The following is a 224656-nucleotide window of genomic DNA, read 5'->3' on the forward strand; positions in this document are numbered from 1 at the left end:
CTGTTGGCGCTCCAGCGAGCCGAAACGCTCGGAGATCGCCTGGGCGACCGGGATTGAGCGGGCGTTGGCGAGCGCGCAGTAATCCAGTCCGGGACAGACGATCATGTCCGTGATGAGGTTCGAATTGGCGGTGCCAAGCCCCGCCTTTTCCAGCGCCTGGTAAAGCGGGTAGAGATCGCCCCTGGCGACATGCGGCAGGATCAGGTTCTGCTCATGGCTGACACGAATCTCATCGAAGGCGTAACGCTCGGCGAGGTCGGCGACGAGGTCCATCTGGGCGTCGGTTGCATCACCCGGCGTGCCGCCGATAGGCTTCAGCGAGATCGTCACCATGCCGTAATCAGGATGACGATGCGGCTTTACGTTCTGCTGGACCCAGGACGCAAAGGCGGGATCCGCCTTCTGGGCGCGTGCGAGGGCTTCCCAGCCATCGGGCTGAGCCGTGAGCGCCGGTGGCGCGAAATAGGTCTCGATGGCCCGGATATCGCCTTCCGGCAGCTTCAGCTCGCTGTCGCGGATCTCAGCGAATTCGGCCTCGACCTGGCGGGTCAGTTCCTCGACGCCGGTCTCGTGAACGAGGATCTTGATGCGGGCCTTGTATTTGTTGTCGCGGCGGCCGTGCAGATTGTACACGCGCACGATCGCGGTGATGTAGGTCAGAAGATCGGCTTCCGGCAGGAAATCGTTGATCTTCTTGGCGATCAGCGGTGTGCGGCCCTGGCCACCGCCGACATAGACGGCAAAGCCGAGTTCGCCGGCTTCGTTCTTCTTCAGATGCAGGCCGATGTCATGCACCTGGATCGCGGCGCGGTCCTTCTCGGCGCCTGTCACGGCGATCTTGAACTTGCGCGGCAGGAAGGAGAATTCCGGATGCAGCGAGGACCACTGGCGCAGGATTTCGGCATAGGGGCGCGGATCTGCGACTTCGTCGGCTGCCGCACCGGCAAAATGGTCGGCGGTGACGTTGCGGATGCAGTTGCCCGAGGTCTGGATGGCGTGCATCTCGACGCTTGCGAGATCCGTGAGGATATCAGGCGTATCCGAAAGCTTCGGCCAGTTGTACTGGATGTTCTGGCGGGTGGTGAAATGACCATAGCCGCGGTCATACTTGCGGGCGACCTCGGCAAGCATGCGCATCTGCTTCGAATTCAGTGTCCCGTAGGGAATGGCGACGCGCAGCATGTAGGCGTGAAGCTGGAGATAGACGCCGTTCATCAGGCGCAACGGCTTGAACGCGTCTTCGGCGAGTTCGCCCGACAGGCGGCGGTCCACCTGGTCGCGGAACTGTTCTACGCGCGCCGATACGAAGGCGTGGTCGAATTCGTCATAACGATACATGTCTTACCTCAGGCCTCAAGCCGCGATGAATGCCGGGTCGGCATAACCGTGACCCTCGGCATAAGCAATGGTTGGGCCTTCCGCCCGGATACGTTCCCGCAGGCGCAAGGGGCGCAGCTTGCCGTCCTTTTCCTCGATCTCGATGACGTTGACATCGACGACGAGGTTGCTGGCGAAGGCCTGCTTGCCGGCGGCTTCGAGGGCTTCGACGGCCTCGGCATGGCGGGCGACGAAGGCTTCCTGCAGACGCTCGGTCCACTGGCCACTGGCGTCGAGCCAGACGGCGATGCCGTCAGTCAGGCGGTTTGCGGTCAAGACTTTGTCTGCCATGTCAGTTCCTCGCAATTTCCAATTCAGCCGTCACGCGCGCACCAAGGGGTTCGGAGCGGCTGAAATCGGCGCCGGCGACAGCGTCGCCGATGATGACCATGACCGGGCCTGATAGCTCGGTGCGAGCCTCCAGGCCTGGCAATTCCTTGAGCGTGCCATGCAGCAGCCGGCTGTCTCGGCGGCCGGCATTCTCGACGACGGCAACCGTTGTGTCTTCGGCCAGACCGCCAGCCATCAGCCGTTCGGCGACGGAGGCCGCGACCGTGCGGCCCATGTAGACGGCAACGGTGGCACCTGAGAGAGCCAAGCGTGCCCAATCCGGCAGGACATTACCCTGAAGATCGTGACCCGTCGTGAAGACCAGCGACGAGGAAACGCCGCGGAGCGTCAGGGGCAGTTCAAAATCTGCGGCGGCGGCGAGTGCGGAGGTGACGCCGGGGACAATTTCGTAAGCGATACCGGCATTACGGAGTGCCGCCATTTCCTCGCCGGCGCGACCGAAGATCAGCGGGTCGCCAGACTTCAGGCGCACGACGCGTTTGCCGGCGTGGCCGAGCTCCACCAGAAGCGCGTTGATCTCGCTTTGCGACTTCGAGTGGCAGCCCTTGCGTTTGCCGACCGGGATGCGCTCGGCGTCACGGCGGCCCATATCAACGACTTCGCGCGGCACGAGCGCGTCGTAGACGATCACGTCGCATTCCATCATCAGGCGGTGGGCACGCAGGGTGAGCAAATCCTCGGCGCCGGGGCCGGCTCCCACGAGGAAGATGCGACCTTCGACGCGGTCGGCAGCGACGCCCTTGAGGAGACGGGTTGCCTCCCGGCGGGCCAGGCTGACCTCGTCGGACGCGATGTGATCGGCCACCTTGCCCTTGAAAAAGTCGCGCCAGAAAAGGCGACGTGGGGCACCGCGCGGCACGAGACGATCGACGGCACGGCGATAGGAATTGGCGAGACGACCGAGCTTGCCGAGCGAGCGCGGCAGGAGGCGGTCGATGTCGGCACGAATCATCTGGGCGAGCACCGGGCCGACGCCTTCAGTACCGATGGCAACGGCGATCGGGGCGCGGTTGACCAGGGCGGGCGTGTAGAAATCGCACCAGTCGGGCTGATCGACGGCATTGGCGGGAATACGGGCGGCGCGGGCTGCCGAGACGATCTCGCGGTCGAGGGCACCCTCGCCCGTCGCTGCAAAAACCAGCCGCGCGCCTTCGACCTGCGAAGGCTCGAACGGCTTGGCGATTTGCTCGATGCCATGAGCAGAAAGGAAAGCCGCGTAATCGGCTTCCGGCGCCTCGGCATAGGCGATGACGCGGGCCTCGGTGTTCTTCAGCAGGCGCACTTTCGCATAGGCCTCGTCGCCGTTTCCGAAAACGGCGATGACCTCATTCTCGACCTTGAAGAAAGCCGGAAAGACCGAAAGCTGTTTGTCCTGCTGTGCCATGAATCATCCGATGCCAGAGGACCGCACTATCGCGTCTCACGCTCAAGAATTGAAGAAACAGAAATTCCTTCGCCCGATGCCTTACGTATTTCTGTCCTAGTCACTTCGCCGTTGCGAGCAAAAGTCACCGGAACCCAAGCAGCTGCCCGCTCCCACGCGGACCGCAGAAAGTTGGAGACAGTCCATCATTTCCCTTTCGGTGGCGGTTGCGCAAGGGCTAGGATCGCTGCGGATAACATCGGAGCACCAACACGTGACCACGCCCGAACTCACCCGTCGACTGCTCGACGTGATCGAACACGACATCCTGCCTCTGACGGTGCGCGGGGTGAGCCTCGGCAACAAGGTGTTCGGTGCGGCAATCCTCAGAAAGTCGGATCTGTCGCTGGTTCTCGCGGAAACGAACAACGAGCTCGAAAATCCGCTGTGGCATGGCGAGGTCCATACGCTGAAGCGCTTCTACGAGCAGGGCGAGCGACCTGATACCAAGGACCTGATCTTTCTCTCGACGCATGAACCCTGCACCATGTGCATGTCGGCGATCACCTGGGCGGGCTTCGACAATTTCTATTATTTCTTCAGCCATGAGGACAGCCGCGACGCTTTCGCCATTCCCCATGATCTCAAGATCCTCAAGGAAGTGTTCGGGCTGGAGCCCGGCGGCTATCGGCGGCAGAACGCTTTCTGGCTGAGCCATGCGATGATCGAGATGGTGGCCTCCGCTAGCGACGCCGATCGGCCTGACCTCTTCGAACAGGTGAGCCGGATCAAGGCGGAATATGACCGGCTGTCGGAGAGCTACCAGTCGTCCAAGGGCGACAACGACATTCCGCTCAACTGAGCGACGATTACAGGACCATCATGGAAGCCTCTGAAGACATCAACCGCCTGCTCGAGATCATGGCGGCGCTGCGCCAGCCCGAGACCGGCTGCCCCTGGGACATCGTGCAAAGCTTCGAAACGATCAAGCCCTACACGATCGAGGAGGCCTATGAGGTCGCGGATGCGATCGAGCGCAAGGATCCGGACGATCTCTGCGAGGAGCTGGGCGATCTCCTGCTGCAGGTGGTCTTTCATGCGCGGATTGCGGAGGAGGAAGGCCTCTTCTCCTTCGGCGACGTGGTGGAGGCGATTACCCGAAAGATGATCCGCCGTCATCCGCATGTCTTTGCCCGCTCGGATGCCGACACCCCTGAAGCTGTGAAGGCGCAGTGGGACAAGATCAAGCAGGAAGAGAAGGCCGAGCGGCTCGCACGGCGGAAAGCACGTGGCTCGGCCTCCGACCCTGACACCGGTTATCTTGGCTCGGTGCAGCGCTCTTTTCCCGCGCTGACCGAAGCGCTGAAACTGCAGGAGCGTGCCGCGAAGGTCGGCTTCGATTGGTCGGAGGCTGCCCCTATTCTCGACAAGATTGAAGAAGAGATCGGCGAATTGCGCGAGGCTCTGGCCGAGAACAGACCGGAGAAGGTCAAGGACGAGTTGGGCGACCTGATCTTCGCGCTCGTCAATATCGGTCGGCATGTAGGAGCGGAACCAGAGCAGGCATTGCGCGGCACGAATACGAAGTTCCGAAACCGTTTCAACTACATAGAAACAGAACTTGAAGCGGCAGGTGAAGGTCTGGCAGCCGCGTCGCTGGACAGAATGGAACAGCTTTGGCAGGCCGCAAAGCTGACCGAGCGACATCCGGTATGAGCATTCGATGAAGCTTGTCAACTTGGACGTCGCCATTGCCGGCGCCGGCATAGGGGGCCTCGCTCTTGCAACCTTGCTGGCACGAGCCGGATGCCGCGTCGTGGTATATGACCAGATGGATGCACCCCGACCGGTCGGCTCGGGTTTCGTCCTGCAGCCGACGGGTGCCGCCGTGTTGGCAAAGATGGGCCTGCTGGACAAGGTTAGCGCGCGCGGCGCGCAAATCATGCGCATGCATGGGCGCTTGGGCGACAAGCAGGCCGGAGTGAGTCGCACTGTCCTTGATGTCTCATACCGCAAGGGTCAGTCCGGCATCGCGATCCAGCGCGTGGCGCTCTTCGACGTGCTTTTCGATGCGGCGATCCGCGCCGGCGTGACAGTCGAAGTTGCGGCGCAGGCGCAAGACATCCGAGAGGGCACAAGGGCCTCGCTTGTTTTCAAGGGTGGACGGGTTTCCGCTGCGGCCGATCTGGTCGTGGATGCGATGGGGGCAAATTCGCCGATCCAACGATCTGAGGATACTGAACTGGACTATGGCGCACTCTGGGCAACGGTCCCATGGCCCAAGGACGGCCCGTTTCAGACATCGATGCTCGAACAGCGTTACGACAAGGCAAGCCGTATGGCCGGCGTCTTGCCGGTCGGCACGGCACGCGACGGCGCAGATCCGATGGCGACCTTCTTCTGGAGCCTTCGCAACCGCGATATCAAGCAATGGAAAGCCGCCGGTCGGGAGGCATGGCTCGACGAAGTCGCAGCACTCTGGCCGCAGGCCGCGCCGCTGGCCGCGATGGCCGAACCCGTTCACGCGCGCTATCGCCATCACACCCGCAATCCGATTGCCGGTCGCGGCGTGCTGCGCATCGGCGATGCCTGGCATGCGACCAGCCCACAGCTCGGCCAAGGTGCGAACATGGCACTGCTCGATGCAGCGTCACTCGTCAGCGCACTGACGCGGGCTGCGACACTGGACAGTGCTGTGGCATTGCACCTGCAGCAGAGACAATCCCATGTGCGACTGTATCAGGCGCTGAGTCTGATCCTCACACCCTTCTACCAGTCGGACAGCCGCATCCTGCCGCTCATGCGGGACGTGTTGATCGGACCAGTGTCGAAACTGCCGCTGATGCGTGAAATCATCTCGACGATCGTGACCGGCGACCTGATGGATCCGGTCGGCAGGATCCGCCTCTCGGCGATCTGAGATCTGTCCGCCAGAGGTGCGCCGCCGGGTCGCTCAGCGCTCCCAGTCTTCCTTGTCGGCGGGTTTCTTCGCACCGAGCTTGCGCTCCAGTTCGTCGGCCTGACGATCGGTCAGCCGGACGTCGAGACTGACGCTGCCGTCGTCGTGATCCTCGCGCCCCTGCACGACGGCATTGGCGTAGAGCCAGGACACGACCGCCTGTTTGTCGGCCGGGACCGTGATGGTCGCTTCCGTCAGGACGCCGGAGAGGCGCTGTGAGATGACGTCGAGCAGCGTGTCGACGCCTTCGCCGCTGATGGCCGATACGGGCATGACATTCTCGCGGCCTGCGGCCTTCTGCAGGATGCCATCGTGATTTTCAGGATCGAGCCGGTCGATCTTGTTCCACACTTCGATAATTCGCTCCGAGCGTTCCTTCTCGTCGATTCCGAGGTCATCGAGAATGCGCCGGACGTCAGCTGACTGGGCACCATTGTCGGGGTCCGACATGTCGCGGACATGCAGCACGAGATCGGCTTCCAGCACCTCTTCCAATGTCGCGCGGAATGCGGCAACGAGGTGGGTGGGAAGGTCGGAAATAAAGCCGACGGTGTCCGACATGATCACGGTTCGGCCATGCGGCAGCTTCATCCGGCGCAGCGTCGGGTCGAGGGTCGCGAACAGCATGTCTTCGGCCAGCACACCGGCCCCGGTGATGCGGTTGAACAGCGTCGACTTGCCGGCATTGGTATAGCCGACCAGAGCCACGATCGGATGGGGGACCTTGCGGCGCTTGGCGCGGTGCAGCTGGCGGGTGCGGACGACCTGTTCGAGCTCGCGCTCGAGTTTGATGATCTTGTCCTGCAACTGACGGCGGTCGGCTTCGATCTGAGTTTCACCCGGACCGCCCATGAAGCCCGCACCACCGCGCTGGCGTTCAAGGTGGGTCCAGGAGCGCACGAGACGGCCCTTCTGGTAGTTGAGGTGGGCGAGCTCGACCTGCAGCGTGCCTTCCTTGGTGGAGGCACGGCGGCCAAAGATTTCGAGAATGAGGCCCGTGCGGTCGATGACCTTCGCGTTCCAGGCCTTTTCGAGATTACGCTGCTGGACAGGTGTCAGCGGGTGATCGACGATGACGAGGCCCGCATCGTGCTCGTCGAGCAGTGCCGTCACTTCAGCAATCTTGCCTGTGCCGAGCAGTGTCGCCGGGCGCGGCTGGTTGACCGCGACGATGAGGCCCTGGACGATCGTCAGGTCGATGGCGCGGGCAAGACCTATCGCCTCTTCGAGACGCGCTTCGTTCGAGCGACTCGGCGCAGGCGGCGCGCCTTCGGGTAGAGGCTGGGCCCTTCCCTGCTTCAAGACTGGCACGAGCACGAGCGCCCGCATGTCATCTCGGTGCTTTTCGTCCTCCGGGATGATCGAATCGTTTTTTGTGTCGCGGCTGGTGATGATGTCAGTCCTGTCCGGAAGCGGCGTCGTCGTTCTCGAACATCGTCATCGGCTGGCCGGGCATGATGGTCGAGATGGCGTGCTTATAGACCAGCTGGGAATGGCCGTCGCGACGCAGGAGAACACAGAAATTGTCGAAGGATGTCACAACACCGGTCAGCTTCACGCCGTTGATAAGGAAGATCGTCAGGGAAATCTTCTGCTTGCGAACGGTATTGAGAAAAAGATCCTGCAGGTTCTGAGAACGTTCCGCCATGGCGCCGCTTCTTTCTTTCTTGCCGGTCTTTTGTCGACCGGTGTGATTATTGTTTGACAGTTGGCAAGCTTGGGGAATTGGCCCCTCGCCCCTCCGCCGAAAAAACGTGGTATCAAATCACCGTCTTTTCCGCAACGTCGAAAAAAGACGTACGGATGCGCTCGGCCATGGCACCCGGATGGCCGTTTCCGATCGGCTGGCCGTCGATCTCGACAATCGGGAAACAGATGCTGGTCGCCGCCGTGATGAAGACTTCCCGGGCCGACAACATTTCATCACGCGAGAATTCCCGCTCCTGTACCCTGATCCCGAATTTTGCCGTCACATCCATCAGTCCTGTGCGCGTAATTCCGCGCAGGATGCCGTGTTCGGCAGGTCGCGTGACCAGCACGCCATCCTTGTCGACGATCCAGACATTGGTCGCGGCACCTTCGGTAACCATGCCCCGAGCGTCGACGTAGATCGCTTCCTGGGCACCCTTCTCCTTCGCCGCCTGGCGGGCCATGGCGTTCGGCAGGAGGCCGACCGTCTTGATATCGACGCGATCCCAGCGGTTGTCCGGGATCGTGATCGCCTTCAAGCCAGTCTCGTTCTTCTTCGCGATGACCGCCGGATCGGTGATCTTGGCGGTAATCACAAGGCTCGGCGGCGTCTCGGCCGAGGGGAAGACATGATCACGGCGCGCGACGCCGCGCGTGACCTGGAGGTAGAAGAGGCCGTTCTTCACCCGATTGCGGCGGGAAACCTCGCGGATCACCTGGGCGAGCGCCGGACGGCTCATCGGGCGCCTGATCGAAAGCTCGGAGAGCGAACGGTCGAGCCGATCGAGGTGACGGGTCAGATCCACGATCACGCCGTGGCGGATCTCGCAGACTTCGTAGACACCATCGGCGAATTGATAGCCCCGGTCCTCGATATGCACCGCGGCTTCGGAATGGGGCAGATAGCGACCGTTGACGTAGGCTATGCGGGGCATGGGTTCGTGAACTTTCAGAAGTACTGGATCGACACACGGAATAGCTGTTCGACATGGCGAACAGCTTCGGCGGCAGCGAAGAGGACCACACGGTCCTTCGCCTTGATCCTGGTTTCACCATCGGGCCTTATGACCGTCTTGTCGCGCAGGATCGCGCCGATGCGCAGGCCGGGCGGCAGCTCCAACTCCCGGAAGGGCTTGCCGACGAGCGGTGATGTTTCGAGTGCCTCTGCCTCGATCACTTCCGCCTTGCCCTTCTGGACCGCATAGACGGCGCGTATACGGCCCTTGCGGACATGTTGCAGCACGCGGGAGATGGTGACGGCCCGTGGGTTGATATGCGCGTCGATGCCGATCGATGTCGCGAGGTCGTGGAAGGACGGGTTATTGATCAGCGCCATGCCGGACTTGCAACCGAGGCGCTTGGCCATGGCGGCGCTCAGAATGTTCGTCTGGTCGTTGTTAGTGAGCGTCACCATCAGGTCGGCATCGTGAATATCGGCCTGCTGCAGGATGTTCTGGTCGAGCGCCGATCCATGCAGGACGATCCCGTCCTTCAACTGATCGGAGACAGCAAGCGCGCGCTCGCGATCGTTCTCGATGATCTTGAGGCGCGTCTTGGGCTGCATCTGCTCGATGGCGCGGGCGACGTAGTAGCCGATATTGCCACCGCCGGCGATGACGATACGGGCGGCTTCCTGCTCCTCATGACCGAAGAGGCCGAGCGTGCGTCGGGCATGGTCGCGCTGGCAGATGACATAGGCGAGGTCGCCGACCAGAAGGTGATCCTGCGAGCGGGCCACATTCAGGCGGCCATTGCGCCAGATCGCGCAGACCGTCGCCATCAGGTCCGGAAAAAGCTCGCTCAACTGATTGAGCGGCGTATCGACGACCGGGCAGTCCTCCATGCATTCGATGGCGAGCATGGCGATGTGATCGTCGGCGAAACGGACGATGTCCGTGGCACCCGGAAACGAGATGCGCCGCAGCACCATCTTGCCGACTTCGATCTCCGGCGAAATGGCGACATCGATCGGCAGATTGTCACGGCTGAAGAGGTCGGAATACTCCGGCAGCAGGTAGTTCTGCGAGCGAATACGCGCAATTTTGGTCGGCACGTTGAAGAGCGAATGGGCGACCTGGCAGGCGGTCATGTTGATTTCGTCATAGAGGGTGACGGCGATCAGCATTTCGGCCTGATCAGCGCCGGCGCGCGCCAGCACATCCGGATGAGCGCCGTGGCCGACATAACCACTGACATCGAGCGTCTCGGTGATGTGCGAAACGAGCGATGCGGACGTGTCGATCACGGAGACATCGTTGCCTTCCTGGGAGAGACGCTCGGCAATGCCGTAACCGACCTGGCCCGCGCCGCAGATGATGACTTTCATGGAATGCTTCCCGCCCCAGGTCGGTTGTCTACCGGTTATGCTTCGCCCGCTTATACGCCAAGCGATTTCAGTTTGCGATGGAGGGCGGAGCGTTCCATGCCAACGAATTCCGCCGTGCGCGAAATGTTGCCACCGAAGCGGTTGATCTGGGCAATCAGATAGTCTCGCTCGAACATCTCGCGCGCTTCGCGCAGCGGCAGTGTCATGATGTGTGTGTCGTTTCGCGCCGAGACCTTGGGCAGCATGTCGGAGAGATCCTGCGGCAACATCTCGGCGGTGATCGGTGCATCCGGGCTGTCGCCCTGTGCAAGGATCATCAGCCGTTCCATGTTGTTGCGCAGTTGGCGGATATTGCCGGGCCAGTCGTTGGCCTGAAGCACGGCCATGGCGTCGTCGCCGATCTTGCGCTGGCGAATGCCGGCCTGCTCGGAAATCTGGCGCATGAACATGTCGACCAGGAAGGGGATGTCCTCACGCCGCTCGGCGAGCGCCGGCACCTTGACCGGCACGACGGCAAGGCGGTGGAAAAGGTCCTCACGGAAACGCCCTTCGGCGATCAGGCCTTCCAGATTATAGGCGCTGGACGAGATGATGCGGACGTCGACCTTGACCCGTTTCGAGCCGCCGATGCGCTCGAACTGCTGCTCGACGAGCACGCGCAGGATCTTGTTCTGCGTCTCGCGCGGCATTTCACCGATCTCGTCGAGATAGAGGATGCCGCGATGCGCTTCTTCCAGCGCCCCGATGCGCCGGGGCTGGCCGGGTGTGCCCTCCGTCCCGAAGAGCGCCATTTCCATGCGGTCGGGCGTGATCGCTGCCGCATTTAGCGACACGAAAGGCCCTCCCGAACGGGTCGAACGCTTGTGGATCATGCGTGCGACCAGCTCCTTGCCGGAACCAGAGGGGCCGAAGATCATGATGCGACTGTTGGTCGGTGCCACCTTTTCGATCGTCTGGCGCAGCTGCGAGACGGCGACCGATGTGCCGATCAGTTCGATCGCGTCACCCGTGCGCCGCTTAAGTTCGGATACCTCGCGCTTCAGCTTGGAGTTTTCCAGCGCCCGCTCGGCAATCAGGATCAGGCGATCCGCCTTGAAGGGCTTCTCGATGAAGTCGAAGGCGCCGCGCTTGATCGCCGAGACGGCCGTTTCGATATTGCCGTGACCGGAGATCATCACGACGGGCAAATCGGGGTGGCGGATCTTAATTTCGTCAAGCAACGCTAGACCGTCCAGGCGGCTGCCCTGCATCCAGATGTCGAGGAAGACCAGGCGCGGGACCCGATCCGACATGGTCGCGAGCGCGCTGTCGGCATCATGGGCGGTACGGGTCTCATGCCCCTCGTCGCTCAGAATGCCGGAGACGATCTCGCGAATGTCCTCTTCGTCGTCGACTACCAGAATATCAGAGGCCATGGACCATTTCCTTATCGCTTTCAGTCTCGATGGCGGACGCTTCGGCGCGCGGCAGGATGATACGGATCATCGCGCCCCTGCCCCGGTCGAAATCGGCCGGCGCATCATGGAGCTCCAGCTGTCCGCCATGTTCTTCAATGATCTTCTTGACGATGGCGAGACCGAGGCCGGTCCCCTTCTCGCGCATGGTCATGTAGGGTTCGAGAATCCGGTGACGGTTCTCGGTCGGCAGGCCGCGACCATTGTCGATCACGTCCACGATGAAACGGTCCTGCTCGCGGTCGAAAGACGAGCGGATCAGGATCTTGCCCTTGCCGCCCAGTTCCTCGGTCGGCACCGCCTCGATCGATTCGACGGCATTCTTGACGATGTTGCCGACTGCCTGGGCGAGCATGCGCGCATCGAAGCTGCCTTCGAGCGGGTCGTCGCCGAACTCGCGCTGAAACTCCACCTCGGCACTGCCGATCTCACGCAGGAAAACGGCGTCCGTCAGGATCTCGCGCAGATCCGAGCGCTGTTTCGTCGGCTTCGGCATGCGGGCGAAGGCGGAGAACTCGTCGACCATGCGACCGATGTCCTCGACCTGACGAACGATCGTGTCAGTGCATTGATTGAAGACCGCCTTGTCGTCTTCGGCAATCTGCTTGCCGTAGCGGCGCTTCAGCCGCTCCGCCGAGAGCTGGATAGGAGTGAGTGGGTTCTTGATCTCGTGGGCGATGCGACGGGCGACATCCGCCCAGGCGGTGGACCGCTGGGCGACGACGAGGTCGGTGATGTCGTCTAGCGTGATGACGTAGGAATCGACCGAACCGCGCGTCTCCTCCCGCGTGACCTGCACATTCAGGGTGCGTTCCTTGCCGCCACGGATCATGTTGATCTGCTCGCGGTACTCACCGCGATGCCGAACGGCCGCTTCGGCCAGAACACGATCAACCTCCGGGGCGACCAGCGCCAGCTTCTGGCCCATCAGCTGGTCTGAAGGTAGCGCCAGGAAATACTCGGCCGACGGATTGACGATGGTGATGATGCCATCATCCTCGACGCCAATGACGGCAGCCGTGACGCCGGAGAGCACGGCTTCGATGAAGCGGCGGCGGTCATCGACCTCGTCCTTGGCCTCCAGAATCTCGTCACGCTGCGAACGGATCTGAGACACCATCTTGTTGAATGTGCGCGACAGACTGCCGACATCGCCATCGGCGGCGCGGACCGGCACAAGCACATTGAGATTACCCGACGCAATGCTGTCGGCGGCCCCGATGAGCAGCCGGATCGGCCGGACGATACGGTCTGCGACTGCAATCGCGGTCCAGATGGCTGCCAGCAGAACGATCAGCGCGAAGCCCAGGTAGAGAATGGCAAAGGCGATCTGCAGCGTCGTGCGACCGTCCTCCATGGCCTGGTATTCGGCCGTGTTTTCTTCCATCAGGCGCATGGCCTGCATGACCTTCGGATCGACGGCGCGGATCGTATAGAGGAAGGTTCCCGAGAGGCTATCGAGTTTGATGATCGCGCCCACGAGATTGGTGATGCCAGGGGGGATCAGTGTCGGCTGACCGCCGGCCGCGCTGACCAGTGCATCGCGCGGGATCGCCGGCAGGGGCTTTTCCGTGTCGATGTCGGCCTGAGTGATGGCAGAACCGTCCTCGCGTACGAGGAAGGCGCCGAGCATGCCGCGCCCCCGCGCCTGGCGGGTCATGAGTTCGACGAAGCCAGTGCGGTCCAGATAGAAAAGTGCGCGGTTGCGCTCCAGATCGTTCGCCATGGAGATCGTCTGGCCCTGCAGATAGCTGGCATTTTCCAGCATATAGGCCTGAGCGACATTCATCGACGAGGAAACGATCGACTGGGTCCGGATCGAGAACCAGCGATCCAGGCCGACATTCAGCGTGATCGAGGCGAAGATTGCGACAAGGATCGCAGGCGTGATCGCAATGACCGAGAACAATGTCACGATCCGCACATGCAGGCGCGCAGCAGCCCGTCCGCGATGGCGGGCCTTGAAGAGACGCAGGACCTCCCGACCGATCAGAAACATCAATCCGACGATGAACAGCGAGTTGACGACCGCCGAGGCGACGAGAACCCGAGACGTCGGCTCGATGCGCGTCAGGCCCAGAAGGATCGGGAGGGTCAGGGATGCGCATAGCAAGGCGCCGCCTGCCAGCAAAAGACCCGGCAGCGCAAAGGATGCGCGCCGATCATGTGCCAGTGCCATATCGCCCTCTGCTGCGGAGATTTGCCTCACGCGTGCCATCATTTCCCCCGGATCCGCGCAATCGGATCTCATTCACTCGACCGCCCTCAGGGCTGATGTCGGCTTGTAGCTGCAAGACTCTCAGGTGCCGAGATCGGACGACAAAGCGACTCCGGTCACAAGGCAACGTGTCTTTTGAGCAACGCAATGTGGCGAAAATGCAACGGCAGCTCCACCCGTGTCAAGCGGAACGGGAGCTTCTGTAGACGGAGACACCGAGTTCGCGGATCTTCTTGCGCAAGGTATTGCGGTTGAGGCCCAGCAAATCGGCCGCCTTGATCTGATTGCCACGGGTGGCGGTCAGGGCGGCGAGGATGAGCGGATACTCCATTTCCGTCAGCACGCGGTCGTAGAGGCCCGATGGTGGCAGTCCGTCACCGAAGGAGGAGAAATAGGTTCGCATGTTTTCTTCGACAGCCTGCGAAATGGTCATCGTTCCCGCCGGCATCCCGACCTTCGCAATCGGGCTGTCTGCCACATCCGAGCGCAGTTCCTGTTCGACGACTTCGCGCGCGATGACATCCTGTGGATAAAGCGCCATGAGGCGGCGCACGACGTTTTCCAGTTCGCGCACGTTGCCCGGCCAGGCATAGGACTTCATCACTTCCAGGGCTTCGTGATCGAAGCGCTTGGCGTCGAGCCCTTCCTTTTCGCCCTGCTGGATGAAATGGCGCACGAGATCCGGAATATCCTCCGCACGATCACGCAGCGGCGGCAGACGTAGCGGAACCACGTTCAGGCGGTAGTAGAGGTCTTCGCGGAAGAGACCCTGATTGATCGACTGCTTCAGGTCCTTGTTGGTGGCGGCGACGATGCGCACATCCGTGCGGATCGGCGTGCGGCCGCCGACGGTGGTGTATTCGCCCTGCTGCAGAACGCGAAGCAGCCGTGTCTGCGCGTCCATCGGCATATCGCCGATTTCATCGAGGAAGAGCGTGCCGCCCTCGGCCTGCTCGAAACGACCGGTGGAGCGGGTCTGGGCGCCGGTAAAGGCGCCCTTTTCGTGGCCAAAGAGTTCGGATTCAATCAGGTCGCGAGGAATCGCGGCCATGTTGATCGCGACGAAGGGGCCGTTGCGGCGCTTGCCGTAGTCGTGCAGCGCCTTGGCGACCAGTTCCTTGCCCGTGCCGGACTCGCCGGTGATCATCAGCGTCAGGTCCGTCTGCATGAGGCGGGCGAGCACGCGGTAGATTTCCTGCATGGCGGCGGAGCGCCCGACCAGCGGCATGCCGTCCTGCATGTCGTCGTCGAGGCGCGCCGGGCGCTTCTTCGGCTCCGACAGCGCGCGGCCGATGATGGCGATCAGTTCGGTCAGGTCGAAGGGCTTGGGCAGGTAATCATAGGCGCCCTTTTCGGAGGCCTTGATCGCCGTCATGAAGGTGTTCTGTGCACTCATGACCAAGACTGGGAGGTCGGGGCGCGCCTTCTTGATCCGCGGCAAGAGGTCGAAGGCGTTTTCGTCCGGCATGATGACGTCGGTCACCACCAGATCGCCCTCGCCCGCCGAAATCCAGCGCCAGAGCGTGGCAGCATTGGAGGTGATCCTGACGTCATAACCCGCGCGGCTCAGTGCCTGGTTCAGCACCGTGCGGATCGCAGCATCGTCATCTGCAACAAGGATCGTCGCCGTCATCAGTTCGTTCCCGTGGATTTGGAAAGGGGCGCATCGTCGAGAGCCGTCTCTTTCGACATGGGCATGAGGACCCGGAATGTGGTGCGGTTGGTCTGGCTGTCGCATTCGACGATGCCGCCATGGGCGCCGATAATCTTGGCAACAAGCGCCAGTCCGAGGCCGGATCCGTTCGTCTTCGTCGTAATGAAGGGATCGAAAAGATTCGGCAGCAGATCGGAGGGCACGCCTGGGCCATTGTCATGCACGCAGAATTCAAGCGGCAGCGAAATCTTTTCACGCGAGCCCGCGACGGATAGGCGGATGCCGGGACGATAGGCTGTCGTCAGCTGGAGCTCGCCATCGGAGCGTTCACCGATCGCTTCGGCGGCATTCTTCACCAGATTGAGGAAGACCTGCACCAGCTGGTCCCTGTTGGCGAAGACCGGAGGAAGCGAGGGGTCATAGTTCTCGGTGATGCGAATATTGCGGGCAAACCCCGCCTTAGCGACGGCTTTCACCTGGTCGAGCACCGAGTGGATGTTGATCGACTGGCGATCCACCGGGCGCTCGTCGGAGAAGACCTCCATGCGATCCACCAACGAGACGATGCGATCGGTCTCGTCGCAGATCAGGCGGGTCAGCGCCCGGTCTTCATCAGTGACCGCTGTCTCCAGCAATTGGGCCGCCCCGCGAATTCCCGAAAGCGGGTTCTTGATCTCATGCGCCAGCATCGAGGCGAGGCCGGTGACGGAGCGGGCAGCGGCACGGTGGGTCAGTTGACGGTCGATCTTGTCGGCCATCGACCGTTCCTGGAAGACGACGACCACGTTGCCCGGCTGGCTGAGGACCGGCGCGACATAGAGGTCTACGAGCTTTTCCTGGCCCAGGCGGGGGGAGCTCAGGTCGACGCGGTATTCGTTGACCGGCGCACGGCGCTCGCGCACCTGCTCGATGAGAGACAAAAGCGGACTGCCGAATGGAATGAAGGTCGAGATGCGGTAGCGGGCGAGATGCGTGGCGCTCGCGCCAAAGAAGGCCTCGGCCTCCCAGTTGGCGAAGGCGATATGGCCATTGGCATCCACCATCACCACAGGGTTCTGGATGGCGTTCAGGACGGCCATGGCGAGGCCACCGCCCTTGTCGTTCGCCGTCATGCGGCCTCCTGTCTGGTGGTGACGTCGCGGCTGCCCGAGAGCGCCTGCTGCATGGCATCGGCGACGAAATCCGAGTCCTTCGATGTCATGATTGCGGCCTTCGCCTGCGGCGTCAGATCCGGTGAATGGCGATCGAGATACCAGCCGAGATGCTTGCGCGCATGACGGACACCGACATCGGCGCCGTAATGCTCCAGCATCATCTGGTAGTGTTCCACGACGAGGCCCGGTATCTCGGATGCCTGCGGACCGGCATGCCCTACCAGCACCCCCGCATGCCAAGGCCTTCCCTGGCAGCTGCGGCCGACCATGACTGCGTCGGCGCCTGAGCGGCGCAAGATCTCGTGGGCATCCTCCACCGTCTCGACATCGCCATTCGCGATCAGGGGAATCCGGATCGCATCTCGGACGGCTGCGATGGCGTCCCAGTCTGCTTTGCCCTCATAGAACTGCATACGGGTGCGTCCGTGCACGGTAATTAGCTGCACACCGGCGGCTTCGGCGCGCGCGGCAATCTCGGGCGCGTTGATCGACGTCTCGTCCCAGCCGAGGCGCATCTTGACCGTGACTGGGATCTTGACCGCTTTTACCGTCGCCTCGATCAATGACAGGGCGTGATCCGGTTCGCGCATCAAGGCCGATCCGGCATAACCACCGATCACCTTCTTGGCCGGGCAGCCCATGTTGATATCGATGATATCGGCACCATTGGCCTCGGCGATGACGGCAGCTTCGGCAAGCCACCTGGCTTCGCGCCCGGCGAGCTGGACCATGTGGGGGTTAAGCCCCGCCCCTTTAAGGCGCGACCAACTTTCGGCAGCGTTGAAAACCAGTTCACGACTTGCCACCATCTCGGTCACGACGAGACCAGCCCCGAACCGAAATGCCAGCTGACGGAACGGCAGGTCCGTCACGCCGGACATCGGCGCAAGCACAATCCGGTTCCGGACAGGAACCGAGCCGATGGAAAACGGCGTGTGCAAAGCAACAGGAACCAACTGATTATCTTTCAGGCATCAAGCACATTTGCATTATTTTTAGACAGTCAGCACTGGCTTGCCAAGAGGCAAAGCTCATGCATCGACAAAAAATCGTGCAAATGCTGGAAAAGACGATCCTGAGCCGATAGAGCACGGGTGCGAAGAAAATGTGTCATGGACCAGGCGGGGCGATGGAGCAAGTGCGTAGCGGAACAATCGGGATCGTTGTGGTTGCCGCGGGCCGCGGCGAACGCGCTGGCGCCTCCCTCGAAGGACCCAAACAGTATCGAAGGATCGGCGGCAGGGCAGTCATCTGGCATACGCTCAAGCCATTCCTCGACTGGCCCAAAAGTGGTCCGATCGTGCTCGTCATCCATCCCGACGACCGCGCGCTGCTCAACGACGCTACTGCAGATGTGCCCCGACGGGAGAACCTGATCGTCGTCACAGGCGGCGCAACGCGGCAAGCGTCGGTCCTGAACGGTCTGCGGGCACTTCAAGGTCGCGACGTTGGCCATGTGATGATCCAAGATGGTGTGCGGCCCTTTGTCGACGCAGCACTGCTGGAGCGGATCGCAACCGAACTCAGCTCCGGCAAATCCGCCGTGCTGCCGGCCGTGCCGGTATCGGACACGATCAAGCGCGGGGATGCCTCCGGGGTGGTCATGGGCACGGTTCCGCGCAAGGATCTGTTCGCCGCCCAGACGCCCCAGAGCTTTCACTACGAGACTATACTTTTCGCACATGAGCGGGCTGCCGAAGAACAGGCTGCAGACTTTACGGATGACGCCTCGATCGCGGAATGGGCGGGCATTCCAGTGCATCTGGTCGAGGGCTCGATCGATAACGTCAAACTCACGGTTCAAAGGGACATCGCCATGGCCGACGAAAAACTGCGGGGCTCCGCCCTGCCCGATGTCCGCACCGGAAACGGCTATGACGTGCACCAGCTCGAAGCCGGTGACGGCGTTACCCTCTGCGGCATCTTCATTCCGCACGACCAGAAGCTCAAGGGACATTCGGATGCCGATGTTGCGCTGCATGCGCTGACAGACGCGCTGCTTGCGACCTGTGGTGCCGGCGATATCGGCGATCATTTCCCGCCCTCGGATATGCAGTGGAAGGGCGCGCCGTCCCGCATCTTCCTGGAGCATGCCGCCAGGATCGCACGGGAGGCCGGCGGCACGATCATGAATGCAGATATTTCGCTTATTGCCGAAGCGCCTAAGATCGGCCCCCATCGGCAGGCCATGCGGGAAAAACTCGCTGAGATCCTCGGCATCTCGCTTGATCGCTGCTCGGTGAAGGCGACGACCAACGAGACGATCGGTTTTGTCGGCCGGCGCGAGGGGATCGCGGCGATTGCCACGGCGACGGTGGTATTCCGGGGAAATGCTTGATGGGGCTCTATCCGGCCGACATCGAGGCGCTGGCCTCCGCAATCATTGCCGTCTACCGCGACCGGGGCTGGATGATCGCGACAGCAGAGTCCTGCACTGGCGGGTTGATTGCCGGCGCCCTGACTGAGATTGCCGGATCGTCCGCCGTCGTCGATCGGGGCTTCGTCACCTATACGAACCAGGCGAAGATGGACCTGATCGGCGTTTCGGTAGCGTCGCTCCAAAGCTTCGGTGCAGTGTCGAGGGAGACAGTCTTACAGATGGCCCATGGGGCACTGATGCGTTCGGGTGCCGAGGTCGCAGTGGCCGTCACTGGTATTGCAGGACCGGGTGGCGGATCAGCGGAGAAGCCGGTTGGGCTCGTGCATCTTGCCCTAAACACCCGATCGGGCATCGTCGATCATCGGGAAATGCGCTACGGCGAGATCGGCCGCGCGCAGGTTAGGCTGGCGACCGTGCGGACGGCACTTGAAATGCTCTTGGCAACCGCTCAGACGCCAGCGTAGATCTTGTCAGCACGCGTCTCGAATGCTTCGGAAAACATGCGGAAGGCGCGGTCGAACATCGAGCCCATGAGCGCGCCAAGGATTCGGTTCTTGAACTCGTAGTCGATGTAGAAATGCACGGCACAGCCGCCATCGGCCGTTTCTTCGAAGCGCCAGCGGTTATCCAGGTACTTGAACGGACCCTCGATGTATTTCACATCGATGGTCCGCTCTGCCGGGCTCAGCAGAACCTGCGTCGTGAAGGTTTCGCGGATCGCCTTGTAGCCTACCGTCATATCGGCAAGCAGCAGTTCCTTGCCGTCGCGTTCGCGGCGCGAGCGGATGGTCAGAGCCTCGCAGAGCGGCAGGAATTCCGGATAGCGCCCGACGTCGGCGACGAGGGCGTACATGCGGTCGGGCGAGTGCTTGACGAGGCGGCGGGTTTCGAATTGTGGCATGAAGCGGGACTTAATGAGGAAGTCCCGCGAGATCAAGCAGGTGCGCCATTTCGCCGTGGGATTTGAGGGTTATGACGGGTACGGACGGGCCGTGACGATCGATTTCCTGGATGATGCTTGGGACGTAGCGGCGCTCGAAGTTCCAGATGTAGGAAAGGAAGTCGCGATCGGGCAAAGGTTCAGGGCAACCTTCGGCCATATCTGGCCTCACGGTACCTTTGTAACGGGCAACTCTTTTCGCCACGCCCAGCAAGCATTTCCATCTGGGAAGTCGCAGCCAAATAATGAGGTCGGTGCGAGGCAGCCTTATGTCAAATGACGACGAACCACTGCCGTCTATGACCCAAGCCTCACGGGCAACCAAGTCACTCAAGCGTTCACGCTGCTCTTGCCTGCTCCGTTACTGCCAACCGGGCAGCCAGCGTACATCCCTGTCCAGCGAAACGTAAACTAGATTAAGAGAGGATGCGAGGCTTTGGGAATACGTGCTCTTGCCGGAGCCTGATGAGCCGATGACGCAGATGCGCCTTGCTCGGTTCAAAAGCTCCGCGGCTTCTTCAGACGAATAGACGTAACAAACCAACGCCGCACACTCCTAACGTGCATCAGACTTAACCCGTCAGGACACTTGAAGACAGTGTAAAATCAGGCTGTCACGCCTTGGCCACCAGTTTCTCCCGCGCCGCCTTCAACCGCGCAAAGTCATCCCCCGCATGGTGCGATGAGCGCGTGAGCGGGCTCGAAGACACCATCAGGAAGCCCTTGGTATAGGCGATGTCCTCGTAGGACTTGAACTCGTCCGGCGTGACGAAGCGCTCGACCTTGTGGTGCTTGCGGGTCGGCTGGAGATATTGGCCAATGGTCAGAAAGTCGACGTCGGCGGTGCGCAGGTCGTCCATCAGCTGCAGGACTTCGTTCCGCTCTTCGCCGAGGCCGACCATGATGCCCGACTTGGTGAACATGGTTGGGTCCAGTTCCTTGACCCGCTGCAGCAGGCGCACGGAGTGGAAATAGCGGGCGCCTGGGCGGACGGTCAGATAGTTGCCCGGCACGGTTTCCATGTTGTGATTGAAGACATCGGGCTTGGCGGCGACGACGCGTTCCAGGGCGCCCGGCTTCTTCAGGAAGTCCGGGGTGAGGATCTCGATGGTCGTACCCGGCGAGGCTTCGCGGATCGCCCAGATGACCTGTTCGAAGTGCTCGGCGCCGCCGTCGGCCAGATCGTCACGGTCGACGGAGGTAATGACCACATGCTGCAGGCCCATCTGGCGGACAGCCTTGGCGACATTCGCGGGCTCTTCCAAGTCGAGCGCGTTCGGCTTGCCGGTCGCGACATTGCAGAAGGCGCAGGCGCGGGTACAGATCTCGCCCATGATCATAAAGGTCGCGTGCTTCTTGTCCCAGCACTCGCCGATATTCGGGCAGCCGGCTTCCTCGCAGACCGTCACCAGCTTGTGGGAGCGGACGAGTTCGCGGGTCTCGTGGTAGCCCTTGGAGGTCGGCGCCTTGACGCGGATCCATTCCGGCTTGCGCAGAACTTCCGTGTCCGGCTTGTGGGCCTTTTCCGGATGGCGGACGCGCTTCTCGTCTGCGGACGCCACCACGGCGGGGCTGGAGACATTGATCCTGTCGAGAATGGTAACCATGATGAAAACCCTGTGCCGCAGTGTGTGCGGCCTTTCGTTTACCGCCTGACGAGCTTGGCGATGAAGAGAAGGATGCTTGCGCCGACGAAACTGGTGATCAGATAGCCCAGCCAGTCGCCCGCGACGAAGATGCCCAGACGGCGGAAGATCGCAGCCGCGATCACCGCACCGATGATCCCGATGATGATGTTCATGATGACGCCGAAGCGCATGTCCATGAGCTTGCCTGCGAGCCATCCGGCGAGGCCGCCGAAGAAGATGGTTGCGAGAATACCGACTTCAAACCCTGCCACGTCGAACTCCCTTCGGATCGTCAATTTGGAACCTGCCGCCCATATAGGCGGCGAGGTTCCGTTTCACAACCGGGCTTCAGGCGTTGAGCACCCGGCCATAGGCGTCAAGCACGCTTTCCTTCATCATTTCCGACAGCGTCGGATGTGGGAAGATCGTGTGCATCAGCTCTTCTTCTGTCGTCTCGAGGTTCATCGCGACAACAAAGCCCTGGATAAGTTCGGTCACTTCCGCGCCAACCATGTGGGCGCCGATGAGTTCGCCGGTCTTCTTGTCGAAGATCGTCTTGATCATGCCCTGGTCTTCGCCGAGCGCGATCGCCTTGCCGTTGGCGTTGAAGTTGTAGCGACCAACGCGGATCTCGCGACCATCGGCCTTCGCCTTGGCTTCTGTCAGACCGACCGAGGCGACCTGCGGATTGCAATAGGTGCAGCCCGGGATCTTGGCCTTGTCCATCGGATGGACATTGGGCAAGCCTGCAATCTTCTCGATGCAGATGACGCCTTCGTGCTCGGCCTTGTGGGCGAGCATCGGCGGGCCTGCGACGTCGCCGATCGCATACAGACCCGGCACATTGGTCTTGCCGTAGCCGTCGATAACGATGCAGCCGCGGTCGGTCTTCACACCGAGCGTTTCGAGGCCGAGGTTCTCGATATTGCCCTGGACGCCGACGGCGGAGATCAGACGGTCAGCGGTGATCGTCTGAACCTTGCCATCCTTGGTCTCGACATGGGCGGTGATGGAATTCGTGCCCTTCTCGACCTTGGAGACCTTGGCTTCAGTGATGATCTTCAGGCCACGCTTTTCCAGCTGCTTGCGGGCCAAGGTGGAGATTTCCACGTCCTCGACCGGCATGATGTTGGCCATCAGTTCGACGACGGTGACGTCGACGCCCATCGAGCGGTAGAAGGAGGCAAATTCGATGCCGATGGCGCCCGAGCCCATGACAACCAGCGACTTCGGCATGAAGTCCGGCTTCATCGCCTCGAAATAGGTCCAGATCAGCTTGCCATCCGGCTCGATGCCTGGGAGTGCACGGGGGCGCGCACCGGTCGCGACGATGATGTGCTTGGCGGTATAGGTGCCCTCACCCAGAACGCCCTTCGGGATCGGGTTCTGCGGCTCGACGACGGGCTTGGTCATCTTGCCGACGACGACTTCGCCGGGCTTGGTGAGCTTGGCTTCGCCCCAGATCACGTCGATCTTGTTCTTCTTCATCAGGAAGGCGACGCCGCCATTGAGGCGGGCCGAGACGCCGCGCGAACGGGCGACCACGTCCTTGACGTCGGCGGTCATCGTGCCGTTCAGCGTCAGGCCGTAGGATTTTGCGTGATTGGCGTGATCGAGGATCTCGGCCGAGCGCAGGAGCGCCTTGGTCGGGATGCAGCCCCAGTTGAGGCAGATGCCGCCCAAATGCTCGCGCTCGATGATCGCCGTCTTCAGGCCGAGCTGAGCTGCACGAATAGCGGTGACGTAGCCGCCGGGGCCGGAGCCGATGATGATGACGTCGTAAACATTCGACATGGGCGCTTCCACTCCTCGGTTTCCTGCGAGCCTCCGCGCGTTTGGCGGCGGAGGCCCGGTTCGGGACTGGAAGCGAGTGCCTCAGACGGGCGGTGTCTCGGCTTCCGGTTCGTGATGAACCAGCATCCCGTAGATTTCATCCTTGAGCTGCATCCGCTTCTTGCGCATTTCCACAATGTGGAAGTCGTCTGCAGGCTCGACATCTGTTTCGGCGCGGTGGATGGCCCGGTTCACCTCATGATAGGTTTCGAACAATCTCGCGAAATGACCATCCGTTTCCTTCAGATGACGCATCAGCGCGACGTGTTCCGGGAATTCCACTGCCAGTTCGTGCGGTGTGTTCGACATGAACCCATCTCCTCTTGTCGGGGTTGATGGGCTCAGGTTAGACGCAGCGCACAAGACCTCCTTGATTTTGATCAACGCGCCCTGATGGAGAGTTCAGGAAGCGGGCTTTCTTCAAAGCCCGAGCATCATGCGGACGATCGGCTCAAGGCCGCGTCCGATGGCACGGGTGTTTTCAGCGTCGAGATGGATGCCGTCGAGCGGTGTGGTCTCGGCGACCGATCCGGCATCGAAAAAGGCACATCCGGCCTCGTCCGCCGCGTCGCGATACATGCTGGCCAGCATGGCGCCTTCTTCCACCGAGTGGTTGAACATGGCGCCGAACACCGAATTGGCCGTCTCACGGATCGCAGGCGGTGCGACGATCAGGATCTCGGGCTCTTCGAACTCGAAACCCCAGTCATGCTTCTGCACCTGCTTGACCAGACGCTTGACGCCACTGGTCGCGCCGATTGCCGTTCCCTGGATGCCACGCTTAAGGTCATTCGTCCCCAGCATGATGATCACCAGATCGATCGGCTTGTGCGTGGCGAGAAGCGTCGGCAGCAACTTGGTTCCGTTACGCTCGCAATCGCCCAGGTGGTCATCATAGGCCGTGGTGCGGCCGTTCAGGCCTTCGGCGATCACCCGGACCCTGTGACCGAGCGCCTTTTGCAAGACGCTCGTCCAGCGGTCCTCATAGGCATGCCGACCCAGATTTACCGGATCGTATCCCCATGTCAGGCTGTCGCCGTAGACAAGAACGGTCTTCATCGCACCGCTCCCCGGATCAGACCAGCATGCCCATCGGATTTTCGATGTATCGCTTGAAGGCACCCAGCAATTCCGCACCGAGCGCGCCATCGACGCAGCGATGGTCGGTCGAGAGCGTCACAGTCATGACAGTCGCCACCTTCATCTCGCCCTTCTTCACCACCACCCGCTCTTCGCCGGCACCGACCGCGAGGATCGTTGCATGCGGCGGGTTGACCACGGCCGAGAAGCTCTTGACGCCCATCATGCCCATGTTGGACACGGCAGTCGTGCCGCCCTGATATTCTTCAGGCTTCAGCTTGCGGTCCTTGGCGCGCTTGCCGAGGTCCTTCATCTCGTTGGAGATGGTGGACAGGCTCTTTTCCTCGGCCTTGCGGATGATCGGGGTGATCAGACCGCCGGGGATCGAGACCGCCACGCCGACATCGGCATGCTTGTGCTTGACCATGTTGGTGTCGGTCCAGGAGACGTTGGCATCCGGCACGTCGCGGAGCGAAAGAGCCAGCGCCTTGATCACCATATCGTTGACCGAGAGCTTGTATGCCGGCTTGCCGTCCTTTTCGGGGGCGGCGGCATTCAGCTGGGCACGGAGCGCCATCAGGGCATCCAGTTCGCAATCCACGGACACGTAGAAGTGCGGAATGGTCTGCTTGCTCTCCTGCAGGCGCTTGGCGATCGTCTTGCGCATGCCGTCATGCGGCACGAGCTCGTAGGAGCCTTCTGCGAAGTTCTTGAGAACGGCTTCTTCCGACGCGCCCTTAGCCATGGCCGGTGCCGCAGCCGAAGCTGCCGCGGCGGGGGCCGGCGCAGCCTTGGCACCGCCGGTGCTGACGGCCTTTTCGACGTCACTCTTGACGACGCGGCCCTTTGGACCCGAGCCGGAGACGGCCTTGAGGTCGAGACCGGCGTCCTTGGCGAGGCGACGCGCGAGCGGCGAGGCAAAGACGCGCTCACCGGTCGAAGCGGTCGGCGCAGCCGACGCGGCTGCGGGAGCCGGTGCGGCGACGGGTGCAGATGCCGGCGTCGGTGCAGCTTCCGCCTTCGGGGCAGGAGCAGTCTCGGCCTTCGGCGCGGAAGATCCGCCACCAGCGGCGGCGGCAGCGACGTCCTCGCCTTCTTCTGCAAGGATTGCGATCAGCGCGTTGACCTTCACGGCTTCGGTACCGGCGGGAACGACGATCTTCGCGACGATACCTTCATCGACGGCTTCCACTTCCATGGTCGCCTTGTCGGTCTCGATCTCGGCGATGACATCGCCGGATTTGACCTTGTCGCCTTCCTTGACAAGCCACTTGGCCAGATTGCCCTCTTCCATCGTCGGAGACAGGGCCGGCATGGTGATGTTGATCGGCATATTAGTCCTCCGCCCACACAAGTTCAAACTGCGCAAGTTCTTCGGGATGTTCCATCAGCCAGGCGACCTGATCAGGAGCAACCTCAATGTATCCGGCAACGTCTTCAAGCCAGCCATCAACCGCACCAATCACACCGATTTCTTCGCGCGGAACTCCGACTATGACTTCGGTTTCCTCGGTCTTGACCAAGGCCCAGAACACGACTCTTTCCAGAAGCGGATTTTCTTTTGTCCCGAGCACCCTGAACCAAGAGCCCGAAACAGGCAGAATCTGCTTCACAGACGATTTCGACATCAGCCGGCCCCTTACTTGTAGCAGACGGTTTTGACCGCCTGCACGACTTCGGCAACGCTCGGCAGAGCCAGCTTTTCAAGGTTGGCCGCATAAGGCATCGGCACATCCTTGCCGGCGATCGTCAGGATCGGCGCATCGAGATAGTCGAAGGCCTGCTGCATGACGCGGGTGGCAATTTCGGTGCCGACCGACGACTGCGGATAGCCTTCCTCGACGGTAACCAGGCGGCCGGTCTTCTTGACGGACTCGATGACGGTCGGCAGATCCATTGGACGGATGGTCCGCAGGTCGATCAGCTCGACATCGATACCTTCCTTCTCCAGTTCGGCCACCGCCTTGACCGAATAGGTCATGCCGATGCCGAAGGACACGATCGTCACGTCCTTGCCTGTCTTGTGGATCCGCGCCTTGCCGATCGGCAGGACGAAGTCGTCCATCTTCGGCACTTCGAAAGACTGGCCGTAGAGGATTTCGTTTTCCAGGAAGATAACCGGGTTCGGATCGCGGATCGCGGCCTTCAGCAGGCCCTTGGCGTCGGCGGCCGTATACGGCATGACGACCTTCAGGCCCGGAATCTGGCTGTACCAGGCCGCGTAGTCCTGGCTGTGCTGGGCGCCAACGCGGGCAGCCGCACCGTTCGGTCCGCGGAAGACGATCGGCGCACCCATCTGGCCGCCGGACATGTAGAGCGTCTTGGCAGCCGAGTTGATGATGTGGTCAATCGCCTGCATGGCGAAGTTGAAGGTCATGAACTCGACGATCGGATTCAGGCCTGCCATTGCCGCACCGACGCCGAGACCGGCAAAGCCATGCTCGGTGATCGGGGTGTCGACGACGCGCTTGTCGCCGAATTCCTGCAGCAGCCCTTGGGTGATCTTGTAGGCGCCCTGATATTCGGCAACTTCCTCACCCATGATGAAGACGTTGGGATTGGCGCGCATTTCCTCGGCCATGGCTTCGCGCAGCGCCTCACGCACGGTCATCGTCACCATTTCCGTGCCGGCCGGAATATCCGGATCGGAAGCGACTTCGATCTTGGGCGCGGCCGGGACCTTGTTGTCGGCAGCCGAATCCGGCTCGGCAGTCGCTTCGCGTGCCTTGCCACCTGCAGCATCCGAAGCTGCAGCCGGAGTATCGGCATCAGCCTTCTTCGGAGCAGCTACGGCGTCGGCGCTTTCGCCATCCTGCAACAGAACCGCGATCGGCGTGTTGACTTTGACGTTTTCGGTGCCCGCCGCAATCAGCAGCTTGCCAAGGACGCCTTCATCGACGGCTTCCACTTCCATGGTCGCCTTGTCGGTCTCGATCTCGGCAATCACGTCGCCGGACTTCACGGTATCGCCTTCCTGCTTGATCCACTTGGAAAGCGTGCCTTCTTCCATGGTCGGAGAAAGGGCGGGCATCAAAATTTCGATCGGCATGGGTTCCCTCCCCGATTACAGAAGAATGTCGGTATAGAGCTCGGAAACATCCGGCTCCGGATCGGCCTGGGCGAAATCGGCACTGTCCGCAACAACGTCGCGCACATCCTTGTCGATTGCCTTCAGCTGGTCTTCTGAGGCCCAGCCATTTTCCAGCAGACGAGCCTTGACCTGCTCGATGGGATCCTGCTCGGACCGCATCTTCTGCACTTCTTCCTTGGAGCGATACTTGGCCGGGTCGGACATCGAGTGGCCGCGATAGCGGTAGGTCAGCATTTCAAGAATGATCGGACCCTTGCCGGAACGGCAATGCTCGAGCGCCTCATCGGCGGCAGCCTTCACCGCGCGCACATCCATGCCGTCGACCTGGACGCCGGGGATGCCGAAGCCGGAGCCACGCAGCGAGTAGTTCGACTGGGCCGTGGCGCGGGCCGTCGAGGTGCCCATGGCGTAACGGTTGTTCTCAACGATGTAGATGATCGGCAACTGCCAAAGGGCAGCCATATTGAAGCTCTCGTAGACCTGGCCCTGGTTCGCAGCGCCGTCGCCGAAATAGGCCACCGCGACATTATCATTGCCGCGATACTTGTTGGCGAAGGCAAGACCGGTTCCGAGCGAAACCTGCGCGCCGACGATGCCGTGGCCACCATAGAAATGCTTCTCTTTCGAGAACATATGCATGGAGCCGCCCTTGCCTTTCGACAGGCCGCTGCGGCGACCCGTGAGCTCGGCCATGACGCCACGAGCGCTCAAGCCCGCAGCGAGCATGTGCCCGTGGTCGCGATAGGCGGTGATGACCTGATCACCTTCCTTCTGCGCCATCTGCATGCCGACAACGACAGCTTCCTGGCCGATATAGAGGTGACAGAAGCCACCAATGAAGCCCATGCCGTAAAGCTGGCCGGCCTTCTCTTCGAACCGGCGGATCAGAAGCATTTCACGATAGGCGTGAAGCTCTTCGTCTGCTCCGAATTCAGGTGAGTTCTTCCCGGTGAATTCTTTGCCGGCCGACTTGGCGGAAGATTTCCGACCGTTCGCAGCTGCTGGCTTGCGAGGCGCCATGCATCCCTCCCATGGGTTATTATAGTCCAACGTTGAACGCAGAATAGGGAAGAAAGACGACGGCGGCAATGCCATAAATGCATGGCTCACATTCGCCGCAAGCAACTGTAATGACTTAAAAATTTACGATTAACCTTTTTCAGGTTAATTAGAAATAGGTATTGAAGATGACGATTTCGTCCGGACGCGACATATTCAGCTGATAACGGGCTTTTTCGTCGATGATGTCTTCATCGAGCGAGCCGTCGCTCAACAGACTGACTTCCTTCTCCAGAGCCGTGCGCTGCGCCACGAGCTTCTCGAGCTCGGCTGCGCGTTCGAGACGAATACCCTCGAACTGCTGGCCGGCCCTCAAGCCATAATCGCCATGGATTGAGTGATAACCGAAATAGGACAGGAAAGCGATTGTGACAGCGGGAAGAATGAGACGACCGTATTTTTTCTTCTTATGATGTCTGGTCCACATGCCGACAAATGCCCTAAAACGCTGAACTTGTCGCAAGGGTAACCGCCATACCTTAACCGACCGTTGACCCTAATCGCAGTGCAAAAGAAAAAGCCCGCGCCGGGGAACCGGCACGGGCTTCGAACGGAGTGCGGACGAGATCAGCCGCGCAGGATCGAGGAGCCTGCGTAAACGGCCTGCGGTCCGAGTTCTTCCTCGATGCGGATCAGCTGGTTGTACTTGGCGGTCCGGTCGGAGCGGGCAAGCGAACCGGTCTTGATCTGCCCGCAGTTGGTGGCAACCGCGAGATCGGCAATGGTCGAATCCTCGGTTTCGCCCGAACGGTGCGACATCACGGCGGTGTAGGCGGCGCGGTGTGCGGTCGAGACGGCGTCGAGGGTTTCCGAAAGCGAACCGATCTGGTTGACCTTGACGAGGATGGAGTTGGCAACGCCCATCTTGATGCCGTCGCGCAGACGGGCCGAGTTGGTGACGAACAGATCGTCGCCGACGAGCTGGATCTTCTTGCCGACCTTGTCGGTGAGCGACTTCCAGCCGTCCCAATCGTCTTCTGCCATGCCGTCTTCGATCGAGAAGATCGGATATTTGGCAGCCAGCTCAGCGAGGTATTCGGCCATGGCTTCCGGCTCGAGCGTACGGCCTTCACCTTCGAGAACGTACTTGCCGTCCTTGAAGAATTCGGTCGAGGCGCAGTCGAGCGCGATGTGCATGTCTTCGCCCGGACGGTAGCCGGCCTTTTCGATCGACTTCATGATGAAGTCGAGTGCGGCCGGAGCAGAGGCGAGACCGGGCGCGAAACCGCCTTCGTCACCGACGTTCGTGTTGTGGCCGTCGGCTGCCAGCTGCTTCTTCAGCGTGTGGAAGACTTCCGAACCCATGCGAACGGCGTCGCGGATGGTGTCTGCACCAACCGGCACGATCATGAATTCCTGGAAATCGATCGGGTTGTCGGCATGGGCGCCGCCATTGATGATGTTCATCATCGGAACCGGCAGGACATGGGCGTTCGGACCACCGACATAGCGGTAGAGTGGCAGGCCTGACGCCTGGGCGGCTGCCTTGGCGACGGCGAGCGAAACACCGAGGATGGCGTTGGCGCCGAGTCGGGCCTTGTTCGGCGTGCCGTCGAGTTCGATCATCAGATTGTCGATCTGGATCTGATTTTCGGCATCGTGACCGCCGATTGCATCGTAGATTTCGCCGTTGACGGCTTCGACTGCCTTTTCGACGCCCTTGCCGAGGTAGCGCGAGCCACCGTCGCGCAGTTCGACGGCTTCATGCGCACCGGTCGAGGCGCCCGAGGGAACAGCCGCGCGGCCCATGCTGCCGTCTTCGAGATAGACGTCGACTTCGACGGTCGGGTTGCCGCGGCTGTCAAGAATTTCGCGGCCGATGATGTCGGTGATGGCGGTCATGTTCGCTCCCTGTAGACGGAAATTGGACAAGGCTCGGAGGCCGATCACCGGGCACGAAGCCTGCGGACCCGCCTGTGAGTCATCCTCTCTTATCCGATGATCGGGAAAATACAATGACGGATAGGACGCGGAATGACGGAAATCTAATCGATTTAAAGCGAACTATTCGGCAGCGCTCTCGGTTCAACCGATTGAAGCGCCACCGATGTGGTTCATGCCGCTTTGGCGATCTCGTCGAAGGCGATCAGTTTTTCCAGCAGCCGGCGCATGTCAGTGATCTTCACCATGTTCGGACCATCCGAGGGAGCATTGTCCGGATCCTGGTGCGTCTCGATGAAGAGGCCGCCGACGCCGACGGCGACTGCCGCACGTGCAAGCGTCTCAACGAATTCGCGCTGGCCACCGGAGGAGCCGCCCTGCCCGCCCGGCTGCTGCACCGAGTGGGTGGCATCGAAAACAACGGGCGCGCCCATGGCGGCCATGATCGGCATCGAGCGCATGTCGGAGACGAGCGTGTTGTAGCCGAAGGAGGCGCCGCGTTCGCACAGCAGCACGTTCGGATTGCCGGAGCCGGTGATCTTGTTCAGGACGTTCTTCATGTCCCAGGGGGCTAGGAACTGGCCCTTCTTGACGTTGATCGCACGGCCGGTCTTCGCAGCCGCAATCAGCAGGTCCGTCTGGCGGCAGAGAAAGGCCGGGATCTGCAGGATATCGACGGTCGGCGCGACGGCCGCGCAGTGTTCTTCCGTGTGAATGTCGGTCAGGACAGGAACGCCGAATTCCTTCTTGATGTCGGCAAAGACTTCCATCGCCGTTTCCAAGCCGATGCCGCGCTCGGCCGACAGCGAGGTGCGGTTCGCCTTGTCGAAGGAGGATTTGTAGACAAGGCCGAGGCCGAGTTCGCGGCAGAGCTCGACGAGCTGGCCGGCGATCATGAAGGCGTGGTCGCGGCTTTCCATCTGGCAGGGGCCAGCGATCAGTGCGAAGCGGCCCTTGTGAGTGAAGACGGCCTTGGCCGTACCTTCGCCGACCACGACTTCCGAATTGGGAGAAACGCTCATTTCAACTCCTCGAAGGCGAAGGTCACACCCTGCCCCTTTTCCGGCGCGACAACGAGGCGCGCGCCCGTTTTGTGATATTGGACGCCATTAGCAGCGAGGCAGGCTTCTGTCACGCCGAGATCAGCGACCGAGACCACCACGGCACAGCCCAGTAGACCGCGCTCCGGCTGGACGAGATCTACGCCGTAATGGGCCAAAAATCCTTCCGTCGTCAGGGCGTCGACCGAAGCATTGGAGGCCTCGATCGAAATGCCGAAGGAATGGGCCGTGACGTCTCGCTGATCGAGCGCCATTTCCAGAAGATACTGGAAATCACTCGGGTTTTCCTCGGTAAGGACGATGCGCCGAAGACCGGCGGCACCATTGGCGTGGACAATCAAGGCGCCGCGATCGGTCGGAAGCGGGCTCACGCGCTCACAGGCGAAGGCGAAGAAATCAGGCGCCCGCAGGTCGGCTGCAAAGGCGAGCCGGAAGGTCCCGTCCGCTGTCCGGCCGTCCGGAAACCTGAATTGACGCGAGAATTGCAGCAAGCGACCGGCGCTTTGGCCCTCATCGCGAAAGCGTGCATCGTCGGCTGTGGCATCGTCTGTTTTCACCACGATCGCCGAAAGCCCCTCGCCGCGACGAAAACGAAATGCCTGGTCGCGGGCCACAAAGACATTTCCATCGCGCTGCGCCTCCAGACAGTCCTCGCGGCTGCCGACAGCGAGCGGTTCCAGATAGGTGTCATCGGCGAAGAAGACACAGGCGTTCTCGGTACCGAAAGGATGGGAGGCATCGGCGGCGACGGTGAAACCCAGGCGGCTAAGTCGATCGCGGCTGGTTTCCAGATCGACCACGGGCAGGACGAGATGATCGATGGCGCGCGGCGTAAAAACAGGATGGGACATAAGTGCTCTCGGTTTTCTCGGTCACAACTTAAGGATTATGCGACCGGCTTGAAAGGGCGGCGATCGCCTGACGCAACGCATCGATTTCCTGGCGGATTTCGCGGAGTTCCTTCAGAACCTGCTCGTCTATCTTGTGGTGCAGGGCAAGCACCTCGATCTCGGCCTTCAGGTTGATCTCGTAATCCTTGGCCGCCATGAACCTATCGCGTTCGGTCTGACGATTCTGACTCATCATGATGATCGGCGCCTGGATGGCGGTGAGCATGGACAACAGCAAATTGAGGAAGATGAACGGATAGGGGTCAAGCGCCCGGGTTGCCAGGAGCACCGCGTTCAAGACCACCCAGCCGACCAGGAAGAGAAGGAAGGCAATGATGAAGCCCCAGGATCCGCCGACCCGCGCGATGCCATCGGCCAGCCGCTGACCGAACGTGGCGCCAGCCAGGAAATCCTCGCCGGCGTTGGTGGAGACCGTGCGCCGTTGGCGCGCCCGAACCACCACATTCTTCTCCGCCGACGTGAGGTCTGAAGCCTGCTTTCCCAAAACGATCTTTTCGATGTCCCTGAGCATGTGCACCTTCTCGCTGGCGTTGAGCTAATCATCCTCGGAGAGCCCATGGCAAAGGCCAAGACGTATGGCCCGAAGCCGTTCGTGAGGAAACCAGTCGGCTATCGCATTTTCTCACCCTCTCTTCACGAAAATTTATCCCCTTGCAGAACACATATGGAACATATAGTGTCTGTTCTGGATTTGTTTCACCTTAGGGGCACCACACATGCTGACGCGCAAGCAACAGGAACTGCTTCTCTTTATCCATGAACGGATGAAGGAATCGGGTGTCCCGCCGTCCTTCGACGAAATGAAGGATGCGCTGGACCTCGCATCGAAATCTGGCATCCACCGGCTGATTACCGCGCTGGAAGAGCGCGGCTTCATCCGCCGCCTGCCGAATCGGGCACGTGCGCTGGAGGTGATCAAGCTGCCAGAAGCCTACACGCCGAGCCTGCAGCCGCGCCGCGGGTTCGCACCGAGCGTGATCGAAGGCAGTCTCGGCAAGACGCCGCCGCCCTCGCTCAACAAGCCCTCGGTAGAGGAAAACCATTCCTCTGTCTCCGTACCGGTCATGGGTCGCATCGCGGCAGGCGTGCCGATTTCGGCAATCCAGAACAACACCCATGACATCACCGTGCCGGCCGAGATGATCGGCGCCGGCGATCATTACGCGCTTGAGGTCAAAGGCGATTCGATGATCGAAGCCGGGATTCTCGACGGCGATACCGTCATCATTCGCAATGCGTCCAATGCCAATCCGGGCGACATTATCGTGGCCCTGGTCGATGACGAGGAAGCCACGCTGAAACGTTTCCGCCGCCGCGGAGCTTCGATCGCCCTGGAGGCCGCTAACCCGGCCTATGAAACCCGGATCTTCCCGCCGGATCGGGTCAAGATCCAGGGCAAGCTGGTCGGCCTCATCCGCAGGTATCACTGAGCAACTTCAACTGCAGATACCGGGATGGTGTCTGAAGCTTGGTCCCGCTCTCTAACGGGTAGCTGGAGAGTGTGTGCTTCTGCCGTGGATGCCGTGCGCCAGTCGTAGAGGCGGTGGGCCGTCCAGGGTCTCGGCTTTCCCTCGAAAGATGCCCTTATCGTCAGGTAATGCGGTGCGCCCTCAAGACCGAAGATTTCAATGGCTCCGGTGGCTCGCAGGCTGGTCTGCGAGATGAGGAACGCGCCAGAGCGGCAGGCGTTCAAACGCGTGCGAGCCGCCAGAACGACGATATCGGCACGGTCGCAAGCGGCGCCGACCAGGTCGGGACGATCGAGGGTCATCAGCATCTTGCCCGATTGCATCCGGACGGCACAGGCCTGCTTGATGCAGGTGAAGCGGTCGACTTCGGCGGTTTCCGTCAATTGATCGAGAAGCGCTTCTGCTGACGATCGCTGTACCGCACTCCATGTCTCTCCCGTGCGCCAGTCGGGTGCTGCTGGCAATTCGCCGATTGCGAGCATCATAGGCTGCATCGTCGTTTCCACATCCAGGACCGGCCGCCATTGGTCGAAGATGAAGGTCGGCGGGCGAGTTCGGTTGATGGCCAGGGTTCGCCCCTCGCCTTGCCCGGTGAGCAACGCGACCAACCTGGCGTCTTCGCTGATCACCAACTCTCCAGTGTCCAGTCTCGGCATGAGCCAGGTCGCCGCCAGGGTGGCCGCAATGAGTGCGGTCCCGATGTGCCGCAGACTGCTGCGCAAGAGCGTCAGCAAGAGCATGCCGGCGCTCGTTCCGAGCATGAACCAACTGGGAAGGCGTGGAAAGACATAGCCCTCGCCCCAACCAGCTACCGTGGACGCAACGGAAAGAACCAGTTCGAGCCCCTGCCCCATGATCCAGAAAAAGGGCCCATCGAGGCCGAAGGGCATGAGCAGCATGGCAATGAAACCCGCCGGCATGACCACGAGCGAGATCAGCGGCATGGCGGCAAGATTGGCTTCGAGGCCATGGGTTGAGAGGCGGTGAAAATGAGTGATGGCAAAGATCGCAGTCGCCAGTCCGCCGATCAGCGATGTCGCCAGTGTACCGCCGACGAGTTTTGCGCCGCCGGCAGCGATCCGTAGGCCGAGTGAGCGCGCCGGCGGCAGAATGGTCCGTGGCCTGGACCGCCAAGCGGCATAGCCGGCGATCAGACCTGCAGTTGCGGCAAAGGACATCTGGAAGCTCGGCCCCATCACGGCCGACGGCTGCACGACGAGAATGGCCGTGGCTGCGAGCGCGAGATTGCGCAGGCTGATGGCCGGTCGATCGAAGAGGACCGCGAAGAGCATGATCGCCGTCATCAGATAGGCCCGAACCGCCGAAACCTGATAGCCGGAGATCAGGACATAACCGGTAATGGCCATCAGCGCGCCGATTGCAGCGATCTTCTTGATCGGAAAGCGCTGGGTGAGCGCCGGCGCCAGGCTGAGCAGAGCCCGGAGGCCGACGAAGAATATGCCCGCAGCCAGTGCCATGTTGAGCCCCGAAATTGCGGAGATATGGGCGAGACCAGAGACACGAAGCGCCTCCGTCGCTTCTTCGGACATCGAGCGGCGCTCGCCGGTGATGATCTGCGCGGCAAAAGCGCCCGCGTCTCCGGGCAAGACGGCACGAATGCGGGTCGAGATCCGGTCGCGCAGAGAAAAGAGCGCCCTGTCGATGCGGGTCAGCACGTCCATGTCAGCAACATCCAGATTGGCGAACGTCGCGGGAGGGCCCAGGAAGAAACCCACTGCGCCGATCCCGTTGAAATAGCTCTGGAAAGCGAAATCGTTCAGACCGGGCATGGCAGGGCCGGACGGTGGCGAAAGCCGTGCCCGGCCGCTCAACGAGTCGCCGATCGCAGCCGGTGCATGTCTGCTACGCGCCAGTACATTCACCCGATCGGGTGGCCGCCGCACACTCGGTTCGGTCGTGGCCGTCACTCGCAGCGTGTAGCGCCACTCACCGGCAGCCCCCTGCTCGCGGCGCTCGACGACGCCTGTGACCGTCGTAACGAGGGGCTGATCCAGGATCACGGTTGCGGCGCGCGCCGTCTCCCATTGCGCAAGCAGCATGCCAGCCACAGTCAGGCAGACGGCCGACAGAATCACATGGGACGCAGTGTCCCGTGTGGACCGAAACAGCGCGATAGAGAGCACCGCGAGGAGCGTAATGAGGATGACGGCCGAGGGCGGGCTGGGCATCGCAAACCAGACTGCAGCGCCGCCACCGAGGCAAACCGGTAGAAAGAGAAAGAGGTGTCCGTAGCGCATTTCATCGACGACGCATTCGCCGCCGTAGGCTGGGAGGCGACGCAAGGCAGCGTAGATCGGAGCCTTGGGACCGGAGGCTGTCGGTCGGGTCGCAGATGGCAGGAGAGGTGCATAAAACACCGCTCGACGAGCCGGCATCTCAGCCGACCGTCTGCCCGATTCACCCTGCTTTTCCGTCACTTCGACCATTGCGTCTGCTCGGCCGGATCAGCCCCATCCGCGGGCAGAATAAGGTAAAACGGAGAACAATCAAAGCTTGTAGTGCACTGCGAATCTGCGGCCTATCCGAGCTTCAAACGATTAGAACCGATCGGTTCGATCATTGCCGTTTCGCGATGCACAATTTGCCCTTTGGATAGCTTGGCATTAACTTCGGTATCATATAGCTACATCAACACGCTTAACCGATGGCGGCTTTTTCGAGACGCCTTCCCGCCAATTCCGGAGGATCAGCATGACGGACAAAAGCGCTTCTTTGAAACTCGGTGACAAGACTGTCGACCTGAGCGTCAAGGCCGGCACGATCGGCCCTGACGTCATCGACATCGCAGCCCTTTACAAGCACACGGGCACGTTCACCTACGATCCGGGCTTCACGTCCACGGCATCCTGCGAATCCAAGATCACCTATATCGACGGCGACGAAGGCACGCTTTTGCACCGCGGCTATCCGATCGAGCAACTCGCGGACAAGGGCGACTTCCTGGAAGTCTGCTACCTGCTCCTTTACGGCGAACTGCCGACGGCAGCCCAGAAGAAGGACTTCGATTATCGCGTGACGCACCACACCATGGTGCACGAGCAGATGAGCAAGTTCTTCTCCGGCTATCGCCGTGACGCCCATCCGATGGCGGTCATGGTCGGTACGGTCGGCGCACTCTCCGCCTTCTATCACGACTCGACCGACATCACCGATCCGCATCAGCGCATGGTCGCCTCGCTGCGCATGATCGCGAAGATGCCGACGATCGCTGCGATGGCCTACAAGTATCACATCGGCCAACCCTTCGTTTATCCGAAGAACGATCTGGACTACGCGTCGAACTTCCTGCGCATGTGCTTTGCAGTTCCTTGCGAGGACTACCAGGTGAACCCGGTCCTGTCGCGCGCGATGGACCGCATCTTCATCCTGCACGCCGATCACGAGCAGAATGCGTCGACCTCGACCGTGCGTCTCGCCGGCTCGTCGGGCGCCAATCCGTTCGCCTGCATCGCGGCCGGCATCGCCTGCCTCTGGGGCCCCGCGCATGGTGGCGCCAACGAGGCGGCTCTTAACATGCTGATGGAAATCGGCTCGGTCGACCGCATTCCGGAATACATCGCCAAGGCCAAGGACAAGAACGATCCGTTCCGTCTCATGGGCTTCGGTCACCGCGTGTACAAGAACTATGACCCGCGCGCGAAGATCATGCAGAAGACCATGTACGAGGTCCTAGAAGCGACCGGCCATGCCGATGATCCGCTGATGAAGGTGGCTCTCGAGCTCGAGAAGATCGCGCTCAACGACCCCTATTTCATCGAGAAGAAGCTCTACCCGAACGTCGACTTCTATTCGGGTATCACGCTGCGTGCACTCGGCTTCCCGACGACCATGTTCACCGTTCTCTTCGCACTCGCGCGCACCGTCGGCTGGATCGCACAGTGGAACGAGATGATCGAAGACCCACAGCAGCGCATCGGCCGTCCCCGCCAGTTGTACACCGGCGAGCCGAAGCGTGATTACAAGGCGCTCTCGGAACGCTGAGGCAGGCCGTCATCATCGCTATAGAAGAAGGCCGGCTCCGCCCGGCCTTCTTTCGTTTCGGATGCCGGATTGTTGGCCCAGCGCGCCCAAAGCGGTCAAACTCCGCGTGATGGCTACGCATTTCGCCGTCGAATGCCTTCATTTCCCGAAAGCTTTGTTCTAAGGAAGTCAACCTGCTTCGTCCCGGACGAAGATTTACAATGAGGTTCATGCGTCCCGATGCTCGTCGTCTTGAGAAAAGCTTCCAAAACCCTGTTCGCCAAGATCCTGCTGATCCTGCTTGTCGCCTCCTTCGGCGTCTGGGGGGTGTCGGCATCATTGTTCAGCAACACGTCCGACACTGTTGTCGCCGTGGGGGACCAGACCGTTTCGTCTGCTGATTTCGCCTTCGCTTATCAGCGGCAGGTTTCGGACATGAGCAGCCGCTTCGGCATGCAATTGACCACCGAGCAGGCGCGCGCCTTCGGGATCGAGGGGCAGGTGTTTTCGCAGCTCGCAGCTGGCGCAGCCCTCGACCAGCTCGCAGCGGACATGAATCTCGGATTGTCTCAGGACCGCCTGGCGCAGTTGATCGCCGATGATCCGGCCTTCAAGAACTCAGCCGGCAGCTTCGACCGTGGCCTCTTCTCATCCCGCCTCCGCAATGCGGGCCTGCGGGAAGACGACTACATCCAGGAGCGCTCCAAGGTCGCGATCCGCAGCCAGATCGTCGACGCCACGGCTGATGGATTCGTCGCCCCGAAAGTTTTGATCGATGCGATCAAGTCCTATCGTTACGAGAACCGCGACATCAATTATCTGCTGCTGACCAATGCCAATATCGAACCGGTCAAGGCACCCGACGACGCGACGCTCGCCGCCTGGTTCGAGACAACCAAGTCCGGTTATCGCGCCCCGGAATATCGCAGCTTCAACTATGTGAAGCTCGAGCCGGCGGACATTGCCGACACAACCGCGATCACCGACGAGCAGATCCGCGAAGACTATGAACGGCGCAAGGCGGCGTATGAAATCGCCGGCACACGCACCATTGAACAGCTGTCGTTCGAAAACCGCGAGATTGCGGATGCCGCTCTCTCGGAACTGCAGAACGGCACAAGCTTCGACCAATTGGTCGCCGATCAGGGCAAGACTGCAGGCGATGTGTTGCTCGGAGAATTCACCCGCGACCGCCTGCCCGATCCTGCCCTTGCGGAAGCGGCCTTCGCCGTGACAGCGGAAGGTGGCACAACGCCGGTCGTGGACGGCGCTCTCGGGCCGGTCATCCTGCGCATCACCAACATCAACGACGGGCGGACACAAAGCCTGGACGAAGTGAAGGAAGACATCCGCGTGGCGCTGGCCGAAGCCGCTGCCATTGCTGATATCACCGCCGTGCATGACCAGTTCGAAGACCTTCGCGCCGGCGGTTCGACGCTGAAGGAAGCCGCCGACCAGCTCAAGCTGACAACCGCGACTGTCACCGACATCGACAACCGCGGCCTCGACAGTCGTGAGACGGAAGTTGCCGGCATTCCGGAGCGAGACAAGGTCCTGGCCGAGGTCTTCCGCACCGACATCGGCGTCGAGGCACTTCCGGTCAATCTCGGCAGCAACGGCTTCATCTGGTTCGATGTCACGGACATCAAGGCAGCACGAGACCGGGAACTGACCGAAGTTCGCGAAAAGGCCGTAGCAGACTGGACAGCCGAGCAGCAGCGCGTCGCACTCGGCGCACTGGCCGAGGGCCTTCGCAAGCGGATCGCCGACGGTGGCACGCTTGAGGACATCGCAACAGAACTTGGCCTCGCCGTCGAAAGCAAGGCCGGCGTTACCCGACGCAGCGAAGACACGGTTCTTGGACCGACCGCCATCACAGCCGCCTTCTCCGGACCGCAGGGTACGGTCGCGACAGCCTCGGGCGGCGATCCCTCCACGCAGATCCTGTTGACGGTTACGGCCGTCCGTGATCAGCCGACCGGGGGCGTGCCGCTGAACGAGGACGAACAGATCGGCCAGCTTGCCAATGCTGCCGGGGACGACATTCTCGACCAGATGGTGAGCCAGTTGCAGGCGGAATACGGCGTGACCTTCAATCAGGCGCTGGCCCAGCAGGCCATCGTCCGGTAAACGCAGGTCATCAGGGGGAGCTGTCACATGTCCGGGTTGAAACCCTTCATCGCCAAGATCGCCACGCGCCAGCCGCTCACGCGGCAGGAGGCGAGCGACGCGTTCGAAATCTTGATGTCGGGCGAAGCCAGCATGGCCCAGGTCGGCGGCTTCCTGATGGGCTTGCGCGTGCGTGGGGAAACTGTCGACGAAATCGCCGGCGCGGTCTGGATCATGCGGCAGAAGATGGTGCCGGTGGATGCACCCGCCGATGCGATCGACATCGTCGGGACCGGCGGTGACGGCACCAATACCTACAACATCTCGACACTGGCGGCACTGATCGTCGCCGGCGCCGGGGTTCCGGTCGCCAAGCATGGCAACCGGGCACTCAGCTCGAAATCTGGCACTGCCGATGCGCTCTCACAGCTCGGCGTGAAGCTCGACATCGAGCCGGACCTCATCTCGCGTTGCATCCGGGAGGCCGGCATCGGCTTCATGTTCGCCCAGCTCCATCATCCGGCGATGCGCCATGTGGGCCCTGCCCGCGTCGAACTCGGCGCCCGCACCATCTTCAACATCGTCGGTCCGCTTTCGAGCCCGGCACGGGTCAAGAAGCAGCTCTTCGGCGTCTACTCGCCGGAATGGCTGATCCCCGGCGCCGAAGCCTTGCGCGACCTCGGCCTGACCAGCGCCTGGGTCGTGCATGGCAGCGGTCTCGACGAAATCACCACGACCGGCCCGAGCCATGTGGCAGAACTCAAGGATGGCGAAATCCGCAGCTTCGAGCTCACCCCAGATGATTTCGGGGTCGAAACCGTATCGCTGGATGCCATCCGTGGTGGTGACGGCGAGGTGAATGCGGCTGCCCTTCGAGACGTGCTCGGCGGGGCAAAGACGCCCTATCGTGACGTGGCGCTTTGCAACGCGGCCGCTTCGCTGATCGTGGCCGGCAAGGCGACGGATGTAACCGAGGGCATGCACCTGGCCAGCCAGTCACTCGACACCGGCAGTGCCGCCCATGCGCTCGAAACGCTGATCACCATTTCCAACTCCGCCACTTCGGGCTAAGCTTGAGATCATGACCGATATTCTGAGGCGCATCGAGACCTACAAGCGGGAAGAGATCGCAGCCGCGAAGGCTTCCGTCTCGCTTTCCGAACTCAAGGACCGGATCGCGGCGAACCAGGACGTGCCGCGTGGCTTTTACCGGGCTCTTGTTCGGGCCCGTGACGAAGGCCGTTTCGGGCTGATCGCCGAAATCAAGAAGGCGAGCCCGTCCAAGGGGCTGATTCGCCCGGATTTCGATCCGCCGGCACTGGCCTTCGCCTATGAAGCGGGCGGCGCTGCCTGCCTCTCGATTCTCACGGACACGCCAAGCTTCCAGGGTGCGCCGGAATTCCTGTCAGCGGCCCGCAAGGCGTGCAGCCTGCCGGCGCTGCGCAAGGATTTCATGTTCGACGCATACCAGGTCTATGAGGCCCGCGCCTGGGGTGGTGATTGTATCCTGCTGATCATGGCATCGCTGTCGGATGCCGAAGCGTCCGAACTCGAAGCGGTGGCATTCGAACTCGGCATGGACGTGCTGATCGAAGTTCATGACGCCGAAGAGATGGAGCGTGCGCTGAAGCTCAAATCTCCGCTCGTCGGCATCAACAATCGCAATCTGCGGACCTTCGAAGTCAGCCTCACTGTCAGTGAAGAACTGGCGGCCATGGTGCCCGCGGATCGCCTGCTGGTCGGCGAGAGCGGCATTTTCACCTATGAAGACTGCCAGCGCCTGGAGAAGTCCGGCATAAGCACCTTCCTCGTCGGCGAGAGCCTGATGCGCAAGGACGACGTCGCTGCGGCCACGCATCTGCTGCTGACCGGCGAGACCGGCGCTCTGGCGGCGGAATGACTGCCGGGACGATTGGACTGACGCACATCGGCGCTTCCGGCGAAGCGCATATGGTCGACGTATCGGCCAAGATCGACACGGTTCGCGTTGCTGTCGCCGAAGGCTTCGTCAAGATGAAGCCGGAGACGCTTTCGACGATCCGAGAAGGGAATGCCAAAAAGGGCGACGTGATCGGCACGGCCCGGATCGCCGGGATCATGGCAGCCAAGCAGACGGCAAATCTCATCCCGCTCTGCCACCCGCTGATGCTGTCGAAGGTCAGCGTCGACATTTCTGAAGATCCAGATCTTCCGGGCCTGCGGGTCGAAGCGACGGTCAAGCTGACTGGTAAGACGGGCGTCGAGATGGAAGCGCTGACGGCTGTATCGGTGACCTGCCTGACGATCTACGACATGGCGAAAGCCGTCGACAAGACGATGGAAATCGGCGGTGTGCGGGTCATGGAAAAGAGCGGTGGCAAGTCCGGTGATTACCGCCATCCGGAGCGCGGCTGATGTCGCTCTTGCCGGTCGAGGACGCGCTGGCGCGGCTTCTGGCCGGAGCACAGCCGATCGCAGACACCGAAGCGGTGTCACTGCATGAAGCCAATGGTCGAGTGCTGGCCACCGATCTCGCCGCCCGCCTCACCCAGCCTCCCTTCGATGCCTCGGCCATGGATGGCTATGCGCTTCGCGCGGCAGATGCTGCCGAGGTCGGATCACTTCTGACGGTGATCGGCGAATCCGCCGCCGGGCATGGCTTCTCAGGCCAAGCAAGCCGTGGCGTGGCCGTGCGGATCTTCACCGGAGCACCTGTTCCTGCCGGTGCCGACAGCATCCTGCTCCAAGAGGATGCGGAGAAGCTTGTCGATGGTCGGATCCGGACGACCTTTGCGGTCACGGTAGGTCGACATATCCGCCCACGTGGACAAGACTTCGCCGAGGGGGACGTAGCGCTCGCCGCTGGTCTTCATCTCGACTTCCGCCACCTGACGCTTGCAGCGGCCATGAACCATGCGACATTGCCGGTCTTTCGCCGCCCGAAGATCGCTATCCTGGCCACCGGTGACGAACTCGTCAGCCCAGGAACTGCTCCGGGCCCAAGCCAGATCATCGGCTCGAACACATTCGGTATAGCCGCGCTGGCGCGCGACAACGGTGGCGACGTTATCGATCTGGGGATCGTCCCCGACGACCGCGATCTCCTGCTGCAGGCGATCGAGCGAGCGCGCTTGAGCGGTGCCGATGTTCTGGTGACCCTCGGCGGCGCCTCTGTCGGGGATCACGACCTCGTCCAATCGACGCTCATTTCGGCTGGCATGGAGCTCGATTTCTGGCGCATCGCCATGCGTCCCGGCAAGCCGCTGATGGTCGGACGGCTTTGCGAAATGCAGGTGATGGGGCTGCCCGGAAACCCCATTTCCAGCCTCGTCTGCGGGCTTCTCTTCCTGGAGCCGCTGCTGTGCCTCCTCGGGCAACGACAGCCACGTCAGCGCATGGCAATGGCCCGGTCAAGCAAAGCCCTGCCCGCCAACGACAAGCGTCAGGACTATGTCCGCGCACGGCTGATTGCCGGCCGTGACGACATGCCCGCCGTCGAGAGCTTCGGCAAGCAGGATTCCTCGATGATGCGGATCTTCGCGCAATCCGACTGCCTGATCGTGCGCCCGCCACATGCGCCAGCCGCCGAGGCGGGAGACACCGTACCCGTCCTGCTGCTGCGTCCTTGAACGGCCAAGCGGCCCACGTCTTCGCCTGACCAGGAATCGAAAGACCCGGCACATGGCCGGGTCCCTGAACGTGTTCTTGCAGTCTCGTCGTCAGACGAGGCGGCTCTGCTCCAGCGCTGCGCCGATGAAGCTCGCAAAGAGCGGGTGCGGGTCGAGTGGGCGCGACTTCAGTTCCGGGTGATACTGGACGCCGATGAACCACGGATGATCAGGATATTCGACCGTTTCCGGCAGCAGGCCGTCCGGCGACATGCCGGAAAAGACGAGGCCGCAGGCTTCCAGCCGGTCCTTGTAATCGACGTTGACCTCGTAGCGGTGGCGGTGGCGTTCGGAGATATCCTGCGAGCCATAGATCTCGGAGATCTTCGTGCCCTTCTTGAGCGACGCCTTGTAGGCGCCGAGGCGCATCGTGCCGCCGAGATCGCCGACTGCGGACCGCTTCTCGAGCTCGTTGCCCTTCATCCACTCGGTCATCAGGCCGACGACAGGATCTTCGGTCTTGCCGAATTCCGTCGAGGAGGCCTTTTCGATGCCGGCCAGATGGCGGGCAGCTTCCACGACCGCCATCTGCATGCCGAAGCAGATGCCGAAATACGGCACCTTGCGTTCGCGAGCGAACTGGACAGCGAGGATCTTGCCTTCAGAGCCGCGCTCGCCGAAGCCGCCGGGCACGAGGATGCCGTTGACCTTTTCAAGCCACGGCGCCGGATCTTCCTTTTCGAAGATCTCGGACTCAATCCATTCGAGTTTCACCTTCACACGGTTGGCGATGCCACCGTGATAGAGGGCTTCGATCAGTGACTTATAGGCATCCTTGAGGCCTGTATACTTGCCGACGATCGCGATCGTGACTTCGCCTTCCGGCGTGTGGATGCGGTTGCAGACCTCTTCCCAGGCATCCAGACGCGGCTTCGGTGCCGGTTCGATGCCGAAGGCAGCAAGAACCTCGTTGTCGAGGCCTTCCTTGTGGTAGGCCATCGGCACGTCATAGATGTTGGCGACGTCGAGGGCCTGGATCACGGCGCTTTCGCGGACGTTGCAGAACAGCGAGAGCTTGCGGCGCTCGGCCTGCGGGATCTCACGATCGGCACGAACCAGCAGGATGTCCGGATGAATGCCCAGTGCCTGCAGTTCCTTGACGGAATGCTGGGTCGGCTTGGTCTTCAGTTCGCCAGCCGCGGGAATAAAAGGCATCAGGGTCAGGTGAACATAGACGGCCGTGCCGCGCGGCAGGTCGTTGCCGAGCTGGCGGATCGCTTCCATGAAGGGCATGGCTTCGATGTCGCCGACGGTGCCGCCGATTTCGCAGATGACGAAATCGTAGTCGTCATTGCCCTCGATCACAAAATCCTTGATTTCATTCGTGACGTGCGGAATGACCTGGACGGTTGCGCCGAGATAATCGCCGCGGCGTTCCTTGTCGATGATGTTCTTGTAGATGCGGCCGGTGGTGATGTTGTCGGTCTTGGTGGCCGAGCGGCCGGTAAAACGCTCATAGTGGCCGAGGTCGAGGTCGGTTTCGGCACCGTCGTCGGTGACGAAGACTTCGCCGTGCTGAGTCGGGCTCATGGTGCCCGGGTCAACGTTGAGATAGGGGTCCAGCTTGCGCAGACGCACGCGGTAACCCCGTGCCTGCAACAATGCCCCGAGAGCTGCGGCCGCAATTCCTTTACCGAGAGAGGAAACCACGCCGCCAGTGATGAATACATATCGCGCCATGGGCTTCACCGGATACCGTTTCAGATTCGATTCCGCCAGCCCAAAATGGTCTCACACACAAATTTCGTGCACGGCGGCGGAATTCAGACAAAAGAAAACCGGCGGACCCTGGAGCCCGCCGGAGTGATGGATCTCGTTCCGATCAGTTGTTCGGAACGGCGTTGGGGTCTGCAGCCGGTGCCGGTGCGGCCGGTGCGGCAGGCGTTGTCGCTGCCGGCGCCGTCGTCGAAGGCTGCGCGGGTGCTGCACCAGGCAGCTGGTCGAGAACGCTGCCGCCACCCTGGGTCGTCCCGTTTCCGGCCGGGATCCGGTCGAGGATATCGGTCGGGCGGGATTCGTAACGGGCGAGAATGCCGAGCGCCAGCGAGATGACGAAGAAGAGCGTGGCGAGGATCGCCGTCGTGCGGGTCAGGGCATTGGCCGTGCCGCGCGCCGACATGAAGCCAGATCCGCCGCCGATGCCGAGACCGCCGCCTTCCGACCGCTGGATGAGGACGACGCCGATCAGAGCGACGACGACCATTAGATAGATGACGAGCAATACGGTCTGCATGGAATGTCCATCCTGCCCAACAGGGGCAAAATCAATGAGGTTGGCGGCTCTTTACATGAGAGGAACGGGCATTGAAACCCCCTCTCCCGCATTTCAGGGCTTTGCCCTTCAGGCGGTGAGGTCCTCGTAGACCCGGTATATGGCGAGGAAATCTGCGGCCTTCAAGCTCGCGCCGCCGATCAGGGCGCCGTCGACATTCTCGACAGCCATGAGCTCCATTGCGTTGGAGGGCTTCACCGACCCTCCATATAGGATGCGCATCAGCTTGCCTTCGGCACCGAAGCGCTTGACGAGTTCCGTCCGCAGAAATGCGTGCGCTTCCGCGACGTCGGCCGTTGTCGGGGTCAAGCCCGTGCCGATCGCCCAGACCGGTTCATAGGCGATCACGGTCCGCTCGGCCTTGGCACCATCTGGAACCGAGCCGGAAAGCTGTCGCTTCAGGATGTCGAGCGTCTGGCCGGACTTGCGCTCGTCCGCCGTCTCGCCGATGCAGATGACGGCCGTGAGGTCGGCGGCATAGGCTGCTTCGGCCTTGGCGCGCACCAGATGATCTGTCTCGGCATGGTCGGTGCGGCGCTCGGAATGACCGACGATCACATGGGTGCCGAAGCAGTCTGCAATCATCTCGGCTGCAATGTCACCTGTATGGGCGCCAGATGCGTTCTGGTGGCAATCCTGCGCACCGATCTGCAGCGGGCTGTCCGTGCAAAGCGCGGTCGCCACATAAAGCAGAGTTGCTGGCGGGCAGATCAGGCTTTCGACCTTTTCGGACAGCGGCCCCTGGACGCCTTCGGCGATGGCCTTGATCTGATCGAGCGAGTCCCGCGTGCCGTTCATCTTCCAATTGCCCGCAACCAGCGGACGAACATCCGGTGTCATGTCGTCTAAACCCCTATTTCGCTTCTGCGAAGTAGCAAATCTGAGCCGCAAAGGAAAGATTGCGGCGAAAGATTGGCTGCTTAATCAGGCGGCATGGTGAAAATCCAGTCGGATGTTGCCCAGACAAACGGCAAATGTCCCGCCGCGTCGAGCAGATCGCCGAGCTCCCAACTCGGGCGACAGAAGTCAGCGGATCAGCCAGTTCAACAGGGCGCGCCAGTCCGACATACGGACCGGCGTTCCATGGGAGCCGGTCTCGAAGAGCGTGAAGCGGATAGGCTGACCTGCGCCGCGCAGCTTTCGATAGATCGCCAACTGGTCGGCGGCGGCATAGACGCTGTCGCGACTGCCGTGCGTGAACCAGATCGGCAACTTGGCCTTGGCAGCGGCACTCTGGAACAAGGCCGGATCCGGCGCTCCGCCGAGGATTGCCATGCCGGAGAGTTTCGCCACCGTCGCCGGATCGCGCGAGATACCCCAGCAGATGAAGCTGCCCATCGAGGCGCAGGCGAGGACCACGGGTTTGCCGGCGGATTGGGCCGAAGCATAGGCAACAAGGGCGGCGACGTCTGCTACACCCTTCTCGTCGAAGCTTCGGACTGAGGGGGTGTAATAGGTCCCCCCGTTTTCCGCGGCGAGGTTCTTCAGCCGGTTAAAGTTGCCGCCGAAGCTGATGTCGTTGAGACCCAGACGCCGATCGCCGCCCCGGCCATGAATGAAGATCACTGTGAAGGCCTGGCCCTGATCGAGGCCAACCCTGCCGACCTCAATGGGGCCGGTCGCGAGATTGAGGGTCTGGTTCTCCTGGACGCGGCGAACCTTGAGTGAGACGTAACGATCCTTCACCCGCCGTTCGGGAATGCTGTCACGGCCATTGATGTCGCGCATCTCGTCATAGTCGATGATCGTGAAGTCGCCGCCGTCGCCAGTCTCGATCGCTCTTTGCGCCGAGAAGAGGTCGTCCTTGAAGGGCCCCACAGCTTGTGCATGGGCACTGGCCAGAAACAGAAACGGAAAGAGAACGCAGGAAATCGCCGCAGTGCGGAAATGAGCTGTGGACATCTGCATGGAAGATGGGTTTCCTTTCGGCTCACGCTTGCCTTCGCGAAATGCGCCACGCAAAGCTGGCCCGAATTCAACATGCGCCGGCTCATTGGCCCTTCGCGCCTGCCCTGCCTTTCTGGCACAATCCGACCGATTCGCAGATGCGACTGGCCAGGTACGGCGGCTTTCTGAAGGTGCCGCAGACCGGCATCGAACAGCAACAGAGTATCGAACGACGCCATGGACGACAACGATCTCTTTTCCGGCATGCCGCTCGCCCAGAAGGTCGAGGCAGATCCCGTGACCACTGCGCCCCCTGCCCCGGCCGCACGCCCGGCTGCAGCGCCAGTGTCATCGGCCGCACTGCCGACGACCTCTTCCGGCGACGAATACGGCGCCTCCTCGATTCGGGTTCTCGAAGGTCTTGAGCCGGTGCGCATGCGTCCGGGCATGTATATCGGCGGCACGGACGAGAAGGCGCTGCATCACCTGTTTGCCGAAGTCATTGACAACTCGATGGACGAAGCGGTGGCCGGCCATGCCAACTTCATCGACGTGCATCTCGACACCCAGGGCTTCCTGACGGTCACCGACAATGGCCGCGGTATCCCCGTCGAACTTCATCCGCAGGTGCCTGGCAAGTCGACGCTCGAAGTGATCATGACCAAGCTGCATGCTGGCGGTAAGTTCGACGGAAAGGCCTATGAGACGTCAGGTGGTCTGCACGGCGTCGGCGTGTCCGTCGTCAACGCACTTTCCGACCTGCTCGAGGTCGAAGTCGCACGTAATCGCAAGCTCTACCGCCAGACGTTTTCGCGCGGCGTACCGCAGGGTGGCCTCGAAGAACTGGGCGAAGTGCACAACCGCCGTGGAACGCGCGTGCGCTTCCACCCCGATCCGCAGATCTTCGGCGACCATGCAAAGTTCGATCCGGGCCGGATCTTCCGCATGGCGCGCTCCAAGGCCTATCTTTTCGGCGGCGTCGAGATCCGCTGGTCCTGCGATCCGGGCATGGTACCGGAAGGCGGCGACATCCCGGAAAAGGCCGTCTTCCACTTCCCCGGAGGCTTGAAGGACTATCTCGCTGCAACGCTCGGCAAGGAATTCACGGTCACCCGCGAAATCTTTGCCGGCAAGACCGAAAAGACCGGCGGCCATGGCGCTATGGAATGGGCTGTCACCTGGTATGGTGGCGACCCGGCTCTGCATTCCTACTGCAACACCATTCCGACACCCGAAGGCGGCACGCATGAGGCCGGCCTGCGCATCGCGCTCACCAAGGGCCTCAAGAATTATGCCGAACTGACGCAGAACAAGCGCGCCAAAGAAATCACCACCGACGACGTGATGATTTCTGCTGTCGGCATGCTGTCGGTTTTCATCCGTGAGCCTGAGTTCGTCGGACAGACCAAGGACAAGCTCGCGACCGTCGAGGCCCAGCGTCTTGTCGAGAACGTGCTGCGCGACCCCTTCGACCATTACCTCGCCGACAATCCGAACGAGGCGGCCAAGCTGCTCGACTGGGTCATCGAGCGCTGCGAGGAAAGGCTGCGCCGCCGCAAGGAAAAGGAAGTCAACCGCAAGACCGCCGTGCGCAAGCTGCGCCTGCCGGGCAAGCTCGCCGACTGCTCGCAGAATACGGCGGAAGGCGCGGAACTCTTCATCGTCGAAGGTGACTCGGCCGGTGGCTCGGCAAAGCAGGCGCGGAATCGCTCGAACCAGGCGATCCTGCCGCTCCGCGGTAAAATTCTCAACGTCGGCTCGGCAAGTCGCGAGAAGCTGATGGCCAACCAGCAGATCGCCGACCTGATCCAGGCGCTCGGCTGTGGCACGCGGACGAAGTATCGCGACGAAGACCTGCGCTACGAGCGCATTATCGTGATGACCGATGCGGACGTCGACGGCGCGCATATCGCATCGCTGTTGATCACCTTCTTCTATCAGGAAATGCCCGAACTTATCCGCGGCAACCACCTCTATCTCGCCGTGCCGCCACTTTATGTCATCCGCCAGGGCGCGAAGACCGTCTACGCCCGTGATGATGTTCATCGCGCCGAACTCATGGAGACGGTATTCAAGGGCAAGAAGGTCGAAATCGGACGGTTCAAAGGCCTCGGTGAAATGATGCCTGCACAGCTCAAGGAAACGACCATGGATCCGGCCAAGCGCACGCTTCTCCGCGTCGGCATCGACGATGTCGATTTCGAAGGGACGCGCGATGCGGTGGATGCGCTGATGGGCACCAAGCCGGAAGCCCGTTTCCGCTTCATCCAGGAGCGCGCAGCCTTCGCGGAAAACCTCGATATCTGAAGCGGGTCGACGATGAGACCTCGGCGTCCCGCTTGTTTCCCGACCTGGAATGCTCCATATGCAGGGCAGTTTTAACGGGACACCTCAGATTGTGAGCCAGGCTGATACTCAGACCCCGTCGAAAGGGCCGCGTTGGCTCGGTCAGGCGACGGCCAACCGCATCGCGCTGATTACTCCGATCTCGGTAGCGCGCTGGTTGCTGGTGCTGATCGGCATTGCGGCGATCTACTTCTTTCATGGCTTCCTGGTGCCTGTGCTGGCGTCGCTGGTCATCGCTTTCGCCAGCTGGCCGCTCTACCGGCGTCTGCTGGACCGGATCGGCGGCAATACGACGCTGGGGGCGACGCTTGCCCTCCTCTTCATCCTGACCTTCCTGATCGTGCCCATCGGCATTGCGATCTCCTATGCGGTCGAGGAAATCCGTCAATGGATCACCTGGGCTGTCGAGGCCAATACGACAGGCGCGCCGCCCCCGGCCTGGATCTCCGCCCTTCCACGGATCGGTGAATGGCTTGCGGGAAAATGGACCGAACATATCGGCCAGCCGGGTGCGATCGGAGAGCTCATCCAGATCGTCAGCGGTGCCAATATCGGCAATATCTACCGCGCCGTGATCGCCGCCGGCGACGGACTCTTCCATCTCGTGCTGACGCTGCTCTTCATGCTGATCGCGCTGTTCTTCGTCTATCGCGACGGCGCCAATTTCTCCCGCCAGTTGGACCTGCTCGGCGAACGCATCCTGCCCAATCGGTGGGAACGCATTTCGCGCGTGGTTCCTGCCACGATCAGCTCGACGGTCACCGGCATGACGCTGATCGCGATCGGCGAAGGTATCATACTCGGCATTGCCTACTGGCTCGCCGGTGTGCCCTCGCCGGTGACGCTGGGCGTCATCACCGGCGTGATGGCACTCATTCCTGGTGGCGCGCCGCTCTCCTTCACGCTCGTCTCGATCTATCTCGTTGCCAGCGGTGCGACAATTCCGGGCGTGGCACTTTTCATCTGGGGATCGGTCGAGCTTTTTATCGTCGACAAGACGGTACGCCCGCGGCTCGTCGGTGGCCCCATCAAGCTGCCGTTCCTGCCGACTTTCTTCGGTCTCGTCGGCGGCGTGAAGACCATGGGCTTTCTCGGCCTTTTCATCGGCCCGGTCCTGATGGCGCTGCTCGTATCGATCTGGCGCGAGTGGATCCGCGAGGTCGAGTTGTCGGACGATCTGCCTCCGATCGAGGCACAGGGTGAGCTGGATCTTGCCGTCGAACCCGATAATGAACCGCTTCGGGCATCGACAGGGTAACGATCCTGCTGGTGTCGGGCGCGGCGACAAGCCGGCGCTCCCCGTCGGCGGCTCCTGCAAGCCGGACACACGCTCTTCGCCCGCATGCCTTGCTTTGGCTCCATTCCTTTTGTTTCGTCTCCCCCGCTGACAGCTGTCCCCGGAGCCCCATGAATGAAAACCGCCCTGATCATGATGACGATCCTCGGATGTGACGACAGCGTCAGCCAATGCGAATTCGTCGAAACGCCGGTGGAGCGATTCGTTTCGATCGAATTGTGTGACGCGGCATCGGAAGAAATCCTCGGGCGCTATACGAATATCAGCTATCCGACGGCAGTCGCCGTGTGCCAGATGCCTCCGCCGGAAATTGCCGAGGCGATCGCTGCGTCAAACCAGACGCTTGCGGATACTGGTGAGCAGGCGCAAGCCACGATGCCGACTGAAGAACAGCACAGAACGTTGAAAGACAGGGCTGTCGATGCGGTTCGGCAGGTGTTGCCGGGCACGGCCCAGATCAAGATGATCTTCGAAAAACCCATCCACGTAGTTTCGGACAGCTATTCCTGGGTCGCGAAGAAGATAGTCCCCTGAAGCGATCAGGCAGCCGCCAGCGCAAATCCGCTGGCGTAGTCGCGCGCAAGGCGACGTTCTTCGGCGATCGCCATCCGTTCGACCATATCGATGAGGGCCTGCGCAGCTTCGCTCAGATTGTGTTCGCTGCGGTAACGCACCACCAGACGATGGGCAATGTGTTCCAGGTCGAAAGAATCGGCCGATTGGATAAGGCTGCGCCAAAGCATCACTGCCTCGACGAACAGAGGACTGACATCGCGGCCTAGACCGGCCGACTCCAGGAGGGCGCGGGCCGCATGGAAGCGCCCCGTGGCGAGGATGGAACGCACGCGGCGTTCTTCCAACCCGGATATCGCGACGATCGCTGCAGAGAAGAAATCGGTGCGACCGGCGCAGAGCGCATGCATCAGGAATGCCGGCGTCAGGCGGCCTGCGAGCCGCAACTGATCGGTCAGGCGAGAGAGCTCCTCACCATGAACGTCTGCCAGAAGCGCAATCGTCGCGCAATCACCGGCCTCACGCGCAATGCGCTCGATACGTCGGCTGCCGATGGCGCCGATGACGAGGCTGGAGCTCGCCAAGGCTTCCGTCACGAACTGAACGAGGAGCTGGCGCACACCGCTACTGAGGTCGTCCCGCTCGAGGAGACGCGCACGGATCCTCTCGCAATGGCCATGACGTTCGGCGATGCGCCGGAGAGTGAACCCTGTAAATCTAGCACCGGGATTTTCGAGGAGAACTTCCAATTCTGCAGCGTCACCGATCTCGGCAAGCGCCGCGGCAACACCGACGCTTACCTCGGAGCGCGCAGCGATTAGCGCGCGGGTCTCGACCGTTCCACGACCGGCGATGTCGACCAGATCTGCATCGGACAGAACCGGAGAGTGAAGGATGACAGCAGAGGCTATCTCGGGCTGATCTTCGGCCAGAGACACCATCAGTGCGCGGGGCGCCCTCGCCTCGCGTGCGAGCACGTCTGCCAATGCAAGACGGACCTGTGGCGACGGATCATCGAGCAGATAGGTCATCGCCAACTGTGCGGACTGACGCTCTTCCGGGGCCATGTCAGACTTGAGATAGGCACGCGCCAGTGCGTTCGCCGCGCGGGCGCGCTCCTGCGTCTTAGCCGTTTCGACCCATCTGAGAAAAGCTGCAACGATCAAAGTCGAACCCACTCGCCACCTGTGTAAACCCGATGCATTCGGTGCCCCAAACACTAGGTTCAAAGTGTTTAAGAAACGTTCACCATGTTCATTAACCGGTCTCGCAAGCGTACTCGACATCGGTTTCGTCACCACGGATGCAAGCACGTCGTCTTAGGTTCGCTGGCTTGGACGCCTCAGTTCGAAGACGGGTCCCATCCCGGCATAGTCCATGTAACCAAGCCGCATGATCGGCTCGGCGAATGCCAGATCGAAACGTCCATCGCGTATCATGGCGTCGGCGATGTGGATCCCAACCACCTGCCCGAAAACGGCATGACTGTCCGTCTCGTCACCCTCCATGTCCGGCAGTGTCAGAACCTTGGTCACCCGGCATTCGAGGGCTGCGACCGCCTCCCCGACATAGGGCGCATCGACCAGCCTGCCCTGTGCTGCGGTGAGGCCTGCCAAGGCGAATTCGTCTTCCCCGTAGGGAACTGCCGCCGAAGAGGCACTCATCTGGTCGAGAAGAGACCGGCTGACGAAACTTGCCGTGAATACACCGGTCTCCTCGACATTGCGCAGACTGTCCTTGCGACCGCTCGACGAAAACATCACCATCTTCGGCCGATCACCGACAGCGTTGAAGAAGGAGTAGGGCGACAGATTGCGGCTGCCGTCCCTGCCCTTGCTGCCGATCCAGCCGATGGGTCGGGGCGCGACGATCGCCTTGAAGGGATCATGCGCCATTCCATGGGCATTCGATTCGGTATCGTAGAACATCAATCCTCGCCGCCCCGCCATGACACCACATCCGTTAGCGCCGGACGCGGGCGCTCGACGACCGGGAATTCGGTGGAACCGATATGGATGAAGCCGGCGACCTTCTCACCGGGCTTTATTCCCAGCAGCGGATGGGCGCGCTCATCAAAGGCGAACCATTCGCTCAGCCAATTGGAGACATAGCCATGGGCATTGGCGGCCATCAGAAGATTGAGGCAGACGGCGCCGGCCGACATGACCTGTTCCCATTCGGGGATCTTCGCATGTGGAGCGGCTGTCGAGACGACGCCTATGACGATGGGCGCGCGGGTGAAACGGGTTCGCTCGACCTGGATCATCTCCTCTGACAATGCCGGATTCTTTTCCAAAGCCAGCTTCAGCAGTTCCTCACTGATGCGCGCACGCTCCTCCCCACGATAGACGATGAAGCGCCAGGGCGCGAGCTTGCCGTGATCGGGAACGCGGACCGCGAGAGATAGAATCGACTCGATTTCCACCTTGTCCGGGCCCGGCTCACACATCTGGAATGCGGGTATGGAGCGGCGAACTGCGAGATAATCGAGCAGCTTCAAGTCTTTTTTCATTTTCTTGATACCTTCATAGGCCTTGGCGGGGTCGGCAGGTCTTGAAATTGCCATGCGGTTCGGTTTGAAGTTGCTGGCATTGGTAAGGAAGTCAACACACAGTGCATCGCATGTTTCCTCAAGCTGGTTCCATCCGTCTGCTGCTCGGGCTCTTCATGGCTCTGGGTGCAGCAATGCCGATCCATGCACAGGAAGCCTTCGAAACGTTCAAGCAGCTGAACGGCTCGACAAAGATGCCGAAGTTGAAGGCCTTCTCCGCGCCTGGACTTGGAACGTTCACGGCGCCCGCCCAAGGCCGCAACGTGAAGCTCGACGCCAAGCTCACCAATGAAGGCCAGCCGATGCAGCATGGTCTGTCCTGGCGCGTTTTCAGCCCTATCCCGGATGTCGACGGTAAGCTGCCGCTTTTGGCGAGCGCAGAGGGCGGAAGTGCTGCCTTCCAGCTGGCACCGGGCGACTATTTCGTCAACGTCTCCTTCGGACGCGCCGGCGCCACCAAGAAGCTGAACATTCCGGTCGAAGGTGATGTCGCCGACCAGGTGCTCGTGCTCGATGCCGGCGGCATGTCGCTCAACGCCATCTCGGGCGCCGATACGCACATTCCCGACAAGCAACTCAGCTTCGACATCTATTCCACTGACGTTCGCGAAGACGGCGAACGAGGCCTGGTATTGGCTGATGTCAAGCCGAACACGATCGTCAGGCTCAACGCCGGTACCTACCACGTCGTCTCGGAATACGGCTCCATCAACGCCGTTGTGCGCGCGGACATCACCGTGGATGCCGGCGAGCTGACCGAAGCAACGATGCAGCACCGCGCCTCGCAGGTGGGCCTCAAGCTCGTCTCGGAAGAAGGTGGCGAAGCGATTGCCGATACAGCTTGGTCGATCCTGACCTCCGGCGGCGATATCGTCGCAGAAAGCGTCAGCGCCTTCCCGGTGATGGTGCTCTCGGAAGGCCAATATACGGCGGTTGCCCGCAACAAGGACAAGATTTTCCAAAAGGACTTCGAAGTGAAGGCCGGCACCAACATGGATGTCGAATTGATGCTCGACCAGTCCTGACGGTCTTATGCCGCCCGGCGGAATTTCCGGCGCTCTGCAGGCGCCATATCGAAGACCGCTCCAAAGAGACGCGCCAGCAGGTCCTTGCGGTCGGCATGGCTGCTCAACTCTTCCCAAGGGATCATCACACCGACACGCGCCCGGATCGTCGAGCCGGACAGACGTCGGAACTCACGGATCAGCAGCGAGACGCGCAGTGTCAGCGAGATCTTGCTGGCGAGATGGAAAAGCCGGCCGTTCTGCCCCTCGAAATATACAGGCACAACATTGGCCTTGGCGGCCTGGATGAGCTTGGCCGGAAACATCTTCCAGGGCAGGTCCTCGGCGCGGCCAAAACCCTTCTTCGCAGTAGCCACGCCACCGGCGGGGAAAATGACCACGGTGACGCCTTCCTTGAGAAGCCGAAGCGCCTCGTGGCGGGTCTGCATGTTGAGGGCAAGCGCCTCCTTGGTCTCCTCGAAGGAAACGGGAAGCGAATACGGCGCCATTTCCGGCACTTTCAGAAGTTCGTTGTTGATCAATACCCGGAACGGCCGCCCAAGTTGCTCAGCGAGTGCCAGGACCGCGATGCCGTCACCGATCCCGAAGGGGTGGTTAGCGACGATAACAATCGGGCCATCCGGAAGGTTCTGCGGGGGCCAGGTGCCTGCCACCTTCAGATCGACATCAATGAGGTCGAGCATCTTGCCGAACACGCGGTCGGTCTTGCCGACGATGTCGTTGCGCCAGATCTCGTAGAGACGGGTAAACCGATCACGGCCTGAAAGGCTTTCGATGGAGCGGATGAACCAGCGCTTGAGCTTCGGGTCGCGTTCGTTGGCATAGGACAGTTCTTTGAACTTCACGGGAAGTCTCCAATCGCGCGGAGGATCATCAATCCGTCATATGCCGTTTCGATGACAGCCGTCTGACAGTGCTGCGACACACTGCCAGACGGTCGTCAATTCAGACCTTGCGCTTCGCCAGCTTGCGCTTGACGTCCGGCGGGGTCGCTTCGCCAGCCAGCACCGCCACGGCTTCGACGAGCGACATCGAAACCTGCTCCTGGGAACCGAGGCGACGGATGTTGACGGTGTTTTCCTCCGCCTCGCGCTTGCCGCAGACGATAATGACCGGCACCTTGGTCACGGAGTGCTCGCGGACCTTGTAGTTGATCTTCTCGTTGCGGAAGTCCGTCTCGACCAGAAGCCCCGCGTCACGCAACTGCTCGGCGACTTCGCGACCATAATCGTCGGCATCCGAAGTGATCGTCGCGACCACCACCTGCAACGGTGCGAACCAGAGCGGCATGTGGCCGGCGAAATTCTCGATCAGGATACCGAGGAAACGTTCCATCGAACCGCAGATGGCGCGGTGGATCATGACAGGCTGCTTCTTCTCCGACTTGTCATCGATGTAGAAGGCGCCGAAGCGTTCCGGCAGGTTAAAGTCGACCTGGGTCGTACCGCACTGCCATTCACGGCCGATCGCATCGCGCAGGGTATATTCGAACTTCGGACCGTAGAAGGCGCCCTCGCCCGGCAAGATGCCGGTCTTGATGCGACCGCCGGACTGTTCCTCGATCTGCTTCAGAACCTCCATCATCACGCTTTCGGCGCGATCCCAGAGGTCGTCGGAGCCGACGCGCTTTGCCGGACGCGTGGACAGCTTCACGACGATCTCATCGAATCCGAAGTCCTCATAGACCGACAGGATCAGGTCGTTGATGCGCAGGCATTCCGCCGCCATCTGCTCTTCCGTGCAGAAAACGTGGGCGTCGTCCTGGGTGAAGCCACGCACGCGCATAAGGCCGTGCAGTGCGCCGGAGGCCTCGTAGCGGTGCACATTGCCGAACTCGGCGAGGCGGACGGGGAGCTCGCGATAAGATTTGAGACCATGCTTGAAAATCTGCACGTGACCCGGGCAGTTCATCGGCTTCAGCGCGAAGACCTTCTGGTCAGCTTCCTCGTCATCGGGATGGGTGAAGGCATGGGCCGATTTTACCGCGAACATGTTCTCCTGATACCAGCCCCAGTGACCCGAAGTCTCCCAGAGCGACTTGTCGAGCACCTGCGGTGCGTTGACTTCCTCATAGGTGCCTTCGAGACGGCGACGCATGTAAGAGGTGAGCGTCTGGAACATGCGCCATCCCTTGCCGTGCCAGAAGACGACGCCGGGGCCCTCTTCCTGGAAATGGAAGAGATCCATTTCGCGGCCGAGCTTGCGGTGGTCGCGCTTTTCGGCTTCAGCCAGGATATGCAGGTAGCGGTCCAGCTCTTCCTGTTCGGCAAAGGCCGTGCCGTAGATGCGCGTCAGCATCGGATTGTTGCTGTCACCGCGCCAATAGGCGCCGGCGACCTTCATCAGCTTGAACGCCATGCCGATCTGGCCCGTGGACGCCATATGCGGCCCGCGGCAGAGATCGAACCAGTCGCCCTGATAATAGATCTTCAGATCCTGGTCTTCCGGGATCGCGTCGACCAGTTCTACCTTGTAGCTCTCGCCCTTTGCGGCAAACACTTCCTTTGCCTTGTTTCGCGGCCAGATTTCCTTGGTGAAAGGCTTGTTGCGCTGGATGATCTCCTTCATCCGCTTTTCGATCTTCGGCAGATCGTCAGGCGTGAAGGGCTCGGCCTTGGCAAAGTCGTAATAGAAACCGTTCTCGATCACAGGGCCAATGGTCACCTGCGTGCCGGGCCAGAGCTCCTGCACAGCCTCGGCCATCACGTGTGCGGCGTCATGGCGAATGAGTTCCAGCGCGCGCGGATCGGTGCGGGTGACGATCTCGATCCGGCCGTCAATGACGGGGTCGGAGAGATCGCGCACTGTGCCATCGAGCGCAATGGCGACAGCCTTCTTGGCGAGCGACTTGGAAATCGATTCGGCAACCTGCGCGCCGGTCGTGCCGGACGCGTATTCGCGAACAGAGCCATCGGGAAACGTGAGAGATACGGAAGCTGACATGCAATGTCTCCTGATCCAGTCCCGCCAACGAATGCGGGTGGTGAAAGGGGCGGGTTCACCCGCGATTTACCGGCGCTGCATAGGACGAAAGCGCTGGTGAGTAAAGGATCTTGCTAGGACATCGACCCCAGCGACCAGAAGTCCCCGGCCTCCTCAGGCAGCGTGCGCAAAACCCGCTCGAAGGTGGCCGGATCGACATGACGTCGGATCGTGGCCGTGACCTCCTCGATCGCCGTATCCGTCGAGAGATTGTGGTCGTGGCGGAAGGCGCGGACTTCCTTCATCAGCTCATTTCGACCGACAAACGGCTTCGGTGGTGCCTCGACATCCCAGTCGCTGACGAAGATCGCGCGCAGAACCGGCGGCAGGGCATTGGCAAAGGCGATGGCCTGGGCCACGGTCAAGCGATGACGAAAGACCTGCAGCACCGCCTGGAGCATGGTGTAAGCCTGATGCGAGGAGGTCAGCATCGACGTCGTGACCAGGTCTTTCATGAAGGCGTCGAAATCGGCGGAAGCCTGGCGGTATTCAAGCGGCATGGGCATGCGTTTCATCTCTCGATCCGATTCGGTCCGACGATGTTATGCCGGCCCCCTGCCCCGCTCAAACGACACTCAGATGCTCGACTTGCGGCCGAACGTCCAGAGACGCCAAGGGGCATACCAAGTAAAACGGTCCCCGAGCACTTCCGGCACGGGATCCAGGCCCCAGGTTCCTCCGGGGCCGCAGCGGCCGACGCGAAACAGTGTCAGCCAGGCGCCTGACCATATGCCATGCCGGGCAACGGCCTCATAACCGTATTCCGAACAGGTCGGCATGTGGCGACACGAACTGCCGACGATGCTGGACAAAGTCAGTTGATAGAAACGGATCAACCCCATGCCGAGCAACCGGCCCGGCGTCTTGCGAAAGGGTCCCTGCCAGTTTCGGCTTTTAGGCGCCTTACCTGCCGGCCGATGCCCGCAATCGGGGCCGTCGCACATGGTCAGCTCGCCTCGGCGGACATGGCCGAATGCTCGATCTGATCGAGACAGTCGACCACGGCGTCGAAGGTCAGCATGGTGGACGCGTGGCGGGCCTTGTAGTCCCGAACGGGTTTGAGAAATTGCATGTCTTCGAAGCGGCCGGTCGGCCCGTCGCCGTTTTCTTTCAGCATGGCGAGCATGTCGAGCCGTGCCTTGCGAAGTTCATCCGCCGTTGCGCCGACCACATGACGCGCCATGATTCCGGAGGATGCCTGGCCAAGCGCGCAGGCTTTCACCTCGTGGGCGAAATCGGTAACGGTCCCGTTTTCGACATTCAGATAGACCTTGACCCGAGAGCCACAGAGCTTCGAGTGTTTTTCTGATACTGCCTGCGCATCTGCGAGCGTGCCGATGCGGCCGATATTGCCGGCAAATTCGAGGATCTTGGTGTTGTAGATGTCGTCCATGGTCAATCCGCTCCAGCGTCTTCCCCGTATATAGGGATTGGCTGCGGTGATGCCGACGTCATCATGTCGCAGCCACAGGCTTTATATCGCTTCCGATGCCCCTTATATCGAAGGGACGGGTACAGAACAAACGCAAGCCGCCCGTCAGGCTTTGATCTTCTCACCGCAAACCACGACAACGGACTTGCATTATGAGCCGCATTACGCCTTTACAATCCGGCAAAGCCAAACCAGCGGCCCGTCTCGAGCGGGACCGGGAGACCAAGGCCATGGACGCCATTGTCACGAAATTGACCGCGGAAGCGCCGCGCCCGACGCGCGAAGAGGCCGAACAGGCCGTTCGCACGCTTCTGTTGTGGGCCGGAGACGACCCGGAGCGGGAGGGCTTGCTCGACACGCCGGCCCGCGTCGCCAAGGCGTATTCCGAACTGTTTGCCGGCTATGGAACAGACATCGACGAGGTTCTCGGACGAACGTTCGAGGAGGTCGGCGGCTATGACGACATGGTTCTGGTGCGCGACATATCCTTCTTCTCGCATTGCGAACACCACATTCTGCCGGTCATGGGCAAGGCGCATGTCGCCTATCTGCCGAAGGGCCGCGTGCTTGGTCTGTCCAAAATCGCGCGTGTCGTCGACGTCTTTGCGCGGCGCCTGCAGACTCAGGAAAACATGACCGCGCAGATCGCCCAGGCGATCGACGAGGGACTTCAACCCCGGGGCGTTGCGGTCTTCATCGAAGCCGAGCATATGTGCATGGCAATGCGCGGCATCCAGAAGACAGGATCCACGACCCTCACCACAACCTTTACCGGCGCCTTCAAGGACAATGCGGCCGAACAGGCGCGCTTCATGTCCATGGTCCGGAACCGCTGAGTTCACGCCCCATGTCATCCATGACCTTCGATGCGCCCTCCTCCGACAAGTCACTGCTCGAGGAAGGGCTCACCTTCACGCCGAAATTCGATGCCCACGGCCTCGTCACCGCCGTAGTGACGGATGCACGCGACGGCGAACTGCTGATGGTGGCCCATATGAATGCCGAGGCCATTGCGCTGACGCTTCAAACCGGGATCGGTCACTACTACAGCCGGTCACGGGCCAAGATCTGGAAGAAGGGCGAAAGCTCCGGAAACCTGCAATCGGTCAAGGAAATCCGCGTGGATTGCGACCAGGATGCGATCTGGCTCAAGGTCGAGGTCGCCGGACATGACGCTACGTGCCACACCGGCCGTCGCTCTTGTTTCTATCGTTCTGCAACCCTCGAAGATGGCCGACCGGCGCTTGTGATTGCCGATGATCACCGCCATTTCGACCCGTCTGACATCTATGGCGGCTGAACAAACGGTTTACGCATAACGAATTCGTAAGCAGACAATGTCCTAATGTGAGCCGGAGTGTTCAGCGAGTGGGGTTCGGAGATGCTGAACTGGAGTATGATGTCACATTCGGCAACGAGCGTTGCCCAGACGGCGAAGGATGGCGTGTCCATGCCGGGCGGTCCCAATCAGCCTGAGAAGAAGACGCGCGCCAAGGTCGCGCTGGCGCTCGGTGGCGGTGCTGCACGGGGATGGGCTCATATCGGCGTCTTGAGAGCCCTCGACGAGGAGGGCATCGAAGTCGGGATGATCGCCGGCACTTCTATCGGTGCATTGGTCGGCGGCTGCTATCTGGCCGGAAAACTCGACGAGCTGGAAGCCTTCGCGCGATCACTGACCATGCGGCGCATTGCATCGCTGCTCGACCTGACGATCGGCGGCGGTGGCCTGTTGGGCGGCATGCGGCTCACCAAGCGCATGCAGGAACATCTCGAGGGATTGACGATCGAACAGTTGCCGAAACCTTTCGTGGCGGTCGCGTCAGAACTCAATAGCGGCCATGAAGTCTGGATCGACGGCGGCAGCCTGATCACGGCTCTGCGGGCGTCCTATGCGCTGCCGGGGATCTTCGAGCCGGTCCGATGCAACAATCGCACCCTGATCGACGGAGCGCTGGTCAATCCGGTACCCGTCTCGGTCTGCCGTGCCTATGAGCAGCCGCTGGTGATGGCAGTCAACCTTCACTACGACGTCTTCGGAAGATCCGCCGTGGTCAAACATAAAGCCACCAACCCAGATCCGGACTATGTCGAAACCGGGCGCGCACCTAACAAGGTCGGACTGACTGGTGTCATGGTCCAGGCCTTCAACATCATCCAGGACCGCATCTCCCGTGCGCGGCTCGCCGGCGACCCTCCGGACCTTGCCCTGCATCCGAGGCTCAACGACATCGGATTATCGGAGTTTCATCGCGCAGGAGAAGCGATCGAGCGAGGATACGAAGAAACCAAGGTCCGCGTCACCGAAATCCGGCGCATGCAGGAAGCGGTCCTTCGCTGACCACGGCGGAGCCACAGTGCTCGCCTCGCCCGATCTCTCGCCTCTCAGCCTGCAATATAGGCCTTGATGTGCTCGGCTTCCTGCTCGATTTCGCGGATGCGCGACTTCACCACGTCACCAATCGAGATAATGCCGCTGAGCTTGCCATTGTCTTCGACGGGCACATGGCGGAAGCGACGTGACGACATCATTTCCATGAGCTCGTTGACGCCGGTTTCCTCGCGACAACGATAAACGTTGGCAGTCATGAAGGTTGATACCGGCTGGTCAAAGGCATCCTTGCCTTCCGACCCTATCGCGCGCACTACATCGCGCTCGGTGAAAATGCCAACGATCCGGTTCTCCATACCGACCACGACCACCGCACCGATCTTGTGTTCTTCCAGCACGTGGGCTGCCTCGCCCAGCGTCACCGTCGGATTGATCGTGATGACGTTTCGGCCCTTTTGCTCAAGTATGCTTCTGGCAGATGCACTCATGCGTTCCTCCTCGCATAGAACACTGGATCGACAGTCCTGACCTCGCGGACTGCCGAGCAAAAGGGTGCCCTTTATTCAAGGAGAATGCAATAAGCGGGTCTCATGCAGCCTTGCGGCTATGGGGATCAAAGAGCGCGAAGCAGAAGAAGCCGAGCAGGAATCCACCGATATGGGCATCCCACGCAATCGCAGCCGAATCGGCTCCCATCATCGGCAGACCGAAGGCGATTGCGACATTGCCTAGGAACCAAACGATGACGAAGACGCGCACCGTACGGTCCGAAAGTGCCTGCCCAATGCTCAGAAGGCGCGGCTCCCGGTCTGCAAGGCGCGCATGGACCCGTTGCCGATCGCCAAAGGCAAACCGGCAGGCAGCCCCCATGAGCGCCGATATCACGCCCGAAGCCCCGACCATGAGCGATGGCTCGCCCCAGTTGACCACGGCATGGAGTGCTGCTGCCGCAATCGAGGAGACTATCCAGAACAGTAAGAATCGCACTTCGCCGATCCTGCGACACACGGGCGTTCCGAAGGCTGCCAGCCACAGGCTGTTGAAAGCGAGATGTTCGAAACTGCCATGCAGCAGGGAATAGGAGACAGGCGTCCAAAGCCATGCGAGTGACTGTTCGCCGAGCGGATAGAGATACCGAATCGGTGAAAAACCGAATTCGACGGCAACCCACTGATTGGTGCGCTCGGAAAAGACGAAATCCTGCAGCACGTAGATGCCGATCACGATGCCGAGAGCAGCGAGAATGCCAGTCGGGAGATTGAAGATCGGGGGATTTTCCGAAGGAATGCGCTCTGCGGCGGGAGCAGGCATTTCGTCTTGCTGACGCTGGTCGGCCCGCGATCCCGATTCGTCCTGCATATGCCACTCCTGTTTTCTCTGTTTGCATGGAGGTAATGCAGGTGGCCGATAAAAAAAAGGCCGCTCGGAAAACCGAGTGGCCTTGCAGGCGCGAGGTAGATCGTTGCGCCGACTGGAGGTGGTGCCGAAGGCTTACCTTCGCGTGTGCTGCATCCGTGATGCCAGGTTTCTTCGAATGAAACAAACGAAACGACTTCTTAACCTTAACCCGGACGCGAATTGCGTTCCGTCATGAAAAGGCGAGCCAGAGAGCAAACACAATATTAACGGCTCACCGACTACTGTCGAGGAACAAAGGAACGAACAGATTTCTCATGATGTACTCGCCGCAGGCAAGCCAGAGCTCCACGATCGCCTCGCCGGGACAGCAACGTGCCTTTCAGCGCGTCGCCGTCAGCCTGCAAGGCCGGCTCATGCTCGCCAGCTACGAAGAATATGTCTGCAAGGTCGTCGATATGTCGCCAGGCGACGTGCGCTTTGCCTGTGCTGGCATGCCTCGGCCAAACGAGCGGATCGTTGCCTACATCGATCACCTCGGTCGTATTGAAGGCACAGTGGTGAAGCTGACCGAAGATGGCTTCGTCATCACCATCAACGCCACGATCCGTAAGCGCGAAAAACTCGCAGCCCAGCTGACCTGGATCGCCAACAAACACGAACTGGGCCTGCCCGAGGACCGTCGCCACGACCGCCTCACGCCACGCCAGACCAGGACCGAACTCACGCTCGAAGACGGCAAGGCCTATCCCTGCCGCCTGATGGACCTGTCGCTCTCGGGTGCCGCCGTCGATATCGACATCCGCCCGCCGATCGGCTCGGCGGTTCGGCTCGGCAATATGCGCGGACGCGTGGTACGCCATTTCATGGAAGGCGTGGCTATCGAGTTCCTGACGCTGCAGTCGCGGGAAGCCCTGACGGAATTCCTTTAAGCCACACAAGGCAACTTCGCTTTCGGGCGCCGGCGTTGTACGCGCGGCGCCTTTTTCTAAGGTGCTCGGTAAAAAGCGTGCCAGAGCGGGACAAAAAACTAAAAAAAAGATTCGGCTCACCAAGCGTCCCGCTCCGGGCTATGCCGCCAATCCGGCGGTGACCCCGCGTGACGGACGCGTCATCCTGCAAGTCGGAGGCAATGAACGGCAAGCCGTCAGGATTCTCAAGCCGCCATGGGCGAAGCCGCAAGCGTCTGATTTTATTATGCTTTCTAGTCGCGACGCGATGGATTGCCACTAGAACCAATCAAATTTGAATCAATATTGCCAATAATTTTCGACAATACATAGTCAAATAAAGCGCAAATACACCTCAATATAGATTTTACTTTTCAGCTATTTCGTCTTTTATCTTAGTTCTATTCTTCGCGGCGCATCAAATTTTCCCTGTCATTGCTATCTCCATCACCAGGAGACAACCAATGACAACAAAGAAAACTCTGGGTATTGGAACTCTGGCCGCCGCTATTGCTGCTGCCCTCGCCTTTCAGGTCTCGGCCATGCCGGCCAACATGCAGATTGTCGGCAAGGCGAATCCTCCGATCGGTCATTACGAATTCTGTCAGACCTATGCTGGCGAATGCTCCGGGAGCCAAGCAGACAATGGCCCGATGCAGCTGACCGAGTCACTCTGGAAGAGCATTCTCGAGGTGAACTACACCGTCAACAGCTCAATCACACCTCTAACCGACATGGAGATCTACGGCGTCGAAGAACGCTGGGCTTACCCCCGGAGCGTCGGAGACTGCGAAGATTTCGCCCTGCTCAAGCGGAAGATGCTGATTGACCGCGGCGTGGATCCCGCCGACCTCCTGATGACCGTTGTCCTGCAACCGAATGGAGAGGGGCACGCCGTCCTGACCATCCGCACGGATCATGGCGATTTCATTCTCGACAACATGCGCAACAAGGTGCTGCTGTGGTCCGAGACCGAGTACACATATCTGAAGCGTCAGTCCTCCAGCCAACCCAGCCGCTGGGTAAAACTTCAGGATGGACGTGCAGGCGCCGTCGGCAGCGTGTCGCAATAAGCCACGCCGCCGCCTGTTTTTGGCCCGGTCTGTCCCCGCCTACCCGTCCCCCGACCGGAGCCAATGAGCCGGTCCCGTCCAACTGGGACCGGCTCTCTTTTTGCGCTGCCCGCATCCTCGCCATCCGCGATTTAACCGCAAATTAACCATACTCGCCGAAGTCTTGTCCTCGGCGAGATCCCTGTCGACCAGGCTCCGCCCAAGGGATGGAGCCGACATGCGAGCCGGGGCAAGCGGAGTGGAACCAGAGGACGAGCAAGCACCGTTGATCTCGACGCGCGTCTTGGCGATCGTCACGCTTTCCGTCCTCCTTCTCGCTGCAGCCTCGGTCGCCATCAGCTGGTTCGGCCGCGCCTATGGCGAGCGGCTCTCCCTCGCCGGACACACCGAAGATACCAGCAATGTCGAGATCACCATCGGGCGGGACCAGCTCTCGTTGCCGGCAAATGCGATCCGCTTCGAGCAGCAGCGCGTCGGCGGCAACGCCGAACGCGTCGATCTTTACCTGCTGTGGCCGGAGCTCACGGGTTACTCGAGCGCAGAGCGCAGACGATTCGATGATCTCAGCCTGGCGCACAGCCTGATCTTCCTGCAGATGTCACAGAGCACCATGTCACGCGACATGTCCGGGCGGGTGGAGCCGATTTATAGGCATCTGCTAATGCCGGGCACGAAGCCTGGACCAGCAGGCCTCACAATCCACACGTTTCGGAACTCGACCGGCTATGAGGGCGAGAGCCTTCTCACCGGGACGCTGCCCGACGGCGCACCCTATGCAATCCGCTGCATGCTGCCCGAAGCGTCCGAAAGCGCAGGAAGCAGCGACTGCCAGCGTGACATTCACGTCGCCGAGGACCTCACCGTCCTCTACCGTTTTTCAAGCCGTCTGCTCGCCGACTGGCAGGCTATCGACGGCGCCGTGCACGCATATGTGAAGAGCCGCAGTCGAGCGGTATCCGCTCCAGTGACGCTTAAAAATCCACTGAAAGCGTCAACCGACCGTTCATCATAAACCTCTTGGTAAGGCTCATTCCGTAGGGTCGATAGAGATGGTCGCGATTGGGGGAGAGCGTCCGGTCGTCAATTACGAGATTAAAGAGTATCGTGGTGCACAAAGTTCTGGGTAGCTACAACTTCGCCGCCGCCTTTCGTCGGTTCGTCGTCGCAGCAGTTGCGGTCATTGTGGCAACGGTCGCCGTCTCCAGCGTGGCCCAAGCCAATCCCAAATATGCCGGGATCGTCATCGACGTGAAAACGGGCAAGGTTCTCTACAGCGAGAATGCCGACAGCCTGCGGTATCCCGCGTCGCTGACCAAGATGATGACGCTGTACATGGTCTTCGAAGCGCTGGAGGCCGGTCGTATCACGCTCAACAGCAAGGTGCCGTTCTCGGCCAATGCTGCGAAGGAGCCACCGTCGAAGCTCGGTGTCGGCACGGGTCGCAGTATCACCGTCGAGCAGGCAATCCTGTCACTCGTAACGCGCTCCGCCAATGATGTCGCGACGGCGCTTGCCGAGTTCGTCGGCGGCTCGGAGCAGCGTTTTGCGCAGATGATGACCGCCAAGGCACGCAGCCTCGGGATGACGAAGACGACCTATCGCAACGCCCATGGCCTGCCGAACACGGCGCAGATGACAACGGCGCGTGATCAGGCCCGGCTCAGCATCGCGCTTCGACAGCACTTCCCGCAGTATTACGGCTATTTCTCCACCCGCAGCTTCCGCTTCGGCAAGCAGACGATTGGCAACCACAACCGCCTGCTCGGCCAGGTCCGTGGCGTCGACGGGATCAAGACCGGGTATACCCGCGCTGCCGGCTACAATCTGGCAACCTCCGCAGAGGCGGATGGCCGTTCGATCGTAGCAGTCGTGCTCGGAGCAACATCCGGTGCTCGCCGCAACGCGCAGATGACAAGCCTCGTGAAGCGCTATTTCCCGGCGGCATCCAGCACGCGTGGTGGCGGCAACCTGATCGCGAAAAACAACACGTCCGTGGCTCCGTCCCAGGCGACAGCAGCCATCAGCGGTGATGGCGTCCCGAGCCTGCCACAGAACGGTCCGATGCCCGGTGTCCGGTATGCTGGCGTCGCACAGGCTTATGCAGCCTCGCCTGCGCAGAATGCCGCAAGCGCCGCGCTGGAAACCATGCGCCCCGTGGCGCCGGCGGCGACCTCTGGATCAGCCGTCCCGGTTCCGCAGCCGGCTCCAGCCTACATGCCCGATAGCGGAGCTGCCGTGGCGCCTGCAGCAGCCACACAGTCCGTTGCAGCGGCCTCCGCGACGCCGCCGGATGTCGACAGCGTCACGACCGCATCCACAACACCGAGCGCCGGCTGGGTGGTGCAGATCGGCACCTCGCCAGACAAGGAACTGGCCATGGACCTTCTGCGCAATGCGCAGGACAAGGGCGGAAATGTATTGCGTTCCGCCACCCCGTTCACCGTCGCCTATGGCGCGGGTGCCAAGCAGATCTACCGCGCCAGGTTCGGTGGATTTGACGATCAGAAGGACGCAGTCAACGCCTGCAATGCCTTGAAGAAGAGGGGAATCGGTTGCTGGGCTGCCGCCCAGTAACACGTTCACCCGACACCTCGATTTGTACTGTTTACGAGGAATACGGAATGGCAACGAAAGACTTCCAATATCGACCCGTCGATGGTCAGGACAATAGCGGTCTGACAATCGCCAATGGTGTCCTGCACCCCCTGCATGAGGCCGCTTACCGTCTCGCCGACCTCGGTTTGCGCGAGAAGCGCTCGAAGACGAAGGATCTGATCGGACTGCTGCTCTCTCACGGCGCGCGCGCTTGGCGCTATTCGCAACCTGAAGCCAGCATCCATCTTCACGTCTCGTCCCAGGCCGGACGGTTCCCGGTCATCCTTCGCCTGCGCTGAAGACAGGGATCCGAGGATGCCGATCTACCGACTGGGGGACAGGGTTCCCACGCTGCCGGCTGCCGGCACTTACTGGATAGCACCTGGTGCCCAGGTCATCGGCGACGTGCAGCTCGGCAAAGACGTCGGCATCTGGTTCGGCGCTGTCCTGCGCGGCGACAACGACCCGATCGTGATTGGTGCCGGCACCAATATTCAGGACGGCGTCGTAGTGCATACCGATCCCGGCAAAGGTGTTACGATCGGTGAAGGTTGCACGATCGGCCACCATTCCATCATTCATGGCTGCACGATCGGCAAAAATTCCCTCATTGGAATGGGCGCCACGGTGCTCAACGGCGCCCGGATCGGCGACAACTGCCTGGTCGGGGCCAATGCGCTGGTCACGGAGGGCAAGACCTATCCGGAGAACTCCCTGATCGTCGGCTCCCCTGCCCGTGTTGTCCGCACACTCGACGACGTGGCCATTGCAGGCCTCAGACTGTCTGCCGAAAACTATGTCCGCAACTGGCGGCGTTTTGCCTTGGACCTGCAGCCGCTTTGAACGCCGCTGCCGTCAGGCCGCTATCTCCGTGCAGGTCGCGCAAAATCCCCTGATCTCGATCGTCGTTTTTTCCGGCTTGAAACTGCGACCACGCGTGATGGTTTCCAGCCTGTGGTCGACGTCGTGGTCGTGGAATTCGGTGACGTGGCCGCACTTTTTGCAGATCATGAATGCCACGGTGCCGTGTCCCGAGCAACCGTCATGCGGATGCGCGCAGGCGACGAATGCGTTCAGGCTTTCCAGCCGGTGAACCATGCCAAATTCGACGAGCTTCTCGAGCGCCCGATAGACCTGCAGCGGCGCACGAAAGCCATGCTCGCGCAGTCGGTCGAGCAAGGTGTAAGCCGAAAGCGGCCCGTCGCTGTCGACGAGTGCGTCGAAGACGAGGGACTGGTTGCGGGTAAGATCGGTCTTGGTCATGACTTTCAGGCCCTCGGTCGAAGGTCGGTCGTCCTGGCACCCGGTCGGGGCAGCAGGCTGATGATGAAGAGCAGCAGAGCGGCGACAACGATGGACGGGCCGGACGGCGTGTCATAGGTCAGCGATCCGAAGAGCCCCATGACGACCGCGACGGCACCGATCACCGAGGCGAGCACTGCCATGACTTCCGGCGTCGTTGCATAGCGACGGGCCGCGGCAGCCGGGATGATCAGCAGCGAGGTGATCAGCATGATGCCGACGATCTTCATCGCGATCGCGATCACCAGCGCCATCAGCAGCATGAAGATGATCCTGGCCCGTTCGGGCTGCATGCCCTCGGCTTCCGCCAATTCGACATTGACTGTGCCAGCCAACAGTGGTCGCCAGAGCCAGGCGATGATGCCCACCACAACGAAGCCTCCGATCCAGACGATCGCGACATCGGTCGGCGTGACCGCCAGAATGTCACCGAAGAGGAAGGCGATGAGGTCGAAGCGCACCCAGGTCATGAAGGCGACCATGACGAGGCCGATCGCAAGTGTCGCGTGGCTGAGAATGCCTAGCAGCGCATCGGCCGAGAGGCCCTGGCGCTTCTGCAGAACGATCAGGATCAGCGAGACGAGTGCCGCCACGACGAAAACGCTGACCATGAGGTTGAGCGAGAAGAAGAGAGAGAGTGCCACGCCGAGCAGGGCCGAATGAGCCATGGTGTCGCCGAAATAGGCCATGCGCCGCCAGATCACGAAGCAGCCGAGTGGCCCGGTCGTGAGCGCAAGGCCGATGCCGGCAAGCATGGCGCGGACGAAGAAGTCATCCAGCATGGCCGTGCCCCCTGTCCTTTTCCGATCCAGCTGCACGTTCATCGTGGTGATTGTGATGCTCATGCCACTGACCGTGCTGGTGGTCATGATGGTGCGCATGGCCATGGTCATCATGGTGATGACCATCGTCTGGATGGCAGTGATCGGTGACGCTTCCGTCGGCATGCTGCACGCGACCATCCGGCAGATGCGTATGGTCGTGGTCATGGCTGTAGACGGCGAGCGTTTGCGCCGCCTTCGCACCGAAGAGGCGCATATATTCCGGGCTCTGACTGACGGCCGCCGGGGTTCCCCGGCAGCAGACGTGGCCGTTGAGACAGATGACCGTATCGGTTTCCGCCATCACCACATGGAGGTCGTGCGAAATCAGCAGAATGCCGCAACCGGTCGAGTTTCGGATCGACGTGATCAGGTCGTAGAGCGCGATCTCGCCGGAGAAATCGACGCCCTGGACGGGCTCGTCGAGCACGAGGATGTCCGGCTTTCGCGCCATGGCGCGGGCAAGCAGCGCGCGCTGGAATTCACCGCCCGAAAGATGCTGCACTTCGGCACCCGCGAGATGGGCAATACCAACCGCCTGTAGCGCCGCATCGACTTCTGCAGCCGACAAGGGAGCCGTCAGTGTCATCAGGCGCCGGACCGAGAGGGGCATGGTCCAGTCGACGGCCAGCCGTTGCGGGACGTAACCGACCCTCAGCCCGGGCTTGCGCTCAACCCTGCCCTCGTCGGCCTTCATGACGCCGATCGCCATTTTGGCGCTCGTCGACTTGCCGGAGCCGTTCGGCCCGATCAGGGTGACGATTTCGCCGGCACGAACGGAGAAATCAACTCCGCGGACCAGCCAGCGTCCGTTGCGGTAGATACCAGCACCGGAGAGCGACACCAACGGCACGGCCTCCCGGGATTTCATGGCATTCATATGGAACTCGAGATTTTGATGTTGCCACCTCCTATGCCACACGTTATAGCATTACGCAACGGACGTAATAGTATTACATAACCAACTTCAGGAGCTGTGCATGACCCGCTATCGCCTCGGACTGGCTGCCTCGACGGCGCTTCTTTTCCTGTCCCCCACCTTTGCCTCAGCGGCTCCTGACGTCGTGGTTTCTATCAAGCCCGTACACTCGCTCGTCGCCTCGATCATGAAAGGCGTCGGCGAGCCGTCGCTGATTGTCGAGGGCGCTGCGTCGCCGCACACCTATACGCTGAAGCCATCGAATGCGCGGGCGCTCGAAAATGCCGACGTCGTGTTCTGGGTCGGTCCTGGTCTCGAAGCCTTTCTGGACAAGCCGCTCGAGGCGTTGCCTAAGAAGGCCAAGGTGATCGAACTCGAAGACGCGCCGGGTTTGACCAAGCTGCGATTCCGCGAAGGCGGCGCCTTTGAGGGACATGACCATGGCGACCATGCCGACGCCGGTGAGGACCATGACGGGCATGCTCATGAAGAAGCCGGCGAGCACGCGCATGAACACGATGCGGAAGAGGCTGGACATTCGGATCACGCCAAAGCCGAGCACACCCATGATCACGGCCACGACCACGCGGCAGAAGCAGCCGGCGATAACCACGGACACGAGCATGAGGGGCACGAGCATGGCGGCACCGACATGCATCTCTGGCTCGATCCCAGCAATGCCAAGGCCATGGCCGCAGAAATCGCCAAGAGCCTCAGCGATGCCGATCCGGCAAACAAGGCTGCCTATGAGGCCAATCTGACGACCCTCAATGCCGAGATCGATGCACTCGATACGGAGATTGCCGCTCAGTTGAAACCGGTTCTGGAAAAACCCTTCATCGTCTTCCATGATGCCTATCAGTATTTCGAAAAGCATTATGGCGTGCGGGTTGCAGGCTCGGTCACCGTCAGCCCCGAATCCATGCCGGGCGCCGAGCGTCTCTCGACCATCCATGCCAAGATCAAGGAACTCGGGGCAGCCTGTGTCTTCGCTGAGCCGCAGTTCGAGCCGAAGCTCATCGGCGTCGTCACCGAAGGTACCGAAGCAAAATCCGGCACGCTCGATCCGGAAGGCGGGGCACTTGATGCAGGCCCGGCGCTTTACGGCGAGCTGATGCGCAATCTCGCAACTTCGATGAGCACCTGCCTCTCGCAGTAATTTGATCCCTCCCCCGGGCGAAAAGGCGGGACTTCGGTTCCGCCTTTTTCAGATCAATGATTGTTATGTTATTACATTAAATGGAGTCGCCAATGAAGAAGCTTCCCGTGACGGTCCTTTCCGGATTTCTCGGTGCCGGCAAGACGACGCTGCTCAACCATGTGCTGGCGAACCGAGACGGTCTGCGCGTCGCCGTCATCGTCAACGACATGAGCGAGGTGAACATCGATGCCGCGCTGGTGCGTGGCGGGGATGCAGCCCTCTCGCGCACACAGGAGCAGTTGGTGGAGATGAGCAATGGATGCATCTGTTGCACCCTTCGCGACGATCTGCTGGCTGAGGTGCGCGGTCTTGCCGAACAGGGCCGTTTCGATCAGCTGCTGATCGAGGCAACCGGTATCGCCGAACCGCTGCCGATCGCCACCACCTTCGACTTCCGAGACGAAGACGGCCGCAGTCTCTCCGACATTGCCCAGCTGGACACGATGGTGACGGTCGTCGATGCCGCCAATCTCATCGGCGACTACTCCTCGAGCGACTTCCTGGCCGATCGCGGCGAGACCGCCGGCGAAAACGACAACCGGACGCTGGTCGATCTGCTCGTCGAGCAGATCGAATTCGCAGATGTGATCATCCTCAACAAAGTCGGCACGGCCACGCCCGATCAGCTCGATGCGGCCCGCAAGATCATTGCCGGCCTCAATGCTGATGCCCGCGTCATCGAGACGGACTTTGCCCATGTGGCGGCAAAGGACATCCTCGGGACCGGGCTCTTCGATTTTGCCAAGGCCGAGACGCATCCATTGTGGTTCCAGGAACTGCACGGCATCAGGGACCATGTTCCGGAAACGGAGGAATATGGCATCCGCTCCTTCGTCTACCGGGCGCGCGCGCCATTCGACCCCACCCGCTTCCGGGCCTTTCTTGATCGCTCCTGGCCAGGCGTCATCCGGGCAAAGGGTTTTTTCTGGCTGGCCACACGTCCGCATCACGTCGGGGAACTCAGCCAAGCCGGCCCGCTCGTTCGGACGACCAAGATGGGTCTTTGGTGGGCGTCGGTGCCGAAATCTCGCTGGCCCGACGATCCGGGCTTCCTCAATTCGATGATGCCTTATCTCGACCAGGAATGGGGCGATCGGCGACAGGAAATCGTCTTCATCGGTGCCGATCCCATGGATCAGTTGCAGATCACGGCCGAGCTGGATGACTGCCTCGTTGCCGCAGAGGCTTTCACGCCGACGGCCTGGGAAGGACTTGCAGATCCCTTCGCCCGTTGGGCCTGAGGATCAAATCTTTCCGCGCTTTTGCAGGATGGACAGAACCACGGCCGCGCCGGCCTCCCCGGCCGGCCGTTCCGTTTGCAGCTTGCTCCAGACGTCGTCATATCCGCTCAGCATCGCTGCACGTTGCGGCGTATCGTGCGACAGACGCTCGGCCCAACGCACGAGGCTTGCCGGACGTAGGACATCGTTGAAGTATTCCGGGACCACGGCATAGTCGGCGATCAGGTTGGGCAGGGCGCCGGTCCAGATCTTGATGCGATTGGCGAGGAGCCGGATGATCCAATCGCCTCTGTAAGTGGAGACGACGGGAACATGGGCGAGCGCCAGCTCAAGTATGACCGTGCCGGATGCGGCGATCGCGGCATCCGCTTCCTCGAAGGCACGCCACTTGGCCTCGTCGCCGAGGACGATCTCAGGCCTCAGCGTCCAGTCCCGCGTGATCTCGCGCACACGCGCCTCCTGACGAGCGACGGTCGGCAGGATGAAGCGCGTCTGGCCGTTGCGGGTGACGAACTCCTTCATCGCCTCGCCGAAGACCGGCAAAAGCTGCGCAATTTCACTGCCGCGGGAGCCGGGCAGTAGCAGGATGGTTTTCGGCTCTCCTGCGGTTTTTACCGCCCTCGCCATGCGGGCGTCGCGAACGTGCCGGATATCGGTGTGGCTCGAAAGACGGTGGCCGACGAAATGGGTTTCCGGTCCGCCAAGCCGCTGCATGACCTCGGGCTCGAAAGGCAAAACGGCCAGCACCGCATCGACATAGTCGAGCATGGCCTTGGCGCGGTATTCCTTCCAGGCCCAGACGCTGGGGCAGACATAGTTGACCACGGGCAGATTTGGCCGCTTTCGCCGCACCTTCTTTGCCACGCGATGGGTGAAATCAGGACTGTCGACGATCAACAGTAGATCAGGCTTTGCGTCCACGATCGCATCTGATGTCAACGAGATCAGCTTGATGAGGCGCGGCAGCTTCGACAGGACCTGGGTGATACCCATGATCGAGAGTTCGGAGAAATCGAAGAGCGATTTCAGCCCTTGCGCCTCGAGCGCATCGCCGCCAACGCCGACGAGTTCCACCGCTCCCTGATGCATGGCTTTCAGTTGCGCGATGAGATCCGCGCCGAGCAGATCTCCGGAGACTTCGCCGGCGATGACGGCAATCTTCAGTGGCCTGTCGCTCATAGCGCGTGTTCCTTGTCCGACCGGTCTATGCCGATGACGAAGATCCCCGCCGCATCTGCAGCCGCGATCATCGCTTCGCGCTCTACGACGAGCGCCCGACCTGCTTCGACGGCAATGCCTGCAAGCCCTGCGGCCTTCGCGTTTGCGACAGTCGAGACACCTATGGTTGGCAGATCGGCCCGCAGATCCTGCTGCGGCTTGCACAGTTTGACCAGAACGCCCTTGCGGCGTCTGGAGATCCGTCCTTCGGCACGTAAACCTTCAACGCGGGCAAGCATCGCGTCGGTCCCCTCGACTCCCTCGAGCGCCACGATGCGGCCACCGACCGCAACTGCCCCCTGCCCAACGTCAAGCCTGCCCAGTGTCTCGGCCGCATCGGCAGCCCTGTCGATATCCTTCAATGCATCGGAATCAGGGGAAACCATGCCGAGCGGCCCGACCGTCGCCAGCAGGCCCGGCAGAATTTCATGTGCGCCGAGCACTTCGCAGCCTTGTGCCTCAATCAGCGAGATCACCATGCGCAAAACGGCATCGTCCCCCCCGGCAAGCAGGGTCTTCAGCGCCATGGGAAGTTTCAGCAGCGATTTCCAATTGGCGCGGATCTCGCCGAATGCGGGGCGGCGCTTCACCGCACCCGACATCACGACCCGTCGAATATCATGTTGACGAAACAGAGCAGAGAGCCCAGCCATATCGCCGACACCGACAACGGCGGTGTCGAAACCTTGCCAGATGTCATCGGCTTCGTTCTTCAGCCTGAGGACAAAAGGATCTTCCCCTGCCGCACGAGCAGCTTCGGCAAGGAAAAGCGGCAGTTTTCCGCTGCCGGCGATGATCGCGAGGCGACCGGTTCGCTGCAGGCCGTCACGCTGAGCGGCCGCCACCATGGATCAGTTCTTGCCACGATGGGGCGAAGACAAAGCCCGATCGCTTTCGGCCGCGATGAAATCGAGAATTTCGATGACAGGCGCGCAGTCGAGATATTCGTCGCGGATCGCGGCGGCATTGGCGCGCGCGGAGCCTTCGCTTTCGAAGATCTGCTTGAAGGCGCGGCGGACCTGGTGGATGACGGAGCGCTCGATTCCGGATCGGCTCATGCCGACGACATTGAGGCCACCGAGGATGCCAGGATTGCCGTTCAACATGCCATAGGGAATGACGTCATAGGCGACGGCGGACAGGCCACCGATGAAAGCCTGACGGCCAATGCGGGTAAACTGATGGACGGCACAGCCACCGCTGAGGATGGCCTTCTCCTCGACGCGCACATGGCCGGCGAGCATGACATTGTTAGACAGGATGATCTCGTTGCCGAGAATGCAATCATGCGCGACATGCGAATTGGCGAGGAACAGGCAATTGTCACCGACGCGGGTGATGCCGCCGCCTCCTACAGTGCCACAGTTCATCGTGACGCCTTCGCGCATGGTACAATTGGCACCGACAACGAGACGGGATTCCTCTCCCGCTTCATGAAGGCTCTGCGACACGCCGCCGATGACCGCCATCGGGTGGATCTTCGAGCCTGCTCCGATCTCCGTCAGACCGGTCACCACCGCATTCGACAGGAGCTCGACACCGTCTTTGAGCGTGACGCGCGGACCAACGCGGCAGAACGGACCGATCCGGACATTCTCACCGATCACCGCGCCGTCTTCGACCACGGCCATCGGATGGATCACGGCGCTAGCGGCAATCTGGCTCATTTCTGATCCTTGCGCATGATCATGGCACCGATGTCGGCCTCGGCGACCAATGCGCCGTCGACCTTGGCGTCGCAATGGAACTTCCAGATATTGCCGCGCTGCTTCTGCTTCACGACATGGAATTCGACGCGATCACCGGGCACGACCGGCTTGCGGAAACGGGCGTTGTCGATCGTCATGAAGTAAACGAGGTTGCCGCCCTCGCCCTGAAGCCGAGCGCAGATAGCACCGGCAGTCTGGGCCATGCCTTCAATCAGAAGCACGCCCGGCATGATAGGGCTTTCCGGGAAATGGCCGGTGAAATGCGGCTCGTTGGCCGTCACGTTCTTGATACCGATCGCAGAATTGTCACCGTCGATCTCGATGATCTTGTCCACCAGCAGGAAGGGATAGCGGTGGGGCAGAAGCTTCATGATCTCGAGGATATCAGCCGATCCCAATTCGCTCTTCGCGATTTCAGTCATTGCTGGTTCCCTTGTCCTTGGCGCGGCCGTCATAGCGGCTCAAGGTGTCGGCCACCTCGCGCAGATAGTCTTTCAACGGGCGGGCCGGGACGCCGCCGTATTTTTCACCCGGGGGCACGTCTGCCAGTACGCCGCTCATAGCCGCGATCTGAGCGCCGTCGCCGATCTTGATGTGGCCGTTGACGCCAGCAGCGCCGCCGATCATCACGCCGTCGCCAATGACCGTGCTGCCGGCAATGCCGACCTGGCTGACGATGCCGCAATGGCGGCCGATGCGGACGTTGTGACCGACCTGCACGAGGTTGTCGATCTTCGTCCCCTCGCCGATTACGGTGTCATCCATGGTGCCACGGTCGATCGTCGTATTCGCGCCGATCTCGACGTGATCCTGGATGATCACGCGGCCGACCTGAACGATCTTCAGCATGCCACGCGGACCCGGCGCGTAACCAAATCCGTCCTGCCCGATGCGTGCACCGTTGTGAATGATGACATTGTTGCCGATCAGGGCGACCTGAACAGTCGCGCCGCCGGCAATCACACAGTCACGGCCGATACGCACACCCGGGCCGATGACGGCACCAGGGCCGATGCGCGTGCCGCTGCCGATCTCGACGTCAGCGCCGATCACGGCCATGGGCTCGATCTCGACGTCATCTTCGAGCCGCGCGGTCGAATCGACAAAGGCTGCCGGAGAGATCTTCGCGCGCTCCGACGTCATACGAACTGGCTTGAGCCCCTGCGGATGCAGAAGGCCGCCCGCCAGCGCAAAGGCAGTGTGGGCACTCTTGGCAATGAGAATGGGAATGTGAGACGGGATCAGAGAAAGAAGAGGCTTCTCGCAGAAGATCGCCGTGGCCTGGCAGGTCGCCAGATCTTCGCGGTTGCGACGGGAGAGGATGTAGCAGACATCCCCTTCCTTCGCCCTTGCCACGGGAGACACGGATCGGACGATCCGCGCACCATGGCTCTCATCCTGAAGTTCCGCCCCCGTTTCGGCTGCAAGCGCAGCCAAGGTTACCCCAGCATGGGGCGGAAAGAAGTGATTGTGGTCCATCAGCAAACGCTCCAGAACGTCAAACTGTCAGCGGTTCTGGATTGCCAGTCTTAGAACTGGTTCGCCATGCTGAAGCGGAATTCCTGGGTCTCGTCGAAGTCTTCCTTGGCAACCGGAACCGCATAATCGACGCGCAGTGCACCGAAAGGCGAATTCCAGATCACACCGGCACCGACCGAGGCGCGGAGCGACATGCCCGTGCCCTGGGCACCTGTATCGCTTGCCAGCTCGCTGCCGAACAGCGTACCGGCGTCGGCGAAGACTGCACCGCGGAAGCCGAGATCCTGCGGGACCAGCGGAAGCGGGAAGGTCGCTTCGGCAGACGCGGTGAAGTAGGTCGTACCGCCGATGGAGTCGTCACCCATGCGCGGGCCGATACCGCTGTTGTCGAAGCCGCGGATTTCCTTGCCGCCGATCTTGAACTGATCGAAGACGTTCAGATTGTCCCCGAGGGCCACGACATGACCGGCCGAACCAGCCAGCGAGCCGACAATGTCGAACTCATCAGACAGGGTGTAGAACATGCGGGCGCGGATATAGGCCTTGTAGTATTCGGAGTCGCCACCGAGACCGGCATATTCATGCGTAAAGCTCGCATACATGCCTTCATGCGGATTCTGGCGATCGTCGACCGTGTTGTACACGATCGAGTGACCGAGAATCGACTGCTTCCAGGTGCTGCCCGTGATGGCATCGATGTACGGCTGAGCAATGGTGTTGTCACCAGTTGTCGTCGGATCTCCATCGCCACCAAAAGCACCATCATTGATGTAATCAATGGTCTTGTAGGTGTAGCGCAGCGTCGTCGCCAGATCTTCGGTGATCGGCGCGGTCACGCGGATCGTGCCACCCTGCTCCTCGTAGTCGTATTCCGAATTGCTGCTGGTCGAGCTCTTGAAGAGATCGAAACCTGCGGCCAGACGGTAACCGAGGAAATAGGGCTCGGTGAAGGAGAAGTTGTAGGTCTGCGTATCATCGAAGCCACCGCCGGCAGCGATACGAATGAACTGGCCGCGACCGAGGAAGTTCTTTTCTTCAACAGAGGCTTCGAGAACCAGACCACCGTCACCGACGGAGTAACCGGCACCAATACCGAACGAACCGGTCGGCTGATCCTGCACGTCAACGATCACGACAACGCGGTCCGGCGAGCTGCCGGCCTGGGTCGAGATGTTCACCGCGGAGAAGAAGCCGAGGGCTTCCAGGCGACGCTTGGCACGCGAGATAGTCTCCTGGTTGAAGGCGTCGCCTTCGGAGATATCGAATTCGCGGCGAATGACGTAGTCGCGGGTACGGGTGTTACCACGAACCTCGATGCGCTCGACATAGGCGCGCTCACCCTGGTCGACGAGATAGGTCACGCCGATGGTGTTGGTTTCGAAATTGCGGTCACCACGCGGAACGACGCGAGCGAAGGGATACCCAGCCGACGATACACGGCGCGAAATCGCTTCCATCGACTTCTGAACGTCGCGGGCGCTGTAGGTATTGCCTTCGCGGGTCTCCAGAAGACCCTGCAGCTCGGAACCGTCAATACCGTCGACAGTCGATTCGACTGACACCGCGCCGAAGCGGTAGCGCTGACCTTCGTCGACCGTGATGTTGATGGTGTATTCGTTGCCGGTTTCGTTCAGCACGGCCTCGGACGAGATCACGCGGAAGTCGGCATAGCCGTGGTTGTAATAGAACTGGCGCAGCGATTCTTCATCGGCGCGCAACTTGTCTTCGTTGTAGACGTCCTTGCGGGTCAGGAAGGACAGGATGCCCGATTCCTTCGTCTGCAGGACGGCAGCAAGGCGGCCGTCGGAGTAAGCGCTGTTGCCAACGAAATTGATCGTGCTGATCTTGGTGCGCTCGCCCTCATTGACGATGAAGGCGAGGTTCACGCGGCCCTCGGCCACCGGAACCACCTGCGTCGTCACCTCGACGTCGCTGCGACCGATCGCGGCATAAGCTTCACGAATGCGCTGGATATCCGCGCTGATGAGGCTGTCGCTGTAGGGGCCCTGAGCCTGGGTCTGAACGATGCCCTGAAGCTTGTCGTCCTTGATCTTGCGGTTGCCGTTGAAAACGACCTGATTGATCAGCTGGTTTTCAGCAACGGTCACGACGAGCGTGCCGCCGGAAACGGAGATCTGGACATCGGAGAAGAAGCCGGTCGCGTAGAGACGCTTGACCGATTCATCGATGTCGGAATTGGAGAAGGTGCGACCCGGCTGGATCGAAAGATTGGAGCGAACGGCCTCCGCACCTACACGCTGAGCACCCCGTACGTCGATACGCTGAACCACTGCGGCTTCGGCAGCAACCACCGATGCAAGAACGGCAATACCTGCGCCCGAAGACACGACACCAGCAGACAGCGCGACCGCCGATACTGCGTTCAAAAACTTTGAACCAGCCTTCATGTGTATACTATACCTTCTTCAATTGCCCCGCAGTCGGCACCCGACTCCGGCCCGTGTGTGGTTTTAACGGGTTTTACCCTACAAGCAAGTGTGCGAGTTAATTTCTGTTTACTTCATTTCCACGCGTGGCCCAATCGCCACTATCGATTTGAAACATCGTAAACAAATCCTTTCCCAGCTTGCAAGTTCTCCCGTCTAGCCAATCAAACGGCTGATATCATTCCAGGTGGCGAAGACCATCAGAGACAGGATCATCGCCATACCAATCCGGAATGCGATTTCCTGTGCGCCCTGCCCCATCGGCCTCCCCCGTACTGCTTCAATCGCGTAGAGAACGAGATGGCCGCCGTCAAGGACCGGAACTGGGAACAAATTCAAAAGCCCCAGGGAAACGGAAAGAACCGCCGCCAGATTTAACAGAGCGATAACGCCGAGCGTCGCCATCTGGCCGGATGCCTGCACGACTCGCACCGGCCCACCTAGCTGGTCGGCATTCATGCGACCGGCGATCATGTTGCCGATGTAATCAAACGTCCCGGTAATGATGTGGCCGGTCTGGCGCACGCCTTCCCAGACGGCTTCCACCGGCGACAGTTCCACGATCCGGAAGTTGCCGGCCTGCTGGTCGGTGATGATGCCGATCTGACCGACTTCCATCTTGTTTCCGAACCGGTCACTGGTCTCGGCGCGCTGGGGCACGAGGGGAAAATCGATCTCCTCGCCATTGCGGCGCACGGTCACCTCGACCGGGATTTCCGGGCGCATGGTGATGTAGCGTACCACATCGTCAAAGGTCTCGATTGCACGGCCGTCGAGGGCGACCAGAATGTCACCACGGGCGATTCCCGCCGTTTCGGCAGCACTGCCCGGCTTGATGTCGGCCACGACTGGATCGGAGACCGGCTTGCCCATCGTGGCAAACATGCCGGCGAAGATCACGATGGCGAGCAGGAAGTTGGCGAGCGGACCAGCGGCGACCGTCACGGCACGCTTCCAGAGTTTGGCCCCGTTCAGGGTCTGAGCCCGCTCTTCCTCGGTCAGTTCCTCCGCCATCGTGCCGTCCGGACGACTGGCCGCATCGGCATCCCCGAAGAAGCGAACATAGCCGCCAAGAGGAACGGCGGAGATCTTCCAGCGGGTGCCATGCTTGTCCGTGAAGCCCACGAGTTCGGGGCCAAAGCCGACGGAGAAGGCGAGAATCCTGATGCCCGACCAGCGACCGGCCAGATAATGGCCCATTTCGTGAATGAAAACGAGCAGCGACAGAATCAGGATGTAGGGCAGTATGTACCCACCGAGGAAGCCGAAGACTGAGCCGATCTGTTCCATCAAATCCGTATCCTGATCTCGCCCATGGCGAATGTTGAAGCGGTCGTGCGTCAAGCCGGACACGGCCCTCAGAGACCGAAGAGAAAAGCTCCCATGGACACGACTGTGTGGGCACTTCCGGCCGAACCGGCAATCGCCAAGAAAAACGCTGCAAAGCAGGCAAATACAAGGCCGTCAACGCGGTCCATCACACCGCCATGACCGGGGATGAGCTTGCTCGAATCCTTCACGCCGAATCGACGCTTGATGAAGGATTCGAAAAGATCGCCGATCTGGCTCGCAACCGAGAGCGCCAGCGCCACCAGCCCAACCCAAAGACCGATGTCCTGAAAGTGCGTCATGGCGACGAGAAGGCCACCTGCGACCCCGGCCACCGTGCCACCAATCGCGCCGGACCAGGTCTTGCCGGGTGATATGCGCGGGGCGAGTTTAGGTCCCCCGACGGCCCGGCCGACGAAATAAGCTAGGATGTCGGTCGCCCAGACAACGACAAAGACGAAAAGCATGGCGATGAAGCCGAGGGAATCCTCACCCCGGATCGCGGAAAGCGAGATGGCGCTGAGGCCGGCATAGAACAGGCCGCCAGCCTGCCACCAGCTCACGCGGCCCAGCATGGATGGAATGGCCATGGTGATGACGAGACCGGCAAAGAGCGGCACCGTCATGTCGGCCTGTCCGAAGAGCATGTTCAGGCTGATCAACGCCATCGACAACCAGCCGAAAGCATTCGCCCTCAGGCTGCCCTCTGCGAGACGTGTGATGGTGGACCATTCGTAATAGATCAGCAGACCGATCGCTGCCGCCACAGCCTTGAAGGCCAGTCCGCCGAACCAGGTCGCGGCGAGAACCACCACGATCAAGACGATGGCGGAGACGATCCTGAGCTGGAGCTCGCGCGACATGGTCAGGGTCATGAGCCGACCGCCACCGCTTTGGCCGAAAGGCCACCGAAGCGACGGTCGCGCGCCGCGTATCGTTCCAGGACACTGTCGAACAGCGCCGGGGTGAAGTCCGGCCAGAAATCGGGCACGAACATCAGTTCGGCATAGGCCGCCTGCCAGAGCAGGAAGTTCGACAACCGCTCCTCGCCGCTTGTGCGAATGACCAGATCCGGATCGGGGATGCCGGCCGTATCGAGGAAGTCGTTGAGCTTTTGTGCATCAATTTGAGACGGATCGAGCCGGCCAGCCTGAACTTCGACAGCCAGACGTGCCGCAGCCCGGGCGATCTCGTCGCGCGAGCCGTAGTTGAAAGCGATGACGAGGGTCATGGCCGTATTCTTGACCGTCGTCTCTTCCGCTTCGAGGAGGAGCGAGCGAATGTCGTCGCGGAGATTGAGCCGGTCGCCAATGACGCGAATGCGGACACCCGCGCGATGCAGATCGGCGAGGTCGCGGCGGATGAAGGCTTTCAACAGGCCGAAGAGTTCGTTGACCTCGGCTTCAGGCCGCCGCCAATTCTCGGATGAAAAGGCGAACAGCGTCAGAAAGGAGATCCCGGCCTCGCCGGCCGCTTTCACGGTCTCGCGAACCGTTTCGACGCCCTTGCGGTGTCCGAAGGTTCGCGGCAGGCCGCGCGCGTTCGCCCAGCGGCCATTGCCATCCATGATGATCGCAACATGCTGCGGAACGATGCGATGTTGAACTGTCGACATTGGCGAGGATCCAGGCGGCTCGGAGAGTACGGCGAAAGACGACTCTGCCTTAAACCTGCATGATTTCCTTTTCCTTGTCCGCGAGCAAGCGATCGACGTCGACAATCGTCTCATCGGTCATCTTCTGCACTTTTTCGGACAGGGAACGACTGTCGTCCTGGCTGATCGCGCCATCCTTCTCGGCCTTCTTCAGGCTGTCCATGCCGTCGCGACGAACGTGGCGGATCGCGACCTTTGCCTTTTCGGCATAATCATGCGCCACTTTCACCAGCGACTTGCGGCGCTCTTCATTGAGCTCGGGCAGCGGGATGCGCAGGTTCTGGCCATCCATGATCGGGTTGAGGCCGAGATTGGCTTCGCGGATCGCACGATCAACAGCGTTGACCATGGACTTGTCCCAGACCGAAACGCCGAGCATGCGAGGCTCGGGCACCGTCACGTTGGCGACCTGGTTCAACGGGACGCGGGAGCCATAGGCTTCCACGACGACCGGATCCAGCACGTTGGCCGAGGCGCGGCCCGTGCGCAGCGATGCGATGTCGCTCTTGAATGCGTTGATGGCGCCGTCCATGCGGCGCTTGATGTCGTTGAGATCAACCCCTGCGGTCATCATGGTTCTCCCATTGCTCTTTCAGTCGGCGGCATCGCTGGATGTCCGCCCTTCATTTTGATCAGTTGTCGGTGACGATGGTCATCAGACCAGCGCCAGACAGGATTTCGCCGAAGCCACCCTTCTCATGGATCGAGAAGACGATGATCGGAATGTGGTTTTCGCGCGCCAGGGCCACAGCGGCAACGTCCATGACGGCGAGGCCCTTCTGCAGGACTTCGTCATGCGTGAGACGGTCGAAGCGGGTGGCGTCCGGATCCTTCTTCGGGTCGGCGGAATAGATCCCGTCCACCTGCGTTCCCTTGAAGATCGCCTCTGCGCCGATCTCGGCTGCGCGCAATGCCGCAGCAGAATCGGTCGTGAAGAAAGGATTGCCCGTGCCGCCGGCGAAGATCACCACCCTGCCCTGCGCCAGGTGGTGCAAGGCGGCACGCTGCGAGAAGCTCTCGCAAATCTCCGGCATGGCGATCGCCGACAGGACGACCGTGTCGATGTCGAGTTTGCGCAGTGAGGTGGCAAGCGCCAGCGCGTTGATGACGGTTGCCAGCATACCCATGTGGTCGCCGGTGACCCGATCACCGCCCTTGGAGGCGACAGCCACACCGCGGAATATGTTGCCCCCGCCGACGACGACGCCGACTTCTACGCCCATGCGCCGGGCTTCCGCGATGTCACCGGCAATCCGATCTGCCACCGCGACATCAATCCCAAAGCCCTGGCTTCCCATGAGGGCCTCGCCGGAAGCCTTGAGGAGGACGCGTTTGAACAATGGCTTGACGGACATGAGTGCTCCCGAATTCAATTCAGTGCCGGATACACGAAGGGCATCGCGTTGTCACGCGATGCCCGATGTTTTCCCTTGAAAGGATAGGCCGATCAGCCCTTGGCGACAGCAGCCACTTCGGCGGCGAAGTCGCTTTCTTCCTTCTCGATGCCTTCGCCGAGCAGCAGACGTGCCATGCCGGTGACTTCGATCGGAGCGCCTGCGTCCTTTTCGGCGGCCTTGATGGCGTCGCCGACGGTCAGATCAGGGTTGATGACGAAAGCCTGCGACAGAAGGGCGACTTCTTCGAAGAACTTACGCATGCGGCCTTCAACCATCTTCTCGATGATGGCGTCCGGCTTGCCGGAAGCGCGCGACTGTTCGATGAAGACGTTGCGCTCGCGCTCGGCGACGGCGGCATCGACTTCTTCCGAACGAATGGCGAGCGGGTTGGTGGCCGCGATGTGCATGGCGACCTGACGGCCGATGGCAGCGAGCACGTCCTTGTTGCCGGTCGACTTCAGCGCGACGAGCACGCCGAGCTTGCCGAGGCCTTCAGAGGCGGCATTGTGGATGTAGGTCGCGACGACACCGTCTTCGACCGAGAGCTTGACGGCGCGGCGCAGCGTCATGTTCTCGCCGATATGGGCGATTGCGTCCTTGATGGTGTCGGTGACGGTCTTGCCGGTAGCCGGATAGGTGGCAGCGCTGATCGCCTCGACGGAACCGTCGGTTCCGATGGCGACGGAAGCCACACCACGGACGAGGTCCTGGAAGGCGTCGTTACGGGCAACGAAGTCGGTTTCGGAGTTGACTTCGACGACAACGGCCGAGGTGCCGGCGCCGTTGATGCCGATCAGGCCTTCAGCAGCCGTGCGGCCCGACTTCTTGTCGGCCTTGGCGATACCCTTGGCGCGCAGCCAGTCGATGGCGGCTTCGACGTCGCCGTCGTTCTCGATGAGAGCCTTCTTGCAATCCATCATGCCTGCGCCGGACTTCTCGCGCAGTTCCTTAACCAGTGCTGCAGTGATTTCAGCCATTGTGTGCCTCTTGTCTGTTCAAGCGATGCGCCAGACGATCGTGATCCCGGAGCATGCTGTTTGGGGGACGAAATGTACCCGGAAGTGTGACAACGTGATGAAGAAGGTCACCACGAAAACCTTGAACGCATTCAGGACCGTATCGGTGACAGGTCGCCGGAATTGCGAGGCCGCCCGAGGCTCAAACGAGCGTCCGGGCGGCCGTATCCCTTGACGGGTGCGGCGGATCAGATCCGTCGCGTTCGAAGCATCAAGCTTCTGCTTCGGTCTCGAGAGCCGGCTCGATCGGAGCTTCGGCAGAGGCGCCGATGTCACGACCGGACGAGCCCTGCTGGCGAGCGATGCCGTCGATGGCAGCGCGCGAGATCAGGTCGCAGTAAAGAGCGATGGCGCGCGAAGCGTCGTCGTTACCCGGGATCGGATAGTCGATGAGGTCCGGATCGCAGTTCGAGTCGATGACAGCAACAACCGGGATGCCGAGGCGCTTGGCTTCGTCGATCGCGATCTTTTCCTTGTTGGTGTCGATGATGAACATCAGGTCCGGGGTGCCGCCCATGTCGCGGATACCGCCGAGAGCCTTTTCAAGCTTTTCGCGTTCGCGCTCGAGGTTCAGGCGCTCCTTCTTGGAGTAGCCAGACGCTTCCGAAGACAGGATCTCGTCGAGCTTGCGCAGACGGGCGATCGAGTTCGAAATGGTCTTCCAGTTGGTCATCATGCCGCCGAGCCAGCGGGAGTTGACGTAGTACTGGGCCGAACGCTTGGCAGAATCAGCAATGATTTCCGACGCCTGGCGCTTGGTGCCGACGAACAGAACGCGACCACCGCGAGCGACGGTGTCGGACACGACCTGAAGGGCGCGCGACAGCATCGGAACGGTCTGAGCCAGGTCGATGATGTGGATGTTGCTACGATCGCCGAAGATGTACGGCTTCATCTTCGGGTTCCAGCGGTGTGTCTGGTGACCGAAGTGAACGCCAGCTTCCAGAAGCTGACGCATGCTAAAATCAGGCAATGCCATGCCTTTTTCTCCTTTTCCGGTTGAACCCCCGCGAAGCAAACAGCAAGCCTTTCGGCCTACCACCGGGCGGAAGCGGCAGGATTTCTCCCTGTCGATCCCAAGCTTCGCGTGTGGAATGATGCGGGCCATACAGGGGCGACGGCCAAAAATCAAGGGCGGAAGCGGCGAATACGCCAGTATCGCGGCCGATTACTGGCAATCACCGTCCGGCTTGCCGAGAACTTCAAGCTTGGTCAGTTTGCCGGCCAGGACAAAATCGCCGTAATCGAGCGTGAGATCACGCGTCACGCCGTTTTCATAGAGTTTGAAGGACTGGCTGTAGATCGGCTCCTGATCACCCCGCGTCTTCTCATCGAAATAGGCGATCGAGACTGGCCAGTAGTCCTGCGCTCCAAGGGACGCCAAGGCCTTGGCTTCGGGATCCGCCGCACTCGATGTCTTCGGGCCGCCGACAATGGTCGTGGTCAAGAAGGTCTGATCGCCGTCTTCCGAACCGTCGAAGATGCGCGATTCGAAGACCTGATCGCCCTTGCGGGCCCGGGCGATGACCTCGAGCATGTGCTCGGCGGGAAAGCGGCTGTCAGCGAGCTCGAGATCACGCTTGTCGGGTCCCGTGAGTTCGATCTTGACCTTGCCGCCCGCCTCTGCCGCCGCACCACTGACATCCTTGTCGAGCTGGTCGTCGGTGAAAGACTTGTTCTCAAACCTGAACGTGCCGGCCGGAACGTCCTCGAAGGTCGTCGAGCGCTGGTCGGTGACGCGCACGCCCTCGCCTACGTCGATGCGGGTGACGAAGCGGAACTGGGTGTTGAAGCCCTTGCAGGCCGAGCCGCTGAATTCATAGACCATGCGTCCGCGCACGGATTCGATCCCCGAGCGGTCGGATGCTTCTTTCAGCACGATCTCGTAAACGGCGCGATGCGGCACAAGGCCGACGGTCGCCGCATAGGCCGCCTGCCCCGCCGCGCCAAAGGCAGCCAGGGAAAGCGTCGCACGGACCGCCATTCGCAAAGGAAACATCGACACCCTCCTGTTGGACTCGTCATCGATGTTATAAGAACACATCCGGCAAAAGCGAGACATGCTTTTCGTCGCCACGAGTTTCTCAACTTTTATCAACAGACCGGGAATCGACCATGTCCGACACTATCGACGGCCGCCTTGCAGCACTGGGCATCAGCCTGCCGGAAGCCGCTGCCCCCGCCGCCAATTATGTGCCCTATGTGATCAGCGGAAACCTGCTGTTTCTCTCCGGCCAGTTGCCGATTGAAGGCGGAAAAGTGGCGGTGATCGGTCTCGTCGGCGGCGATGTCGCGCTCGCCGATGCCCAAAGAGCGGCCGAACTTTGCGCGATCAACATCCTCGCCCAGGCGAAAGCTGCGCTGTCCGGTGACCTGTCGCGCATCACCCGGGTCGTCAAGCTGAACGGCTTCGTCGCTTCGGCACCCGGTTTCGTCGAGCAGCATCTCGTCATCAACGGCGCCTCGAACCTTATTGCCAACGTGCTGGGCGATGCCGGCAAGCACGCGCGCGCGGCCGTCGGCATGGCTTCGCTGCCGCTGAACGCTGCCGTCGAGATCGATGCCATCCTGGAGATTGCCCAATGAGTGGCGCCGACTGGATCAAGGATCTGCCGGTCGCTCATCGCGGCTATCACGACATGAACAAGACGGTCTGGGAGAACACGCTGTCGGCCTTCAGCCGGGCGATCGAGGCAGGCTTTGCCATCGAATGCGATATCCAGCTTTCCTCCGACAGCGTGCCGATGGTTTTTCACGACCATGATCTGCAGCGTCTCTGCAACATGACCGGCGAGGTGCGCGAGCGCACTGCCGGCGAATTGCGGATGCTGTCGATCGGGGGGACGAAGGACAAAATCCCGACGCTTCGCCAGATGCTCGACCTCGTGAAGGGCCAGGTTCCGCTCGTGATCGAACTCAAGGGGATCGACGCCGAGCACGACGACGGCTTCGTCGAGGCCGTGCTCGAAGTGCTCGAGGGCTATGAAGGCAAGGTCGCGCTGATGAGCTTCGACTATCACCTGCTGCGTGCCCTGAAAGCCGCAGACTGCCCCTGGCCGGTCGGCCTGACGGCGGAAGGCGTGAAGCCCGAAGACCTCGCGGCCCATGCGGAAGCCATGGCGCTCGGCCTCGACTTCAGCTCGTATTGCGTGGCGCATCTGCCGAATGATTTCGTCACGGGCCTGCGTGAAAAGGGCACACCCGTGATTACGTGGACCGTCAGGGATGAAATGATGCGGGCGCAGACCTATAAATATGCAGAGCAGATGACATTCGAAGGCTTCGACCCGCGCCAGTCGCCGGCGATCGCCTGACGGGAGATCCATGGCAGACGAGTTGACGATCCGCGTAGTCCGCTCCTTCCAGGAGATTTCATCCAGCGAGTGGGGCCTGCTCTCCGGAGCCTCGCGTTCCGGGCCCGACTACAACCCCTTCACCTCGCATGCCTTTCTCTCGGCCCTTGAAGAGTCGGGCTCGGCCACGGCCGAGACCGGCTGGATGGGGCACCACCTGTTGCTGGAGGAGGAAGGGCGCCTGATCGGTGCCATTCCCTGCTATCTCAAGAGCCACAGCCAGGGCGAATATGTCTTCGACCACGGCTGGGCCGACGCCTTCCAGCGCGCTGGCGGGCGCTACTATCCCAAACTCCAGGCCTCCATCCCCTTCACGCCGGCGACCGGGCCGCGGCTCCTCGTGCGCCAGGGCGAGGATGTGATGCGGGTCCAGTCGCTCCTTGCCCAGGGGCTGCAACAAGTGGCGCAAGAACTCGGCATCTCCTCGGCGCACATAACCTTCCTTCCGCAAGGCGAGCTTCCTTCCCTTACGGAAGCCAAGTTCCTGCATCGGACAGACCAGCAGTTCCACTTCATCAATCGTGGCTATGCGAACCACGAGGCCTTTCTCGCGGAACTGTCGTCGTCCAAGCGCAAGAACCTCCGCAAGGAGCGCCGGTCAGCACTCGAAAACGGCCTGAGCATCGACTGGCTAACGGGCAGCGACCTGACGGAAGAAATCTGGGATCAGTTCTTCCACTTCTACATCGACACCGGCAGCCGCAAATGGGGTCGGCCCTATCTCACCCGCCATTTCTATTCCCTGGTCTGCGAGCGCATGGCCGACGACGTTCTCTTAGTGATGGCGAAGCGCAACGGGCGCTATGTGGCGGGCGCGATCAATTTCATCGGCGCGGATGCGCTCTATGGTCGCCACTGGGGCTGCATCGAGGATCATCCCTTCCTGCATTTCGAGGTCTGCTACCATCAGGCGATCGACTTTGCGCTGGAGAAGGGTCTCGGCCGCGTCGAGGCTGGCGCACAAGGCGAACACAAGCTGGCGCGCGGCTACGAGCCCGTGATTACCCATTCCGCGCATTTCATCTCGCATCCGGGGCTGCGGCGGGCCGTTGCCGATTATCTTGCGCAGGAACGGCGGGAGGTGGCGCAAATCGGCGAATATCTTGTCGAACATACGCCCTTCCGCAAGGGCGAGCGCCAACCGCGCGAAGGCGAGGAATTCGACGGTTGAGAGGCTCTGTCCCGCACTTGAAGCAGAGTGTGCGTTGCCGTTAAGTGGCGCGGACAATCGAGGAGACGACCATGACAGCCTATGATCCTGATAATATCTTCGCCAAGATCCTGGCCGGCGACATTCCGTCGGTGAAGCTTTACGAGGACGAAGACACGCTCGCCTTCATGGACGTCATGCCGCAGGCGCCAGGCCACTTGCTGGTTATCCCGAAGGCGGGGTCACGCAATCTGCTCGATGCCGATCCAGCGGTGCTGTCGAAGCTGATGCCAGTCGTGCAGAAACTCGCCAATGCAGCCCAGGAGGCCTTCGATGCGGATGGCGTCTTTGTCGCGCAGTTCAACGAACCGGCCGCCGGCCAGACAGTCTTTCATCTGCATTTTCACGTGATCCCGCGGCATGACGGCGTGCCGTTGAAGCCTCATGCAGGCGGGATGGCCGATGTCGACATGCTGAAAGCCCAGGCCGAGAAGATCAAGGCAGCGCTCTGAGCGAGCGCCACCATTTCGACCCACCGCTCTGGGTCAGCCGATGAAGCGGCCGACAACAGCTAATGCTGCAATCGCAATCAGGGCGAAAACCATGATCGGAAACGAGCCGGTCGACATTGCTGAACGGCTACGGGAAGACCTTTCGCGCAGGTCTTCCGGGAGAACCTTGAACCGGGGCGGATCGCCGTGTTTCAGCGTTCGGAAGCGTACTACCTTTGACATTTCGCTTTCCTCTTGTTGATCGATATCCACGATCTGGGAAGCGAAATGTGGCAAATCCAGCAATCACACGCGTCTGTGATCGCCTGCGAGTTCACAGGCAGAGCAGGCCTGCCCCGAGGATTGCGAGGGGCACGACGACCCCGACGATGACACGCTGGCCCGCGAGCAGGAATGCGGCAAAGCCGAGAGCGGCCGCGGCCAGCCTCAGCCAGAGTGGAGACGTTTCCAGCATGCCAGAGGGAAAGACGACGAGTTTTGCCGTCACGGCCATGACGAGGGCCGTGGCAACCGCCCTCACCCAGTTCAGCGCCTCCGAACCCTCCTGTAGTCGATTTCCGGCAACGACACCCAGCCAGCGCCACATATCGGTCGCGAGCCAGCCGGCGACAATGATCACGACATAAGGCCAGTAATCCACCATCAGGGCAGTTCCTCCGCCGGTTCGTCCGTCGTCGGTTCTGCAGACGGTGAAGCCTTGCCACCGCGGATCACATGGCGATCGAAGAGATAGGCCAGCGTCCCGCCCCCAAGACCGGCGATCAGGATGTCGAAGCCCGGCACGATGGTCGCCAGCAGCGGGCCGGAAACGATTCCCACCACAAAGGCGACCTTCACCACGGATTGGCGCCCGGTCGCCCAGATGGATGCGATGAAGTAGACTGGAGTGAGGAAAAAGAGCAGGCCAGCGACGATTGGTGGAAAACTTGCGACCAACCCGTAGCAGATGCCGACGAGAATGGTGTTGACCGTCACCAACGTGATGCCGAAGCCGGCAAAAAAGGCGATGCGTGCTTCCCGCGGCACAGTCTTGAAGCTCCCCATGGCAAAGACCCAGGCGGTGATCGCGATGAAATGCGACAGGACGAGCAACAGCCAGGTCGGCGTGCGCTCCGTCCGCATTTCCGGCACCAGCGAAGCCACCATCGGCATCATGCGGATCGACGACAGGGAGACGGCGAGGAAGATCGCCAGCAGGTTGGCGCCGCTGGTCATCGTGCCGATCAGGATCATCTTGGCCGGCAGTGCCCAGACGGCGGCCGTCATGAACATCGCCTCGGCTCGACTGACGCCCGATTCGAGCGCGAAGGCGGAGAATCCGACGAAGGAAATCATCAGGATGATTGCGGGCAGGCTAAAAAGGCCGCGCATGCCGGTGAAAAACCACCGCAGTTGAGAAATATCGGAAGTGGCCGAAGACATCTGAAATTCCGGTTCGGCAAAAAGAAAGTGCCGGGCGCTAGGCCCGGCACGGGTCTCTCATAGACGGCGCTTACTTCTTCTTCGGCACCTTGGGCACAGCCGACCGTTTGGCAGGCTTCGGTGCCTCGTCGATCACGGCGACATCGCCCTCATCCTCAATGACCGAAGCCTTGGGTGCCGCCTTGCGCTTGGCCTTGGCCGGCTTGGCCGAGGCAACCTCGGCTTCCGGCTTCGGCTTGACGCGGGCTACTTCGGAGATCGACTCCAGATCGAGCACCTCGGCGCCGCTCTCGTCGGTCTTGGTCCGGACCTTGACGACACCGCCCTTCTTCAGCTTGCCGAAGAGGATCTCGTTGGCGAGCGGCTTCTTGATGTGCTCCTGGATGACGCGACCCAACGGACGGGCACCCATCTTCTCGTCGTAGCCATTCTGCGCCAGCCAGGCGATCGCAGGCTCCGACAGGTCGAAGGTGACGTTGCGCTCGGACAGCTGAGCCTCCAGCTGCATGACGAACTTCTGCACGACCTGATGGATGACTTCCGTCGGCAGTGGCGCGAACGGGATTGTCGCGTCGAGGCGGTTGCGGAATTCCGGTGTGAAGAGGCGGTTCAACGCTTCCTCGTCTTCGCCGGTGCGCTTCGACGACCCGAAGCCCATGGCCGACTTCGCCATTTCGGACGCACCCGCATTCGTCGTCATGATCAGGATGACGTTGCGGAAGTCGATCTTCTTGCCGTTGTGGTCGGTCAGCTGGCCATGGTCCATGACCTGCAGCAGGATGTTGTAGATATCCGGATGCGCCTTTTCGATTTCATCGAGCAGTACGACCGAATGCGGATGCTGATCAACACCATCTGTCAGCAGGCCGCCCTGGTCGAAGCCGACATAGCCGGGAGGGGCACCGAGCAGGCGGGAAACCGTGTGCCGCTCCATGTATTCCGACATGTCGAAGCGGAGGAGCTCGACGCCCAGCGACGATGCCAGCTGCTTGGCCACTTCCGTCTTGCCGACGCCGGTCGGGCCGGAGAAGACATAGGAGCCGATCGGCTTGTTCGGTTCGCGAAGACCGGCACGCGCCAGCTTGATCGCGGTCGACAGGGCCTCGATCGCCTTGTCCTGGCCGTAGACGACCGAGCGCAGTTCCTTCTCCAGGTTGGCGAGAACCATCTCGTCGTCCTTGGACACGGTCTTGGGCGGGATCCGGGCCATCGTCGCGATGGTGACCTCGATCTCCTTTTCGGTGATCAGCTTGCGGCGCTTGGAGGCCGGCAGCAGCATCTGGGCCGCACCCGTCTCGTCGATCACGTCGATCGCCTTGTCCGGCAGCTTGCGGTCGGAGATGTAGCGGGCCGAGAGTTCGACAGCCGACTTGATCGCCTCGTTGGTGTAGCGCAGCTTGTGATAGTCCTCGAAATAGGGCTTCAGGCCCTTCATGATCTCGATCGCATCATCGATCGACGGTTCGTTGACGTCGATCTTCTGGAAACGGCGGACGAGCGCGCGGTCCTTCTCGAAAAACTGGCGGTATTCCTTGTAGGTGGTCGAGCCGATGCAACGGATCGCTCCCGAAGAGAGTGCCGGCTTCAGGAGGTTGGACGCATCCATGGCGCCGCCGGACGTGGCCCCTGCCCCGATCACTGTGTGGATCTCGTCGATGAAGAGCACGGCGCCCGGATACTCCTCGAGTTCCTTGACGACCTGCTTCAGGCGCTCTTCAAAATCGCCGCGGTAGCGGGTACCGGCGAGCAGCGTGCCCATGTCGAGCGAGAAGATCGTCGCATCCGCGAGCGCTTCCGGAACCTTGCCCTCGACGATGCGCTTGGCGAGGCCTTCGGCGATAGCGGTCTTGCCGACGCCGGGGTCACCGACATAGAGCGGGTTGTTCTTGGAGCGACGGCACAGAACCTGGATCGTCCGGTTGACTTCGCTATGGCGACCGATCAGCGGATCGATCCGGCCGGTCTTGGCCTTTTCGTTCAGGTTGACGCAATAGGCCTTCAAGGCCTCCTGCTTGCCCTTGGCGGAAGACCCTTCCTCGGGCTCGCGCCCACCCTGCTTGGCCTCGGGTTCGCCCTCATCCGAGCCACGCGGGCTGCGGACCTGGGAGGCGCCGGGGCGCTTGCCGATGCCATGCGAGATGTAATTGACAGCGTCGTAACGGGTCATCTCCTGCTCCTGCAGGAAATAAGCAGCATTGCTCTCGCGCTCGGCGAAGATGGCGACAAGCACGTTGGCGCCGGTCACTTCCTCGCGACCGGACGACTGGACATGGATCACGGCACGCTGGATGACACGCTGGAAACTCGACGTCGGTTTCGAATCTTCGTCGTAACCCGTGATCAGATTGGCGAGATCGTTGTCGACGAAATCGACCACGGTCTTGCGCAGGGAATCGAGGTTGACGTTGCAGGCCCCCATCACGGCGGCGGCATCGGCGTCATCGATCAGAGCGAGCAGCAGGTGCTCCAGCGTCGCATATTCATGATGACGCTCGTTGGCGTAGGTCAGGGCCTGATGCAGCGCTTTTTCGAGGCTGGGTGAAAATGTTGGCACGTCTGATCCTCACTTCTTTTCCATGACGCATTGAAGCGGATGTTCATGTTGCCTGGCGAAATCCATCACCTGTGAGACTTTGGTTTCGGCGACTTCGTAGGTGAAGACACCACATTCGCCCACTCCATGATTGTGAACATGCAGCATGATGCGGGTGGCGGCTTCCCTGTCCTTCTGGAAGAAGCGCTCCAGGATATGGATCACGAATTCCATCGGAGTGTAGTCGTCGTTCAGAAGCAGGACGCGATACAGATCTGGCTTCTTCGTCTTCGGCTTGGTGCGGGTGATCACGGAGGTGCCGCGATTGGCGTTTTCCCCGTCACCCTGGCTTTGCATGAAGACCGGCTTGGCAGTCATTTCAGTTCATTCTCCGTTGTCCGGCCGGTTTGCCGTTACACATCGGTGCGGACGAACACTCAGCACAGTAAGGTAGTTCATTATGCGGTGATTTTAAGCCCCCCGGACATCAGTGACGACAATTTGTCACGAAGCCCGGAAAGGCGAGAAGATTGAACAATCAGGTTATAGCAGCAGCCACAAATGACAAGACCGGCCGTGCGGGGCACGGCCGGTCTCGAATGTTACGCGCAAGCTTCGATCAGGCGGCAGCGGCAGCAGACATCGGCGCCATGGCCTTGCCGACAACACCCTCGTAGGGCTTGTAGGCGACCTTGGCGAGCTCGGCATACATTTCGCCCATCTTGGTCGCTTCTGCGACGAAGCTCTCGTAGGAGGACTTCATGAAGGATGTCTGGAGTTCGAAAGCCGCCTCGACGCTCTTCACCGAGGTCAGGGCTTCCATGTAGGACGCCATGTCCTGGAACGACTTCTTGGAGTAATCGCTCGCTTCGGTGGCGATCGCCTGGAAGCCCTTGGTGACCTCAGAATAATTCTTCAACATGGCTTCCATGGCTTCCTTACCCTTCTTGTTGGCGTCATCAATGTTCAACATGCGAGCATCCTCCTTGAGTTCGGCATATCAGATCCCTCGAACTTAGCGGTCGCACAAAAATGGTCAAGCAAATTTGTGCACCGCACAACAATCGTCAATTGTAAGCCGGATAAGAAAAAAGGGGCCTGTACGCCTCGGTACAGCCCCCTGCTTTAGGTTCATTCGCTCAAATCTCGCCGCCGATTGCAGCGACAGAACGAGTTATGTTAGATCGACGTCGAGGATCGCCATCGAGAAATTGTAGGAAAGGTCGCCGTCCTCATCATCCTTGAAGACGACGCCGAGAAACTCGTCACCGACGTAGACTTCAGCGGAGTCGTCCTTGCGCGGGCGCGCCTTCACGCTCATCGTCTCGTTGAAGGTGCGCTTGAAGTAGGCGTCGAGTTTCTTCAGTTCTTCCGGCTTCACACTGTGTCTCCATGGACTGTTTTCGGGGAGTGTTTCGAGTTGCGCGCTTGTCGCACGGCCTTTCCGCCGATGTAAAGGCGCAAAGGAAAGTTTGCCCAGACAAGCCGGGCAGATCTCCCATTACCGCATTCCAAGCTCAGTCGACCGAGGCTATCATCTGGTCCATAGAGCGACTCGGCTCGGCGCATCCCGCCTCGCCGACCACCCGTGCCGGAACCCCTGCCACCGTCGTGCATTTCGGCACGGGCTTCAGCACCACGGAACCGGCTGCAATACGCGAGCAACTCCCGACCTCGATATTGCCGAGAACCTTGGCCCCTGCCCCGATCAGAACGCCGTCACCGATCTTCGGATGGCGGTCGGCGCCTTCCTTGCCGGTGCCACCGAGTGTCACACCATGCAGGATGGAGACATTGTCACCGATGCGGGCGGTTTCGCCGACCACAAGCCCGGTGGCGTGGTCGAGGAAGATGCCCTTGCCGATGTGAGCGGCTGGGTTGATGTCGGTCTGGAATATGTTGGAGGAACGGCTCTGCAGGTAGAGTGCGAAGTCACGACGTCCATTGTTCCAAAGCCAATGCGCCAGGCGGTGCGTCTGGATCGCGTGGAAGCCCTTGAAATAAAGCACCGGCTCCATGAACCGGGTGCAGGCCGGATCGCGATCGTAAACGGCCTGGATATCAACGCGCAGGATCGAGCTCCATTCCGGCCAATCCCTCATCATCGCTTCAAAGGCCTGACGCAGGACGATCGCCGGCACGTCCGAGTGGTCCAGCCGCTCGCAGATCCGGTAGATCACACAATCCTCCAAAGAGCGGTGGCTGAGCACCGTCGAATGGAAGAAGGCCGCCAGCATTGGATCACGATCAGCCGCCACGCGGGCTTCGTGCCGCAGGCTGTCCCAGATCGGGTCCATGGACTTGACGGTTTCCGTTTTGAGGACGTCGTTGTGTGCGACCATAACAGGTCTCCTCGTTCGTCTTGGAATGGCATTATATAGTCGAACACCGGTCGAACTCAAATGGGGCGCGCATGAAACAATCGCACAGCTTTGCCACTGGCTTGATCAAGGCTTTCTGTGAAGCTGGAACGGGGCTTTTGGTCCTCGACAATCCGCAACGGAAAAATGCGGTGACCGCAGCCATGTGGCGGGCGATACCGGATGCCATCCACTGGCTGCATGTCGATGCGGGTGCTCGCGTCATCGTTTTGACCGGCGGCGGCCATGCGGACTTCAGCGCCGGCGCAGATATTTCGGAATTTACCGAATTACGGAAGGATGCTGCGACGGCCCGCATCTATGAGGCGTCGAACAGCCGTACTTTTGCCGCCATCCGTGAAGCGCCCGTGCCCGTCATCGCCGCGGTCCGCGGGATCTGTTATGGCGGCGGCTTCGGTCTGGCCGCAGCCGCCGACCTGCGGCTCGCCTCCTCAGACGCCGTGTTCGCGGTTCCCGCCGCAAGGCTCGGCCTCGCCTATCCAGCCGACGCCATACAGGATTTCGTCCGGGGACTGGGTAGCCAACTGGCACGCCGCGCGCTCTTCACCGGTGCAGCGCTCAAGGCATCGGAGCTTCTCGCAAGCGGCTTCCTGTCGGACGTGACCGGGCCAGAGGACCTGGATCAACGCGCGCAGGTCCTCGCAGATACGATCGCGGCCAATGCTCCCCTGTCGCTGCGGGCCTCGAAGCTCGCCTTGCGGGCCGTCGAACAAGGCGATGACGATCTGCTGCGCGAGGCCGAGATCATCGGCGCCTCGACCTTCGAGAGCGCGGATTATCGCGAGGGCCGGAACGCCTTCGCAGAGCGCCGCCGGCCGGTTTTTTCCGGGCGCTGAGGGTCAGCGCGCCGCAAGTTCGGCGTAGAAATCCAGTGCGGCCTTCTTGAAGACGCGGTCTCCGACGGCGAGCATGTGGTCCCGGTTCGGGATGTCGAGAGCTACGGCGCGCGGCATCAGTTCGGCCAACTCATGCGGAGAGCCGGCAATGTCATCCTTCGTTCCCACGCCAATCAGCGTCGGGATCTCGACCTTTGCGATGTCCTCACGTCGTACCAGATCCCGCGATGTTCTGATGCAAGCAGCGAGCGCCAGCCGGTCCGACTTCGTCTGGTCGGCGAAAGCGCGGAACATGCGCCCACGTTCATGGTCCACGTCGTCCAGCGACGGGGCGAGCAGCGCGTCGGCGATCGGATCCCAATCGCCCACACCATCGCACATGCCGATGCCCAGACCACCGAAGACCAGCGAGCGTACGCGGTCGGGATGCTCGATCGCGAGGAAGGCGGAAATGCGCGCCCCCATCGAATAGCCGATGACATGGGCGTCGGCGATGCCGAGATGGGTGAGCAGAGCGGCGGCGTCTCCAGCCATGGACGACGGATGATAGGCTTCCGGATCATGCGGTTTGGCGCTTGCACCATGGCCGCGATTGTCGAGCGCGATCACGCGGTAACCGGCATCGCCCAGCGTGCGCAACCAGCCGGGATAGACCCAGTTGACGTTTGCCGAGGATGCGAACCCGTGAATCAGCAGGATCGGCTCACCGGCCGGTTCGCCATCGTCGAAATAGGCGAGTTCGAGGCCTTCGTTGCGGAAGTTGGAAAACGGCGGCGCGTCGAGATTCATGAAGTGGTCCTTATGGCCTTGGGGCCGCAACCATAGCCAACAGCTTCCTGACATCAATTGCCGCAGGCGGATTTTCTGTGACTTTTGCCCGCTGCCGGCTCTACACTTTTCGCAAGGACGGCGCTAATGTCCGCGCAAATTCGCAAAGCATTCTCGGAGCAAGACATGGCCGGCCACAGCATTCCCCATTTCCAGAACGACGGCGGTCATCGCGTGATCGAAGTCGGCGTGAAGGAATTCATGTGCACCGGCGCCTCCGTGCCGTACGACCATCCGCATATCTTCATCGACATGGGGCATGACAACGAAAAGGTCTGCTCCTACTGCTCGACGCTCTTCCGCTACAATCCGAGCCTGAAGGCCGAACAGACCAACCCGCCCGGCTGCGTCTTCCACGTCAAGGCGGCGTGACCGCGGCGTCACGATCGGCATAACTCCCATGTCCATCAAGCACGCCGCCATTGTCGGAGCCGGGGTGGCAGGCCTGACGGCTGCCCTTTCTCTCGCACGAAAGGGCATTTCATCCGACATTATCGAGCAGGCACCACAACTGGGGGAGGTCGGCGCGGGCCTGCAACTCTCACCGAATGCCACGCGAGTGCTCGATTCTCTCGGTGTGCTTGCCGAACTCGAACGCCACTGGTTCGAGCCTCGCTCCATAAGCCTCGTCTCCGGCAAGGATCTCAGGCACCTCGCCGAAGTTCCGGCCGGTGACTTCGCTCGGAAGCGCTGGGGCCACCCCTATGGCGTCCTGCATCGCTCAACGCTGCAGCAGGGCTTGCTGCGCGCCGCGCTCAATCAACCTCTCTGCCACCTGCATCTCGGCCAACGCGTTCAGGGAATCGGGGCGGATGCGCTGGCCTCGATCACCGATCGAAAGCCGGACCTCGTCATCGGTGCCGATGGTGCCTGGTCGGTCGCCCGGGAGGCCGTCGCCGGCAGCCCCAGCGTCAGCTTCTCCGGCAACATCGCCTGGCGCTTCACCATCGCCCGGGATGCCGCCCCCGCGTTTCTGTCGCGAAACGGTGTGACGGCCTATCTTGGCGCCAAAGCACATCTCGTGAGCTATCCGCTGAAGGAAATCGACGGTTTCAATCTCGTGGCGATCGCCGCCGGTACGAGGAGCGACGAGAGCTGGGCGATCGATGCGGATGCAGCGCGGCGGGCCATGCTGCTCGAACAATTCTCAGGCTGGCATCGCGACATCAGGACAATTCTCGCCGGCGCGGAGAAGCCGACCTTCTGGCCGCTCTACCAGGCTTCGGACGGCAATTGGCACAATGGTCGGGATACCGTGCTGATCGGTGATGCGGCTCACGCGATGATGCCATTCTCCGCCCAGGGGGCAGCGATGGCCATCGAGGACGCGTTTTCGCTCGCGGCCCACGTCGCGCGCGCGCCCATGCCCTCAGCGCTCGCGAGTTTTTCGACCGAGCGCAAGGCGCGTGCCGCCCGGGTCAAGACCCGCGGAGATTTCAACCGCTTCGCCTATCACGCCCGTGGTCCTTTCCGGATCGGGCGCGATCTCGTGCTGTCCCTGCGCCCCCCAGAAAAGCTCGCCGCCGATCTAGACTGGCTCTATGGCCACCAGATCGGCGACTGATAGCTGGCCTTGTTCGTCAGACGGCCGCCGCCGCAGCAAAACCACGGTCTAGATCGGCCATGATGTCCTCGACATTCTCCAGGCCGATCTGCAGACGGATCACGGCACCATCGGTCGGGCCCTTGCGGATCTTGCGGTCCTCGAGATTCACCTGCACCGCCAGGCTTTCATATCCGCCCCAGGACCAGCCGAGGCCGAAGATCTGCAGCGCATCGAGGAAGGCATGCGCCTTCGGCTTGATCCTGTCCGGCGACGGCGCGGGCAGCACGAAGGAAAAGACGCCGCTTGCCCCCTTGAAGTCGCGCTTCCAGATGGCATGCCCCGGGAAGGATTCGAGCGCCGGATGCAGGACACGCGCCACGTCATCGCGTGCCTCAAGCCAACGCGCGACCGAGAGAGCGCTCTTGTAGTGATGCTCGAGACGGAGACCCATGGTGCGCAGGCCGCGCAGGATCTGGTAGCTGTCATCGGGGGCGCCGCAGATGCCAAGCGTGATGTTGGCTTCCTTGAGCACCTGCCAGTGTTTCGCATTGGCCGAGACGGTGCCCATCAGGATGTCCGAATGGCCCGACGGATACTTGGTCGCGGCATGGATCGTCACGTCGGCGCCGAAATCGAGCGCCTTGAAGTAGAGCGGCGTTGCCCAGGTGTTGTCGATGGTCACCACGCAGCCATGTTTGTGAGCCGCCTCGGAGATCGCGCAAATATCCTGCATCTCCATCGTGTTGGAACCGGGCGCTTCGGTGTGCACGAGCTTTGTGCTCGGCCGGATCAGGCGCTCGATGTCGGCGCCGATCTCCGGATCGTAATATTCAACCTCGACGCCGAGCCGGGTCAGCATCGTGTCGCAAAAGTGGCGGCAAGGCGAATAGACAGAATCGACGATGAGCGCGTGGTCGCCCGCCGACAGGAAGGCGAGGAAGGGCACGGTGATCGCTGCCAGACCCGACGGAACCAAGATCGTGCCGGCCGAGCCTTCGAGCTCGTCGATCGCACGACAAAGGGCATCCGTGGTCGGCGTGCCCCGGGTTCCATAGGTGTAAGGCTGTGAACGCGTTTCCATCGCCCTCGCATTGGGAAAGAGAACCGTCGAGGCATGAACGACCGGCGGATTGACGAAGCCGTGGTAGTCACTCGGATCATAGCCGATATGGCACAGTTTCGTGTCGGTGCCGGCGGTAGCCAGCCAGTCTTTGGATTTGCTCATGGATTGCGATTCCTCACGCTCAGATACCCTGGTTTTCGCGCTTGAGACAGAGGCGGTCAAGTTGCACAATTCTGTGATCCGAAACGCAAGTCTTGCAGTTCACGCATATGAGCACAGGCAAAAAGGCGTGATTTTCATCACTTCGGGCTAAAAACCACACATTTTTGCCTATTTGGAGGGCGAATTTGGCAAAATCGCGCTTTTGTGGCCGATCTGCGGCATAAAGACTTGACCCTGCAAGCATTTGCGACTGAGATATGAAGGCTCGCACCGGGAGGCCGTGAGCCGACGCGCGCTGCCGGATTTGGGCAGCAGGCCGTCGCTGGCATACAACAAGAGAAAAAAGGTTGGGAAAAATGAACAACAAGTTCCTGTCAGCCGCCATTGGCGCTGCGGTCCTGGGTTTTGGCGCGTCCGCAGCTTCCGCTGCGGTGCTCGATGACGTGAAGGCCAAGGGTTTCGTACAGTGCGGCGTGAACACGGGTCTGGCCGGCTTTGCTTCGCCGGACGCAGCTGGTAATTGGACCGGCTTCGACGTCGATTACTGCAAGGCCGTTGCCGCCGCAGTCTTCGGCGATGCCACCAAGGTGAAGTACACGCCGACCACCGCTCAGAGCCGCTTCACGGCACTGCAGTCCGGCGAAGTCGACATGCTCGCCCGTAACACCACCTGGACCATCAGCCGCGACACCGCGCTCGGCTTCAACTTCCGCACCGTCAACTACTATGACGGCCAGGGCTTCATGGTCACCAAGGGCCTGAACGTCAACTCTGCCCTGGAACTCTCCGGCGCCGCCGTCTGCGTTCAGTCGGGCACCACGACCGAACTGAACCTCGCCGACTACTTCCAGGCCAACAACCTCGAATACAAGCCGGTCGTTTTCGAAAAGCTCGAAGAAGTCAACGCTGCCTATCAGGCCGGCCGTTGCGACGTCTACACGACTGACCAGTCGGGCCTTTATTCGCTGCGTCTGACGCTCACCAACCCGGATGATCACGTCATTCTGCCGGAAATCATCTCGAAGGAGCCGCTTGGCCCGGCCGTTCGCCAGGGTGACGACCAGTGGTTCGACATCGTTTCTTGGACGCATTACGCTCTGGTACAGGCCGAAGAATTCGGCATCACCCAGGCAAACGTCGACGAGATCAAGTCCTCCACGACCAACCCTGATATCAAGCGCTTCCTCGGCTCCGAAGCCGACACCAAGATCGGTACCGACCTCGGCCTGACCAATGACTGGGCCTACAACATCATCAAGGGCGTCGGTAACTACGGTGAAGTGTTCGAGCGCAACATCGGCGCCAGCACCCCGCTCAAGATCGAACGCGGCGTGAACGCGCTGTGGACCAAGGGTGGCCTGCAGTACGCACCGCCGGTCCGCTAAGACCTGACTGACGATTGCGAGGCGGCGAAAGCCGCCTCGCGCATATCGGGACCACGTGTTCAGACCGGCACACACGCTGTGGTCAGCAGCGACATTAGAGAATGCCGGCTGTCTTGAAAAACCAATAACAGTTTAGGGCTCAAAGAAGCCTCGGGGATTTGGCACAGCATGACAGATCACGCCACCAGTTTGCCTGCCGAACGGCAGAGCCTTGGCTCCCTGATCTACGACCCGAAAGCAAGATCCATCTTCTTTCAGGTCGCTACGATCGCCATCATGACGTTTATCGTCTGGACCATAGCGAACAACACCATCGAAAACCTTGCTCGAAGCAACACCGCCTCGGGCTATGATTTCCTCAAGGGCCGCGCCGGCTTTGATATCGGGCAGAGCCTGATCGCCTACTCTTCGAATTCGACCTATGGTCGCGCGATCCTCGTCGGCCTCTTGAACACGCTGCTGATCGCGGCAACCGGTATAATCACGGCAACCGTCATCGGCTTCATCATCGGCGTCGGTCGCCTGTCGCGGAACTGGCTGATCGCCAAGCTCTGCACGGTCTATGTAGAAGCTTTCCGCAACCTGCCGCCGCTGCTCGTCATCTTCTTTTGGTATTCAGGCGTCCTCGCGACACTGCCGCAGCCGCGGGACTCGCTCGAACTGCCGTTCTCGACCTTCCTCAACAATCGTGGCCTCGCTTTTCCGAAGCCGCTCTGGGGTGAAGGCTCGAGCGTCATTCCGATCGCTCTGCTGATAGGCATCGTCGCGGCGATCGTCGTTGCCCGCTGGGCCAAGGCACGCCAGATGAAGACCGGCCAGATCTTTCCGACCGGCCGTGTCGCTTTCGGCCTGATCCTCGGCCTGCCGATCGTCGCCTTTATCGCCGTCGGCGCACCGCTCACCTTCGACTACCCCGTCGCCAGCCGCTTCAATATGTCGGGCGGCGCCGTCATCGCCCCCGAATTCGTCGCTCTCTATTTGGCGCTCTCCTTCTACACGGCCGCCTTCATCGCGGAAATCATCCGCGCCGGCATCAAGGGTGTGTCGAAGGGCCAGACCGAGGCCGCATCGGCACTTGGCATTCAGCCTTCCACAACGACACGCCTCGTCGTCGTGCCGCAGGCCATGCGCATCATCATCCCACCACTCACCAGCCAGTATCTGAACCTGACCAAGAACTCCTCACTCGGGGTCGCCGTCGGCTTTCCGGAACTGGTGTCGACAGGTGGCACCACCATGAACCAGACAGGCCAAGCGATCGAAATCGTGTCGATCTGGCTGGTCGTCTATCTTTCCATCAGCATCATAACCTCGCTCTTCATGAACTGGTTCAATGCCAAGATGGCACTGGTGGAGCGTTGATCATGGCACAAAACGTAACGTATGTTCGCCAGGAAATGCTGGCTCCCCTTCCCGCCCCCACTTCCGAAGGAAGCGTCGGCGGATGGATCAAGAAGAACCTGCTCGCGACACCCAAGGACATCATCCTGACCCTGATCGGTCTCGCTGTGCTCGTCCTCATCCTGCCGGGTTCGTTGAACTTCCTGTTCTTCGATGCCGCTTGGTTCGGTGCCGATCGCTCGGTCTGCGCCACCCTTGCACAGGGCGGCATCCAGCCGGATGGCTGGAAGGGCGCCTGCTGGGCCTTCGTCGAGAGCCGCTTCTCGCAATTCATCTTCGGGCGCTATCCGCTCGAAGAACGCTGGCGCGTCATTCTCGTCGGGTTGATGTTCGTGGCGCTCCTGGTGCCGATGCTCATCCCGAAGGCACCCCGCAAGGGACTGAACGCGCTCCTGCTCTTCGTCATCTTCCCGGTCGTCGCCTTCTTCCTGCTGCATGGCGGGTTCGGCCTCTCGGAAGTGGAAACCCCGCTCTGGGGCGGCCTGATGGTGACGCTGATCCTGTCCTTTGTCGGTATCGCAGTCTCACTGCCGCTTGGCATCCTGCTGGCGCTCGGGCGCCGGTCGGACATGCCGGTCATCAAGATGATCTGCGTCGTCTTCATCGAAGTGGTGCGCGGCGTCCCGCTGATCACGGTGCTCTTCATGGCAAACGTGATGCTGCCGCTCTTCATGCCGACGGGCTGGACGATCGACAACTTCCTGCGTGCACTTGTCGGCGTGTCGCTCTTCGCCTCCGCCTATATGGCGGAAGTGGTGCGCGGCGGTCTGCAGGCAATCCCGAAGGGACAGTATGAGGGTGCGGATTCGCTCGGCCTCTCCTACTGGCAAAAGGTTCGCCTGATCATCCTGCCGCAGGCAATCAAGCTGGTCATTCCGGGCATCGTCAACACCTTCATCGGACTGTTCAAGGATACCTCGCTCGTGTCGATCATCGGCATGTTCGATCTCCTCGGGATCGTCCGTCTCAACTTCACCGACGCCACCTGGGCCACGCCCGTGACACCGCTCACGGGTCTGATCTTCGCCGGCTTCGTATTCTGGATCTTCTGCTTCGGCATGTCGCGCTACTCCGCCTTTATGGAGCGGCATCTCGACACCGGTCACAAGCACTGAGAACAAGGGGAACAACCATGGCTGAAGCCAATTCCGCTAAGAAGACCGTGTCGGGCACCGACGTTGCGGTCGAACTGATCAACATGAACAAGTGGTACGGTGATTTCCACGTGCTGCGAGACATCAACCTCAAGGTGATGAAGGGCGAACGCATCGTTGTTGCCGGACCATCCGGATCCGGCAAATCGACCATGATCCGCTGCATCAATCGCCTCGAGGAACACCAGACGGGCAACATCCTGGTGGACAACATCGAACTGACGAGCGACCTCAAGAAGATCGACGAAGTTCGGCGCGAAGTCGGCATGGTGTTCCAGCACTTCAACCTCTTCCCTCACCTCACCATCCTGGAGAACTGCACGCTAGCCCCGATCTGGGTGCGCAAGATGCCGAAAAAGGATGCAGAGGAAGTGGCGATGCACTTCCTCAATCGCGTCAAGATCCCGGAGCAGGCCAACAAATATCCCGGCCAGCTCTCCGGCGGCCAGCAGCAGCGCGTGGCAATCGCCCGTGCGCTCTGCATGAAGCCGAAGATCATGCTGTTCGACGAGCCGACCTCGGCTCTCGACCCTGAGATGGTCAAGGAAGTGCTCGACACCATGGTGGGTCTGGCCGAAGAAGGCATGACCATGATCTGCGTCACGCATGAAATGGGCTTCGCCCGACAGGTTGCCGACCGCGTCATCTTCATGGACCAGGGGCAGATCGTCGAGCAGAACGCGCCGGCCGAGTTCTTTGACAATCCGCAGCACGAACGTACCAAGCTGTTCCTCAGCCAGATCCTGCACTGAGGTTCACTGTCCGTCTAAAAGAAAAAGCCCGCTGCGATCCTCGCGGCGGGCTCTTTCTTTATCAGACTGTCGATGCCGGGATTTACGGGCACCAGCCCTGCTGGCGCGCCATACGGGGCTTGGCGAGGCCCTCGGATACTAGGATCGAGCCCAGCGAGCGACCGTTGCGAGTCGCGACGCGCAGCACACCCGGCGCGGCGCCCGGACCGGCCGTCTTCAAGGTCTCCAGATCGAAGCGGCCGGAGCTCAACAGATCCTTCAGCCGAACCTTGGCGGCAAAACCACGATCGCGCTCCTGCTGGCAGGCCGCGCCATCCGTCCGTGGCGCCGCGATATCAGCCAGCACGACCTTGGTCTTCTTGTACCAGAAGGTGTCGCCGGTCATGACGCAGTTGTCGAGGCCGGACGTGCCGCAGAAATAGAACTTGGCGGCGAAATTTTCTCCCATCAGTGGCCCGTCGGTGCCGGCTGCGACGGCTGGTCTCGATACCGGGACGACAGCTTTGGTCACGCCGACCGCTGCGGGTGGCACGGGCGCGGATTTCGCATTTGAAGCGGTGCGCGCAGCAGGAGCCTTATCGCGCTCACGACGGGGCTCCGCCTTGGCTTCAGAGCGAGAAGCCGCAGGCTTGTCACGCGACAGGAACGGGGTCACTTCCTTCAGCACGCTCGCCCTGTTGTCATAGAGCGCGATGCCGCCGGCGACGAGACCGAGCATAACCAGCCAGGTGGTCATGCCCTGGCCGCCGGATGAACGGCTCGACTTACGGCGTTTTGCGGGCGCGCGGCGGGAACTGGCGGTGCGACTGGACATGGTTAACCTCTCGTGAGCACCATCATGACGACCAAGAGTTTCCGAAAGGTTGGCGGCGGGGAAAAATTGGCAGGAGCGTTCCGTTTCTGCACACAGCAGTGGAATGGGAGTGTGCAGGGACGACTCTGGCCAATCCGAAGTACAGGAGAGCTGTTCGGTAGCGCGAAAGATCTTGATTATCAGCAACATCACAGAGGAATGGCGATCCCTGTAGGGCTCGAACCTACGACCTAGTGCTTAGAAGGCACTTGCTCTATCCAGCTGAGCTAAGGGACCGTCTCTGGGCCGGAAAGTACTGCCGAGATCGGATCAGTGCGTCCAGGGCTGCAGGCGATTATAGCGGAAATTGTCGGTATAGGAGACGACCTGGCGCTTGGCTTCCTTGGGCAGGATCACGCGGTATTCGATGCCTTCACGCTGTGCATAGGCTTCGGCCTGTTCAAGGCTCTCGAAGGTCAGCTTCACCTGCTGGCGTGTATCTCCGGAGGTGGTGTAGCCCATCATCGGGTCGATCTTGCGCGGCGCCGACTGGTCGAATTCCAGAACCCAGAGATGGGTCTTGGCCTTACCGGACTGCATGGCGGTTTTCGCGGGGCGGTAGATCTTCGCAGACATGGTCTCATCCATCTCCAAGACTTCGCGGCATCGCAGCCTGCCGCATACTTCCCGGTCGCCGTTGCCGGCGACTTTTGATTGCTGGTCGGAGTGGAGAGATTCGAACTCCCGACCCTCTGGTCCCAAACCAGATGCGCTACCAGGCTGCGCTACACTCCGTTCCAGCAATGAAGCCGGAATACACGGTTCCCCCTGCAGCCGCAACAGTAAAAAAGCGGTTTTACAGGCGCTGATTTTTCTACCGAAACCGTCGCCGCGATCATTTCGGCAGGTCGAGCGGCAATACGAGGTGTGCGGTGGTGTCGAGGCCCAGTTCCTTGGCGTGGCCACCTCGAATCTCCAACGCGTAACGGATGGGTTCGCCCGACGAGACAATCGATTCGGAGAGCGGCGTCGTGCGTTCGGCGATTCTGACGATTCTCCCGGCTTCTGTGATGAAGATCATGTCGAGGGACGCAGGCGTGTTGGCCATCCACATCGTGACCATGCGGGTTTCGCCAAAATCGAAGAGCATGCCCGTTCGATCTGCAAGGGCGGGCCGCTCCATGAGCCCCCTCGCCCGCTGCTCGGTGGTGAGCGCCCATTCCACGTCGATCGTGATTCTCTCCCCGGCCGTGGTTTCGAAGGCGAGCTGACCGCGCTCGAAGAGAACGTCGCTCATCGCGACGTCGGCCATATAGAAAAACGCAAGAAGCGCCACGAAGGCGCTTCTCAATATGGTCACAAAGGGGGTCATCGGCTCAGTGCGCACGTGCGGCCGGGCCCGGATTGTCCGGATGGATCTCTGCGGCCATCAGACCCTTGTCACCCGGTCCGAAGCGGACCAGGACCGTCTGGCCTGGCCGAAGTTCTGTCAGGCCAAAGCGGCGGAGCGTTTCCATGTGGACGAAGATATCTTCCGTACCCTCGCCGCGCGTCAGGAACCCGAAGCCTTTGGTGCGGTTGAACCACTTGACGAGCGCGCGTTCCAGACCGCTGGTCGGCGTCACTTGCACATGCGTGCGAACCGGCGGCATCTGCGAAGGATGTACGGCGGTCGACTGGTCCATGGAGAGAATGCGGAAGGCTTGGTAACCCCGGTCACGCTTCTGGATCAAGGCGACGATGCGGGTGCCTTCGAGAATGGTCTGGTAGCCGTCGCGGCGAAGGCATGTGACATGAAGCAGAACATCCTGCATGCCGTTGTCCGGGACGATGAAGCCGAACCCCTTGGCGACATCGAACCACTTCACGACGCCGGTGATCTCAATGAGATCGACGGCTTCGCCGGACAGTTCCTCGAACTCGCCGAGTCCTTTCGATGCCATCCTGTCCGCCATTTCCCCAAGCCCCTCGAAAACGCGTCACATTGCTCAGTTAACTGATTCTTGAGATTCAGATTAACATTTGGTCAACGGATCTGCGCAAGCCCTAGTTTTACATTTCACCAATTGCTTTTGCAGCCGAAGCCTTGCTCGAAGCTGGCGACTGTTCCATATCGTCAAGGTCAAAGGAGAATATCCATGCGCTATCTACACACCATGGTCCGCGTGAAGGACCTCGAAGCCTCGCTGCACTTCTACTGCAACCTGTTCGGCCTGAAGGAGATTCGCCGGTATGAGAACGAGAAGGGCCGTTTCACGCTGGTCTTCCTGACTGCCGACAAGGATCTCGACCGTGCGAAGGCCGAGATGGCCCCCTGCCTGGAACTCACCTACAACTGGGACACAGAAGACTATGCGGGCGGCCGCAATTTCGGCCATCTCGCCTACGAGGTCGACGATATCTATGCGATCTGCCAGACGCTGATGGACAACGGCGTTACCATCAACCGCCCGCCGCGCGACGGCCACATGGCCTTTGTCCGTTCCCCGGACGGAATCTCGATCGAGATCCTGCAGAAGGGCGAGAACCTGGCGCCCGCAGAGCCATGGGCTTCGATGGCCAATACCGGCGCCTGGTAAAAGACCACCGCCTCGCGCAAGATTGCGCGCCTAGTCTCCGCATCAGACGAGGGTCGCCCCGGCGACCCTTTTCCTTGCCCGGAAGGTGACCGACGGAGACGCCAGATGACCCGCAATTCCGATCCTCGCAGGCCGACTCTCGGCCTTTTGGCCGTTCTGAGTGGTGTGCTTCTCGCCTCCTGTCAGACCAGCGCCGATGACGTGCTGTCCCTCGGTGACGCGGCGGCTTCGGAAGAGGCTTCGGCTACATCCTCGGGCAGAAAAACATTTCGCGATCCGTATGTCGTCGCCATTTCGGGACAGGCCGCTGAGGCGCCGGTTGCTCAAGCGTCCCAAAACGAGACGGATCAGGCGCGTCTCAAGCGCAAGCCGGTGCCACTCGCAGCCGCATTTACCGACATTGCCGAACCGCCACCAGAAGTGCTGGCCCTCCAGCAACAGGCGACCGAGGGACAAGCGCAGCCGACAGGTCAGGCTTCACCTCCTGCCAATCTCGGCGAGCTCACTATGCAGCCGACGACCGTTGCTCCCGGAAGCAACAGCCTGTTTTCCGCCGGCCAGAGAAACCAGGCGGGCACAGCCGCCGACCCGGCAGCACCGCCGATGGCCGTCGCGGAAGCAGCGCCGAGTGGCAGCCTCGTGCCCGGCGAGATGCCGACGCTTGGCGTCAATGCAGTCCGCAAGAGCCTGTTCAGCCCGTCTGCCGAACAACAGATGCTGATGCAGCAACAGGCGCTTCAAGAGCAAGCTCCGGCCTCAGCCGGGTCGCTTCCATTGACAGACCAAACCTCCACTGAAGAACCCATATTGAAAAAGCTCTCCGACCCCAGGCCGAAGCGAAAAATGCTAGCCCTCCGGGAATCGGAGACGAGCGTGCCCGAGCAGGTCCAGCTCACGCCGGATCAGTTGCAGGCGATGGGTGCCGTGGAAGAGGCCGATCCGGCCGAACCCTTGCCGGCCGAAGAACTCGTGGCGAATGCCGAGCCGTCGAAGAAAAAGAAGGCCTGGCTGCCCTCACTCAAAGACATGCTCAAAGGCGGCAAGAAGACCGAACAGGACGTCGCCGCGCCTTGAAGTGGCGGCAATTTCCCGGGACAAGTCGTTCCAATCACTGACATTCTTGCTGCTTGGGTGAGCCTTCTCCGCTCCTGTCACATTTTTTGCAAGAAACGCCAAAATGCCGCTTGCGGTCCGGGAACAGCCTGACTATAAGGGCGCCACGAAGCAGACGCGCCCTTCGTCTATCGGTTAGGACACCAGATTTTCATTCTGGGAAGAGGGGTTCGACTCCCCTAGGGCGTGCCACTTCGTTTCCCTTCCCTTGCAGATTAAACCGTCCCTGAACGCTGCATTTTCGCAGCTGTCTGTCATGGTTTTAATCCGTCCTGCGAGACGGTTTTTTTCTCTTGAGGATCGGCAAGTTTCCGCTTGCGGTCATTCCGGTGCCTGACTATAAGGGCGCCACCGAAGCGCACGCGCCCTTCGTCTATCGGTTAGGACACCAGATTTTCATTCTGGGAAGAGGGGTTCGACTCCCCTAGGGCGTGCCACTTCGATCCTCTCAGACATCGCGGAACCTGTGGATGACGGCAAGCCAAGTGCTTGTTTGTATTTGCGATGATGCGTGTCGGAATGCTTGTGGAAAAAACCGGCGGAACGGTCGCGAGACCACTTGCGCTAGCATCAAGTTCCAGCCATAAGGGCGCCACCGAAGCGCACGCGCCCTTCGTCTATCGGTTAGGACACCAGATTTTCATTCTGGGAAGAGGGGTTCGACTCCCCTAGGGCGTGCCACTTCGATCTTCTGGAAAGCTTGAACACACTGCAGCTCACGGCGCCTTTGCGGCGTCGAGGATGCGGAACTGCACGCGCCTGTTGCCCTGCCAGTGGTCGGCGCTGAGCGTGCCCGCAACGTGGATCTGGTTCCCGCGATTGTTCATCAGGAAATGGCCGAGATCGGTCTCGGCGGCTCGGAAGGCGATGCCCTCCAGACGCTTGCCGTCCATACCTTCCAAGCTGATCTTGATATGCGTGGTGCCGACCGGGCGGACATCCTTCAGCCTGTGCAGTGGTACCGCAAAGATCGGCTGCGGATGACCAGATCCATAGGGGCCAGCAGCCTCCAGTTGATCGACCAGCGCAAGTGTCGCCCCGGATGCGCCGATTGCACCGTCGATCTTCAGCGTCTGATTGGCCGTAAGCGCAGACACCTGTGCTGCAGCCTGTTCTTCGAAAAAACCACGCAAACGACCGAGATTCGCCCGCTCCACCGTCAGGCCCGCGGCCATGGCATGGCCGCCGCCTTTGACCAGAAGCCCCTCGTCGACCGCCGCCCGGACCATACGCCCCATATCGAAACCATTGATCGAGCGGCCTGAGCCGGTGCCCTTGCCGAGCGGATCGAAGGCGATCGCGAAGGCAGGCCGCTTGAACTTCTCCTTGAGCCGTGCGGCCAGAAGACCGACGATGCCGGGATGCCAGTTTTCCTTGGCCGTCAGGATCACTGCGGCTTTTTCGCCGGTGCCATACTCCGCCATGGCTTCGGCCTCGGCTTCCGCCAGCATGATAGCTTCCATGGCCTGCCGTTCGCGGTTCAGCTCATCAAGCTTGGCCGCGATCTGATCCGCCTCGGCGGCATCATCAAGGGTGAGCAGGCGGCTTCCCAGGGCCGCATCGCCGATACGGCCACCAGCATTGATTCTCGGTCCCACGAGAAAGCCGAAATGATAAGGCGTCACCGGCCCACCAATGCCGGCGACCCGCAAGAGGGCCGCGAGACCGACATTGTTCTGGTGGCGGGCGGCAATCAGGCCCTTGGTGACATAGGCGCGATTCAGCCCTTTCAGCGGCACCACGTCGCAGACGGTAGCGAGTGCCACGAGGTCGAGCCAGGCGATCAAATCGAGCGAGCGCGCAATGGGGTGACCTGCCTCACGCAGCAGACGCAAGGTGGCGACCAGCACCATAAAGACGACGCCGGCCGCGCAGAGATGCCCCTGCCCCGACAAGTCATCCTCGCGGTTAGGATTGACCAGGGCATGGCAGACCGGCATCTCGTGGCCCATCTGGTGATGGTCGATGACAACGACATCAACGCCGCGCCGCTCGGCAGCCCCCAGCGCCTCGATGCTGGTCGAGCCACAGTCGACGGTAATCAGCAGGTTGGCACCGCGCTCGATCAGCTGGTCGATGGCAGCGGCATTAGGCCCATAGCCCTCAAAGATGCGGTCGGGAATGTAGATTTCCGCCTCGACGCCGAAATGGTGGAGGAAACGAGCCATCAGGGCAGAGGATGCGGCACCATCGACGTCATAGTCGCCGAAGATCGCCACGCGCTCCTTGCCGTCGATCGCCTGAACAATGCGCTTAGCAGCTGCATCGCAATCGGTCAGCTTGGACGGATCCGGCATGAGGTTGCGGATCGTCGGGTCCAGGAAGGCCGGCGCCTCGTCCACACCGACACCACGCCCTGCGAGCACGCGGGCGACGAGTTCGGGGATGGCATGCAACTGGCTGATGGCGAGTGCCCTGTTCTGACCGGCCTGATCTGTGCGGGACATCCAGCGCTGGCCGCTGGCAGATTGCTCGACACCGAGGAAGGCGCGGATAACGGGATCTACCGGTTCGGTCGACATTGCTGCTCTTTGCGGGTGTGCAGGACGGTTGTGCTGCACAGACAGGGATCGGGCGGAGCACGCGTGCCCCACGCCGTTCTATACCGATCAGCGAAAATCACCAGAGGCGGCAAACGCCTTCGACAGGCGAAGCGCCGTGTCACGACATCAGCCAGGCAACCAGAACGAATGGAATGATCATAACTGCCGTGAAGGCAAAGAGGAGAGTCCAGTCCGACAGCGCCCGCGACGACGCAACCGAGGAGCCGTCTGCTTCCGGGCGACAGCCGGGGTGTTCACCCTTATCGAGCGCCCCGTCGCCAACTTCCAGCCACGGCGTGCTCCCGTTTCCCACTCCCATCGATGAGCTCCTCCCCGAGAACCCGACAGCGACGAGAGAATACGCGGCGCGCGGGCATTTGGCGAGAGAGGAGGCATTCGCAGGTCACAAATCGTCAGATTAATGACGATTTGTCGTGGATCGCGGCCCCTCCGACAGCCGACTCGGCCGCTCGGAGGGTGAGTGCTGCCTCAGGTCTTGGGTCGTTCGATGCGAATCACCTGAGGTTCGCCGATCAGGTAGCCCTCGCGCTTGATCGCATCGACGGCCTTGCGAACGGCACTTTCCATGGTGGCATGCGTGACCAGAATGATGGTCTGGGGACGCCCGGGCGTGGCCGGCTCCTTGGAATGCTGGACGATGGATTCGAGCGAGATCGCATTCTCGGCCATCTGGGTCGCGATGCTGGCGAAGACGCCGGTCCGATCCTGCACCGTCAGGCGGATGAAGTAGCCGCCTTCATGGCTCTGCATTTCAGCCTGGCGATACGGCTCCAGCAGATGGGCAGGACGGCCGAGGACGGGGACTTCCTGCGCACCCGGACGGCTTTTCGCGATATCGGTGATGTCGCCAAGCACAGCCGAGGCCGTAGCATTGCCGCCGGCGCCAGGGCCGACCATCAAGAGTTCGCCGAGGATGTCGGATTCGAGCGCCACCGCATTGGTCACGCCATCAACCTGGGCAATCACGCTGTCGAGCGGCACCATGGTCGGATGGACGCGCTGTTCGATGCCGCTTTCGGTCTTCTGGGCAACACCGAGAAGCTTGATGCGGTAGCCGAGGTCGGCGGCCGCATGGATGTCCTCGATCGAGATGTTGGTGATGCCTTCGAGGTAGATCTTGTCGGCCGAAATCTCGCAGCCGAAGGCCAGCGTCGTCAGGATCGACAGCTTGTGGGCGGTATCATTGCCCTCGATGTCGAAGCTCGGATCGGCTTCGGCATAACCGAGCCGCTGGGCCTCCTTGAGGCAATCGGCGAAGGATAGGCCCTCACGTTCCATCCGGGTCAGGATGTAATTGCAGGTGCCGTTCATGATCCCGTAGATCCGGGAGAAATTATTGCCCGTCAGCGACTCGCGCAGCGTCTTGATGACCGGAATGCCGCCGGCGACGGCCGCTTCGTAATTCAGCAGGCGGCCCTTTTCCTCGGCGAGCTTGGCAAGCTCCACGCCGTGCCGCGACAGCAGTGCCTTGTTGGCTGTCACGACATGCAGGCCGCGCCCGAGCGCCGCACGGACCGAGTCTTCGGCTGCCCCTTCAGAGCCACCGACGAGTTCGACAAAAACGTCGATGTCGGCTTCCTTGGCCATTGCCACCGGATCCGCATACCAAGTGATGCCATCCATCAGGATGCCACGATCCTTCGAAGCATCACGGGCCGAGACGGCCGCAACCGAGATCGGTCGGCCGCAAGCTACGGTCAGCGTACTGGCGCGGGTCTGGAGGATACGGACGAGCGAGGCACCGACGGTACCGAGACCCGCCACGCCGATTTTAAGGGCATTCGCCATGGGGCATTCCTGACGTCATCGAAAAGGAAGTGAGGCGGTCCTGACGGGACCGCCTGGGGCGCAACATGGGCTCAACGGTGGGCGTTGAGCGAAATCACGTTGTGCATGGTCTCGTCGGCCGTCGAGAAGAACTTCTTGATGTTGCGCGCGGCCTGGCGGATGCGGTGTTCGTTTTCGACGAGGGCGAGACGGACATATTCGTCACCCATTTCGCCAAAGCCGATACCGGGAGCAACGGCCACATCGGCCTTTTCGACGAGCAGCTTGGAGAATTCCAGCGAACCGAGATGACGGAACTTTTCCGGGATCTTCGCCCAGGCGAACATGGTCGCTGCCGGCGGCGGCACTTCGAAGCCGGCCTTGCCGAAGCTCTCGACCATCACGTCGCGGCGGCGGTGATAGATGCTGCGCACCTCGGCAATGTCTGAGCCATCACCGTTAAGAGCATGGGTCGCTGCCACCTGGATCGGCGTGAAGGCGCCGTAGTCAAGGTAGGACTTGACGCGGGTCAGTGCCGAGATCAGGCGCTCGTTGCCGACGGCAAAGCCCATGCGCCAGCCGGGCATGGAGAAGGTTTTCGACATCGAGGTGAACTCGACGGTGCAGTCGATCGCGCCCGGCACTTCGAGCACCGACGGCGGCGGATTGCCGTCGAAATAGATTTCCGAATAGGCGAGGTCGGAGAGCACGATGATGTCGTGCTTCTTCGCGAATGCGATGACGTCCTTGTAGAAGTCGAGGGTCGCGACCCGGGCCGTCGGGTTGGACGGGTAGTTGATGATCAGCGCCAGCGGCTTCGGGATCGAGTGCTTCACGGCGCGTTCGAGCGGCGGGAAGAAGGTCTCGTCCGGCTCGATCGAGATCGAGCGGATGACGCCACCGGTCATCAGGAAGCCGAAGGCATGGATCGGATAGGTCGGGTTCGGGCAGAGGATCACATCGCCAGGCGCGGTGATCGCCTGCGCCATGTTGGCGAAGCCTTCCTTCGAGCCCAGCGTCGCCACGACCTGCGTGTCCGGGTTGAGCTTCACGTTGAAGCGACGGGCGTAGTAGGCGGCTTGCGCGCGGCGCAGGCCCGGAATGCCCTTGGACGAGGAATAACGGTGGGTGCGCGGGTCCTGAACCACTTCGCAGAGCTTGTCGACGATCGCCTGCGGGGTCGGAAGATCGGGATTGCCCATGCCGAGGTCGATGATGTCGGCCCCACCGGCTCGCGCGCTCGCCTTCAAACGGTTGACCTGTTCGAAAACGTAAGGCGGCAGGCGCCGGACTTTGTGAAACTCTTCCATCTTCAACCCCTGAAACCGCGCGGATCATAACCGCGGCAGGCGCGCTCGTTTTCCCAGTGACCACACGCTCCGCAACGAACCGCAGAACCGAATGCGCGTGATGATATCCCAATCAGAGCGCTCGCAGGAAATTTTGTCGCAAATCCGGCGTAAAGCCTGAATCGCCGACGAAATTTTATGTCAAAAACGCCTTGGTTGCTTTGCGAAAAAAACGCGAGCAGCGCAAGCCTTAATTGGTGATCTGCGCCTGCGTTTCCGCCCCGTGCTGAGCCGCGAGGCGACGCAGTTCGGCGAGCCGCGACTGATATTCGGCCTCGGTGATCGCTCCCGACTCGCGCGCCGCGCCGAGCGATGTCAGCTGTGCCTGGAGGGCCGTTGCTTCCTCATTGCTCATCTGCACGCTTGCAGCGCTGAGCGAGCCGGCGAAATTCGGATAGCCGTCGGGATAGGTCGGACGGGCCGCTGCGGCCTCTGGGTTGTCGGGGTCTTCGACATTCACCTGGAGAGCAGCCGGCGTCGTGGCGACGACCGGCGTGGACGCTGGCGCCGACTGGCAGCCCGCGCCAGCCATGATCGCTAGAAATGCGACGTGGATCGCCTGGCCGGAGAAATGCGAAAAACTGATCTTGCTGTGAACCATGGCCCCGACCGCCCGCGTTTTCGCGGAAAACTGACATTCCTCAAGGGCGCAACCGTCTATGCTCATCGAAAGACTATGCGCCAATCGCTGGAACTTGTAGTCGTTTTCATGCAGGATAGGCAAACACAAAAGACACCAGACAATCCTGGGGAGGATGGCATGGACAGGACGCGGGAAGAAGCCGAAGCGGGTGCCGCGTTCGATCCGAAGCTGATCGAACCCTACATCATCAAGGATCCGCAAGCGCTCGCCATCAACGCTGCCAAGGCACTGGAAAACCTCGGCAAGGCCGCCACTGTCTGGCTCAAGCCGCGGGAAGCCGGTGACTTCGTCGACCCGGTCACTGAGCCGGTCGCAGAGCTCGTGAAGATCATGGGCAAGGTGGCGGAATACTGGATGTCCGATCCGAAACGGACGCTCGAAGCGCAGACGCATCTGCTCAATGCGGTCTTCGGCGTCTGGAGCCGATCGCTGGCGCGATTCGCCACGCCGGAGCAGACGCTCGCCGATCCGCTGCCCAAGGACAAGCGCTTCTCCGACGAGGACTGGGAGCGGAATCCTTTCTTCGACTTCCTGCGCCAGACCTATCTCGTTTTGTCGCAATGGGCGGAGAAGATGGTCAACGACGCCGGCGGCCTCGACGAACACACGCGCCACAAGGCGAACTTTTACATGCGGCAGATCACGGCAGCACTTTCGCCCGCCAATTTCGTCGCAACAAACCCTCAGCTCTATCGTGAGACCGTGCAGAGCAGCGGGGCGAACCTCGTCAAGGGCATGCAGATGCTGGCCGAAGACATCGCCGCGGGTGGCGGGGATCTTCGTATCCGCCAGACCGATACCAGCAAGTTCGTGGTCGGCGAAAACATGGCGATCACGCCAGGCAAAGTGATTGCCCAGAGCGACATATGCGAGGTCATCCAGTACGAGCCGACGACCGAGAGCGTGCTGAAGCGCCCTCTCCTCATCTGCCCGCCCTGGATCAACAAGTTCTACATCCTCGACCTCAACCCGCAGAAAAGCTTCATCAAGTGGTGTGTCGACCAGGGCCACACGGTCTTCGTCATCTCCTGGGTCAATCCGGACGAGCGCCATGCGGACAAGGGCTGGGAGGCCTATATCCGCGAGGGTGTCGATTTCGCGCTCGACACGGTGGAGAAGGCGACCGGCGAAAAAGAAGTGAACGCGATCGGCTATTGTGTCGGCGGAACGCTGCTGGCGGCCGCCCTTGCCCTGCATGCGCAGGAGAAAAACAAGCGCATCGCCAGCGCCACGCTCTTCACCACCCAAGTGGACTTCACCTATGCCGGCGACCTCAAGGTCTTCGTCGACGAGGAGCAACTGTCGGGACTCGAAGAGAAAATGAAGGAGACCGGCTATCTCGACGGCTCGAAGATGGCAGCTGCCTTCAACATGCTGCGCGCCTCCGAGCTGATCTGGCCCTATTTCGTCAACAACTACCTGAAGGGCCAGGATCCGATGCCCTTCGACCTGCTCTACTGGAACTCCGATTCGACGCGCATGGCGGCGGCCAACCACTCTTTCTATCTGCGCAACTGCTATCTCAACAACACGCTGAGCCAGGGCAAGATGCAGCTGGCTGGCAAGACGCTGTCGCTCAACGACGTCAAGATCCCGATCTACAATCTCGCAACCAAAGAAGACCATATCGCGCCAGCGAAATCCGTCTTCATCGGCAGCAGCCTGTTCGGCGGGCCTGTGGATTTCGTCGTTTCCGGCTCGGGCCATATCGCCGGCGTGGTCAATCCGCCCGACAAGCAGAAGTATCAGTTCTGGACCAATGGGAAGGTTGCCGGCACTTATGAAGACTGGATGGCCAATGCGAAGGAGACCTCCGGCTCCTGGTGGCCCCACTGGCAGGTGTGGATCGAGAAGCTGGAGGACGAACGTGTGCAGGCGCGCAAGCCGGGCGGGGATGCGCTGAATGCGATCGGCGACGCGCCGGGGCGGTATGTTATGGCCAGGGTCTAGAGCCGCTGAGAGGCGATGAGCCGCCTCGGTTCGAATGTTTCACAAGGCCGGCGCCTTACCGGCGAACTCGGTCAGGTCGATGCTGAACGGCACGGTTATGGGGCGATCTCCAGGCTGGTGATCATGCCGCGCTCGGTCATGAAGCGATAGCGCAGGGTGATCGGACTGCCCGGAAAATTCCCGGAGACCTCAGCCGTGGCGATCACGGTGTTATCCTCCATTTCCACATTGAGCAGGTCAGAGCGATCGTCGTAGGCTGCGATGGTCTCCATCATCCAGGCGCGGATTTCCTGCGGGCCGCGATGTGTGCGGCTTTCGTCTCGGACGACGGCGTTGTCGGAAAATCCGGAAAGTGCTCGTGCGAAGTCGCGTGCATTTCTGCCTTCGAAATAGGCCTCTACAGGCCCGGTCATTGTATTCGACATGGGATCAGATCTTTCGTTCTCAGTTGCGAAAGAGCGGCGCGCTTGCTCAAGGACGAAGATGGCGATACGCTCGAAAAATGACAAGAACAGACGAAAAAGTAAGGTACCCACTAAAAAGTAAGGATGCCTTCCTGACGCCAGCCGACGGGGCCGAAGGCGTGGAAAATGTCCTGCGTATCCTCGAGGGGCGCTGGAAGCTGGTGATCCTGTTTCATCTGTTCGGCGGGGCCGTGCTGCGCTTCTCGGAGCTCGAGCGAGCCATCCCGGGGATTTCGCAGAAGATGTTGATCCAGCAGCTGCGCCAGATGGAGAGCGACGGCATTGTCCGTCGTATCGTCCATCATCAGGTGCCGCCTAAGGTGGAGTACTGCCTGACCGAGTGGGGACAGGCGCTCTGCCCGGCACTTGATGCGCTGCTGACCTGGGCGATCAACAAGCCCGGTGCCGATTCGGCTGCCTGAGCTTCTGCGAAGACAACCATGATCTTTTCCCCGCCCCTCATCCCTGCCCGGCTCGTGCGGCGCTACAAGCGTTTCCTCTTCGACGCGCTGCTGGAAGATGGGACGCCGATCACAGGCTTTTGCCCCAATACCGGCTCCATGCGGGGTCTGACCGAACCGGGATCGCGGATCTGGGTCTCGCGCCATGATGCGGCAACGCGGAAGTATGCTCATGCGCTGGAACTGGTCGAGGCTGATGGCACTGTGGTCGGTGTGAACACGGCGCTTCCCAATCGGCTGGCGGAAGAGGCAATCCTCGCGGGTCTCGTGCCACCGCTTGCCGATTTCGCCGCGCTCAAGCGTGAGCAGCGCTACGGCCGCAATTCGCGCATCGACATCCTGCTCGCGGACGAGACCAGAGGTAGCGTTCATGTCGAGGTGAAAAACGTGCATTTCATCCGCGAGACAGGTCTGGCCGAGTTCCCGGACAGCGTGACCTCGCGCGGCGCCAAACATCTCGACGAGATGGGTGACCTGATCGAAACCGGAAAACGGGCGGCGATGCTGTTCATGATCCAGCGCGCCGACTGTGACCGTCTCAAGATCTGTGCCGATCTTGATCCCGCCTATGGCCGGGCCTTTGCTCGCGCCATTGCCCGCGGGGTCGAGGCCTATGCGGTGCGGTGTCACCTCGATCCGGTCAAAATCGTGCCCGAAAGCCTCATCCCGATAGACGAAGCCGGTCTCGGTCGGTTATGAACGGGCAAGATCCTGGATTAGAATTTCCGAAAGCCACCCTATGGTCACCTATATCGATGCGGCGTCGGCGCCGCTCAAAAACACCGGCGCGATCCGGCTATATGGCGCGGAAGACTTCGAAGGCATGCGCCGCGCCTGCCAGTTGACCGCGCGCTGCCTCGATGCCCTTGTGCCGATGGTGAAGCCCGGCGTCACGACGGCAGCGATCGACCGGTTCGTCTTCGAATTCGGTGCCGACCACGGCGCGCTGCCCGCGACCTTGAACTATCGCGGCTACAAATATTCAGTCTGCACCTCGATCAACCATGTCGTCTGTCACGGCATGCCTGACGACAAGCCACTGCGCGATGGAGACATCGTCAATATCGACGTCACTTTCCTGCTCGACGGATGGCACGGGGATTCGAGCCGCATGTATCCTGTCGGCAATATCAAGCGGGCCGCCGAACGGCTGATGGAAGTCACCTATGAATGCCTGATGCGCGGCATCGGCGCCGTGCGTCCGGGCGCCCGGACCGGTGCCATCGGCGAGGCGATACAGACCTATGCAGAGGCCGAGCGCTGCACGGTCGTACGCGACTTCTGCGGCCATGGCGTCGGACGTCTCTTCCACGACAGCCCGAACATCCTGCATTACGGCAAGGCCAATGAAGGTCCGGAACTGCGCGAAGGCATGATCTTTACCATCGAGCCGATGATCAATCTCGGCAAGCCGCATGTGAAGGTGCTTTCCGACGGCTGGACCGCCGTGACCCGCGACCGCTCGCTGACCGCGCAGTACGAACACACGGTCGGCGTCACGTCCGAAGGATGCGAGATCTTCACGCTTTCGCCTGCTGGCCTCGATCGCCCGGGTCTGGGCTGACGCTCGATAGCGTCAGAGCGACTTCACGCAACTTCAACTTGCGTGCAGCGGCAGTCGTGTCACTATATCTGCGCGGCCGGAGAGCCGCTCGACCATGATGGTCAGGATTGGGGTGGCATGACGAGCAAGCTTCCGTTCTCCGACGAACAGCCGCGGGGCGATGCCAGTGATCTTTTCGGCCCGACCGGCGCCGCGTCGGAAGACGTCGCCGACGAGAGAAGCTTTTTCGCCGACCAGCCGACGCGCGAGACAAACCTTGCCAAAGCAGCCTCAACTCGGGCAGCCATGCAGCCGGAGGCGCATTATCTCGGCCACCGCGAAAGGCTTCGTAGCCGCTTCCGCGACGGGGGCGAAACGGCGCTGGCCGACTATGAAATCCTCGAACTTCTGCTCTTTCGCCTCATCCCGCGCCGCGATACCAAACCGATCGCCAAGGCCCTGCTTTCACGCTTCCAGACCCTGGCCGGTGTGCTCGGGGCACCGCCGGCGCTCTTGCAGGAGGTGAAGGGTGTGGGAGAAACCGTGGCGCTCGATCTGAAGCTGATCGCGAGTGTCGCCCAGCGCATGCTGAAGAGCGAACTGCGCGAGAAGCAGGTCCTATCATCGTGGTCGGCCGTGATCGACTATTGCCACGCCGCCATGGCCTATGAGACCACTGAGCAATTCCGCATCCTATTCCTCGACAAGCGCAACGTGCTGATCGCTGACGAGATACAGGGCCGAGGCACAGTGGATCATACGCCGGTCTATCCGCGCGAAGTTGTGAAACGCGCACTTGAACTGTCGGCGACAGCCATCATCCTGGTCCATAATCATCCGAGTGGCGACCCGACGCCGTCGCGCGCCGACATTGACATGACCCGGACCATCGTCGAGACGGCCAAGCCGCTCGGCATCACCGTCCACGACCACATCATAATCGGCAAGGACGGCCATGCCAGCCTCAAGGGCCTGCGGCTCATCTGAAACAAGTGCCGCATGCGCACTCCCCATATCGTGGGGTAGTGGAAACGGTTGCTGCTTTTGCATGATAACGAAACGGTGACGTTGCCCTGTCATACTCTGTGTGAATAAATGTGCGCTGCAGCATGGCAGCGGGCGAATCAGAGGCACCTCATGAACCAGTATGACTTCGTCGTGATTGGCAGCGGACCAGCCGGACGTCGCGCAGCGATACAGGCTGCCAAGCTGGAAAAGAAGGTTCTCGTCATCGAGAAGGGCACGCGCGTCGGCGGGGTCTCGGTTCACACAGGGACGATCCCGTCGAAGACGCTGCGCGAGACGGCGCTGAACCTGACCGGCTGGCGTGAGCGCGGCTTCTACGGCCGCAGTTACCGGGTGAAGCAGGAAATCAACGCCGACGACCTGCGTCGCCGCCTGCTCATCACGCTCGACCACGAGGTCGAGGTGCTCGAACACCAGTTCTCCCGTAACCGCGTGCAGCAGATGCGGGGCACTGCGCGCTTCATCGATGCGCATACGATCGAGGTAACGAAAGAAGATGGCGAGGTGTTGCAGGTGCAGGCCGGCTCTGTCTTGCTCGCCGTCGGTACGCGCCCTTTCAAGCCGTCGCATATCCCCTTTGATGGCGTGAGCGTCATCGACAGCGACGAAATCCTCGAGATCAAGGAATTGCCGCGCTCGATGATCGTCATCGGCGCCGGCGTCATCGGCATCGAATATGCGACGATCTTCTCGGCGCTCGATACCGTCGTCACCGTGGTCGAACCGCGCGACACTATGCTCGACTTCATCGACAAGGAAATCGTCGAGGACTTCACCTACCAGCTGCGCGACCGCAACATGAAGCTGATCTTCGGTCAGACGGTCGAAGGCGTCGAGAAGGTCGACGGCAAATGCCGCGTGACGCTGAAAAACGGGCGCGTGCTCACCTCGGAAATGGTGCTTTTCGCTGCCGGTCGCGTCGGGGCGGTCGATTCGCTGAACCTGGAAGCCGCAGGGCTCGAAGCCGACAATCGCGGTCGACTGAAGGTCAATCCCGAGACGTTTCAGACCGCCGTCCCCACAATCTATGCGGCCGGTGACGTTGTCGGGTTCCCATCGCTCGCCTCGACATCGATGGAACAGGGCCGGATCGCGGCTCGCCATGCCGTCGGCGCGCCATCTCATGAACCGCCACAGTTCTTCCCCTATGGCATCTACGCTGTGCCCGAGATCTCGACCTGCGGGCTCACCGAAGAAGAGGTCATTCAACGCGCCATTCCCTACGAGACCGGGATCGCGCATTTCCGCGAGACCTCGCGCGGCCATATCATGGGCCTCGACAGCGGCATGCTGAAGATGATCTTCTCGCTCAAGACGCGGCGCCTGCTCGGCGTTCACATCGTCGGCGAAGGCGCGACCGAACTCGTGCATATCGGCCAGGCTGTGCTCAACCTGAAGGGGACCGTGGAGTATTTCGTCGAGAACACGTTTAATTACCCGACGCTTGCGGAAGCCTACAAGATCGCCGGCCTCGATGCGTGGAACCGCATGGGTGAGCTGAAGGTCGAGAAAATCGAGCGCCGGGCGGCGGAATAGGGCTCACCGCCGGCCTCGAAAGGTTGCAGCGTCCCAACGCGTTGGTTGATACGCAACAACGGACGCGAATCGTGGCAAGGTCGCAGCCGTTCATCGGGCTGCCAGTCGGCTCACCTCCTGCGTCCGCCGCAAAGACGATTTCATGTTCTCATCCTTCGGCCATATTGCCGGCCGCCAGCAGTTGTTCGTCCTCTCTCTGATGATCTTCGCGCAAGGCTCCGCCTTTGGAGCGACGATCCCGTATCTGTCCGTTACGGCAATCGGGACCCTCGGCATGAGCGACGGGGCCTATTCCCTGCTGGTCATCGGTTCGTCGATCTCGGCCGTCGTCATCAGCGTCTCGCTCGGTATCCTGTCCGACATTCTGGGCGACCGACGTCACATGCTGATCGCGATGTCGGCCTTGGGTTTTCTCGGTTACGGCGCCATCTATCTTTTCCCCTCCGTCCCGGTCTTTCTCGTCGCGACATCCCTGGTTATCCCGTTCTTCTACGCTACCAGTTCCCTGTTGTTTGCCAGTGCCAGACTGCAGACGACTGACCTCGAACCGGCCGATGCCGCATCCGTCAATGCGACGTTGCGGGCGATCGTTTCAGCCGCCTGGGTGATTACACCGGCTGGCCTCGGGCTGGCACTGGCGGGATCTGGAACAATGCTCGCGGCCTGGGGGCTCGCCTCATTGTTCTGCCTGTTCATCCTACTCTCTTCGCCCCTCCTCCTGAAGACTCCTCCCCGACCGCCTCAGCGGGACAAGTCTGCACCCGGATTCTTCGCCGCATTGCGGGAACTGGCGGCAGCAGACATGCTGCTCCGGATCGTCTCGATCGCAGCAATCACTTCCACATTGCGCCTGAGTGGCACCATCTGGCCATTGATCCTGACACTGCAACTCGGCGGAGGAACCTCAGATGTCGGATTGATCGCGAGCATGACGGCTCTGGTCGAAATACCCTTCATGCTGATCTGGGCACATCTGCTGAAGCGCTACAGCATCGTCGGCATCATCGTGGTGGCGGCGATTGGTTATGGTGCATACATGAGCGCGCTCAGCCTGGCCTCGGCGCCCTGGCATATATACCTGCTCGCATTGCCGGGCGCGGCCTTTGCGGCTGCCCTTCTCGCGCTTCCTCTCAACTATTTCCAGGATCTCTTCCCGGGTCGCCCCGGTCTCGGCACCGCCTTCTTGCCGATCAACTCCTTCCTCGGAAATGCTCTCAATGCGGCGGCCTTCGCCGCAGGATCGCACATACTCGGCTACTCCGGAGCCGCATGGATAGGAGTCGCGCTTGCCCTCTCGGGGGTCGGCGGGCTCCTGCTGTCGAAAGCCCGAGCAGCTAAGGCGCGCAACTGAAAAAGGGCGGCAGATGCCGCCCTTTGCCTGTTCAGCCTATTGGCTCGAAGGTCTCAACCTGCCTTCTGCAACTGCAGACGCGTGACGCCGGCTGCGAGATTGAGGCCGGTGCCTGCCTGTGCGCTCAGCGGCTGCAGGCCAAAATTCTTCGCATTACCGCCGATCAGGGCGTTTGCGCCGAGGCCGACGCCGAGGGCGGCATTGGCGGATGCACCGATATAGCTTCCGGCGAGTGCCCCCTCGCCGACGCGGTTGGCGGCCGTGTTGACCACGATCCAGCTCATATAGGTCTTGCCGGTCACGCCGACGTCGAGACCGAGCCTGCCGATCGAGCCCGTATAGCGCTCGACATCCCCGCCGCGGCTGCGGAACTGACAATCGACGCTGCGGCTGGAGGTGATGAGCAGACCGACGCCGCCTTCGATCTCACAGCTCAAGGTGCCGACCCGCTGGGCCTTGCCCGTCTCGCTCGCCGAGGCCTGCTTGCGGCTGTCTGCCGCCAGGACCATGGAGCTCGACATGACGGTGGCACCGAGTGCGAGGGTCACGAGTTTTTTCATGGAAACTTCCTTTCGAAATCAGTGATGGGAGCGCCGGTCGCCGGAGAAGACGACCGGACCCGCAGGCATGGGCGAACGGTGAGTTCGGCGACCACGCGTTGTCCGGAATAGACCTCGGCAAACGCGACGATCGTCTCGAACGCATCCATGCACCCCACATCGCCAGTGATCCGCAGGGCGCCCCTGTCGTCGGCGACCCGCAGATTTGGCCGGGCATTGCCCCCGGCCGGCGCGATCAGCGCCTCGACCGCCTTCGGCAGGTCGAGATGCGCCCACCTGCCGGCCAGAGAGCCGGCAGGGACACATTGCAGATCCATCATGGGATCAACCACTTCGAGGTCTGTTCTGATCTGCGGCTCAGCGCAGCGCGTCCTTGACGTTGTCCTTGGCCTTGCCGAGCGCGCTCTGGGCTTCACCGGCGAGCTTGTCGCTCTTGCCTTCGACTTCGAGTTGGCGATTGCCCGAGATCTTGCCAGCGGCCTCCTTCACGGAGCCCTTGACCTGACGAACGGCACCTTCGATACGGTTCTTGTCCATTGTCTTTCTCCTAGTCTTTCAAACATCGCCGCTGTTGGCGATGGTGTAGAAATAGAGCCGGACAAGACCCGATTGCAGAGCGAAAAATACTAGTGCAGCTAGTAGCTACTGACCGAATTGCGTCTGTTCAGCGCCGTTTTGGCTGCTCCCCCAGGAAACCGCGTTCGCGGGCCCAGATCACGGCGGCCGCCCTGCGGTTGACGCCGATCTTGGCGTAAAGCGAGGCGACATGATTGCGGATCGTGTGTTTGGAGAGATGCAGCATATCACCCATTTCGGCATCGCTCAGGCCCTGGCAAATCAGCGAGAGGATTTCGGTCTCCCGTTCTGAGAGGTCTTGCAGCTGCGCCGTGGAGGGCTTGCCGCGCGAGGACTGCCTGAGCGTCGCGAGCCGGTCGACCACGGTGCGGCTGAACCAGGACGTATCCGCCATCACGCTCTCTATCGCCTGTATAAGCTCATCTTCGGTGCGGCGGCGCTCGGTGACATCCTGCATGGCCCAGATCACGCATTGCTGGTCGGCGATCTCGACCCGCTCGGCCGCAACAAGACATTCCGCCCTGCCTCCGTCCTTCAGGCGCATGGTCAGTGCCTCGTCCCGCACGGGCGTGTTGTCCTTGAGTTTCTGCTCCAATGCGCGCCGCAACTTCACATCCTCCCAGAGGCCAAGCTCGGCCGCCGTCTTTCCGATCACTTCCTCGGCCTTTCGGCCACAGAGCTGCAGGAAGGCTTCGTTGACTTCGGTGAAGACGAAGTCGTGGAGGCGCGAGATGGCGGTCGGCGCCGGAGACAGGCGAAACGATTTTGAGAACCGTTCCTCGCTCTGGCGAAGCGCGTTCTGGGCGCGTCGCCGGCCATCCAGGTCGGCGAAGGTAAAGAGCATGCAGGCCTCCTCGCCGACTGGGATGGGTTCACCGGCGACGATCACCAAGCGGTCACCGCCAGGAATTGGGATGAGTGCCTCACGCTGACGAATGAGGCGCCCCTCGGCGAGCTTTTCTGTGGCGTCCTCACCTGTCTCGCAATTGGAGAAAAGACCGATCTCCTCGACCGTCCTACCGATGACGTCCTCGCGGGCGAGACCGGTCATTTCCATGAAACCCTGGTTCACCCGGATGAAGCGTTGGTCCTCCAGACGGCAGATCAGCCCCGGCGCGGGATTGGCGTTAAAGGCGCTTTCGAACCGTTTCTCGGCCTCGTAGCGCGGGGTTTCGTCGCGCAGCACCAGAACCAGTACATCGGGACGGGCACCGGCATCCTCGATGACCAGGCTGCGTAGCGTATGGATCCAGATCACGTCCTCGTCTGTTGCCGGAGAGACCTCGACTGTAATGTCCTCCACCATCTCGCCGGCAAGCAGGCGTTCCAGCGGATACTGTCCTTCGTCCAACCGGTGCTTGTTGCGATAGCGCAAGGTGAACCGCCGCCGATAGCCGGCGACATCGCCACCGAGCTCATCGATCGCCTCGATCCGATGCATGTCGAGTGCCGACTGGTTCGCCCAGGCGATGCTGCCGTCGGTCTCGACAAGGATCAAGCCGTCGCTCAGCCCCGCAATTACCTGCTGCAATACGGCACGGTTGATTTTGGGTGCCTGATCGACGTCTGTCATGGACTGTTGTTCCGGTTGCTCACAGCGGTGATCTGGAGCCCGCGCTCGCAGAGACAAGGGTGCTGATACGCGGCCGCTCCTATTTACTCGAAGGACAGTGTTTCGCCATCGATCGGCACATGGAGCCGCTCCTGTCCCGGCCAGGTTGGCGCCGCAGCCAGGATGTCGGAACGAGACACCGTCGCGTGGTCGACCGCGTCGAGATGGGTCACCACCACTTGTACCGAATCGGCAAGCGCGAGTGTGCGGGCAAGCATGGCAAGATCCATCACCAAAGGCCCCTTGCCGTTCCAAAGGGCCCCACACCCGTGCACGACGACGACCTGCGGCCTTTCATCGGCAAGCACTGCTTCGACCTCCGGGCAGAGGATCGTGTCGCCCGCCCAATACAGGGTCGGCTCTCCCGCCGCGCTGATCAGGAAGCCCGAGACCTCGCCCATATCGTCGAGAACGTCCGGCGGGCCATGTCGTCCCTCGGTGGTGCGGATGTTGACAGCGCCGAGCGTGAGGCCGTCACCGATTGCGCGGACGTCATCAAAGCCCATGCGCTGGATCGAAACCCGGTCACGCGCATGGCAGAGGATGGGGGTCGATTTCGGCAGCACCTGTTGCGCCGTCTCGTCGAAATGGTCGGAATGAAGATGGGAAATGAGCACGGCATCGATACCCTGCAAGAGTTCGCTGATTGGAACCGGCAGATCGACGAGCGGTGACGGGCCTCGGCCGGAATAGCTCCGCCCCTCGCCTTTTCCCGCGAGCCAGGGATCGATCAATAGCCGGATCCCCGCCAATTCCACTGTGAGTGTCGCGCTGCGAATGAGCCTGATCTGCACGAGCTGACCTCCTCCCTCCAAAATACGAAAAAGCCGCCCCGAGGGACGGCTTTCACTCAACTCAAACAGGAACCCGAACTTACTCGGCGTCGCCTTCGGCGGCCTTCTTCTTCGGAGCTGCCTTCTTCTTCGGTGCGGCTTCTTCGCCTTCGGCAGCGTCTTCAGCCTTGGCAGCAGCCTTCTTCTTCGGGGCTGCCTTCTTGGCCGGCTTGTCGCCTTCTTCGGCGTCATCGGCGAGCAGTTCTTCCTTGCTCACCTTCTTGTCGGTGACGGAGACTTCAGCCAGCAGCTTGTCGATGACCTTCTCTTCGAAGATCGGTGCACGCAGCGAAGCAGAAGCACCCGGCGTGTTGCGGAAGAAGTCGAGGATCTGCTTCTCCTGGCCCGGGAACTGCTGCAGCTGGGCGAACAGCGAACGCTGCATTTCTTCTTCGGTCACTTCGATGCCGGCCTTTTCGCCGATTTCGGAGAGAACGAGGCCGAGGCGGACACGGCGCTCGGCCAGCGCGCGGTATTCTTCGCGAGCTGCTTCTTCCGTCGTGTCTTCGTCAGCGAAGGTCTTGCCGGACTGGGCGAGATCGGTGTTGATTTGGCGCCAGATGTTCTCGAACTCGGCATCGACAAGCTTGGAGGGCGATTCGAACTTGTAGAGAGCGTCGAGCTGGTCGAGGATCTGACGCTTGACCTTCTGGCGGGTGACGTTGCCGTACTGGCTCTCGATCTGGCCGCGGACGATTTCCTTCAGCTTCTCGACCGATTCGACGCCGAGCTTGGTGGCCAGTTCGTCGTTGATTTCGGTTGCCGCAGGTGCTGCAACTTCCTTCACGGTGATGTCGAAGGTGGCTTCCTTGCCGGCGAGGTTGGCAGCCGGGTAATCGGCCGGGAAGTTCACGGTGATGACCTTTTCGTCACCAGCCTTGAGGCCGACCAGCTGCTCTTCGAAGCCCGGGATGAAGCGGTTCGAGCCGATGACCAATTCTGCGTCTTCGTCCTTGCCGCCGTCGAAGGCTTCGCCGTCTACCTTGCCGAGGTAGTCCATGGTGACGCGGTCGCCGTCGGCAGCCTTGCCCTTCTTGGCTTCGTAGGTGCGTGCGCTTTCAGCGATCTTTTCGATCTGCTCGGTGATCTCTTCTTCAGAGACGTCAACGACTTCGCGGGTGACCGTGATGCCGTCAACCGACTTGAGTTCGATCGCCGGGATGATTTCGTAGGAGAGCGTGAACTCCAGATCGGCCTCAGCCGACAGGATCTTTTCCGCTTCCTTCTCGTCCTCGGTCATGACGATTTCCGGCTGGGTTGCCGACTTTTCGCCGCGCTCCGACAGGATCGCCGAGGGCTGGTCGCGGATGATCTCGTTGACGAGTTCAGCCATGATCGACTTGCCGTACATCTTCTTGACATGAGAGACCGGCACCTTGCCCGGGCGGAAGCCGTTGATGCGGACCTTGTCCTTCACATCGGCCAGACGCTCGTTCATGCGCTGTTCCATGTCCTTGGCCGGGATCACGACCTTGATTTCGCGCTTCAGCCCTTCAGCGAGCGTTTCGATAACCTGCATGTTCTTACCTTCATGTCGTGGCGGCCGTGCTCGGACAGCCGGTGTTTTCCCTGAGCACGACGCCGGAATTGATTTTCCCGGACGTGGCTGCGTCGCAATTCGTCAACAATCTGCCAAGCAAAACGGCGCCGGACTGACAGGAGTCACACCTCGGTGTTCTCTCGTCGATCCCGCGCGGCTTAGCTGGTGCGGGTAGAGAGACTTGAACTCCCACGCCTTGCGGCACCAGAACCTAAATCTGGCGTGTCTACCAATTTCACCATACCCGCGTCCAAAAGCGCATGCTGTATCGCGCATGGCCCCTCCGGAGCGCGCGTCTCTATAACACCCGTTTTCCCCCACGCAAAGGAAAAATGACAGCATTGCAGGGCGCTCGCAGCCCGCCTCACAGGCTTTGCAGCAGGCGAATGGCGGCGCTTAGTAGAGCGGCTCTTCGTAGAGCTCCTCGCCATCCAGCATCAGGGCGCGAATCTGTGCCTGACCGTCCTCGGACACACGCGCCGCCACGGATACCCGGCCCTGATTGCGCCCGTCTTCGATCGGCCTACCCTCGCCTTCCGGCACATAGAATCGCTCGATGCCATAGGAGACGGTGAGATTGCCGGCGTTCGACCACTCCCAGTCGTAGATCGTGACAGGCTGGGAGAGCAGCACAACGCTGCCTGCCTCCTCGGGGAGTGGATCGAAAGAGGCGTCTGCGACAATCCAGAAGCCATCGGCGCCCGGCTTCAGCCGCACATGGAGCCTTGCAACCTCACCGGTGTCCGGTCGGGTCCCGGTCACAGACGTCGTGGAGATCGTCGAGATGTCGTAGGTCAGAATGACATAGTCGCCGCGCAGAAGATCACGCGGATCGACCGGCGCCGTCTTCAGCAACACTTCCGTTCCGGATCTCAGAATAGAGGCGCGCCCTTCGATCATGTAGCCGAGGATCGCCGTTTGGACGATGGCGATGAACAGCGCGACGGCGGCAAAGGGTTTTGCAGTGATCATGACGTCACCTCTGCGACAGGACGGGAGAAACGTTTTTCCAGCCGGATGACCAAGAACGCCAGGATGGCCACAACGAGACCTGCAAGCAGGAAGAAGGCCGACGTGCCGAGAATGCTGTCGATCGTCTCATAGGAAAGGTAGAGCACTTCGGCCGCAAAGGCACCGTAAGCAAGGAAACGGACCGCACCATTGTCCCGGCCATCCAGTGCAATCGCGGCGATCGACAGAGCGAGAATGATCACACCCAGCACGGCGATCGAGACCGCACCCACTGCACTGCCTTGCACATAGGCAAAACCGCTCAAGGCGAGCAGCAGAGCATAGAAGCTGCCTGATGCACCGAGCTTTCGATGGATTGCCGCCAAAGGCGAGCGCGGCACGGTTAGCGCCAGGAAGATCAACGTCGCCACGATGCCTACGCCAAACGCATAGACCTCGCCTCGGTCGAGGATCGTCATCCACCAGATCCAGGTGACGAGGAGGATGTAGCCGAAATGCTTGGCCCTGTTGGCGCCCGTCCAGTGTGAGAGCCCGAAAACAACGGCTGCCCCAAAGGGCGGCCACCAGGCCCAGACCCCGTGACTGCCGATGTCCCAGCCAAAACTGTCAAACCCACCGCCAAAGGTCACAAGCGAGAGCGCGCCTGCGACGATGGCGAGCGCGCCGGACCGGAAGAGTACGGCAGAGATGGCGGTGACCGTGAACCACAAGAACATCGCGGAGAAGGTGTCGCCCGAGAGATGGTAGAGCTGGCCGATCAAGGCGATTGCGCCACCGAAGGCCGCGGCTCCGAGCACAAGCGATCCGGCTGCAATCCGATCGGCACCCAGCAGCCGGGCAATCGCTGCGACCGCGTGGAAGATCCAGATCAAACCGATGATGCCGACGACCTTAGCAAGACGCGGGATAAGCTCCCAGTTGGCCGCGATCAACATCAGCAGAGAAGCGGCAATGAGCAGTGCCGCGAACATGGACAACACGCCACCGATGCTGAAGCGTGCGCCCCGTCGATCGACGTCCTCCAACAACCTTCCGGCCGTTGCCGCATCAATCAGTCCGCGCCCGACCCAATCATCGAGATCGCGTTTCAGCCTGCCCCTGTACATCGGCCACTCCCGTTTGGTCCCTCCCGCAATCTGGAACGGGCAATAAGGAAAGACAAGCGACTGGCGTCACCGGTACCGACAGCTTCTGCGCCCATGCAGAAATCGCATGCCTTCCATGTCAATATTGCACTGCACAAACTCGTTCGTGTCGCCTATGTTCATATTCAACAGAGCGACGGAACTTCTGGCGCTTCTCCTTCGACCCGCGTTACCTCCTCCCAATGCGGGCTCGATTGACCAACGACACTCCTCCTCCCAGTCGTTGGTCTGCACAAATGACGCTCACCGGACCTCCTCCCCCGGTGAGCGTTATTTTTTTGTCTTCTTCCCAATTCCGACTGAAGCAAGCAGTGGGCAGGCACATGACCTGCTCGAATGCAGGGCACGATGCCAGCTAAGGCAAACGCACAAAAAATCGCCAGTTAACAACGGGTTAAATCGATTGTTATGCGCTTGGCGCATGGGTGATCTGTTGCATTATGTCTTCAAACGTTTCGCAATGCAGCATATATTCAACTCATGAAATTCGAAGGGGCCCACGGACGGGTCCAAACCACCAAAGAGGTAGACCCAATGAACATCGCTCGCTCGCTCAACAATTGGCGCAAGTATCGTCAGACGATCACCGAACTCGGCCGCATGTCGGACCGCGAACTGCGTGACCTCGGCATTGGCCGCGAAGACATCCGTCGCGTTGCCCGCCACGCCGTCAACGGCTGATAGGTCCCGACTTTGGTCGGATCAAAACAAACGAAAAACCCCGGATCTCCTCCCAGATCCGGGGTTTTTCTTTGTCTGCTCAGCGGCGCTGCTCAGTCTTCGCGGACGGCAACGATCACGTCGTGAATGAGCTTCAGCACAGCCGGAGCATCGATCTCGGTGCAGATCTTCTGGCTCGGCAGGTCACCGTCCCAATCGGAGGGACCAAAACCACGACCGTCCGGCTTCTGGATCGTCTGCCCATCGGCGATACCACCACAGACGACGCGAATGACGCCGCTGCGGGTTTTGAACAATTCCGGCGCCACGACATAGACGCAGGCGCAGCTGTCGTGCACGACCATGCCGTCGTCCACCAGGCCTTCATAGAAGTCGATGTAGAACTGAGAGAGATTGAAGAGCAGGCGAGCGCGGCTGGTGCCGGCAGCGTCTCTGATGTCCGCGAGCTGCGTGCGCGTCATCACCGTCTGCATGGTAACGTCGAGACCGACGACAACGACCGGCCACTTTGCCGTCATCACCACGTCGGCTGCTTCCGGATCCCCATGGATATTGGCTTCGGCCGCCGGCGTGACATTGCCGTTGACGTCGAAGGCGCCGCCCATGATGACGATCTCCTTGACGAGACCGACAAGCTCCGGGTCCTCCTTCAGCGCATTGGCGAGATTGGTCATGCGACCGACGGCAACGATGGTCACCTCGCCCGGATTGGCACGGACCGTCTCGACGATGAAGCGATGGGCGGGACGCGGATCGGGATGGACATCCGTGACTTCGGGCACGCCGATATTGCCGAGACCGTCATCCCCATGGATGAATTTCGGTGGTGCATGGCTGACGCGATGCGGGATGAAGGTCTCGCCGGCGCCGCGGGCCACGGGGGCATCGATCTTCCATTCACGCTTGAGGAACAGCGCGTTGCGGGTCGTGATGTCGATCTCGGCATTGCCGAAGACGGTGGTGATGCCAAGGAGGTCGATGTGAGGGTGATGGTGCAGGAAGAGGAGCGCCATGGCATCGTCGACGCCAGGGTCCGTATCAAAGATGACTTTATGCATGAAATTGGTCGTCCTGTATCAAGGAAGCGCGTTACATATCCCAATCCCGGTGGACGGGAAAGCGATCAGCCGCATGTTTCCGCAAACTCGCCCCTGAGCTTTGGAAAGTCTTCCATCGGCGGGAATTGCGCATAGCTGTGCCGCGCGGGCACCGTTACCCAGGGCAGTTTTTCCGACACGCAGGTTTCGATGGAGGGCGCCAGCTTTGCTGTGCTGTCCAGCATGGTGGCGCGGATGTTGACCAGGGGGCCCATCATCTCGGCCCGGGTGAAGGTCCAGCTCAGGCAATGGGGGCAGAAGTAATGTCGCAACTCCCCGTGCATGCCGCCGATCACCGGCACCAGGCCTGTGATCTCGACGCAATCGTCCGGAAAGAGCGCACTGAGCGAATAGGCGCTGGCCGTCATCCGCTGGCATCCCTTGCAGTGGCAGGCCATCGTCATCAGTGGTCGACTCTTCACCTTCAGCGTGACCTGCCCGCAACGGCAGCTGCCGCGATCCTCGTCTACACCTTCCATTGTCCTGCCCCTTTGGCTGGCGGGCGATGTCCAATCAACCCGTCTTGGCAACCTTCTTCTTTTTCCCGACATTGCGCAGCACATGGCAGAAATCGGAATTGTAGAGATCACTGTCGCGGAACTCGACATGGCCGAAGACCTTGCCGACCATGATCAGGGCCGTGCGGGTGATCTTCGCCTTGCGCACCTCCTCGGCCATGTCCTTCAAGGTCGTCCGGATGAAGAGTTCGTCTGGCCAGGTGGAGCGATAGGCAACCACCACCGGGCAGTCCTCGCCATAAAAGGGCGTCAGCGTGTCGCGGATATGGGTGAGGTTGCGGATCGACAGATGGATCGCAAGGGTCGCCCGCGAACGCCCCAAGATCTCCAGCGTTTCGAATTCCGGCATCGAGGAGGCCTTCATCTCGGTGCGCGTGACGATGACGGTCTGGGCGATTTCGGGAAGCGTCAGCTCGGTCTTCAGCCGTGCGGCGGTCGCCGCGAAAGCCGGGACGCCGGGGACGACATCATAGGGAATGCTGAGCGCATCGAGACGGCGCATCTGTTCGGCGATTGCGCCATAGATCGACGGGTCGCCGGAATGCACACGAGCGACGTCTTCGCCGCGTTCATGGGCAGCGACCATATCCGCGACGATCTCGTCGAGATGCATGGGCGCCGTGTCCTTGACGATCGCGCCCTCGGGTGCTGCCTCGACGATCTCCTCCGGCACCAGCGAGCCGGCATAGAGGCAGACCGGGCAGCGTTCGATGAGGCGAAGGCCACGGACGGTAATGAGATCGGGGGCTCCCGGCCCGGCACCAATGAAATAGACGGTCATGCTTCATTTCCCTTCATGCCAGTGTCTGCCTTGCCCGAATAACCTCGCGGCGTGTAGACCCAGGTCTTGCCGTCGCCGGTCGTCACCGTGCGGCTTTCCGACGAGCCGACGACCACCACGGTCAGCATGTCGACGTCATCCACATTCAACTCGCCGAGCGGCACGGTGCGCACATGTTCGCCCTCACGGCCGAGATTGGTGGCGAGGATGACCGGCGTCGTGGCCGGACGGTATTTCAACAATTCGTCGCGGGCATAGGCCAGTTGCGTGCGGCGCTTCATCGAAACCGGATTGTAGAAAGCGATGACGAAATCGCCCTCGCCTGCCGCCTTGACCCGGCGCTGGATATGCTCCCAGGGGGTCAAGAGGTCCGAGAGCGAGATGGTGCAGAAATCGTGGCCGAGCGGTGCGCCGATGCGTGCGGCGGCGGCCTGAAGCGCCGAGATACCCGGCGAGACCTGGACCTCGATGCGGCTTGCGCCATCGGTTATGCCACCCTTGTCGAAGAGTTCGAAGACCAGCGTTGCCATGGCATAGATGCCCGCGTCACCAGAGCAGACCAGCGCCACCGTCCTGCCCTCGCCCGCCAGTTCCATCGCATGCACGACGCGGGCCTCTTCCTTGCCGAGGTCGAAATCGTGGCGGGTCTTGCCGTCAGCCAGGGGCCCGAGCAGGTCGAGATAGAGCGAGTAGCCGACGAGATCGGTCGAGGCCTGGACCATGCGCGAGACCTCGGGCGACCGCCAGCCTTCCGATCCCGGGCCGATGCCAACGACGAAGAGCGTGCCGCGGGCACGGCCGATCGATTGGGGGTCGAGGATGTCGGCGGCCCTGGCGATGGCGGCCGTCGCGCCCTTCGACTTGATCTTTTCGACAACGAGTTCGCCCTCGGCGCCGACAGCCGCAAGCGCTGCCCCTTCCGCAACACCGTGGCAGCCAACTTCCGCGAAAACCACGTCTGACGGGTTCATCAGGCGCGGCGCCTCGGCTTCCAGTGTAGCCGCGGTGAAAAAGCGGGCCGGCACGCCGAAATGGGCTGCCACTGCATGGATCGCCGTCTCGTCGGCCTTCAGGTCGATCGAGCAGACGGCGGCAAGGCTTTGCCGCGCAAAGCCGCCCTTGGCCAGTGCCTCTTCCGCAAGCGTGATCGCCTCCGCAGGCTTTGCGTGCCGCTCGCAGCCCATGCCGAGCACCAGCGTCTTCGGATGATAGACGAGTTCCAGCTCGCCGGCGGTCTTGTTCTGGTCGGTCACGGTCAGCGTCACACGGGCCTCTTGTTCAAATGGAAGTTTGGATTGGGTGAGCCAGGCGGCTGATGATGCGTGGAGCCTGACGCCGGCGCCCGCCACGAGCCCGGCCATCACCGCCTTGGCAGCGTTAGGATTGGCGAGCACATAACCCTCCGGCGGCTGATCGAGCGCCACGCCGAATTTTAGATCACCAGCCGTTGTGACCGCGGCATGGGCGCCGAGTGACGTGGCAATGCTCCGAGCGAGATCGTTGGCGCCATGGTGACCGCCGAGCAGCGGCACGACCGAGGAGCCGTCTTCGGCAACTACGATGACCGGCGGTTCGGTCTGTTTGTCGCAGAGAAGAGGAGCGAGAAGGCGGATCAGAGCGCCCGAGGCCATGACGGCGACAATCGGACGACCGGCGGAAAACAGCGCCTGGACGTGATCCTTCACGGAGGAAAACAGGACATCCGCACTTGCGACTCGCGCGACAGCGCCATGCAGTTCGCCGGAGATCCCCGCGGCAATCCGGCGACCGAGCGGGGCTGCGGCCTCATTCAGAATGACCACTGCGGGAATTGCCGGGGTCGCAGAAGCAGCGGCCATCAGACCACGCTTCCCAAGGTCTTTGCGAGCGCCGGATGCCAGCGCTCCTCGCCCTTGTAGATCAGGATCATCGAGAAATAGGGAGCGGTGTCGTCAGCGACGTCGGCCAACGGGACCAGCTTCTCTTCGGCAAGGCTGACGCGTTCGGCATAACCCGCCTGTGCCGTCAGTCCGAGGCTTTCGATCAGCGCGCGGATACGGGCGAAATGGCGGCCGAGCTTGATGATGGCGACGGCACCGGAGGCCTCGATGCGGGCAGCGAGGTCGTCGTCAGACAGCGGGCCTGGCAGCACCGTGAGGACGTCGTTGCGCGCAGCCAGCGGGCGACCGAGGCCAGCCGCGGCCGCCATCATCGAGGAGACGCCGGGCACGACCTCTGTCGGATAGCGATCGGCCAGCCGCTCGAAAAGATACATGAAGGAGCCATAGAAAAAGGGGTCTCCCTCGCAGAGCACCGCCACATCAGCCCCGGCATCGAGATGGCGAGACAGGGTTTCGGCGGCCTTTGTGTAGATGTCCTGCGCCGGGAAACGCTCGACGCGCATCGGCACGACGATCGGGACCTCCAGTTGGGCGGTGGTCAGATAGGGCGCCGCAATCTGGCGGGCAAAGCTCGGGCCGGTATCGGGTGCCGGATAGGCGACGACGGGGCAGCGCGTCAGGATACGATGGGCTTTCAGCGTCAGCAGTTCGGGATCGCCCGGGCCAAGGCCGAGGCCGTAGAGCTTACCGGTCATTCGACTTCTCCCTTTACAACCGTCCACATCGTGACCGGCATCAGTGACTTCCAGCCGCAATAGCGTCCGACCGGGGCGGCACGCGCCACCTGGATGCGGGCGAGATCCCCGCCATGGCGACTGCGCAGCTCCACGAGGCGCGCCTCGCCTTCGATCGTCACGGCATTGGCAACCAGCCGCCCACCGGGTGGAAGTGCTGCCCAGCAGGCCTCGAACAATCCCTCCCCGCTGATGCCGCCGCCGATGAAGATCACGTCTGGTGTCTTCAGTCCTGCTAGCACTGCCGGCGCCTCGCCTTCGACCACGTCGAGGTCGGGCACGCCGAGCGTTTCAGCATTCTCCCGGATCATCGCCAGCCGCTCGGGCTTGGCCTCGATCGCGATCGCCCTGGTGCCCATGCCGGAGCGCATCCACTCGATCGCGATCGAGCCGCAGCCGGCACCGACATCCCAGAGGCGAGCATTCGGAAAGGGGGCGAGCTGGGCAAGCGTGGCCGCGCGGATCTCCCGCTTGGTCAGCTGGCCGTCATGACGGAAGGCATCGTCGGGCAGACCGGGCACAGCAGCCAGAAGCGGTCCGTCCCAGGCGCAATCGATGGCCAGCGTGTTGAAATCAGAGATCACCGGGCAAGTCTCGGCCATTTCGAGCGCCGTCATGCGGAGCAGACGCTCTTTCGTGCCGCCCATATGTTCCAGCACATGCAGGACAGATGCGCCAAAGCCGCGTTCGGCCAGCAGGACGGCCGCAGTCTGGACCGTCGATGCGTCCGAGGTCAACGCCAAGATGCGGGCACGCGGCATGACATGGCGATTGAGGAAGGCCAGTGGGCGGCCATGCAGGGAGATCTGCGTCACCGATTGCAGCGGCCATCCGAGCCGGGCGGCGGCCAGCGAAAAGGCGGAAGGGCTCGGCAGAACGAACATCTCTTCCGCCGCCACATAGCGCCGGAGCGTCGCGCCGATGCCGAAATGCATAGGGTCGCCAGTGGCGAGCACCGTGACCGGGGTGCCGCGCAGTTTCACGATTTCGGCCAGCGTCTCGCGGAAGCCGGCGCCCCAGGTGAGGATGCGTTTCAGATCCGGCAGGCTCGATCCGTCAATCACGGCATCCAGCCGCTCGCCGATGACGAGCGTCTCCGCCTGCCAGACGACGGCCTGGGCCTCAGGGGTGAGGCTTTCGAGCCCGTTGTCGCCAATGCCGATGATGGTAAGCCAGGGGCCGTGCAGCGCGTCAGACATTGGTGCCGAGCCCTCCCGCCAGCGCATTGACGGCGGCCGATGCCATGGCCGAACCACCACGGCGGCCACGCACCGCGATATAGGGAATGCCGCGGCTGTCGGCGATCAGGGCATCCTTGCTTTCGGCAGCACCGACGAAGCCAACGGGCATGCCGAGGATGATGGCCGGTTTCGGGGCACCTGCATCGATACGTTCCAGCAGGCGAAACAGCGCCGTCGGTGCATTGCCGATGGCGACGACGGCACCATTCAGATGCTCGTCCCAAAGGTCGACCTGGGCGGCGGAGCGGGTGTTGCCGATTTCGTCAGCCTTCGGGCGCACGCGCTCGTCGTTCAACAGGCAAAGGATTTCGTTTTCGGCAGGCATCAGACGCCGGATCACGCCGTGGCGCACCATCTCGACATCCACGAGAACGGGCGCACCTTTCTCGAGTGCTGCAGCGCCCGCCTCGAAAGCGGCATCGGAGTAAGCAATGTCATCGGCCAGATCCACCATGCCGCAGGCGTGGATGAGACGGATGACAAGCGGCTGGATCACGGACGGGAAACGATCGAGACCGGCCTCGGCGCGGATCGTTGCAAAGGACTGGCGGTAGATCTCGGCGGGGTCGCGGATGTAATCAAGGAGTTCCATCTTGGCGGCGCCTGCCGTATTCCGCTCTGCCCCCTTGTGGAGGAGATGGCCGGCAGGCCAGAGGGGGGTGTCCGCCTGCGCAACCTCCAGCTCTCGATGGCCGATGCCCAGCACCCAGCCCTCTTCCGCGATGGACACGGCGACATCCTCGTCATTCAACATCGGCGGGCGCTCTAACAGCCTTGCCAGGCGTCCATCCGTATCGAAGCGCGCAAAAGCTTCCGCTACCGTTCTCACCTGCGCTGCGTCCTTCACCTCGTCTCCGGCAGCGAGGGTGAACAGCGAGGGATAGATCTCGGCAAAGACAACAGGCTTTTCGAAGCTCGAGGCGAAACCCGTCTGGAAAGGCCAGACCGCGATCCGATCCCCCAGTCCGCTCTCGTCAAGGAACCGCGACAGGCGGGCAATGCCGAGCAGGGTCTGGCTTCCCACCGAGCCGTTATAGGTCAGTTGCCAGACGGATTTTGCGCCCTTGGCAAAGTGTTCGGAGCGCCGGAACGATAGGGGTGCGGATGCTGGCGGCAGCGGTTTCTTGTCGCCGAGATCCGGGTAGTCGTGCTGGTGCGGCCTGCCCCAGAAACGCGGCTCGCCGGGGAAATAGCTGGCGTTCCAACGCGAGGCGAGGTCGAAGCGGTTGTTTCTGTTGTCCGCTCCATCCTCGATCTCGGCGGCGATCTTGCGCCAAAGCGTACGCCAGTCGGCCCGACCCGTCAGGCGCTCGGCTGTGCCGGCCGGATAGCCGAAGGCGAAGTCGAAGCCACAGAGAAGGCGTTCGCCCTCCCCGATCGCAGCCCGCACAACGGTATCCAGCCGATCCATGAACACATGGCGTGTGGGGAAGTTCTCCACCCAGTCGATGACACATCGATCGCCGTCACGCCGGGCAAGGCAACCCCAGAGCGAATTCTTGCCGGAGACCGGTTGCCCGGCCCCGGACCAGTCGACGATCAGGATGCGATCGAACTGCGGCATCATTTTTTCTTCTGCATCGACTTCGGTCCCAGCGGATGGTCTGCATGGGGATAAGGCGCATGGTGATGGCCGTGGTCGTGACCATGGTTGTGATCGTGACCATGCGAATGCGCATGGTCATGGTCATGGTGAGCATGATCGTGGTCAGGATGTCCACAGCCGCAATTGGGTCCATGCTCGTGGCTTGTCAGCTTGCCGGAAGACGGTGCATCCATCACGGCCTGCAGGGAGGCATCGGGTGCGGCGTTCAGCAGGTGGCCATATTTGCCGCCGAGTGTCGTTTGCGGCGCGTAGTCGAAGGCAGGTGCCAGCGGGGCCGGTTCGGCATGGCTGTGCACCGGCGTCCAGGGCAGGCCATGCTCACGACAGAAATCGGGATCGCGGCAGGAGGCATCGCAATCGCCCTTGCAGGGACAGTTTTCGAGCCCGCCGCCGATGCCCTCGACATGGTGGTGATGGCTTTCCTGGGGCTGGCCCACGTCAGCCTCGAAGCCGAGTACCTGTTCGCGATACTTGCACATCTGGCAGTTCATCACGGCCGCGCCTTCGAGGATCTCCTTCACCCGATCCTGGAAGGCATCGAGGACCAGCGGGTGATCGTTGAGATAACTCGCCTTGACGAACTGGATCTCCGGGTAACGGGCAGCGACTTCGTCGGTATAGCTGTAGATGCGCTTCACAAGCACGCCGGTGAAGAGGAAATACGGGAAGACGACGATGCGCTTGTAGCCGAGCTTTGCGGCATGGGTCAGCCCCGGCTCCACCAGCGGGAAGGTCACACCCGAATAACAGGTCTCGCCCCAGCCGAAGCCCATGCCTTCCCAGAGCATGCGCATAACCTTGGTGGCGTTGGAATTGGCATCCGGATCGGATGAGCCGCGGCCGACGACCATCAGCAGCGTGTCATGCTTCTCGACGAAGCCGAGCGTTTCGTTCGCCTCATCGACGGCCGCTTGAATGCGATCACCGGCGGCGCGGATCATCTTCAGGTCGATGCCAAGCTCGCGGCCGTAATTTATCACCATGCCCGGGTTCTGGGCTTGGTAGGTGTTGAGCACCGAGGGAATGTCGTTCTTGGCATGTCCTGCGGCAAACAGCATGCCGGGGACGGCCAGCACGCGGGTCACGCCCTGTTCGCGCAGGCTGTCGAGACCGGCTGAGATCACCGGATTGCAGAATTCGAGATAGCCGTATTCGACCGGCATGTCGGGATTGCGGGCGCGCAGCGCCTCCGCGATCACGGCGAATTCCTTTGCCGCATTCTGATTGCGGCTGCCGTGGCCGCAGACCATGATTCCGAGTTTTTCTGCCATGACGAAAGGCCTCCCTGCTTCGTTTTGTCTGCCTGTACGAAGCGCCGAACCTTCCACCTATTCCGGCGTGGTCCATGGCCTTTGGGACAGCTCCGGAATTGGCCCCCTGATTGGGTCGGCCGCACCGGACTATTTCCAGCCTGTCGAACAGGCGCCGTCGCACATTACCCTGAGCTTTATCGAAGCGTCACCGAACGGTCAAACCGGATTGCGGCGCTTTGTGTGACGGAAACGGCAGTTCACAGAATGTCCCCTCTGCGACCCGCACGACATGCCTTGCGCAGTTGCGCAGCCTGATGGATTGGTTCACAAGACGGCACATTTCACGCCCTCCTCTGACGAGTCTCCCGTGGCCGATCTCGCCTTCCAAGCCTTGCTGCTCTTGTTCGTCGCCGCCTTCATCGCAGGTTTCATCGATTCGATTGCCGGTGGTGGCGGGCTGATCACCATACCGGCCATGCTGATCGCCGGCATTCCGCCCCTCGAAACGCTCGGCACAAACAAGCTGCAATCCATGTTCGGAGCAGCTTCGGCCACCATCGCCTATGCCCGCAAGGGACATGTGGACCTGAAGAAGCAGTTGCCGATGGCCGCTATGGCCGTCATCGGCGGTGCGGTGGGCGCGTTGATCGCGACATTCGTGCCCGGCGACGTTCTGCGGGTGATGATGCCTTTCCTGCTCGTCGCCATCGCGCTCTATTTCGCGCTCAAGCCCAACATTTCCGACGAGGACCGCCACCAGCGTATGACGCCGTTTGTCTTCGGCGTGACGCTGGTGCCGCTGATCGGCCTCTACGACGGTGTGTTCGGCCCAGGCACCGGCTCCTTCTTCATGCTCGCCTTTGTCTCGCTCGCCGGCTTCGGCCTGCTGAAGGCGACCGCTCACACCAAGCTCCTCAACCTCGGCTCGAATGTCGGTGCCTTTCTGGTCTTCCTCGCAAGCGGCGTGGTCCTCTGGAAGGTCGGCCTCCTGATGGGCGTCGGACAATTCCTCGGCGCCCAGACCGGCTCACGCTTTGCCATGCGCAAGGGGGCCAAGATCATCAAGCCGCTGCTGGTCGTCACCTGTGTCGCACTCGCCATCCGTCTGCTTGCTGACCCGACCAATCCGATCCGGGTGTGGATCGGCATCTGAAGACTCCCTACCTTGCAGAGCGAGAGCGTAGCGCTATATTTGTTCTCGGCAATTCAGGTCCCGCAGAGAGGAACTATGGCAAAGACAGCTCTCGATCTTGGAGCTCATTGGCTGAACTTTATAGATGAGAAGGTCAAGAGCGGTCGATATGCGTCTGCGGACGAGGTCGTGCGCGATGCGCTGAAAGGCCTCGAGGATCAGGACCGCAAGCTTGCAGACGTTCTTCTACAAATCGATGAAGGCCGGCAACAGGCGAAGGCGGGAGTGTTTGTCGACGACGATTTTCTCGACCGTCTGATCGAGGCGGATGTCGAGGTCGATCACCGTTGAGCGGCCGCTATCGCCTGACGCCGAAAGCGGCTGATGATATCAAGGCGATTAATGACTATACCGCTCGGCGTTGGGGCAATGAGCAGCGCCGCAAGTACCTCGGCGAACTCAGGCACCGGTTCATATGGCTTGCCGAGCACCCTCTCCTTGGTCGGGCGCGAACCGAATTGCGTGATAACTGCTATTCCTATCCCCAGGGTGAGCACCTGATCTTCTACGCCATCAGGTCTCCCAACATCGAAGTTCTCTCAGTGATCCATAACAGATCGCTTCCAGATTTTCTTCGGCGCTGAGTACTCAGCCCTGAGCCGTTCGCCCACTAGTATTCCACGCCGATCTGGGCCTTGATGCCCGAGCGGAAGGGGTGCTTCACCAGTTCCATCTCGGTCACGAGATCGGCGAGCTCGATCAATTCGTCCTTGGCGTTGCGGCCGGTCAGCACGACATGCGTCATCGGGGGCTTTTCGGTCGCCAGGAACTCCAGCACATCAGCCAAATCGATGTAGTCGTAGCGGATCGCGATGTTCACTTCATCGAGTAGCACCATGGAATTGGCGGGATCGCGGATCAACTCCTTGGTCTTCTCCCACGCAGCCTTGGCCATCGCAATGTCGCGCGCCTTGTCCTGGGTTTCCCAGGTGAAACCTTCGCCCATGGTGTGGAATTCGCACAGATCGGAGAAATGACGCAGGATCAGATCACGCTCGCCGGTCGACATCGCGCCCTTGATAAACTGCACCACGGCGCATTTCTTGCCGTGTGCAATGTGGCGGAAGATCATGCCGAAGGCGGCGGACGACTTGCCTTTGCCCTTGCCGGTATGAACGATGATCAGGCCTTTCTCGCCGGTCTTCGTCGCCATGATCTTGTCGCGCGCAGCCTTCTTCTTGGCCATTTTTTCCGCGTGGCGGGCGAGATCGGCCTCGCCGGTGGCCGTGGTTTCCTCGGTCATGTCGTACTCCCGGTATCGTTGAATTCTTTTGCAAACCAGATGCGCTGCGGGGCATCTCTCACCTTCGGCAAGCGGCCGATCTCGCGATATCCCTCGCGAAGGTAGAAGCGCGGCGCCTGGAACTCGAAGGTGTCGAGATAAATGCCGACGAGCCCATCCTTGCGCGCTATGGCTTCTGCTCGTGCGAGAAGCTGCGCACCAATGCCGCCGCCGCGTGCCTCGGGCGAAACAGCCAGGAGCTTGACGAAGAACCAGCGCTGCAGATGGGCGCCGATCAGCCCACCCAACATCTTGCCGTCAGCGTCCATGGCACGCAGCTGAACCTTCCGGCCCTCGAACGGACGCCCCTGCGCTTTGGCTGCCTCATCGAGAATGGCATCGACAGCTCCGGTCAAGAGAGCGTCCTCGCCCTCCAGCAGCTCGATATGCACCCGCTCCATCACACGCCGCCCTTGCTCTTCGGCAGGTCGTCGGCGACATGCAACCAGTCGACGCGTTCGTCCCAGTGCCAATGCTCCCGGATCGGGACGGAAAGGCCTTCATCGAGGCTCGCCACATACAGATCGATATCATCCGGCCGGCGCTCCGTCTCAAAGGACATCGGCGATCCGCAATTGCCGCAAAAGCCGCGCCGCACGCCAGGCGAAGACGCATAGTAGCGCAGGCTTTCACCAGCGAGGTCCGTTCCCTCGCGCGGGACGGTGAAGAAGGTCGTGACTGGCGACGAGGTCGCGCGCCGGCAGCTTTCGCAATGGCAATGGCCGGACGTGCGGACGAAGCCAGAGGTCCGAAAACGCACGCCACCACAAAAGCAATGGCCGCTCAAAACCCTCGGCTTTCCGTTGTGCATGTCAGGCATGTTGCCCTCCTTCGACGAGTTCGCTCAGCGTGAACTTGGCGGAATTGCTCTTCGGCGTCCACAAGCCGCGATCAATCGCCTCGATCAGGCGCTCGGCGAGCTCCTTCTGGGCCGGCGCATTCTTCTCCGCCATGAAGTCGCGAACACGGTCATCGAGGATGAAGGCCTGGTAGACAGCTTCGAAATGGTGGGCGCGCACGGCGCCAGTTGTCGCGGCAAAGGCGAACATGTAGTCGACCGTCGCGGTGATCTCGAAGGCGCCCTTGTAGCCGTGGCGCATGACGCCTTCGATCCATTTGGGATTGACCACACGGGCGCGCACGACGCGGCCGATTTCTTCCTCAAGGCTGCGGATCACGGGCTTTTCCGGCCGCGAATGGTCGTTGTGGTAGACCTTGGGCCTCGCACCCGCGACATGTTCGATCGCCGCCGTCATGCCGCCTTCGAACTGGTAGTAATCGTCGCTGTCCAGCAGATCGTGTTCGCGGTTGTCCTGGTTTTGCACAACGGCCTGAACAGACCGCAGGCGTTCCTCGAAAAGCCCGCGTTCCGCCTTGCCCTCCTCGCCCGCGCCGTAAGCATAACCGCCCCAGACAAGGTAGCTCTCGGCCAGATCGGCGCGGTCGGACCAACCCTTTTCGTCAATCAGGGCCTGCAGACCGGCACCATATGCACCGGGCTTGGAGCCGAAGACACGGTAGCCGGCGCGGCGAGCGGCCTGCTTTTCGTCTAGCCCCTCGCCTTTCAGCTTCTCGGTTTCGGCTCGCACACGCGCAGCAATCGGATTATCGCCCTCGTCCTCGTCGAGTACTGCGACGGCACGCACCGCCTTGTCGAACAGCGCGATCTGCTCGGGGAAGGCATCGCGGAAGAAGCCGGAGATGCGCAGCGTCACGTCGACTCGCGGGCGTCCGAGGATCGCCATCGGGATCACCTCGAAGCCGGTGACGCGGCGCGAGGCCATGTCCCAGAGCGGCTTGACGCCGATCAGCGCCAGGGCCTGGGCGATATCATCGCCGCCGGTGCGCATGTTGGACGTGCCCCAGGCAGTGATGCCGAAGGAATCAGGCCATTCGCCATGGTCCTGCACGTAACGCTGGATCAGGAGCTCGGCGGACTTTTTGCCGAGTTCGTAGGCTGCCGGTGTCGGCACGGCGCGGCTATCGACGGAGTAGAAGTTTCGCCCCGTCGGCAGCACGTCCGGTCTCCCGCGCGTCGGCGCGCCGGAGGGGCCTGGGGGAACGAACTGGCCGGCGAGCCCCTTCAGCAGTCCCTGGATTTCAGCGGGGCCGGAGGAAACGACCGCGGGTTTGAGGCGGGTTTCGATTTCGGCGAGGACGGCTTGGGTGCGAGGCCAGTTGTCTGGGCAAGCGATCACGCCGGCGACCAACTGTGCAGCGAGTAGCTCGATGCGTTCCACGGTGTCGCCATGGGTGCGCCACGGGGCATCGCTGAGATCGGCGAGGATCGCGGGCTTCGGACCGGTCCAGGGATTTGACATGACGCAGTCGAGAGGGTCGAACATATGCCCCTCATCCGACCTCCGGGCACCTTCTCCCCGCTGGCGGGGAGAAGGGGGCACGCCATCGGCCGTATGGTCCTTCTCCCTTTCCAACGGGGAGAAGGTGGCCGGCAGGCCGGATAAGGGGCTATTTCCCAAAAAATCCCCCGCCATTGCCCGCTGCAGGCTGGCATCGCCGCCCTCGCCTTGACCGCGTGGCACGCGGGCCAGCGCGACGACGAGATCGGTCAGCAGCCGCCCCTCGGGCGCGAGCCCGAAGATGTGCAAGCCGTCGCGGATCTGCATTTCCTTGAGGTCGCAGAGATAAGCGTCGAGCTTTTCCAGCGCCTGATCTTCCTCTTCACCTTTGGCAATGCCGGCATCCTGGTCGAGGCCGATATCGGCGATCAGCTCGAGGATCTGTTTCTTCAAGAGAACGAGCCGGCGTGGATCGCCGCCGGACGCTTCGTAATACTCGTCGACCAGCGCTTCGAGGTCCTTGAGCGGTCCGTAGCTCTCGGCCCGCGTCAACGGCGGCGTCAGGTGGTCGATGATGACCGCGGAGGTGCGGCGCTTGGCTTGGGTGCCCTCGCCGGGGTCGTTGACGATGAAGGGATAGAGATGCGGGAGCGGGCCGAAGACGGCTTCGGGCAAACAGGTTTCCGACAGCGCCAGCGCCTTGCCGGGCAGCCATTCCAGATTGCCGTGCTTGCCCATGTGGATGACGGCTTGAGCGCCGAATTCGCGCCTTAGAAAGGCGTAGAAGGCGAGATAGCCATGCGGCGGCACGAGATCCGGGGAATGATAGGTTTCCTTGGGATCAATATTGTAGCCACGTGCCGGCTGGATGCCGATCATGAGCTTGCCGAAGCGCATCAGCGGCAGCGCGAAGAAACCGTCGAGATGGAATGGGTCGGCTTCCGGCGCGCCCCAACGTGCAGTGACGCGATCCTGAACTTCTTTGGGAAGATCCTCGAAGAACTTGATGTAATTGCTGACGGAAATTCGTTCGCGAATAACGCGTCCGTCGTTCGCCGCATTCGTCGGTCCGGCCATCAAGGCCTGCATCAGCATATCGCCGTCAGCGGGCAGATCAGCGACGTCATAGCCTGCGTCACGCATGGCGTGCATCACTTCGATCGTGCCTGCTGGCGTATCGAGACCGACGCCGTTGCCTAGGCGTCCGTCGCGGTTCGGGTAATTGGCCATGATTAGTGCCACACGCCGGCCTGCAGGTTCGGTCGCGCGAAGTGTCGCCCAGTTGGCAGCGAGTTCGGCGACGAAGCGCATGCGGCCGGCATCCGGCTCGTGGCTGACAAGATTGGTCTCGACCCGCTCATCGAACCGCGCCTTCGACTTGAAGGAAACGGCGCGGGTCAGTACGCGGCCATCGACTTCCGGCAGAGCGACACTCATCGCCAGATCGCGGGCGCTCAGCCCTTGAGTCGAGTTCTCCCAGGTGGCGCGTGGCGAGGACGAAAAGATCGCCTGCAGCACGACGGCACCCGTCTCGTCGAGCACGGTCGACGGCTTTTCTGCGCCCGGCGTCGAGACGGCGAAACCGGTGGTGTTGATGACCACCGCTGGCGGGAAGCGTGTGAAAATGGCGCGCAGCGTGTCGACCGAGACCTGATCCTTGAGGCTCGACACGAAGACCGGCAGGGGAACGAGGCCCTTGGCCTTCAGTGCTTCGACCATGGCTTCGACGGGTGCCGTCTCGCCACTCTGGACCAGGGCGCGATAGAAGCAGAGGGGGGTTACAATCCCTCTCCCCGCCTGCGGGGAGAGGGTCAGGGTGAGGGGCTGGGCTTGCGCTGAGATTTGCCCCTCATCCGCCCTGCGGGCACCTTCTCCCCGTGAACGGGGAGAAGGGAACGCCAGGCTATCCCACTCCTCAACCCCGATTACGCCCCTGCCCGGCCACCAGATACCGGCCTTCAACAGCGGACGCGCAGGCTCCGGCCGGTCGGTGCCACCGAGCAAGGCCTCGGCAAAGGCGACGAAAGCGGATGCATTCCCCGCCCCACCTTCGGTCAAATAGGTCCAGAGAGCCTGGCGATCGTCATCCCCGAAGGCCTGGAACGGTGCAAGCCCCTCGTCCGGCTTGTCGTCACCGGGCAGCACGACGATTGCCGCGCCGCTGCGGCGGGCTGAGGCGTGCAGCGCCTCCAGCGCATAATGAAAGTAGCTCGCCCCGCCCAGCGCCCTGACGACGATAAGCCGCGCATGACGCGCCGTGCGTTCGATATAGGTATCGACCGACATCGGATGCTTGAGCGTCATCAGGCTGGCGAGCCGCCAGCGAACCGTCTGCTCGCCCCTCGCCTCCACGGCGGCTGCGATCGCCGCAATCTCCGTGTCGGCCGCCGAGAGGAACAGCACGTCCCCCGGCGTCTGGCCGAGATCGATCGCCTCGTCGCCGTCGCTGATCGATCCCTTCTGAGCAAGCAGGAGATGCATGGATCAGCCGGCCGCCGCCTGGACGTCTTCAACTACCGCACCGAAATCCCATTCATGCAGACCGATGACAACGATGCGCGTCTCGCGCTTTTCGCTCGATGTCCAGGGACGGTCGAAATAGGTGTCGATGCGGGTGCCGACAGCCTGGATGACCAGGCGCATCGGCTTGCCGGGCACGTCGATGAAGCCCTTCAGACGCAGGATGTCGTGCTTCTCGATAACAGGCTTCAGTCGCTCGATGAAATCGGAAGCGTCCTTGATGGCGCCGAGCTTCAGCACGAAGCTCTCGAACTCGTCGTGATCATGGTGATGGTCATGATCTTCGCCCGAGGCATGCAGTGCCTCGTGTTCCAGCTCGTGATGCGACTTGCGGTTTTCGATGTCGTCTTCTGTGCTTGCACCGATGCCGAGCAGGACGAGCGAGGGCACTTCGCCGTTCTTCGCCTCGATCATCGACGGCTTGCGGCTGGTGCGGCCGGTGACTTCCGCGCGCACCGCGGCAATGCCGGCAGCGTCCAGGAGGTCGGTCTTGTTGAGCACGATGAGGTCGGCGCAGGTCAGCTGGTCCTCAAAGAGTTCCTCGATAGGGCTTTCGTGGTCGAGATTGTCGTCCTCGGCGCGCTGGGCGGCAACGGCATCATGGTCGTCGGCAAAACGGCCAGCAGCGACGGCAGCGCTGTCGACCACGGTGACGACGCCATCGACGGTTACGCGGGTCCTGATATCAGGCCAGTTGAAGGCTGCGACCAGCGGCTGGGGCAGCGCCAGACCGGAAGTCTCGATGACGATGTGGTCGGGCTTCACGTCACGCTCGAGCAGCTTCAGCATGGTCGGCACGAAGTCATCGGCGACCGTGCAGCAGATGCAGCCATTGGTCAGCTCGATGATGTCATCCTCGGTGCAATTGTCAGCGCCGCAGCCCTTCAGCACGTCGCCGTCAACGCCAAGATCGCCGAATTCATTGATGATCAGCGCGATCTTCTTGCCGCCGGCATTCATCAGCATGTTGCGGATGATGGTGGTCTTGCCGGCCCCCAGAAAGCCGGTGATGACGGTGGCGGGGATCTTTTGCTGCAACATGGTTCAACCCTTCATTTTCAACGGCAAGCCTGCCGCGATAAAATAGACTTCAGCCGCCTCAGCGGCGATGGCTTGGTGGAGACGGCCGGCATGGTCGCGGAAGGCGCGGGCCATCTTGTTTTCAGGCACGATGCCGAGGCCGACTTCATTCGAGACGAAGATGACGGTGGCCTTGATTTCATTGAGGCTCGCGGCGAGTGCCGCGCCGTGTGCGTCGACGTCACGCCCCTCTTCCATCATCAGATTGGTGACCCAGAGGGTCAGGCAGTCGACGAGGATCACCCGCTCGGGCTTGTCGAACGCCTTCAGCGACCCGACGAGATCCAGCGGCTCCTCATACGTCGTCCAGCCGTCATCGGCACGGTCGGCCTTGTGAACCTCGATGCGGGCGCGCATCTCGTCATCGCAGGCGCGGCCAGTGGCCAGATAAATGCGATCCAAGCCGGTGCTGCGCGCCGTTGTTTCGGCAAAACGCGACTTGCCCGAGCGGGCACCGCCGAGAACGAGGATGGATCGGGACTGGGATGCGGTCATGGCGTGCCAAGGCCCCAGACCGCACGCAGATGACCTGCGAAGCATGTTTCAAACACGCGCAAAGAATAGATCGATGCACGATCCGCACATACGGACCGGCACCGGCGGGGCCTCAAGGGCCCGCGGATGCAAGACGTCGCCACGACAACCTCCGTGCTGGCAACGGGGAAACTCCCCAGTGTGGGCACCATGCCCTTGGATGGCAGGTCTCCTGGCTCGCAGGTCGTGGTCTTTAAAGGACCGTCGGGTTCTCCTCGCCTTCCCAGGGTCTGTCGGCAACACGAAAGAGCGGACGATTCGTAGAGAAAGAGGCGTCCTGCCCCGGCTGATCGTGTTGCCACCCCAGTGGCTTTTCCGTTCTGCCGTTCTCGAGAGGCCGGTCGCACACTGCGACCTGTCACCACCTGAAACGGCAGAGCTGTTGGAGAACCCTCGCTGCAATACAGTCGCGGGGTCGGCTGCGTTCGGCATGCCCGATTGGGGTCCAAGCCTTCGCATTCCCTTTTGCTCTCCGGACAACATCTCTGTCGTCCGGAAACCATCCGTCATGAGGATTAGGCCGACGTCGAAGCCAAGTCAATCACGGCCGCGGCGCCCTGATGCGCCATTGCGCCGCGTTGGCGATCACGGCGTGGCCGCGCAATCCGATGTCACGGCAGGGTCGCAATCTGGTCGAAGGCGGATCGTGCCGACCGCCCCTTGCTCCACGGGCGTCCCCTTCGCTATATCGGCGGCACGACGTGCCGGCTGCGCAGGGGCCGGCGGCGGCGTCGGCTGGGCGGTCTCGACAACCGGAGGGGCCGCCATCTCCTGCGGCGCCGGCTGTGCCGGGGCAGCTGGAGGTGTCAGGGCAACAGGCTTTTGGGGCACGGCCTTCGGCGCAACAGCTGCCGCTCGCGGCGGAGACGCCGGCGTGGTGGGAACGATGACCGGTGGCGGATCCGAGACGAGGCGCGTGGAAATGGTGCGTGGCGGCTGCGTCTTGCGGATGCGGGGCGTGGCCAGCGAGAAGGCGAAACGGATGCGGGCTGCGATTTCTTCCGCCAGCGCCTGGCGGGCCCATCGCGGTTCATCCGTCGGACTGTTGACCGTGAAGGATCCTTGCGCAACGGGATCGCCGGTCTCGACAGAGGTCGCCGTGACCGTGAATTTCACCTGGGCGAGACGGCGGCGCGCGCCCTCGCCAAAACCGAGGCGGTCGATCTTGACGAGCAGCACCACGCGTTCTGCGCCTTGCGGCGCACGGGTTGCCGCGATCGCCGCCGAGACACGGCGATCAACGTTTTCGATGAGATCGAGCGGGATCCGGGCATCGGCCATGACGGTGACATTGCGAACGTAATAGACCAATGGCCGGTCGATGCTGCGCCCATGCAGCAGCGTGCAGGATGCCAGGACCAGGAGAAGCCCGATGGCTGCGGCGAAGCGGAGACTGCGAGCAAACATGACGACCCCGGACTGGTGATTCTGGACCAGCCTGACAATTCGCCATTTATGGTTAGTGGACGGTTAACTTTGCGGCTGAAGCGCCTGGAAGAGTGCTGCTGCCGACGCATATTCGCCGTAGCGGGCCTCGCGGCGCGCCTCGGCCTCGGCATCCGTGCCCCAATGCTCGATCGCCCAGTCCTCGTCGATATGTGCGAGCGACCAGACCTCGTCGAGGTCAAAGGCGCCGTCGGCAAAGGCAAGCGCCAGAACCGCTGAGCCGGTCAGCGTCGTCACGACGTTGAGGCAGGAGATCAGGAAGGGGTCTCGGTAGCGCTCGAGCGCCCGCGCGTAAGCCGCAATGGCCTCGGACGGCTGTTGCTGGTGTATGACGCCTTCCACCAGGAAGAAGCGGGCGCCGTGCGCCGTCGCTGCCCATGACAGCACCGGATCCCAGCGAGCCGCCTGCCGCTCAATCAGTTCCTTCGGAGCATCGGCGCGGTAGCAGAGCATGTCCGTGCCGGCAAAGCGGACGATCTCGTCAAACACTTCGGCGAGGCTGTTGGAAACCGCGTCGATCGCGGTGTTCGCCAGCTTGGTGATCGGCATGGTCGCCGGATTGATGAACTCGGCCTGGCCTGCCCATTCAGCTGCCACGAGCTCGGCCGCCTCGCGGGTCGGCAGCGCCAGGAGGTTCTTGGCGGGGGTCTTCACCGACTTGCCGTCAAGGGCTATCGAAAAGCCGCCCTCGCGCTCCTCGATGCCAACACTCTCATAGAAGCGTTTCGGCAGCGGGCGCTTCATCTGGATCTGGGCACGGCGGACCGGATCCTCGTGGCTGTGCTCCGGAACGAAGGTGCCGAAAATGTCCTTGTCGAGCTCGTCGCGCATGAGGTGCTCCTAGTGAATATAGGCCAGAAGATCGGCCGGTCGTTCGACCACGGCATCAGCCCCGGCCTTCCAGAGTTCGTCCGGCGTCGCGTAACCCCAGGCGACACCGATGGCGGTTGCGCCCGCAGCCTTGGCCATCTGCATGTCGTAGATCGCATCGCCGATGACGATCGTCTCGCGCGGCGCGATCCCGGCCTCGTCGCAGCATTCGTTGACCATGGCCGGATGCGGCTTTGACGGGCAGTCATCCGCTGTCCGGCAGAACAGGAAATGGGGCTTCAGGCCATGCCCTTCAAGGATCATTTCAAGACCACGGCGCGACTTACCGGTGACGGCGCCGAGCCAGATATCTTCGCGCGCGATCAGTGCGTCGAGCACTTCACGAATGCCGTCAAACATGGTCTCGCCGAAGCCTGAGGTTTGCCGCACGTCGGCAAAGATCGACTTGTAGTGGGTCGCCATAGCCACAGCCTCGTCATCGGCATGCGGCTTGCCGTCCATGCGGGCAATCGCGATGTCGAGCGTCAAGCCGATAATCGACTTGGTTGTTTCGATCGCCGGCTCCGGCTTGCCGAAGGCGATGAATGTGTGGCGCATGACTTCGTGGATCAGGCCGGCGCTGTCGACCAGCGTGCCGTCGCAATCGAAGAGGACAAGCTTCATTCGCCGTCCCTGTCGCCGTCACGCTGGTCGAGGCCGAGCAAGTTCCATGTCTGCACCATGTGTGGCGGCAGCGGCGCCGTCACCTTCAGGCGGCCACCATTGGGATGCGGCAAGTCGATAGAGCGCGCATGCAGGTGCAGCCGCTTCTGAACACCACCGGGGAAGTCCCAGTTGTGGTCGTCTTCGAAATACTTCGGATCGCCGATGATCGGATGGCCCATATGCAGTGCGTGGACGCGCAGCTGGTGGGTGCGCCCGGTAAAAGGCTCCATCTCCAGCCAGGCGAGGTTCTGCGCTGCGGTGTCAATGACGCGGTAATAGGTGATGGCGTGATCTGCGCCGTCCTCACCATGTCTGCAGACCCGCATGCGGTCGCCTTCATCGGTCTGGTCCTTGGTGAGCCAGGTCGAGATCTTGTCCTCGTGCTTGCGCGGGACGCCCTTCACCAGTGACCAGTAGATCTTCTTGGTGTCGCGCTCGCGAAACGCGGCCGTCAGCTTCTGAGCAGCCCCGCGGGTACGGGCAACGACCAGTACACCCGAGGTGTCGCGGTCGAGGCGGTGCACCAGACGCGGCTTCTCGCCCTTTCTGCTGGTCCATGCTTCGAGCATCTTGTCGATATGCCTGTTGAGGCCCGAGCCGCCCTGCACGGCAAGGCCGGCGGGCTTGTTGAGCACGATGACCTTCTCGTCTTCATGCAGCAGCATACGCGACAGGAGTTCGTGGTCATCACCATGCTTCAGGTCATGGCTTGCGATCGGACCGGTCTTCTTGGCGTCGACGTCCATGGGCGGCACGCGCACGACCTGACCGGGCTGGACACGGGCATCGGTCTTGACGCGACCGCCGTCGACACGGACCTGGCCGGAGCGCAACAGTTTCTGCAGCGCGCCGAAGCCGAGACCCGGATAGTGGATCTTGAACCAACGGTCGAGCCGCATGCCCGCCTCGTCGGCTTCCACGGTGATATGTTCGATGCCTGCCATCAGGGAATTCTTTCGTGCTCGGGTTCTCCACCCACTTGTCCCGTGCCTTTAGTAGATTTCGGGCGCAAAGGGAAAGCGGAAATGCAGAACCCGGCCTCAGAACAGGCTGCGGCCCAGGGCCAGACCGCCAAAAGCCGCCGCGAGCGACAGCGTCACACTCGCCGCCACATAGCCAAAGGCGGCGAGGATCGCGCCTCGTTCGGCGAGCGCCATGGTGTCGAGGGAGAAGGACGAAAACGTGGTGAACCCGCCGAGGAAACCGACGACGAGCAAGAGGCGCATCTCCATCGGGGCCGCCAGCTTGCGGGCAACGAGTTCCGTCAGCAGGCCGATCGCAAACGAGCCGACGATGTTGACCGTGATCGTGCCCCAGGGAAAGGCTGGCCCGAGTAGTCGCGTCATGGCGATCCCGGTCAGGTAGCGGGCCACCGATCCAGTCGCGCCACCGATCGCGACCAGCAGGATGTGGAACATGAATGCCTCCGGCTCAAACGGCTGTTGTCAGTGCCGTTCAAGCCGGTTGCGGCAACCGCGTCAACCCTTGGCCATGTCGAGAAAATCTTCGACAAAACCGCTGAGTGCCTTCCAGTCGGTGAATTCGTGGTCACGGCTGACATCCGTCGGGGCGTTCTCCAATTCCGCCATGCGGCGGATGATCCAGCGCTTGAAGAAGTCATATTCGGTGTAGCGCAGGGCGCCGGCGGCATGATGCATCATGGTCGGTCGCCAGCCGCTGTCGCTGATCAGCGCGTCCGGGACATGCATGGCCTCCTCCCGTTCCTCCTCGAACTCGCTGCGTATGAGAAGCGACACGGAGACGAAGGCCGAGGGCACGCTGTTCAGCCAGGACGCCTCCTGTCGCACGAAACTTGCGAAAGCAGCGGGATAACGCGCCGCATGCACGGGGGCACACAGGATTGCTGCTTCCGGATGGGCGATCGCATATTCGGCGCCCGAGGCTATATCGAACAGCAAGGCCCTGTCGCCTGCCGCCTCGACGGCGGCAGCCACCGCCCCCGCGATCTTGCGCGTCTGCCCTTCGACCGTCGCATAACCGACGAGAATGATCATGTCCTCTGCTCCTCTTCCGATGTCTGGGCATCGTAAGGCAAGCAGCCGGGCCGCGCCTTGATCTGGCGCAAAACGGGGCGTGTTGGGCAAGACCCAAAACCCGCTCAGTTTTATTCAAATTCGCTCATTCGACTTAAAGATGCATAGATAACCGTGGTTTATGCTAATGTCGTTATGTATTATCTGGAAAAGCACTCATGACACAGGTTGTCACAGTCTCTGCCCAAACCGCGGCCTACGCGATGGAACCGGTGAAGCCGCCACAGCGCGCCTCCCGCGCCTCATACGTGGAAGAGCACACGCGTATGCTGGCGCAGCAGGCAGCACAAAGCGAAGATCTGCGGCTGCGGGCGCTGGTGAACATCGTTCAGCCTCCCGCACTTGCTTTGTATTTCCTCACGTCGACACAACAACAGTTCGAACAGGCGACGCTCCAGGAAACGATCGAGGCCTACAAGAATTCGGTCGCCTGAGACCTCTCTCCCGGGACGCATGAAGAAAGCCGCGACCGATGGACGGTCGCGGCTTCCTTCGTTTCAACGAGGCTGACTGGTTCAGTTGCCCCTGGCAGGGCCGATCGGCAGGACCACATCAATGGCACCGGCCTTCTCGAAGGTCAGGGTGACGCTTACCGTCGCGCCCTCCTTGAAGGGCTCCGATACCTTGTAGAACATCAGATGAAGGCCACCCGGTTTGAGTTCGACCGTCTCTCCCGCGGGGATGACGACGCCGTCGTTCAGCTGACGCATTTTCATGACGTCACCTTCCATCGTCATCTCATGCAACTGGACTTCTCCGGCCTGTGAAGAAGTCGCCGACACGAGCCTGTCGTCTTCGCCGCCCTTGTTGGTGATGGTGACGAAGCCGCCACCGACCGGCTGGCCGGGCAGCATGGCCTTGGTGAAGCCAGCCGTCAGTTCCAGATCGCCGGCCGTGACAGGCGTGAAGCCGCCCGGGTCCGTCGCTGCCATATGGTCACCATGACCCGCCTGTTCACCATGGGCCGCATGCGCGCCGTGTCCAGTTGCAGCGGCCTGCTCGGCGGGAGCAGCATGACCAGCATGGGCGCCGTGGCCGCCGTGCTCATAGCCCTCGGCTGCGACCAGTTGCAAGACGGGGGCCGGGCCGTCGAGATCATGCGGGTCCTGTCCGGGGGCTGCGACCTGGTCCCAGGCAACCTTACCATCCGTGCCGCAAAGCTGAACCGTCGGGAAGGCCAAGCCCGTTGCCGGATCGCCGGCGGCGACCTTTCCGTAGACCACGAAAGTGTCGTAGAAATTGTCCGGCAGATCGCCGTTCTTGAAGCGGATTTCGACCGGGCCGGATTTTACTGCCGTGCCATGGTTGTCGTAGCCTTGCTGGTAGTCGCCCGTGATCACTTCGATCTCCCAGCCCGGTTTCGGCATGGGCTTGGCGGCAATGAAGCCTTCCGGCAGCTTGATCTGGACTTCGTTGGTCGCCTTGCCGTCGCAGCCATGCGGGACCTGCAGGGTGGCGGCGACATAAGAGCCGACCTTGGCAGGCTGGTTGGCAAAGGTCGCATGGGCGAACACTGATGTGGTCGATGCGAGGGTTGCGATCGCGATTGCGAAAATGAGTTGGGTCTTCATGGGTGTCTCTCCATGCCGCGGTCCATTCTGGCCGTCGGCAGTCATCAGTCTTCTTCAGTTGGTAAAGGGGATCAGACGAAGAGCGGCGGACCGCGCAGGCGCGGTCTGTCGAGGAGATGCTGGGATCGATGTGTCGTGGCAGCAGGGACTATCTGCCCCAGGCTCGCAAACTGACTGACAAGCCAGGAGTGGTCCGAGGGTGTCGGCAAGATGACGGCGCCGGCAAGGCGGCATGCCTCACAGTCGACCGGCGGCCTGGCATGCTTCTGGTCCTGATCGGCAACACAAAGATCGGGAAATGTGCCGTCGGGGAGCGCATAGGAGACCGATTGGACATCGGTCGCGATCGCGGCCGGCGCGCGATGGGCAAAGCCGAGCGACAGGAAGACCATGGCGCAGAAGATGCGCAGGATCATCGTGGCTGGTCTTCGCTTCGATTTCATCGTCGTCCCCGTTCGGCTCATTGCTGTATCGCGATGCGCGCGCCAAGCCAAGCGACGAGATGCCGCGCCGCTTTGGACACTCGCGGGCCTTGCGGCTTCAGCGACAAAAATTTGCTCGCGAGCGACGCGGCCTCTTGCCAAGCTGCCCTGCGGCCGGATAATGCCTTGATGACCTTGTAGGGAGATACCGGTTCGATCCGGAGCCGAAGGAGCAACCGCCCCGGAAACTCTCAGGCAAATGGACCACAAGGCGTCGACTGCACTCTGGAGAGAGGCCCGTTTCCAAAGCGGGCCAAGCCGAAGGGATAACAATCTCAGGCACAAGGACAGAGGGGGCTCATGAACCGGCACAACCGTGCCCAGACTTGAGCCAGCGCATATGCGCTGAAACCCGGAGGCGACGTCTTGGACGACCAGACTGCTCTCAAACACACACCCCTTTATGATCTCCATGTATCGCTCGGCGCCAAGATGGTGCCCTTCGCCGGTTACGACATGCCGGTGCAATATCCAGCTGGTGTCCTGAAGGAACATCTGCACACCCGTGCCGCCGCCGGTCTCTTCGACGTTTCCCATATGGGCCAAGTCGAACTGGTCGCCGCCTCCGGGACTTACGAGGACGCGGCCAAGGCCCTGGAAACGCTCGTTCCCGTCGACATCCTCGGCCTGAAGGACGGCCGCCAGCGTTATGGCTTTTTCACCGACGACAACGGCGGCATCCTCGACGATTTGATGATTTCCCGCCTCGGTGAACGCCTGCTGGTCGTGGTCAATGCCGGCTGCAAGGATGCCGATATCGCCCATATGCGGTCGAAGCTTCCTGATGGCGTTCAGGTTCTCGTGCATGACGACCGGGCGCTTCTCGCCCTGCAGGGGCCGAAGGCGGAAGCCGTGCTTGCGGCGCTCAATTCTGAAATCGCAGCCATGAAGTTCATGGACGTGCGTGAACTGTCTCTGGGCGACATCCCTGCCCTCATCTCCCGCACCGGCTATTCGGGCGAAGACGGCTTCGAGATCTCGGTCCCGGCAGACGGCGCCACGGACCTCGCCAAGGCGCTGCTCGGCCAGCCCGACTGTCAGCCGATCGGTCTCGGTGCGCGCGATTCGCTGCGGCTCGAAGCCGGCCTCTGCCTCTATGGAAACGACATCGACACGACGACCTCACCCGTTGAGGCATCCATCGAATGGGGGATCCAGAAGGTCCGTCGCATCGGTGGCGCCCGCGCCGGCGGTTTCCCGGGGGCGGCGACACGCATTCTCGGCGAGCTTGAGAATGGCGTTTCCCGCCGCCGCGTCGGCCTGAAGCCCGAGGGCAAGGCGCCGGTGCGTCCGCCGGCTAAGTTGTTCGCCGATGCCGAGGGCAAGACCGAGATCGGTCACGTTTCCTCAGGGGGCTTCGGTCCCAGCGCCGAAGGCCCGATCGCCATGGGCTATGTCCCGACCGCGATGGTCGAGCCCGGCACCCAGGTCTTTGCGGAGGTGCGCGGCAAGCTGTTGCCACTCACCGTCACCGCCCTTCCCTTCGTTACCCCCACCTATAAACGCTGAAAAAATCTCCGGAGAGAACCATGTTGAAATTTACCGCTGAACACGAATGGCTGAAGATCGAAGACGGCGTTGCCACCGTTGGCATCACCACGCATGCTGCCGGCCAGCTCGGCGATCTCGTCTTCGTCGAACTGCCGGACGAAGGCTCGAGCTTTAAGAAGGACGGCACCGCCGCGACCGTCGAGAGCGTCAAGGCAGCCTCCGACGTCTACTGCCCGCTCGATGGTGAAGTGGTCGAGATCAACCAGGCAATCGTCGACGATCCGTCGCTTGTCAATTCCGATCCGGAAGGTGCCGCCTGGTTCTTCAAGCTGAAGCTCGCCAACCCTTCTGACGCCGACGCTCTGCTCGACGAAGCAGCCTACAAGGAGCTGATCGCGTAATGACGACGGAATTCCAGTTCACGGATTACGATCCTTACGACTTCGCCAATCGGCGCCATATCGGCCCCTCGCCCGCCGAGATGACCGAGATGCTGAAGGTGATCGGCTATCACTCGCTCGACGAGATGATCGACGATACCGTCCCCGGCTCGATCCGCCAGAAGGTGCCGCTCACCTGGGGTGCCGCGATGACCGAGCGCGAGGCGCTCGACAAGCTGCGCGAGACGGCGAACAAGAACAAGGTCCTGACCTCGCTTCTCGGTCAGGGCTATTACGGCACGATCACGCCGCCGGTCATCCAGCGCAACATCCTGGAAAACCCGGCCTGGTACACGGCGTATACGCCTTACCAGCCCGAGATCTCCCAGGGTCGCCTGGAGGCACTTCTCAACTTCCAGACCATGGTGACCGATCTCACCGGCCTCGACGTAGCGAATGCCTCGCTGCTCGATGAAGCCACCGCTGCTGCCGAAGCCATGGCGCTCTGCCAGCGCAGCGCCAAGACCAAGGCCACCGGTTTCTTTGTCGACAAGGACTGCCACCCGCAGACCATCGCCGTCATCCAGACCCGTGCCGAGCCTCTCGGCTGGACGGTCACTGTCGGCGATCCCTTCACCGATCTCGACCCGACCGAAGTCTTCGGCGCAATCTTCCAGTATCCGGGCACGCACGGCCATGTGCGCGACTTCTCGGGCCTGATCGCGCGTCTGCACCAGACCGGTGCGCTCGCCGCTGTCGCCGCCGACATCCTCGCGCTGCTGCTTTTGAAGTCCCCCGGCGAAATGGGCGCCGACATCGCCATCGGCTCGACCCAGCGCTTCGGCGTTCCCATGGGTTATGGCGGTCCGCATGCGGCCTATATGGCGGTCAAGGATGCGATCAAGCGCTCCATGCCCGGTCGGCTGGTCGGCGTCTCGGTCGATGCACGCGGCAACCGCGCCTATCGTCTGTCGCTGCAGACCCGCGAACAGCATATCCGCCGCGAGAAAGCGACGTCGAACATCTGCACCGCGCAGGTCCTGCTCGCCGTCATGGCCTCGATGTATGCCGTCTTCCATGGTCCTCAAGGGCTGAAGGCGATTGCCCAGCAGGTGCACCGCAAGACGGTTCTGCTCGCCAAGGGTCTGGAAAAGCTCGGCTATACGATCGAGCCTGAAACCTTCTTCGATACGATCACCGTCGAGGTCGGGCATATGCAGGGCCTCGTCATGCGCGCGGCTGTCGCCGAAGGCGTCAACCTGCGCAAGGTCGGCGAGACCAGGGTTGGCATCGCCCTCGATGAGCGCACGCGTCCGGCTGTGCTCGAAGCCGTCTGGCGCGCATTCGGCGGCAGCTTCAAGGTCGAGGACTTCTCGGCAGACTACCGCCTGCCGACGGACCTGCTGCGCACCAGCGAGTATCTGACGCATCCGATCTTCCACATGAACCGAGCGGAAAGCGAGATGACCCGCTACATCCGCCGGCTCTCGGACCGCGATCTTGCGCTCGACCGGGCAATGATCCCGCTCGGATCCTGCACAATGAAGCTGAACGCCACGGCGGAAATGCTGCCGATCACCTGGCCGGAATTTTCCGACATCCATCCCTTCGTTCCCGCCGACCAGGCGCTGGGCTACAAGGAGATGATCGACGACCTCTCGGAAAAGCTCTGCGCGGTCACCGGCTATGACGCGATCTCGATGCAGCCGAACTCGGGTGCGCAAGGAGAGTATGCGGGACTTCTGACGATCCGCGCCTATCACCTCGCCCGGGGCGATACCCATCGCACCGTCTGCCTCATCCCGACCTCCGCACACGGCACCAACCCGGCATCCGCCCAAATGGTTGGCATGACGGTCGTGCCGGTCAAGTCGAAGGAAAATGGCGACGTCGATCTCGACGACTTCCGGGCCAAGGCGGAACAGCACGCGGACAACCTCTCCTGCTGCATGATCACCTATCCTTCGACACATGGCGTGTTCGAGGAGACGGTGCGCGAGATCTGCGAGATCACCCACCAGTTCGGTGGTCAGGTCTATCTCGACGGGGCGAACATGAACGCCATGGTCGGCGTCTCGCGTCCCGGCGACATCGGTTCTGACGTGTCCCACCTCAACCTGCACAAGACCTTCTGCATCCCGCATGGTGGTGGTGGTCCGGGCATGGGACCGATCGGCGTCAAGGCGCATTTGGCACCTTTCCTGCCCGGCCATGTCGTCACCGACGGTCGTCCGGGTGCGGTTTCGGCCGGCCCCTATGGCTCGCCGTCAATCCTGCCGATCAGCTGGTCCTACTGCCTGATGATGGGTGGCGAAGGCCTGACGCAGGCGACCAAGGTCGCGATCCTCAACGCCAACTACATCGCAGCACGGCTAAAGGGCGCCTATGACGTGCTCTATACCTCTGCCTCCGGTCGCGTGGCGCATGAATGCATCATCGACACCCGACCCTTGCAGGCCTCGGCCGGCGTCACCGTCGACGATGTCGCCAAGCGCCTGATCGACTGCGGCTTCCATGCGCCGACCATGAGCTGGCCGGTCGCGGGAACGCTGATGATCGAGCCGACGGAATCGGAGACCAAGGCCGAGATCGACCGGTTCTGCGCGGCCATGCTGGCAATCCGCGAGGAAGCCCGCGACATCGAAGAAGGCCGGATGGACAAGGCCAACAATCCGCTGAAGAACGCACCGCATACGGTGGAAGACCTGGTCGGCCAGTGGGATCGTCCATACAGCCGCGAACAGGCCTGCTATCCGCCGGGCGCCTTCCGGGTGGACAAATACTGGTCCTCGGTCAACCGCGTCGACAATGTCTATGGCGACCGTAACCTGGTCTGTACCTGCCCGCCGATGGAGGCTTACGCCGAAGCGGCTGAGTAGCAGCCTGAAATTCGCCATGAGAACGCCGCCCTTGAGGCGGCGTTCTTCATTTGTGGTGACATGCCGAAACGCCCTGTGATGGAACGGATCTGGCCACGGCCCGTTCTTCCCGCTGTTCAACACAGGAGAACAGACATGCGCAACACAATCATCCTCGCTGGTGCAGCGGCACTCATGACGCTCTCGGCGTCGGCCAATGCGCAGGACACTGTCATCATCCGGCAGGCGCCGGTCGCGACCCAGTCGACCATCGTGGTACCGGCTCCCGTCGAGACCTACATCTTGGAACGCGAAGTTCGCTCCGTGCCTTATGAAGGCGATGTCCTGATCGGTCGCGTCATTGAAGATCCGGTCGAACTCTATCCCGTCGAGGGTTACGAGGACTATTCCTATACCGTCATCAACGAACGCCGGGTGATCGTCGATCCGCAGACTCGACAGATCATCCAGATCATCGAGTGAACTCGGACATCGAACGAAATCAGAAAACCCGGCTCACCAGCGCCGGGTTTTTTTCTATCGAGATCCGGGATTAATCGTCCGGGCGACAACGCCCGACCCATCTCGACCGCGTTTCAAAGCGACACAAGTTCGACGAAGCTCGAAAGCTTTCGGAAACCCCGAGCCTTGGGAAAGATCTAACCTGTCTCGTTTATCTTCATCCTCTCGGCTTCCAAGCGACAGGAACGGCAATGAGCATTTCGGCGATCATGGGCATTTCGCTCTCGGGCATGCAGGCAGAAAAGACACGCCTCGCTTCGACCGCGAACAATGTCGCGAATGCCATGACGCCGGCCTATGACCGGCTTGAGACCAAATTCACCAGTTCGGCCCAAGGCGGCGTGACCGCATCCGTTGCCCCAACTGGCGACGAGACTTTCGACGACATGTCGAATGTGGACCTCGCTTCGGAGATGCTGTCGCTCGTGCAAAGCGAAATCGGTTTCAAGGCCAATGCGAGCGCCTGGGAAACCGGCGCCGATCTCTGGGATGTTCTGCTCAGTATCAAGCGGGACTGATCGGCGCTATGCCCCGTGGCCTGCTTGCAGCACGCGTTGACGATATGCGCTTCAATCGGGACGTCGATGCGTCAGACCGACTGAACCATGACGGGCAAAATTTGGGCCGCCTGAACGAAACTGCGTGAACGCACGTCCAGAATGCAATTCTTCGATTGCAATCGCACCGGACTTCAGGCCACATTCTCAAGTTGCAATCGGTTGCATCAGGGATTCCATGTATAACGACACACTCAATCATCTGAAGACACAGATCTTCCCGGCCGATATCGGCGACTGTGACCGCCTGAAGACGCATTTCAAGCAGCATCTCGAGACAGCAGTCAGCTCCGTCGATGCCAATGATTATGTAGAGGACTGTCTCTTCCAGATCGACGAGGCCCTCGAACGGCTCTGTGAAAGCCGCGGCGAGAGCCTCGAAGTTCGCAATTATCTACTGGGTGCGATCGAGGCGCTGCGCGACGAGCTCCATCTTTGCGACGTCAATATGGATGTCCGACAGGTGGTCGTCGGCTTCTGAAAGGGAGCGTTTGCGCCCGCCGCCGACGCGCTTGCGGTCTGTGCCGTCGATGGCCGCCGCCAGCGATACCATCTGCAGGAGATGGTCGAGAAACAAAGATTCGTCGCTCAGTGGTGACTTTTGTGAAACGCCCCTGATGATCTCTCTCAGGCTGCGGACCTGCTCTTCGACGATAGAGCGGACGTAAAGGTCGGAGGATGGGAAATTGCCATCCGTCATGTCATTCTCCTGCCATTCTTGCATATTGAACATTTCCGTGCTGCTCCTCGACAAAAGCGAGGCGCAAAAGGGCCGACGGCCCGAATGGATTGCCGTGCGCATGTTCGAGATCGAGCACGCTTCCATTGATTCCATATAGTTCGTGGTGCTTCAGCAAGCCTGCCATGGACGGCTTTGCAGTGATCGGGACGATGAGTGAACCTTCCAGCACGCTCGGGGCCGCGAGCGGCATGACCTCCCAACCGGTGGTCACCAGAAGATTGACCAGCTTCGGATGGGTCTCGACCACCAGGGCCTCGATCCCAGCCACGAGGCAATATTCCATCACGCCGGTCATCAGAATGTTGGAAATCGGAACACCAGCGATCACCTTGTCGGACACTTCCGCGATGCAGCGGGTCCATTCGAAGATTCGAGATCCGCGCGGCCATTGGGCCCCGTCCATCAGATGCGGGTATACGTCCGACAGGAGATGCGGCTGGAGCGTCGGCAACAATCGGCTATAGCCGACGACCTGCCCATCCACCACCAGCGGCAGATGGATGGCCTCGTCACCGTCGAACTGGTCGATCTCCCGACCATCCGGGCGACGGTAGGCTTCCCAGCCCAACCTCTCGACAAACTGTCGATGACGAAACTGCCAGACCTGTTCTAGGATCTCGGCATGACGTAGCGCGTCCGCATCCAGAATTGTCGCAAGCATTTCAGCCCCCCAAAAAGCCAGGGCAAAGAGTGCGGCATGGGGGACAAATTCAATATAGGCCGTTCTGCCTATTTATCTGATTAAACCGAGCCGAATCGACTCGGCGATCAGTTGCGCCCGGTTCACCGAATTCAACTTGCGGCTCGCGGAAGCAATCTCGTGCTGAACGGTTTTCTCCGAGATTCCAAGGATCTGGCCGATCTCCCAATTGGTCTTGCCAGCAGCGCACCACAGGATCACCTCGCGCTCGCGCGGCGTGACCTTTGCGACGGCGGGCGCTTTCGGCTCTCGGCCTTCGGACAGGAAAGCACGCAACCGGTTGTGCGCATAGATTGAAATGATGTGCAGTGCGCCACGCTGTTCCTGGGACAGGTCGACCTTGCGCGCGCCAAAGGTGACGATCGCCTGAAAACCTCCGACGGAATGCAGCGGCACGCTGTAACCGTCATACATTCCGAATTCGGTGGCCTCGTTCATGACGCGCTTTGCGGCCCGGGTGACAGGTTTGTCGGCAAGCGCCTCCGACCAGACGAAGGCCTCGTCGGACATTTTCGTGCGGTAGATGACGGGATCCACATGGACATAATTTTCATGCACATAGCGTTCGAACCAGCCGGCTGGCCATGCATTGAGCATGAAATACGGGTCGATTCGTTCACTCGGCAACGGGATACCGGAAATGGCATAACAATCCATGCCGAAAGCCTTGGCGGCCGTGTCAAGGCAAGCCAGAACCTCCCGGTCGTCGCGCGCCCGCGACGATTCCGTGATGAAATCGAACATCGCATTGGCTGTGGCTTGCCTGTCTGACATCGACACCCCCATGCTACCCCCCGCTGTGACAGGGGTCACATCTAGCATGCCGAAAGACGAAGCGGCCTGATCAACATTGGATTTCCAAGGAAAAGTGTCTCCGCATGACGCGACCGCGTGGCAAGCACCTGCAGCGTCAATCCGTCAGAGCACGGTCAACACGGCATGGAGAAGTGCCGCCAGGCCGAAAACGATCAGGATGACCGCCGATACCCGGCCGACGACGACAGAGAAACCCTCCGGCAATCGCGTGCGCAAGAGGCTCACGAGGCCGCTGAGAAAGAACCACCAGCCCAGCGAACCCAGAAACACGCCTGCCACCAGCAGAGCTCCGGTTGCGCCACCCTGCCCTGCCGCCAGCCCCAGCCCCGCAAAGATCGCCGCAAAAGACAGAATGGTTGCGGGATTGGCGATGGTCAGGAGAAAGGTCGCTGCCGTGGTCGACAGCAATCCGCGTGCATCGACCGATGCGGCCGAGACGGGTTGGCGCGGCTTCAGCCCCTGGATACCGAGATAGATCAGGAAAAAACCGCCGAATACCTGCAGAGGCAGCTCGATCCAGCCGAGAATGGACCCGAGAGCCGTGAAACCCGCCGCGGCAAGAAGCGCATAGACACCGTCTGCAATCGCCGTTCCAAGGCCACCGGCCACGCCGGCCCAGAAGCCGCGCTCCAGCGTGCGGTTGATGCAAAGCGCTCCGATCGGCCCGAGGGGTGCTGCGATCGCGACGCCCAGCACCAACCCCTTGCCGAAGACGAGCGCGTCCATGTCACTCGGACCCGATGACGTAACTGCGTTCGCTCGTGGTCGACAGCGCAATCATGGTCTCACTGCGCGCGATCAATCGTTCGCCCTTGAGGTCGGCCAGGAAGGCCTCGATCCCGGTCAGATCGGCCGTTCGGATCTTCACCATGTAGGACCAGCTGCCGGTCACGTGGTGACATTCGAGCACAGCCGCATGGTTTTCCACGTAGTCCCGGAAAGCGGCCTGTTCGGTGTCCTGCGGAAGCGTCACGAGCATGAAGGCCGTGATCGGCAGTCCGATCGCTGCCGGATCCACTTCCAGGGTGAAGCGCCTGATAGCGCCAGATGCCACGAGACGTCTGATGCGTTCGTTGACGGCGGAGGGTGAAAGTCCTACGACGTCCCCAATGCTTGCGAGCGAACGGCGGGCATCTTCAGCAAGAAGATCGATGATTTTGCGGTCACTGGTATCCATGACCGCAGCTTATTTGCCACAATCCACACTTCGCAAGATATTTTTTCGATTTCCGACAAAAAACGTCAATCCGCCCCGTCGAAACGAAGCGGCGTCTGAGCGTATGATCAGATCAACAGTGCGCGCGGAGCCCTCAGGCGGTCGCGCGCTCGCGTTGCTGGGCGAGATCTGCCAGATCGGCGGCCTTCAATTCGACCGATTCGCCGCAGCCGCAGGCCGATGTCTGGTTCGGGTTGTGGAAGGTGAAGCCGGAACGCAATGTCGTCGTCTCGAAGCCCATTTCCGTGCCGAGCAGGTAGAGCACCGCCGCCGGGTCGATCCAGACATAGGCGCCATCCTTTTCGATCCGGTCATCTCTGGGATTGGGCTCCGTCACCATATCGATGGTGTATTCCATCCCGGCGCAGCCACCCTTCTTGATTCCCACCCGGATGCCCTTGGCTTCAGGACCCGAATTCTCGACGATCGCCCTGACGCGTGCGGCAGCCGCATCGCTCATGGTCATTACTTGAAAGCCCATCGGCACAGTCTCCAACAACAACCGGATTCAAGGTCCGGCGTTTCCATTTGCAATGTAATGGAGACGCCTCGCCCGTTCAATAGCTTAGGCTCCCTGCGACCAGATCGAACCGCTTCACACAAGCCATTCCGCTCCGGCTTTGATCAATCCGTGGGCAGGGCCACAACATTCTAAAACTTGCTTTTTATCAGAAGCTTGAGATGCGAATTCGGGGCCATGCAAACTCGATCGCGATCAAAATTCACGCAGCATCCAAAGCGTTCGGATGCAAACACGGGCAACGACCGCTGGTTTGACGCGAAATTTTGACCATTCGGTAAAATATTCAAAGACCACAAACCTAACCATCTGTTCTTCAGTGTTTTTTTGACTTGGCACGGTGATTGCTTCGCTCTGTTCGAAACAAAAACGGCGCCCAGCGCGCCTCCAGAAGCGGAGAACAGGAATGGAAATCGGCGTCTTCATCCCGATCGGCAACAATGGCTGGCTCTTGTCGGAGAATGCCCCGCAATACAAACCGACATTCGAACTCAACAAGGCGATCACGCTGAAGGCTGAGTCCTACGGGTTCGACTTCGCGCTCTCGATGATCAAGCTGCGCGGCTTCGGCGGAAAGACGGAGTTCTGGGATTACAACCTGGAGAGCTTCACTTTGATGGCGGGCCTTGCCGCCGTCACTTCGAAGATCAAGCTGTTCGGCACCGCCGCCACCCTCATCATGCCGCCGGCGATTATTGCGCGCATGGCAACCACGATCGATTCGATCTCGAACGGCCGCTTCGGCGTCAATCTGATTACCGGCTGGCAGCGCCCCGAATACAGCCAGATGGGTCTGTGGCCCGGTGACGACTATTTCTCCGACCGCTACGAATATCTCACCGAATACACGACCGTCTTGAAGGACCTGCTCACGACCGGCCAGTCGGATCTCAAGGGCAAGCATTTTCAGATGGATGATTGCCGGATGAAGCCGATCCCGGAAGGTGATGTAAAGCTGATCTGCGCCGGCTCCTCCAATTCCGGCATGGCCTTCTCGGCCCAGTTCGCCGACTACAGCTTCTGCTTCGGCGTCGGCGTCAACACGCCCAAGGCCTTCGCCCCGACCAATGAGCGGCTGCTGGCAGCGACCGAGAAGACTGGCCGGGATGTGCGCTCCTTCGTGCTGACAATGGTGATCGCCGAAGAGACGACGGAAGAAGCCTTCGCCAAGTGGGAACACTACAAGGCGGGTGCCGACGAGGAAGCCATCAAGTGGCTCGGCCTGCAGAGCGCCGTCGACACCAAGTCCGGCTCCGACACCAATGTCCGCCACATGGCGAACCCGGTGTCTGCGGTCAACATCAACATGGGCACGCTGATCGGCTCCTATGCCGAGGTCGCCGCCATGCTCGACGAGATGAGCGAAGTGCCTGGCACCGGCGGCGTCATGCTGACGTTCGACGACTTCCTCGAAGGCATCGAGAAGTTCGGCAAATACGTGCAGCCGCTGATGAAGAGCCGCGCCCATGTCAACCAGATGCTGGAGGCCGCAGAATGAGCGATGCCGTAGTAGCCGGCTATCAGCCGCGCCCGGAACTGACGAAAAGCGTCACGCTTCCGGCCCGCCCCGAGCCGATCACCCTGAAGCCGTCGGAAACGGCCGTCGTAGTCGTCGACATGCAGAATGCCTATTCGACCGAAGGCGGTTATGTCGATCTCGCAGGCTTCGACATTGCGGGCGCCAAGGGCACGATCTCAAACATCAAGAAGACGCTGGATGCTGCCCGAAAAGCCGGAGTGCTGGTCGTCTATTTCCAGAACGGCTGGGACCCTGATTATGTCGAGGCGGGTGGTCCCGGCTCGCCCAACTGGCACAAGTCGAATGCGCTGAAAACCATGCGCAAGCGGCCGGAATTGCAGGGCCAGCTGCTCGCCAAGGGCACCTGGGATTATGCCATCGTCGACGAACTCCAGCCGAAGCCGGGCGACATCCTGGTCTCGAAGAGCCGCTATTCCGGCTTCTTCAACACCAACATGGACTCGGTGCTGCGCGCCCGCGGCATCCGCAATCTCGTCTTTGTCGGCATCGCCACCAATGTCTGCGTTGAAAGCTCGCTGCGCGATGCCTTCCACCTCGAATATTTCGGCGTGATGCTCGAGGACGCGACCCATCACCTCGGCCCCGACTTCATCCAGCAGGCGACCGTCTACAATGTCGAAAAGTTTTTCGGCTGGGTTGCGACCGTCAACGACTTTTGCGGCGCGATCGGACAGGCAGCGCCTGCCGATGCCGCTTGAACCCATCACCATTCAATAAAACGGAGAGAGTGAGAATGCCCAAGACCATCGTCGTTCCCGAAGGCACATCCAAGCCGCTTGCCCCCTATTCGCCCGGCACGCTTGCCGACGGCATCCTCTATGTCTCGGGGACCCTTCCCTTCGACAAGGACAACAACGTCGTGCATGTCGGCGATGCGAGCGCCCAGACACGCCATGTGCTGGAGACGATCAAGTCCGTCATCGAGACCGCCGGCGGCACCATGCAAGACGTGACCATGAACCACATCTTCGTCACCGACTGGGCCAATTACCAGGCGGTGAACAAGGTCTATGCCGAATACTTCCCCAGCAACGAGCCGGCGCGCTACTGCGTGCAGTGCGGGCTGGTGAAGCCGGACGCGCTGGTCGAGATCGCGACGGTCGCGCATATCGGCAAGAAGTGATCGGGCTTTAAGCCCCTCATCCGGCTGCCGCCACCTTCTCCCCCGCAAGCGGGGAGAAGAGACCAGATCGAAATCGCCTGAATCACCGAACGTCTCCCTACGCAAAAGGGCGGCTATCCCCTCTCCCCGCTTGCGGGGAGAGGGTCAGGGTGAGGGGCAAGGACATGAGCACACACGCATGCATTACGACATCCACGGCCTCACCTCCCCCGATGCACCGACCATCCTGCTCTCGTCAGGCCTCGGCGGCTCTGGCGGCTATTGGGCACCGCAGATCCCTGCCCTCTCCCAGCGCTTCCGCGTCATCACCTATGACCATCGTGGCTGCGGCAAGACCGGTGGCGCGGTGCCCGAGGTCGGTGGCATCACCGCCATGGCCGACGACGTGCTCGAGATCGTCGAGGCGCTGAAGCTCAAGAAATTCCACTTTATGGGTCATGCGCTGGGCGGCCTGATCGGGCTGGATCTGGCGCTGCGCCGGCCGGAACTGATTGAGAGCCTGATCCTCATCAATGCCTGGAGCAAGGCCGATCCGCATTCCGGGCGCTGCTTCGACGTGCGCATCGCGCTCCTGGAAAACGCCGGTGTCGAGGCCTTCGTCAAGGCGCAGCCGCTGTTTCTTTACCCGGCTATCTACATGGCGGAAAATCCGGAGAAGATGGCGGTGGAAGAGGCCCATGCGCTCGCCCATTTCCAGGGGCGCGACAATATCCTGCGTCGGATTGCGGCACTGCGTGCCTTTGATGTCGACGACCGCCTCGGCGAGATCCAGACGCCGACGCTGGTGATTGCCACCCGCGACGACCTGCTCGTCCCTTATTCGCGGTCGTTGCGGCTCGCAGATGGCCTTTCGAACGCAAATCTCGTGCTCACCGTCGCCGGTGGACACGCCGTCAACGTCACCTATCCGCAAACATTCAACAGCGCGGTGATCGACTTCCTGTCGACCCTCGAACACGCTTGAAGGAATTGCCCATGCTGGCCACCAAGACCATCGTCGCCATTGCCTCTGCACCGGACAGCGTCTCGCCGGAGAAGAGTGCGGCCTATCGCAATGGCATGGCCCGCCTCGCCGCAGCCGTGACCATCGTCACCACGGATGGCCCTGCCGGACGTGCGGGCTTTGCAGCCACCGCCGTCACCAGCGTCTCCGACAATCCGCCGACGCTGCTCGTCTGCCTCAACAAGGGCAGTTCAGCCTATCCCGCCGTCAGCTCCAACGGCCTCGTTTCCGTCAACGTGCTCGCCATTGAGCATGAACCCGTCAGCCGACTCTTTGGCGGCAAAACGCCCGTCGACGAGCGTTTCGCTGCAGCCACCTGGGAGACAACAGAGACCGGAACGCCGCGCCTCGCAGACGCGCTTGTCTGCTTTGAGTGCCGGATCTCGGAAGTGCATGACGGTAGCACGCATGACGTGTTGTTCTGCGAGGTCCTTGATATCACCACCCGCGAAGACGGCCAGGCGCTCGTCTATTTCGACAGGGCCTATCGCACCGTCTGAACTGCTGCGCCTAAACGCAAAACGGCCCGCGCGAGGCGGGCCGTTTCGTCAATTGCCTAATTCTCTCAGTACCAGCCGACGGCAACCTGTGCCTCTTCTGACATGCGGTCCGGCGTCCATGGCGGATCGAAGCTCATCTCGACTTCGATGCCGGATACACCCTCAACCGAGCCAACGGCATTTTCCACCCAGCCCGGCATTTCGCCGGCGACCGGGCAACCGGGGGCCGTCAGGGTCATCACGATTTTAACCGTTCGGTCGTCCTCGATGTCGATCTTGTAGATCAGGCCGAGTTCGAAGATATCGGAGGGAATTTCCGGGTCATAGACCGTCTTCAGCGCTGCGACGATGTCATCGGACAGGCGGGCGACTTCTTCCGCCGGGATCGCTGTGTGGATGATGTTTTCGCGGACGTCTGGCTTGGTTTCGGTGTCACTCATGGTGTTCATTCCTCACGCGAAGAAGCTGCGGGCGTAATCCAGCGCGTCCGCCAGCGCATCGACTTCTTCCCTTGTGTTATAGAGACCGAACGACGCCCGGCAAGTGGAAGTCACGCCGAACCGGGCGAGCAGTGGCTGGGCGCAATGGGTTCCGGCGCGAACGGCAACGCCGCGACGGTCGATCATGGTGGAAACGTCATGGGCATGAATGCCGGCGAGCTCGAATGAGAAGATCGCTCCCTTGCCCGGTGCATTGCCGATGATCCTCAGCGAATTGATCGCCGAGAGACGCTCATGCGCATAGGCGCGCAGGCTTTCCTCATGGGCGGCAATCGCCGGACGCCCAAGGCTTTCCATATAGTCGAGCGCATAGCCCAAACCAATCGCCTGAACGATCGGCGGCGTGCCGGCCTCGAAACGATGCGGCGGTTCGTTATAGGTGACACGGTCTTCGGCGACCTCGATGATCATCTCACCACCGCCCATGAAGGGGTCCATGTCGCGAAGCCGGTCCATCTTGCCCCAGAGCACACCGATGCCCGAGGGACCGTAGAGCTTGTGGCCGGTCACGGCATACCAGTCGCAACCGAGATCCTGAACGTCAACTGGCATGTGCACAGCACCTTGGCTGCCATCCACCATCACGGCGATGCCTCGCTCATGCGCGATGCGGCAGACTTCCTTGATCGGCACGACCGTGCCAAGCGCGTTCGACATATGGGTGATGGCGATCAGCTTGGTGCGCTCGGTCAGGCAACCGACAAAGGCTTCCATGTCGAAGGCGCCGTCATCGGTGACCGGCGCCCAGACAAGCTTGGCGCCCTTGCGTTCCCGCAGGAAATGCCAGGGCACGATGTTGGAGTGGTGCTCCATGATCGAGAGCACGATCTCGTCGCCCTCGCCGATATGTTTCATGCCCCAGCCATAGGCGACCGTATTGATCGCCTCGGTCGAAGACTTGGTGAAGATCACCTCATCGATCGAGGGGGCATTCAGGAAGCGGCGTACCTTTTCGCGCGCCGCTTCATAGGCGTCCGTCGCGGCATTGGACAGGAAATGCAGGCCACGATGCACGTTCGCATATTCGTGGGCATAGGCATGCGAAACTGCGTCGATCACGCTTCGTGGCTTCTGCGAGGACGCCGCATTGTCGAGATAGACCAGCGGCTTGCCATAGACTTCGCGCGCCAGGATCGGGAAATCCCGCCTGACGGCTTCGACGTCATATCCTGTCTTTACCGCAATCGTGTCAGCCATGATGCTCCAGCCAGTCGGTGATGATCTCTTCCAGCGCTTCGACGAGCGGCTCGTTTTCGAGCTCCTCGACGATTTCGGCGACGAAGCCGTTGATCAGCAGCCCACGCGCCTTCTTCTCCGGAATGCCACGCGACATCAGGTAGTAAAGGTGGCTCTTGTGGATGTCGGCGACCGTCGCGCCATGAGCGCACTGGACGTCGTCGGCGAAGATTTCGAGCTCGGGCTTCACCGAGAATTCGCAATCATCGGACATCAGCAGCGTGTTGCAGGCCATGCGCGCATCGGTCTTCTGCGCATCCGGGGCAACCCGGATCATGCCCTGGAAGACGCCCTTGGCGCGGTCGAAAACCACATTGCGGATGATTTCCGTCGAGGTCGTGTTCGGGACGTCGTGGCCAAGCGTCATGGTGACGTCTGTGTGGGTGTCTCCGCCGAGCAGGTTGACGCCGCGCAGCATGAAGTCGCAGCCTTCGCCAACCGTCTTCACGTGAATTTCCTGGCGCACCAGCTTACCGCCGGCATTGACGATGAAGAGGCGGAACTTGGCGTTGGTGCCGAGCTCTGCGCGGATCTGGCCGAGATGGGTGTCAGCATCGCCCTCGCCCTGCAGGATGATCCAGGTGATTTCTGCGCCTTCACCGAGCTTCAGGTCGGCGACGACGGAGGCGAGTGCCGCCGAACCGCTCTGGCCGACATGGCGCTCGATCACGGTCGCCTTCGCGCCCTTGCCGAAAGTGGCGGGGAAACGAAGGTGCAACTGGCCGGCGGCATGCACCGACTGCAGTTCGATTGGGGCTTCGATCTCGGCATCCTCGGAAATGTCGAGCGTGAAACCGTCGCGCACGAAGGCGCCGTTCAGGCGGCCGATCGTGTCGTCGGCGTTAAAGGCAGTCAGGCCTTCTGCTGCGGCTCCATCGGTAAGCGCGTCGCGATAGAGCGAAATGCTCACTCCGTCCGGCAGCGCTGCCGGCCTCTGGGCCACGCCCTGCAGCACGTTGAGCACATGGGCGCCCGCCACCAGCGGGTTGACCGCTTTGGCAACCGCCTGCGGCTCTTCGGCCGGAAGCGCGCGAAGAAGCGCTTTCAGGTCCGTATAGTGAAAAGTCTCGACGCGGCGCGTCGGCAGCCCCTGGCGCTTCAGCGCGTCGAACAGGCCGTCGCGCTTCAGCAGCACGGCGCCGTCGCCGGGCAGAGTGCCGATCTGGTTGGTATAGGCGTCGATGAGCTGGGTCTCGGCTACGGTGAGCCGGTTGGCCGCTTGCAATGTCATCGGTGCAACTCCTTTAAAACTTGAAACCGCTTAGGCTGCCTGACCGGTGATGTCGGCATAACCGTTGGCTTCGAGTTCCAGCGCCAGGCTCTTGTCGCCCGACTTGATGATCTGGCCCTGGTAGAGGACGTGGACGCTATCCGGCACGATGTAGTCGAGCAGGCGCTGGTAGTGGGTGATGACGACGGTGGCGCGATCCGGACGCTTCAAGGCATTGACGCCATCAGCGACGATCTTCAGCGCATCGATGTCGAGGCCGGAATCGGTCTCATCGAGGATGCAGAGCTTCGGCTCGAGCAGCGCCATCTGCAGGATTTCGGCGCGCTTCTTTTCGCCGCCGGAAAATCCGACATTGAGCGGACGCTTCAGCATGTCGGGATTGATCTTCAACTCGCCTGCCGCTTCCTTGACGCGGCGGATGAAGTCCGGCGTCGTGAGCTCGGCTTCACCGCGCGCCTTGCGCTGCGAATTCATCGCGACCTTGAGGAACTGCATGGTGGCCACGCCCGGGATTTCAACCGGGTATTGGAAGGCGAGGAAGATGCCCTTGGCAGCGCGCTCGGCCGGGTCGAGCTCGAGAATGCTCTCGCCGTTGTAGAAGATGTCGCCTTCGGTCACTTCATAATCTTCGCGGCCCGAGAGGATGTAGGACAGCGTCGACTTGCCGGAGCCGTTCGGGCCCATGATGGCAGCCACTTCGCCGGCTTTTACGGTCAGGTTCAGGCCCTTGATGATTTCGGTGCCATCTTCGGCGATGCGGGCATGGAGATTGCGAATTTCAAGCATAGACAAATCCTTTCGGACGAATGGGTAACGCGCGAAGCGCAGAGAAATGAGTGAGCGGGTGGTCGACCTTAGCCGACCGAACCCTCGAGCGAGATGTTGATCAGCTTCTGCGCTTCAACCGCAAATTCCATCGGCAGCTGCTGGATGACGTCGCGGACGAAGCCGTTGACGATCAGAGCGATCGCCTCTTCTTCCGGGATGCCGCGCTGCATAGCGTAGAACTTCTGGTCCTCGGAGATCTTCGAGGTCGTCGCCTCGTGCTCCACCTTGGCCGTCGAGTTCTTCACCTCGATGTACGGCACGGTATGGGCGCCGCAGGTGTCACCGATCAGCAGCGAATCGCAATTGGTGAAGTTGCGGGCGTTTTCCGCCTTGCGATGCATCGAGACCTGGCCGCGATAGGTGTTCTGCGACACGCCGGCCGAGATGCCCTTGGAGATGATGCGGCTCTTGGTGTTCTTGCCGAGATGGATCATCTTGGTGCCGCTGTCGACCTGCTGGTGGCCGTTGGAGACGGCGATAGAGTAGAACTCGCCCTGGCTGTCGTCGCCGCGCAGAATGCAGGACGGGTACTTCCACGTGATGGCCGAGCCGGTCTCGACCTGGGTCCAGGAAATCTTCGAACGGTCGCCGCGGCAATCACCACGCTTGGTGACGAAGTTGTAGATGCCGCCCTTGCCGTCCTTGTCACCGGGATACCAGTTCTGGACGGTCGAATACTTGATCTCGGCATCATCCATGGCAACGAGTTCGACCACGGCTGCATGCAGCTGGTTTTCGTCGCGCTGCGGTGCCGTGCAGCCTTCGAGATAGGAGACGTAGGCGCCTTCCTCGGCAATAATCAGCGTGCGCTCGAACTGGCCGGTGTTCTTCTCGTTGATCCGGAAATAGGTCGACAGCTCCATCGGGCAGCGGACGCCCTTCGGGATGTAAACAAAGGAGCCGTCGGTGAAGACGGCGCAGTTCAGCGTCGCATAATAGTTGTCGGTAACCGGAACAACCGTCCCGAGATACTTCTTCACCAGATCGGGATATTCGCGGATCGCTTCCGAGATCGACATGAAAATCACGCCGGCCTTCAAAAGCTCGGCCTTGAAAGTCGTGACGACCGAGACCGAATCGAAGACGGCATCAACGGCGATCTTCGAGGTCTGAACGCCGGCCAGGATTTCCTGTTCGCGCAAGGGAATACCGAGCTTCTCGTAGACCTTCAACAGCTCCGGATCGACGTCGTCGATCGTCGTCGGGCCGGCGGTGCTCTTCGGCGCGGCATAGTAGTAGATATCGTTGAAGTCGATCTTGGGATAATTGACGCGTGCCCAGTTGGGCTCTTCCATCGTCAGCCAGCGCCTGTAGGCGTCGAGGCGCCATTCCAGCATCCATTCCGGCTCGTTCTTCTTTGCCGAAATGAAGCGGACGATATCCTCGGACAGACCCTTCGGGGCCTTATCGACTTCGATGGTGGTTTCAAAACCATACTTGTACTGATCCACATCGATCTGGCGAACCTGATCGATCGTTTCCTGCACAGCAGCCATGGTCGTTCTCCAATCTTGCCGGGCCAAACTCCGGCAGCTTGTTAACGTTGGGCGGTGACCCGCCATACTTAAGGTTCCCGAGCCATCATTTCACCCCTCTTGGCAAGGGAAAAAGGATGGTCGATGCGGTTTTTTCCCGCCTCAGGCGGCCTTGCCCGCCAGTTTTCGTCGCGCCGCGATCTTGGCAAAGGTCAAGACGAAGCGGTCGATATCCGCCTCCGTCGTGGACGGACCGATCGACAGGCGCAAGGCTCCGGTCGTGGCATCCTCACCCATGGCGGTCAGCACATGGCTCGCGCCGACCTTGCCCGACGAGCAGGCGGCACCGGCCGACAGTGCAATGCCTTCCAGATCAAAGGCGATCTGACCGGTTTCCGCCTTCAGCCCCGGCAGATGAAAGAAGCTGGTATTGCCGACCCGCTCGCTGCCCTCACCATAGAAGACAGTGTCCGAAGTCGCAGCACGCATTCCCGCCTCAGCGCGGTCACGCAAAGCGGCGATCACCGCGTTGCGCTCCATCAGATCCGACGCCATCATCCACGCTGCAGCGCCAAATCCTGATATCGCAGCTAGATTTTCCGTGCCGGCCCGATGGCCCTTTTCCTGGCCACCGCCACGCACCAGCGGTTCCGGCATCAGGGTTTCTCCCGTCGACACCAGCGCACCGACGCCCTTGGGGCCGCCGAGCTTGTGAGCCGAAAGGATCAGGAAGTCCGCGCCAAGTTCACCGATCGAGACCGGGATACGTCCCACTGCCTGCACAGCATCCACGACCAGAAGCCCGCCAAACTTCTTTACGATGGCCGAGACATCCCGGATCGGCTGTAAGATGCCGGTTTCATTGTTGACCAGCATGACAGCGACCAGAGCCAGGCCCTCAGCAACATCATGACCGGCCAGCGTCGCCGCGAGGGCATCGACATCGATCACGCCCGAGCGCAGGACTGGAATTTCGGTCACCCGATCAGCCGGAAAACGTCCACCAGCGCGAATGGCAGGATGCTCGATCGCAGAAACATACAGCCGGCCGATGGCCACACGGGACTTACCCATTCGGTAAACGGGCGAAAGCACATGGTTTGCTGCTTCGGTGGCGCTGGCCGTGAAGGTCAGATGCGCCGGCTCGGCACCAACAAGGGTCGCCACGTCGCGGCGCGCCTTTTCGATTATGGCGCGGGCCGCGCGCCCTTCGGCATGCACGGAAGACGGGTTGCCGGGCATGGCAAGCGCATCGAGCATGGCCTCGCGCGCCGCGCCCAGAAGGGGTGCGGTGGCGTTCCAGTCGAGATAGATGCGCTCTACAGCCATCCTGGCTTCGGACTCCCAATGCGTTCGGCGGCGCATTTTCCTTGAAATTTCCGCCGGGCTTGCCTTATGACACCTTCACCCCGGATGCGATGCCATCCAGTTTCGAACGGTTCTAAACTTCGTTCTAGAAAAGCTGACTGGCGTCGTCAAGTCAGCTTTCTAATTTGGTGTTGACGAACCGCAAAAATGTCAGGGACCGGAACCTAATGCCCGAAGTGATTTTCAACGGCCCCGCGGGTCGTCTCGAAGGCCGTTATCAACCCTCCAAGGAAAAGAGCGCACCGATCGCGATCATCCTTCATCCGCATCCGCAATTCGGCGGAACGATGAACAACCAGATCGTCTACCAGCTGTTCTACATGTTCCAGAAGCGCGGCTTCACAACGCTTCGCTTCAACTTCCGCGGCATCGGCCGCAGCCAGGGCGAGTTCGACCATGGTGCCGGCGAACTTTCGGACGCCGCGTCTGCCCTCGACTGGGTACAGAGCCTGCATCCGGATTCGAAGAGCTGCTGGGTCGCCGGCTACTCCTTCGGCTCCTGGATCGGCATGCAGCTTCTCATGCGTCGCCCAGAGATCGAAGGCTTCATGTCGATCGCGCCGCAGCCGAACATCTATGACTTCTCCTTCCTCGCCCCCTGCCCGTCGTCCGGCCTGATCATTAATGGCGACGGCGACAAGGTGGCACCGGAAAAGGATGTGCTTGGCCTCGTCGACAAGCTGAAGACGCAGAAGGGCATTCTGATCACCCACAAGACGGTGCCGGGTGCCAACCACTTCTTCAACGGCCAGGTGGAGACGCTGATGGCCGAATGCGAAGACTATCTCGACCGCCGCCTCGACGGCGAACTGGTCCCCGAACCGGCCGCCAAGCGGATCCGGTAAGTTCAAGGGCCTTAATCAGATGGCGCGGATGATCTCCGCGCCATATTCTTTTCAAGACGTGCGGGCTCAGAGAATTTGCCTGATGATGTATCGCATGCTGCGTTCATGGAGTGTTGCCGACCATGACCTCACCCCTCACATTTGACGCCGTAGGCCTCGCAGGCGGTGGGAACCGCTGCTATTGGCAGAGCGGTTTCCTCAAGGCCTACAGCGAACACCAACCGCTCAGACCCCGTTTCTATGTCTCCGTCTCGGCCGGCGCCTATCACGGCGCCATGCATCTTGCCGGTGTCGGCGATCGGGTGCGTGCCTCGGCCTTCGCCTTTGCCGAAAAGGGCCAGCGCGGTGTCGACTGGCGGGCGCTTCGACGCCGGGAATCGCCGCTGGTTGTCGGATCCCTCTTCCGTCAGCTGCTCGCCAGCGAATTCGGCGAGGCAGAACTTGCAGCCTTGAAGGCCGCACCGCCGATGCTGATCCAGCTCTCCGGCCTGCCCGACTGGATGCCGGGCGCGCTGGGGGCACTCGGCTCGATCGGCGCCTACCAGATCGAGAAGCTCCTGACCGACGGGACCCATTCCAGGGCCGGTGCCCGCATGGGGCTGCGGCCCACCTGGGTGTCGACTCATAATGTCGATTATCCGGCCGAACTCGTCGATGCGCTGATGGCGACCTCCTCGGTGCCACCGTTCATGCCGGTGGGACGAGTGCGGGGGCGGGCCTATCTCGACGGCGGCCTCGTCGACAATCCGCCGTTGACGAAGCTACGGGAAGTCGAGGACAAGGGCTGGCGAACACTACTGCTCTCCACCCGCTTCGGCCGCACGCCACCGGCCGCACCCAACCGCACCGTGGTCGGCCCGAGCGAAGACATCCCGGTCAGCAAGTTCGCCGTGGGCGACGCCGCCGGCATCCGGCATGCCTATGAGGTTGGATTACGGGACGGGTTGGCCTTTGCGCGGCAAGGGCTGGCTGCAGAACCGGTCAAGTAAGGTTCAAGCGCTCCGATCGCGTGGTGCTGTCGCGAGCATCCCGCCGCCTACCGGCTGCCGGACGCCCGTCGTGCCCGGAAAGGTCAATGGCAGCCCCCTCACCGAACGCACGGCGAGATACGCCCAGGCTTCCGCCTCCATGGCATCGCCGTCGAAGCCTGCCTGTTCGGCGGTCAGAACGGACGCGCCCTTTTCGCCGGCGAGACGTGCAAGATCCTCCATGATCGTCCGGTTCAACCGTCCGCCACCGCAGATGACGAAGATCTTCGGAAAAGTCGGCAAATGGCCTGATGATTTGAGGATCGCCGCAGCCGAAACATAGGCGAGCGTTCGGGCACCGTCCGACAGCTCCGCATCACGCGCTTCCGGCGGTCGAAAGTCGTTGCGGTCCAGGGAACGACGTTTCTCCGCGGTAAAGAAGGGATTGTCGAGATAGCGTTCGGCCAGCGAAATGATCACCTGCCCTTCCGAAGCGATACGGCCGCCGTCGTCATACGGAATCCCGGCATGCGCCTCGACCCATTGATCGATCAGCGTGTTGCCGGGCCCGCTGTCGAAGCCGATAATCGTGCCGTCCCGGTGGAGATAGGTGAGGTTCGATATACCGCCGATATTGACGAAGCAAACGGGCCAGTTCTTAGCCGCCAACTGATGCGCCAGCGCCAGATGATAGACCGGCACAAGCGGCGCGCCCTGCCCGCCATGCACCATGTCGTTGGCGCGCATGTCATGGACGACGTCAATGCCAGTTTCATTTGCCAACAGCGGCCCGTCGCCGAGCTGAACGGTCAGGGCCTGGTCCGGCCGATGCAGGACCGTCTGCCCGTGAAAGCCGATCACGTCGATGTCCTCCGGGCGAAGGCCTTCGCGTCGGAGAAACAAGTTCACGGCTTCTGCATGACGTAGAGTCAGGTCCCTCCCCGTACGGGATAGATCGCCCGGCCGTTCGTCACGTTGCTTGACTACCTTTGCTTCGTCCAGCGCCTGCTTCAGCCGGTCACGAAAGGCCGGCTCGTAGGTCACCGAGAGGAACCCGCCGCGTTCGACCACCGCCTCGCCATCGGTGCGCAGCAGCGCCACATCGATGCCGTCCATCGAGGTGCCGCTCATCAACCCGATCGCCGTCCTGATTTCCGCCATTTCCCACCCGATTCGGCTGCCGTTCACGCCGGACATTCATGACCGAGACGGGTGCACAATTCAAAAAACAATGCTAAAGCCCGCGCGGATTTCCAAGATTACCATCGAAAGACCAGAGAAACCGAAAGCAACAGCGTCATGACGAAGTTCAAGTCCGATTTCCTCCGCATCCTCTCCGAGCGCGGCTTCATTCATCAGATGTCCGATGAAACGGGGCTCGACGACCTGCTCGCCAAGGAAAGCGTGACGGCCTATATCGGTTATGATCCGACGGCATCTTCGCTCCATGTCGGCCATCTAATGCAGATCATGATGCTGCGCTGGTTCCAGGTCACCGGCCACCAGCCGGTTTCGCTGATGGGTGGTGGCACCGGTATGGTCGGCGACCCCTCCTTCAAGGAGGAAGCCCGCAAGCTGATGACGATCGAGACGATCGAGGAGAACATTGCCTCGATCAAGACCTGCTTTGCCAATTATCTCGACTACGGCCAGGGGCCGAAGGGCGGCGCCCTGATGGTCAACAATGCGGAATGGCTGCGTGGCCTCAACTACCTCGAATTCCTGCGTGACGTCGGCCGGCATTTCTCGGTCAACCGCATGCTGTCCTTCGACAGCGTCAAGACGCGGCTTGATCGCGAGCAGTCGTTGTCCTTCCTGGAATTTAACTACATGATCCTCCAGGCCTATGACTTCGTCGAGCTGAACCAGCGTTATGACTGCCGCCTGCAGATGGGTGGTTCCGACCAGTGGGGCAACATCATCAACGGTATCGATCTCGGCCACCGCATGGGCACGCCGCAGCTCTATGCGCTGACCGCACCGCTGCTCACCACGTCCTCGGGCGCCAAGATGGGCAAGTCGGCCTCGGGTGCCGTCTGGCTGAACGCCGACCTGCTGCCGGTCTATGACTTCTGGCAGTACTGGCGCAACACCGAGGATGCCGATGTCGTGCGCTTCCTCAAGCTCTTCACCATCCTGCCGATGGACGAGATCGCACGCCTTGCAGCGCTCGGCGGCTCGGAGATCAACGAAGCGAAGAAGATCCTTGCTACCGAAGTGACGACGCTGCTGCATGGCCGGGACGCGGCTGAACAGGCTGCCGAAACCGCGCGCAAGACTTTCGAGGAAGGAGCGCTCGCCGACACGCTGCCGACCGTGGAGGTCGCTGCCAGCGAACTCGAGGCCGGCATCGGCCTGCTCGGACTGATCGTCAAGGCCGGTCTCGCCGCCTCAAACGGCGAAGCCCGTCGTCACGTCCAGGGTGGCGCGGTGAAGATCAACGATGCCGGCGTCTCCGACGAGCGCATGTCTGTCGGCACGGCAGAGGTCACGGCAGATGGCGTGATCAAGCTTTCACTGGGCAAGAAGAAGCACATTCTCGTCAAGCCTGTCTGATCCCCAGAAGCGCAGATGGGAATCACTCGAAAAGCCCGCTTTTGCGGGCTTTTCTGCGTTCGTAAACAGGCATTAACGCCTGGCGCGTTTTTGACCAGCGCATCGGCACTGCTGCTTAACACGGCAACCCCATGCACAAACGCATAGCAGTCGCACATTATTTGCACTGCACAATCTTGTTTTACAGGCGTATAAGAGCACCAACAGCTGATGCGGGAAAGACCGCAAGATCAGCCAGGATCTACCCCGAGGAAACGACCATGAACCCGATCCGCATTGCCAAGAACTGGATGAGCTACCGCCGCACGATGAACGAACTGGGCAACCTTTCTTCCCAGACCCTGAACGACATCGGCGTCACCCGCTACGAAATCCGCAACATCGCTGCACGCTCGTTCCGTTAATCGGATCCTGCGTACAGCAGCCTGTTAAACGGCACCGCATGGTGCCGTTTTTGATTCGTGCATCGGGAATGTGATCGCCGCCCGTGACCAGCCGCTCCGCAGCCGATGGACCTTGCGCCACCAGCCGTGATATGGAGCCGCCCATGACGAACAGTACCCTTCCCCCCATTCACATCATCGGCGGCGGCCTTGCAGGCTCGGAGGCAGCTTGGCAGGCGGCAGAGGCCGGAGTCCCGGTCATCCTGCACGAAATGCGCGGTGTGCGTGGCACGGATGCGCACAAGACCGACGGCCTTGCCGAACTGGTCTGCTCCAATTCCTTCCGCTCGGACGACGCCACTGCAAATGCCGTCGGCGTCATCCATGCCGAGATGCGGCTTGCAGGCTCGCTGATCATGGCCTGCGCCGACAAGCACCAGGTGCCCGCCGGTGGTGCGCTTGCGGTCGACCGCGACGGCTTTTCCGAGGCCGTGACGGCCGCAATCCACCAGCATCCCCTGATCACCGTTGAGCGCGAGGAAGTGACCGGCCTTCCGCCCGAAGACTGGGATCTCGCTGTTATCGCAACCGGGCCGCTGACTTCGCCGGCGCTTGCCGAAGCCATCCGCGAAAAGACCGGCAAGGATGCGCTCGCTTTCTTCGATGCCATCGCGCCGATCGTGCATACTGACAGCATCAATATGGACATCTGCTGGTTCCAGTCGCGCTACGACAAGGTCGGTCCCGGCGGTACGGGCAAGGACTACATCAACTGCCCGCTCGACGAGACGCAGTACAATGCCTTCATCGACGCCCTGATCGAAGGCGATGCCGTCGGCTTCAAGGAATGGGAAGGCACGCCCTATTTCGATGGCTGCCTGCCGATTGAGGTCATGGCCGAGCGCGGCCGCGAGACACTGCGCCACGGGCCGATGAAGCCGATGGGCCTGACCAATGCCCATAACCCCACCGTCAAGGCTTACGCCGTCGTGCAGCTGCGCCAGGACAATGCGCTCGGCACACTCTACAACATGGTCGGCTTCCAGACGAAGTTGAAGTATGGAGCCCAGGCTGAGATCTTCCGGATGATCCCGGGGCTTGAGAACGCGGAATTCGCCCGCCTCGGCGGCCTGCACCGCAACACCTATATCCACTCTCCGACCTTGCTTGACCAAAGCCTGCAGCTGAAGGCCCGCCCTGGCCTTCGCTTTGCCGGCCAGATCACCGGCTGCGAGGGTTATGTCGAAAGCGCCTCGATCGGGCTTCTCGCGGGTCGATTCGCAGCAGCCCAGCGCAAGGGCGAGACGATCAGCGTTCCGCCAGCCACGACCGCGCTCGGCTCTTTGCTGAACCACATCACCGGCGGCCATATCGTCTCGGACGAAGAGCCGGGCAAGCGCTCGTTCCAGCCGATGAACATCAATTTCGGGCTTTTCCCGGAGCTAGAACCGGGCTCGATCGTCAAGCCGGAGGGCGTCAAGCGCTTCCGCGGCAAGGACAAGACGATCATGAAACGTCAGCTGGTGGCGGCACGCGCGCTGGCCGACTGCAAGGCCTGGCTGGGCGCTGTCTGACGGCAGCGTCAGCCGCTGGCGCCGGACACCGTTTCCGGCGCCAGGTCGGCATGGCCGACATAATTTCCGAGCAGCCACAACGAGACTTCAGCGGCGATGCCCGCATTCACGAAAGTGAACTCGCCGTTGTGGAAGGGCGCGTCGAGGAACTCAACCGCAAAGCCTCTGCCGCTGGGCAGGGGTCGGACGCGCACGGTACCGGGTTCGATCAAATGGCAGGCAAAGTGGTTGCGCATGCTGCGCATGAAGCCCGCCTTGTTGTCGTGCAGGCGCACGAAGACGCCCTTGCCGTCCGCCGTGGCATGCAGGCTGCGGATCGCCTCCTGCGGAAAGGCGCGGCCGAATTCGAGGATGGCGAGGCCGGCGTCCTGAAATCCATCGTCCTCCTGCCGCACCATGCGCGAGGAGAAATAGGCAAGTGCCAGGATGAGCGCAAAGACGATACCCCAAGTCACCATGATCCGCTCTCGCCTCCTTCGACACATACTCTATCGCAAAGGCAGCTAACAGACGAGCCTTGCGTGAGCGTGGCGTCGCCACGGCTCGGACATCTTCGCATCGAAAACGTCAAGGTTTCCCGGTGAGCAGCAGCCGCATCATGGCGAGCTGACGCCGCCATTGTGGCGGGCGGATATCCGCAGTCAGACACGCTGCCCCTGTCTTTGCGGCTCGTTTCAGAACCGGCTCGGCCAGGGTGACAGGGAGAAATGCCGGCAGCAGGCCTTTCGGCAGTTGCCCGGCGGCACGCGCCTTGCGCAGGTGATCGAGGCCGAAACCGGCGAAGGCCTGGATGGCGGCGTTCAGTCGGTCGTCGTTCCCCGCAGCCAGAAAGGTCTCGCAATCGAGACCGGCGGAAGCGAGGATCTGCGTCGGCATATAAACTTGCCCCCGAGCCCTGTGGATCGGCATCAACAGAATGGCACCGGCGACCGCGAGTGCTACACCGGCATGCCCAACGACGTCCGCCGCCCGTTCGGCGGCTTCCGCATCCAGCACGAGGCAGGCGAGCTGGATCAGCGCCGCGGCCGTCTCACCGGCATAACCTTCGAACATGCCGGTGGTTTCCATCGGATCGTCATAGAGGTCAAAGATCCGGGCGTCCGCCATCGCGACCAGCGGTGCGATCGGCAGGCGCCAGGCCTGAACAGCACGCAGCAATTCCGCGGCGACAGGATTGGCCGCCGTCTCGCCGTGGGCGGCACCTTCCAGCAGATCACGCCAGTATTGCAGGCGCACTTCACCGGGCAAGGGCTCGCGGACCAGATCGCGCACACGCGCGAGTTCGGCATTGTATGCGTAGAGCGCCACGATCGCCGCGCGCCGGTCGGCGGGAGTCAGCAGAGCCGCTAGATAGCGGTCCCGGTCCGTCTCACGCAACGCCTGAAGGCAAAGCGCCTCATTGGCCGACGGGCTCTCGCTCACGATGTACCTTTCCGGGGGCGGGTCAGACCGCGATGAGCGCGGCTGCGACCGGGCGCTGCTCGGCCAGCATGATATTATACGTGCGGATGGCGGCGCCGGTTCCCATCGGGTCGGTGGCGATGCCCTTTGCCTTCAGCGCTGCCCGAAGATCCGGATCGACGAGACGCATCTGGCGGCCGGTTCCGAGAATCAGAAATTCGATCCCGGTTTCGGCAAATGCGCGTGACAGCGAGGCCTCGGTCAGCGGGTCGTCTTCCGTCTGCTCCCAGCCATAGACACCGGACGGAAGCAAAAGAAGCGAACCGCGATGTGACATGTCGGCGAAGCGAAAGCCGCCATTGCCATAGGAATCAATGCCGGGCCGACCGGGAAAATGGGCATCACGGATGGTGATGCCCTTGTCTCCGAAGCCGAACACCATCGGTCAGGCCCCGGCCTTGGCCGGTACCTTTTCGACTTCCGTCTCGTCCCGCTGGAAGTTTTCCGGACGCAGCTTGAAGGCGATCAGGATCGGGCCGGCGATGTAGATCGACGAGAAGGTGCCGATCAGGACGCCTGCGAGCATGGCGAAGGTGAACGAGGCGATGACCTCGCCGCCGAAGAGATAGAGAGCGCCAAGGGCAAGGATCGTACTTCCCGCCGTCAGCACCGTGCGCGATAGCGTCTGATTGATCGATTCGTCGATCAAGACTTCCAGCGGCATCTTCTTGTAGCGTCTGAGGTTTTCGCGCATCCGGTCATACACGACGACCGTGTCGTTCAACGAGTAACCGATGATCGTCAGGATCGCCGCGATACTGGTGAGGTTGAATTCGATGCCCGTCACGACGAAGAGGCCGATCGTGAACACGACGTCGTGCAAGGTCGCGATGATCGCACCCAAGGCAAATTGCCACTCAAATCGGAACCAGATGTAGATCAGGATGCCGAAAAGCGCTGCCGCCACACCGATCGTTGCCGAATAGGTGAGATCGCTCGACACGGACGGGCCCACCACCTCGACGCGGCGGAAGTCGTATTCGGCTTCCAGCTCGCCGCGGACCTTGGTCAGGGCCGATTGCTCGGCATTCTCGCCACCGTCCTGCGCCTGCAGGCGAATGAGCGCGCTTGCGTCATCACCGAAGCCCTGCGCCTGGACTTCTCCGAGGTTCAACTGGCTGAGGCGATCGCGGATATCGGAGAGATCAGCCGTTCCGTCGCGCGCCTGGACCTCGATGATCGAACCACCCTTGAAGTCGATGCCGAGATTCATGCCGACCGTCGCGAAGCCGACGAGCGACGCCACGGAAATCACCATGGCCAATCCAAAGTTGAACTTGCGCGCCGCCATGAAGCGGATGTTGCGATTGTCGAAGAAGCCGGTGCGCACGCTTTTGGGCATGTGCTTGGGGCGCTTCCAGCGATACCAGAAGGCCATCAGCCAGAAAGTCAGCGTGAAGGCCGTGAAGACGGTGGTGACGATACCGATCGACAACGTCACGGCAAAACCACGGACAGGTCCGGAGCCGAGGAAGAACAGGACAACGGCTGCAATCAGCGTCGTCAGGTTGGCATCGACGATAGTCGCGAAGGCTTTCTTGAAGCCGACATCGATCGCCTGGACCAAAGGTCTGCCATTGCGCGCTTCCTCACGGATACGCTCATAGATCAGAACGTTGGAGTCGACCGCCATGCCCATGGTGAGCACGATACCGGCGATACCGGGCAGCGTCAGCGTGGAGCCGATCAGCGACAGTGCCGCGAGGATCATAGCGATGTTGGCCGCCAGCGCGATGTTCGCCAGGATGCCGAAAGTGCCATAGAAGGCGAGCATGAAGAAGACGACCGCGACGCCGCCGATGATGCTGGCGGTCACGCCGGCATTGATCGAATCCTGTCCGAGGCCAGGACCGACGGTGCGTTCCTCGACGACGGTCAATGTCGCCGGCAGGGCACCGGCGCGGAGAAGGACTGCAAGGTCGTTTGCGCCTTCGACGGAGAAGTTGCCGGAAATCTGGCCCGAGCCGCCGATGATCGGCTCCCGGATGACGGGCGCCGAAATGACCTGCTGGTCGAGAACGATGGCAAACGGACGACCCACATTTTCCTGAGTGGCCTGCGCAAAGCGCTGGGCGCCACGGCTGTCGAAGCGGAAGCTGACGACAGGTTCGTTGGTGCGCTGGTCGAATGAGGCCTGCGCATCGACGAGATTTTCGCCGGAAATCAGCGCGCGACGCTCGATCAGGTAAGGAATAACCGGATCATCCGTCGAATACAGCACTTCCGACTGCGGCGGCGGGCGATTGTTGATCGCCTCCGTTGCCGGCATGCTGGTATCCACCATGTGGAAGGAAAGCTTCGCAGTCTGGTTGAGAAGCGCCTTCAGGCGCTGCGGATCGGTCAGACCCGGCACCTGTACGATGATGCGGTCATCGCCCTGACGCTGGATCAACGGCTCGGTGGTACCGAGTTCGTCGACGCGGCGGCGAACCACTTCCATCGATTGCGTCAGCGCGGACGAAACACGGTAATCGATGCCCTCGTCGGTCAGCGAAAGCCGCAGCAGCCCATCTTCGGCCTGTTCGACGGCAACTTCGTTCACCGTGCCGCCGGTCAGGCCACCGACGCTGACGGGATCGGTCAGGGTGCGCAGCGCTTCGATGGCGGCGGGGATCTTGTCGGCGTCCGTGATGCGCACCTGGATCTGCTGGCCGACGCCGGAAAGGCCCGTGTAGCGGATACCGGCATCGCGCAGTTGCGAGCGCACGTCACCGACGATCGTCTCAAGGCGTTCCTTGACGATATCCTGGCGCTCCAGCTTCAGCATGATATGCGAGCCGCCCTGGAGGTCGAGGCCCAGCGTTATCTTGTGGGTGGGGAACCAGGAGGGAAATGCTTCCAGTTCCTCGTCCGTGAAGGCATTGGGCAGGGCAACCAGGACGCCGAGCGCGACGACCGACCAGATGAACAATGTCTTCCAGCGAGAAATGTAAAGCATGGAACTCTCGGATTAAGGCAACGGAAAATGACAAAGGCCGGCACGAGGCCGGCCCTGCAGGATCAGGCGGCGGTCTCGGCCTTGACCGGCTCACCCTTGACGCGGACTTCCGCCACGTACTGGCGCATGGCACGAACCTTCACGCCTTCGGCGATTTCGACTTCGAGCTCCTTGTCGTCGATGACCTTGGTCACCTTGGCGACGATACCGCCACCCATGATGACCTGGTCGCCGCGACGAATCGAAGACAGGGTTTCTTCACGCTTCTTCATCTGCGTGCGCTGCGGGCGGATAAGGAAGAAATACCAGACCACCATCAGAGGTGCGAAGAGCAGCAGCATCTCAAATCCGGAACCCATGGCGCTCGAAGCAGCGCCGCCGTCCTGGGCAAAGGCCTGTGTGATAATCATGTAAAACTCCCATTGAATCCAAGTGGAGGAGCCACACGGCCCCCTCGTCAGGTGGCCGGAATATAGTGAGAGACCCCATGAATGCAACAGAAACAGCACCGCAGCGTACCATTTTCCAGCCCCCCACCCTTTCTGCCCGCAATTCTGCGTGATACCGCCCGGCAACAGGCTCGAACAGCCGCAGCAGACGACGAGGAGGATGACGATGGCCGATCAGACCGTGGCGGCACTTCTGGCCGAAGTGAAGCGTCTCGCCGACGCCGTGGAGCGGCTTGCGGGACCTGCGCCCGCCGTCAACGACTGGCATGCGGCGGATTGTTTCGTCTGGGCTCCGCACCGGCTGCATCTTCAGCCGGTCAAGCGTCCCAACCGCGTCGAACTCGGCCTCATCCGCGGCGTCGATCATGTGCGGGACATCCTGCATGAAAACACGCTGCGTTTCGCCGAGGGATTTCCGGCCAACAACGTGCTGCTCTGGGGTGCGCGCGGCATGGGCAAGTCCTCGCTGGTCAAGGCCGTCCATGCGGACATCGTCAAAACGAATGGCATCTCGCTGAAACTGGTCGAGGTTCACAGGGAAGACATCTCCACCCTCCCTGCCCTGCTCGACATCATCAAGGACGCCCCGCATCGGATCGTCGTCTTCTGCGACGATCTCTCCTTCGACCATGACGACACGGCCTACAAGTCGCTGAAGGCGGCGCTCGATGGCGGCGTCGAGGGACGACCGGACAATGTGCTCTTCTACGCGACCTCGAACCGCCGCCACCTCCTGCCCCGTCACATGATGGAGAACGAGCAGTCGACGGCCATCAACCCATCCGAGGCGGTGGAGGAGAAGGTCTCGCTCTCGGATCGCTTCGGCCTGTGGCTCGGCTTCCACAAATGCAGCCAGGACGAATACCTGACGATGATCGATGGCTATGCAGCACATTTCGAACTGCCGCTGCCGCGCGCGCAACTGCATCACGAGGCACTGGAGTGGGCCACCACCCGCGGCGGGCGCTCCGGCCGCGTCGCCTGGCAATATATCCAGGACCTCGCAGGTCGACTGCGGATCTCTACCGACCGGCATTGAGCCGACACTTGACACTGCACACGCAAAAAAGGCCCGGAGCGCGAGCTCCGGGCCTTTTCAGTATCCTGGTACGCAAAACACTATTCCAGGAAAGTGATCGGGTTGACCGGGGCTGCATCCTTGCGGACTTCGAAATGCAGCATCGGACGCTTGACGTTGCCGGTCATGCCTGACGTCGCGATCGTCTGGCCGCGCTGGACCTTCTGGCCACGCTGGACCGAGAGCGTATCGGCATGGCCGTAGACGGTGACCTTGCCGTCGTCGTGGCGAACGAGAACCGTATTGCCGAGTTCCTTCAGGCCGTTGCCCGCATAGATGACCACACCGTTTTCGGCAGCCTTGACCGGCGTGCCCTGCGGCACGGAAATCGCGATGCCGTCGCTGCGCTTGCCGTCGATATTGGAGCCGAAATTGGCGATCACGGCACCGCGGGCCGGCCAGCGATACTTGCCGATGCCCGTCATCTCGGGGGCTGCGGTTTCAGACTTGACGGCGGCGACCTCGGTGACCGACTTGTTGGCGGCCGGCGCCGTATAGCCGGCGGGCTGGCCATTGGCCGGAACCGACGCGGTCTTGACCGGGTCGGCAGTCGGAGCCGCAGCCACCTGAGCGACTGGCGCCGGGTTCGCACCCCTTGCCGGGACCACCAGGGCCTGGCCGATGCGGATATTGCCCGTCGTCAGGCCATTTGCCTTCTTGAGGTCATCGACCGAGACGCCGTTCGCCTTGGCGATACGCACAAGCGAATCGCCGGGCTTGACGATGTAGGAACCTGCACCTTCACCTGCCGTGGCCTTGCCGGTTGCGGCCGAGGCCGAGACCTGCTGCTTTTCGCGAGAGTTCGGAGCATTCGGCAGGACTGCGACGTTCTGCTGCTGGTCGCCCGGCAGGACCGGCTTGCGGCCATCGGTCGGCAAACCGGACGCGTCGGCTGCAGCGCGGGCGGCATTCGGACCACCAAAGGTCGGGATGATGACGAGTTGACCCGGGGCCGCGTCGGTCGGCTGGGTCAGACCATTGGCCTTGAGCAGTTCGTTTTGCGGCACGCCGTAACGATCTGCGAGCGTCGCAATGGTTTCGCCGGGGCGCAGCGTCACGCGGGCAGCGCCCGCCGTCGACCATCCACCCTGCTTCGGCGTGGTGCCGGTGCTGCGCGGCTCCGCCAATACCTGGCCAGGATTTGCCATCGCCACCTGACCGCCCTGCTGGGGTGCGGAAGGGAAAGGCTGCGAAAGTGCTGCTGCACGCTCGGAATTGTTGTTGGGTACCGGCGCCTGGGCCATGCCCGAGGGTGCGGCGAGTTCGGATCGCTGGACGGATGCAGGGGTGCTGGCGGCACGGGCCGATACCGGCTGCTCATAAGCGGGGCTCGCCGGCATTGGCTGGGCCATGGCCTGGTTCTGACCATACATGCCACCACCATTGCCGATGCTTTCGGCGGGAACGGGCGGCTGACCGCGCATGGCGGACTGACGAGGGATGGACGCTGTCGTCAGACTGTCCGTGGAGAAGACCGAGCTGAAACGCGAGGCATCCGAACTGCAACCGGCTGCAGTACCGGCCAGGAGGAGCGCACCGCACAAACGAGCGAATGGCAACCCAGCTTTCGGCGATACATTTTTACGCATGACTCGACCCACATATGACGCAACTTGATATGGGTTCATTAAAGCGCGTTAGTATTACCGGTCAGTTAACCCCGTGGATTCATTGTGAACGAATTCGCCCAAGCGCATATAATTGATGCATCGGAGACGCGTGTACGCAGGCCCTGCAGCGGTTCGACACCGACGCGAAAGATCGAAGCTCAGAGGTGCTGGGCGATCTTCGGCTGCAGCGGCAGGAACGGGACCTCGAAGAGATCTTCCCGTTCGAAACGGCTGCCTGTCTTGGTCAGGCGCACCATGATGCACCGCTCCTCGTCCACCATCAGAGGCACGAGCAGCATGCCACCGGAAACCAGTTGTTCGGCGTAGAAGCGCGGCATCACCGGATAGGCTGCGGTCGACACGATCCGGTCGAAGGTCCCCTCGCCGGCCAAGCCGTTCGACCCGTCCACCTGACGCAGGATGACATTGCGGATCGCAAGCTGCTCGAGCCGGCGCTGTGCCGCCGCGAGCAGCGTCTTGTAGCGCTCGATCGAGACGACCCGTTCGGCGAGCCGGCCGATAACGGCCGTGAGAAAGCCACTTCCCGTGCCGATCTCGAGGACGCGGTGCCCGGGCTTCACCTGGAGATGCGACAGCAGCCGAACCGACAGATCCGCCCCTTCCATGAACTGCCCGCATTCGATGGGGATAGAGCGGGTCGAATAAGCGCTCTGGGCGAACTCCGGAGGAACGAAGGTCGAGCGCGGCGTCTGTTCGACGGCCGTCAACAGGTCGAGATCGGTGATGCCTTCGGCACGTAGCCGCAGGACGAGGGCCGCGAAGCCTTCACGCTCGACAAGTGCCGACCTCAAGCCGTGCCTCCCTCGACGAGGGCTGCGGCGACAATGTCCTGGACCGTGTAATCCGTCATGTCGAGTTTCAGCGGCGTGACCGAAATCCTGTGCTCACGCAGCGCATTGATATCCGTGCCGGCGCGGAAATTGCCCTTGCGGTCGCCAAACCGGAGCCAGAAATAGGGAAGCCCACGGCCATCCTGACGCTCCTCGACCGAGAGGCCGAAATCGAGCTTGCCCTGCGAGGTGACGTCGATGCCCTGCACGTCCGCCGGTTCGCAGTTCGGGAAATTGAGGTTGAGGAAGGTGCCGGGTGGGAGATCCACCGAGGACAGCTTCTTCAGGAGATCCGGTGCCAGCGCCTCGGCGACATGCCACGGGATCGGTGCACCGGCTTCGTAGCTATAGGCCTGGCTCAGCGCGAAGGAGCGGATGCCGTGCACCGTTCCCTCGATCGCGCCCGCAACCGTTCCCGAATAAGTGACATCATCAGCGAGGTTCGCACCGGCATTGACCCCTGAGAGAACCAGATCCGGCTTGCGGTCGAGCACCTTGCGGATCGCCATGATGACGCAATCCGTCGGCGTGCCGCGCAGGGCGAACTTCTGCTCTCCGAGTTCCCGCAGACGCAGGGGCTCCGACAGGGTCAGCGAATGGGCAAGGCCGCTCTGGTCGGTCTCGGGCGCCACGATCCAGACATCGTCGGAGAGGCTACGGGCGATGCGCTCCAGGGCGCCGAGCCCCGGAGCGTGGATACCGTCATCATTCGTCAGCAGGATACGCATGGTCACTCCGGTCGCGGCGTGATCAGGCCGCCTTCTCGATTTTCTTGATGCCGCCCATATAGGGCAGGAGCACGTCCGGCACGGTGATCGAACCGTCCTCGTTCAGGTAGTTTTCCATGACCGCGATCAGGCAGCGGCCGACGGCCGTTCCCGAACCGTTCAGCGTGTGCACGAAAGTCGTGCCCTTGCCGTCCTTGTTGCGGTAGCGGGCGTTCATACGACGGCCCTGGAAATCGCCGCAGACGGAGCAGGAGGAGATTTCTCGGTAGGTGTTCTGCCCGGGTAGCCAGACTTCCAGGTCATAGGTCTTGCGGGCGCTGAAGCCCATGTCGCCGGTGCAGAGCGTCATGGTGCGGAAATGCAGGCCGAGGCGCTTCAGCACTTCTTCGGCACAGGCCGTCATGCGCTCGTGCTCGGCCATCGAGCTTTCGGCGTCGGTGATCGAAACCAGTTCGCATTTCCAGAACTGGTGCTGGCGCAGCATGCCACGGGTGTCGCGGCCGGCCGAACCGGCTTCCGAGCGGAAGGACGGAGTGAGCGCCGTGAAACGCAGCGGCAGCTTTTCCTGGTCGAGGATTTCGCCAGCGACGAGGTTGGTCAGGGTCACCTCGGCGGTCGGGATCAGCCAGCGGCCGTCGGTCGTCTTGAACAGGTCCTCGGCGAACTTCGGCAGCTGTCCGGTGCCATACATGGCGTCGTCGCGCACCATCAGCGGCGAAGACACTTCAGTATAGCCGTGCTCGCTCGTGTGCAGGTCGAGCATGAACTGACCAAGCGCGCGCTCGAGTCGGGCCAATTGGCTCGTCAACACGGTGAAACGTGCGCCGGAGAGCTTGGCCGCGCGCTCGAAATCCATGTAGCCGAGGTTTTCGCCGATTTCGTAGTGCTCGAACGGCTTGTGGTTCCAGGTCGGCTTCTCGCCGACGACCCGGGCAACCACATTGTCGTGCTCGTCCTTGCCCACCGGCACGTCGTCATGCGGAATGTTGGGTATGCGCGACAGGGCGTCGTTGAGCTCTGATGTGAGCTGGCGCTCTTCCTCTTCGGCAGCCGGCAGCGTGTCCTTCAGCGAAGCCACTTCCGCCTTCAGCTTTTCGGCGAGCTCCATGTTTTTCTGCGCCATGGCGGCGCCGATGTCCTTGGAGGCGCTGTTGCGGCGCGACTGCATGTCCTGCATCGCCTGAGCCACCGCACGCCGCTTCTGGTCGAGCGCGATCAGCGAGGCGGACAGCGGCTCGGCACCGCGCTTGGCGAGTGCGGCATCGAAGGCCTCGGGGTTTTCACGGATCCACTTGATATCGAGCATCGTCGTTCCAGGTCTTGTGCTTCGACCGGGAGCGGAGTGGCCGGCGGCCATGTCCGGCCCCATGTCTTGATGGGTTGTGGCGCGGCGAGATGGCTTGCCGCCGTCTCAGGTCTCGTCAGCCGCCGAAGCCTCGGCGAGCGCTGCCTCGTCTGCCGACTTGGCACGGCTCTTCTCGACGAGTCGCGCCGCGTAGATAGCCACCTCGTAGAGAAGGATCGTCGGCAGTGCAAGACCGATCTGGGAGAGCGGATCCGGCGGTGTCAGGACTGCGGCGACGACGAAGGCAACGACGATGAAATACTTGCGCTTGTCCGCCAGCCACTGGCTGTCCAGGATGCCGACGCGTGCCAGAAGCGTGGTGATGACGGGCAGCTGGAACACGAGGCCGAAAGAAAAGACCAGCGTCATGATCAGGCTGAGATATTCGGAAACCTTGGGCAAGAGCGAGATCGCCACCTCTCCTTCGCCCGGGCTCTGCTGCATGGCGAGGAAGAACCACATCACCATGGGCGTGAAGAAGAAATAGACGAGTGACGCGCCGAGCAGGAAGAGCAACGGCGAGGCCACGAGGAAAGGCAGAAAGGCGGCGCGCTCGTTCTTGTAGAGACCGGGCGCCACGAACTTGTAGATCTGCGAGGCGATCACCGGGAAGGCGATGACCATGGCGCCGAAGGCGGCGACCTTCACCTGGGTGAAAAAGAACTCCTGGGGCGCCGTATAGATGAGCTCCGCCTTGCTCAAATCCATCCCCGCCCAGGACACGGCCCATTTATAGGGCACGACCAGCATGTTGAAGAGCGGCTTGGCGAAGTAGAAGCAGACGATGAAGGCAAGGAAGAATGCGCCCAGCGCCCAGATGAGGCGCGACCGCAGTTCGATGAGATGCTCGATCAGCGGCTGGGGCTTGTCGTCAGTTTCGCCGCTCATGCGCGGTCCTCACTCTTGGGCTTGCGTGCCTTGGGTGCCGGCTTGGCAGTGGCCTTATCAGCCGGGGCTAGCTTCGTGGCCGTCGACTTGCCAGCAGCAGCCCTGGGCTTCGTCGCCGCAGGTTTCGCGGTGACCGGGGCAACAGCGGCTACAGGTGCTGCTTTCGCAGATTTAGGGGCAGCCTTTGTCGGAGCAACGGCCTTCGCGGCGGGCTTGCGGCTGGGTGCCTTCTTGACGGCGACCGGAGCCGGCGCTGCTGGTGCCGAGGTCGCCGGGCTCGTGACTGGGGCTGCCGCCGCGGGAGCTGCAGGTTGCGCGGCGGAGACTACGGGCGGCTTCAGCGCGTCCGGAACCTCGCCGAGGCCGAGCGGCACGTCCGGCAATATGGAATTCTCTTCATAACCGTCGTCCTGCGGCGCAGGCTTGCTCTGGGGGCGCGTGGAGCGCTCCAGATCCGACTTGATCTCCTGGCCCATCTGACGCAGCGGGTTCAGGGTCTCGCGGATCGAATTGGTCGGATTGAGTGAACGGATATCGTTGACCGTGCTCTTCAGGTCATCGAGTTCGGCTTCACGCAGCGCCTCGTCGAACTGGGAGCGAAATTCGCCGGCGGTCTGCCGCAGACGCTTGGTCATCTTGCCGAATGCCCGGATCATTGGCGGCAGGTCCTTGGGACCCACGACCACGATCAGGATCACGGCGACCACCAACAGCTCGGTCCAGCCTATATCCAGCATGCAAACGGGCTCCTGATGCCACCCAGGGCGCCTCGAAACGGGCGCCGGTCTTCCACTACTTCAACGAAGAACGGGCAGCCCGAAGAGCCGCCCGTCCAATCGGCGGATGCCGATCACTTCACCTCGTCGGCCTTGTGATCGACCGTCTTCGTCACAGTCGGCTGGGCCGGGGTGTTCGAGGCGGTCTGCTTCTCGCTCTCGTCCTCTTCGCTGATGCCCTTCTTGAAGCTTTTGATGCCCTTGGCGACGTCGCCCATCAGCTCCGGGATCTTGCCGCGGCCGAAGAGAAGCAGGACGATCGCCAGAACGATGATCCAGTGCCAAATGCTAAACGAACCCATGCCTGCCACTCCTTAGATTTTCGTTTCCCCGATGTAGGGGCTTTCCGGTGTCTTTTCAAACACCAAAATGTCTTTGGGCTCAACCGCAATCGTGACATCACGCACACCCGCTGACAGGATATCGGCCCGGATGCGGGCGCGGACGGGTCGCTCCGTGCCGGGCACTGCGAGATCGAGCAGTTCGACGACGCCGAGAAAACGTCGTGCAATGATGCGGGCCGGAATGCTGCCGCCGCTGTCGCGCACGGCAAGATCAGACAGGCGAACCGCAATTTCGACCTCGGTGCCTTCAGCGATATGGCCGGCTTCGGCCGCGCCAAGCGGCGTTTCCACCCGTCCACCACGCACGCGGCCGGCGAACTCGTTGATTTCAGAAAAGAATGCGGCCGCGAAGATGTCGTTCGGTCGGCGATAGAGATCGTCCGAAGTGCCAACCTGGACGAGACGGCCATTCCTCAGGAGCGCAATGCGGTCGGCCATGCGCATCGCCTCTTCAGCATCATGGGTGACGACGACCGCGGTCGCGCGGGTCTCACGAAGAATTGCAAGCGTGTCGGCCCGCACAGTGTCTTTCAGCCGCGAATCGAGACCGGAGAAGGGCTCATCCATCAGGAGAACGCTGGGACGGGGTGCCAGCGCTCTCGCCAGCGCCACACGCTGCTGCTCGCCGCCCGACAGGGCATGCGGGAACTTTTCGGCATAGTGGGCGAGACCGACGCGCTCGAGTGCCACCATCGCCTCGGCCATAGCCTCCTTGCGCGGCAGTGCAGTCAGGCCGAAGCGCACATTGTCGAGCACGCACATATGGGGGAAGAGGGCAAAGTCCTGGAACATCAGCCCAATGCCACGCTTTTCCGGCGGCAGGAAGGTCCGGGGTCCGGCGACTTCGCGGTCATTGATCACAACCCGACCGGAGGTCTGCGCTTCGATGCCGGCGGCGATCCTGAGCAGCGTCGTCTTGCCGGATCCGGACGGACCGAGTAGGCAAAGCACCTCGCCCGGCTCCGCCGTCAACGAAACACCGCGGATCGTATCCTTGCCGTGATAGCTGTGTTGAATGTCCTGAAAGGTCAGGCGCGCAGCAAAGGTCACGCCCGCCGTGCGCTGGCCGTCTCCATGCTGGGTCTTCGCTGGGTTCATTCTGCCGTCCGCGCGGTACATCCGGATCGTTGCGGCCGCAATGACTGCAGACGAGCCGGCGGAACCGGTCACCATTGAAAAAGCTGACCCTATTCCTCTGCTTCACCGCCCGGAGTCAAGAGGCCGAGCTCTTCGAGATCCAGCTGGGTGATCGGATCTTCCTCTTCGCTGAGCTCGTCATGGCCCATGGGAAGGGGAATATTGAAGTTCGCCGGGATGCGGCCGGAGAGCAGCCCTGCCCCCTTCAACTCTTCGAGACCGGGAAGATCGCGCAGTTCCTCCAGGCCGAAATGGTCGAGGAAGTCACGGGTCGTGCCTAATGTCACCGGTCGTCCAGGCGAACGGCGGCGCCCGCGAAACCGCACCCAGCCTGCTTCCATCAACACGTCGAGCGTGCCTTTGGACGTCTGCACGCCTCTGATGTCCTCGATCTCGGCGCGCGTGACCGGCTGGTGATAGGCAATGATCGCCAGCACTTCGAGGGCGGCACGCGAGAGCTTCTTGACCTCGGCCTCGTCGTTGCGGATGGCGAAGGAGAGATCCGCGGCTGTACGGAACGCCCAATGGTCGTCGACCTGAACGAGGTTCACACCGCGGGCGGCATAATCCTCCTTCAACTGATGCAGGATCTCCGTGGCGACAATGCCACGCGGCAGACGCTCTTCGATAAAAGTGGTCGAGACCGGCTGGGCCGAGGCAAAGACGAGCGCTTCGGCGATGCGCAGCGCTTCACGCCAGTCGAGTTCGGCACGCAGAGATGCGGCATGACCGCTCTCCTCCGCGTCCACACCGTCTTCCGGCTCGAGATCGTCGACATCGGCCATGTCAGCCTCACTCCACCGATTTCAGGGCTTCGGCCCTCGGGCCGCTGCGCATGTAGATCGGCTGAAAGGCACCTTCCTGGCGGATTTCGAGCCGCCCTTCCCGCACCAGTTCAAGGGATGCTGCAAATGAGCTCGCGATCGCCGTCACCCGATCCTCGGGGCTCGGCAGATAGCGCAACAAAAAATGGTCAAGTGCGGTCCAGTCGGTGATCTCGCCGATCATCCGGGTCAGGATGCCGCGCGCATCCGACAGCGACCAGACACGCCGCCTCTCGATCGTCACCTGGGTGATCGCCTGGCGCTGACGGAGTGACGCATAGGCCGTCAGAAGGTCGTAGAGCGAAGCCTCGTAGGCGCTGACGGCCCGAGAGGGAACGTGTTCCGGTGCACCGCGGGCATGGACGTCACGGCCGAGGCGATTGCGGTTGATCAACCGGCTCGCGGCCTCGCGCATGGCTTCCAGCCGCTTCAGGCGGAAGGCGAGCGTCTGCGCCATTTCCTCGCCTGAGGGACCATCGTCCTTCGGCTGCTGCGGAATGAGCAGGCGCGATTTCAAGTAGGCGAGCCAGGCCGCCATGACGAGGTAGTCGGCGGCCAGCTCGATCCGGATGCGCCGGGCGCTTTCGATGAAAAGCAGATATTGCTCGGCCAGTGCCAGCACGGAAATGCGGGCGAGGTCGACCTTCTGGTTGCGGGCGAGGAAAAGCAGAAGATCGAGCGGGCCTTCGAAGCCCGCCACATCGATCAGCAGTGCCGGATCGCTCGCGGCCCGCTCCTCTGCATTGTCCTGCCAGAGGCTGTCCATCGGCGTCGGTACCGGCGTTTCCCCTTGCGAGGGCCGGTTGAGGATCGTCGGCTGGACGGGGCCACGCACCATCAGGCCACCGCCATCAGGTTGGCGAATTCGTCACGCAGCGCCTGCTCGTCAGCAATGTCGGGAGCAACGAAAGCCGCTTCGACCGCGTCGGCCCGCTCACGCGCCCGGCCGGACAGATCGGAGACGGCGGATGCCACCGCTTTCATCTCGTCCATATGGCCGTGGCAATGCAGGATGACATCGAGCGTCGCGGCGATCCGCACCGCGCGCTCGCCGATCGTCCCCTCAAGCGCATTCATCGAAATATCGTCGGACATCAGCAAGCCCTCGAAGCCGATCGCTTTGCGGATAATTTCCTCGGTCACGATGCGTGATGTCGAGGCGGGATGATCCGGGTCGATGTCGGTATATACGACATGGCAGCTCATGCCCATGAGCTCGTGGGCCAGCGCCTTGAACGGCACGAAGTCATGCGCCTCGAGTTCGGCGCGCGGCACGGTGACGACGGGCAGTTCATGGTGGCTGTCGGCCATGCCGCGACCATGGCCCGGGATATGCTTCATGACGGGGAGAACACCGCCAGCCTTGAGCCCATCGGCTGCAGCCTGACCCATCTTTGCGACCACGTGTGGCTCGTTGGAATAGGCCCGGTTGCCGATGACATTGGAGGCACCTTCGATCGGCACGTCGAGCACGGGCAGGCAGTCGACATTGATGCCAAGACGATAGAGGTCGAAGGCATGCAGGCGCGACATCAGCCAAGTTGCGCGCAGCCCCTTCTCCGCATCCTGGTCATAGAGCGCACCGAGATCGGCGCCGGAGGGATAGCGCGGCGCAATCGGCTCGCGGATCCGCTGCACGCGCCCGCCCTCCTGGTCGATCAGCACGGGCACATTCGCCCCGCCACCGACCGTTTCACGCATTTCCGCGACCAGATCCTTCACCTGCGCGGCCTCGCCGATATTGCGGCCGAAAAGGATGAAACCCCAGGGCTGTTCATCGCGATAGAAGGCCTTTTCGTCAGCGGTCAGGCGCTGGCCGAGGCAACCGAGGATCATGGCTTTGGCGGGACGGGATCGTGCTGTCATGGGAAGACCATATCGAGGGGGAGGAAAAAGCCGAAGGGACCGGAAGGCGGCGTCAAGCGCTCATACACAAGAAAAGAGGCGGAACACGCGGTTCCGCCTCTCAAAAGTTTGAAAACTACGCTGTGTCTCAGCGCGAGACGAGGCAACTGCCACCGGCCGAGCGATACTGTTCGCACAGCGCCACGGCCTGTTCCTTGGAGCCTGCGACCACGCGGACGCGATAGAACGTACCCTTGCCGGGGATGTCCGCCTGGCGGATTTCCCAAGGCTTGCCGCCGAGGACGTTGCCGAACTTGGAAGACAGGTTGCGGTAGCTCGTCTGGGCGTCGGCTTCCGACGGCAGCGAGGCGATCTGGATGCCGAAACTTCCAGCCGGCGCTGCGGCGGCGGGAGCCTGCGTTGCAGCAGCCGGAGACGCCGCGGCGACTTCGGTAGACGCTTCAGCCGGTGCGGTCGCTGCCGACTGCGCCGGACGGACGTTGCCCTGATCGGTGACAGTTCCGACCACGTTGACCGGTTGATCGGCCGGGCGGCTCGTCGGGATCGGCGCGCGCGGTGCGCCCGGATCGGTTGCAGCCGGTGTCGCGGCGACATCCGCGGCCGAAAGGGTTTCGATCGTTTCCGGCGTCGCCACAGCCAATTCTGCAGCAGCGTCAGCCGAAGCGGCTGGCACTGTTGCCGGAACAGCGGCTTCGGTGGGGCCACCTGGTGTCACCACGCGGGTATCGACAGTCCTGACGGTATCGACTGCATTTGCAGAGGGCACGCTCGGTGGTGCGAGAACCGGTGTGGCAGCCGTCACCTGGTCGGGCGTTGCAACTGACGTTTCGATCGGGGCAGGCTCGGCCGGCACTTCCTGTGCCACCAGCGTTCCATCAGGGCGGACGATCATGGTGCGAACCCTGCGCGGCGTGATTGTCGCCGGGTCCTCGGCGGCCGCCTGCTGCGGCTGGCCGTCGGGCAGAAGGCGCGGATCCTCGGTCTCTCCGACCGGGGTCGCCATCGCCTCGTTCCCACCTTCCATCGGCAGCGATTCAGGGATCAGGGTGCGCTGCACCACATCGACAGGCTGTTCCTCGGACGAAATCAGGCTCGTCTGCTTGGGGTCCTCGATGCCATTGCCCGCAACGCGGTCATAGACGGCCTTGTCCTGGTTCGGAACGGATTTTCCGCCGGGATTTTCAGGCACGATCTTCACAGGCGTCTTGTCGGCGGCGATCACCTGCGGCTCACCACCGGAGAGCGAACCGACGGCACCGCTGCCGAGCCAGGCATAAAGCCCGCCGGCGCCGGCGAGCAGCATGACGACGGCCGTACCGGCCATCAAATAGGGCTTGATGCGGCGGAAGCGGAAGCCCTGCCCTTCACCGGCGATAGTGATATGACCACGGCTTTCGGGTTCGAAGTGACCAGAGGCAGACATGGTGGTCAAGAGATCTTCTTCGAGTGCCTTTTCGAAGGCATCGAAATCTTCGAGCGGCTGCGTTGCTGCCTGCGGGGCGGCAGTCACCGGTGCGGCAGACACCCGGCCGGCCGCAACCGGCTTCGGCTGCGCCGGTGCCACGGGCTCTTCGAAGAGTGTCGCGAGTTCGGCGTCGATATCGATGTCGTAATCCGGTTGGGCCGGTTGGGCCGGGCGCGCTTCCGCCACCGGCACGTCCGGCACATCCATGCCGCTCAGGGTTTCAAGCAGGTCGTCCTGCTCCGAAATCTCGGAGGGATCGAAGCCGAAGCTGTCATCCATGGGAGCGGCAGAGCGAACCGGTACCGAGGACTGTACTGGAGCCGGTGCATAGGTTTCAGCCGCAGGGCGCGTCATCGGCGCCGAGTAGGACGAAGAGACGGAAGGTGTCAAAGCAGCAGCAAAACTCGCCGCGACCGGGGCAGCAGCAAAAGATGGCGCAACCATCGGCTCCGGACCGGCCTGCGGCGCGGGAGCAGCAGAGAACACCGGAGCAGCCGATGCCGCAGCGGCAACAATGGCGGGCGCCGGCTGGCTCGGAGCTTGTTCGGGCGCAACATCGATATCGGACAAATCAAGATCGATCTCATCCAGCTGCAGCTCGAATTCCTGATCGGCGAAGGGATCGAAATCCTCTTCGGAAACAGCAGGGGCTGCACGTTGTGCGACCGGCTCCTCGACCTTCGGAGCGACAGGCGCATCCTCTTCGAACGCGAGATCATCGAGGAAGTCGAAGCCGAAATCGGGCTCATCATCAGCGACGCGATGGGCCGTTTGCGTCGGCGCCGGCGCGACAGGCGGATCCATTGCAAGCGCGAAGGGATCGAATTGCGACACAAGTGTCGGTGTCATCGCGACTGCGGGAGCGGAAGACGAAACGGCCGGGATCGGCTCTACGGGACCCGAGGCCCAATCGAAGGTCGGCTTGCCGAAGTCGAGATCACCGAGCGGCTGCGGCGCATCTACGGACGGAGCACTCGGCGCGTCGAATCTCGAAAGATCCAGGGCCGGCACTTCCATCGGGGGCTGCACGGCAACCGGCGGCTCGGCGCGGCGCACCGGCTGGGCGGAGAAATTGGCCAGCGGCAGACGCAGGCGCGGCGGCTCCGGATGAACCGGACGCGACGGCGCAGCAACCGGCTCGGGGCGAATGTCGGCATCCGCAACCGCGAATTCCAACTCTTCGGCGAGATCGAAGGTGACTTCAGGCTCTGCAATAGGCTCGAAGCGGACTTCGTCGTGGTCCGGGGTCAGAACCGAATCTGCGGCATAGGGATCCGCAATCGGCGCATAGACGTCAGCAGATGGGGCATCTGCTGCCACGAATTCCACATGCTCGGGCTCATAGGTGACATCTGGTGCCGCAGCCGGCACGACATAGCTCGGGGCCTCTGGTTCGAAGCTCGGCTCCTCACGATGCCGCGGCGCCTCATAGGCTTCTACGACGGAAGGGCGCGGCAGCACGGGCTCCGGCGCCTCGAGCCCAGGCGCATAGGAAGCGAGATCGGGCGTGGCTTCATAGCCATCGAACTCGCGCATCAGCTCGTCTTCGAGATTGAAGTCCGCTGACCCCATGTCCGGCGCCTGTGGCAGCGTCACGACAGGCTCGCGCTTCAGGGGCTGGTCGAACCCGACAATGCGGGCGAGTTCCGCCAACGGATCATCATCCGCGAAACCATCGCCCTGCGATCGCATGTTTGCAGCCTGCTTCTGTACCATACCCTGTTCCACTCACTTACGCGACTCAACGCCTGCCAGCGCAATGTGGGGAATTGGTGACGATACTATCGCATTTCGACCGGAGCTTCGGTGCCAGTAATGGCCAGTCCCGATTTCAACACGGAGGCGACAGCATGCACCAGCCCAAGCCTGGCGATGGTTAATTCTCTATGTTTATCGTTAACAAAGCGTAATTCGGGCGAATCCTTGCCCTTATTCCAGTGCGCATGGAGCGAGCTTGCCAGATCATGCAGGTAAAATGCAAGACGATGCGGCTCCTGCGACAGTGCTGCCGCCTCGATGATCCTCGGATATTCAGCAAGCTTCGCGATCAGCGACAGTTCCGTCGGGTCCTCGATCTGTCCCATTATGGCACCGGCAAGGTCGAGTTTCTCGATCTCGAGGCCCGGGAACGCTTCCTTCGCCTGGCGCATGATCGACATGCAGCGCGCATGGGCATACTGCACGTAAAAGACCGGGTTGTCCTTCGACTGTTCCGTGACCTTCGCGAAGTCGAAGTCGAGCGGCTCGGAACTCTTCCGATAGAGCATCATGAAACGCACCGAATCGCGACCGACTTCCTCGACCACTTCCCGCAGCGTCACAAAGTCACCCGAACGCTTCGACATCTTCACCGGCTCGCCGTCGCGGTAGAGCTTGACGAGCTGGCACAGCAGCACGGTCAGCTTCGACTTGCCTTCGGAGACGGCGCGGTTGACGGCTTCGAGCCGCTTCACATAGCCGCCATGGTCGGCGCCGAGCACATAGATCATCTCGGAGAAGCCGCGATCGAACTTGTCCTTGAAGTAGGCGACGTCGGCGGCAAAATAGGTATAGGAGCCATCCGACTTCATCAGCGGACGGTCGATGTCGTCACCGACTTCGGTCGAGCGGAACAGCGTCTGCTCACGGTCTTCCCAGTCTTCCGGCAGTTGGCCCTTCGGCGGCGGCAGCGTGCCGCGATAGACATGGCCCTTGAAGGTCAGATCGTTGATTGCGGTGCGGATCTTGGCCGCGCCATTGGCATGCAGCGTGCGCTCGGAGAAGAAGACGTCATGGTGCACGTTGAGCGTGGCGAGATCGTCACGGATCATAACCATCATCGCGTCGATGGCCTTTTCCTTGACGATGGCAAGCATATCCTCTTCCGGCATGCCGTAGAGCTTGGTGCCGTATTCATCCGCCAACGCCTTGCCGACGGGAACGAGATAATCGCCCGGATAGAGGCCCGCCGGGATATCGCCGACATCCTCACCCAGCGCCTCGCGATACCGCAAGAAGGCAGAGCGCGCGAGGACGTCGATCTGTGCTCCGGCGTCGTTGATGTAGTATTCCTTGGTGACCTCGTAGCCAGCGAAACCAAGCAGGTTGGCAAGCGTGTCGCCCACCACGGCGCCACGGCAATGGCCGACATGCATAGGGCCTGTCGGATTGGCGGAGACATATTCGACATTGACCTTGTGGCCGGCGCCGACGGTCGCGCGCCCGAAATCGGTGCCCTCCCGGATCATGACCGCGAGCAGCCGCTGCCAATAGGCGACCGAGAGGCGGATATTGATGAAGCCCGGACCGGCGACGTTCACTTCGGCGATATCGGGATCCTGCTTGAGCTTCTCGCCGATCAGGTCGGCGAGCGCCCGCGGGTTCATGCCCATGCCCTTGGCAAGCACCATGGCGGCATTGGTCGCGGCATCGCCATGGCTCGCATCGCGCGGCGGCTCGACGACGATGCGGCTGAAGTCGAGGCTGTCGCGCTTCTCGCGCACCGCCTCGATCTCGTCGAGCGCTGCTTTGATCCGGATTTCGAAATCGGCGAAAAGATTCATGGCGTGTCCCTGCACGCCGGTGCGTCGCACCGGCGTTCCTTAAGAATTTCGTCGGGTGCCTATCGCAATTCGGGAGTCCGGTCAAACAGCTCCCGATGCGTGCGCACCGCATAAGTGTCCGTCATGCCGGCCAGATAATCGCCGACATGGCGAGCTTTCTGACCGTCATTGAGGCCTGAAATGTGGTTGACCCAGAAGTGGCTCTTCATGAGCTTCGGGTCGGCCATGTAGGCATTGAAGAGGTCGGTGACGATCTCTGCGGCGGCCGCCCGGATGCGCATGATATCAGGATGGCGATAGATGCGGCTGAATAGAAGCTTCTTGATCGCCTTGTCGGTCTCGGCCATCTGATCGGAGAAAGTGGCGATCGTCATCGAAGCCGCCCTGATATCCTCGACGCTCTGCGGTTCGACCTGTTTCAACCGATCCTGCGCGACGCCGATCACGTCTTCGACCATGCGGGTGATCTGCCGGCGCATGATCTCGTGGGTGAACCTGTCAGGATCGAGATGGGGATAGCGGTCGCGCACCTCCTTCATCAGTCCGGCGAGGAAGGGAACGTCTTCCAACATCTCGAAGGTCAGATAGCCGGAGCGCAGGCCGTCATCGATGTCATGGGTATTGTAGGCGATGTCGTCGGCGATGGCCGCGACCTGGGCTTCGAGCCCGGCGAAGCTCGCCAGTTCCAGATCGTGGATCTCGCAATAGTCCAGGATCGGCTGCGGCACGGGGCCGCGAGTCCCCTGCCCGTCTGATGTTTTCAATGGTCCATTATGCTTGACCAGACCTTCGAGCGCCTCCCAGGTGAGGTTCAGCCCGTCGAAATCGGCATATCGCCGTTCGAGCTTGGTGACGATGCGCAGCGACTGGGCATTGTGGTCGAAGCCGCCATAGGGCGCGAGAACCTCGTGCAGCGCATCCTCACCCGTGTGGCCGAAAGGCGTGTGGCCGAAGTCGTGGACGAGGGCCACACCCTCTGCCAGATCCTCGTCGAGCTTCAGGGCGCGGGCGAGTGCTCGCGCGATCTGGGCCACCTCGATCGTATGGGTGAGACGGGTGCGATAATGGTCACCATCCGGGCCGATGAAAACCTGGGTCTTGTGTTTGAGGCGGCGAAAGGCGGTCGTGTGGACGATGCGGTCGCGGTCGCGCTGGAATTCGGAGCGGGTCAGGCTGCCGCCCTCAGCAAAAAGACGGCCACGGCTGTTCCAGGGATTAGTGGCATAGACTGCCCGTTCGCCGGTGCCAAAACCCAGTGCGGATTGATCGATCGTCATGCCTGTGCCGCCTGCTCCCCATTGACGCAACTCTTGTGCCTTCATACCTATAGCGGACAAAGCCGCAAGGCGATGCGGGTTCCGAAGCGCTTTCGGCCCACGCCGCCTTATCAAAAGTTGCGCATTGCGTGACAATGCGGTGATTTGCGCCGAATAGAACCGTTTTCACCGGGCCTTGAACCCGGCAGGAGGCAAAATGAGCATCGAGACCGTCACCCTTTCCGAAGCCGCTGCGAAGCGAATCGCTGCAATTGTCGCGGCCGATGCCGAGAAGCAGGCGTTGCGCGTGTCCGTCGAAGGCGGCGGCTGTTCCGGATTTTCCTACAAGTTCGACCTCGACGGCCAGCCCGCAGGCGACGACATCGTGATCAGCCGTGACGGCGCGACCGTCCTGATCGACCCGATGTCGCTGATCTACATGGCAGGCTCCGAGATCGACTTCGTTGACAACCTGCTCGGCCAGTCGTTCCAGATCAAGAACCCCAATGCGGTGGCGAGCTGCGGCTGCGGCACCAGCTTCTCCGTGTGAGTGCCTGATGAAAATTGCCACCTGGAACATCAACGGCGTCAAGGCGCGCATCGAGAACCTGTGCCAGTGGCTGAAGGACAGCGATCCGGACATCGCCTGCCTGCAGGAAATCAAGTCTGTCGATGAAGGCTTTCCACGCGGTGAGATCGAGGCCCTCGGCTATCATGTCGAGACACATGGCCAGAAGGGTTTCAACGGCGTCGCGCTTCTCTCGAAGGTCAAACCCGACGAAGTGAACCGTGGCCTGCCTGGCGACGATACGGACGAGCAGGCACGCTTCATCGAAGGCGTATTCTCGGTCGAAGGCGGCGTGGTCCGTGTCTGCTCGCTCTATCTGCCGAACGGAAACCCGTCCGACGATCCGGTCAAATACCCCTACAAGCTCGCCTGGATGGCGCGTCTTGAAGCCTTTGCGCGTGATCGCATGGCGCTCGAGGAGCCACTGATCCTTGCCGGCGACTACAATGTCATCGCCGAGCCCCACGATGCGAAAGACCCCAGCCAGTGGGTGACCGACGCGCTCTTCCTGCCCCAGACGCGGGCGGCATTCCGACGGCTCGAGAACATCGGCTTCGTCGATGCTGTACGCGCCACAACCGACGAGACACCGCTTTTCTCCTTCTGGGATTATCAGGCCGGCGCCTGGCAAAAAAACAACGGCATCCGCATCGACCACCTGATGCTGTCGCCGGAGGCCTCCGACCGTCTTCAGTCGGCGGCGATCGAGAAACATGTCCGGGCCTGGGAAAAGCCGTCGGATCATGTGCCGGTCATCGGCCACTTTGCCTTCTGACCAGCCAGGATATGCCGAACAAAGACATATGGGCGCCGAGGCGCCCATTTTGATGTGTGCAGCAATATGTGGATGCTCGAGGTCTCAGTCGCCCTGCTCGTAGACCTGCGGTGCCAGTGCCACCGCAACGCGCCGGTCGTCTTCGGTGGCGAGCGAGAAAGCCCGCTCCTGCAGGTCCTGCATCCAGGGACAATCCTTCTGACCGCAACGATCGAGCGCCGCTGTCAGGAAAGCGAGACCGCGGACGGTCTGCCCTTCTTCGAACAGCACATTGCCGAAGATCGACATGGCGCCCGCATGACCGCTCTTGCGCGCCATGTTGAGCCACTTCTTCGCCTGCTGGACATTCACGCGACCGCCCTCGCCGGCGAGGATCATGCGCGCCAGCTGGAACTGTGCTTCCGGTACGCCAAAGGTTGAGGCGACCTGGAAATAGATCTGGCGCGCCTGGGCAAGGTCCGCCTTCACGGGGCTGTCGGGGATACCCTGGCGGTAATAGCGGGCAAGAGACAGAAGCGCATTGACGAAGAACCCGGTATCGGCAGAACCGGGCTCGACGCCCTGGTTTGCAATCTCGGCATAGATCTTGAAGGCTTCGAAGTCGTTTTCGACGACGCCGTCACCGGCCTCGTACATGTTGGCGAGCGCCCAGCGGGAGCCGGTATGGCCCTTCTCGGCCGCATATCGGTAAGCCTCGACGGCCTCTTCCTTCTGGCCCTTCTTGTAGGCATTGAAGCCGAACTTGAAGAGATCGAACGGACCGGACTCCTTGCTGACGCTGCCATTCATGTCGAAGGCGCGTGCAGTCGGGCTCCAGGACAGCAAAAGAGCTGCCGTCAGAAGTACCACGGAAGATTTCAAGTCACGTAGACGCATGGGTCCGCACAATTTCCAAGACATGATGGACATCAGAAGCATCGCCCCGCACTTGCGGCCGGTACAACTGCGCCCGACTTCGAGATTACACCACAGCGATGAATAGACGGTTCATATCCAACCTTCCGGGTGGGCCTGTCGTCTCTGCTCAATCTTGTTCTCGTCTGCATGATCTGGAGGCTAGACCGGATTTCCGGCAAGACCGGGGCGATCGCTCGCGCCCTCTCCATTTCATCCGTCAGATGGGCCGATCGCTCCCCAAAAGCGACCGAAGTCATTGCTATCAGCACCGAATTTTCGCCCCACAGGCTCATTTGAAACTCTTCACGCCACCCACAGGAAACAGCCCCCGCCGTTTCCGGAAACACCGGTGCTCTTTGTTTGTGGCGGGAAATGGACAAATTCGGCGCGAGCGCGGCAGCCGAAGAAGGATAGATGCGCTGTTGCAGAATCATCACATTCCGGAAAGCTGAAATAGCGGTCGACGGCTTGAAACGAAAGAAGCCCGGACGAGCCGGGCTTCTGGAGGTCTAAGGTCTGCGAGGCTTAGAAGCGGATCTTGAGCGATGTCGAGACGGCGGCGGCGAGGTCGGTGCCGAAGTCGTAGGAGACGTCGCTGCCATAAGACTCACCGTCGATCGTGACAGCTCCCGAGCTACCCGAGGTGAGCAGGCTCACGGCACCTGCGAGACGGAACTCAACATTCTCAGTCGGCGTGTAGGAAACACCAGTGCCGAAGATCCAGGTGTCGCTCTGAGCACCAAAACCCTGAGACGTGCCACGATCCCAAGTCACGGAACCTGCAACGCTCCACTGGTCATTCAGCTTGTGACCAATACCACCGCTTACAGTCCAACCGTCCCGGTATGCCAGATCGAGGGAGGTTCGCTCCACATTCGTTGTCGAGTTATAGAAGCGGATGCGCTGCAACTGGCTCCAATCGGTCCACTTCACCGAGCCGAATGCCAACCAGTCAGGGGCGATACCTGACTGAATCTTCATTTCAATAGAGTCGGGCATAGCCGCCGAACCGTAGACGTTTTCGATCGCTGCACCGGTAACCTGCCGCAAATCGAGAGTGCCTGTGATATCATCCAGCTTCACCTGGCTGTTATAGACCAAGCTGGCACGAAGAGCGTATTCTGGAATTTCGTAGGCTGCCCCAATCCGCCAGCCATAGCCATCCCCTTCGAGATCGAGGCGCCCGATGCCACTTAGGCCCGCCAAGGGCGGCACACCGGCGAGAACATCAGGGCTGATTACGATGCGCTCCTTGAAACCATCGACTTCCTGATAAAAGCCGCCGCCGATAATACGCAACTGGCCAGGGCCCACGTCGAACTTGTAGGAGCAAGTAAGCGCATAGTTATGGCTGTTGACCTTCGTCTCAACATTCTGGTTCGCGCCGGCCCAGTCGGTACCAGGCTTGGTGTGAGCTCCCCACGGCTGAGAGTAGTCTGCCATGCAAGCCACACCTTCAGTAAGGTTCGCCTTGAAGCCAATTCGAGGAACAAAGTAACTCTCTGTCTCATCGACAGAGTTTGAACGTGAATTCAGATTGCCACCGCCCAACGCTTCGCCAGTTCCGAAATTTGGATTGCTGGTATCGGTATCACGTACATTTTTGAGCGTACGATCCGGCGCTACATACGTCACGCCGCTCTCGAACGTGTACTGACCCGGATCGAAAAGAAGGTCGATGTTATAACCGCCGCGTTCAAGACCGCCTGCCTGCGCGCCTCCCACGAATGCGCATGCTGCGATCAGCCCGAGGGCGGTGGTTTTCATCAAGTGGTTCGCCATGTCTCTCCCCAATTCCGGCAAAACTGTGATTTGCGATAGTAGACATGTGCGACAGAATGACAATCGGGTGATCGCCGTCACAGCTTTGTTCCATTGCCGAAATTTTTACGTAATGGTTTTGACGCGCACGTAAAACAGCCATTCGAATGGATGATTTTTTCATATCTGGTCAACTTGCGGCCATTACGCAGTGCAATTATTCCAATACCGCCACATAGCGTTGCCGTAACGCCACATGCGTGACGATGATCGCAAAGAGCAAAAATAAGGCAGTTGCATTTGCGATAATCGGGAATGACCGCCACCTGATTAGTATATCGGCCTGAATCGTTACGCAGTGCAGCATTTTTCTGACGCAAACGTTTCGTTTTGAAACAAAAGGAAAGGGCCGGATCTGAGATCCGGCCCTTGGAATTATATTCCCGATGCCTGGGCGGGTCAGCCGGCCTCCATGACCCGCTTCAGCGCCGTCTCCAGGCTTGCCTTCTGCACTTCCAGTTCCTGGTAACGCTCGCGTTCGGCAGCGACCACCTCAGGATTGGCATTGGCGACGAACTTTTCATTGTTCAATTTGCCGGCGATGCGGGCCATCTCCTGGTCGACCTTGCCGATCGCCTTTTCGATGCGTGCCTTCTCGGCAGCTAGATCGATCAGGCTGCCCAGCGGCAGGCAGGCGGTCGCCTCGCCGACAACGATCTGGGCCGCTCCCTTTGGCGCGACATCGGCGACGCTGATCACCTCGACGCGGGCGAGCCGCTTGATCGAGGCGTCATGGCGCAGCAGCCGTTCCTGGGTGACGCCATTGGCACCGACCACGACGAGTGGTGCCGTCGCTCCCGGCGGCACGTTCATCTCGGATCGGGCCGAGCGAATGCCGGTGACGAGATCAATCAGCCAGTTGATGTCGGCCGCCGAATTTTCGTCGGAGAACTCCGGCGTCGGCCAATCAGCATGGCAAAGGAGCAGGTCGCGAGACGCGCCCTCGCCTGCCGTATGCGACCACAGCTCCTCCGTCATGAAGGGCATGAAGGGATGCAGCAGCTTGTAGATCTGCTCCAGCACATAGGCCGCACAGGCCTGTGCTTCCTTCTTGGCCGTCTCGTCCTCGCCCATGAAGACGGGCTTCAGCAGTTCCAGATACCAGTCGCAGAACTGGTTCCAGACGAAGCGGTAGAGGCTGCCGGCCGCATCATTAAAGCGGTAGCTTTCGATTGCTTCCGTCACTTCGCTTTCAGTGCGCGCCAGTTCCGTCAGGATCCAGCGGTTGATCGCAAGCGAGGTCGTCTGCGGCAGGAAGCTCGGATCGGCCTTGACGCCATTCATCTCGGCGAAACGCGTGGCGTTCCACAGCTTGGTGCCGAAGTTGCGGTAGCCGGCGATGCGGGCAGGATCGAGCTTCACGTCGCGGCCCTGGGCTGCCATGATCGCCAGCGTAAAGCGCAGGGCATCCGCACCATATTCGTCGATCAGGTCGAGCGGGTCGATGACATTGCCCTTCGACTTCGACATCTTTTGGCCGGCCTTGTCGCGAACCAAGGCATGGACATAGACCGTGTGGAAGGGCTCGACCGGATTGCCGTCCTCGTCCTTCATGAAGTGCAGGCCCATCATCATCATGCGGGCGACCCAGAAGAAGATGATGTCGAAGCCGGTGACCAGCACGTCGGTCTGGTAGTATTTTGCCAGTTCCGGCGTGTTGTCCGGCCAGCCGAGCGTCGAGAAGGGCCAGAGCGCCGACGAGAACCAGGTGTCGAGCACGTCCTCGTCACGGGTCAGGATCTCGCCGGGCTGGAAGTTTTCGAGCTTCTCCTCGACCCAGGCCTTCCACGGGCCTTCATGGGCGATGTAGTGCTGGATCGCCGAATGCAGCGCTTCTTCCTCGGTCTTCTCGACGAAGACCTGACCGTCAGGACCATACCAGGCGGGGATCTGATGGCCCCACCAGAGCTGGCGCGAAATGCACCAGGGCTCGATGTTTTCCATCCATTCGAAGTAGGTCTTTTCCCAGTTCTTGGGGACGAAATTGGTGCGGCCTTCGCGCACGGAGGCGATCGCCGGCTCGGCCAGCGTCTTTGCATCGGCAAACCACTGGTCGGTCAGCATGGGCTCGATGACAACGCCGGAGCGGTCGCCAAAGGGCTGCATGATCTTCTTGTTCTCGACGAACGGAATGTCGTTGCCTTCATCATCCTGGGTGGTGACGGCGAGACCCTCCGCATTGATCGCATCGACGATGCGCTTGCGGGCCTCATAGCGGTCGAGACCACGATACTCGTCGGGAACGAGGTTGATGTCATCGACTTCCGCTTCGTTCGGCAGGTGGCCGGTCTTGGCGATCTCCAGCGCACGAACGGCGTAGACGGCATAGTCCTCGCCGTCGTCGCGCATCTTCGCCTGGGTATCCATCAGGCGGTAGAGCGGGATCTTGTTGCGGCGGGCGACCTGATAGTCGTTGAAGTCGTGTGCGCCGGTGATCTTGACCGCGCCTGAGCCGAACTTCGGATCCGGATATTCGTCGGTGATGATCGGGATCAGACGGCGATGTTCCTTCGGTCCAACCGGGATTTCGCAGAGTTTGCCAACGATCGCCGCATAACGCTCATCCGAGGGGTGAACGGCGACAGCACCATCGCCCAGCATGGTCTCAGGCCGCGTGGTCGCGATCGCGATATAGTCGCGCTCTTCCTGGAAGATGACGTTGCCGTCCTCGTCCTTCTCGACATAGGTATAGGTCTGACCACCGGCGAGCGGATATTTGAAGTGCCACATATGGCCTTCAACTTCCTTGTTCTCGACCTCGAGATCGGAAATCGCCGTTTCGAACTTCGGATCCCAGTTGACCAGCCGCTTGCCGCGATAGATCAGGCCTTCCTTGTAGAGCGTGACGAAAACTTCGAGGACTGCGGCCGACAGGCCCTCGTCCATGGTGAAGCGTTCGCGCGACCAGTCACAGGAGGCGCCGAGGCGCTTCAGCTGGTTGAAGATCAGGCCGCCCGATTCTTCCTTCCACTCCCAGACCTTCTCGATGAAGGCTTCGCGGCCCATGTCGCGGCGCGAGAGGTTCTGCCCGTTTTCGGCGAGCTTGCGCTCGACCACCATCTGAGTCGCTATGCCGGCATGGTCCATGCCCGGCTGCCACAGCACGTCCTTGCCGCGCATGCGCTCGAAGCGAACCATGATGTCCTGCAGCGTGTTGTTCAGCGCATGGCCCATATGCAGCGAACCGGTCACGTTCGGCGGCGGGATCACGATGGTGAAGGTGTCCTCGCCCGGTTTCGCATTGGCGCCTGCGCGGAAGGCGTCCGCCTCTTCCCAGGCTTTCGCGATCTTCGGTTCGACGGCGGCTGAATCATAGGTCTTTTCGAGCATTTTCCGACCGGATTTTCGAGTTCTGGATGTGGGTTGGTAAATAGGACTGGTAAAACCAAGTCAATAAAAAAGGCCGCTCTTGCGAGCGGCCCGTGATCCCGTAAGGGGGCTTCGGTCAGCGTCGCGGGCCGCGGGCGACGCGTTCGATTTCTTCGCGCACGAGACGTTCCACCAGCGTCGGCAGGTTGTCGTCCAGCCAGTCCTTCAGCATCGGACGCAGCATTTCCTCGGCCATTTCGTCGAGTGAGCGGCGCTCGGTGCCGTCGAAGGCAGCAGCCAGATCGGAAAAGGAGCGCGAGACCTGTTCGACAGTGGCGGCGGATACGAGCGCGTTCAGGTCGCGGCTTCCACCGTCCATCTCGTTGCGCGGCTCGAATGCAGGCGCGTCCATCGGCTCTTCCTCGGCGCTCTCCATGACCGGTTCGACCACGGCAGGCGCTGGGCGCTCGACGCGGACTTCGACCGAGGCGATCCGGGCCATTGGGGCTTCGGGTGCCGCAAACGACGAACGCGGCTCCTCCAACGGGGCACGCAGCGATGCCGGCATGACCGGCTCAGTTGGCAGCGATGTGCGAAGATCGGTCGCGCGCATTTCGGCCAGGCGTGCAGTCATCAGCGAGGTTTCGCTCACACGGTCTTGATGGGCCTCCACGGCCGGCTCGCGACGCAGAGGCTCGGGCAGTTCCGAACGGCTCGGGGCCTGGACCGGGCGTTCCATGCGCTCGGAGGCCGAGCGGACACGGGCGGCGAGATCGGCAAGCGACACACTCTTCGGCATGTCGTCGATTTCAGCCTGCGGGGCTTCACGGCGCGGTTCGGCGTCGACACGCGGGATTTCACGATCAAACATCGGGAAGGAAGAACCGGCATCGTTGGCCGCGATAAAATCGCCGCCGTCATAGGCCATGTCGCCCTCGTCGGCACCGTCGTCGTCTGCGAGATCTGACGCATCCTGCGACAGGCTTTCGCCGTTCACCGGATCATTGCTCTCGATGATCCGGCGGATGGATGCCAGGATCTCTTCCATGGACGGTTCACGCGCTACGCTTGGCTGAGCCATACTAATCCCCGTTGTCCTCAGAAACTGTCGACCGTGCAGAATTCCGCCGAGCCGATTCGCGCTCACCCTAGGATACGCACTTGCTGAAAAAAATCACGCGCCGACCAGGAATTGCCGTGATGCACAACTTTGTTTCGCATCGACGAAAAAGGCCCGCACGCGGCGGGCCTTGAAACACAGTCTTCCAGTTCGCTTCTCAGAAGACGAATTCGGAGGCCTTGCGGAAGCCCGGCAGCGGCTTCACGGCGGCGTTGAAATATTCGGTATAGGAGGTGATGCCGCCATTCTTGACGTAGAGGCGGGCGCGGGCGGCATTGCCGTAGCCGACGACGGCCACGAGACGGCCGCCTTCCCGCAACTGCGACAGGATCGCTTCCGGCACTTCCTCCACGGCACCGTTGACGAAGATCACGTCATAGGGCGCTTCGGCTGCATAACCGTCTTCGAGCCTGGCCGACACGACGGCAACATTGTCATAGCCGAGCTCGGAAAGCTTTTCAGTCGCCTTGGTGACCAGCGCTTCGTCGCTTTCGGTCGCAACGACCGAGCCTGCGAGCAGAGACAGGATCGCTGCGGCATAACCGGCACCACAGCCGATCTCCAGAACGAGGTCGTCCCTGGTGATGGCGGCGAGCTGCAGCAGCTTGGCGAGCGGCGACGCCTCCATGATGTAACGTGCGGGGTTGCCGTTGGCGGCGGGACAGACCTGCGTGTCCTCATCGATATAGGCGAGCGGCTTCAGTTCGGCCGGAACGAAGGCTTCGCGCGGCACCGACAGAAAGGCGTTCAGGACGGAATGGGACGTCACGTCCGTGGTCCTGATCTGATTATCCACCATCTTGGTGCGTGCTGCTGCGTAATCCATCATCTCTTTCGCGCCCCGTATCGACCGGCCATAGCGGCTACTTGCACCCGTGTCTTTAATTGCAGGCCGGGGCGCTTTCAAGCCGGTCTTCCCCTCGCACACGAGAATATCGCGGCTGCGCCATGCAGCACGCACGCCTTCAGCGGAATGAAACGCCTTTCAACATGCGAACACGTCGAAAAAGCCCACCCGTTTTGGGTTAGGGCACGTCAAACAATCAAGGGAGTTTCGGATGGAGGCCTCGCCCGGAATTGAACCGGGGTACAAGGATTTGCAGTCCTCTGCGTCACCACTCCGCCACGAGGCCATCCGAGTAGAAAAGTGCGTGTGGTGGGCGGCATTTAGAACGGATCGAGAATGAGCGCAAGCGGAAAATCAGCGAATTTCCATACCCCCTGTGGAGCACTCCTACCCGCCGCATTCCGGGTTCAGGCGTCCTGCGTGGGCCAGCGGCGACGATCGAGGAGCCGCGTCGCTGCCATGACGGTTGCGGCATCTGCGAGACGCGCCGGATCGGTCACACCGGCGGTATAGAGACGGATGACCGCCCTGCCGACAGCCTCGCGATGACCGTCGTCGATCATGATTCGACCTGGTTTCGGAGCCACTGCCCGCATCGCGTCCTCGATGACGTTGAAATCCGCAGGCGTCAGGACCATCATGAGTTCGGTTGTGTTGCACATCTTGACCAATCCTCGCTCCGGCCGGGAACAGACCACGGCAATCGCGGTTCGGTCTCTCGGCTCAGTCTCACCATACTAGGTGGTCTGGGTACGGTTGGTCATTTCACTAAGACATGTGCCTAAGGTGAAAGGCAGGAAACACCCTGCCCCATCACATCTCGCGATCGCCGCCCCGTCGGCTGTTGCGCCGATACCACCAGACGGCTGCCCGCCGGCGCCGGCGCCGCACGAAAGACAGGTCATGCGACAAGACGACGAGACCGAGCGGCACCATCCAGAATCCGAGGATCGGCAGAAAGCCGAGGACGCCGCCGCCCACCAGCGCCGTTCCGGTCGCGATCCGGCCGGCTCTCGAGCGCGGTACGGGGATCTCGAAGCGGCCGAGAACGAGGCGGCCGCGCGCCTGGTCGAGACGATAGCGTCTTTCCGGCAAAGGTTGAAACTCCTGGTTCCTGGGGCGTGTCCGCCCTGTTTCGACCCCGTTTGAGATGGTGAACCCACAAATAAAAACAAGCGCATGACATTTTTTTTGAAAAACCGCTTGGCAAACGAGGCGAGCATCAGTATTACCCCGCTCACACCGCGCCAAGCGGCTGTTCCCTGGTAGCTCAGCGGTAGAGCATTCGACTGTTAATCGACAGGTCGCCGGTTCGAATCCGGCCCGGGGAGCCATTTATTCCAAAGGCCCGCGCCTCACAAAGGCGGCGGGCCTTTTGCTTTTCGGGCCTTGAGCCTGTCGCCTGCTATCGGTGCTGCTCATTTCCAATGTCCCTGATTTCATTAACGCCGCTGAAACCCCCTCTTCACCTTTGACTGCTATCTCCCTCCCTTATCGAAATGGCATGCAAGGAGGACGGCCGATGTGGCTCGAGCTTCACGATGGGGACGGTTTTCCCTTCTACGTCAACATGGACAATGTGGTGGATTTCCGCTGGTACGAGCGGGAAGGCTATACCTGCCTGCTGACAACCGCGCCGGTCGCCGAAAAGCTGCATCGTCTTTATGTGCGCGAAAGTGCCCAACAGATCCTGGCCATGATCCGGGCCGAACAGGCACGCCGCATGGGCCCTGGCCCTACCGCGGCCTGAGGCCTTTCGCGGATCTTCCCGGCTGCAAATTCGTGATCGGTTCGTGATCCCATTCGGGCCGCGTTTCGTAAGGCAGGCATAGCCAACGAAGAAGGCACCGCATGCCCGACACCCAATCCAAGACAGTCATCCTCTGGTTCCGCAAGGATCTCCGGCTTTCCGATCATGCCGCGCTGGCGACGGCGGCGACCGAGGGGTTCCATATCCTGCCCGTCTATATCCGTGAACCGGAAGAGGCGGCGACCGGCCCGCTGGGGGCCGCGCAGGCATGGTGGCTGCATCATTCGCTCAAGGCCTTAGACGCTTCTCTCGAAGGCCTCGGCTCGCGCCTGATCCTGCGCAGTGGCCCTGCCGAAACAGTGCTCACCGAGCTGATCGCCGAGACCGGTGCCTCGACCGTGTTCTGGAACCGCCGCTACGACCCTTCGGGCATTGCCGTCGACAAGGCGCTGAAGGCCAAACTCATCACAGACGGCATCGAAGTGCGCACCTTTGCCGGGCAGATCCTGCATGAGCCGAGCAAGCTGAAGACCGGTGCGGGCGGCCATTTCCGCGTCTATACCCCGTTCTGGAAGGCGCTGGACGGATCCGGCGAACCGCCCGAGCCGATCCCCGCGCCGAAGCATCTCTCCGCGCCCGACCAGTGGCCGCAGAGCGAGGTGCTCGACAGCTGGTCGCTGCTGCCAACCAGGCCGAACTGGGCGAAGGGCTTCGAAGGCGAATGGCAGCCGGGCGAAACGGGGGCAAAGAACCGACTGGCAGACTTCGTCGAGACGGGTCTCAAGGGCTATCGAACCCGCCGTGACTTTCCCGGCGAAGCGCATGTCTCGATGCTTTCGCCGCATCTGGCGCTCGGCGAAATCTCGCCGGCGACCCTTTGGCATGCGACGCGCGGGCTGTCCGACGACTATTCCAGCGAAGACTATATCCATTTCCGCAAGGAAGTCGTCTGGCGCGACTTCTCCTATCACCTGCTCTTTCATTTCCCGGATCTCGCGACAAAAAACTGGAACGACAAGTTCGACACCTTCCCCTGGCGCGACGCGCCGGACCTGCTGGAGAAGTGGCAACGCGGCCAGACGGGCTATCCGATCGTCGATGCCGGCATGCGCCAGCTCTGGCAGACCGGCTGGATGCACAATCGCGTCCGCATGATCGTCGCCTCCTTCCTGATCAAGGATCTCTTGATCGACTGGCGCGAAGGCGAGCGCTGGTTCCGCGACACGCTGGTCGATGCCGACCCAGCGTCCAATGCCGCCAGCTGGCAATGGGTCGCCGGCTCCGGCGCAGACGCCGCCCCCTTCTTCCGCATCTTCAACCCGATCACCCAGGGTGAGAAATTCGACCCCGAAGGCCACTATGTCCGCCGCTTCGTGCCGGAGTTGAAGGCCATGCCGGACAAGTTCCTGCACAAGCCCTTCGAGGCGCCGCTGCTGGTGCTCAAGGAAGCGGGGGTGAGACTCGGCGAGACCTATCCCAAGCCGATCGTCGATCATGGCAAGGCAAGGGATGTGGCGATGACGGCGTTTCAGGGGTTGAAGGAGGAGTGAACTCCTTTGCCCGGCAAGCTGTTAGCGGTGATGGGCAAATCCGCACAAGGAATCACGAAAATCCGGTGCAACCGATAATCGGTTGATATGGCCTCTACTTTATCGACCCAAGGGCAAATGTGCGTTAGAGCGCCGAGGCGTTCCGCGCGACCTTTGCGAGTGCGGGACGCTTAGACGCACTCGTCGCCCCATATCCTGGCAAGAGACCGAAAAGCATGCATTTTACAAATCTGGTATCGCCCCTCGCCCTGGCGTCACTGACAACCGCCTTCGCAACACCAGTTCTCGCAAACGACCTACTCCCGATCGATCAGGGACGTTACGTTCAATCCCAGCATGAGTGTAGCGATCCGAAAGGTTCGATGCTGTTCATTTATGACGGAGAGGGTGTGAAGAGCGGCAAAACCAGCTGCACACTGAGCAACGTGACCCATTCCGGAAACGTCTACCAGTTCGACGAGAGCTGCGCCTATTATCATCGCGCCTGGAGCATCCTCCCGACAACCGTCACGGACTACAAGAGCCGACTGGAGGTGCTCAACCAACGGGAATTCTTGTTGAAGCGCGAGAATGAAAATCTCGAAATGACCGATCAATACCGCTGGTGCTCTGCCAAATAGGCTGGGGTCTCAAAGAGTAGGGGCGCCACCTGTCGCGTCGAGCAGTGCCCCTCCCCGAACGCATTTTCCCTCCCCCTGCCTCACCGCGAAAAGCCATTCCTTGCCATTCGCTGCCGCCAGGCGGAAAAGACCGGTTCATGTTCCGCGCTGACCGCCGTCCGCATAATCTTGTCCAGAAGGACAAAATTGCGGGACTTCCCGGTTTTCTTCCCCGCGCATTTGGTTCTAGTGTCCGCGTCAGACAAAAAAGGCAGGCATCATGGCATTCCACCCCTCCGTGCTCGAGGCGATCGGCAACACGCCCCTCATCCGGCTGAAAGGCGCCTCGCAGGCGACCGGCTGCACCATTCTCGGCAAGGCCGAATTCCTCAATCCCGGCCAGTCGGTCAAGGATCGCGCGGCCCTCTTCATCATCCGTGATGCCGAGCGGCGCGGGTTGCTTCGTCCCGGCGGCGTGATCGTCGAGGGCACGGCCGGCAATACCGGCATCGGGTTGACGCTGGTCGCCAAGGCGCTCGGCTATCGCACGGTGATCGTCATCCCGGAAACCCAGAGCCAGGAGAAGAAGGACGCGCTGAAGCTGCTCGGCGCCGAGCTCGTCGAAGTGCCGGCGGTGCCTTACAAGAACCCGAACAACTATGTGAAGATCTCGGGCCGCCTTGCCGCCCAGCTTGCAAAGAGCGAGCCCAACGGCGCGATCTGGGCGAACCAGTTCGACAACACCGTCAACCGCGACGCCCATATCGAAACGACGGCGAAGGAAATATTCGAGCAGACCGGCGGGGCCGTCGACGGCTTCATCTGCGCGGTCGGCTCGGGCGGCACGCTCGCGGGCACCGGCATCGGCCTTCGCAATAGGAAGCCCGGCGTTAAGATCGGCATTGCCGATCCGGAAGGGGCAGCGCTTTACGAATACTACAAGAATGGCGAGCTGAAATCCTCGGGCTCCTCGATCACCGAGGGCATCGGCCAGGGTCGCATCACTGCGAACCTCGAAGGCTTCAAGCCCGATTTCGCCTACCAGATCCCCGATTCCGAAGCGCTCGACATCGTCTTCGACCTCGTCGAGAACGAGGGCCTCTGCCTCGGCGGCTCTTCGGGCATCAACATTGCCGGTGCCATGCGGCTGGCAAAAGATCTCGGCCCGGGCCACACGATCGTGACGATCCTCTGCGACTACGGCAACCGCTATCAGTCGAAGCTGTTTAACCCGGACTTTCTCCGCTCCAAGAACCTGCCGATCCCGGCCTGGCTCGAAAAGCGCGCTGACTTCGACCTGCCCTTCGAGACCGTCTGACATTTTTTGAAAGCACTGCCATGACCACCATCGCTCTCTACCGCGACGATTTCTATCTCTCGACGGCGGAGGCGGTGGTGACTTCGGTGCATGAAGACGGCGCGGTCGAACTCGACCAGACCTGCTTTTATGCAGCCTCCGGCGGCCAGCCTGGTGATACCGGTTTCTTCGAACGCGAAGACGGCAGCCGCATCCAGCTTGGCGAAACGCGCCACGGCGCCGCCAAGGATATCATCCTGCACCGCCCTCTCGACGGTGAGCCTCTGCCCTCCGTCGGCGAAAAGCTCGTCCTGCATGTCGACTGGCAGCGCCGCTACAAGCTGATGCGCATGCACACCGCCTGCCATCTGCTCTCCGTCGTCTGCCCCTATCCGATCACCGGGGCCGCCGTCGGCGAGGATGAAAGCCGGGTCGACTTCGATATGTCGGAGACGATCGACAAGGATCAGGTGACGTCGGATCTGATGAAACTGGTCGGCGAAAACCACCCGGTCACCCTCCAGTGGATCACCGACGACGAGTTGGCGGCCAATCCGGGCATCGTCAAATCCAAGAATGTCCGTCCGCCCGTCGGCCTCGGCCGCGTTAGCCTTGTCTGCATCGGGGAGAACTCCGACGTTGACAGCCAGCCCTGCGGGGGCACACATGTTTCCGAGACCCAGGAGGTCGGTGCGATTCATATCGCCAAGATCGAAAAGAAGGGCAAGGAGAACCGCCGGTTCCGCATTCGCTTTGGAACGCCGGAGACCTGAGCCTTAAGGAACGCTACGGGAGAAGTGCATGTCCGGTGAAAGAAGCCGTTTCGTCGTTTCGGCGGATTGGGTCGAAAAGAACCTCGGGTCTCCCGGCTTCAAACTTGTCGATGCCTCGTGGTATCTGCCGGCTCAGGGGCGCAACGGCGCCGTCGAATATTCCTCCGGCCACATCCCGGGCGCCGTCTTCTTCGACCAGGACGTGATCGCCGACACTACCACGGACCTTCCCCATTCCATGCCCTCGCCCGCCTTCTTTGCCCAGGCCGTCGGCCAGCTTGGCATTTCGGCCGAGGACACGATCGTCGTCTATGACGGTCCCGGCTTCTTTTCGGCGCCCCGTGTCTGGTGGCTGTTCCGCGTCATGGGCGCACGCCGCGTCTATGTGCTCGACGGCGGCATCGACGCCTGGAAGGCCGAAGGGCGCAAACTGGAAACCGATCTGCCGGAACCGGCCCCGGTGACCTTCGAGGCGCATTTCGACCGGGCAAAGCTCACCTCCTTCGACCAGATGTCAGCGATTGCCGACGAGGGTGACAGGCAGATCGCCGACGCCCGTCCCGCCAGCCGTTTCACCGGCGAGGAACCCGAACCGCGCGAGGGCATGCGCTCGGGCCATATTCCCGGCGCCCGCAGCGTGCCGGCTTCCGCCCTGTCGGAGAACGGTCGCCTGAAGGATCTCGCCACCCTGCGCTCGATCTTCACCAATGCCGGCATCGATCTCAACAATCCCGTCGTCACGAGTTGCGGATCTGGCGTGACGGCAGCCGTCGTCACGCTTGCGCTCGAAAGCCTGGGGCATACCGACAACTCGCTCTATGACGGCTCCTGGTCGGAATGGGGATCGAAGATGGACACGCCTGTCGTCCGGGGTGCGGCCGAGTTGCTTGGCTCCAAGACCGATGGACCGTTCACCGCCCATGTGACACGCCTGGAAATGACCGCGCCGCCGAAATCCAGCCTGCCGGTGCCGGTCAACATCCAGACGGCGATCATGCGCACACACGAGATCCCGCTTTCCTTCTACCGCTTCCTGCATCGCCAGGTCGGCGCACGCTGGCACTGGTACGAGCGGCTTCGCATGCCCGACGACCAGTTGAAGGCAATCATCCACCAGCCGAAGGTGTCGATCTCGGTTCTCTATGTAAACGGTGCGCCGGCCGGTTTCTACGAACTGTCGCAGGAAGACGACGATCTGGTCGAGCTCTCCTATTTCGGCCTCTTCGAACATGCGCTGGGGCTGGGCATCGGCAAGTGGTTT

General features: G+C 61.5%; 224 protein-coding genes, 8 tRNA genes, 1 pseudogene and 2 riboswitches (2 of these 235 only partly in view). Of the genes and pseudogenes, 81 read left to right on the forward strand and 152 right to left on the reverse strand.

Annotated features, from left to right (window positions below; translation table 11 throughout):
* The 3 genes in view from E9677_RS11160 to cysG are tightly spaced (at most 15 nt apart) and all read right to left on the reverse strand, a layout consistent with a single transcriptional unit that may run on beyond the window.
* On the reverse strand, positions 1–1338 hold the 5' portion of the coding sequence (locus E9677_RS11160; RefSeq protein WP_136558198.1) for a nitrite/sulfite reductase. The gene continues 336 nt to the left of window position 1, outside the view; only the first 1338 of its 1674 coding nucleotides appear in the window; the start codon lies at positions 1336–1338; its stop codon lies off the left edge, out of view.
* A 15-nt stretch (positions 1339–1353) separates the two neighbouring features.
* A complete protein-coding gene (locus tag E9677_RS11165; RefSeq protein ID WP_136558199.1) occupies positions 1354–1668 on the reverse strand; it encodes a DUF2849 domain-containing protein in 315 nt (104 codons plus the stop codon).
* Between the two features lies 1 nt (position 1669).
* Positions 1670–3112: a siroheme synthase CysG gene (gene cysG, locus E9677_RS11170; RefSeq protein WP_136558200.1), complete on the reverse strand. Its 1443-nt coding sequence runs from the start codon at positions 3110–3112 to the stop codon at positions 1670–1672.
* A gap of 253 nt (positions 3113–3365) precedes the next feature.
* On the opposite strand from cysG, the gene E9677_RS11175 reads away from it, so the two are divergent.
* From E9677_RS11175 to E9677_RS11185, 3 genes are read left to right on the forward strand one after another with little or no spacing between them, the layout of a single operon-like run.
* Entirely contained in the window at positions 3366–3953 is a 588-nt protein-coding gene (locus E9677_RS11175; protein WP_136558201.1) for a deaminase, read from the forward strand.
* Between the two features lie 20 nt (positions 3954–3973).
* Positions 3974–4807 carry a nucleoside triphosphate pyrophosphohydrolase gene (gene mazG, locus E9677_RS11180; RefSeq protein WP_136558202.1) on the forward strand — a complete coding sequence of 278 codons (834 nt, stop codon included), beginning with the start codon at positions 3974–3976 and terminating at the stop codon, positions 4805–4807.
* Positions 4808–4814: 7 nt separating this feature from the next.
* On the forward strand, positions 4815–6011 hold the full coding sequence (locus E9677_RS11185) for an FAD-dependent oxidoreductase (protein WP_136558203.1): 1197 nt from the start codon (positions 4815–4817) through the stop codon (positions 6009–6011).
* A 33-nt stretch (positions 6012–6044) separates the two neighbouring features.
* Here E9677_RS11185 and hflX read toward each other — a convergent pair whose 3' ends face one another.
* The 9 genes from hflX to dusB form a co-directional block, all read right to left on the reverse strand.
* Positions 6045–7379: a GTPase HflX gene (hflX, locus tag E9677_RS11190; protein WP_136558204.1), complete on the reverse strand. Its 1335-nt coding sequence runs from the start codon at positions 7377–7379 to the stop codon at positions 6045–6047.
* Positions 7380–7446: 67 nt separating this feature from the next.
* The gene (gene hfq, locus E9677_RS11195; RefSeq protein WP_112245596.1) at positions 7447–7698 is read right to left on the reverse strand and encodes an RNA chaperone Hfq; all 252 of its coding nucleotides are present in this window, start codon (positions 7696–7698) and stop codon (positions 7447–7449) included.
* A gap of 112 nt (positions 7699–7810) precedes the next feature.
* Positions 7811–8674 (reverse strand): D-amino-acid transaminase, encoded by an 864-nt coding sequence (locus E9677_RS11200; RefSeq protein WP_136558205.1) that lies wholly within the window; start codon positions 8672–8674, stop codon positions 7811–7813.
* Positions 8675–8688: 14 nt separating this feature from the next.
* On the reverse strand, positions 8689–10065 hold the full coding sequence (gene trkA / locus E9677_RS11205) for a Trk system potassium transporter TrkA (protein ID WP_136558206.1): 1377 nt from the start codon (positions 10063–10065) through the stop codon (positions 8689–8691).
* A 50-nt stretch (positions 10066–10115) separates the two neighbouring features.
* Positions 10116–11480 carry a nitrogen assimilation response regulator NtrX gene (ntrX, locus tag E9677_RS11210; RefSeq protein WP_136558207.1) on the reverse strand — a complete coding sequence of 455 codons (1365 nt, stop codon included), beginning with the start codon at positions 11478–11480 and terminating at the stop codon, positions 10116–10118.
* Positions 11470–13737 carry a sensor histidine kinase NtrY-like gene (locus E9677_RS11215; protein WP_136559036.1) on the reverse strand — a complete coding sequence of 756 codons (2268 nt, stop codon included), beginning with the start codon at positions 13735–13737 and terminating at the stop codon, positions 11470–11472. Before E9677_RS11215 ends, ntrX begins: the two co-directional genes overlap by 11 nt.
* A gap of 181 nt (positions 13738–13918) precedes the next feature.
* Positions 13919–15370, reverse strand: coding sequence for a nitrogen regulation protein NR(I) (gene ntrC / locus E9677_RS11220; RefSeq protein ID WP_136558208.1), 1452 nt, complete (start codon positions 15368–15370; stop codon positions 13919–13921).
* Positions 15370–16503 (reverse strand): two-component system sensor histidine kinase NtrB, encoded by a 1134-nt coding sequence (locus E9677_RS11225; RefSeq protein ID WP_136558209.1) that lies wholly within the window; start codon positions 16501–16503, stop codon positions 15370–15372. The genes ntrC and E9677_RS11225 overlap by 1 nt, the downstream gene beginning before the upstream one ends.
* Complete coding sequence (dusB, locus tag E9677_RS11230) at positions 16500–17516, reverse strand: tRNA dihydrouridine synthase DusB (protein ID WP_136558210.1); 1017 nt, start codon at positions 17514–17516, stop codon at positions 16500–16502. The genes E9677_RS11225 and dusB overlap by 4 nt, the downstream gene beginning before the upstream one ends.
* A gap of 158 nt (positions 17517–17674) precedes the next feature.
* Here dusB and E9677_RS11235 point away from each other — a divergent pair, with 158 nt between their 5' ends.
* Positions 17675–18883: a bifunctional 2-C-methyl-D-erythritol 4-phosphate cytidylyltransferase/2-C-methyl-D-erythritol 2,4-cyclodiphosphate synthase gene (locus tag E9677_RS11235; RefSeq protein WP_136558211.1), complete on the forward strand. Its 1209-nt coding sequence runs from the start codon at positions 17675–17677 to the stop codon at positions 18881–18883.
* Positions 18883–19389, forward strand: a complete 507-nt coding sequence (locus tag E9677_RS11240) for a CinA family protein (protein WP_136558212.1) — start codon at positions 18883–18885, stop codon at positions 19387–19389. The genes E9677_RS11235 and E9677_RS11240 overlap by 1 nt, the downstream gene beginning before the upstream one ends.
* On the opposite strand, the gene E9677_RS11245 is transcribed toward E9677_RS11240, so the two are convergent.
* The 16 genes and pseudogenes from E9677_RS11245 to E9677_RS11320 form a co-directional block, all read right to left on the reverse strand.
* Entirely contained in the window at positions 19374–19826 is a 453-nt protein-coding gene (locus tag E9677_RS11245; RefSeq protein WP_136558213.1) for a type II toxin-antitoxin system RatA family toxin, read from the reverse strand. The genes E9677_RS11240 and E9677_RS11245 overlap by 16 nt on opposite strands.
* 10 nt (positions 19827–19836) lie before the next feature.
* Positions 19837–20409 (reverse strand): annotated as a pseudogene (locus E9677_RS25540) (AAA family ATPase).
* Positions 20410–20479: 70 nt separating this feature from the next.
* Entirely contained in the window at positions 20480–21472 is a 993-nt protein-coding gene (lipA, locus tag E9677_RS11255; protein WP_136558214.1) for a lipoyl synthase, read from the reverse strand.
* A gap of 38 nt (positions 21473–21510) precedes the next feature.
* On the reverse strand, positions 21511–21765 hold the full coding sequence (locus E9677_RS11260; protein WP_112245573.1) for a GlsB/YeaQ/YmgE family stress response membrane protein: 255 nt from the start codon (positions 21763–21765) through the stop codon (positions 21511–21513).
* 76 nt (positions 21766–21841) lie between these two features.
* Positions 21842–23287 (reverse strand): dihydrolipoyl dehydrogenase, encoded by a 1446-nt coding sequence (gene lpdA, locus E9677_RS11265; protein ID WP_136558215.1) that lies wholly within the window; start codon positions 23285–23287, stop codon positions 21842–21844.
* Between the two features lie 81 nt (positions 23288–23368).
* The gene (locus E9677_RS11270) at positions 23369–23635 is read right to left on the reverse strand and encodes a YdcH family protein (protein ID WP_136558216.1); all 267 of its coding nucleotides are present in this window, start codon (positions 23633–23635) and stop codon (positions 23369–23371) included.
* A 111-nt stretch (positions 23636–23746) separates the two neighbouring features.
* Positions 23747–24385: an SGNH/GDSL hydrolase family protein gene (locus E9677_RS11275; protein ID WP_136558217.1), complete on the reverse strand. Its 639-nt coding sequence runs from the start codon at positions 24383–24385 to the stop codon at positions 23747–23749.
* 16 nt (positions 24386–24401) lie between these two features.
* A complete protein-coding gene (locus tag E9677_RS11280; protein WP_136558218.1) occupies positions 24402–25739 on the reverse strand; it encodes a pyruvate dehydrogenase complex dihydrolipoamide acetyltransferase in 1338 nt (445 codons plus the stop codon).
* Position 25740: 1 nt separating this feature from the next.
* Positions 25741–26034, reverse strand: coding sequence for a hypothetical protein (locus E9677_RS11285; RefSeq protein ID WP_136558219.1), 294 nt, complete (start codon positions 26032–26034; stop codon positions 25741–25743).
* A gap of 11 nt (positions 26035–26045) precedes the next feature.
* Positions 26046–27455, reverse strand: coding sequence for a pyruvate dehydrogenase complex E1 component subunit beta (locus E9677_RS11290; RefSeq protein WP_136558220.1), 1410 nt, complete (start codon positions 27453–27455; stop codon positions 26046–26048).
* 15 nt (positions 27456–27470) lie between these two features.
* The gene (gene pdhA / locus E9677_RS11295; protein ID WP_136558221.1) at positions 27471–28517 is read right to left on the reverse strand and encodes a pyruvate dehydrogenase (acetyl-transferring) E1 component subunit alpha; all 1047 of its coding nucleotides are present in this window, start codon (positions 28515–28517) and stop codon (positions 27471–27473) included.
* Between the two features lie 148 nt (positions 28518–28665).
* Positions 28666–28983: an FtsB family cell division protein gene (locus E9677_RS11300; RefSeq protein ID WP_136558222.1), complete on the reverse strand. Its 318-nt coding sequence runs from the start codon at positions 28981–28983 to the stop codon at positions 28666–28668.
* A gap of 140 nt (positions 28984–29123) precedes the next feature.
* A complete protein-coding gene (gene eno / locus E9677_RS11305) occupies positions 29124–30398 on the reverse strand; it encodes a phosphopyruvate hydratase (protein ID WP_136558223.1) in 1275 nt (424 codons plus the stop codon).
* A gap of 212 nt (positions 30399–30610) precedes the next feature.
* A complete protein-coding gene (kdsA, locus tag E9677_RS11310; protein WP_136558224.1) occupies positions 30611–31459 on the reverse strand; it encodes a 3-deoxy-8-phosphooctulonate synthase in 849 nt (282 codons plus the stop codon).
* The gene (locus E9677_RS11315; protein ID WP_136558225.1) at positions 31456–32349 is read right to left on the reverse strand and encodes a VOC family protein; all 894 of its coding nucleotides are present in this window, start codon (positions 32347–32349) and stop codon (positions 31456–31458) included. Before E9677_RS11315 ends, kdsA begins: the two co-directional genes overlap by 4 nt.
* A gap of 28 nt (positions 32350–32377) precedes the next feature.
* Entirely contained in the window at positions 32378–32920 is a 543-nt protein-coding gene (locus E9677_RS11320; protein ID WP_136558226.1) for a DUF1003 domain-containing protein, read from the reverse strand.
* Between the two features lie 205 nt (positions 32921–33125).
* Here E9677_RS11320 and lexA point away from each other — a divergent pair, with 205 nt between their 5' ends.
* Complete coding sequence (lexA, locus tag E9677_RS11325; protein WP_136558227.1) at positions 33126–33839, forward strand: transcriptional repressor LexA; 714 nt, start codon at positions 33126–33128, stop codon at positions 33837–33839.
* Here lexA and E9677_RS11330 read toward each other — a convergent pair.
* On the reverse strand, positions 33833–36325 hold the full coding sequence (locus E9677_RS11330; protein ID WP_235882932.1) for a ComEC/Rec2 family competence protein: 2493 nt from the start codon (positions 36323–36325) through the stop codon (positions 33833–33835). The genes lexA and E9677_RS11330 overlap by 7 nt on opposite strands.
* 265 nt (positions 36326–36590) lie before the next feature.
* On the opposite strand from E9677_RS11330, the gene gltA reads away from it, so the two are divergent.
* From gltA to E9677_RS11360, 6 genes are all read left to right on the forward strand, one after another.
* Positions 36591–37880 carry a citrate synthase gene (gene gltA / locus E9677_RS11335; RefSeq protein WP_136558228.1) on the forward strand — a complete coding sequence of 430 codons (1290 nt, stop codon included), beginning with the start codon at positions 36591–36593 and terminating at the stop codon, positions 37878–37880.
* A gap of 219 nt (positions 37881–38099) precedes the next feature.
* Positions 38100–39989 carry a peptidylprolyl isomerase gene (locus E9677_RS11340; protein ID WP_136558229.1) on the forward strand — a complete coding sequence of 630 codons (1890 nt, stop codon included), beginning with the start codon at positions 38100–38102 and terminating at the stop codon, positions 39987–39989.
* Between the two features lie 27 nt (positions 39990–40016).
* On the forward strand, positions 40017–41039 hold the full coding sequence (trpD, locus tag E9677_RS11345; RefSeq protein ID WP_136558230.1) for an anthranilate phosphoribosyltransferase: 1023 nt from the start codon (positions 40017–40019) through the stop codon (positions 41037–41039).
* Positions 41040–41049: 10 nt separating this feature from the next.
* Complete coding sequence (gene trpC, locus E9677_RS11350; protein WP_136558231.1) at positions 41050–41868, forward strand: indole-3-glycerol phosphate synthase TrpC; 819 nt, start codon at positions 41050–41052, stop codon at positions 41866–41868.
* A complete protein-coding gene (gene moaC / locus E9677_RS11355; protein WP_136558232.1) occupies positions 41865–42362 on the forward strand; it encodes a cyclic pyranopterin monophosphate synthase MoaC in 498 nt (165 codons plus the stop codon). The genes trpC and moaC overlap by 4 nt, the downstream gene beginning before the upstream one ends.
* Entirely contained in the window at positions 42362–43576 is a 1215-nt protein-coding gene (locus tag E9677_RS11360) for a molybdopterin molybdotransferase MoeA (protein WP_136558233.1), read from the forward strand. The genes moaC and E9677_RS11360 overlap by 1 nt, the downstream gene beginning before the upstream one ends.
* A 90-nt stretch (positions 43577–43666) precedes the next feature.
* Here E9677_RS11360 and E9677_RS11365 read toward each other — a convergent pair whose 3' ends face one another.
* From E9677_RS11365 to E9677_RS11380, 4 genes are all read right to left on the reverse strand, one after another.
* Positions 43667–45304, reverse strand: coding sequence for a CTP synthase (locus E9677_RS11365; RefSeq protein ID WP_168801195.1), 1638 nt, complete (start codon positions 45302–45304; stop codon positions 43667–43669).
* Positions 45305–45437: 133 nt separating this feature from the next.
* The gene (gene secG, locus E9677_RS11370; protein ID WP_136558235.1) at positions 45438–45848 is read right to left on the reverse strand and encodes a preprotein translocase subunit SecG; all 411 of its coding nucleotides are present in this window, start codon (positions 45846–45848) and stop codon (positions 45438–45440) included.
* Positions 45849–45956: 108 nt separating this feature from the next.
* Positions 45957–46727 (reverse strand): triose-phosphate isomerase, encoded by a 771-nt coding sequence (gene tpiA, locus E9677_RS11375; protein WP_136558236.1) that lies wholly within the window; start codon positions 46725–46727, stop codon positions 45957–45959.
* Positions 46728–46913: 186 nt separating this feature from the next.
* Entirely contained in the window at positions 46914–47789 is an 876-nt protein-coding gene (locus tag E9677_RS11380) for an alpha/beta fold hydrolase (RefSeq protein ID WP_408014727.1), read from the reverse strand.
* 222 nt (positions 47790–48011) lie between these two features.
* Here E9677_RS11380 and parE point away from each other — a divergent pair, with 222 nt between their 5' ends.
* From parE to E9677_RS11395, 3 genes are all read left to right on the forward strand, one after another.
* Positions 48012–50081, forward strand: coding sequence for a DNA topoisomerase IV subunit B (gene parE / locus E9677_RS11385; RefSeq protein WP_136558238.1), 2070 nt, complete (start codon positions 48012–48014; stop codon positions 50079–50081).
* A gap of 91 nt (positions 50082–50172) precedes the next feature.
* Positions 50173–51378 carry an AI-2E family transporter gene (locus E9677_RS11390; RefSeq protein WP_136558239.1) on the forward strand — a complete coding sequence of 402 codons (1206 nt, stop codon included), beginning with the start codon at positions 50173–50175 and terminating at the stop codon, positions 51376–51378.
* A 153-nt stretch (positions 51379–51531) separates the two neighbouring features.
* Positions 51532–51951, forward strand: coding sequence for a hypothetical protein (locus tag E9677_RS11395; protein WP_136558240.1), 420 nt, complete (start codon positions 51532–51534; stop codon positions 51949–51951).
* 5 nt (positions 51952–51956) lie between these two features.
* On the opposite strand, the gene E9677_RS11400 is transcribed toward E9677_RS11395, so the two are convergent.
* The 3 genes from E9677_RS11400 to E9677_RS11410 all read right to left on the reverse strand — a co-directional run bounded on the left by E9677_RS11400 (position 51957) and on the right by E9677_RS11410 (position 54442).
* A complete protein-coding gene (locus E9677_RS11400) occupies positions 51957–53096 on the reverse strand; it encodes a DUF2336 domain-containing protein (RefSeq protein WP_136559039.1) in 1140 nt (379 codons plus the stop codon).
* Positions 53097–53249: 153 nt separating this feature from the next.
* Entirely contained in the window at positions 53250–53858 is a 609-nt protein-coding gene (locus tag E9677_RS11405) for a flavin reductase family protein (RefSeq protein ID WP_136558241.1), read from the reverse strand.
* Positions 53858–54442 carry a nitroreductase family protein gene (locus E9677_RS11410; protein ID WP_136558242.1) on the reverse strand — a complete coding sequence of 195 codons (585 nt, stop codon included), beginning with the start codon at positions 54440–54442 and terminating at the stop codon, positions 53858–53860. Before E9677_RS11410 ends, E9677_RS11405 begins: the two co-directional genes overlap by 1 nt.
* A 110-nt stretch (positions 54443–54552) precedes the next feature.
* Between E9677_RS11410 and E9677_RS11415 the strand changes: the two genes are divergently transcribed.
* Positions 54553–55506, forward strand: a complete 954-nt coding sequence (locus E9677_RS11415) for a hypothetical protein (protein WP_136558243.1) — start codon at positions 54553–54555, stop codon at positions 55504–55506.
* Between the two features lie 5 nt (positions 55507–55511).
* Here the strand turns inward: E9677_RS11415 and E9677_RS11420 are convergent, their stop codons facing one another.
* The 5 genes from E9677_RS11420 to E9677_RS11440 all read right to left on the reverse strand — a co-directional run bounded on the left by E9677_RS11420 (position 55512) and on the right by E9677_RS11440 (position 59881).
* Entirely contained in the window at positions 55512–56351 is an 840-nt protein-coding gene (locus E9677_RS11420) for a lysophospholipid acyltransferase family protein (RefSeq protein WP_136558244.1), read from the reverse strand.
* 100 nt (positions 56352–56451) lie between these two features.
* The gene (thrS, locus tag E9677_RS11425) at positions 56452–58449 is read right to left on the reverse strand and encodes a threonine--tRNA ligase (protein ID WP_136558245.1); all 1998 of its coding nucleotides are present in this window, start codon (positions 58447–58449) and stop codon (positions 56452–56454) included.
* 113 nt (positions 58450–58562) lie between these two features.
* Positions 58563–59003 (reverse strand): DUF2267 domain-containing protein, encoded by a 441-nt coding sequence (locus E9677_RS11430; RefSeq protein WP_168801196.1) that lies wholly within the window; start codon positions 59001–59003, stop codon positions 58563–58565.
* A 60-nt stretch (positions 59004–59063) separates the two neighbouring features.
* Positions 59064–59432, reverse strand: a complete 369-nt coding sequence (gene yidD / locus E9677_RS11435; protein ID WP_136558246.1) for a membrane protein insertion efficiency factor YidD — start codon at positions 59430–59432, stop codon at positions 59064–59066.
* Positions 59433–59434: 2 nt separating this feature from the next.
* The gene (locus E9677_RS11440; RefSeq protein ID WP_136558247.1) at positions 59435–59881 is read right to left on the reverse strand and encodes an iron-sulfur cluster assembly scaffold protein; all 447 of its coding nucleotides are present in this window, start codon (positions 59879–59881) and stop codon (positions 59435–59437) included.
* A 269-nt stretch (positions 59882–60150) separates the two neighbouring features.
* On the opposite strand from E9677_RS11440, the gene folE reads away from it, so the two are divergent.
* The 3 genes from folE to E9677_RS11455 all read left to right on the forward strand — a co-directional run bounded on the left by folE (position 60151) and on the right by E9677_RS11455 (position 62258).
* Positions 60151–60756 (forward strand): GTP cyclohydrolase I FolE, encoded by a 606-nt coding sequence (folE, locus tag E9677_RS11445; RefSeq protein ID WP_136558248.1) that lies wholly within the window; start codon positions 60151–60153, stop codon positions 60754–60756.
* 11 nt (positions 60757–60767) lie between these two features.
* Positions 60768–61220: a phosphoribosyl-AMP cyclohydrolase gene (gene hisI, locus E9677_RS11450; protein WP_136558249.1), complete on the forward strand. Its 453-nt coding sequence runs from the start codon at positions 60768–60770 to the stop codon at positions 61218–61220.
* Positions 61221–61301: 81 nt separating this feature from the next.
* Entirely contained in the window at positions 61302–62258 is a 957-nt protein-coding gene (locus tag E9677_RS11455; protein WP_136558250.1) for a patatin-like phospholipase family protein, read from the forward strand.
* Between the two features lie 44 nt (positions 62259–62302).
* Here the strand turns inward: E9677_RS11455 and E9677_RS11460 are convergent, their stop codons facing one another.
* Complete coding sequence (locus E9677_RS11460) at positions 62303–62737, reverse strand: CBS domain-containing protein (RefSeq protein WP_136558251.1); 435 nt, start codon at positions 62735–62737, stop codon at positions 62303–62305.
* Positions 62738–62837: 100 nt separating this feature from the next.
* On the reverse strand, positions 62838–63608 hold the full coding sequence (locus E9677_RS11465) for a rhomboid family intramembrane serine protease (RefSeq protein WP_136558252.1): 771 nt from the start codon (positions 63606–63608) through the stop codon (positions 62838–62840).
* A gap of 317 nt (positions 63609–63925) precedes the next feature.
* Here E9677_RS11465 and E9677_RS11470 point away from each other — a divergent pair, with 317 nt between their 5' ends.
* The 6 genes from E9677_RS11470 to E9677_RS11500 all read left to right on the forward strand — a co-directional run bounded on the left by E9677_RS11470 (position 63926) and on the right by E9677_RS11500 (position 69066).
* Entirely contained in the window at positions 63926–64537 is a 612-nt protein-coding gene (locus tag E9677_RS11470; RefSeq protein ID WP_136559041.1) for a PilZ domain-containing protein, read from the forward strand.
* 482 nt (positions 64538–65019) lie between these two features.
* Complete coding sequence (locus tag E9677_RS11475; RefSeq protein WP_136558253.1) at positions 65020–65628, forward strand: transglutaminase-like cysteine peptidase; 609 nt, start codon at positions 65020–65022, stop codon at positions 65626–65628.
* 238 nt (positions 65629–65866) lie between these two features.
* Positions 65867–66640 (forward strand): hypothetical protein, encoded by a 774-nt coding sequence (locus E9677_RS11480; protein ID WP_328591141.1) that lies wholly within the window; start codon positions 65867–65869, stop codon positions 66638–66640.
* Between the two features lie 107 nt (positions 66641–66747).
* Entirely contained in the window at positions 66748–68202 is a 1455-nt protein-coding gene (locus E9677_RS11485) for a D-alanyl-D-alanine carboxypeptidase (RefSeq protein WP_235882977.1), read from the forward strand.
* 47 nt (positions 68203–68249) lie between these two features.
* Complete coding sequence (locus E9677_RS11495) at positions 68250–68522, forward strand: hypothetical protein (RefSeq protein ID WP_235882933.1); 273 nt, start codon at positions 68250–68252, stop codon at positions 68520–68522.
* A gap of 16 nt (positions 68523–68538) precedes the next feature.
* On the forward strand, positions 68539–69066 hold the full coding sequence (locus tag E9677_RS11500) for a gamma carbonic anhydrase family protein (protein ID WP_136558256.1): 528 nt from the start codon (positions 68539–68541) through the stop codon (positions 69064–69066).
* Positions 69067–69078: 12 nt separating this feature from the next.
* Here E9677_RS11500 and E9677_RS11505 read toward each other — a convergent pair whose 3' ends face one another.
* The 3 genes from E9677_RS11505 to E9677_RS11515 are packed head-to-tail and all read right to left on the reverse strand — an operon-like array spanning position 69079 to position 71226.
* Positions 69079–69486, reverse strand: a complete 408-nt coding sequence (locus tag E9677_RS11505; RefSeq protein WP_136558257.1) for a Fur family transcriptional regulator — start codon at positions 69484–69486, stop codon at positions 69079–69081.
* A gap of 5 nt (positions 69487–69491) precedes the next feature.
* Positions 69492–70307 (reverse strand): metal ABC transporter permease, encoded by an 816-nt coding sequence (locus E9677_RS11510; RefSeq protein ID WP_136559042.1) that lies wholly within the window; start codon positions 70305–70307, stop codon positions 69492–69494.
* Positions 70297–71226 carry an ATP-binding cassette domain-containing protein gene (locus E9677_RS11515; protein WP_136558258.1) on the reverse strand — a complete coding sequence of 310 codons (930 nt, stop codon included), beginning with the start codon at positions 71224–71226 and terminating at the stop codon, positions 70297–70299. The genes E9677_RS11510 and E9677_RS11515 overlap by 11 nt, the downstream gene beginning before the upstream one ends.
* A gap of 100 nt (positions 71227–71326) precedes the next feature.
* On the opposite strand from E9677_RS11515, the gene E9677_RS11520 reads away from it, so the two are divergent.
* Positions 71327–72424: a zinc ABC transporter substrate-binding protein gene (locus E9677_RS11520; protein ID WP_136558259.1), complete on the forward strand. Its 1098-nt coding sequence runs from the start codon at positions 71327–71329 to the stop codon at positions 72422–72424.
* A gap of 92 nt (positions 72425–72516) precedes the next feature.
* Positions 72517–73707, forward strand: a complete 1191-nt coding sequence (locus E9677_RS11525) for a GTP-binding protein (RefSeq protein WP_136558260.1) — start codon at positions 72517–72519, stop codon at positions 73705–73707.
* Between the two features lie 3 nt (positions 73708–73710).
* Here E9677_RS11525 and lpxB read toward each other — a convergent pair whose 3' ends face one another.
* The 14 genes from lpxB to E9677_RS11595 form a co-directional block, all read right to left on the reverse strand.
* A complete protein-coding gene (gene lpxB / locus E9677_RS11530; protein WP_136558261.1) occupies positions 73711–74886 on the reverse strand; it encodes a lipid-A-disaccharide synthase in 1176 nt (391 codons plus the stop codon).
* Positions 74883–75773 carry an LpxI family protein gene (locus E9677_RS11535; RefSeq protein WP_136558262.1) on the reverse strand — a complete coding sequence of 297 codons (891 nt, stop codon included), beginning with the start codon at positions 75771–75773 and terminating at the stop codon, positions 74883–74885. Before E9677_RS11535 ends, lpxB begins: the two co-directional genes overlap by 4 nt.
* A gap of 3 nt (positions 75774–75776) precedes the next feature.
* On the reverse strand, positions 75777–76592 hold the full coding sequence (gene lpxA / locus E9677_RS11540) for an acyl-ACP--UDP-N-acetylglucosamine O-acyltransferase (protein WP_136558263.1): 816 nt from the start codon (positions 76590–76592) through the stop codon (positions 75777–75779).
* On the reverse strand, positions 76589–77056 hold the full coding sequence (gene fabZ / locus E9677_RS11545) for a 3-hydroxyacyl-ACP dehydratase FabZ (protein ID WP_136558264.1): 468 nt from the start codon (positions 77054–77056) through the stop codon (positions 76589–76591). Before fabZ ends, lpxA begins: the two co-directional genes overlap by 4 nt.
* Positions 77049–78113, reverse strand: coding sequence for a UDP-3-O-(3-hydroxymyristoyl)glucosamine N-acyltransferase (lpxD, locus tag E9677_RS11550; RefSeq protein WP_136558265.1), 1065 nt, complete (start codon positions 78111–78113; stop codon positions 77049–77051). Before lpxD ends, fabZ begins: the two co-directional genes overlap by 8 nt.
* 50 nt (positions 78114–78163) lie before the next feature.
* A complete protein-coding gene (bamA, locus tag E9677_RS11555; protein WP_136558266.1) occupies positions 78164–80521 on the reverse strand; it encodes an outer membrane protein assembly factor BamA in 2358 nt (785 codons plus the stop codon).
* Positions 80522–80716: 195 nt separating this feature from the next.
* The gene (rseP, locus tag E9677_RS11560; RefSeq protein ID WP_136558267.1) at positions 80717–81850 is read right to left on the reverse strand and encodes an RIP metalloprotease RseP; all 1134 of its coding nucleotides are present in this window, start codon (positions 81848–81850) and stop codon (positions 80717–80719) included.
* A 68-nt stretch (positions 81851–81918) separates the two neighbouring features.
* Positions 81919–82752, reverse strand: a complete 834-nt coding sequence (locus E9677_RS11565; protein ID WP_136559043.1) for a phosphatidate cytidylyltransferase — start codon at positions 82750–82752, stop codon at positions 81919–81921.
* Positions 82753–82760: 8 nt separating this feature from the next.
* Entirely contained in the window at positions 82761–83504 is a 744-nt protein-coding gene (locus E9677_RS11570; protein ID WP_136558268.1) for an isoprenyl transferase, read from the reverse strand.
* Positions 83505–83553: 49 nt separating this feature from the next.
* Entirely contained in the window at positions 83554–84114 is a 561-nt protein-coding gene (frr, locus tag E9677_RS11575; RefSeq protein WP_136558269.1) for a ribosome recycling factor, read from the reverse strand.
* 61 nt (positions 84115–84175) lie between these two features.
* On the reverse strand, positions 84176–84898 hold the full coding sequence (gene pyrH, locus E9677_RS11580) for a UMP kinase (RefSeq protein ID WP_136558270.1): 723 nt from the start codon (positions 84896–84898) through the stop codon (positions 84176–84178).
* A 92-nt stretch (positions 84899–84990) separates the two neighbouring features.
* Positions 84991–85917 (reverse strand): translation elongation factor Ts, encoded by a 927-nt coding sequence (gene tsf / locus E9677_RS11585; RefSeq protein ID WP_136558271.1) that lies wholly within the window; start codon positions 85915–85917, stop codon positions 84991–84993.
* Between the two features lie 250 nt (positions 85918–86167).
* Positions 86168–86935 (reverse strand): 30S ribosomal protein S2, encoded by a 768-nt coding sequence (gene rpsB, locus E9677_RS11590; protein ID WP_112245465.1) that lies wholly within the window; start codon positions 86933–86935, stop codon positions 86168–86170.
* 189 nt (positions 86936–87124) lie between these two features.
* Complete coding sequence (locus tag E9677_RS11595) at positions 87125–87940, reverse strand: cell envelope integrity EipB family protein (protein WP_408014728.1); 816 nt, start codon at positions 87938–87940, stop codon at positions 87125–87127.
* A gap of 131 nt (positions 87941–88071) precedes the next feature.
* On the opposite strand from E9677_RS11595, the gene E9677_RS11600 reads away from it, so the two are divergent.
* The 4 genes from E9677_RS11600 to E9677_RS11615 all read left to right on the forward strand — a co-directional run bounded on the left by E9677_RS11600 (position 88072) and on the right by E9677_RS11615 (position 90971).
* Positions 88072–88542 (forward strand): RidA family protein, encoded by a 471-nt coding sequence (locus E9677_RS11600; protein ID WP_136558273.1) that lies wholly within the window; start codon positions 88072–88074, stop codon positions 88540–88542.
* A complete protein-coding gene (locus E9677_RS11605) occupies positions 88539–89270 on the forward strand; it encodes a glycerophosphodiester phosphodiesterase (RefSeq protein ID WP_136558274.1) in 732 nt (243 codons plus the stop codon). The genes E9677_RS11600 and E9677_RS11605 overlap by 4 nt, the downstream gene beginning before the upstream one ends.
* Positions 89271–89280: 10 nt before the next feature.
* On the forward strand, positions 89281–90480 hold the full coding sequence (locus tag E9677_RS11610) for a GNAT family N-acetyltransferase (protein ID WP_136558275.1): 1200 nt from the start codon (positions 89281–89283) through the stop codon (positions 90478–90480).
* Positions 90481–90551: 71 nt separating this feature from the next.
* The gene (locus E9677_RS11615; protein ID WP_136558276.1) at positions 90552–90971 is read left to right on the forward strand and encodes an HIT family protein; all 420 of its coding nucleotides are present in this window, start codon (positions 90552–90554) and stop codon (positions 90969–90971) included.
* A 33-nt stretch (positions 90972–91004) separates the two neighbouring features.
* On the opposite strand, the gene E9677_RS11620 is transcribed toward E9677_RS11615, so the two are convergent.
* The 8 genes from E9677_RS11620 to cysE form a co-directional block, all read right to left on the reverse strand.
* Positions 91005–91193, reverse strand: a complete 189-nt coding sequence (locus E9677_RS11620; RefSeq protein ID WP_136558277.1) for a hypothetical protein — start codon at positions 91191–91193, stop codon at positions 91005–91007.
* Between the two features lie 91 nt (positions 91194–91284).
* Positions 91285–91614: an AzlD domain-containing protein gene (locus E9677_RS11625; protein WP_136558278.1), complete on the reverse strand. Its 330-nt coding sequence runs from the start codon at positions 91612–91614 to the stop codon at positions 91285–91287.
* Positions 91614–92393, reverse strand: a complete 780-nt coding sequence (locus E9677_RS11630) for an AzlC family ABC transporter permease (protein WP_136558279.1) — start codon at positions 92391–92393, stop codon at positions 91614–91616. The genes E9677_RS11625 and E9677_RS11630 overlap by 1 nt, the downstream gene beginning before the upstream one ends.
* A 70-nt stretch (positions 92394–92463) precedes the next feature.
* Positions 92464–94947: an ATP-dependent Clp protease ATP-binding subunit ClpA gene (gene clpA, locus E9677_RS11635; RefSeq protein ID WP_136558280.1), complete on the reverse strand. Its 2484-nt coding sequence runs from the start codon at positions 94945–94947 to the stop codon at positions 92464–92466.
* 9 nt (positions 94948–94956) lie between these two features.
* Complete coding sequence (gene clpS, locus E9677_RS11640) at positions 94957–95304, reverse strand: ATP-dependent Clp protease adapter ClpS (protein ID WP_102019968.1); 348 nt, start codon at positions 95302–95304, stop codon at positions 94957–94959.
* 241 nt (positions 95305–95545) lie between these two features.
* On the reverse strand, positions 95546–95899 hold the full coding sequence (locus E9677_RS11645; protein ID WP_136558281.1) for a phasin family protein: 354 nt from the start codon (positions 95897–95899) through the stop codon (positions 95546–95548).
* 201 nt (positions 95900–96100) lie between these two features.
* Positions 96101–96307, reverse strand: a complete 207-nt coding sequence (locus E9677_RS11650; RefSeq protein ID WP_136558282.1) for a DUF3126 family protein — start codon at positions 96305–96307, stop codon at positions 96101–96103.
* 136 nt (positions 96308–96443) lie between these two features.
* On the reverse strand, positions 96444–97268 hold the full coding sequence (cysE, locus tag E9677_RS11655; protein WP_136558283.1) for a serine O-acetyltransferase: 825 nt from the start codon (positions 97266–97268) through the stop codon (positions 96444–96446).
* Between the two features lie 71 nt (positions 97269–97339).
* On the opposite strand from cysE, the gene E9677_RS11660 reads away from it, so the two are divergent.
* Positions 97340–98143, forward strand: a complete 804-nt coding sequence (locus E9677_RS11660; protein WP_136558284.1) for an enoyl-CoA hydratase-related protein — start codon at positions 97340–97342, stop codon at positions 98141–98143.
* Between the two features lie 3 nt (positions 98144–98146).
* Here the strand turns inward: E9677_RS11660 and E9677_RS11665 are convergent, their stop codons facing one another.
* Positions 98147–98932, reverse strand: a complete 786-nt coding sequence (locus tag E9677_RS11665) for an alpha/beta fold hydrolase (RefSeq protein WP_136558285.1) — start codon at positions 98930–98932, stop codon at positions 98147–98149.
* A gap of 165 nt (positions 98933–99097) precedes the next feature.
* On the opposite strand from E9677_RS11665, the gene E9677_RS11670 reads away from it, so the two are divergent.
* Together E9677_RS11670 and E9677_RS11675 are read left to right on the forward strand one after the other, a co-directional pair.
* Positions 99098–99343, forward strand: a complete 246-nt coding sequence (locus tag E9677_RS11670) for a zinc-finger domain-containing protein (protein WP_136558286.1) — start codon at positions 99098–99100, stop codon at positions 99341–99343.
* A 28-nt stretch (positions 99344–99371) separates the two neighbouring features.
* Entirely contained in the window at positions 99372–100535 is a 1164-nt protein-coding gene (locus tag E9677_RS11675; RefSeq protein ID WP_136558287.1) for an FAD-dependent monooxygenase, read from the forward strand.
* A 16-nt stretch (positions 100536–100551) separates the two neighbouring features.
* Here the strand turns inward: E9677_RS11675 and E9677_RS11680 are convergent, their stop codons facing one another.
* Complete coding sequence (locus E9677_RS11680; RefSeq protein WP_136558288.1) at positions 100552–101742, reverse strand: cystathionine beta-lyase; 1191 nt, start codon at positions 101740–101742, stop codon at positions 100552–100554.
* 356 nt (positions 101743–102098) lie between these two features.
* Here E9677_RS11680 and E9677_RS11685 point away from each other — a divergent pair, with 356 nt between their 5' ends.
* The 4 genes from E9677_RS11685 to E9677_RS11700 all read left to right on the forward strand — a co-directional run bounded on the left by E9677_RS11685 (position 102099) and on the right by E9677_RS11700 (position 106434).
* Complete coding sequence (locus tag E9677_RS11685) at positions 102099–103127, forward strand: amino acid ABC transporter substrate-binding protein (RefSeq protein WP_136558289.1); 1029 nt, start codon at positions 102099–102101, stop codon at positions 103125–103127.
* Between the two features lie 168 nt (positions 103128–103295).
* A complete protein-coding gene (locus E9677_RS11690) occupies positions 103296–104489 on the forward strand; it encodes an amino acid ABC transporter permease (protein ID WP_136558290.1) in 1194 nt (397 codons plus the stop codon).
* Between the two features lie 2 nt (positions 104490–104491).
* Complete coding sequence (locus E9677_RS11695) at positions 104492–105643, forward strand: amino acid ABC transporter permease (protein ID WP_136558291.1); 1152 nt, start codon at positions 104492–104494, stop codon at positions 105641–105643.
* Positions 105644–105660: 17 nt separating this feature from the next.
* Positions 105661–106434, forward strand: a complete 774-nt coding sequence (locus tag E9677_RS11700; protein WP_136558292.1) for an amino acid ABC transporter ATP-binding protein — start codon at positions 105661–105663, stop codon at positions 106432–106434.
* Between the two features lie 82 nt (positions 106435–106516).
* On the opposite strand, the gene E9677_RS11705 is transcribed toward E9677_RS11700, so the two are convergent.
* The 6 genes from E9677_RS11705 to E9677_RS11730 form a co-directional block, all read right to left on the reverse strand.
* The gene (locus E9677_RS11705; RefSeq protein WP_136558293.1) at positions 106517–107248 is read right to left on the reverse strand and encodes a nuclease; all 732 of its coding nucleotides are present in this window, start codon (positions 107246–107248) and stop codon (positions 106517–106519) included.
* Between the two features lie 199 nt (positions 107249–107447).
* Positions 107448–107524 (reverse strand) — tRNA-Arg (locus E9677_RS11710).
* A gap of 33 nt (positions 107525–107557) precedes the next feature.
* Positions 107558–107863 (reverse strand): ETC complex I subunit, encoded by a 306-nt coding sequence (locus E9677_RS11715; protein WP_168801197.1) that lies wholly within the window; start codon positions 107861–107863, stop codon positions 107558–107560.
* 82 nt (positions 107864–107945) lie between these two features.
* Positions 107946–108022: transfer RNA gene (locus tag E9677_RS11720), tRNA-Pro, on the reverse strand.
* 100 nt (positions 108023–108122) lie between these two features.
* Entirely contained in the window at positions 108123–108539 is a 417-nt protein-coding gene (locus E9677_RS11725; protein WP_235882934.1) for a DUF192 domain-containing protein, read from the reverse strand.
* A 64-nt stretch (positions 108540–108603) separates the two neighbouring features.
* Positions 108604–109182: a cold-shock protein gene (locus E9677_RS11730; RefSeq protein WP_136558296.1), complete on the reverse strand. Its 579-nt coding sequence runs from the start codon at positions 109180–109182 to the stop codon at positions 108604–108606.
* A gap of 183 nt (positions 109183–109365) precedes the next feature.
* Between E9677_RS11730 and gloA the strand changes: the two genes are divergently transcribed.
* From gloA to E9677_RS11755, 5 genes are all read left to right on the forward strand, one after another.
* Positions 109366–109806 (forward strand): lactoylglutathione lyase, encoded by a 441-nt coding sequence (gene gloA / locus E9677_RS11735; protein ID WP_136558297.1) that lies wholly within the window; start codon positions 109366–109368, stop codon positions 109804–109806.
* Positions 109807–109911: 105 nt separating this feature from the next.
* Positions 109912–110880 carry a hypothetical protein gene (locus tag E9677_RS11740; protein ID WP_136558298.1) on the forward strand — a complete coding sequence of 323 codons (969 nt, stop codon included), beginning with the start codon at positions 109912–109914 and terminating at the stop codon, positions 110878–110880.
* A 156-nt stretch (positions 110881–111036) separates the two neighbouring features.
* A tRNA-Glu gene (locus E9677_RS11745) sits at positions 111037–111111 on the forward strand.
* 170 nt (positions 111112–111281) lie between these two features.
* Positions 111282–111356: transfer RNA gene (locus tag E9677_RS11750), tRNA-Glu, on the forward strand.
* Positions 111357–111525: 169 nt separating this feature from the next.
* A tRNA-Glu gene (locus tag E9677_RS11755) sits at positions 111526–111600 on the forward strand.
* Between the two features lie 35 nt (positions 111601–111635).
* Here E9677_RS11755 and recJ read toward each other — a convergent pair.
* The 5 genes from recJ to E9677_RS11780 form a co-directional block, all read right to left on the reverse strand.
* Positions 111636–113441, reverse strand: a complete 1806-nt coding sequence (gene recJ, locus E9677_RS11760; protein WP_136558299.1) for a single-stranded-DNA-specific exonuclease RecJ — start codon at positions 113439–113441, stop codon at positions 111636–111638.
* Between the two features lie 139 nt (positions 113442–113580).
* Complete coding sequence (locus E9677_RS11765) at positions 113581–113781, reverse strand: hypothetical protein (protein WP_136558300.1); 201 nt, start codon at positions 113779–113781, stop codon at positions 113581–113583.
* 170 nt (positions 113782–113951) lie between these two features.
* Positions 113952–115271 (reverse strand): homoserine dehydrogenase, encoded by a 1320-nt coding sequence (locus E9677_RS11770; RefSeq protein ID WP_136558301.1) that lies wholly within the window; start codon positions 115269–115271, stop codon positions 113952–113954.
* Between the two features lie 71 nt (positions 115272–115342).
* Positions 115343–116560, reverse strand: coding sequence for an LL-diaminopimelate aminotransferase (locus E9677_RS11775; protein WP_136558302.1), 1218 nt, complete (start codon positions 116558–116560; stop codon positions 115343–115345).
* A gap of 229 nt (positions 116561–116789) precedes the next feature.
* The gene (locus tag E9677_RS11780) at positions 116790–117200 is read right to left on the reverse strand and encodes an SHOCT domain-containing protein (RefSeq protein WP_235882935.1); all 411 of its coding nucleotides are present in this window, start codon (positions 117198–117200) and stop codon (positions 116790–116792) included.
* 159 nt (positions 117201–117359) lie between these two features.
* On the opposite strand from E9677_RS11780, the gene E9677_RS11785 reads away from it, so the two are divergent.
* A complete protein-coding gene (locus tag E9677_RS11785) occupies positions 117360–119192 on the forward strand; it encodes a PHA/PHB synthase family protein (protein WP_136558304.1) in 1833 nt (610 codons plus the stop codon).
* 95 nt (positions 119193–119287) lie between these two features.
* Here the strand turns inward: E9677_RS11785 and E9677_RS11790 are convergent, their stop codons facing one another.
* Positions 119288–119617 (reverse strand): nuclear transport factor 2 family protein, encoded by a 330-nt coding sequence (locus E9677_RS11790; protein WP_136558305.1) that lies wholly within the window; start codon positions 119615–119617, stop codon positions 119288–119290.
* A gap of 77 nt (positions 119618–119694) precedes the next feature.
* Here E9677_RS11790 and E9677_RS11795 point away from each other — a divergent pair, with 77 nt between their 5' ends.
* The 6 genes from E9677_RS11795 to E9677_RS11820 all read left to right on the forward strand — a co-directional run bounded on the left by E9677_RS11795 (position 119695) and on the right by E9677_RS11820 (position 125573).
* Positions 119695–120078 carry a winged helix-turn-helix transcriptional regulator gene (locus E9677_RS11795; RefSeq protein WP_136558306.1) on the forward strand — a complete coding sequence of 128 codons (384 nt, stop codon included), beginning with the start codon at positions 119695–119697 and terminating at the stop codon, positions 120076–120078.
* 18 nt (positions 120079–120096) lie between these two features.
* A complete protein-coding gene (gene sfsA / locus E9677_RS11800) occupies positions 120097–120816 on the forward strand; it encodes a DNA/RNA nuclease SfsA (protein ID WP_136558307.1) in 720 nt (239 codons plus the stop codon).
* 40 nt (positions 120817–120856) lie between these two features.
* Entirely contained in the window at positions 120857–121681 is an 825-nt protein-coding gene (map, locus tag E9677_RS11805; RefSeq protein ID WP_136558308.1) for a type I methionyl aminopeptidase, read from the forward strand.
* 117 nt (positions 121682–121798) lie between these two features.
* The gene (gene radC, locus E9677_RS11810) at positions 121799–122647 is read left to right on the forward strand and encodes a RadC family protein (RefSeq protein ID WP_235882936.1); all 849 of its coding nucleotides are present in this window, start codon (positions 121799–121801) and stop codon (positions 122645–122647) included.
* 150 nt (positions 122648–122797) lie between these two features.
* Positions 122798–124222: a Si-specific NAD(P)(+) transhydrogenase gene (sthA, locus tag E9677_RS11815; RefSeq protein WP_136558309.1), complete on the forward strand. Its 1425-nt coding sequence runs from the start codon at positions 122798–122800 to the stop codon at positions 124220–124222.
* Positions 124223–124364: 142 nt separating this feature from the next.
* Positions 124365–125573 carry an MFS transporter gene (locus E9677_RS11820; protein WP_136558310.1) on the forward strand — a complete coding sequence of 403 codons (1209 nt, stop codon included), beginning with the start codon at positions 124365–124367 and terminating at the stop codon, positions 125571–125573.
* A gap of 53 nt (positions 125574–125626) precedes the next feature.
* Here the strand turns inward: E9677_RS11820 and E9677_RS11825 are convergent, their stop codons facing one another.
* The 9 genes from E9677_RS11825 to E9677_RS11865 all read right to left on the reverse strand — a co-directional run bounded on the left by E9677_RS11825 (position 125627) and on the right by E9677_RS11865 (position 132772).
* Complete coding sequence (locus E9677_RS11825) at positions 125627–126133, reverse strand: DUF992 domain-containing protein (RefSeq protein ID WP_136558311.1); 507 nt, start codon at positions 126131–126133, stop codon at positions 125627–125629.
* On the reverse strand, positions 126130–126453 hold the full coding sequence (locus E9677_RS11830) for a hypothetical protein (RefSeq protein ID WP_136558312.1): 324 nt from the start codon (positions 126451–126453) through the stop codon (positions 126130–126132). The genes E9677_RS11825 and E9677_RS11830 overlap by 4 nt, the downstream gene beginning before the upstream one ends.
* Before the next feature lie 37 nt (positions 126454–126490).
* Positions 126491–126670 carry a CsbD family protein gene (locus tag E9677_RS11835; protein WP_136558313.1) on the reverse strand — a complete coding sequence of 60 codons (180 nt, stop codon included), beginning with the start codon at positions 126668–126670 and terminating at the stop codon, positions 126491–126493.
* 127 nt (positions 126671–126797) lie between these two features.
* Positions 126798–128282: a PAS domain S-box protein gene (locus E9677_RS11840; protein WP_136558314.1), complete on the reverse strand. Its 1485-nt coding sequence runs from the start codon at positions 128280–128282 to the stop codon at positions 126798–126800.
* Positions 128283–128365: 83 nt separating this feature from the next.
* On the reverse strand, positions 128366–129115 hold the full coding sequence (locus tag E9677_RS11845; RefSeq protein ID WP_136558315.1) for an MBL fold metallo-hydrolase: 750 nt from the start codon (positions 129113–129115) through the stop codon (positions 128366–128368).
* A 79-nt stretch (positions 129116–129194) separates the two neighbouring features.
* Positions 129195–130673 carry a trigger factor gene (gene tig, locus E9677_RS11850; RefSeq protein WP_136558316.1) on the reverse strand — a complete coding sequence of 493 codons (1479 nt, stop codon included), beginning with the start codon at positions 130671–130673 and terminating at the stop codon, positions 129195–129197.
* Positions 130674–130857: 184 nt separating this feature from the next.
* A tRNA-Leu gene (locus tag E9677_RS11855) sits at positions 130858–130942 on the reverse strand.
* A gap of 148 nt (positions 130943–131090) precedes the next feature.
* Positions 131091–131666, reverse strand: coding sequence for a GDYXXLXY domain-containing protein (locus E9677_RS11860; protein WP_136558317.1), 576 nt, complete (start codon positions 131664–131666; stop codon positions 131091–131093).
* Positions 131663–132772, reverse strand: a complete 1110-nt coding sequence (locus E9677_RS11865) for a DUF2157 domain-containing protein (RefSeq protein ID WP_136558318.1) — start codon at positions 132770–132772, stop codon at positions 131663–131665. The genes E9677_RS11860 and E9677_RS11865 overlap by 4 nt, the downstream gene beginning before the upstream one ends.
* 573 nt (positions 132773–133345) lie before the next feature.
* Here E9677_RS11865 and E9677_RS11870 point away from each other — a divergent pair.
* On the forward strand, positions 133346–133492 hold the full coding sequence (locus tag E9677_RS11870) for a DUF1127 domain-containing protein (RefSeq protein ID WP_006728511.1): 147 nt from the start codon (positions 133346–133348) through the stop codon (positions 133490–133492).
* A gap of 92 nt (positions 133493–133584) precedes the next feature.
* Here the strand turns inward: E9677_RS11870 and E9677_RS11875 are convergent, their stop codons facing one another.
* The 8 genes from E9677_RS11875 to E9677_RS11910 form a co-directional block, all read right to left on the reverse strand.
* Positions 133585–134550 carry a nucleoside hydrolase gene (locus E9677_RS11875; RefSeq protein ID WP_136558320.1) on the reverse strand — a complete coding sequence of 322 codons (966 nt, stop codon included), beginning with the start codon at positions 134548–134550 and terminating at the stop codon, positions 133585–133587.
* 65 nt (positions 134551–134615) lie between these two features.
* A complete protein-coding gene (locus E9677_RS11880; protein WP_136558321.1) occupies positions 134616–135068 on the reverse strand; it encodes a GFA family protein in 453 nt (150 codons plus the stop codon).
* Between the two features lie 34 nt (positions 135069–135102).
* Positions 135103–135888 (reverse strand): precorrin-4 C(11)-methyltransferase, encoded by a 786-nt coding sequence (gene cobM, locus E9677_RS11885; protein WP_136558322.1) that lies wholly within the window; start codon positions 135886–135888, stop codon positions 135103–135105.
* Positions 135885–137726 (reverse strand): precorrin-3B C(17)-methyltransferase, encoded by a 1842-nt coding sequence (gene cobJ / locus E9677_RS11890; RefSeq protein ID WP_136558323.1) that lies wholly within the window; start codon positions 137724–137726, stop codon positions 135885–135887. The genes cobM and cobJ overlap by 4 nt, the downstream gene beginning before the upstream one ends.
* A complete protein-coding gene (gene cobI, locus E9677_RS11895; protein WP_136558324.1) occupies positions 137726–138463 on the reverse strand; it encodes a precorrin-2 C(20)-methyltransferase in 738 nt (245 codons plus the stop codon). Before cobI ends, cobJ begins: the two co-directional genes overlap by 1 nt.
* Entirely contained in the window at positions 138460–139701 is a 1242-nt protein-coding gene (cbiE, locus tag E9677_RS11900) for a precorrin-6y C5,15-methyltransferase (decarboxylating) subunit CbiE (RefSeq protein ID WP_136558325.1), read from the reverse strand. The genes cobI and cbiE overlap by 4 nt, the downstream gene beginning before the upstream one ends.
* Positions 139694–140335, reverse strand: coding sequence for a precorrin-8X methylmutase (locus E9677_RS11905; protein WP_136559044.1), 642 nt, complete (start codon positions 140333–140335; stop codon positions 139694–139696). The genes cbiE and E9677_RS11905 overlap by 8 nt, the downstream gene beginning before the upstream one ends.
* A 971-nt stretch (positions 140336–141306) precedes the next feature.
* Positions 141307–142620 (reverse strand): sirohydrochlorin chelatase, encoded by a 1314-nt coding sequence (locus E9677_RS11910; RefSeq protein ID WP_136558326.1) that lies wholly within the window; start codon positions 142618–142620, stop codon positions 141307–141309.
* A gap of 349 nt (positions 142621–142969) precedes the next feature.
* Between E9677_RS11910 and E9677_RS11915 the strand changes: the two genes are divergently transcribed.
* The 3 genes from E9677_RS11915 (at position 142970) to E9677_RS11925 (ending at position 144378) form a co-directional block, all read left to right on the forward strand.
* Complete coding sequence (locus tag E9677_RS11915; RefSeq protein ID WP_136558327.1) at positions 142970–143755, forward strand: TSUP family transporter; 786 nt, start codon at positions 142970–142972, stop codon at positions 143753–143755.
* Between the two features lie 75 nt (positions 143756–143830).
* A complete protein-coding gene (locus tag E9677_RS11920) occupies positions 143831–144085 on the forward strand; it encodes a type II toxin-antitoxin system ParD family antitoxin (protein WP_136558328.1) in 255 nt (84 codons plus the stop codon).
* Positions 144082–144378 (forward strand): type II toxin-antitoxin system RelE/ParE family toxin, encoded by a 297-nt coding sequence (locus tag E9677_RS11925; RefSeq protein WP_136558329.1) that lies wholly within the window; start codon positions 144082–144084, stop codon positions 144376–144378. The genes E9677_RS11920 and E9677_RS11925 overlap by 4 nt, the downstream gene beginning before the upstream one ends.
* Positions 144379–144404: 26 nt before the next feature.
* Here the strand turns inward: E9677_RS11925 and cobO are convergent, their stop codons facing one another.
* From cobO to E9677_RS11985, 12 genes are all read right to left on the reverse strand, one after another.
* Positions 144405–145037, reverse strand: a complete 633-nt coding sequence (gene cobO, locus E9677_RS11930) for a cob(I)yrinic acid a,c-diamide adenosyltransferase (protein WP_136558330.1) — start codon at positions 145035–145037, stop codon at positions 144405–144407.
* Positions 145034–145477 carry a GNAT family N-acetyltransferase gene (locus E9677_RS11935; protein WP_136558331.1) on the reverse strand — a complete coding sequence of 148 codons (444 nt, stop codon included), beginning with the start codon at positions 145475–145477 and terminating at the stop codon, positions 145034–145036. Before E9677_RS11935 ends, cobO begins: the two co-directional genes overlap by 4 nt.
* The gene (locus E9677_RS11940; protein ID WP_136558332.1) at positions 145477–145896 is read right to left on the reverse strand and encodes a GFA family protein; all 420 of its coding nucleotides are present in this window, start codon (positions 145894–145896) and stop codon (positions 145477–145479) included. Before E9677_RS11940 ends, E9677_RS11935 begins: the two co-directional genes overlap by 1 nt.
* Positions 145889–149857, reverse strand: a complete 3969-nt coding sequence (gene cobN, locus E9677_RS11945) for a cobaltochelatase subunit CobN (protein ID WP_136558333.1) — start codon at positions 149855–149857, stop codon at positions 145889–145891. The genes E9677_RS11940 and cobN overlap by 8 nt, the downstream gene beginning before the upstream one ends.
* Positions 149858–149860: 3 nt before the next feature.
* Complete coding sequence (gene cobW / locus E9677_RS11950; RefSeq protein WP_136558334.1) at positions 149861–150937, reverse strand: cobalamin biosynthesis protein CobW; 1077 nt, start codon at positions 150935–150937, stop codon at positions 149861–149863.
* 3 nt (positions 150938–150940) lie between these two features.
* Positions 150941–151471, reverse strand: a complete 531-nt coding sequence (gene cobU / locus E9677_RS11955; protein WP_136558335.1) for a bifunctional adenosylcobinamide kinase/adenosylcobinamide-phosphate guanylyltransferase — start codon at positions 151469–151471, stop codon at positions 150941–150943.
* Positions 151472–151655: 184 nt separating this feature from the next.
* Positions 151656–152029, reverse strand: a riboswitch (cobalamin riboswitch).
* 66 nt (positions 152030–152095) lie between these two features.
* Positions 152096–152917 (reverse strand): hypothetical protein, encoded by an 822-nt coding sequence (locus E9677_RS25740; protein WP_136558336.1) that lies wholly within the window; start codon positions 152915–152917, stop codon positions 152096–152098.
* Between the two features lie 63 nt (positions 152918–152980).
* Positions 152981–153787 carry an ATP12 family chaperone protein gene (locus E9677_RS11965; protein ID WP_136558337.1) on the reverse strand — a complete coding sequence of 269 codons (807 nt, stop codon included), beginning with the start codon at positions 153785–153787 and terminating at the stop codon, positions 152981–152983.
* A gap of 9 nt (positions 153788–153796) precedes the next feature.
* The gene (locus E9677_RS11970; RefSeq protein ID WP_136558338.1) at positions 153797–154450 is read right to left on the reverse strand and encodes an HAD family hydrolase; all 654 of its coding nucleotides are present in this window, start codon (positions 154448–154450) and stop codon (positions 153797–153799) included.
* Complete coding sequence (locus tag E9677_RS11975) at positions 154447–155436, reverse strand: RluA family pseudouridine synthase (protein WP_136558339.1); 990 nt, start codon at positions 155434–155436, stop codon at positions 154447–154449. Before E9677_RS11975 ends, E9677_RS11970 begins: the two co-directional genes overlap by 4 nt.
* A 96-nt stretch (positions 155437–155532) precedes the next feature.
* Positions 155533–155910: a fluoride efflux transporter CrcB gene (gene crcB / locus E9677_RS11980; RefSeq protein WP_136558340.1), complete on the reverse strand. Its 378-nt coding sequence runs from the start codon at positions 155908–155910 to the stop codon at positions 155533–155535.
* A 60-nt stretch (positions 155911–155970) separates the two neighbouring features.
* A complete protein-coding gene (locus tag E9677_RS11985) occupies positions 155971–156507 on the reverse strand; it encodes a flavodoxin domain-containing protein (RefSeq protein ID WP_136558341.1) in 537 nt (178 codons plus the stop codon).
* Positions 156508–156704: 197 nt separating this feature from the next.
* Here E9677_RS11985 and E9677_RS11990 point away from each other — a divergent pair, with 197 nt between their 5' ends.
* On the forward strand, positions 156705–156980 hold the full coding sequence (locus tag E9677_RS11990; protein ID WP_136558342.1) for a hypothetical protein: 276 nt from the start codon (positions 156705–156707) through the stop codon (positions 156978–156980).
* Between the two features lie 81 nt (positions 156981–157061).
* Here the strand turns inward: E9677_RS11990 and E9677_RS11995 are convergent, their stop codons facing one another.
* A complete protein-coding gene (locus E9677_RS11995; protein WP_136558343.1) occupies positions 157062–158117 on the reverse strand; it encodes a copper chaperone PCu(A)C in 1056 nt (351 codons plus the stop codon).
* A 71-nt stretch (positions 158118–158188) separates the two neighbouring features.
* Complete coding sequence (locus E9677_RS12000) at positions 158189–158560, reverse strand: hypothetical protein (RefSeq protein WP_136558344.1); 372 nt, start codon at positions 158558–158560, stop codon at positions 158189–158191.
* A 168-nt stretch (positions 158561–158728) separates the two neighbouring features.
* Positions 158729–158815: riboswitch (glycine riboswitch) on the forward strand.
* A gap of 150 nt (positions 158816–158965) precedes the next feature.
* On the opposite strand from E9677_RS12000, the gene gcvT reads away from it, so the two are divergent.
* The 6 genes from gcvT to E9677_RS12030 all read left to right on the forward strand — a co-directional run bounded on the left by gcvT (position 158966) and on the right by E9677_RS12030 (position 164888).
* Positions 158966–160108: a glycine cleavage system aminomethyltransferase GcvT gene (gene gcvT / locus E9677_RS12005; protein ID WP_136558345.1), complete on the forward strand. Its 1143-nt coding sequence runs from the start codon at positions 158966–158968 to the stop codon at positions 160106–160108.
* A gap of 20 nt (positions 160109–160128) precedes the next feature.
* Positions 160129–160491 carry a glycine cleavage system protein GcvH gene (gene gcvH, locus E9677_RS12010; RefSeq protein ID WP_136558346.1) on the forward strand — a complete coding sequence of 121 codons (363 nt, stop codon included), beginning with the start codon at positions 160129–160131 and terminating at the stop codon, positions 160489–160491.
* Positions 160491–163349: an aminomethyl-transferring glycine dehydrogenase gene (gene gcvP / locus E9677_RS12015; RefSeq protein WP_136558347.1), complete on the forward strand. Its 2859-nt coding sequence runs from the start codon at positions 160491–160493 to the stop codon at positions 163347–163349. Before gcvH ends, gcvP begins: the two co-directional genes overlap by 1 nt.
* Before the next feature lie 135 nt (positions 163350–163484).
* Positions 163485–163811, forward strand: coding sequence for a DUF1236 domain-containing protein (locus tag E9677_RS12020; protein WP_136558348.1), 327 nt, complete (start codon positions 163485–163487; stop codon positions 163809–163811).
* Positions 163812–164041: 230 nt separating this feature from the next.
* On the forward strand, positions 164042–164368 hold the full coding sequence (locus E9677_RS12025) for a flagellar basal body protein (RefSeq protein WP_136558349.1): 327 nt from the start codon (positions 164042–164044) through the stop codon (positions 164366–164368).
* Between the two features lie 217 nt (positions 164369–164585).
* The gene (locus tag E9677_RS12030) at positions 164586–164888 is read left to right on the forward strand and encodes a hypothetical protein (RefSeq protein WP_136558350.1); all 303 of its coding nucleotides are present in this window, start codon (positions 164586–164588) and stop codon (positions 164886–164888) included.
* A gap of 220 nt (positions 164889–165108) precedes the next feature.
* Here the strand turns inward: E9677_RS12030 and E9677_RS12040 are convergent, their stop codons facing one another.
* The 5 genes from E9677_RS12040 to sufA form a co-directional block, all read right to left on the reverse strand.
* On the reverse strand, positions 165109–165810 hold the full coding sequence (locus E9677_RS12040) for an acyl-homoserine-lactone synthase (RefSeq protein WP_136558352.1): 702 nt from the start codon (positions 165808–165810) through the stop codon (positions 165109–165111).
* 72 nt (positions 165811–165882) lie between these two features.
* Entirely contained in the window at positions 165883–166593 is a 711-nt protein-coding gene (locus E9677_RS12045) for a helix-turn-helix transcriptional regulator (protein ID WP_235882937.1), read from the reverse strand.
* Between the two features lie 174 nt (positions 166594–166767).
* Entirely contained in the window at positions 166768–167391 is a 624-nt protein-coding gene (locus E9677_RS12050) for a LysE family translocator (RefSeq protein WP_136558354.1), read from the reverse strand.
* A gap of 1 nt (position 167392) precedes the next feature.
* Positions 167393–167842: an Lrp/AsnC family transcriptional regulator gene (locus tag E9677_RS12055; RefSeq protein WP_136558355.1), complete on the reverse strand. Its 450-nt coding sequence runs from the start codon at positions 167840–167842 to the stop codon at positions 167393–167395.
* 133 nt (positions 167843–167975) lie between these two features.
* Positions 167976–168362, reverse strand: coding sequence for a Fe-S cluster assembly scaffold SufA (gene sufA / locus E9677_RS12060; protein WP_136558356.1), 387 nt, complete (start codon positions 168360–168362; stop codon positions 167976–167978).
* 445 nt (positions 168363–168807) lie between these two features.
* On the opposite strand from sufA, the gene rutA reads away from it, so the two are divergent.
* The 5 genes from rutA (at position 168808) to E9677_RS12085 (ending at position 172567) form a co-directional block, all read left to right on the forward strand.
* Complete coding sequence (rutA, locus tag E9677_RS12065; RefSeq protein ID WP_136558357.1) at positions 168808–169899, forward strand: pyrimidine utilization protein A; 1092 nt, start codon at positions 168808–168810, stop codon at positions 169897–169899.
* Entirely contained in the window at positions 169896–170639 is a 744-nt protein-coding gene (rutB, locus tag E9677_RS12070; protein ID WP_136558358.1) for a pyrimidine utilization protein B, read from the forward strand. The genes rutA and rutB overlap by 4 nt, the downstream gene beginning before the upstream one ends.
* 35 nt (positions 170640–170674) lie before the next feature.
* The gene (rutC, locus tag E9677_RS12075; RefSeq protein ID WP_076396123.1) at positions 170675–171064 is read left to right on the forward strand and encodes a pyrimidine utilization protein C; all 390 of its coding nucleotides are present in this window, start codon (positions 170675–170677) and stop codon (positions 171062–171064) included.
* A gap of 178 nt (positions 171065–171242) precedes the next feature.
* Positions 171243–172028 carry a pyrimidine utilization protein D gene (gene rutD, locus E9677_RS12080; protein WP_136558359.1) on the forward strand — a complete coding sequence of 262 codons (786 nt, stop codon included), beginning with the start codon at positions 171243–171245 and terminating at the stop codon, positions 172026–172028.
* Positions 172029–172039: 11 nt separating this feature from the next.
* Entirely contained in the window at positions 172040–172567 is a 528-nt protein-coding gene (locus tag E9677_RS12085; RefSeq protein WP_136558360.1) for a flavin reductase, read from the forward strand.
* 65 nt (positions 172568–172632) lie between these two features.
* Here E9677_RS12085 and E9677_RS12090 read toward each other — a convergent pair whose 3' ends face one another.
* The 6 genes from E9677_RS12090 to E9677_RS12115 form a co-directional block, all read right to left on the reverse strand.
* Positions 172633–173007, reverse strand: a complete 375-nt coding sequence (locus tag E9677_RS12090) for an SUF system Fe-S cluster assembly protein (protein ID WP_136558361.1) — start codon at positions 173005–173007, stop codon at positions 172633–172635.
* Between the two features lie 12 nt (positions 173008–173019).
* Positions 173020–174264 (reverse strand): cysteine desulfurase, encoded by a 1245-nt coding sequence (locus tag E9677_RS12095; RefSeq protein WP_136558362.1) that lies wholly within the window; start codon positions 174262–174264, stop codon positions 173020–173022.
* Positions 174257–175534 (reverse strand): Fe-S cluster assembly protein SufD, encoded by a 1278-nt coding sequence (gene sufD / locus E9677_RS12100; RefSeq protein WP_136558363.1) that lies wholly within the window; start codon positions 175532–175534, stop codon positions 174257–174259. Before sufD ends, E9677_RS12095 begins: the two co-directional genes overlap by 8 nt.
* 30 nt (positions 175535–175564) lie before the next feature.
* Positions 175565–176320, reverse strand: coding sequence for a Fe-S cluster assembly ATPase SufC (sufC, locus tag E9677_RS12105; RefSeq protein WP_136558364.1), 756 nt, complete (start codon positions 176318–176320; stop codon positions 175565–175567).
* 68 nt (positions 176321–176388) lie between these two features.
* Positions 176389–177858, reverse strand: a complete 1470-nt coding sequence (gene sufB / locus E9677_RS12110; protein WP_136558365.1) for a Fe-S cluster assembly protein SufB — start codon at positions 177856–177858, stop codon at positions 176389–176391.
* A gap of 141 nt (positions 177859–177999) precedes the next feature.
* Entirely contained in the window at positions 178000–179166 is a 1167-nt protein-coding gene (locus tag E9677_RS12115; protein WP_136558366.1) for a cysteine desulfurase family protein, read from the reverse strand.
* Between the two features lie 206 nt (positions 179167–179372).
* Here E9677_RS12115 and E9677_RS12120 point away from each other — a divergent pair, with 206 nt between their 5' ends.
* Both E9677_RS12120 and E9677_RS12125 read left to right on the forward strand, forming a co-directional pair.
* Positions 179373–180050 (forward strand): alpha/beta hydrolase, encoded by a 678-nt coding sequence (locus E9677_RS12120; protein WP_112247849.1) that lies wholly within the window; start codon positions 179373–179375, stop codon positions 180048–180050.
* Positions 180051–180172: 122 nt separating this feature from the next.
* Positions 180173–181039, forward strand: coding sequence for a patatin-like phospholipase family protein (locus E9677_RS12125; RefSeq protein WP_136558367.1), 867 nt, complete (start codon positions 180173–180175; stop codon positions 181037–181039).
* Positions 181040–181042: 3 nt separating this feature from the next.
* On the opposite strand, the gene E9677_RS12130 is transcribed toward E9677_RS12125, so the two are convergent.
* Positions 181043–182179: an anhydro-N-acetylmuramic acid kinase gene (locus E9677_RS12130; RefSeq protein WP_136558368.1), complete on the reverse strand. Its 1137-nt coding sequence runs from the start codon at positions 182177–182179 to the stop codon at positions 181043–181045.
* Between the two features lie 138 nt (positions 182180–182317).
* On the opposite strand from E9677_RS12130, the gene tyrS reads away from it, so the two are divergent.
* The 3 genes from tyrS (at position 182318) to trmFO (ending at position 185531) form a co-directional block, all read left to right on the forward strand.
* Positions 182318–183574: a tyrosine--tRNA ligase gene (gene tyrS / locus E9677_RS12135; RefSeq protein WP_136558369.1), complete on the forward strand. Its 1257-nt coding sequence runs from the start codon at positions 182318–182320 to the stop codon at positions 183572–183574.
* Positions 183575–183834: 260 nt separating this feature from the next.
* The gene (locus E9677_RS12140) at positions 183835–183978 is read left to right on the forward strand and encodes a DUF1127 domain-containing protein (RefSeq protein ID WP_136558370.1); all 144 of its coding nucleotides are present in this window, start codon (positions 183835–183837) and stop codon (positions 183976–183978) included.
* A gap of 143 nt (positions 183979–184121) precedes the next feature.
* Positions 184122–185531 carry a methylenetetrahydrofolate--tRNA-(uracil(54)-C(5))-methyltransferase (FADH(2)-oxidizing) TrmFO gene (gene trmFO, locus E9677_RS12145; RefSeq protein ID WP_136558371.1) on the forward strand — a complete coding sequence of 470 codons (1410 nt, stop codon included), beginning with the start codon at positions 184122–184124 and terminating at the stop codon, positions 185529–185531.
* Between the two features lie 8 nt (positions 185532–185539).
* Here trmFO and E9677_RS12150 read toward each other — a convergent pair whose 3' ends face one another.
* The 5 genes from E9677_RS12150 to yajC all read right to left on the reverse strand — a co-directional run bounded on the left by E9677_RS12150 (position 185540) and on the right by yajC (position 190340).
* Positions 185540–185989 (reverse strand): hypothetical protein, encoded by a 450-nt coding sequence (locus E9677_RS12150; protein WP_136558372.1) that lies wholly within the window; start codon positions 185987–185989, stop codon positions 185540–185542.
* A gap of 109 nt (positions 185990–186098) precedes the next feature.
* Positions 186099–186953, reverse strand: coding sequence for a phytoene/squalene synthase family protein (locus tag E9677_RS12155; protein WP_205910136.1), 855 nt, complete (start codon positions 186951–186953; stop codon positions 186099–186101).
* A gap of 22 nt (positions 186954–186975) precedes the next feature.
* The gene (locus E9677_RS12160) at positions 186976–187374 is read right to left on the reverse strand and encodes an Mth938-like domain-containing protein (RefSeq protein ID WP_136558374.1); all 399 of its coding nucleotides are present in this window, start codon (positions 187372–187374) and stop codon (positions 186976–186978) included.
* A gap of 3 nt (positions 187375–187377) precedes the next feature.
* Positions 187378–189930 (reverse strand): protein translocase subunit SecDF, encoded by a 2553-nt coding sequence (gene secDF / locus E9677_RS12165; protein ID WP_136558375.1) that lies wholly within the window; start codon positions 189928–189930, stop codon positions 187378–187380.
* 62 nt (positions 189931–189992) lie between these two features.
* Positions 189993–190340 carry a preprotein translocase subunit YajC gene (gene yajC, locus E9677_RS12170; RefSeq protein WP_136558376.1) on the reverse strand — a complete coding sequence of 116 codons (348 nt, stop codon included), beginning with the start codon at positions 190338–190340 and terminating at the stop codon, positions 189993–189995.
* A gap of 205 nt (positions 190341–190545) precedes the next feature.
* On the opposite strand from yajC, the gene E9677_RS12175 reads away from it, so the two are divergent.
* On the forward strand, positions 190546–191418 hold the full coding sequence (locus E9677_RS12175) for an ATP-binding protein (RefSeq protein ID WP_136558377.1): 873 nt from the start codon (positions 190546–190548) through the stop codon (positions 191416–191418).
* Between the two features lie 80 nt (positions 191419–191498).
* Here E9677_RS12175 and E9677_RS12180 read toward each other — a convergent pair whose 3' ends face one another.
* The 14 genes from E9677_RS12180 to E9677_RS12245 form a co-directional block, all read right to left on the reverse strand.
* Positions 191499–193046 (reverse strand): peptidoglycan DD-metalloendopeptidase family protein, encoded by a 1548-nt coding sequence (locus tag E9677_RS12180; protein WP_136558378.1) that lies wholly within the window; start codon positions 193044–193046, stop codon positions 191499–191501.
* Positions 193047–193225: 179 nt separating this feature from the next.
* Entirely contained in the window at positions 193226–193879 is a 654-nt protein-coding gene (locus tag E9677_RS12185) for a protein-L-isoaspartate(D-aspartate) O-methyltransferase (RefSeq protein ID WP_136558379.1), read from the reverse strand.
* Entirely contained in the window at positions 193876–194646 is a 771-nt protein-coding gene (surE, locus tag E9677_RS12190) for a 5'/3'-nucleotidase SurE (protein ID WP_136558380.1), read from the reverse strand. The genes E9677_RS12185 and surE overlap by 4 nt, the downstream gene beginning before the upstream one ends.
* A 22-nt stretch (positions 194647–194668) precedes the next feature.
* A complete protein-coding gene (gene serS, locus E9677_RS12195) occupies positions 194669–195952 on the reverse strand; it encodes a serine--tRNA ligase (RefSeq protein ID WP_136558381.1) in 1284 nt (427 codons plus the stop codon).
* 105 nt (positions 195953–196057) lie between these two features.
* Positions 196058–196879 carry a twin-arginine translocase subunit TatC gene (gene tatC / locus E9677_RS12200; RefSeq protein WP_136558382.1) on the reverse strand — a complete coding sequence of 274 codons (822 nt, stop codon included), beginning with the start codon at positions 196877–196879 and terminating at the stop codon, positions 196058–196060.
* A complete protein-coding gene (gene tatB / locus E9677_RS12205) occupies positions 196876–197616 on the reverse strand; it encodes a Sec-independent protein translocase protein TatB (RefSeq protein WP_136558383.1) in 741 nt (246 codons plus the stop codon). Before tatB ends, tatC begins: the two co-directional genes overlap by 4 nt.
* 113 nt (positions 197617–197729) lie before the next feature.
* Positions 197730–197957, reverse strand: coding sequence for a twin-arginine translocase TatA/TatE family subunit (locus E9677_RS12210; protein WP_136558384.1), 228 nt, complete (start codon positions 197955–197957; stop codon positions 197730–197732).
* 12 nt (positions 197958–197969) lie between these two features.
* Entirely contained in the window at positions 197970–199097 is a 1128-nt protein-coding gene (locus E9677_RS12215; protein ID WP_136558385.1) for an ABC transporter ATP-binding protein, read from the reverse strand.
* An 89-nt stretch (positions 199098–199186) separates the two neighbouring features.
* On the reverse strand, positions 199187–199921 hold the full coding sequence (scpB, locus tag E9677_RS12220; RefSeq protein WP_136558386.1) for an SMC-Scp complex subunit ScpB: 735 nt from the start codon (positions 199919–199921) through the stop codon (positions 199187–199189).
* A gap of 7 nt (positions 199922–199928) precedes the next feature.
* Positions 199929–200726 carry a segregation and condensation protein A gene (locus E9677_RS12225; protein ID WP_136559045.1) on the reverse strand — a complete coding sequence of 266 codons (798 nt, stop codon included), beginning with the start codon at positions 200724–200726 and terminating at the stop codon, positions 199929–199931.
* A 71-nt stretch (positions 200727–200797) separates the two neighbouring features.
* Positions 200798–201826, reverse strand: a complete 1029-nt coding sequence (nagZ, locus tag E9677_RS12230) for a beta-N-acetylhexosaminidase (protein WP_168801198.1) — start codon at positions 201824–201826, stop codon at positions 200798–200800.
* Positions 201827–201953: 127 nt separating this feature from the next.
* Positions 201954–205007: an SPOR domain-containing protein gene (locus tag E9677_RS12235; RefSeq protein ID WP_136558387.1), complete on the reverse strand. Its 3054-nt coding sequence runs from the start codon at positions 205005–205007 to the stop codon at positions 201954–201956.
* 65 nt (positions 205008–205072) lie between these two features.
* Positions 205073–206833 carry an arginine--tRNA ligase gene (argS, locus tag E9677_RS12240; protein WP_136558388.1) on the reverse strand — a complete coding sequence of 587 codons (1761 nt, stop codon included), beginning with the start codon at positions 206831–206833 and terminating at the stop codon, positions 205073–205075.
* Between the two features lie 59 nt (positions 206834–206892).
* Positions 206893–208110, reverse strand: coding sequence for a deoxyguanosinetriphosphate triphosphohydrolase (locus E9677_RS12245; protein ID WP_136558389.1), 1218 nt, complete (start codon positions 208108–208110; stop codon positions 206893–206895).
* Positions 208111–208306: 196 nt separating this feature from the next.
* On the opposite strand from E9677_RS12245, the gene erpA reads away from it, so the two are divergent.
* Both erpA and xth read left to right on the forward strand, forming a co-directional pair.
* Positions 208307–208639 carry an iron-sulfur cluster insertion protein ErpA gene (erpA, locus tag E9677_RS12250; RefSeq protein WP_136558390.1) on the forward strand — a complete coding sequence of 111 codons (333 nt, stop codon included), beginning with the start codon at positions 208307–208309 and terminating at the stop codon, positions 208637–208639.
* A gap of 7 nt (positions 208640–208646) precedes the next feature.
* Entirely contained in the window at positions 208647–209432 is a 786-nt protein-coding gene (xth, locus tag E9677_RS12255) for an exodeoxyribonuclease III (protein WP_136558391.1), read from the forward strand.
* A gap of 84 nt (positions 209433–209516) precedes the next feature.
* Here the strand turns inward: xth and exoR are convergent, their stop codons facing one another.
* The 8 genes from exoR to E9677_RS12295 form a co-directional block, all read right to left on the reverse strand.
* Positions 209517–210308 carry an exopolysaccharide production regulator ExoR gene (gene exoR, locus E9677_RS12260; protein WP_136558392.1) on the reverse strand — a complete coding sequence of 264 codons (792 nt, stop codon included), beginning with the start codon at positions 210306–210308 and terminating at the stop codon, positions 209517–209519.
* Positions 210309–210854: 546 nt separating this feature from the next.
* A complete protein-coding gene (locus E9677_RS12265) occupies positions 210855–212111 on the reverse strand; it encodes an OmpP1/FadL family transporter (protein WP_136558393.1) in 1257 nt (418 codons plus the stop codon).
* Positions 212112–212549: 438 nt separating this feature from the next.
* The gene (locus E9677_RS12270; RefSeq protein WP_136558394.1) at positions 212550–215480 is read right to left on the reverse strand and encodes a valine--tRNA ligase; all 2931 of its coding nucleotides are present in this window, start codon (positions 215478–215480) and stop codon (positions 212550–212552) included.
* Between the two features lie 115 nt (positions 215481–215595).
* Positions 215596–216540 carry a PopZ family protein gene (locus E9677_RS12275; RefSeq protein WP_136558395.1) on the reverse strand — a complete coding sequence of 315 codons (945 nt, stop codon included), beginning with the start codon at positions 216538–216540 and terminating at the stop codon, positions 215596–215598.
* Positions 216541–216736: 196 nt separating this feature from the next.
* Positions 216737–217408, reverse strand: a complete 672-nt coding sequence (locus E9677_RS12280) for a protein-L-isoaspartate O-methyltransferase family protein (RefSeq protein WP_136558396.1) — start codon at positions 217406–217408, stop codon at positions 216737–216739.
* Positions 217409–217638: 230 nt separating this feature from the next.
* Positions 217639–217712 (reverse strand) — tRNA-Cys (locus E9677_RS12285).
* Positions 217713–217833: 121 nt separating this feature from the next.
* Positions 217834–218088: a hypothetical protein gene (locus E9677_RS12290; protein ID WP_136558397.1), complete on the reverse strand. Its 255-nt coding sequence runs from the start codon at positions 218086–218088 to the stop codon at positions 217834–217836.
* 151 nt (positions 218089–218239) lie between these two features.
* Complete coding sequence (locus E9677_RS12295; RefSeq protein ID WP_136558398.1) at positions 218240–218521, reverse strand: hypothetical protein; 282 nt, start codon at positions 218519–218521, stop codon at positions 218240–218242.
* Between the two features lie 164 nt (positions 218522–218685).
* Here E9677_RS12295 and E9677_RS12300 point away from each other — a divergent pair.
* The 7 genes from E9677_RS12300 to sseA form a co-directional block, all read left to right on the forward strand.
* Positions 218686–218760: transfer RNA gene (locus E9677_RS12300), tRNA-Asn, on the forward strand.
* A 188-nt stretch (positions 218761–218948) separates the two neighbouring features.
* Positions 218949–219176 carry a hypothetical protein gene (locus E9677_RS12305; protein WP_136558399.1) on the forward strand — a complete coding sequence of 76 codons (228 nt, stop codon included), beginning with the start codon at positions 218949–218951 and terminating at the stop codon, positions 219174–219176.
* A gap of 101 nt (positions 219177–219277) precedes the next feature.
* Positions 219278–220726 carry a cryptochrome/photolyase family protein gene (locus E9677_RS12310; RefSeq protein ID WP_136558400.1) on the forward strand — a complete coding sequence of 483 codons (1449 nt, stop codon included), beginning with the start codon at positions 219278–219280 and terminating at the stop codon, positions 220724–220726.
* Between the two features lie 362 nt (positions 220727–221088).
* Entirely contained in the window at positions 221089–221346 is a 258-nt protein-coding gene (locus E9677_RS12315) for a hypothetical protein (protein WP_136558401.1), read from the forward strand.
* Between the two features lie 259 nt (positions 221347–221605).
* The gene (locus E9677_RS12320) at positions 221606–222643 is read left to right on the forward strand and encodes a cysteine synthase A (RefSeq protein ID WP_136558402.1); all 1038 of its coding nucleotides are present in this window, start codon (positions 221606–221608) and stop codon (positions 222641–222643) included.
* Positions 222644–222663: 20 nt separating this feature from the next.
* The gene (locus E9677_RS12325; protein ID WP_136558403.1) at positions 222664–223395 is read left to right on the forward strand and encodes an alanyl-tRNA editing protein; all 732 of its coding nucleotides are present in this window, start codon (positions 222664–222666) and stop codon (positions 223393–223395) included.
* Between the two features lie 28 nt (positions 223396–223423).
* Positions 223424–224656: the 5' portion of a 3-mercaptopyruvate sulfurtransferase gene (gene sseA / locus E9677_RS12330; protein WP_136558404.1), read on the forward strand. The gene runs 192 nt beyond the window's last position; the window shows 1233 of its 1425 coding nt (coding positions 1–1233); its start codon is at positions 223424–223426; the stop codon falls past the right edge of the window.

The organism is Peteryoungia rhizophila, assembly GCF_004912145.1.
GTDB classification, from domain to species: domain Bacteria; phylum Pseudomonadota; class Alphaproteobacteria; order Rhizobiales; family Rhizobiaceae; genus Allorhizobium; species Allorhizobium rhizophilum.

Excerpts from the sequence above, each read along its gene's own strand:
- gcvP (WP_136558347.1), top strand. The coding sequence starts at position 160,491 with ATGACGACGGAATTCCAGTTCACGGATTACGATCCTTACGACTTCGCC.
- mazG (WP_136558202.1), top strand. The coding sequence starts at position 3,974 with ATGGAAGCCTCTGAAGACATCAACCGCCTGCTCGAGATCATGGCGGCG.
- recJ (WP_136558299.1), bottom strand. The coding sequence starts at position 113,441 with ATGTCGACCGAACCGGTAGATCCCGTTATCCGCGCCTTCCTCGGTGTC.
- E9677_RS11860 (WP_136558317.1), bottom strand. The coding sequence starts at position 131,666 with ATGATCACTGCAAAACCCTTTGCCGCCGTCGCGCTGTTCATCGCCATC.
- E9677_RS11185 (WP_136558203.1), top strand. The coding sequence starts at position 4,815 with ATGAAGCTTGTCAACTTGGACGTCGCCATTGCCGGCGCCGGCATAGGG.
- E9677_RS12305 (WP_136558399.1), top strand. The coding sequence starts at position 218,949 with ATGTGGCTCGAGCTTCACGATGGGGACGGTTTTCCCTTCTACGTCAAC.
- E9677_RS12030 (WP_136558350.1), top strand. The coding sequence starts at position 164,586 with ATGTATAACGACACACTCAATCATCTGAAGACACAGATCTTCCCGGCC.
- E9677_RS11240 (WP_136558212.1), top strand. The coding sequence starts at position 18,883 with ATGGGGCTCTATCCGGCCGACATCGAGGCGCTGGCCTCCGCAATCATT.
- E9677_RS11765 (WP_136558300.1), bottom strand. The coding sequence starts at position 113,781 with ATGGGAGTGGGAAACGGGAGCACGCCGTGGCTGGAAGTTGGCGACGGG.
- E9677_RS12120 (WP_112247849.1), top strand. The coding sequence starts at position 179,373 with ATGCCCGAAGTGATTTTCAACGGCCCCGCGGGTCGTCTCGAAGGCCGT.
- E9677_RS12245 (WP_136558389.1), bottom strand. The coding sequence starts at position 208,110 with ATGACGATCGATCAATCCGCACTGGGTTTTGGCACCGGCGAACGGGCA.
- E9677_RS11500 (WP_136558256.1), top strand. The coding sequence starts at position 68,539 with ATGCCGATCTACCGACTGGGGGACAGGGTTCCCACGCTGCCGGCTGCC.
- E9677_RS11905 (WP_136559044.1), bottom strand. The coding sequence starts at position 140,335 with ATGGAACTCCTTGATTACATCCGCGACCCCGCCGAGATCTACCGCCAG.
- pyrH (WP_136558270.1), bottom strand. The coding sequence starts at position 84,898 with ATGTCCGTCAAGCCATTGTTCAAACGCGTCCTCCTCAAGGCTTCCGGC.
- rutA (WP_136558357.1), top strand. The coding sequence starts at position 168,808 with ATGGAAATCGGCGTCTTCATCCCGATCGGCAACAATGGCTGGCTCTTG.
- lpdA (WP_136558215.1), bottom strand. The coding sequence starts at position 23,287 with ATGTCGAATGTTTACGACGTCATCATCATCGGCTCCGGCCCCGGCGGC.
- bamA (WP_136558266.1), bottom strand. The coding sequence starts at position 80,521 with ATGAAGGCTGGTTCAAAGTTTTTGAACGCAGTATCGGCGGTCGCGCTG.
- trpD (WP_136558230.1), top strand. The coding sequence starts at position 40,017 with ATGTCCGGGTTGAAACCCTTCATCGCCAAGATCGCCACGCGCCAGCCG.
- serS (WP_136558381.1), bottom strand. The coding sequence starts at position 195,952 with ATGCTCGATATCAAGTGGATCCGTGAAAACCCCGAGGCCTTCGATGCC.
- cobM (WP_136558322.1), bottom strand. The coding sequence starts at position 135,888 with ATGACCGTCTATTTCATTGGTGCCGGGCCGGGAGCCCCCGATCTCATT.
- E9677_RS12140 (WP_136558370.1), top strand. The coding sequence starts at position 183,835 with ATGAACCCGATCCGCATTGCCAAGAACTGGATGAGCTACCGCCGCACG.
- cobW (WP_136558334.1), bottom strand. The coding sequence starts at position 150,937 with ATGTTGCAGCAAAAGATCCCCGCCACCGTCATCACCGGCTTTCTGGGG.
- tig (WP_136558316.1), bottom strand. The coding sequence starts at position 130,673 with ATGCAGGTTATCGAAACGCTCGCTGAAGGGCTGAAGCGCGAAATCAAG.
- E9677_RS11675 (WP_136558287.1), top strand. The coding sequence starts at position 99,372 with ATGTCCATCAAGCACGCCGCCATTGTCGGAGCCGGGGTGGCAGGCCTG.
- E9677_RS12020 (WP_136558348.1), top strand. The coding sequence starts at position 163,485 with ATGCGCAACACAATCATCCTCGCTGGTGCAGCGGCACTCATGACGCTC.
- rutB (WP_136558358.1), top strand. The coding sequence starts at position 169,896 with ATGAGCGATGCCGTAGTAGCCGGCTATCAGCCGCGCCCGGAACTGACG.
- rpsB (WP_112245465.1), bottom strand. The coding sequence starts at position 86,935 with ATGGCATTGCCTGATTTTAGCATGCGTCAGCTTCTGGAAGCTGGCGTT.
- E9677_RS11605 (WP_136558274.1), top strand. The coding sequence starts at position 88,539 with ATGAGTGGCGCCGACTGGATCAAGGATCTGCCGGTCGCTCATCGCGGC.
- E9677_RS11645 (WP_136558281.1), bottom strand. The coding sequence starts at position 95,899 with ATGTTGAACATTGATGACGCCAACAAGAAGGGTAAGGAAGCCATGGAA.
- E9677_RS11380 (WP_408014727.1), bottom strand. The coding sequence starts at position 47,789 with ATGTCCACAGCTCATTTCCGCACTGCGGCGATTTCCTGCGTTCTCTTT.
- E9677_RS11840 (WP_136558314.1), bottom strand. The coding sequence starts at position 128,282 with ATGACAGACGTCGATCAGGCACCCAAAATCAACCGTGCCGTATTGCAG.
- E9677_RS12125 (WP_136558367.1), top strand. The coding sequence starts at position 180,173 with ATGACCTCACCCCTCACATTTGACGCCGTAGGCCTCGCAGGCGGTGGG.
- E9677_RS12050 (WP_136558354.1), bottom strand. The coding sequence starts at position 167,391 with ATGGACGCGCTCGTCTTCGGCAAGGGGTTGGTGCTGGGCGTCGCGATC.
- E9677_RS11910 (WP_136558326.1), bottom strand. The coding sequence starts at position 142,620 with ATGGCAGAAAAACTCGGAATCATGGTCTGCGGCCACGGCAGCCGCAAT.
- E9677_RS12045 (WP_235882937.1), bottom strand. The coding sequence starts at position 166,593 with ATGTTCGATTTCATCACGGAATCGTCGCGGGCGCGCGACGACCGGGAG.
- E9677_RS11595 (WP_408014728.1), bottom strand. The coding sequence starts at position 87,940 with ATGGCGGTCCGTGCGACGCTTTCCCTGGCTGCCTTTGGCGCGGCGGGG.
- E9677_RS12085 (WP_136558360.1), top strand. The coding sequence starts at position 172,040 with ATGCTGGCCACCAAGACCATCGTCGCCATTGCCTCTGCACCGGACAGC.
- tatC (WP_136558382.1), bottom strand. The coding sequence starts at position 196,879 with ATGAGCGGCGAAACTGACGACAAGCCCCAGCCGCTGATCGAGCATCTC.
- scpB (WP_136558386.1), bottom strand. The coding sequence starts at position 199,921 with ATGGCCGATGTCGACGATCTCGAGCCGGAAGACGGTGTGGACGCGGAG.
- E9677_RS12280 (WP_136558396.1), bottom strand. The coding sequence starts at position 217,408 with ATGATGGATTACGCAGCAGCACGCACCAAGATGGTGGATAATCAGATC.
- E9677_RS11510 (WP_136559042.1), bottom strand. The coding sequence starts at position 70,307 with ATGCTGGATGACTTCTTCGTCCGCGCCATGCTTGCCGGCATCGGCCTT.
- E9677_RS12025 (WP_136558349.1), top strand. The coding sequence starts at position 164,042 with ATGAGCATTTCGGCGATCATGGGCATTTCGCTCTCGGGCATGCAGGCA.
- kdsA (WP_136558224.1), bottom strand. The coding sequence starts at position 31,459 with ATGAGCGTTTCTCCCAATTCGGAAGTCGTGGTCGGCGAAGGTACGGCC.
- E9677_RS11495 (WP_235882933.1), top strand. The coding sequence starts at position 68,250 with ATGGCAACGAAAGACTTCCAATATCGACCCGTCGATGGTCAGGACAAT.
- E9677_RS12225 (WP_136559045.1), bottom strand. The coding sequence starts at position 200,726 with ATGGACAGCCTCTGGCAGGACAATGCAGAGGAGCGGGCCGCGAGCGAT.
- cobU (WP_136558335.1), bottom strand. The coding sequence starts at position 151,471 with ATGACCGCATCCCAGTCCCGATCCATCCTCGTTCTCGGCGGTGCCCGC.
- E9677_RS11410 (WP_136558242.1), bottom strand. The coding sequence starts at position 54,442 with ATGAAAAAAGACTTGAAGCTGCTCGATTATCTCGCAGTTCGCCGCTCC.
- E9677_RS11565 (WP_136559043.1), bottom strand. The coding sequence starts at position 82,752 with ATGTCGCGCGAGCTCCAGCTCAGGATCGTCTCCGCCATCGTCTTGATC.
- E9677_RS11790 (WP_136558305.1), bottom strand. The coding sequence starts at position 119,617 with ATGTCGAATACAATGACCGGGCCTGTAGAGGCCTATTTCGAAGGCAGA.
- E9677_RS11820 (WP_136558310.1), top strand. The coding sequence starts at position 124,365 with ATGTTCTCATCCTTCGGCCATATTGCCGGCCGCCAGCAGTTGTTCGTC.
- pdhA (WP_136558221.1), bottom strand. The coding sequence starts at position 28,517 with ATGGCGCCTCGCAAGCCAGCAGCTGCGAACGGTCGGAAATCTTCCGCC.
- sufD (WP_136558363.1), bottom strand. The coding sequence starts at position 175,534 with ATGACATTGCAAGCGGCCAACCGGCTCACCGTAGCCGAGACCCAGCTC.
- gltA (WP_136558228.1), top strand. The coding sequence starts at position 36,591 with ATGACGGACAAAAGCGCTTCTTTGAAACTCGGTGACAAGACTGTCGAC.
- E9677_RS11600 (WP_136558273.1), top strand. The coding sequence starts at position 88,072 with ATGTCCGACACTATCGACGGCCGCCTTGCAGCACTGGGCATCAGCCTG.
- E9677_RS12130 (WP_136558368.1), bottom strand. The coding sequence starts at position 182,179 with ATGGCGGAAATCAGGACGGCGATCGGGTTGATGAGCGGCACCTCGATG.
- sufC (WP_136558364.1), bottom strand. The coding sequence starts at position 176,320 with ATGCTTGAAATTCGCAATCTCCATGCCCGCATCGCCGAAGATGGCACC.
- E9677_RS11610 (WP_136558275.1), top strand. The coding sequence starts at position 89,281 with ATGGCAGACGAGTTGACGATCCGCGTAGTCCGCTCCTTCCAGGAGATT.
- E9677_RS11525 (WP_136558260.1), top strand. The coding sequence starts at position 72,517 with ATGAAGAAGCTTCCCGTGACGGTCCTTTCCGGATTTCTCGGTGCCGGC.
- E9677_RS11505 (WP_136558257.1), bottom strand. The coding sequence starts at position 69,486 with ATGACCAAGACCGATCTTACCCGCAACCAGTCCCTCGTCTTCGACGCA.
- E9677_RS11215 (WP_136559036.1), bottom strand. The coding sequence starts at position 13,737 with ATGGCACGCGTGAGGCAAATCTCCGCAGCAGAGGGCGATATGGCACTG.
- E9677_RS11875 (WP_136558320.1), bottom strand. The coding sequence starts at position 134,550 with ATGCATAAAGTCATCTTTGATACGGACCCTGGCGTCGACGATGCCATG.
- E9677_RS11395 (WP_136558240.1), top strand. The coding sequence starts at position 51,532 with ATGAAAACCGCCCTGATCATGATGACGATCCTCGGATGTGACGACAGC.
- E9677_RS12325 (WP_136558403.1), top strand. The coding sequence starts at position 222,664 with ATGACCACCATCGCTCTCTACCGCGACGATTTCTATCTCTCGACGGCG.
- E9677_RS11615 (WP_136558276.1), top strand. The coding sequence starts at position 90,552 with ATGACAGCCTATGATCCTGATAATATCTTCGCCAAGATCCTGGCCGGC.
- xth (WP_136558391.1), top strand. The coding sequence starts at position 208,647 with ATGAAAATTGCCACCTGGAACATCAACGGCGTCAAGGCGCGCATCGAG.
- ntrX (WP_136558207.1), bottom strand. The coding sequence starts at position 11,480 with ATGGCCTCTGATATTCTGGTAGTCGACGACGAAGAGGACATTCGCGAG.
- crcB (WP_136558340.1), bottom strand. The coding sequence starts at position 155,910 with ATGTTCCACATCCTGCTGGTCGCGATCGGTGGCGCGACTGGATCGGTG.
- hflX (WP_136558204.1), bottom strand. The coding sequence starts at position 7,379 with ATGCGGGCGCTCGTGCTCGTGCCAGTCTTGAAGCAGGGAAGGGCCCAG.
- E9677_RS11405 (WP_136558241.1), bottom strand. The coding sequence starts at position 53,858 with ATGTTCTACGATACCGAATCGAATGCCCATGGAATGGCGCATGATCCC.
- E9677_RS11920 (WP_136558328.1), top strand. The coding sequence starts at position 143,831 with ATGGCAAAGACAGCTCTCGATCTTGGAGCTCATTGGCTGAACTTTATA.
- sufA (WP_136558356.1), bottom strand. The coding sequence starts at position 168,362 with ATGGGCTTTCAAGTAATGACCATGAGCGATGCGGCTGCCGCACGCGTC.
- lpxA (WP_136558263.1), bottom strand. The coding sequence starts at position 76,592 with ATGAGCCAGATTGCCGCTAGCGCCGTGATCCATCCGATGGCCGTGGTC.
- lpxD (WP_136558265.1), bottom strand. The coding sequence starts at position 78,113 with ATGGACCACAATCACTTCTTTCCGCCCCATGCTGGGGTAACCTTGGCT.
- lpxB (WP_136558261.1), bottom strand. The coding sequence starts at position 74,886 with ATGAGCGACAGGCCACTGAAGATTGCCGTCATCGCCGGCGAAGTCTCC.
- E9677_RS11270 (WP_136558216.1), bottom strand. The coding sequence starts at position 23,635 with ATGTCGAACACACCGCACGAACTGGCAGTGGAATTCCCGGAACACGTC.
- E9677_RS11770 (WP_136558301.1), bottom strand. The coding sequence starts at position 115,271 with ATGGCGAATGCCCTTAAAATCGGCGTGGCGGGTCTCGGTACCGTCGGT.
- lipA (WP_136558214.1), bottom strand. The coding sequence starts at position 21,472 with ATGGTTACCATTCTCGACAGGATCAATGTCTCCAGCCCCGCCGTGGTG.
- clpS (WP_102019968.1), bottom strand. The coding sequence starts at position 95,304 with ATGACTGCCAAGCCGGTCTTCATGCAAAGCCAGGGTGACGGGGAAAAC.
- E9677_RS11415 (WP_136558243.1), top strand. The coding sequence starts at position 54,553 with ATGTTTCCTCAAGCTGGTTCCATCCGTCTGCTGCTCGGGCTCTTCATG.
- E9677_RS12275 (WP_136558395.1), bottom strand. The coding sequence starts at position 216,540 with ATGGCTCAGCCAAGCGTAGCGCGTGAACCGTCCATGGAAGAGATCCTG.
- moaC (WP_136558232.1), top strand. The coding sequence starts at position 41,865 with ATGACTGCCGGGACGATTGGACTGACGCACATCGGCGCTTCCGGCGAA.
- E9677_RS11660 (WP_136558284.1), top strand. The coding sequence starts at position 97,340 with ATGAAACAATCGCACAGCTTTGCCACTGGCTTGATCAAGGCTTTCTGT.
- E9677_RS11835 (WP_136558313.1), bottom strand. The coding sequence starts at position 126,670 with ATGGACAAGAACCGTATCGAAGGTGCCGTTCGTCAGGTCAAGGGCTCC.
- ntrC (WP_136558208.1), bottom strand. The coding sequence starts at position 15,370 with ATGACGGCGACGATCCTTGTTGCAGATGACGATGCTGCGATCCGCACG.
- E9677_RS11360 (WP_136558233.1), top strand. The coding sequence starts at position 42,362 with ATGTCGCTCTTGCCGGTCGAGGACGCGCTGGCGCGGCTTCTGGCCGGA.
- E9677_RS11935 (WP_136558331.1), bottom strand. The coding sequence starts at position 145,477 with ATGGAGCGGGTGCATATCGAGCTGCTGGAGGGCGAGGACGCTCTCTTG.
- sthA (WP_136558309.1), top strand. The coding sequence starts at position 122,798 with ATGAACCAGTATGACTTCGTCGTGATTGGCAGCGGACCAGCCGGACGT.
- E9677_RS11870 (WP_006728511.1), top strand. The coding sequence starts at position 133,346 with ATGAACATCGCTCGCTCGCTCAACAATTGGCGCAAGTATCGTCAGACG.
- sufB (WP_136558365.1), bottom strand. The coding sequence starts at position 177,858 with ATGGCTGCTGTGCAGGAAACGATCGATCAGGTTCGCCAGATCGATGTG.
- rutD (WP_136558359.1), top strand. The coding sequence starts at position 171,243 with ATGCATTACGACATCCACGGCCTCACCTCCCCCGATGCACCGACCATC.
- E9677_RS12090 (WP_136558361.1), bottom strand. The coding sequence starts at position 173,007 with ATGAGTGACACCGAAACCAAGCCAGACGTCCGCGAAAACATCATCCAC.
- E9677_RS11685 (WP_136558289.1), top strand. The coding sequence starts at position 102,099 with ATGAACAACAAGTTCCTGTCAGCCGCCATTGGCGCTGCGGTCCTGGGT.
- E9677_RS25740 (WP_136558336.1), bottom strand. The coding sequence starts at position 152,917 with ATGTTTGCTCGCAGTCTCCGCTTCGCCGCAGCCATCGGGCTTCTCCTG.
- E9677_RS11690 (WP_136558290.1), top strand. The coding sequence starts at position 103,296 with ATGACAGATCACGCCACCAGTTTGCCTGCCGAACGGCAGAGCCTTGGC.
- E9677_RS11695 (WP_136558291.1), top strand. The coding sequence starts at position 104,492 with ATGGCACAAAACGTAACGTATGTTCGCCAGGAAATGCTGGCTCCCCTT.
- map (WP_136558308.1), top strand. The coding sequence starts at position 120,857 with ATGGTCACCTATATCGATGCGGCGTCGGCGCCGCTCAAAAACACCGGC.
- E9677_RS11475 (WP_136558253.1), top strand. The coding sequence starts at position 65,020 with ATGACAACAAAGAAAACTCTGGGTATTGGAACTCTGGCCGCCGCTATT.
- cobJ (WP_136558323.1), bottom strand. The coding sequence starts at position 137,726 with ATGGCCGCTGCTTCTGCGACCCCGGCAATTCCCGCAGTGGTCATTCTG.
- tpiA (WP_136558236.1), bottom strand. The coding sequence starts at position 46,727 with ATGACACCGGATGTTCGTCCGCTGGTTGCGGGCAATTGGAAGATGAAC.
- E9677_RS11775 (WP_136558302.1), bottom strand. The coding sequence starts at position 116,560 with ATGGAAGAGTTTCACAAAGTCCGGCGCCTGCCGCCTTACGTTTTCGAA.
- frr (WP_136558269.1), bottom strand. The coding sequence starts at position 84,114 with ATGACCGCAGGGGTTGATCTCAACGACATCAAGCGCCGCATGGACGGC.
- argS (WP_136558388.1), bottom strand. The coding sequence starts at position 206,833 with ATGAATCTTTTCGCCGATTTCGAAATCCGGATCAAAGCAGCGCTCGAC.
- E9677_RS12000 (WP_136558344.1), bottom strand. The coding sequence starts at position 158,560 with ATGAAATCGAAGCGAAGACCAGCCACGATGATCCTGCGCATCTTCTGC.
- E9677_RS11340 (WP_136558229.1), top strand. The coding sequence starts at position 38,100 with ATGCTCGTCGTCTTGAGAAAAGCTTCCAAAACCCTGTTCGCCAAGATC.
- E9677_RS11725 (WP_235882934.1), bottom strand. The coding sequence starts at position 108,539 with ATGGCCGACGTCGCGATGAGCGACGTTCTCTTCGAGCGCGGTCAGCTC.
- E9677_RS11715 (WP_168801197.1), bottom strand. The coding sequence starts at position 107,863 with ATGTCTGCGAAGATCTACCGCCCCGCGAAAACCGCCATGCAGTCCGGT.
- E9677_RS12115 (WP_136558366.1), bottom strand. The coding sequence starts at position 179,166 with ATGGCTGTAGAGCGCATCTATCTCGACTGGAACGCCACCGCACCCCTT.
- E9677_RS11225 (WP_136558209.1), bottom strand. The coding sequence starts at position 16,503 with ATGACGGCGAACGACAAGGGCGGTGGCCTCGCCATGGCCGTCCTGAAC.
- E9677_RS11825 (WP_136558311.1), bottom strand. The coding sequence starts at position 126,133 with ATGAAAAAACTCGTGACCCTCGCACTCGGTGCCACCGTCATGTCGAGC.
- E9677_RS11515 (WP_136558258.1), bottom strand. The coding sequence starts at position 71,226 with ATGAATGCCATGAAATCCCGGGAGGCCGTGCCGTTGGTGTCGCTCTCC.
- sfsA (WP_136558307.1), top strand. The coding sequence starts at position 120,097 with ATGATCTTTTCCCCGCCCCTCATCCCTGCCCGGCTCGTGCGGCGCTAC.
- trkA (WP_136558206.1), bottom strand. The coding sequence starts at position 10,065 with ATGAAAGTCATCATCTGCGGCGCGGGCCAGGTCGGTTACGGCATTGCC.
- yajC (WP_136558376.1), bottom strand. The coding sequence starts at position 190,340 with ATGATTATCACACAGGCCTTTGCCCAGGACGGCGGCGCTGCTTCGAGC.
- cysE (WP_136558283.1), bottom strand. The coding sequence starts at position 97,268 with ATGGTCGCACACAACGACGTCCTCAAAACGGAAACCGTCAAGTCCATG.
- E9677_RS11245 (WP_136558213.1), bottom strand. The coding sequence starts at position 19,826 with ATGCCACAATTCGAAACCCGCCGCCTCGTCAAGCACTCGCCCGACCGC.
- E9677_RS11780 (WP_235882935.1), bottom strand. The coding sequence starts at position 117,200 with ATGGTTCACAGCAAGATCAGTTTTTCGCATTTCTCCGGCCAGGCGATC.
- E9677_RS12095 (WP_136558362.1), bottom strand. The coding sequence starts at position 174,264 with ATGGCTGACACGATTGCGGTAAAGACAGGATATGACGTCGAAGCCGTC.
- cobO (WP_136558330.1), bottom strand. The coding sequence starts at position 145,037 with ATGACCGAGGAAACCACGGCCACCGGCGAGGCCGATCTCGCCCGCCAC.
- trmFO (WP_136558371.1), top strand. The coding sequence starts at position 184,122 with ATGACGAACAGTACCCTTCCCCCCATTCACATCATCGGCGGCGGCCTT.
- cobI (WP_136558324.1), bottom strand. The coding sequence starts at position 138,463 with ATGACCGGTAAGCTCTACGGCCTCGGCCTTGGCCCGGGCGATCCCGAA.
- gcvH (WP_136558346.1), top strand. The coding sequence starts at position 160,129 with ATGTTGAAATTTACCGCTGAACACGAATGGCTGAAGATCGAAGACGGC.
- E9677_RS12265 (WP_136558393.1), bottom strand. The coding sequence starts at position 212,111 with ATGGCGAACCACTTGATGAAAACCACCGCCCTCGGGCTGATCGCAGCA.
- E9677_RS11455 (WP_136558250.1), top strand. The coding sequence starts at position 61,302 with ATGCTGAACTGGAGTATGATGTCACATTCGGCAACGAGCGTTGCCCAG.
- E9677_RS12180 (WP_136558378.1), bottom strand. The coding sequence starts at position 193,046 with ATGCGTAAAAATGTATCGCCGAAAGCTGGGTTGCCATTCGCTCGTTTG.
- secDF (WP_136558375.1), bottom strand. The coding sequence starts at position 189,930 with ATGCTTTACATTTCTCGCTGGAAGACATTGTTCATCTGGTCGGTCGTC.
- E9677_RS12175 (WP_136558377.1), top strand. The coding sequence starts at position 190,546 with ATGGCCGATCAGACCGTGGCGGCACTTCTGGCCGAAGTGAAGCGTCTC.
- E9677_RS11430 (WP_168801196.1), bottom strand. The coding sequence starts at position 59,003 with ATGAAACGCATGCCCATGCCGCTTGAATACCGCCAGGCTTCCGCCGAT.
- E9677_RS11940 (WP_136558332.1), bottom strand. The coding sequence starts at position 145,896 with ATGCCTGACATGCACAACGGAAAGCCGAGGGTTTTGAGCGGCCATTGC.
- E9677_RS11440 (WP_136558247.1), bottom strand. The coding sequence starts at position 59,881 with ATGGACGACATCTACAACACCAAGATCCTCGAATTTGCCGGCAATATC.
- E9677_RS12320 (WP_136558402.1), top strand. The coding sequence starts at position 221,606 with ATGGCATTCCACCCCTCCGTGCTCGAGGCGATCGGCAACACGCCCCTC.
- tyrS (WP_136558369.1), top strand. The coding sequence starts at position 182,318 with ATGACGAAGTTCAAGTCCGATTTCCTCCGCATCCTCTCCGAGCGCGGC.
- E9677_RS11275 (WP_136558217.1), bottom strand. The coding sequence starts at position 24,385 with ATGAAGACCGTTCTTGTCTACGGCGACAGCCTGACATGGGGATACGAT.
- thrS (WP_136558245.1), bottom strand. The coding sequence starts at position 58,449 with ATGTCAGCTTCCGTATCTCTCACGTTTCCCGATGGCTCTGTTCGCGAA.
- lexA (WP_136558227.1), top strand. The coding sequence starts at position 33,126 with ATGCTGACGCGCAAGCAACAGGAACTGCTTCTCTTTATCCATGAACGG.
- E9677_RS12040 (WP_136558352.1), bottom strand. The coding sequence starts at position 165,810 with ATGCTTGCGACAATTCTGGATGCGGACGCGCTACGTCATGCCGAGATC.
- E9677_RS11570 (WP_136558268.1), bottom strand. The coding sequence starts at position 83,504 with ATGTCGACAGTTCAACATCGCATCGTTCCGCAGCATGTTGCGATCATC.
- E9677_RS11730 (WP_136558296.1), bottom strand. The coding sequence starts at position 109,182 with ATGGCGGACAGGATGGCATCGAAAGGACTCGGCGAGTTCGAGGAACTG.
- E9677_RS11785 (WP_136558304.1), top strand. The coding sequence starts at position 117,360 with ATGGACAGGACGCGGGAAGAAGCCGAAGCGGGTGCCGCGTTCGATCCG.
- hfq (WP_112245596.1), bottom strand. The coding sequence starts at position 7,698 with ATGGCGGAACGTTCTCAGAACCTGCAGGATCTTTTTCTCAATACCGTT.
- cobN (WP_136558333.1), bottom strand. The coding sequence starts at position 149,857 with ATGCATCTCCTGCTTGCTCAGAAGGGATCGATCAGCGACGGCGACGAG.
- E9677_RS11235 (WP_136558211.1), top strand. The coding sequence starts at position 17,675 with ATGGAGCAAGTGCGTAGCGGAACAATCGGGATCGTTGTGGTTGCCGCG.
- E9677_RS12160 (WP_136558374.1), bottom strand. The coding sequence starts at position 187,374 with ATGGTGTTCGGCTTCGGAGACAAGGGCATCACCATCCGTGATGCCCAT.
- E9677_RS11740 (WP_136558298.1), top strand. The coding sequence starts at position 109,912 with ATGACCCGCAATTCCGATCCTCGCAGGCCGACTCTCGGCCTTTTGGCC.
- tsf (WP_136558271.1), bottom strand. The coding sequence starts at position 85,917 with ATGGCTGAAATCACTGCAGCACTGGTTAAGGAACTGCGCGAGAAGTCC.
- E9677_RS11285 (WP_136558219.1), bottom strand. The coding sequence starts at position 26,034 with ATGTCGAAATCGTCTGTGAAGCAGATTCTGCCTGTTTCGGGCTCTTGG.
- rutC (WP_076396123.1), top strand. The coding sequence starts at position 170,675 with ATGCCCAAGACCATCGTCGTTCCCGAAGGCACATCCAAGCCGCTTGCC.
- folE (WP_136558248.1), top strand. The coding sequence starts at position 60,151 with ATGGACGCCATTGTCACGAAATTGACCGCGGAAGCGCCGCGCCCGACG.
- E9677_RS12290 (WP_136558397.1), bottom strand. The coding sequence starts at position 218,088 with ATGTGCAACACAACCGAACTCATGATGGTCCTGACGCCTGCGGATTTC.
- surE (WP_136558380.1), bottom strand. The coding sequence starts at position 194,646 with ATGCGTATCCTGCTGACGAATGATGACGGTATCCACGCTCCGGGGCTC.
- E9677_RS11625 (WP_136558278.1), bottom strand. The coding sequence starts at position 91,614 with ATGGTGGATTACTGGCCTTATGTCGTGATCATTGTCGCCGGCTGGCTC.
- E9677_RS11620 (WP_136558277.1), bottom strand. The coding sequence starts at position 91,193 with ATGTCAAAGGTAGTACGCTTCCGAACGCTGAAACACGGCGATCCGCCC.
- hisI (WP_136558249.1), top strand. The coding sequence starts at position 60,768 with ATGTCATCCATGACCTTCGATGCGCCCTCCTCCGACAAGTCACTGCTC.
- E9677_RS11460 (WP_136558251.1), bottom strand. The coding sequence starts at position 62,737 with ATGAGTGCATCTGCCAGAAGCATACTTGAGCAAAAGGGCCGAAACGTC.
- radC (WP_235882936.1), top strand. The coding sequence starts at position 121,799 with ATGACGAGCAAGCTTCCGTTCTCCGACGAACAGCCGCGGGGCGATGCC.
- nagZ (WP_168801198.1), bottom strand. The coding sequence starts at position 201,826 with ATGACAGCACGATCCCGTCCCGCCAAAGCCATGATCCTCGGTTGCCTC.
- E9677_RS11975 (WP_136558339.1), bottom strand. The coding sequence starts at position 155,436 with ATGGCAGGCATCGAACATATCACCGTGGAAGCCGACGAGGCGGGCATG.
- parE (WP_136558238.1), top strand. The coding sequence starts at position 48,012 with ATGGACGACAACGATCTCTTTTCCGGCATGCCGCTCGCCCAGAAGGTC.
- eno (WP_136558223.1), bottom strand. The coding sequence starts at position 30,398 with ATGACCGCCATCACCGACATCATCGGCCGCGAAATTCTTGACAGCCGC.
- E9677_RS11705 (WP_136558293.1), bottom strand. The coding sequence starts at position 107,248 with ATGTCCAGTCGCACCGCCAGTTCCCGCCGCGCGCCCGCAAAACGCCGT.
- E9677_RS12310 (WP_136558400.1), top strand. The coding sequence starts at position 219,278 with ATGCCCGACACCCAATCCAAGACAGTCATCCTCTGGTTCCGCAAGGAT.
- E9677_RS11520 (WP_136558259.1), top strand. The coding sequence starts at position 71,327 with ATGACCCGCTATCGCCTCGGACTGGCTGCCTCGACGGCGCTTCTTTTC.
- cbiE (WP_136558325.1), bottom strand. The coding sequence starts at position 139,701 with ATGTCTGACGCGCTGCACGGCCCCTGGCTTACCATCATCGGCATTGGC.
- E9677_RS11795 (WP_136558306.1), top strand. The coding sequence starts at position 119,695 with ATGACAAGAACAGACGAAAAAGTAAGGTACCCACTAAAAAGTAAGGAT.
- E9677_RS11680 (WP_136558288.1), bottom strand. The coding sequence starts at position 101,742 with ATGAGCAAATCCAAAGACTGGCTGGCTACCGCCGGCACCGACACGAAA.
- E9677_RS11465 (WP_136558252.1), bottom strand. The coding sequence starts at position 63,608 with ATGCAGGACGAATCGGGATCGCGGGCCGACCAGCGTCAGCAAGACGAA.
- E9677_RS11830 (WP_136558312.1), bottom strand. The coding sequence starts at position 126,453 with ATGATGGATCTGCAATGTGTCCCTGCCGGCTCTCTGGCCGGCAGGTGG.
- E9677_RS11330 (WP_235882932.1), bottom strand. The coding sequence starts at position 36,325 with ATGGTCGAAGTGACGGAAAAGCAGGGTGAATCGGGCAGACGGTCGGCT.
- E9677_RS11965 (WP_136558337.1), bottom strand. The coding sequence starts at position 153,787 with ATGCGCGACGAGCTCGACAAGGACATTTTCGGCACCTTCGTTCCGGAG.
- exoR (WP_136558392.1), bottom strand. The coding sequence starts at position 210,308 with ATGCGTCTACGTGACTTGAAATCTTCCGTGGTACTTCTGACGGCAGCT.
- E9677_RS11280 (WP_136558218.1), bottom strand. The coding sequence starts at position 25,739 with ATGCCGATCAACATCACCATGCCGGCCCTGTCTCCGACGATGGAAGAG.
- E9677_RS11290 (WP_136558220.1), bottom strand. The coding sequence starts at position 27,455 with ATGCCGATCGAAATTTTGATGCCCGCCCTTTCTCCGACCATGGAAGAA.
- erpA (WP_136558390.1), top strand. The coding sequence starts at position 208,307 with ATGAGCATCGAGACCGTCACCCTTTCCGAAGCCGCTGCGAAGCGAATC.
- E9677_RS11985 (WP_136558341.1), bottom strand. The coding sequence starts at position 156,507 with ATGATCATTCTCGTCGGTTATGCGACGGTCGAAGGGCAGACGCGCAAG.
- E9677_RS11470 (WP_136559041.1), top strand. The coding sequence starts at position 63,926 with ATGTACTCGCCGCAGGCAAGCCAGAGCTCCACGATCGCCTCGCCGGGA.
- rseP (WP_136558267.1), bottom strand. The coding sequence starts at position 81,850 with ATGGAACAGATCGGCTCAGTCTTCGGCTTCCTCGGTGGGTACATACTG.
- E9677_RS12215 (WP_136558385.1), bottom strand. The coding sequence starts at position 199,097 with ATGAACCCAGCGAAGACCCAGCATGGAGACGGCCAGCGCACGGCGGGC.
- tatB (WP_136558383.1), bottom strand. The coding sequence starts at position 197,616 with ATGCTGGATATAGGCTGGACCGAGCTGTTGGTGGTCGCCGTGATCCTG.
- E9677_RS11630 (WP_136558279.1), bottom strand. The coding sequence starts at position 92,393 with ATGTCTTCGGCCACTTCCGATATTTCTCAACTGCGGTGGTTTTTCACC.
- E9677_RS11165 (WP_136558199.1), bottom strand. The coding sequence starts at position 1,668 with ATGGCAGACAAAGTCTTGACCGCAAACCGCCTGACTGACGGCATCGCC.
- fabZ (WP_136558264.1), bottom strand. The coding sequence starts at position 77,056 with ATGACTGAAATCGCGAAGAGCGAATTGGGATCGGCTGATATCCTCGAG.
- E9677_RS11665 (WP_136558285.1), bottom strand. The coding sequence starts at position 98,932 with ATGAATCTCGACGCGCCGCCGTTTTCCAACTTCCGCAACGAAGGCCTC.
- cysG (WP_136558200.1), bottom strand. The coding sequence starts at position 3,112 with ATGGCACAGCAGGACAAACAGCTTTCGGTCTTTCCGGCTTTCTTCAAG.
- E9677_RS12235 (WP_136558387.1), bottom strand. The coding sequence starts at position 205,007 with ATGGTACAGAAGCAGGCTGCAAACATGCGATCGCAGGGCGATGGTTTC.
- E9677_RS12150 (WP_136558372.1), bottom strand. The coding sequence starts at position 185,989 with ATGGTGACTTGGGGTATCGTCTTTGCGCTCATCCTGGCACTTGCCTAT.
- E9677_RS11320 (WP_136558226.1), bottom strand. The coding sequence starts at position 32,920 with ATGCTCAGGGACATCGAAAAGATCGTTTTGGGAAAGCAGGCTTCAGAC.
- E9677_RS11315 (WP_136558225.1), bottom strand. The coding sequence starts at position 32,349 with ATGTCCCATCCTGTTTTTACGCCGCGCGCCATCGATCATCTCGTCCTG.
- secG (WP_136558235.1), bottom strand. The coding sequence starts at position 45,848 with ATGCAGACCGTATTGCTCGTCATCTATCTAATGGTCGTCGTCGCTCTG.
- yidD (WP_136558246.1), bottom strand. The coding sequence starts at position 59,432 with ATGTGCGACGGCCCCGATTGCGGGCATCGGCCGGCAGGTAAGGCGCCT.
- E9677_RS11995 (WP_136558343.1), bottom strand. The coding sequence starts at position 158,117 with ATGAAGACCCAACTCATTTTCGCAATCGCGATCGCAACCCTCGCATCG.
- E9677_RS11700 (WP_136558292.1), top strand. The coding sequence starts at position 105,661 with ATGGCTGAAGCCAATTCCGCTAAGAAGACCGTGTCGGGCACCGACGTT.
- E9677_RS12210 (WP_136558384.1), bottom strand. The coding sequence starts at position 197,957 with ATGGGTTCGTTTAGCATTTGGCACTGGATCATCGTTCTGGCGATCGTC.
- E9677_RS11880 (WP_136558321.1), bottom strand. The coding sequence starts at position 135,068 with ATGGAAGGTGTAGACGAGGATCGCGGCAGCTGCCGTTGCGGGCAGGTC.
- E9677_RS11990 (WP_136558342.1), top strand. The coding sequence starts at position 156,705 with ATGACACAGGTTGTCACAGTCTCTGCCCAAACCGCGGCCTACGCGATG.
- E9677_RS11200 (WP_136558205.1), bottom strand. The coding sequence starts at position 8,674 with ATGCCCCGCATAGCCTACGTCAACGGTCGCTATCTGCCCCATTCCGAA.
- E9677_RS11865 (WP_136558318.1), bottom strand. The coding sequence starts at position 132,772 with ATGTACAGGGGCAGGCTGAAACGCGATCTCGATGATTGGGTCGGGCGC.
- E9677_RS12270 (WP_136558394.1), bottom strand. The coding sequence starts at position 215,480 with ATGCTCGAAAAGACCTATGATTCAGCCGCCGTCGAACCGAAGATCGCG.
- E9677_RS11300 (WP_136558222.1), bottom strand. The coding sequence starts at position 28,983 with ATGTGGACCAGACATCATAAGAAGAAAAAATACGGTCGTCTCATTCTT.
- trpC (WP_136558231.1), top strand. The coding sequence starts at position 41,050 with ATGACCGATATTCTGAGGCGCATCGAGACCTACAAGCGGGAAGAGATC.
- E9677_RS11970 (WP_136558338.1), bottom strand. The coding sequence starts at position 154,450 with ATGAAGCTTGTCCTCTTCGATTGCGACGGCACGCTGGTCGACAGCGCC.
- gloA (WP_136558297.1), top strand. The coding sequence starts at position 109,366 with ATGCGCTATCTACACACCATGGTCCGCGTGAAGGACCTCGAAGCCTCG.
- E9677_RS11670 (WP_136558286.1), top strand. The coding sequence starts at position 99,098 with ATGGCCGGCCACAGCATTCCCCATTTCCAGAACGACGGCGGTCATCGC.
- E9677_RS11535 (WP_136558262.1), bottom strand. The coding sequence starts at position 75,773 with ATGGTGGCGGCCGCTCAGCGTGACGGCCTGCAGCGAACCGGTCGCCTC.
- E9677_RS12055 (WP_136558355.1), bottom strand. The coding sequence starts at position 167,842 with ATGGATACCAGTGACCGCAAAATCATCGATCTTCTTGCTGAAGATGCC.
- E9677_RS12315 (WP_136558401.1), top strand. The coding sequence starts at position 221,089 with ATGCTGTTCATTTATGACGGAGAGGGTGTGAAGAGCGGCAAAACCAGC.